Genomic DNA, 224891 nt, shown 5'->3' on the forward strand with positions numbered 1-224891 from the left:
GAACAACTGTCAGGACACTGTGAACTAACCCTCAGTGCTAACGATGGTCATCTTCGGGGCGTCAAATAAGGCGTGGGAGTTGATCAGAGACAGCGGCACCACCGGGCTCGGGCCCGCCGCCGGACCGCGCCCCGCGGCCAGCGCTGGTTCCTCGTCCCGTTCGCGACGCTGGTGGCGCTGGCCACCATCGGCTCCTCCGCGCTGATCGTCCGGCACGACCAGCACGTCGCCCCGGACACCGTGGGCACGGTCGACAGCCACCCCGCGCTCACCGTGCAGACCGGCCCGGTCGCCACCATCGCCTCGGCGGTCGCCGCCGTGGATGCGATGTCCGCCGCCGCCGCCGGCACGCTGGACATCGGCGTCGCGGTGCTCGACCGGACGACCGGGCAGCTGAACCTCGGTTCCGAGGGCAGCACCCCGTTCTACTCCGCGTCGGTCGTCAAGTTGCTCACCGTGGTCGACATCCTGCACCGCACCGAGACCGGCCGGGCCACGCTCACGCCGGCCCAGCTGACCGACATCCAGCGCGTGCTGACCGTCAGCGACGACAACGCGATGAACGTGCTCTGGGAGCAGTTCGGCGGTCCGACGACGGTGACCGAACTGGTCGGCCTGGCGCATCTGCAGGACACCCGGCCACCGGCCAACCCCGGCGAGTGGGGCGAGACGAAGATGTCGGCCCGTGACGTGGTCGCGGTCTACCAGTACCTGCTGACCTCGCTGAACAAGACCAACCAGCAGACCGTGCTCACCGCACTGGCCAGCGCACAGCCGACCGGGGCGGACGGTTTCGACCAGGCCTTCGGGCTGCTGCGGAACCCCCGCGCCGCCGGGGTGGCGGCCAAGCAGGGCTGGATGGTCGATGGTGCGTCCGAGTACCTGCACAGCACCGGCGTGCTGGGCACGGGCAACCGGTACGTGATCGCGGTGCTGACCGAGCGGCCGGCCTCGGAGGGCTACGCCGCCGGGGGCGCCGACGTCAGCGGTGCGGTGGGTCGCCTGACCGGCTCACTCGGCCTGTCCAGCTGAGCGTGCTGTCAGCCTGTCCAGCTAGTGTGCCGCGTCGTCCCAGCTGCGTCCGACACCGACCGACACCTCCAGTGGGACGTCCAGCACGTGGGCGGCGCCCATCTCGGCGCAGACCAGCTCCTTGACCGCCGCCCGCTCCCCCTCGGCGATCTCCAGCACCAGTTCGTCGTGCACCTGCAGCAGCATCCGCGAGCGGAGCCCGGCCTCGGTCAGTGCGCGGTGCACCCGCAGCATGGCCACCTTGATGATGTCCGCCGCGCTGCCCTGGATGGGTGCGTTCAGCGCCATCCGCTCGGCCATCTCACGGCGCTGGCGGTTGTCGCTGGTCAGGTCGGGAAGGTAGCGGCGGCGGCCGAGCATCGTCTCGGTGTAGCCGTCCTTGCGGGCCTGGTCGACGATGCTGCGCAGGTACGTACGCACCCCGCCGAAGGTCTCGAAGTAGTCGTCCATCAGGGCCCGGGCCTCCTCGGCGGAGATCCGCAGCTGGCCGGAGAGCCCGAACGCGGACAGCCCGTAGGCGAGCCCGTAGTTCATCGCCTTGATCTTGGCGCGCTGCTCCGGACCGACCTCGGCGGCAGCCACGCCGAACACCCTGGCGGCGGTCTCGGCATGGAAGTCGTGGTGTGACCGGAACGCCTCGATCAGCGCGGCGTCCTCGGACAGGTGCGCCATGATGCGCATCTCGATCTGGCTGTAGTCGGCGGTCATGAGCTCGGCGTACCCGGGCCCGACCACGAAGGTCTCCCGGATCCGGCGCCCGGCGGCGGTGCGGATCGGCACATTCTGCAGGTTCGGCTCGGTGCTGGACAGGCGGCCGGTCGCGGCGATCATCTGGCTGTAGGTGGTGTGGATCCGGCCGTCGTCGTCGATGGACTTGAGCAGCCCGTCCACGGTGACCTTCAACCGGGTGGCGTCCCGGTGCAGCAACAGGTGCGACAGGAACGGGTGCCCGGTCGACTCGAACAGGCTCTGCAACGCGTCCGCGTCGGTGGTGTACCCGGTCTTGGTCCGTTTGGTCTTCGGCATGCCGAGCTCGTCGAACAGCACCACCTGCAGCTGCTTCGGCGATCCGAGGTTGATCTCCTTGCCGATCTCCGTGTAGGCGTCCTGCGCGGCCTGCTTCACCTGTGCCGCGAAGTCTGCCTCCAACTCGGCGAGTGAGTCGTGGTCGACCGCGATGCCGGCCGCCTCCAGGTCGGCGAGTACGCCGAGCAGCGGCAGCTCCAGGTCGGCGAGCAGCTCCGCGCCGCCCAGCTTGGCCAGCTCGCCGTCCAGCGCGTCGGCCAGCTCACCGACCGCGTGCGCGCGCAGGATCTCGCCGCCGGCGCGCTGGGCGTCCGCCTCCTCCACCCCGCCGAGCAGGGAGAGCTGGCCGTCCTCCGGCTCGCCCTCCACCCGCAGCTCGCGGCGCAGGTAGCGCAGCGCAAGGTCGGCAAGGTCGAAGCTGCGCTGGCCCGGCCGCACCAGGTAGGCGGCCAGCGCGGTGTCGCTGGTCAGCCCGGCCAACCGCCAGCCGCGTGCCCGCAACGCGTGGATCGCCGACTTGACGTCGTGCGCGGCCTTCGGCACCGCCGGGTCGGCCAGCCAGTCGCCGAGCGCCGCCTCGTCCGCCGGGGACAGCGCGGCCAGCTCGAGGTAGCCGCCGATGCCGTCGGCGGTGGCGATCGAGATGCCGTCCACGTCCCGACCGATCCAGCTGCCCAGGGCGCCGTGGAAGGCCAGCCCGACCCGGCGGCCGTCCCGGGCGTGCTCGGCCAGCCAGCCCGGCAGTTCACCCGGGGCCAGCGCGCCGCCCTGCACCTCGAACCCGCCGTCCGCCTCCGGCTCGGCACTGGCCAGGGTGGCGAACAGCCGCTCGCGCAGCACCCGGAACTCCAGCTCGTCGAACAGCCGGTGCACCGCGTCCCGATCCCAGGCCCGGACCGCCAGGTCGTCCGGCGCGTAGTCCAGCGGGACCTCCCGGACCAGCTCGGTGAGCTGCCGGTTGAGCAGCACGTTCGACAGGTTCGCCCGCAGCGCGTCGCCGGCCTTGCCCTTCACCTCGTCGACCCGGTCGGTCAGCTCGGCGAGCGACCCGTACTCCCGGATCCACTTGGCGGCCGTCTTCTCCCCCACCCCGGGGATCGACGGCAGGTTGTCGCTCGGGTCGCCGCGCAGCGCGGCGAAGTCCGGGTACTGCGCCGGCGTCAGGCCGTAGCGGGTGTTCACCTCGGCCGGGTCGATCCGGGCCAGGTCGGACACCCCGCGCTTCGGGTAGAGCACCGTGACCGCGTCCCCGACCAGTTGGAACGCGTCCCGGTCGCCGGTGCAGATCTCCACCCGGTAGCCCTGCGCCTCGGCCTTGCTGGCGAGGGTGGCGATGATGTCGTCGGCCTCGTAGCCCGGCACCGCCATGGACGGCACGGCCAGCGCGTTGAGCACCTCGCGGATCAGCTCGACCTGGCCGCGGAAGTCGTCCGGGGTGGTGGTGCGGTTGGCCTTGTACTCGGCGAACGCCTCGGACCGGAACGTCTTGCGCGACACGTCGAAGGCCACCGCGAGGTGCGTCGGCTTCTCGTCGCGCAGCAGGTTGATCAGCATCGAGGTGAAGCCGTACACCGCGTTCGTGGTCTGCCCGGTCTGGGTGCGGAAGTTCTCCGCCGGCAGCGCGTAGAACGCGCGGTAGGCCAGCGAATGTCCGTCGAGCAGGAGCAGCCGGCGTTCGGCCCGATCCTGCTCCGGGGCTAGCTCCGTGCCGGTCGTCGAGGCGGTGGTGGCAGTCACCCGAGCGAGTCTAGGCCGACCCCCCGACCATTCTCGGCCGGCTCCGGGTGACCGGCCCGCCCGGCCGCCCGGAGTCGCGCCGGACCCCGCTAGTCCTGGTGTACCGGCCGCTCGTTGGACGGGTCGCCGGCCGGCGGCGCGCTCGGCAGCAGCCTGCCCTCCAGCGCCCAAAAGCCCTCGCACAGCCGCCAGCGCAGCTCACCCGGGTCGGCCGCCGACTCCGCCTCGAGCCGCTTTGCCTCGAGCCGCGCGGCCCTCGCCCGGTCGGCCCGCGCCCTGGCGTAGATCTGGGCCGGCAGGTCGTGCAGCTGGTTCGGCACGTCGTCCCCGCGCCACGGCTGGTACGCCGTCCAAGCCGCGCCCCAGGCCCGTTCCTGAGCCTCCCAGCGGCGGGCGAGGATCCGGCCCACCCGCGCCATCCGGCGGTTCAGTGCCGCCAGGTCCGACCTCGGCGTGTGCCACGCCCCGCGCACGGGCACGCTCCGGCCCGTCTGCCACCTCCAGTCACTCGAGTCCCGAAGGTCCATCCCGTACCGCGGCGCGATGAGCGCCAATGCCATCAGTCCTACGACAATCAGCAGGCCAGTCATAGCCATCGCCTCCCTGTGGACCTATCCTTACCTTGATTGGATTGCTCACACAGAGCCAATTACGAGGAAGTGGACTGGTCCATGGATGGTGATCGGCACGTGACCGGCCGGACTATGGCCAAGCACCTGGGCCCGTGGCGGACCGAGGGTGCCGGGGTGGCCTATGCCGAGCTGGCCGACAGGATCAAGCTGCTGGTGCTGGACGGGCGGCTGCCCACCCGCACCCGGCTGCCGGCCGAACGCGAGCTGGCCACGGCCCTGCGGGTCAGCCGGACCACCGTCGCGGCCAGCTACGACCTGCTGCGCCAGACCGGCTTCCTGCACAGCAGGCGGGGCTCGGGCAGCTGGACGACCCTGCCGGAGACGCCCGGTGGCGGCGAGCTCAGCCCGTTCGCACCGGCCGGCGACAGCTCCGCGATCGACCTGGCCTACGCCGCGCTCGCCGCCCCACCGGAGGCGATGACCAGCGCACTGGCCTGGGCGACCGACCAGATGGCCTGCTACCTCGGCGGCAGTGGCTACCAGCTCTACGGGCTGGACGCGCTGCGCGAGACCGTGGCGGACCGGTTCACCCGGCGCGGGCTGCCCACCACGAGGGACCAGATCCTGATCACCTGCGGCGCCCAGCAGGCCATCGCGGTGGTGCTGGCCGCACTGGTGTCCCCGGGTGACCGGGTGCTGGTCGAGCACCCCACCTACCCCAACGCGCTGGACGCCATCGCCCGCGAGCACGCCCGCGCGGTGCCGGTCGGGTTCGCCGGGGACGGCTGGGACCTGGACACCATCGCCGCCGCGGTCCGGGACGCCTGCCCCCGGCTGGTCTACCTCATGCCGGACTACCAGAACCCCACCGGCCGGGTCATGGGCGACGCCCAGCGCACCGAGATCGTCGAGCTGTGCCGGCGCACCCGGACCACGATGCTGATCGACGAGACGGTGAGCGAGCTCCCGCTGGACGGGTCGCCGCCGCCACCGCTGGCCAGCCAGGCGAGGGAGAGCAACTCCGCCCCGATGATCACCGTCGGCTCGGCGAGCAAGACCCTCTGGGGTGGGCTGCGGATCGGCTGGGTGCGGGCCCAGCGGCCGATGATCGAACAGATCGCCAGGGCACGCGCCTCGGTGGACATCTCCACGTCGGTGCTCGACCAACTGGTCACCCGGCACCTGATGACGAACATCGACGACGTGCTGGCCGCCCGGCTGCCGACGCTGCGCTCGGCGCGTGGGCACCTGCTCGACCTGATGGCCAGGTACTTCCCGAGCTGGCACGCGGACGTCCCGACCGGTGGCCTGTCGCTGTGGGCCGACCTCGGCGCCCCGGTCTCGAGCGCACTGGTCGCGGCGGCCAGCCGGCACGGCGTGCTGCTCGCCGCGGGCCCCCGGTTCGGGCTGGACGGTGCGTTCGAGCGATGCCTGCGGCTGCCCTACACGCTGCCCGAGCCGAGGCTCGAGCTCGCCATGGAGCGCCTCGCCGCCGCCTGGCTCAGGCTGCCCACGTCCGGGGCGCCGGCCGTCGGGTGGACCGTCCCACCGGCCGAGGTGGCATGAGGGCTGGCCGAGGTGGGGCCGAGGTGGTTTTGAACGACGCATAAGCTGCGCTGATGTCGACCCGCTCGCCGCACCTGCCCGCACTGCCCCCCGAACTGGCCGCCGAGCAGTTGGCCGACCGGATGGGCATCCAGATCCTCGAGGTCAGCCGCGAGCGGGTGGTCGGCACCATGCCGGTGGCCGGCAACAAGCAGCCGTTCGGACTGTTGCACGGCGGCGCCAGCGGTGTGCTGGTGGAGAGCCTGGGCTCGACGGCGGCCGCCCAGCACACGCTGCCGGAGCGTTTCCCGGTCGGCCTGGAGCTGGCGTGCACGCATCACCGCAGCGCCACCGAGGGCCTCGTCACCGGGGTCGCCACCCCGATCCACGTCGGCCGCAGCACCTCCACGTTCGAGGTGGTCATTACCGACGAGCAGGGCCGCCGGACCTGCACCGGCCGGCTCACCTGCATGCACCTGGACCGCCGGCCAGGCCCGGCGCCGGCCTGACCGCGGCGCCGCGGCCAGCGGTCAGCCCGGTTCGCCGGCTCGGGTCCAGCGCGGGTACCCCGACCCGAAGCGGCGCAGCCGGGCGTGCACGACAAGGCTGAGCACTGCCCAGAAGATCGGGAACACCGGCCAGAAGAACACCGCCCCGCCGGCCACCCACCGCGCCAGCACAGCGACCACCAGCGCGGCGACCAGCGCCGCATGCAGTCCCAGCGCCGCCCGGTCCCAGCTGCTCAACCGCCGGGACTCCGGCCCGGCCGGAGTGGACCGGGGCGGCGCCGGCAGGTCGGCGACCAGCGGCGGCAGCTCGTGGCGCAGCCGCGCGCCGTAGGTCGTGGTCAGCCGCTCCTCGAGCTCGGCCATGGTCAGCCGGCCCTCGGCGGCGGCCTGCCTGATCAGGTCGGCGGTCTGCTCCCGCTCAGCATCCGAGGCGCGAATCTCTGTCCTGGTATCGGTGTTCTCGGTGTTCTCAGTCATGCCGCCCATGCTGCGCGCCGCACCCCGGCCCGCGCGTCGTCGTGGCGGCGGCTCCCGCGCGGGCCCGCCTACCGCCCTCGGCGTAGTCACGGCACCCCCTCCGGGCGGACGACCCGAGGCCCGGGACTGGCTACGGTCTGCGGTGTGGAGCGTTATGCCGGGGCGGCACGGCTGCTGGGGCCGGCGCTGCTCGCCGCCGCGATCCAGCTCGTCGGCACCGCCGGGGCGGCCACCCACCAACTGAACGCCCGGCCGCTGGACGCGGTGGCGGTCGCGCTGCTACTGGCCGGGCCGGTGGCGCTGTTGGCCAGGTACCGGTTCGCGGTGCCGACGCTGGTGGTCACCTCGGTACTGCTGCTCGGCTATCTCGCGGGCGGCTATCCGTTCGGCCCGGTCGTGGTGTCCTTCGTGTTCGCACTGGTCAGCGCTGTGTGTCTGGGGCACAGCCGGCCGGCCTGGGTGCTCGCCGGGCTGACCTACCTGGGGTTGATCGCGGTCACCTGGGCGCGGTCGGGGCCGCCGAGCTGGTGGGTGCTGTCCGGGGTGGCGGCGTGGCTGCTGCTGATCCTGACCCTCGGCGAGCTCGTCCGCACGCGCCGGGAGCGCCTGGTGCGGGAGCGCCGGTCCCGCGCGGAGGCCGTCGAACGGGTCGCCACCGAGGAGCGGCTGCGCATCGCGCGCGACCTGCACGATGTGCTGGCGCACCACGTATCGCTGATCAACGTGCAGGCCGGCACCGCGCTGCACCTGCTCGACGAGCAACCCGGGCTGGCCAGGGAGGCACTGACCGCGATCAAGGCGTCCAGCAAGGAGGTACTTGTCGAGCTGCGCACCATGCTCGGCGTGCTGCGCCGGGTGGACGAGAACCTGCCGCGCTCCCCCGTCATCGGGCTGGCCGGCCTGGACGAGCTCGCCGCACGGGTCCGCGGCAGCGGGCTCGCCGTCGCGGTGCGGCGGACCGGCGAGCCCCGGCCGCTGCCGTCCGCCGTGGACACCGCCGCGTTCCGCATCACCCAGGAGGCGCTGACGAACGTGCACCGGCATGCCGGCGCGGCGACCGCGGCGGTGCTGATCGAGTACGCGGCCGCCGCGGTGGTGGTCCAGGTGGACGACGACGGGGCGGGCCCGGGCACGGCGGCCAGCGCGGACGGTGATGTAGCCGGGGCGGGCAACGGCATCCCCGGCATGCGGGAGCGGGCCGCCGCGCTGGGCGGGCAGCTGTGGGTCGGGCCCGCCCCGGGCGGCGGGTTCCGGGTCCGCGCCGAGCTGCCGGTCCCGACGCCGACCGGGGCGGACCCGGAGTCCGCCGCCTCGAGCCGAGGGGACGGCCACCCGTGATCAAGGTGCTGCTTGCCGACGACCAGGCACTGGTCCGGGCCGGGTTCCGCGCGTTGCTGGACGCCCAGCCCGACATCACCGTCGTCGGTGAGGCGGCCGACGGGGCCGAGGCCGCGCGGGCCGCCGCCGAGACCCGCCCGGACGTGGTGCTGATGGACATCCGGATGCCCGGCACCGACGGTCTGGAGGCGACCCGGCGGATCGTCGGCGACCCGGCGCTGTCCGGGGTGCGGGTGCTGATCCTGACCACCTTCGACGAGGACGAGTACGTCTTCGAGGCGGTCCGGACCGGCGCCAGTGGCTTCCTGGTCAAGGACACCGAGCCGGTCGAGCTGCTGCGCGCGGTCCGGGTGATCGCCGAGGGCGAGGCGCTGCTGTCCCCCAGGGTGACCCGCCGGCTGATCGGCGAGTTCGCCCGCCGGGCCCGTCCCGGCCGCTCGGTGCGCGAGCTGGACCTGCTGACGACCAGGGAGCGGGAGATCGTGGCACTGGTCGCGGAGGGGCTGTCCAACGACGAGATCGCGGCCCGGCTGGTGGTCAGCCCGGCCACCGCCAAGACCCACGTCAGCCGGGCGATGGTCAAACTCGCGGCGCGGGACCGGGCCCAGCTGGTGGTGCTCGCCTACGAGACCGGCCTGGTCCGTCCGGGCTGGACGGGCTGACCAGCCTGCTACCGCCGGGTAGGTTCAGCGGGTGCAGCGCAGCTCCCGCCCGGCGGGATGGATGTTCGCGGTGGTGGCCGGGCTGCTGCTGGCCGGCTGTGCCGCCGCCCCCGCCACAACCCCGGCACCGGCGGCGCCCACTGTGCCCACCTACAACCTGCCGCCGAGACCCGTGCGCCCCAGCGAGCAGCCATTGGCACTGCCGCCCCAGACCCAGGGCGACACCCAGTTCACCCTGATCGGGCTGACCCAGCTGGACGTCATCGCGGGCAGCCACGCGGAGTGGCAGCCCAAGGGCCGGTACGTGCGGATCCGGCTGGTCGTGGTGAACACCGGGCGCTCCGGCACCGCGTTCGACACCGGCCGCCAGCAGCTGGTCACCGCCGACGGCACGGCGCACGACGTCGACCCGCAGGCGATGCTGATCAAGCGCCAGCCCGGCCAGTTCGACCTGGGCGCCAACGTCCGGGTCGAGTTCGACCTCTACTACGACGTACCCCGCGACACCCGCCCGACCGCGCTGCGGGTGCACGGCGGGCCGACACTGACCGACCTGAAGAACCTCGAGTTCCTGGACATCCCGCTGCCCAGCTGACCGACCCGAGCACGGCCACCCGGTCAGGACTGCCCGAGCAGCGCCCCGAGCCCGTCCAGCACCCTGGCCAGCCCGAACCCGTAGGCGTGGTCGGGGCTGTAGGCAGCACCGTGCGCCGCGCCGGCCGCCGACCCCACCCGGACCGCTCGCGGGTACCGCGCCGGGTCGAACACCCGCTCCAGCAGCGGTGCGTTCGCCGCCCACCAGCGCTCGTCGTCCAACGCCGACCCCAGGGCATCCGCCCCGCGCAGGGCTCGCGCATCGGCCGCCGCCCTGGCCCAGCCCTGCACGAAGCCGAGCAGGTAGGTCAGCACGGCATCCATCGTCACGTCGTCAAGGCCGAGCCCGTCGAGCGCGGCGAGTTCGTGCTCGTACTTGGCGAGCTGGCCGGGGCCGAGCGGCGGGCGGGCGGTGGAGATCTCGGCCGCCCACGGGTGGGCCGTGTACAGCGCGCGGTTCTGCTCGGCCACCGCCGCCAACCGCGACCGCCACGGTTGCCCGGAGCTGTCCGCGAGTGGCAGCTCCCCGTACACCGTGTCCAGCATCAGGTCGAGCAGCTCGGCCTTGCCCGGCACGTAGGTGTACAGGGTCATCGGCGCCACGCCGAGCGCGGTGGCCAACTGGCGCATGGTGACCGCGTCGAGCCCGGCGGAGTCGGCCAGCGCGATCGCGGACGCCACCACCGCGTCGACGGTCAGCCCGGGGCGGGGGCCCCGCCGACCGGACAGCCGACCGGACCGCCGACCGGCCGGCGCACCCGGTCCGGCGGCCGGCTCCGCGCCCGCTTCGGCCGGCCCGGCGACGGCCGAGGCATGGCGCCACAGCAGCTCGAGAGTCCGCGCCGGGTCGCCGGCGCCGGTGTGCTCGGACGGCACAGAACTCCTTCCGGAACTATTGCTGTACGCAGTACGTTGTACTTCGTACATAGTTTTCTCACCATCCCCCGGGAGGGTTCATGCGGGTCAGCGCGTCCGCCGTATCTCTGAACGTCGACGATCCGGAGGCATCCAGCACGTTCCTGGTCGAGCACTTCGGTTTCCGGACCGAGATGGTCGCCGAGGGATTCGCCTCGCTGGCCCGCCCGGATACCGGCATGAACGTCGTGTTCCTGCGGCGTGGCCTGGCCACCCTGCCCGCCGATCAGCGCGACGACCACGCCCGGGGCCTGATCCTGGCGTTCACCGTCGACGACCTGGAGGGCGAGCTGGCGAGGCTGCGCTCGGAGGGCGTGGTCATCACGATGCCGCTCACCGAGGAGGGGTGGGGCGAGCGGGCGTTCCAGGTACGCGATCCCAACGGGGTCATCGTGCAGCTGGTGGACTGGAACGGGGCCGGCACGCCCGCCACCGTCGGGCACTGATCAACGCGGGTCTGGTCATGGCCTGTGAGTGGTATTGGTCGCCATTGGCGACCAATACCACTCACGGGGTCAAGGGCCGTCCGCGCCGACCTCGGTGTCCAGATCGCCACCCAGATAGGCGGCCTGGACCTCGGGGTCGCTGAGCAGGTCGTGTGCCGGCGCCGACTTGACCACCCGGCCGGTCTCGAGCACGTAGGCCCGGTCGGCCAACTGCAGCGCCTGCGTCGCGTTCTGCTCGACCAACAGCACCGTGGTGCCGCGCCGGTTGATCTCGGAGATGATCGAGAAGATCTGGTTCACCAGGATCGGCGCGAGCCCCATCGACGGCTCGTCCAGGAGCAACACCTTCGGCTTCGCCATCAGCGCCCGGCCGATCGCGAGCATCTGCTGCTCACCGCCGGACATGGTGCCGCCGGCCTGCGTCTTGCGCTCGGCGAGGCGGGGGAACAGCTCGTAGACCTCGGCCAGCTCCGCTTCCTTGTTGAAGCGCTTGCGCGCGTAGCTGCCCATCAGCAGGTTCTCCTGCACGGACATGCCGGGGAAGATGCCCCGCCCCTCGGGCGCCTGCCCGATGCCGACGACCACCCTGCGGTGCCCGGGCATCCGGCTGATGTCCTTGCCGTCGAAGCTGATCCGCCCCGCGGTGAGCGGCCGCAGCCCGGAGATGGTCTTCAGCGTGGTGGTCTTGCCGGCCCCGTTCGCGCCGATCAGCGCCACGATCTCGCCGGAGTCGACCTGCAGGCTGACACCTTTCAGCGCGGCGATCTTGCCGTAGTGCACGGCGATGTTTTCAACCTCAAGAAGCATCGGCCGGCGCTCCCAGGTAGGCCTCGATGACCCGTGGGTCGGCCCGAACCTCACGCGGCAGCCCCTCGGCGATCTTCTGGCCGAAGTCGAGCACCGTGATGCGGTCGCTGATATCCATCACCAGTCCCATGTCGTGCTCGATGAGCAGCACCGTCCGACCGGAGTCGCGGATCCGCCTGATGAGCTCCTGCAGGGACCGCTTCTCCGCGGGGTTCATCCCGGCGGCCGGCTCGTCGAGCAGCAACAGCTTAGGGTCGGTTGCCAGCGCGCGGGCGATCTCCAGGCGCCGCTGGTCGCCGTAGGGCAGGTTGCTGGCGCTGTCGGTGAGGCGGTGTGAGATGCCCACGAAGTCCAACAGCTCGGCGGCCTTCGCCCGGCCTTCCTTCTCCTCGTGCCGGTGCCAGGGCAGTCCGAGCGCGGCGCCGACCGCACCCGTCCTGTGGTGCGCGTCGGCACCGACCATGACGTTCTCCAGCGCCGACATGTTGGAGAAGAGCCGGATGTTCTGGAAGGTCCTGGCGACGCCCTGCTTGACGATCTTGAACCGCTTCATCCCGTCGATCTGCCTGCCCTGGAACCGCACCGCGCCCTCGGTCGGCCGGCACACCCCGGTGACCACGTTGAACACCGTGGTCTTGCCCGCGCCGTTGGGCCCGATCAGTGCCGCGATCTGGCCCTGTGCGACCCGCAGGGTCACCTCGCGCAGCGCGACGACACCGCCGAACCGCATGACGACCTTGTCCAGCTCCAGCGCCGGCACCGACTCGGCCGCGGTGCCCCGCCCTGGTGATGCGACCGGCGCTGTCGACCCCGGCTGGGCCACACCAGGCTGGGTCGACCCCGGCTGGGTCGACTCCGGTCCCGTCATCCCCGGCTGGGTCATTTCGGCACCTCCACCGGAGCCGAGCTCGGATCGGCCACCTCGGCGCCCATCGGGCTGTGCGCCCCGCCCTCCGCCATCTCCGCGCTGCGGCGCCGGGACGGGATCAGGCCCTGCGGGCGCAGCGCCATCATGATCACCAGCGCCGCGCCGAAAACCAGGATGCGATATTCGGCGAAGCCCCGGAAACGCTCCGGCAGCCAGGCGATCAGGAACGCCCCGACGATGATGCCGGGCATGTTCCCGGCACCACCCAGCAGCACCGCGGCCAGGATGGTGGCGGAGAGGATGAACGGGAAGTTCGTCGGCGCGATGAAGATGACCTTGCCAGACCAGACCACCCCGGCCAGGCCACCGACCATGGCGCCGATCGCGAACGCGAGCAGCTTGAACTTGAAGGTCGGCACGCCCATCAGCTCGGCGGCGTCCTCGTCCTCCCGGATAGCGGTCCAGGCGCGGCCGACCCGACTGCGCTCCAGGCGCAGCGAGAACACGATGGCCAGCACAATCATGGCCAGCACCAGGTAGTAGTACGGCAGCGGGTCGAGGGTGAACTCCACGCCGAACAGGCCCGGCGGGTGCGGCACCGGCGTCAGGCCGCGGGCGCCGCCGATCGCGTTGGTGTTCGTCGCGGTGATCCGCACGATCTCACCGAACCCGAGCGTCACGATGGCCAGGTAGTCACCGCGCAGCCGCAGTGTCGGAGCACCCAGGATGACCCCGGAGACCGAGGCGAGCACCATGCCCAGGATCAACGTCGGCCAGAACGTGAACCCGTGCTTGATCCCCAGGTAGGCCAGCGTGTACGCGCCGATGGCGAAGAACGCGACGTAGCCGAGGTCGAGCAGGCCGGCGTGACCGACCACGATGTTCAACCCGATGGCCAGCAGGATGTAGGTGCCGATCGGGTTGAACAGCAGCGAGGCCCAGTCGGTGTACGGCGACATGAACGAGCCGATGGCCGGGCTGGGCGCCACGATCGCCAGCGCGAGCAGCACGGCATAGACCAGCCAGCGCTGCCACTTCGAGGCATCCGCCCAGCGGTCCCGGATGTTGTCGCTGAGGCCCGTCATGCCCCGGCGGGCCCGGCTCAGCGGGCTGCCGAGGTGGGAATCCGTCCGGTCGCTCATGCGCGTGCCTGCTGCAGGGACTCGCCCAGAATGCCGGTCGGCCGGAACAGCAACACGACCACCAGGATGACGAACGCGATGACGTCCTTCCACTGGGAGCCGAAGAAGATTGCGCCCCAGTTCTCCACCAGGCCCAGGGCGACCCCGCCGATCAGGGCGCCCCTGATGTTGCCGATGCCGCCGAGCACCGCGGCGGTGAACGCCTTGATGCCCAGCACGAAGCCGATCTTGTAGCTGATGTTCTCGAACTCCATCGCGTAGAGCACCCCGGCCACGCCGGCCATCGCGCCGCCGAGCAGGAAGGTCAGCCGGACGATCGTGTCGATGTTGACGCCCATCAGCACCGCGGCCTCGGGGTCCTGCGCGGTGGCCCGGATGCCGCGACCGATCCTGGTCCGCGCCACCAACTGGTCCAGCGCGACCATCATCACCACGGCGGCGATGAAGATGACCAGCTGGTCGGTCTTGATATCGGCGCCGAAGACGGTGAACACGGTGTCCCGGTCCACCAGCCGGGGAACCGCCGTGTCGATCCGGCCCGGCTTGTTGAACACGTCCGGGATGACGACCAGCGCGAACAGCTCCTGCAGGAACACCGACGCGCCGATCGCCGAGATCAGCGCCGCGAGCCGTGGCGCGTTGCGCTTGCGCAGCGGCCGGTAGGCCAGGATCTCGAGCAACACAGCCGCTCCGCCGGAGGCCGCCATCGCCGCGACGATCAACAGCACGATCATGCCGACCAGGGCGAGGCCGGTCAGCGGACCGGGCAGCCCGATCAGGCTGAGCACGAAGAGGGTGGCGAAGGTGCCGATCATGAAGATCTCGGAGTGCGCGAAGTTGATCAGCCGCAGCACCCCGTAGACCATGGTGTAGCCCAGCGCGACCAGCGCGTAGATCGAGCCGGCCACCAGTCCGCCGACGGTGCTGGGCCCGAATTGTTCGATGAAGTCGTTGAGCACTGCGCGAAAAGCCTCCGAGGTGGCGCGCTCGCGGAGGACGGCGCGCTCAGGGCGACGGCGCGCGAGGAGGTGCGCGCCCGGTTAGTCCGATACACGCGGAAGAGCGGCCGCAACTTGGCGCCCGCTCCCCCGCGTGTTCGGTCGGCTCAGCCTAGTTTTGCGTCCTTGGTATTTCCTAGCAGTGCCAGCTGTCCACTCTTCACCTGGTAGACGAAGATGTCGGTGCTCACGACGTCACCATCGGGCTGGAACTTCACCGGCTTGGCAACACCGTCGAAGGACAGTGTGGCCAGGAAGGTGTTGATCGTCTCGGCCGTCGTGTTGCCGGCCTGGATGGCCTTGACGTACGCCGTTGCGGCGTCGTACCCCTCGGTGGCGTACACCGCCGGGTCCAGCTTGAACTTCTCCTTGTACTGGTCGTAGAACGCCTTCAAGGCACCCTGCGTCGCACTCGCGCTCGGCACCGCGCACGGGCAGCTGACGACCGCGCCCTCCGCCGCCGGCCCGCCGGCACCGTTGATCAGCCCGACGTCGAAGCTCCCGTCACCGGTGGCGAACACCGCGGTGACCCCGGCGTCGCGGATCTGCTTGAGCAGCCGGCCGGCCTGAGCGTAGTAACCGCCGTAGAAGATCACGTCCGGGCTGTCGGCCTTGATCTTGGCGACCGACGAGGAGTAGTCCGAAGCGGCCTGCGCGAACTGGTCGCGCTGCACCGGCACGCCCTTGGCGGTGAGCTGCTGGTTCACCGCATCGGCCAACCCGACGCTGTACTCCTGGTCATCGCTGATCACGAAGGCCTTCTTGGGGCTCTTCGCCGAGATCAGGAAGTCCGCGATGGCGGGACCCTGCGCGGAGTCCGGCGCGACCACGCGGTGGAAGAACTTCCAGCCGTTCTGGGCCAGCCCCGGGTTGGTGGCGGACGGCGAGATGTTGGGGATCTTGGCCTGTTCCAGGACCGGGTCGGCCGCCTTGGACTCGCCGGAGAACGCCGGGCCGATCAACCCGACGATCTTGTCCTGCTGGATCGCCTTGTTCACCAGCGGCACCGCCTGGTCCGCGCTGCCCTGGCTGTCGTACTCGACCAACTCGATCTTCTTGGGCGGGTTGGTCGCGTTGTAGGCGTCGAACGCCATCCGCGCGCCATTCCGCGGCGGGATGACGATGCCGGAGTTCTCTCCGGTGAGGTCACCCATGAACCCGATCTTCAAGGTATTGGCATCGGACCCGCCGCCACCCCCGGTTCCGCCGCCCCCTCCGCCGCATGCCGACAGTGCCAACGCACCGGCGAGCAACGCCGCGGCCGCGACAACCGTCCGCTTCCGACTCATCCTGGAAACCTCCTGCAGCTAAGCGAGCTGATCCGGCGCCGACCCCGGGTAGGGGCAGGCGCAAGTCACCCATTCGTGAGCGTGGGAAACCTAGTGGACCTTGACGGGTGGCGTCATCCCAGCTGTCACGCTCTTTACCAGAACGCAACTGGAAACTCGCCGAGCGTGATCATCTGGCCGCTCTCCGCTACAAACGGGCGCCAGCCACTCTCAACTGGTCACCGCGCCGCACCGACAACTACCCGGATGGCCTAGCAGGCTCATCCGGGTTCGCCACGACCAGCCGCGCCGGCTACTCGGCGGCGGCCGGCGTGTCCAATCCACTGATGATCGCGTCCGCGACGGCGCGCATGGTGCTGCGGCGATCCATAGCGGTGCGCTGGATCCAGCGGAAGGCCTCCGGCTCGGTCATCGCGTTGTTGGTCATCAGCAGGCCCTTGGCCCGGTCGATGGCCTTGCGCGTCTCCAGCCGATCGGTCAGCGTGGCGACCTCGTTCTCCAACGCCTGCATCTCGGCGAACCTGCTCACCGACAGCTCGATGGCCGGCACCAGCTCGTGCCGCGCGAACGGCTTGACCAGGTACGCCATCGCTCCGGCGTCCCTGGCCTGTTCGATCAGGTCGCGCTGGCTGAACGCGGTCAGCATGACCACCGGGGCGATCCGCTCGCCCACGATCGTGCCGGCGGCGGAGATACCGTCCACCTTCGGCATCTTGATGTCCATGATGACCAGGCTCGGGCGCAGGTCACGGGCCAGTTCGATCGCCGATTCGCCGTCGGCGGCCTCGGCCACCACGTCATATCCTTCTTCACGAAGCATTTCCGCCAGGTCGAGGCGGATCAACGCCTCGTCCTCGGCGATGAGGACGCGGTGCGTCACAGGGGACACCTCGGCCTGGGGTTGCCGAGGCGCTGCAGCCTTGGTCACGGGGGTACTCCCTTGTTCCGGGTCGGGGCTCAGCCTCCAAGATTACCGGGCTAGGCTTAGGCCATGATGTGATCCCCACCGTCGTTAACAGCAGCTTCATCAGGCCCCCGTAGCCCAATCGGCAGAGGCAGCGGACTCAAAATCCGTCCAGTGTGCGTTCGAGTCGCACCGGGGGCACCCCTCTGAAGTGCAAAATCCAGGCCCTCCACCTGCGTGAACAGCCTGGACATACGATCACGCCGAGTCCGACGGTGTACGGCTGTGACGGGCTGAATCCGGGTGGCCACGCCAAATGCACGCCCATAAAACGGCCCTCGTATCCCCCCGGGTTCCGCAGTTGAGAGGCACATGGGCGGGTCGGATTCGGGGTTTGACCTGGGGGAACGCCCGTGAGGGCGCGGAGGGGGCGTGTGCCTACGCCGTTCGCCAGGCTCGGGTGGGTGTTTTGCCTGGTCAGGCCGGGTCTAGCGCGGTCACGGTGGTCGGGGCGGATACCTGACAATCGCGCAGAATGGCCGCCTGGGCGGTGGTGAGCGGTGTGGTGTGCACGGCGGTGCCGGCGCTGCCGGTCAGCGTCACGGCGTGGACCCGGCTGAGTTCGGTGTTGATGCGCCGCCAGGTCATGCCGGCGCGACGTTCGGCGAGGCGCACGAGCAGTAGCGCCAACCAGCACAGCAGGACGTGGGCACGGATGCGGTGTTCGAGCCGGTGGAAGACCGGCCGCAGTAGCAGGCTGGACTTGAGGTCGCGGAATCCGCGCTCGGCTTCCAGGAGGTTCTTGTAGCCCAGGGCGGTGTCCTCGGCGCTGAGGTGTGGGTCGGAGGTGGCGATGAGGTACTTGCCGTCCAGCCGTTCCTCCTGCTTGATCTTCGCGCGGTTGAGTGACAACCTGCCGGTCGGTGACTGGTGCAGCCAGCGGCCCAGGGTCGGGTGATCGCGCAGTGCGCATTCGGCCTTGGTGTGCGCGGCTTCAGCCTTCTGTCGGGTTGTCGCGTTCGTCTTCTTGCGGTCGCGTTCGCGTGCCTGCTTGATCCGCTCGAGCTCGGCTTCCAGTCGGGTGAGCGCGTCTTCGCGTTGGGTGCGGTCGCGCTCGGCCTGTTCGGGGTTGTGACAGATGACGAACCGCACGTCGGTGTCAGCTCCGAGGCGGACTTCCTTGATTCGCAGGTTCTCTTTGACCTGCTGGTAGCGGCCCTGACGGGCGAGTACTTGCTCGACCAGCGGATTCCCGTCGCGCATGCGCATCCCGGCGATGAAGTGCCCGCCGGCGCGGCGCAGATAGGCCAGGTTGTCCGCGCTGGAGAATCCGCGGTCGACGACGGTGATGACGCGTCCGAGGCGCCAGCCGCGCATGTCGTCCTTCACTCCGGGCAGGATTGCCTGATCGGACGTGTTGCCGGGCCAGCACCACACGCGCACCGGGATGCCCTCCTTGGTGACGGCCAGCCCGATGACGATCTGCGGGAGGTCGTCACGGTGGTCCTTGGAGTGGCCGTAACGGCGGAACGCCTCGTCGCCGCTGTCCTCGGTGTCGCGCTCGAAATAGGTGGACGTGGTGTCGAAGAACAGCAGGTCGACCTCGAGGTTGAGCAGGTTGGCCACGGCGAAGAACACCGCTTCCTGTACCTCGGCCTGGGCGTCGGCCTCCACCAGCAGGTCCATGGCGCGGTAGGCCTGGTCCTCGTCCATCGACTCGAGTCCGTCGATCGCCACGTCGTGGCTGGCCCACTCGCCCGCGGAGAGCTTCGACATCGGGTCGATGGCCCGGTTGGCGACCAGCGCGAACAGCACCCGCTCCACGTCGGTGGCGAACCGGCGCGGCCCGAGTACCTTGCGCAGCGCGGTGTCGATCTCCAGCGCCCGCCACAGCCCGTCGAGCAGGTGCACCGCCCCTACCGGGCGTGAGCCGGTCACGGACAGCCCGTCCCCGACCAGCTGCGTGGCATCCGCCACCGCCCCATCAGCGGTGCCCAGGTAGCGGTTGATCGAGGTGACCAGCCGCGCCAGCCCGTCGCGGTCGAGCTGGTCCTCCCGGCCCAGGTTCAACAGCACCTGCGCCTGCGTGACCCCGTCCACCCGACGGTTGTGCGCCAGCTGCACGTATCGCACGACCGTGCCGTCCCGGTTCTTCCGCTGCGTCGCCCGCAGATACATGCCCACCAGCCGACCAGGAACAGCCAGCGTGATCAAGCCCGACACCACAAGTCGTGTGCCCACGCTTTTCGGAGATTCCGAGGACGCCGCAGACCCACTACCAGCACAAACACGAATCAGAAGGAGCCTATGTGCCCATCAACCGCGGAACTCGGGATCCCCAGACCAAGGGCCGATTCGAGCGAGAAAGACCATGCCTGGTCCGTGACCATGTCGTGCGTCACAATGATCTGACGGCGAAGCTCAGCGGCTGAGGCCCGTAGTGGTGTCGGCGCCGCCGGTTTGGAACCCGACTAGTTCCCCGGGTTGCGCGGTGACCGATCCCATGTCCGCACCAGCGCCAACAGACCTCCGGCCAGTGAGATCACCGCGACCACCAGGAAGGCGTTGCTATACCCCTGGGCGGATACCTGCGCCGAGACCGTGCGCCAGAGTGCCACCAGAGCCTGCGGGTTGTGCTGTCGCATCTGCTGGATCGTCGGGTCGGTGTGTGCGCCGGTCCGGTAGAGCGCTGGTGCTGCTGCACTCTCCACTCGCCGAGGTGCTCCGCGCCCCCACCGCCGACGCAGTGCGCCTCTCCACTCTCTGATCAGCTAAACGGGCGCCACAAGTCCTAGCTTGCCTTTTCAACTGGTTTGCGAGATTTGCATCTGGATCGTCGCACAACATGCGGGCGAAAACTCACGAACAGCGCGACGGCGCCTCAACGGATTCGCACGTGAGCGTCCCGCCGCATGGCGCGGTAGCGATCAGTTTTAGCTCTTGGTCGAACGGTGGCGGCCGGGTGTGGTGCCGATGATGTTGGTGAAAGCTGCGATGAAGCTGCTGGGGTTCGCCCACCCGCAGGCGTGGGCGACGTGGGTGGTGTCGTGGCCGTCGGCGAGGAGGACGAGTGCGTGATAGATGCGTAGCTGTGTGCGCCACTCATAGAAGGTCATGCCGAGTTCGTTGTGGAACAGTCGACTGAGTGTGCGGGCGCTGGCTCCGATCGTCCGCCCGAGTTCGGCCAGTGAGGTGTTGTCCGCAGGCTTCTCGTACAGCATCCGCGCAATGGCTTGCAGCCGGTCGTCATGTGGTTCTGGCAGCTGCAGTGGCTGCTCGTGTGCTTCGTGGAGTTCATCGACGAGGACTCGATGAAGGCGAGCGCGCGCGGAGCGGTCATAGACGCGTGCGACGCGGTCGTAGTTGCCCGGGCCCGTGAGGGTGAGCAGGATTTCGCGGGCGAGGTCGGAGGCCAGGAACACCGCGGGATGGCCTGGTACGAGCCGGGCCAGGGATGCCGGTAGAAATACGATCCGCATATCGGTGTGGCCGTGAGCGCGGTGGTGGTGCGTGAACCCGGCAGGGGTCCAGGCGACTCGGTTGGCGGGAACGATCGATGTGCCACGTTCGGTGTGAACTGACAGGACGCCACTGGCTGCGTACACCAGGTGCCCACGTCGATGGGAATCCGCTGAGCTTGTTCCCCCGGACGGCCATAGATGCACCCCGCCGGACGGCCACAGATTTGACGTCCGACCGGCCCGGGCAGGTTGGCGGCCAACGGGCATAACTTGGCATTCTACCGGTGGCCAGCCGCACCGCGTTCCGGCGACAGTGCACGTATCGGAGGTGGTGCGAGATGAGTACGACGATGCGAGCGGCGGTCTGTGTCCGGGCGGGTGGCCCGGATGTGCTGGAGATCCGTGAGCTGCCGGTACCAGCGGTTCGGCAGGGCTGGAGCCTGGTCCAGGTGAAGGGCGCGGGCTTGAACCGGTCGGAGCTGAGGACCCGCCAGGGGCACTCCCCGAACGTGACGTTCCCGCGTGTGCTGGGGATCGAGTGTGTGGGAATCGTGGCAGCCTCGACCGATCCCATGTTGCCGGATGGGACGACCGTTGCGGCGGTGATGGGTGAGATGGGGCGGGAGTTCGACGGCGGTTATGCGGAATATGCGTTATTGCCGAACTCGCTGCTGATGCCGGTCACTACCTCGTTGCCTTGGGACGTCTTGGCCGCGCTACCCGAGACGTACCTGACCGCGCAGGGCTCGCTGGACACGTTGGGGGTCCTGCCGCGTGGCTGGGGGCGGTTGCTGATCCGCGGCGGGACCTCCTCGGTGGGCCTGGCCGCCGCGTCGATCGCGTCCGGCCACGGTGTCGAGACCGCGGCCACGACCCGGCGGCCAGGCAAGATCGACGCGTTGACCGCGGCCGGCGTCGACCACGTACTCGTCGACGACGGTGGGTCGCTGGCGGCGAGTGTGTACACGGTCTGGCCCGAGGGTCCGGACTATGTTCTGGATCTCGTCGGGACGAGCACCGCGGTGGACTCGCTGCGCCTGGTCCGTCGCGGCGGAACGGTGTGCATGGCAGGCACGCTCAGTGGGTGGGTGATCCCGGACTTCGAACCGATCGCGGTGATCCCGTCCGGAACCTTGCTCACGGCCTTCCACAGCGACAACGTCAAGGGCAGCGCGGGCACGCCCGTGTTGCAACGGGTCGTCCACGAGGTCGAGGCCGGCGTCTACCGACCCAACGTCGACCGTGTCTTCGGCCTGGACGACATCGTTGCGGCCCACCGGTACATGGAGAACAACGAAGCCACCGGAAAGCTCGTCGTGCTGCCGTCGCACAAGGATGCGCTCGCGGGGACTCACGCCGTGACGGGGAGCAGCTTGCGGTCGGCGAACACCTTCTTGGCCACGAACGTCGCGTTGAGCGCGCGGGGCATTCCGCAGTAGACCGCCGCGTGCAGCAGCGCCTCGACGATCTCCTGCGCGGTCAAGCCGACGTTGAGCGCGGCGTTGATGTGCACCTCGAGCTGGGGTTCCGCGCCGCCGAGGGCGGTCAGCATGCCCAAAGTGACCAGTTGCCGGTCTCGGGGGGCGAGGCCGGGCCGGGCGTAGATGTCGCCGAAGGCCCAGGCGACGACCTGGTGGGCCAGCTCTGGGGACACGTCAGCCAGACTGTCGATCACCTTCTGCCCGGCGTCACCGTCGATCTCCTTGAGCACCCGCAGCCCGTGGGACTGACGTTCCTCGCGGTTCATGATTCCTCCAACAGCTTCTCGTAGTGAGTGATCTTCATGTCGAGCGCCTGCCCGTTGGTCTCGAGCTGGTTGATCTGGACGCTCAACTGCCGCCGGTGTTCCCGCAGCAGGGCCAGTCGCGCTTCGACGGTGGCCGGGCCGTGCGCACGCAGCGTCGCGAACCGCTGCATGTCCGCGATTGACATACCGGTCGCCCGCAGCCGCAGCAGGAACTCGATCCAATCCAGGTCCTCGGCGCGGTACCGACGATGTCGGCCCGTCGAGCGGGCAACCGGCTGGATGAGCCCCGCCTTCTCGTAGTAGCGCAGCGTGTCGATCGACAAACCGATCCGCTGGGCGACCTCAGTGATCGTCAGCGTGTGATCGAGGCGTTCCGCGCTGGTCATGGCACCACGCTAAGAACTGGAGCGCACTCCAGTTCAAGACCGAACGCTGTGACCCCGCTCTCACGCACCCCACACGCCGTCCCAGCCCCGCAGTCCACGCATCCATCCGTCCGCCGGCGGCATGGTTCAGCGCGAGTCCATCGCCCAGGCTCGGAAGTCAGAAGCCGTGACATTGCTGCCGCACACGACCGTGGCAACGCTGAGCCCGGCGAATCTTTCGGGGTTCCCGAGAATGGCCGCGACCCCGAGTGCGGCCGACGGTTCGACGACGAGCCCGGCACGCTCGAACAGAAGCCGCATGCCGCGTTTGATGAGATCATCATCGACGAGAACGACGTCATCGACGACCTTGAGAAGGTCGTCGAGCACCTCCGGGATTGGGTGTCGGCCAGCGACGCCGTCGGCGATCGTGTCGATGGCGTCGGTGTTGACCACGGTCCGTTTCCGCCACGACAGCGCCATCGCAGGCGCGCCGGTCGGCTGGACGGCGACGACCTTGGTGCTTGGTGACAACTCCCCGGCTACGTACCCGACACCGGTGGCCAGCGCGCCACCGCCGAGAGCAATGATCAGCACATCGGGGCGCTCTGCACCGGCGAGGAGTTCCAAACCGATCGTTGCCGCACCCTCGCAGGTGTCGACATTGAGGCTGTCCTCGACCAGAAAGGCCCCCTCGACCTGAGCGAACTCGCGGGCGAGGGCCCTTGGCCGTTCGATGTCGTCCCCGTCGAGATGCACCGTAGCGCCCAGCGAGCGCATGCGTTCGATCTTCAAGGCACTGGCGGACGCGGCGGCGAAGACGGCCACGGGTATGCCGCGTCGCGAGCCGCTGTAGGCAAGCGCTTGGCCAAGATTGCCGGCGCTCGCGCATACGACCGATGGGTACCGGCGCTCGGACGCCAGCCGCGACATGACGAGCTCGGTCCCGCGACCCTTGAAGCTGCGCACGGGGTTGAGCGTCTCCACCTTCAACGTCACCGAGCATCCGAGTGCGACGTCGAGCGGCCCTGATTTGAACTGCGGCGTCCGGAGGAACGCCGGATCGATCGAGTTCACGGCGTCGCGGATCCGGCCGAGATCAAGGCGCACGACGCAAAATGTACGCCAGGCGGCCGGGCCGGGTCTCGAGCGTTTCCATCCTCAACGGGACGTCGCCTTCGCCCCGGCGGCCTGTCGTTCGAAGACACCGACGACATCTTCCAGCGGCAGCCCCTTTGTTTCGGGCAGGAATCGGGCGATGAACACAATTGCCAGTACTGAGATAACAGCGAACAACACCATCACCCACCCCAGTCCGAACGCCGTGTTCAAGGCCGGGAAAGCTAGAATGATCACAAAGTTTGCCAGCCAGTCGACGCTCGCTCCGATCGCGGCCGCCCGGCCGCGAACCGCAGTGGGGAATACCTCGCCCTGAATGAGCCAGCCCGTTCCGCCGACACCGATCGCGAACGAGGTGATGAAGAAAGCGAAACCCACCATAACCACCATGATCTTCGGCGTCCCGGTCAGATACGCCACGCCCACTGCCGCGAGCAAAATGAAGACCGTCATGCCCAGGTAGCCGCCCAGGGCTAGCTTCCGGCGCCCGGCTCTGTCGATGTAACGGAAGCCGAAGTAGGTTGCGACCACGTTGACCGCACCCAGTATGGCCGCCGCCTCGATTCCGGCAACGGCCGCATCCACCGCGGAATTCGAGCCCTGGAAGAAGCCCCCCAGCAGCTGCGGGCCATAGTAGAACGGCACGTTGATTCCCGTGATCTGCTGGAAGATGAAGAAGACGCACACCACCATCAATGCTCTCTTCACGCCAGGGGTCCACTGCGTCCTCTGGCCTTGGTTGGCCTCGGTCGCGGCGAGTTGCTCCGCGGTCACCCGGACCTGCTGTTCAGATACCTCGAGCCCGAGCTGCCCGAGCGCCTTCCTGGTTTCGGCGAAACGCCCCTTGAGCATCAACCATCGTGGGGATTCCGGCATCCGTGCCCGCAGCACGACCGCGAGCAACGCCGGGACCGCGCCCAGCCCGAGGATGATCCTCCAGTCCGCGCCGTAAGCCGCCTGAGGCCACACCTTGAGGATCAACAAGGCGAGGAGATAGGAGACGAGGATCCCGACCGTGATCATCCACTGCTGGATGAGGCTGAGCGAGCCTCGCCGTTTCGCGGGCGCAAACTCCACAATGTATGCCGTGGCAATCGCGGAATCCGCCCCGACCGCGAGTCCGATAAGTGTACGGGCGGACAGGAGCATCCCGGCATTCACAGCCACCGCCGACAGGATCGCTCCGATCGCGTAGATGGCGGCATCGGCAATAAGCAACGACTTCCGCCCGTAGCGGTCCGTCAACGGACCGGCCACGAGGGCTCCGACAGCAGCCCCGATCGACGCCCCGGCCACGAGGTAGCCCGTGGCGAAGTCAGACAAGTGGTAGGGGATGAAATCCAGGACACTTCCGATATCGGCAGTGTCGTACCCGAACAGGAACCCACCGATACACGCGAGAAGCGCCAAGTACCAGTAGAACGACGTCGTCGCGGCCGAGTTCAGGCCGGCAAGCACACCCACCTCGTTTGGCTGCTCGGCTCCCGCTGAATTGGTCATCAGCTGCCTCCCGCTCATCCCCGGCCTCATCACTGGGCCAACAAGTGGACCGCTGGTCGCCACAGCCTGTCAACGGTCGTGCACGCTCGCACTCCCAATCCTTCTCAGCGAGCGTGGGTTCCCGGCAGCACGCGGTCCCGGCGACTGGGCTGGCCGTTCGGCCGATCGACAGCTTGTGCCCGGGCTGCCACACTGGATACGCACAAGCCGCTCCAGACCTTGGTGGCCACCGTATGGTCGCGCCGAGGTGAGTGGGAAATGGGCGGTGGGAAGCGTTCCTGCCCGGAGCTCGAGATGGTCCGGCGATGACGACGCCGACGTCGACAGTGCGTGACCTGCCCGACGCGTTGCACGACGGCAGCCAGTTCGTCGATCGGCTGGCCGGGCGCCGGCCGGCGGTGTTCCTCGACTACGACGGCGTGCTCACGCCGATCGTCGACCGGCCCGAGGACGCGGTGATCTCCGAGGGCATGCGGGACACGGTGCGGGAGCTGGCGAAGCGCTGCCCGGTCTGCGTGGTCAGTGGCCGTGACCGGCTGGTCGTGCAGGAACTGATGGGTGTCGACGACCTGGTGGTGGCCGGCAGCCACGGTTTCGACATCTGGAGCCCGACCGAGGGCACGATTCAGCACGAGGCCGCCGGGAGTTTCGACGACGTCGTAGCTGAGGCCACCGATCGGCTGCGCGCCGAGGTCGGCTCTGTCCCGGGCGTGGTGATCGAGCCGAAGAAGGCTTCGGTCGCCGTGCACTACCGACTCGTCGACCCGGGCCAGCACGACCGGATCGCCGCCACCGTCGACACCATGCTCACCGAGCAGCCCGACCGCCTCAAGGTGACACCGGGGAAAATGGTCTACGAGCTTCAGCCGAAGATCGACTGGAACAAGGGCAAAGCGGTGCTCTACCTGCTGACAGCCTTGGGACTGGACGGCGACGACGTGGCGCCGCTCTACCTCGGCGACGACGTCACCGACGAGGACGCGTTCCGGGCGCTGGCCGGTGGTCGCGGCATCGGCATCATCGTCGGCCACGCCGACGACCCCGAAGTGGCCGACCGGGCCACGGCCGCCGAGTTCGCGGTCTCCTCCCCCGTGGAGGTGCAACAGCTGCTATCGACTCTGGCCCGGTGAAGGGCCGTTCACCGTCCGAGAGGGAATCGATGTCCGAGTTCGCACTGTCTTACGACCACTTCGACCCCGACACCGAGGGGCTGCGTGAGTCGCTGACGTCGACGGGCAACGGCTACTTCTGCACCCGAGGCACGGCCGAGTGGGAGGACGTCGGCGGGGTCCACTACCCCGGCACCTACGCCCATGGTGGCTTCAATCGGGAGACCACCATCCTCGGGGGTCGCCCGGTGCTGAACGAGGACCTGGTCAACCTGCCGAACTGGCTGGTGCTCAAGCTGCGCATCGAGGGCGAGGAAGCGATCCGGCTCGACAACGTCGAGCTGATCTCCTACGAGCACTCGTACGACATCGGGCTCGCGATGGTGCAGCGCGTACTGCGCTTCCGCGACCGCGCGGACCGGGAGACGACGCTGCGCAGCCGCAGGTTCGTCAGCATGGCCCACAGCCATCAGGCCGGCATCGAGTGGACGCTGACCCCGGAGAACTGGTCGGGTCGCATCGAGGTGATCTCCGGACTCGACGGTCGGGTGACCAACCAGATGGTCGCCCGTTACCGCGAGCTGGAGGGGCGCCATCTGGACCCGGTCTCGCCGCGCACGTTCGGTCCGGACACGATCGCGCTGAAGGCGCGCACTCGGCAGTCGAACATCTATGTCGCCGAAGCCGCCCGCACCCGGGTATTCCGCGACGGCGAGCAGGTTGCGGTGGAGCGCGGCCTGGACCAGATGCAGGACTACATCCAGCAGGTCATCGCCTTCGACGTGGCGCAGGGCGAGCCGGTGCGGGTGGAGAAGATGATCGCGCTGTTCACCTCGCACGACAACGCGATCACCGAGACACTGACCGCCGCCGGCCGCCATGTGCTGCGCTACCCGGGTTTCGTTGAAGCCCTGGAGGAGCACGCCTCGGCGTGGACGGAGCTGTGGGAGGTCTGCGACATCGAGCTGCCCCGTGAGCCGCGCGTCCAGCTGCTGCTGCGGTTGCATGTGGCGCACGTGCTGCAGGTCTGCTCGCGGCACACCGCGCGGCACGACGCGGGGGTGCCGGCCCGCGGCCTCAACGGCGAGGCCTACCGGGGCCACGTGTTCTGGGACGAGCTCTACGTCTACCCATTCCTCAACTTCCGGTTGCCCGAGATCACCCGCGGCTTGCTGCTCTACCGCTACCGCCGGCTCAGCGAGGCCCGGGCCGCCGCCCGGGAAGCGGGCTTTCAGGGTGCGATGTTCCCGTGGCAGAGCGGCAGTGACGGCACTGAGGAGACCCAGGTGGTGCACCTCAACCCGCTGTCGGGCCAGTGGGATCCCGACCACAGCCACAACCAGCGCCACGTCAACGCCGCGATCTTCTACAACGTCTGGCAGTACTACCAGGCCACCGACGACCGGGAGTTCATGCGCGAGTACGGCGCCGAGCTGATGCTCGAGATCGCCCGGTTCTGGGCCTCGATCGCGCACTACAACCCGGAGCGCGACCGCTACGAGATCCACGGCGTGATGGGGCCCGACGAGTTCCACGAGCGCTACCCCGGGGCCGACGAGGGCGGGCTGCCCAACAACGCCTACACCAACGTCATGGTGGCCTGGATCGCCGGTACCGCCCCGCGCGTGCTCGAGCTGCTGCCGGCCAGCCGACGTGCCGCGCTGCGCGCCCGCCTCGGGCTGACCGACGGCGAGCTGCACACCTGGGACGAGATGAGCCGCAAGATGTTCGTGCCGTTCCACCCCGACGGCATCATCAGCCAGTTCGAGGGCTACCTCGACCTCGAGGAACTCGACTGGGAGCGCTACCGGGCCGAGCACTCCAACATCCAGCGCCTGGACCGGATCCTCAAGGCCGAAGGTGACGATCCCGGCCGGTTCAAGCTGGCCAAACAGGCCGACGCGGTGATGCTGTTCTTCCTGTTCTCCGAGGCGCAGCTCCGCGAGCTGTTCGACCGGCTCGGCTACCAGCACGACCCGGAGCTGACCCGGCGCACGATCGACTACTACGACCGGCGCACCTCTCACGGTTCGACGCTGAGTCTCGTCACCCACGCCGGTGTGCTCGCCGGTCTGGACCCGAAGAGCTCATGGGACCGGTTCATCGTGGCACTGGAGAGCGACATCGGGGACGTTCAGGGTGGCACGACCAAGGAAGGCATCCACATGGGTGTCATGTCCGGGACCCTGGACCTGCTGCAGCGCTACTACGTCGGCAGTGAGGCCCGGGACGGCGTGTTGTACTTCGCGCCGACCTTGCTCGACCGGCTCGACGGACTGGTGTTCTCGATGCAGTTCCGCGCCACCCCGCTGCGGGTGTCGATCGCCGGGGACGAGCTGACGGTGCTCGCGCTGCCCGAGGGCTTCCGTGGACCGGTTCGCATCGGTGTAGGCGACGAGATCCGCGAGCTCGGAGCGGGCGACAGCACGGTGTTCGCCCTGTCCCCCACCGAACACAGCCACCTGGACCACGCGGAAGGGAGCCACCATGGCGACAGGGTTTAAGGGCGCGATCTTCGACGTCGACGGCGTCCTCGTCGATTCCCCACACGAGCGGGCCTGGAAGGACTCGCTGCGCGAGCTGATGGAGACCGACTGGGTCGACATCCGGGATCAGACGTCGTGGTCGGATGACCGGTTCACCCCGCAGGTCTATCAGCAGGTGATGTCCGGCAAGCCCCGAGCGGCGGGCGCCCTGGCCGCCCTCGAGTACTTCGAAGTGCCCGACGCGAAGGACCGCGTCGAGGCCTACGGCGCGCACAAGCAGGACATGGTCATCAAGCTCATCGAGGCCGGCGAGTTCGAGGCCTATCCCGACGCAATGCGCTTCGTCCTCGCGGTCAAAGCCTCGGGCATCCCCATCGCGGCGGCATCATCGTCGAAGAACGCGGGACTGTTCCTGCGCCAGATCCGACTCGACACCTACGCCGATCAGGACAGCCGGTCCTACGACTTCGTGACGCCAGGGCTGAGTCTGCTCGACTCCTTCGACGTCGACATCTCCGGCCGGGACTTCGCCCAGGGCAAGCCGCACCCGGAGATCTTCCTGACCGGCGCGGCGGAGCTCGGCGTCGATCCGGCGGACTGCTTCGTGATCGAGGACGCCGCCAGCGGCATCCAGGCCGCGAAGGCCGGCGGGATGGCGGCGCTGGGCGTCGCCCGGGTCGGCGACGAGGACGAGCTCGCCGCCGAGCGGGCCGACCTCGTCGTCACCTCTCTCGACGAGATCGACGTCGCCGCGCTGGGCCGGCACAAGCTGGCCCTGCGGACATCGTGAGCGCGGCCCGTTGACGGGAGATCCCCCACCCATGACAACCGACGCCGACAGCAAGGCCGAACAGGTAGGCGACAGCACGTCGCTGGAAATGGTTGCCCGCGCCGGGTTGGTCGCCTACGGCCTCGTGCACCTGCTCATCGGCTGGTTGGCAATCAAGATCGCGTGGAGTGGTCCAGCCGGCAACAGCGCCGACGCCTCAGGGGCGATGGCCACCTTGGCTGCTCAGCCCTTCGGCAAGATCCTGCTGTGGCTGGTCGCCATCGGCCTGGTGGCGCTAGCGCTCTGGCAGGTCAGCGAAGCCATCTGGGGCCACCGATACCGACACGGCGTCGCACAGGCTCGTGAGAAGGTCACCAGCGGGGCCATGGCATTGGTCTACGTCGCATTGGGCGTCAGCGCGGCCTCGGTGGCGCTCGGCTCGAGGGCGTCCAGTTCGCAGTCCGAAAAGCACGCGACCTCAGGTGTGCTGGCCGTGCCCGGAGGCCGGGTGATCGTCGTGGCCGCCGGGCTGTTCATTCTGGGGATAGGCATCGCCGGGCTGGTCAGAGGGGTACGGAAATCGTTCAGCGAGGAGATCGACACGACCTCGTTGTCCCCCGCCACCCGCAACGCTGTGACACGGTTGGGCCAGGTCGGATACATCGCCAAAGGGCTCGCCCTGGGGGTGGTCGGAGCCCTGCTCACTTACGCGACGCTGAGTTTCAAGCAGCAGGACACCCAAGGACTCGACGGAGCGATGCAGGCGATCCTGGCCCAGCCGTTCGGGAAGTTCCTACTGACCGCGGTCGCACTCGGATTCGTCGCCTTCGGACTGTTCGCCATTCTCCAGTCTCGATACCGCCGGATGTAACGACGACAACGCCCTCCCGCAGGAGCTCGCGGCCGAGCTCGCGGCCCGAACGCTCGCCCTTACTGACGACCAGAGCGTCTGAGGATCTCACCGCGCTGCTGACCTCGGCGGGGAGCGCTGAGGTCGGGACAGTCACCGGTCCCGGACTGCGTAGGTCAGGTGGGTCACCCGCTGCGTCGGCTCCGCGCGGACCGGCTCGAGGGCAACGCGGCCCGCGTCCACGCCTTCGAACAGGCGGATTCCGGAGCCGAACAGCACGGGTGAGAGCGCGACCGTGAACTCGTCGATCAGGCCGGCGTTCACGTACTCCAGGATCGTTGCGCCGCCGCCCGCGATGCGGACGTCCCGGTCGCCGGCGGCCTCGCGGGCCTGATCGAGCGCGGGCTCTATGCCGTCGTTGACGAAGTGGAAGGTGGTCCCGCCCGGCCGCTCCCAGGGGTCACGCTTCTCGTGCGTCACGACGAGGACCGGCGTGTGGAACGGCGCCTCCTCCGGCCACATCCGCTCGCCGGCGTCGAACATGCGCTTGCCCATCACGCTCGCGCCGGTGCGCAGATGCGTCTCCCGCACGATGTCGTTGTCGCGCCCTTCCTCGCCGCCCTCGCCGAGCCCCAGGTTCTCCCGGAAGAACCGCGTCGGGAATATCCACTGCTGCAGTTCCATCCACTGCTGCCCCATCAAGTCCTCGCTGGACCCGGGCGCGATGAACCCGTCCAGCGACATCGTCACGCTGAAGAACACCTTCCCGGCCATCAGTCCGCAACTCCCTTCCGAACGATCTCGGTGACGTAGGCGGCCAAGTTGTTCAGGGTCTGCTGGCCGCCCTCGATCGCGTGGTACTTCTCGACCGCCTCGTCGCGCAGCTCCTTGGTGGGGAACACCGTGCGCATCTCGATCCGGGTCGCCGCGCCGTCGGGCGCGAACGTGAGGACCGACTCGAAGGCGTTCGGGTCGCCGCGGGACTCACCGTGCAGCAGCGCGATCCGCTCCGGCGGGGCGATCTCGGTCCAGGAGATCCACTCCTGGTAGTCCGTCCCGTCCGGTCCGTGCATCACGAAGTCCCACTCCCCGCCGACGCGGAACTCGAACGCCCGCGTGGTGGTGGTGAACCCCTCCGGTCCCCACCACCGCGACAGGTGCCGGACCTCGGTGAACGCCTCGAACACCAGCTCCCGTGGGGCACTGATGACCCGGGTGATCACGATCTCGCGGTCGGCCGTCGCTGACTGCGCCGGCCCTGTCCGTCGTGTCGCTGCCCGTCCTGTCACTGCCCGTCCTGTCTCTGCCATCGGTCACTCCTCCTGCTTTGCCTGCTTGAGGTCCCGCACGTACGCATCCAGCCGGTCGAAGCTCTCGTTCCAGAACCGCTCGAACCCGCCGGTCCACTCGTGGACCGGTCGCAACCCGCGGGCGTCAAGGCCGTACACGCGCTGCTTGCCTGCCTTGCGGTCCCGCACCAGCCCGACCTCCCGCAGCACCCGCAGGTGTTTGGACGCCCCCGGCTGGGTCATGCCCAGCTCCTGGGCCAACTCGGTCACCGGCCGCTCACCCGCCCGCAGCAGTACCAGGATCTCCCGGCGCTGAGGCTCGGCGATCGCGTTGAAGACGTCCGACGTCGTCGCTGCTCGTGCCATGGGCGCCATCATATTCCGATATGGGTATGCGTCAAGCCGGACCGCGATCCGGGTCCTCGTAGAACGCGCCGAGCACCTCCGCCGCCGCGCCGAGCGCAACAACATCGTCGCCCAGCTCGCTCACCTCCACCCGGACCCGCTGCCAGTGCGGCACCGGGAGCAACTCCGAGAGCCGCGCCTCCACGCCGTCGCGATAGACGGCGGGCGCCGCACGCACGGCTGGTCCGGTGAGCACGACGCGCTCGAGGTCGAGCACCTGCACGAGATCGACGAGCCCGATGCCGAGCAGCCGGGCCGCCTCGGCGGTGCTCGCGGCATTGTTGTGCAGCACCTCCACGCAGCCGCGGCGGCCGCACCCGCAGCGAGGACCGTCGAAAGCCAGCGTGGTGTGCCCGAACTCCCCCGCGTTCGTTCGCGGGCCCCGGTAGAGACGCCCGTCGAGGAACAACCCGACGCCGATGCCGGTGCCGACGAGCACCACCGCGGTGGCTGCCACGTCGGCTTCCGGCTCCCCCGGCCAGTGCTGTGCCACTGCCGCGGCGTTGGTGTCCTTGTCGAGCAGGACGGGCAGGCCGGTTCGCTCGGCGAGCATCGCGCGCAGTGGCACCTCGTGCCATCCCGGCAGGTTGGTGGCGTCGCGGACGACGCCGCTGCGATGGTCAAGCGGTCCGACCGACCCGACCCCTACGCCCAGCACCAGCGCACGGTCGACACCGTCGAGCAGTCGTTCGGTCGCCTCGGCCAGCACGGATACGGCGTGGTCGGGGGTGAACCCGGGGGCAAGCGGCTGGGACTCGGCCCGTACCGGTCTGCCGAGCAGGTCGGTCATCAGCACCCGCGCCTCGTCGCGGTCGAGCTGCGCGCCGATCGCGTACCGCGCGTCCGCCCGGATGCGCAGCAGCGTCCTCGGCTTCCCTACCCCCGATGCCAGCTGGCGTCGCTCCTCCAGAAGCCCGCCGTCGAGCAGCGCAGGAATGATCTTCGAAACCGCCTGCTGAGTCAAGCGACTACGTTCGGCCAGCTCGATGCGGCTGAGCCCGCCCGCGCGCAGGATCTGTCCGAGCAGCAGGGCACGGTTGTGGGCGCGCAACCCACGCAGGTTGACTCCAGGCACGTGTCTATTAAACAACAGTGTTGTTTAATAGATGGCATGGCAACAGACCGCACGGGCGACCTACGGGTAGGGATCCTCGGATACGGCACCGGCGCGCGGGTGTTCCACGCCCCGCTGGTCGCTGCGACGCCGGGCCTCGTGCCCGCCGCGATCGTCACCTCAAGCCCGGAACGGGTCACCCAGGCGCGCACCGACCACCCCGGCGCCGAGATCGTGCCCGACGCCGACGCGCTGTTCGCGGGCGCCGCCGAGCTGGACCTCGTGGTGATCAGCACCCCGAACCGCACCCACGTGCCGCTCGCGCTGCGGGCCATCGAGCTCGGACTGCCGGTAGTCGTCGACAAGCCGTTCGCGCCGACCGCCGCCGAGGCTGTGCAGGTCGTCGCGGCGGCACGGGCCAAGGGCGTCGGGCTCACCGTGTTCCAGAACCGCCGGTTCGACTCCGACTTCCTGACCGTCCGCAAGGTCCTCGACGCCGGCAGGCTCGGGAACGTCTACCGGTTCGAGTCCCGCTACGACCGCTGGGTGCCCAAGCCCAAGGAGAACTGGCGCGAGTCAGGTGACCCTGCCGAAGCCGGCGGGCTGCTCTACGACCTCGGCGCACACATCGTGGACCAGGCGCTGCAGCTGTTCGGCCCAGTCGCCACCGTCTACGCGGAGGTCGATCGGCGCCGGGCAGGCGTGTCGGTCGACGATGACGTCTTCATCGCGCTACATCACGTGAACGGCGTGCGTTCACACCTGTGGGCGTCGGTGCTCGCCGGCACCCGCAACCCGCGCTTCCGCGTACTCGGCGACCGGGCGACCTTCACCAAGTATGGCCTCGACGTGCAGGAACCGCAGATCAAGGAGGGCATACGACCGGGCGACAACGGCTGGGGTGTGGAGCCCGCATCGGACGCAGGGGTGCTCGGCGTCGGCGACGATGTACAGACCGTGCCGACCGAGGTCGGCCGCTACCAGGACTTCTACGCTCAGATCCAGAAGGCCCTGCGCGGTACGGGCCCGTTCCCGGTCGACCCGGTCAGTGCCGTCGACGCGCTGCGAATCATCGAGGCGGCCCAGCACTCGGGCGCTGAGGGGCGCGTGGTCGAACTCGACTGACTCGATGCTGTCGAGCACCGTCGCGCGCAGCGCTGGACTGGCGGCTGGTGGCCACTGAAAATAGGACCCAACCCTTCTGGGGTCCTTGAGAGGAACGGTCATGAGACACCCTCTGTCAACCACGCGGTCAGGCTGCGTGCCCGAGGGCTCGGTTGCGGTTGGCGACGTGCACGGCTTCGTTGTAGGGGACGCCTTTGGTCAGGCAGTGCCAGAGGATTTCCAGCCATCGGTTGCTCAGGGCTCGCAGAGCCGCGTGGTGGCTTTTTTTGGCAGCGATTTTGCTGTCGTAGAACTCCCGCGCCCAGCCGCTTCTGGTGAGGCTGCAGAACGCCCATTGATGGACCGCTGCGCCGAGGTAGTGGTTGTGCGCCAGCCGGCGGGCAACGACAAAATCGCTTTTCCCCGACCGGCGGGTGACCGGGGCGGAGCCGGCGTAGCACTGCAAGCCCGCGGGGCTGTCGAATTGAGTGATGTGTTCGCCGATCTCGCCGGCGACCCGAGCTGCGAGACGGTCACCCAGGCCGGGGAAGCTCAGGTAGATCTCCCCGCCCGGGAAGGCCTTCCCCGGGTCGGGGTCCTTCACGGTGTGATCGCGTCCGGTGCGGGGCCCGCCCAGCAGCAGCTCGGCCATGCGTGCTTCCCAGCCGCGGCGGGCCTCGTGCAGGGCCAGCAGCTGGACCGCCGCCAGGCGGATGCCGGCGGCCTTGGCGCGCACGAGGTAGTCCCGGGTCGGCAACGACGGCGCGGCGAGCGCGGCGGTGACGCGGTCGGCGAACGTTTCGGGCCAGCCATGCCGGCCGCCCCGGGCGAACGCGACGAGCTCGTCTCGGGAGGCTTGGGCCAGCTCAGGCTGGGTGGGCCATTGCTGCAGCAGCCGCAACACCGTCGGTGCACCCAGGTCCTTACCCGCCAGGGCCAGCGCGGCGGGGTAGGTGGTCTGCAGGTCCGCGCGCAGCCGGTTGAGCAGCCGACGCTGATCGCGGGCGGCGCGCTCGTCATCGCGGCCGATCGCGCGCAACTCCCCACCGACCTGCCCGTGTGGGATCAACGTCTTGAGCGCGGCGTGCCGATCCAACGCGAGCAGGCAACAGATTCGGGCGTCCTCGGCATCGTCCTTCTTCCGGGCCGGACCTCGCCGGCGCGCGACCAGATCGGGGTTCACCGGAACCACGGTGAACCCGGCGTCGACCAGCGCTTCGACCAGCAACCCGTGGCGAGTCTCCAGCACCACCCGCACCTCGGCCGGGTCAGGTTCCAGCCGCAGCGCACGCTCGATCAGCGCGGCGACTCCAGTCGGTCCGTGATCGATGCGGAACTGCTCGACCACCCCTTTCTCCAGTGTTCCCAAGGCGATGTCATGAAACTCTTCCGCCCAGTCGATACCAATTCCCAGCACTGGTCCCCCTTCCGCCGTGAACATGATGCTCGGCGGACCGGGAAAGCGCTGCGTCGTGCTGATGAACCAGTCCTCGCGGGACTACACCCTCCTGGACGTCAGGCCTTCACCGGAGCCCGGCAGGGGCGCCGTCTCATGACAGTCCTCAAAGGACAAGCGAACCAAGCGCTCCCCGCCGGGATCCACCGTGCGAAAGGAAGGTAGTGCCATCAGCCAGCCGGAGGTTGGCCGCGAGCAGCTGGTGAGTCGGGCGTTCGTTGCGCTGGCCGACACGCTGGTCGACGCCTACGACATCATCGATCTGCTGGACCACCTGGTCGCCTACAGCGTCGAGCTACTCGACGCGGACGCGGCGGCCATCATGCTGGCGGACGCCCGCGGTGACCTGCACGCGGTCGCGGCCTCCAGCGAAGACGCCGAAATGATGGAGCTACTGCAGCTACAGGCCGAGCAGGGCCCGTGTGTGGACTGCTTCCGCGGCGCCGCACCGGTGAGCGTGGCGGATCTGAACCAGGCCGCTGACCGGTGGCCACGCTTCGTCGCCGCGCTCGGGCAGCACGGGCCGTTCGCGTCGGTGCACGCGGTTCCACTGCGGCTACGCAGGCAAGCCATCGGAGCGTTGAACCTGCTGCACCGCGCCCCCGGATCACTGTCTGAGGACGACCTCGCTCTGGGTCAGGCCTTGGCCGATATCGCCACGATCGGAATCCTGCAAGAACGAGCGATCCACCGCAGCGAGGTCATCAACGAACAGCTACAAGCCGCGCTGAACAGCCGGGTCATCATCGAGCAGGCCAAAGGCGTGCTCGCCCAACACCTTGGCCTCAGCATGGACGAGGCGTTCACCCGCCTACGCGACTACGTCCGCAGCCACAACCTGCGCCTCGCCGACGTCGCCCGCCTCCTGGCCACCAGACAACTCGACCCACGCAAGCTGACCCTGCCAGCTCCCCAGCCCCGGCGTACCGACCGCCGAGGCCGTCATTGAGCTGACAGCGACCTGCTCGCGGACCTGACCTCGGATAACGCGCTCTTTTCGGGTCGAACAGCGGTACTCTGAGTACGACTATCTACGCCCCGGACCCCGGCGCCACCTTCGAGGTGAGGACGGGCCGCCATGGGTGTGCATCCGACCCCGTCACCGAGTCTCGAAACCGTCCGCCGATATCCCGACAGAGCAGCTCACCGTGCCCCCCGCACAGCCGGCGGGGCCGAATGCGCCGGATCTGCAGTTCAGCCTGAACGAGGGCGCCTGTATGCAGGCAGCGGCGACCGGATCACCGGTCCTGGTCCCGGACCTGCACCACAGCACCGAAGCGGCGCGGTGGCCGATCTTCGCCGCCGCGGTCGCGGAGCAGACCAACGTGCACGCGTTGTTCGCGTTGCCCCTGCAATGGGGCGTGACCAATCTCGGGGTACTGGATATGTACCGTGGCGTCGCGGGCGAGTTGAGCCAGACCCAGTGGCGGGACGCGGTCAGTGCCGCGGACGTGGCGGCGTTGATGCTCCTCGGGCTCCGCACCAACCCCGGCCCCGGCCCCGGCCCCGGCCCCGGCAGCTTCGACAGCGACGCCGCGGCGAGGTGGCTTGATCACTCGAAGGGCAGTCGCGCGGAGATTCACCAGGCAACCGGCATGGTGTTGGCCCAACTGCAGGTGAGCGCCACCGCGGCGCTGGCCCGGCTACGGGCTTACGCGTTCGTCGAACAACGCCTGCTCGGCGACGTCGCCCGCGACGTGGTCGACCGAACGCTGATCTTCACCCAGGACATGAAATAGCTAGTGCGAACTCCAGGGAGCAACTGAGATGAGCCAGCCATCGGGGGGCCGCGAGCGGTTGGTCAGCCGAGCCTTCGTCGCGCTGGCCGACACCCTGGTCGACGAGTACGACATCATCGACCTGCTCGATCACCTCGTTGCCTACAGCGTCGAGCTACTCGCCGCGGACGCCGCCGGAATCCTGCTCGCTGACGCGCGCGGTGCACTGCACGCGGTCGCCTCCTCCAGCGAGGACGCGGAGATGATGGAGCTGCTGCAACTACAAGCCGAACAGGGACCGTGCGTAGACTGCTTCCGCGGCGCCGCCCCGGTCAGCGTGGCCGATCTGAACCAGGCCGCGGACCGCTGGCCCCGCTTCGTCGCCGCCGCCGCACAGCAGGCATCGTTCGCGTCGGTACACGCCGTACCACTGCGACTGCGCGGACAAGCCATCGGAGCGCTGAACCTGTTGCACCGCACCCCCGCCTCACTACCTGAGGACGACCTCGCCCTGGGCCAAGCCCTGGCCGACATCGCCACCATCGGAATCCTGCAAGAACGAGCCATCCGCCGCGGTGAGGTCGTCAACGAACAACTACAGGCCGCGCTCACCAGCCGAGTCATCATCGAACAAGCCAAAGGCGTACTCGCCCAACACCTGGGGCTCAGCATGGACGAAGCGTTCAACCGGCTCCGCGGCTACGTCCGCAGCCACAACCTGCGCCTGGCCGACGTGGCACGCCTCATCGCTACCAGGCAACTCGACCCACACCAGCTGACCACACCAACTCCCCAGACCCGCACCAAACACCCAACGCCAATGTCGGCAGCCACTCGGAGGCCTCGGCCGCTCCCCTAACCACGATCGCAGGTTGCCTACCCGTGGGCCCGGACAAGGTTGGTCCGGCGCTAGCGGCATGCCGTCCGATTCGATATCGGCGAGGTCCCAACTCGACGGGTCTACCAGGCGGCTACCGGCGCACCTTGGGCATAGGCCGTGGCGACAGGCTCCTAGACAATCTCCCCACCCCTGACGTTGAGTCCGCGCGCGAAGCCGGGGTCGTCCGCGAAGGCCGTGTCGGCGCCCTGCTCGGCGAGGCGCCGTAGACCGGATCGGCGTACGTGGTCGGGCGCGAAGTCTCGAAGCAGCCGCCCTGGTCGATGGCGACGTCGACGATCACCGAACGGTGGTCAGCGGCGGGCGAAGGCCCTTCTGTTCGCTCCAACTCCGGCAAGGTGCAGCGCAACACACAGCAGCCCGGCGGTGACAAATACGGTTGCTGTGAGCACTCCCAGCGAGAACCCGACAAGTTCGAAGATCAACGCGATTAGGAACAAGACTGCAGCGACGATGGCGAGCATGACGCCACCTCCTCCTGGTTAGGATAAGAGTGTCCACCAAAAAACTGATGTCGTCGCTGCTTCCGCGGGATTCGTAGCTGATTTGGAACCATTATCCGAATGATCATGAATGGCCTGCCCCGAAGCCGTTCGCATTTCTCTCATTCAGTCGCCGATTGGTTCCATCGCCCTGAGCTGGCCAGGCTCAGACCCCTGTCTTCTCCGGCATAGTTGTCGTCGGGTCAGCTCTGATCCCATCCCCAACCGATCTCGCAAACCAGGCTTGCAGCGCGGTGTTGACCAACCCGAGCACCACCAAACCGGCCCCGAACCCAGCGATCATCACGACATCCGAGCCGGGCCGGGCAGCAACCGCAATCATGCTCAACGCCGGCCACCAGACCAGCGCCCGCACCATGTTGGCGCCCCATCTGGGCGCGTACCTCAACGGGGCGGTATCCCCCTGGTGTTGCGGGGCCGCGCCCGCGGGCGGCTGTATCCGAGTCCGTCGCTGTTCATTCACCGGTCCCCGCCTTGGTCTAGTTGGTGCAGGACTGGTGGCCGGCGTGCTGGGCAAGGTCGTCGACGGTCACCGACGCGCGGAGCGCGGCCATCAGCCGTTCCAGGGCATCGGGGTCGGTCAGAATGTTCGTCGCGAGCATTCGGCGGGCCATCGACGCGAGAAAGACCTGCTCGCGCCGAATCCGGTCGAGATCGCCACGCGCCGCCACCGCGATCCGACCAACCCGGCACGCAAACCCGCGGCCATGCGAACCACTCCCGGCGCCCGTGTGAACCAACAGATATGTCACCGGGGTCCGGAGCGACGTCCACGTCAGTGGGAGATCACCAACGACCTCTCATCGCCGGCCAATCCCGAAATCGTGGCGACAAAAGGATACCTCTATTCTCCGCGTGCGGAAAACCTCACGCGAGTCACCAGTCCCACATTCGGTCCTTTTCGGGTGTGCCCGGTCCCGGCGCCTGAGGCGGGCAGTTCGGCCGATCGACAGCCAGTACTCGGGCTGCCACTCCGAGTGTGCATAAGCGCGGGTCAACATCAGCCGAGGGTCCGATCGGGCTCGGCTGTCGGTGATCGAGGTACGCGGCTGTCACGTCGCTTTCTGTGGTGTCGGTGCTCGACGCTCTGGTCCGGCGGCGCCGAGGGCGATGCAGAGGGCAAGCACAGTGGCGGGATCGTGGAGTTGGTCTCCGTACAGCTCGCGCAGCTGAGACATCCGGTAGCGAACGGTCTGAGGGTGGACGAACAGGGCCGCGGCGACGTCAGCGCGCCGACCTTGATGCAGCAACCAGGCGCCGAGCGTCTCGGCCAGCTTTTCGGCCGTGGCCGAACTCAGCTCGGACAGCGGGGCGAGGACCTGGGTTCGCAGGTCAGCGAGCGCCTCGTCGTCACACCCGATGACTAGCTCGACGAGGTGCTCCTCGGTGTCGAGTACCCGCGGCGCGGATGTCGCGGGATGGAGACGTCGCGCCCGCAGTGCCCGTTCGTAGGACACGCGTACTCGTGTCCACGGGCGTGCCGGCCCGAGCAGCGCGGAGCGATCCGTGAGCTCTCGCTTGAGCCACTCCCGCCCGGGTTCGTCCAGGTCGGCCACCAGCAGAACCACGGTGTCATCAGGGGTGTCGATGCCCGGCAGGTCTTCGGAGAGGACGAGGGTCCGTGGGTCGACAAGCGACCGCAGGCCGTGGACCTGCCCGTCGGGCATCAGTAGGGCGGAGAGCGTGTCCGGGGGCTGCCACGCGGCGCGTCCCGCGGCCGCCTGGAGCGCGTCGGCCGGGTCGCCGGCGAGCAGGGCGCGCGCGAGGCGGTCGAGGTAGCGCTGCTGGACCCGCCCCGAGGTCGCCAGCTCGTCGGCGTGTCCGGACACGCTCGCCGCCGACAACTCGTCGATGTAGGCGAACACGAGCTCGGCGAACTGCGCCGTGGTCGTGGCGGGCAGGCGGGCGTCCACAGCGACGGCGGCGAGCTCTCGCCAGGACACCCGGGCACCGATGCGATACGCCGCGAGTAACGCGTCCATGCTGCGCCCATCGCGGGCCTCGCCGCGGCCGAGGGCGTATGCCGCGTCCAGGGCAGGCCTCAGCGGCGACGTTGACAGCGGTTGTGAGGCGAGGTTGAGCAGGCCTCTGAGCGCCATCCGGACGGCGTCCTCGATACGGATCCCCATCGGCCCGCCCAGCGCGCTGGTGTACCCGGGGACCTCGGCGATGATCGCGGCGACGGTTTGGCTTGCCGCGTGTGGCAGCTGGGCGCGCAGTTCGGCCACAACAGGGTCGGGTAGATCCAGGACGATCGACAGCTCCCGAACCACGGCCAGCCTCCGCTCTGTTTCCTGCGCACAACTGTAGTCCTGATATTCACGTCCTGAGTGCAAGTATTTATCCGCTGCGGCAGTCATGCTGAAGCTATGACGACAGCCCTTCGGATCCGTGCTCCTTGGCGTGAGGCCACCAGCGCGCTGCGCGACGGCGCCGTCAAGCTGGCCGAGTTCGTCGCGACACCGCTCGTTCCCGCCGACTACCTCGACCTGGTGAACCCGCTGCATTCGGGCGCCGAGCTGCGCGGACGCATCGTCGCGGTGGCGCCCGAGACCGAGGACGCGGCCACCTTGGTGATCAAGCCAGGTCGTGGCTGGCGTAGGCATGTCGCCGGCCAGTACATCCGCATCGGGGTGGACGTCGACGGCGTGCGGCAGTGGCGCGCCTACTCACTGACCTCGCCACTCGACCGCCCGGACGGTTGCATCACGATCACCGTCAAGGCCATCCCCGGCGGCGTGGTGAGCAACCACCTCGTCCACCGCATGCGAGTGGGCACGATCGTCCGGCTGGACCAGGCGTGCGGTGAGTTCACGCTTCCCGAGACGCGCCCGGCGAAGGTCCTGTTCGTCACCGCCGGCAGCGGCATCACACCTGTCATGGGCATGCTGCGCAATCGGGACGATCGGCTCGCCGACGTCGTGCTCGTCCACTCCGCACCCACATCAAAGGACGTCATCTTCGGCTCCGAACTCGGCCGGCTCGCCGCGGCCGGGCACATCCGGCTCGTTGAGCTGCACACCGACACCGACGGTTTGCTCGACGCCGCGACGCTCGAGCGACTCGTGCCCGACCTCGCCGAGCGCGAGACCTGGGCATGCGGGCCCACCGGTCTGCTCGACGCGCTGGAACAGCACTTCGACACGACCGGTCAAGCCACGAGGCTGCACACCGAACGGTTCCGCCCGAACATCCTTGTCACCGGCGAAGGCGGACAGGTTTTGTTTGCCAAATCCGGCACCGTCATCGAGGTCGACGGCGTGACCCCGCTGCTCGACGCCGGCGAGGCCGCCGGCGTGCTCATGCCCTCGGGATGCCGGATGGGAATCTGCTTCGGTTGCGTCGCCCCGCTGCGCGAGGGAGCGGTGCGCGACCTGCGCAGCGGCGACCTCACCACCGCGGCGGCCGGCGACGGCGTGCTCATCCAGACCTGTGTGTCGGCCGCGGCCGGCGCCTGCGACATCGACCTCTGAGGAGCTCCCAGTGACCGTCATACAGAAGAAGGCCGACAACCCGATCGCCCACCTCACCGCACAGGACATCGAGACCCTCGGCGCCGAACTCGACGTCATCCGCGCGGAGGTCGTCGCCAGCCGCGGTGAGCGCGACGCGGCCTACATCCGCCGCGTCATCGACGCCCAGCGCACGCTCGAGCTCGGCAGCCGGGCCATGCTGCTCGTCTCCCTGTTCCCGCCCGCGTGGCTGGCCGGGACCGCTGGCCTTGCGGTCGCGAAGATCCTGGAGAACATGGAGATCGGGCACAACGTCATGCACGGCCAGTGGGACTGGATGCGGGACCCGAAGATTCACTCCACCACCTGGGAGTGGGACCACGCCTCACCCTCGGAGATGTGGAAGCACTCGCACAACGAGCTGCACCACGCCTACACCAACGTCATCGGCAAGGACAACGACCTCGGCTACGGCATCATGCGCGTCGACGAGGACCAGCGCTGGGTGCCGCTCAACCTGGGCCAGCCACTGTGGAACTTCGTCAATGCGTGCTTCTTCGAGTACGGCATCGCCGCCTACGACCTCGAGCTCGGCAAGAACTGGTCCAGCCGCAAGGACAACCCCGAGTTCCAACGCCAAGCCAAAGCGGTGCTGGCCAAGATCCGGGCGCAGATGACGAAGGACTACGTCGTGCACCCGCTGTTGTCCGGGCTAGCCGCCCCGACCACCCTGGCCGCGAATGCGGTCGCGAACCTGGCCCGAAACCTCTGGTCGCACTCGGTCATCATGTGCGGGCACTTCCCCGAGGGTGTCGAGACGTTCGAGAAGAAGTCCATCGTCGGGGAGACCCGCGGCGAGTGGTACCTGCGCCAGATGCTCGGTGCGGCCAACATCGAGGGCGGACCGCTCACCCACCTGATGGCGGGAAACCTGTCCTTCCAGATCGAACACCACCTGTTCCCGGACCTGCCCAGCAACCGGTACCAGGAGATCGCGCCGAGGGTCCAGGAACTGTTCGAGCGCTACGGCCTGACCTACGCCACCGGCTCACTGCCCAGGCAGGTCGTCTCGGCATGGAAGAAGGTCATCCGGCTCTCCCTGCCCAATGGCTTCTTCGACAAGCTGAAATCCGTCCGCACCCCGGCAGCGGCAGTCGAGGTCGCCTCGCAGCTCACCGGCACGCGCCCACCGGCCCGCGAGCGCGCGGCCGCCTAGACAACCGCTGCCGGCAGGAACCGCTCGGCGCAAGGGGTGTGAGGCAGTCGGAGCGATCGGCGAAGTAGCGCTCAGATAGCTCCTGGCCGCCGATGTTCTCGACCACCGACAGCCCACAGCGCTCGACCGTTGCCTCGGCTTCAGGCGGCGAGAAAGACGTATCCATCGGCACACCCGAGTCGGCGACCGGGTGCTGGTCACGCTGCCGGCACCGATGTCCGACACCAAGGTGACCGGCGAGATCACCACCGCCTCGATGACCACCGACATCCTCGTCACGGCGGTTGCCGGCCGGAGCGTGGCCGGTCAACCGCGACCGCGGATCTACTCACGCAGCTGCGCGCCGACCTGGGCGAGCCACCCCACCGCGGCCGACGCGAGCGCTAGCGTCCCGCTGACTACTCTGCGCCAATGCCAGCAGGGAGCGCGGCGAAAACGTCGGACCCGCCGCGCACCTGGGACTGGGCTCTGGTGACCGGCGCGTCGAGTGGGATCGGCCGGGCCATCGTCGAACGGCTCGCGGTCGAGGGCGTCAATGTGGTCCTGGTGGCCCGGCGCGCGGAGAAGCTGGCCGAGGTGGCGGCCACGATCCAGAAACAGCACAAGGTGCAGACCGAGATAATCGTCGCCGACCTGGCCGAGAGGTCCCAGCGCGACGCGGTCGAAGCCCGACTCGGGGCTGAGCACAACGCCATCGACCTACTCGTCAACTCCGCCGGCGGTGGCCTGGTCGGCACCCTGATCACACACAGCGTGGAGCAACGCAACTACGAGACCGAGCTGAACTGTGTCAGCGTGCTGCGACTGTGCCACGCGGCGGCGGCAGCGATGACCCGCCGTGGCCGCGGCACGATTCTCAACGTGGCATCCGGGCTGGGCTACTACCCGTGTCCCGGGGCGGCGACCTACTGCGCCAGCAAAGCGTTCGTGCTCAACCTCAGCGCCACCCTTCGCTACGAGCTGGGCGGCACCGGCGTGGGCGTCACAGTCGTGTCACCGGGCCCCACTGACACCGACGCGGCAGCCCTGGCTGGACTGGACCTGACCTGGATACCGCGGTTCCTGCTCACCCCCACAGCCCGGGTCGCCGAGGTCGCTGTCACCGCGGCGAAACGCGGTAGGGCAGTGGAGCAGGTCAACGCATTGAACGCCGCACTCACCCTGGCCCACCATGTACCGGCCAGATTCTCCCAACCTGTGCTGGGCCGCATCTTCCGCCGAGCCACACGGCGAGTGGACTAACTTCCCCAGGCAGCACCGGCCCCTTCGTCGACGTCGAGGCCGCGGTCGACACCGTGTGGGCTCACCTGCTGACCGGGTTCGAGTTCCAGGACCGTGCCGTCGAGCAGGACGGTGACCTTGTCCGGCTCGAACGACACCAGGTCGCGCACCCGGCCGACTTCCGGCCACGCCTCGCGGTAGGACCAGGCGCCGCGCTTGACGCCGGCGACGTCGTAGTAGCTGGCGAGGCCCTTGTACGGGCAGAACGTCTGGCCTTCCATGGCGGTCAGGGCTGGCTCGTCGATGTCCGCACGGGGCACGTACCAACGGGGGGCGAAGCCCGACTCGTAGAGGACGAGCGGAGCGTGGCTGTCGGCCACCACCTGATCGCCGACGCGCACGACGAGGTGGCGGGAGGTGCCGCGGATGTCGTTGCGGTGGTAGGCGTCGGCGGCGTGCCCCACGATGCGTTCATCTTCTTCGTAGAAGGCATCCATCGCGCGCCAGGCGAACGCGACCCGGTCCGCGAGCTCGGCGGCGTGCCCCGGTAGGTCGATGTGCTGCCATGCGCCGCGCGGCGCGCTCTGACCGGCCGCGTTCACAGTGAACCAGGACGTCTCGCCCAGGTCGCGGTGGGTGGTGACGGCCGGCAACGGCCGCAGTGCTCCGGGCGTGACGTCGTCGATCGGGAAATAGGCGACCGGGTACCGGCCCGGTTCGTGCAGGAGCACGACGTCTTCGCTGTCGGCGATCCACTCGCCGCCGAAACGCACCCGCATGCGCCGGCGCAGCGGCTCGGCGAACAGCAGCCGCTCCGGTAACGGGTCGGGGACGAGGAATCGGCCCACCCCTCGAGTGGCGAGGGGTCCTTGTTGCCAGGACAGGCCCATGGCTTTCTCCCTTCGGACGGGATGGGGGTCAGGTGAGCGCCTCGCCGCCGTCGACGGCGAGCGTGATTCCGGTGAGGAAGGTGCTGGTCATCGCGAACAGCACGGCGTCGGCGATGTCCTCAGTGGTGCCGATCCGCCTGGCCGGGTTGCGCTCGCTCTGGTCGCTGAACATCTCGGCCTTGCCCTTCTCGCCGAGGGCGTCCCAAGCGCCGGTGTCGATCACACCTGGAGAGATGGCGTTGACCCGGATCGGTGCCAACTCGAGTGCGAGCGAGCGGGTCAGCGTGTCCGCCGCGCCGTTGGTGATCGCGACTGCCAGGGTGCCGACGGCGATCTTGAAGGCCGCGACGCCGGAGAACAGGACGAATGAGCCGCCCTCGTTGATGCGCGGCCCGAGGTGTTTGGCCAGCATGAGCGGGCCGATGACCTTGGTATCCAGGGACGTGCGGACCGCGTCCCTGGTGAGATCGGGAAGCCGCCCGCGAGCGCGGGCCGACGCGGTGGACACGATGTGGTCCAGCCTCCCGAGCCGCTCCCCGAGCCCGATGATCGAGGCGTCGTCGGTGATGTCAACGGTCTCAGTCGTGATGCCGGGCTCGCCGGCGTAGGCGACGGCGAGGGCCTCGGCGTTCCGGCCGGCGGCGATGACCTGGGCACCCGCGTCCCGGGTCGCCAGTGCCACGGCGCGCGCGATCCCGCTGCCTCGACCGATGACGAGCACGGTGCGGTGTTCCAGCGAGGTGTTCATGACGCGGTGCGGTGGTGGAGGTCAGTCATGTAACTACCCATCGTCGCTGTACCGGTTAGGGACGCAGCTATCACACACCCATCGATTCTAACTTGTCAATACTGATTTACAGGTTAGGTTCTCAGCCGTATTTCGGATGTGAACGGCACGGGCCGTCGATATGATTTCGATCATGAATTCCGAGCTCGACTCCATGGCCATCAACCTGGCGAACTGGGACGAGCGGGCTCCGGCCCATGCCGCCTCCCCCGGCTACGCGGTCGAGCGGTTTCTGGCCGACCCGGGCTTCCTCAGCCAGGTGATCCGCTTCGACGTTCCCCGACTGGGCGACCTCGCGGGCGTGCGCGGCATTCACCTGCAGTGCCACATCGGCACCGACACGGTCTCGTTGGCGCGACTGGGTGCCCGGATGACCGGTCTCGATTTCTCGCCGGCGGCGATTCGCGAGGCGCGGCGACTTGCCGCCGCGACATCCTCAGACGTCGGTTTCGTCGAGTCTGACGTGTACAGCGCGCTCGAGGTGGTGCCCGCCGGCGAGTTCGATCTGGTTTTCACCGGAGTCGGCGCGCTGTGTTGGCTTCCCGACATCCGCCGCTGGGCCGAGGTCGTCGAGAGCCTGTTGCGGCCAGGTGGACGGCTGTTCCTGCGCGAGGGTCATCCGATGATGTGGGCGATGGACGAGCGGATAACCGACCGGCTCGAGCTTGCATTCCCGTACTTCGAGGTGCCGGAGCCGCTCGTCTGGGACGACGCCGACACCTACGTCCCCACGGACGTCCAGCTCGCCCACAGCGTCACTCACAGCTGGAACCACGGCATCGGCGAGATCATCACCACGCTACTGGATCGGGGACTCACGCTCACCCAGTTCGTCGAGCACGACAGTGTTCCGTGGGAAGCATTTCCCGGGCGGATGGAACAGACCACGCTCGACGAATGGCGTCTCGCCGACCGCCCCGAGCGCCTGGCCCACAGCTACACGCTCCAGGCGGTCAAGCCAAGCTGGGCGGGCTCCTGATCGGCGCCGGAGCCGGAGCACCCGCGGTGTTCGGGGTCGCCGCCGCCGGGCTGTGTGCCGCCGCGGCCGTGGTGGTTCTGGGAATCGTGACGCGGGAGTCCCGGCTCCCCCCGACCGTCGTCTCGCCTCCGACGGCCGAGTCCTCCGCGTCTTCCTGACACCGGGGCGACGATTTTCAGGCCAGCCTTTACTCCCTGCGGGTCAAGGCAGGTATTGGAAGTCGTGTGGCCCGGTGTCCGCGCGGAGTTGCGCGGCGTCCTGGCCGGGTGGGGCGCCGAACAGCCGGCGGTACTCGCGGTTGAACTGCGAGGGGCTGTCGTAGCCGACGAGATGCCCGACGCCGGCGATATCGCCGGGGCGGGCGGCCAACAACGAGCGGGCCTCCTGGAGCCGGATGCGTTTCTGGAACTGCAGGGGGCTCAGGGCCGTGATGGTGCGGAAGTGCCGGTGAAATGCTGACGGGCTCATCCCGGCCAACCGGGCGAGGTCGACGATCCGCATCGGTTCGGCGTAGTTGTCGCGGATCCACCGGATCGCCCGGTTGACGTGGGAGAGGCCGCTGTCGGCCAGGCCGATCTGGCGGATCACGCCGCCGTGCGGGCCGGTGACCAGCCGCCAGAGAATCTCCCGCTCGATCAGCGGGGCGAGCACGTGAGCGTCCTCGGGGTGATCCAGCAGCCGCAACATTCGGGCCACGGCGTCGAGCAGGTCGAGGCCGGCCCCACCGGTCGCTATCGCGGGTGGGCCGGCCGTGGCGCGGGACCACCGTCCATCCGGGGCGTCCAGCAGCAGCGGAGCGATGGCGGCCGGGCGGAGCACCAGGCCCATGGCCAACGACGGGACCTGTGAGCTGGCGTCGATGTAGTGGCCGGTGACGGGCAGGGCGGCGGTGACCACGAGGATCTGCCCGGCCCGGTACTCATACACCTGGTCGCCGAGCAGGAGGCGTTTGCCGCCCTGGACCATCACGACCAACAGCGGCTCGGTCAGCGAGTAGTCCGGCGGCGCCGTCTCCACCTTCGACAACAGCAACCCCTCTATCGGCGTCCGCATATCCGGTCGGGCATGGGCGGCGATGACACCGCGGATCTCGTCCAGCAGGCCAGGGGTGGTGCGCATACCGCCACGGAACCATGTCCGCCGCCGCGCGGCAAGCCCGATCGGTGCAAAAGCGAGAGGATTAGGCAAGATCCCGCGCGCATCGGTCTACCCCGGACCACCCCGCTCGCGTTTCGATGGTCACACCAACTTCCGGGACCATTCCGACGCACACAGGAGCACACTCATGCCGCTCGATCACTACATCACCCTCGGCCGGTCGGGGCTGCGGGTCAGCCCGTTCGCCCTCGGCGCGATGACCTTCGGGGAAGACCCCGGGGGCGCTGGATGCAGCGTCGAGGAGTCCGACAAGATCCTGGCTACCTACCTGGACCTCGGCGGGAACTTCATCGACACCGCGAACTTCTACACCAACGGCCACTCGGAAAAGATCCTCGGCGATTTCTTCGCCGCCCGGCCCGGGCGGCGTGAGCGCGTGGTGCTGGCCTCGAAATTCTTCACCAACCTCTTCCCCGGCGACCCGAACGGCGGCGGCGCGGGCCGCACGTCGATCCACGCCCAGCTCGACCACACCCTGCGCCGCCTGCAGACCGACTACCTCGACCTGTACTGGTTGCACAATTGGGACCGGCACACTCCGATCGAGGAAACCCTGCGCACCCTCGACGATCTCGTCCGGGCCGGCAAGATCCGCTATATCGGCTTCTCCAACACGCCGGCCTGGGTGACCGCACAGGCCCAGACCACCGCGCTGCTGAAAGGCTGGACGCCGCTGATCGCGCTGCAGGTCGAGTACTCGCTGCTGGCCCGCACCGTCGAGGGTGAACTCGCGCCGCTCGCGCGCGACCAGGGCATGGCGCTGGTCCCGTGGAGCCCGCTCAAGAACGGCTTCCTGTCCGGCAAGTACCGGCGGGACATTCCGGTCACCGACTCCGGCCGCACCGCCTTCGTCGGCGGCCCCGACGAGGACGAGTTTGTGGTCATCGACGCCGTCGCCGCGGTCGCCGACGAGCTCGGGACCACGGCCGCGGCGGTAGCGCTGGCCTGGCTGCGCGCCCGCGAAGGCACCGTCGTGCCCATCCTCGGCGCCCGGCGCGTGGAGCACCTGGAGACCAACCTCGCCGGCCTGGACGTGGTTCTCACCCCGGAACACCGCCACCTGCTGGATGAGGTCTCGGCCCCGACCTTGAACTACCCGGCACAGCTGCACGGCGCGCTACGGGCGATGCTGCAGTTCGCGGGCACCACCGTCGACGGTGCGACATCCACCGTGTATCCACCACTGACGCAGAGCGACGTCCGCTACTGAGCCAGCTCACACCTGCTACCACTGGTCCCGGCCGGCACCGAACTACTCGCCGGTCTCGAACTGGGCGGCCACTGGCCGCCGCCGGAATCCGCCTGCACGTCCTCTTCACGGCGCGCGAGCTACGGGATGCCGGCTAGTTTGCTAGTATGCTAGCATCGGCCTGTGGGTGACGAGGAGATCAAGCAGTTCAACGTGTACCTGCCGGTCGGGCTGATCAAGCAGGTCAAGTACCGCTCCATCGAGTCGGGCCTGTCCCTCTCGGCATTGGTCGCTGAGGCACTGCGCGCCTACCTCGACGACGCCCACGGGCAACGACCGCAATCGCCTGAGAAGGAGACCTGAGATGACGACCGACGGTGTCGAGGCCGTGTTCCTGGAGACCCACAACTGGGGCAAGGCGGCGAAGTTCTTCCAGGCACTGGGCTTCGATCTGGAGTTCTCCACCGACCACAACTCCGGTCAGCTCCGCAACGGCGACGGTCCCTACGTGTTCATCGCCGAGATCCCCGAGGACCGGGAGCCCGGGGTACAGATCGTGCTGAAGGTGACCGATGCCGATGCGTTCCGCCCCGATCCCGCCGTCGAGGTGGTCACGCCGTTCGAAGACACCCATTTCGGGACCAGGGAGATGACCGTTCGCGACCCCGACGGGCGCCTCTGGAGCCTGCAAGCGCCGGCCAAGAAGTGAGAGAGAACGTCGTGGCGGACACGCAAGCTGAGGCGCCGGACAGCACCGCGGAGCGGGTCGCGCTCTGGCGAGCGATGCACGTCCTCGTCGACCCGCCACCGCATGTGCTCTCCGACGAGATCGGCCTGCGGCTCGCCGCCCCTGACGATGACTGGCGCCGCCGCCCGGACATGGACCCGCGCGCCACCAGCGGGTACCGGGCGGCCGTCGTGGCCCGTGCTCGTTTCATCGACGACCTGGTGGCCGAGCAGGCCGGCCGCGGCATCTCCCAGTACGTCGTCCTGGGGGCCGGCCTGGACACCTTTGCCCAGCGCAGGCCGGAGATCGCGGCCCGCCTGCGGGTGTTCGAAGTCGATCAACCCGGCAACCAAGCTTGGAAGCGCCGCCGCCTGGTCGAGCTCGGCTACGGCATCCCCGACTGGCTGCGACTCGTCCCGGTCGACTTCGAGGCGGGTGGGTCCTGGTGGGAGCAGCTGGCAGCCGCCGGCTTCGATCCCGGCCAGCCGGCGGTCGTCGTCTCCACCGGCGTCACCATGTACCTCACCAAGGACGCCACCGCGGCGACCCTGCGCCAGCTCGCCGGGCTCGCCCCCGCCTCGACTCTCGCCATGACGTTCCTGTTGCCGACCGAGCTTCTCGAGGACGCCGATCGGCCCGGACTCCGGGCGGCCAAGAGCGGTGCGCGAGCGACCGGCACACCGTTCATCAGCTTCTACACCCCATCGGAAATGCTGGCATTGGCCCGCGAAGCCGGCTTCACAACCGCCGAACACGTGCCCGGAACCGTGCTCGCCGACCGCTACTTCGCCGATCGCGCCGACGGCCTTCGCCCGTCGAGCGGCGAGGACCTACTGGTGGCCACCACCTGACGCCCTGTGCCGTTGGTGGCGGGGCGTGTTGGCCGCCCACTCCGGGGGTTGGCCGGACTTCCAGCGCTGGAGGTTGGCGGCGCGCCACGGGCCACGTTGATGAAAACGGCGCCAGGCTCGAACGACCTGAATACCCGCGCGTCGAACAGTCCTCGGCTGTCGGCGTCGAGCACCGCGGCACAGATCACCACGTCGGCCTGGCCCACCGCACCCACGAGATCGCGCGTACCGACCACCTGCTCGACCCCGGCTACGACACCGCGCTCGGGATGAGCCCGCACCGCAACGATCCTGGGACCGAACGGGCGCAGTCGAGCGACGACAGCGCGACCCACCGCACCCAGGCCCACGACCAGCACAGTGCAGTCGGCCACGGAACGGCTCATCGGCTCGCCCCGGTCAGCGGGCAGCTTGAGGGCCACGACTCGATCGGTGCGCGAGTCGTAGGCACGGTGGACCTCAGCCATCCCGCCCCGCCCCAACAGCCCGAGGATCCGGTAAGGCCCGAATGTCACCTGGTCCACGGGCCTTCTCCCCCTCCGGCGCCGATGATCCACGTTGCCGCGCCCGCCGCCTGATGGCAACCGATTTGGTGGACTAAGTGTCCCCGGTCGCGGGGAGATGGGTCGCGTGCGGGATCATCACCAGGCGGACGTCGCGCAGGGCCTCGAGGTCGGTGAGCGGGTCGCCGGCGACGACGAGCAGGTCGGCGGCAAGCCCCGGCGCGAGCTGGCCCGTGGTGTCGGCGAGGCCGAGGGCGGCGGCCGCGTTGACCGTGGCGAACTCGATGGCCTGCTCGGTGCGGAAGCCGAGCCAGGGGTACAGGCCGAGGGCACCGGCGTAGTTGTCGAAGACGCTCCCGGGCAGGCCCGCGTCCGTGCCGGCGATGAAGGGCACTTCCAGGTCGGCCATCCAGGCGAGGCGGCCGAACACGGCGGGGCCGCGGTCGCCGAGGCGCTGGTAGAGGGGCAGCCAGTTCTGGCTGAGCGCGGCGCAGGCGTAGATGCCCTTCGCGGCCATGGTGCTGGCGACCTGCTCGCGGCGGTCATAGCTGCCCGGCCCGCTCATCCACCCGCAGTGTTCGACGGTGTGGACGCCGGCCTCGACAGCGGAGCTGATCGCGTCGGCCCCGTGGGCGTGCGCGGCGACCCGCAGGCCGGCGCGCCGGGCCTCGGCGACGATGACCCCGAGCTGCCCGGTGGTGAACTGCGATTCGTACATGGCGGCGCCGCCCGGTGTCAGCTGCCCGCCGCTGGCCATCACCTTGATCAGGTCGGCGCCGGCGTCGATGTTGCGGCGGACCTGCTCCCGCAGCTGGGCGTCGCCGTCGCCGGTCAGGTCGACGTCACCACCGAAGAACCAGCAGTGCCCACCGCGGACGGTGACGGGCGGCCCGGCGGCGAGGATGCGCGGGCCGGGGCGTTCGCCGGCGGCGATGGCGTCGCGCAGGTGGAATGCGGTGCCGTCGTCGCCCAGGTCGCGGACGGTGGTGACGCCGGCCCGGAAGGCCGCGCCGGCGCGCTCCGCCATACCGGCGAGCAGCTGCTCGGGGCTGGCTCGCTGGAAAGCCCCGACCGGATCGGCGCTGGTGTCGAACGCAAGGTGGACGTGGCTGTTGATCAGTCCCGGCAACAGCGTCGAGCCGGGGAAGTCGTACCGGCGGGTGTCGGCGGTGGCGTGCCTTTCGATCTCGGCCCGCCGCCCGACGGCCACGATCCGCCCGTCCCGCACCAGCACCGCCGCGTCGGTCAGGCGCTGGCCGGCCGGGCCGTGCAACAGCCGGTCAGCGCTGATGAGCGTATCCGTCACAGCCGCCCACAGGCCCTACCGCTGGTTCCGATCATGGAATCAGCCTAGAGCGCACTAGGTGGTGGGTGCGTGGGAAGCGAGCAGTCGCTGCCACGTCGTCGGTCCGACCGTCGTGGTCGGGTACGCCGGCCGGGGGTTCGGCGGTGTCGGGGTGGCGCGCAGCAGTACCTGCACGGCCTGTTCGGCGTATCCCCCGCTCCCGGGGCGGACCGGTACGGCGAGCAGCGGCCAGGACCCGCCGCCGATCATTCCGGTGGGCGGCAGCCGGTGCTTCCGTTGGAAGGCGTAGACCGCATCGGCCATGCCCCGGCCGAACTGCCCGTCCAGCGCAACCGCGGGGATCCCGGCGCCGCGGAGTAGGTACTGCGCCGCGAGCACGGCAGGTCCCTGGTCCGCGATGCGCAGCAGCGGCCAATGGGGCACGGTGAGGGTGCGGGCGGAGGCGAACACCCGCTGGTCGGGCGTCGCGGCGTTCGGGGCGTTCGGGTTCGGTTGGGTGGGCTGGTTCGGTTGGGCGGGCTGCGTGGGCTGGGCGGGCCGGGCCCCGACGAGTGCCCGGGCCACCTGCATGCGCAGCGTGGGCAACAGGGCGTAGAGCTCGTCGCCAGGGCAGGCGGTGTCGTTGAAGTCGCGGTGTCCGTAGATCTGAATGGCCGGGATGGCGTACTGGTGGCAGACGAACGCGCACATCACGGCCAGTGAGTTCCACAGTGCGGCCGGTGGTGTGACGTCGGTGTAGGTGCCCTGGTCCTCGATGCCGATCGAGGAGTCGTTCTGGTCGACGCAGTGCGCGCCTTCGATGAACGAGGTACCGCCGAGCAGGGTCCGCAGACTCCCGTGGCAGCCCTCGGCGATGTAGCCCCCTCGACTGATCAGGAAGTTCTGCCCGCTGTCCGGCCAGTCCCTGTTGTCCATGTGGTCCTTCTGGATCGCCCTGGCCAGTACGCCGAGCGCGGCCGCGGAGGTGTCGTCCTGATTCGCCGTCGCGGTGTGGTGAACGATGATCTTCGACGGCCGGTAGTCGAGCTCGGTGAGCGGTGACGAGGGCTGCCTGGCACCCCATGCCGTGCAGTCGTAGATGGGCGGCTCGCCGGTGACCTGTTGCTCGGCCAGCTCACGCATCGGGTCGTCGGCGCGCAGCCCGGGTAGCAGCGTCACGCCGGCCAGTGCAATCCCGCCGGCAAAGGTGATCAGGCCCCGACGCGACATCCGGGCCGCGCCGGGAGGTGGGGCCGGTGGCAGCGGTGGCGGTTCGGCGGGCAGCCCGAACTCGTCGAGACCGGTCACCCGGTAGGGCGGACGGTATGACCCGCTCATTCCCCACCCTCCGGCTCGGTGCTCACGCCGACATCTGGCCCGGTGGTGACGGTAGCTCTCGAAGTGGCCGTCTCCGCCCCATTGGGTGATCTTCGCGTGGCGTGTCGCCTGAGCGCGCTCACAGCGGCCCACGCCTACTGGCCGAAGCCGGGTCGCACGGTCGCGGTAGCGTCTGGTCCGGAGGCGTGAGGGCGCCTGGTGGCCCCCGCGGTCTTCAAAACCGACGTGGCCGAGCATCTCGGTCAGGCGGGTTCGATTCCCGTCCGCCTCCGCCACCCAGCCAGGAGCATCCCTCGGCGACCGGGCCGGCCCCTCAGCGCAGCGTGATGCGCCCCGTGCCGGCCCGGACCCGGCCCACCACCGCGGCCGGCGGGCCCAGTTCGCGCACCGCGGCGGCCGCGGCGTCCGGTGCGGCGCCGAACAGCAGTCCGCCGGAGGTCTGCGCATCGGCGAGCAGCAGCACGTCCAGCTCGGAGCGAGCGCCGGCGTCCACCCGATCGGCCACCCAGTCCCGGTTGCGGCGAGTGCCACCGGGCACCACACCGCTCTCGGCGAGCGCACGTACTCCGGGCAGCAGCGGGACCGCGTCCACGTCCAGCTCGACGTCCACCCCGGACGCCTCCACCATCTTGCGCAGGTGCCCCAACAGGCCGAACCCGGTCACGTCGGTCGCCCCGGTGGCTCCGGCGGCCACGGCCGCAACCGACGCGGCGGCGTTGTTCGCGGTCATCGAGGCGATCGCCGCCTCGGCGACGTCGCCCGACGCGGTGCCCCCCTTGATCGCGCTGGTGACGATCCCGGTGCCCAGCGCCTTGGTCAGGACCAGCGCATCGCCGTCGCGCAGGCCCGCGTTGGTCAGGATCCGGTCCGGATGCACCTCACCGACGACGGCCAGCCCGTACTTCGGCTCGGGGTCGTCCACGCTGTGCCCACCGACCACCGCGAAGCCGCACTCCACACCGATCTCCGCGCCGCCCGCGAGCACCTCGGCCAGCATCCGCATCGGCAGCTCGGTGGACGGCCAGGCCACCAGGTTGAGCGCGAACAGCGGCCGGCCGCCCATGGCGTAGACGTCGGAGACGGCGTTGACAGCGGCGATCCGGCCCCAGGTGCGCGGGTCGTCGACCAGCGGGGTGAAGAAGTCGGTGGTGGCGACCAGTGCCCGGTCGGCGTCGAGTCGCCAGACCGCCGCGTCGTCACCGGTCTCCGTGCCCACCAGCAGATCGGGATGGCTGATCGGGGTGAACCCCGCCAGCACCTCCGCGAGCAGGCCCGGTGCGAGCTTGCAGGCACACCCGCCGCCGTGGCTGAACTCGCTGAGTCGGCGAGTCGCGGGGGAAGTAGTCATGCGGCCGAGGTTAGGCCGTGTCCGCCGCCGCGGCCCAGTGGCGCATCGCGGAACCCCGGTGCGGCGCGGGCTCGCCGACAAGGTTCTAGGCTGCGCGGGTGACCGGGTCGTCAACTGATCCACGCCGACTGATACCCAGGACCGACGCCGTGCTCGGCGAGCCCAGGCTGTCCGAGCCGCAGCGTCGGCTGGGCCGCGCGTTGGTCCGGCGCGCCGTGGTCGACGCCCAGCAGCGGGCCCGCGCCGGCGAGTTGGCCCCCGAGCGGATCGTGGACGCGGCACTCGCGGCGCTACCGGACACCGCGGCGGGCAGTCTGACTCCGGTACTCAACGCGACCGGGGTGCTGCTGCACACCAACCTGGGCCGCGCGGTGCTCTCCGATGCCGCGCTCGCGGCCGTCGGTGTGGCAGCCGGTACCTGTGACCTCGAGCTGGACCTGGCGACCGGTACCCGCGGCCGGCGCGGACGCGGAGCGCTCGACGCGTTGGCCGACGCGATCCCCGCGGCGGCCGCGGTACACGTGGTGAACAACGGCGCCGCCGCGCTCGCCCTGGTGGCCACCGCACTGGCCGGGCCGGCCACCGCGACCCCGGAGATCGTGATCGCGCGCGGCGAGCTGGTGGAGATCGGCGACGGGTTCCGCATCCCCGAGCTGCTCGCCGCCACCGGTGCCCGGCTGCGCGAGGTGGGCGCAACCAACCGGGTCCACCTTCGGGACTACGCGGACGCGATCGGCCCGGCCACCGGCTTCATTCTCAAGGTGCACCCGTCCAACTTCCGAGTCACCGGGTTCACCTCCTCGGTGTCGGTTGCCGAGCTGAGCGCGCTGGGCCGGCCGCTGGTGGTGGACATCGGCTCCGGCCTGCTCACCAGGGAGCCCCTGCTGCCCGACGAGCCGGACGCCGCGACCGCCCTCGGCGACGGGGCCACGCTCGTCACCGCGTCCGGGGACAAGCTGCTCGGCGGGCCGCAGGTCGGCCTGCTGCTCGGCTCCCCCGGCGCGGGCGCCGAGCTGGTGCACCAGCTCCGCCGGCACCCGCTGGCCCGCGCGCTGCGGGTGGACAAGCTCACCCTGGCGGCCCTGGAGGCCACTCTGCTCGGCCCGCCGACCCCGACCGCGCTCGCGCTGCACGCGTCGCCGGCCGGCCTGACCCGGCGGGCCGAGGCGCTCGCCGCCCGGTTGCGCGCGGTCGCGGTGAACGCGTCGGCGATCCCGTCCGAGGCGACGGTGGGCGGCGGCGGTGCGCCCGGCGTCGCTCTGCCCAGCGCGGCGGTCGCGTTGCCGGAGCGCTACGCGGCGGCGCTGCGCGCGGGCCGGCCGTCGGTGCTCGGCCGGTTGGAGGGCGGCCGCTGTGTGCTCGACCTGCGCGCACTGCCCGAGGAGGCCGACGACCCGCTGTACGCGGCGGTGTGCGCGGCCGACCGGGCGACGAGACCGGGGTGACCGCCCGAATGCAGGTCATCGCCACCGCCGGGCACGTCGACCACGGCAAGTCCACCCTGGTCAGAGCCCTGACCGGGATGGAACCGGACCGCTGGGCCGAGGAGCGCCGCCGGGGCATGACCATCGACCTCGGCTTCGCCTGGACCGAGCTGGCCGGCGGCACCGTGGCGTTCGTCGACGTGCCGGGCCACGAACGGTTCGTCAGCACCATGCTCGCCGGGGTCGGCCCGGTGCCGGCGGTGATGTTCGTGGTGGCCGCCGACGAGGGCTGGATGCCCCAGTCCGCCGAGCACCTCGACGCCCTCGCCGCGCTGGGCACCCGCCACGGCCTGCTGGTCATCACCCGCTGCGACCTGATGGATCCGGAGCTGGCCCTCGAGGAGGCGCGGGAGCACCTGGCCGCGAGCCCGCTCGGGTCGCTGCCGTCGGTGTGCGTGTCCGGGGCGACCGGAGCCGGCCTTGACGAGCTGCGCGTGGCGTTGGCGGAGCTGGCCGGGCGCCTGCCGACACCGCGCCCCGATGCCGACGTGCGGCTGTGGGTGGACCGGGCCTTCACCATCCGCGGCGCCGGCACCGTGGTCACCGGCACCCTGCCGGCCGGCCGGCTCACCGTCGACGACGAGCTCGTGCTGCAACCCAGCGGCCGGCGGGTCACCGTGCGCGGCCTGCACTGCCTCGGCGAACCGGTGCCGACCGCGGCCGGCGTGGCCAGGGTGGCGGTCAACCTGCGCGGACTGCCCCGCGAAGCCGCCGGTCGGGGCGACGTCCTCGTCACCCCGGACCGCTGGCTGACCAGCACCGTGGTCGACGTGCGCCTGCACGCCGCGCACTCCCCGGTCCACGCCCGCGAGCTACCTCAGCAGCTCAGCCTGCACATCGGGGCGGCGGCCGTCGCGGTGCGGTTGCGGCCGCTCGACGCGACGACCGCCCGGTTGACGTTGCAGGTGCCGCTGCCGCTGCGCATCGGTGACCGGGCGTTGCTGCGCGACACCGGCCGCCGCCGGGTCGCGGCCGGGCTGACGGTGCTGGACGTGCGTCCGCCGCCGCTCACCCGGCGCGGTGCCGCCGCCCGTCGGGCCGCCACCCTGGCCGTGGTCACCGGCGACCCGGACCCGGCCGGCGAGGTACGGCGGCGTGGGCTGGTCCGCCGCGACGAGCTGGCCGCGATGGGAGCCGGTGCGCCACCGACCGGCGCCGAGGTGCTGACCGCGGGCGACTGGCTGTTGGACGGCGGCCGGGCCGCTGAGCTGGCCGAACAACTGCGTGCCTCGGTCACCGAGCACGACGTGGCGGACCCGCTCGAGCCCGGGCTACCGCTCGGCGCCGCCCGCAGGGAGCTGGAGCTGCCCGACCCTCGGCTGGTCGAGACCGTGCTCACCGTGCCGCCGGCCGCCCAGCGACTGGTGCTGCGCGACGGTCGGGTGCACCGTGTCGAGGTGGCACCGGGCGCGCTGCCGGAGCCGCTGCGGGATGCGCTGGCCGCGCTGCGCGGCGACCTCGCGGACAACCCGTTCGCCGCGCCGGAGTCCGGTCGCCTCACCGAGCTCGGGCTCGGCACCAGGCAGCTTGCCGCCCTGGTCCGAGCCAATGAGCTGGTGAAGATCGCGGACAGCGTGTACCTGCTGCCCGGCGCGGAGCAGGCGGCGGTGCGGGTGCTCGCCGAGCTCGGGGAGCGCGAGTTCACCCTCAGCCAGGCGCGGCGGGCCCTGCACACCAGCCGCCGAGTCGCGGTGCCGCTGCTGGAGCGGCTGGCCCAGCTCGGGCACACCCGGCGCACACCGGACGGCGATCACCAGCTGATCCGCTGAGAACCGTCCTTTCGGGCCGGTGCCAGAACCTGTGAACCGACGGATTCTGGGTAATCCTTGAGCAAGAGCTGTCGTCCGAGGGAGTGCCGCATGGATCTGGGTAGGGCGATCGAGAGCTGGCCGCTGGTCCAGCAGCTGCGTGGTGCGGACCGGCTGGGCCGGGGACCGGCGGCTCAGACCCGGCACAGCCTGGAGCTGACCCCCCGCACACAGGCCGCGGACAAGGTCGTGAAGAGCATCTGCCCGTACTGCGCGGTCGGCTGCGGTCAGAACGTCTACGTCACCGACGGCGCGATCAGCCAGATCGAAGGTGACCCCGACAGCCCCATCTCCCGCGGCCGGCTGTGCCCGAAGGGCTCGGCGAGCAAGCAGCTGGTCAGCGGACCGGGACGGGAGTACAAGGTCAAGTACCGCCGGGCCCATGGCAGCGAGTGGGAAGAGCTGGCCCTCGACACGGCGATGGACATGATCGCCGACCGGGTGATCGCCACGCGTGAGCAGAGCTGGGAGTGGGAGCGGGACGGCAGGCGGACCCGTCGGACCATGGGGCTGGCGAGCTTGGGAGGAGCGACCCTCGACAACGAGGAGAACTACCTCATGAAGAAGCTGTACACCGCCATGGGCGCGATCCAGATCGAGAACCAGGCGCGTATTTGACACAGCGCCACCGTCCCCGGTCTGGGGACCTCGTTCGGTCGCGGCGGCGCCACGACGTTCCAGCAGGACCTGGTCAACTCCGACTGCATCGTGATCCAGGGCTCCAACATGGCCGAGTGCCATCCGGTGGGTTTCCAGTGGGTCATGGAGGCCAAGGCACGCGGCGCGACGATCATCCACGTCGACCCCCGGTTCACCCGGACCAGCGCGGTGTCCGACGTGTACGTGCCGTTGCGGGCCGGGTCCGACATCGCCTTCCTCGGCGGGTTGGTCAACTACGTGCTCACCGAGGAGAAGTACTTCCGCGAGTACGTGGTTGCCTACACGAACGCAGGCACGATCCTGCGGGAGGACTTCCGCGACACCGAGGACCTGGACGGGTTGTTCTCCGGGTTCGACCCGGAGACCGGCGTCTACGACACCGCGAGCTGGCAGTACGAAGGCGTCACCGCGGCCGCCGCGGCGGGTGACCGGGACACACCGCCGAACGACGACGACCCCCGTGACGGTCAGGAGACCCGGGAGGTCAAGGAGAGCGCGAAGGGCAGCGCGCACGGCAGCGGCGGCGCGGCACTGGGTGGCACACCGAAGGTCGACCCGACGCTGACGGACCCGAGGTGCGTCTTCCAGGTGCTCAAGCGTCATTTCGCCCACTACACCCCGGAGCTGGTCGAGCAGGTCTGCGGTATCCCGCCGGAGCTGTTCGCCCAGGTCGCCGAGGCGCTGACCCGGAACTCGGGGCGGGAGCGGACGTCGGCCCTCGTGTATGCGGTGGGGTGGACGCAACACACGGTCGGTGCCCAGTACATCCGGACGGCGTCGATTCTGCAGACCCTGCTCGGCAACATCGGCCGCCCGGGCGGCGGCATCCTCGCGTTGCGCGGGCACGCCAGCATCCAGGGCTCGACCGACATCCCGACCCTGTTCGACACCCTGCCCGGCTACATCCCGATGCCGCACGCCCACCAGCACCAGACGCTCGCGGACTTCGTCGCCGCCGACGCGGGCAACAAGGGCTTCTGGGGCAACATGGACGCCTATACCGTCAGCCTGCTCAAGGCCTGGTGGGGTGAGGCGGCCACCGAGGACAACGACTTCTGTTTCGACTACCTGCCGCGGCTGACCGGCAACCACGGCAGCTACAGCACGGTCATGCGCCAGATCGACGAAGGGGGCGGCGGCTACTTCCTGCTCGGTGAGAACCCCGCGGTCGGCTCGGCGAACGCGAAGATGCAGCGGCTGGGCATGGCGAACCTGGACTGGCTGGTGGTCCGCGACCTCAGGATGATCGAGAGCGCCACGTTCTGGCTGGACGGCCCGGAGATCGAGACCGGCGAGCTGCGCACCAACGAGATCGGCACCGAGGTGTTCTTCCTGCCGGCCGCCGCGCACACCGAGAAGAGCGGCAGCTTCACCAATACCCAGCGGATGCTGCAGTGGCGCCACCAGGCGGTGGAACCGGCCGGGGACGCCCGCAGCGAACTGTGGTTCTACTACCACCTCGGCAGGATCATCCGGGAGAAGCTCGCCGGCTCGACCGACGAGCGGGACCGCCCGCTGCTGGAGCTGACCTGGGACTACCCCACCAAGGGCCCGACCGCCGAGCCGGACGCCGAAGCGGTGCTGGCCGAGATCAACGGCTGGGACGCCGACGGTAAACCGCTGCCGGCCTACACCAAGCTGGCCGCCGACGGATCCACCGCGTGCGGGTGCTGGATCTACTCCGGGGTCTACGCGGACGGTGTCAACCAGGCCGCACGGCGGAAACCGGGCAGCGAGCAGAGCTGGGTGGCCCCGGACTGGGGCTGGGTCTGGCCGGCGAACCGGCGGATCATCTACAACCGAGCCTCCGCCGATCCCGAGGGCAAACCGTGGAGCGAACGCAAGGCCTACGTCTGGTGGGACGAGGAGCACGGCACCTGGACCGGGCACGACGTCCCCGACTTCGAGCCCGGCAAACGCCCCGACTACGAGCCACCGGAGGGCGCCAAGGCTCAGGATGCGCTGGCCGGGACCGACCCGTTCATCATGCAGGCCGACGGAAAGGCCTGGCTGTACGCGCCGGCCGGGCTTGTCGACGGGCCGCTGCCGGCGCACTACGAGCCGGCGGAGTCGCCGTTCGACAACCCGCTCTACGGCCAACAGGCCAACCCCGCGCGCGAGGTGTACTCGAGGAAGGACAACCGCTACAGCCCCTCGGGTAGCCAGCCCGGCAGCGCGGTCTTCCCGTACGTGTTCACCACCTACCGGCTGACCGAGCACCACACCGCCGGCGGAATGAGCAGGTTCCTCAGCTACCTCAGTGAGCTGCAACCGGAGTTCTTCTGCGAGATCAGCCCCGAGCTGGCCGCCGAGCGCGGTCTGGAGCACCTCGGCTGGGCCACGATCGTCTCGGCGCGCACGGCGATCGAGGCACGGGTGTTGGTGACCGAGCGGATGACCCCGCTGACCGTCGCCGGACGCACCGTGCACCAGATCGGACTGCCATACCACTGGGGACCGAACGGGCTGAGCACCGGTGACGCCGCCAACGAGCTGGTGTCGATCGCGCTGGACCCGAACGTGCACATCCAGGAAGCCAAGGCCGCCACCTGCGACATTCAGCCCGGCCGCCGCCCCCGAGGTCCCGCGCTGCTCGAGTACGTGGCGGAGTACCGCAACCGCGCCGGAATCACTGCGACCACAGGCACTGCGACCACAGGCACGGAGGCCTGATCAACGATGGGCAACCAACTGTTCGGGCCGAGCGACCCGGCCGCGGCCGCCGGCTACCCCGATCCGCCCGCCCGCAAGGGCTTCTTCACCGACACCAGTATCTGCATCGGCTGCAAGGCGTGCGAGGTGGCGTGCAAGGAGTGGAACGCGGTCCCCGAGGACGGTTTGACGCTGACCGGCCACTCCTACGACAACAGCGTCGGACTCGGCGCCTCGACCTGGCGACATGTCGCCTTCATCGAACAGTCGTCCCCAGCCCGGCACACCTCCGGCACGTCCGGTGAGTCGGGTCTGGACGTGTTGGCGCTGGCCGGGCAGCCGGATCAGCACCCGGCGCACCACACCCGACCCGCCACGCCGGCTGTCGAGCTGGGCATGCCCACCATGACGCTGCCCGGGGCGGACACCCCGGCGGAGCAGCGCGCTCCGTTCCGCTGGCTGATGGAGTCGGACGTCTGCAAGCACTGCACGCACGCCGGTTGTCTGGACGTCTGCCCCACCGGGGCGCTGTTCCGCACCGAGTTCGGCACCGTGGTCGTGCAGAACGACATCTGCAACGGCTGCGGTTACTGCATACCCGCCTGTCCGTACGGTGTGATCGAACGCCGCGACGGACCTCCCGGTGACCCGGCGGTGGGAATCGCCCAGAAGTGCACGCTCTGCTACGACCGGCTCAAGGGCGACCTCGAACCGGCCTGTGCCAAGGCGTGCCCGACCAAGTCCATCCAGTTCGGCGAGCTCACCGAGCTCCGTGAGCGCGCCAAGGCACGCGTGCGGACCCTGACCGAGGCGGGGGTGGCGGACGCCCAGCTCTACGGCCACGACCCGGACGACGGGGTCGGCGGTACCGGCGCGTTCTTCCTGTTGCTGGACAAACCCGAGGTCTACGGCCTGCCACCGGATCCGGTGGTCGCGACCAAACACCTGCCCCGGATGTGGCGGCGCGCCGCCATCGCGGCCGTGACGCTGCTCGCCGGGGCGGCGGCCGCCTTCGCCACGGAGGGGCGCCGGTGACCGGCCTCGGGTCCGGACCCGAGGCAGCACGGTCCGCCGGGCAGCAGGGCGGGACGGGCAGTCGACGAGGGTGGCGGCGCGGGCGCCGCGAACGGGCGATGGTGCCGGCGGCGGAGTTCACCTCCTACTACGGCCGCCCGGTGGTCAGACCCTCCCCCTGGGAAGCCGACATCCCCGCCTACCTCTTCCTCGGCGGGCTGGCCGGCGCGTCCTCGCTGCTCGCCGCCGGTGCCGACCTCACCGGCAATGCCGCACTGCGCCGCCCCACCCGGATCACCGCGGCCGCCGCCATCCTGGCCAGCCTCGGCGCGCTCGTGCACGACCTCGGCAGACCAGCCAGGTTCCACCACATGCTGCGGGTGGCGAAGGTGACGTCGCCGATGAGCGTCGGCACCTGGATCCTGACCGCCTACGGCCCCCTGGCTGGCCTGGCCGCGGTCGCCGAGGCCCGCCGGTTACTGCCGAAAAAGTTGGCGGACGGCATCGTCGGCAGACTGCTGCCCGGCGTAGGACGCGGCGCCGGCCTGGCCGCCGCCCTGCTGGGGCCCGCCGTCGCCTCCTACACCGCTGTACTGCTCGCCGACACCGCCACACCGTCCTGGCACGACGCCCGTGACGAGCTGCCCTTCGTCTTCATCGGGAGCGCCGCCGCCGCGGCCGGCGGCATGGCCATGCTGACCACACCGGTCGCGCGCGCCGGGCCCGCCCGCCGGCTCGCCGCCGCCGGCTCGGCGTTCGAGCTCGCGATGAACACACGGATGGAATCGAGCATGGGGCTCTCGGCCGAACCGATGCACCAGGGGCGCGCCGGGCAGTACCTGAGAGCTGCGCGTGCCCTGACCGTCACGGGTGCCCTCCTGGCCGCCGTCCCGGCCCGACGCGGCCGAGCGGTCTCGATGATCAGCGGCGCCGCACTGGTCGCCGGGTCGGCCGCCACCCGCTTCGGCATCTTCCACGCCGGCCAACAGTCCGCCCGAGATCCGCGCTACACGGTCGTGCCGCAACGCCAACGCCTTACCTAAACTCCAGGGGCGTGGGACCACCGAGTTGCTGACCCCGCCGCAGGAGCTCGGATGAGCACGAGGATTCGACACGATCACGCTCGACGACCGAGCGCCGGCACCGCGCTACCGCGGCAGCACATTGATGCGCGGCCTTCGACGCGCTCCCGGTCAGGCTGAGCCACAGCTGAGTAGTGTCCGACGCCGTGCTCGGGCCCGGCGACGTGTTCTTCGAGCCGGAGGCGGCACGCATCGTGCGGTTCGATGCGCGATCCGACGGTGTCACGTTCCTCGGGTACTTCCTGCTCGGTCCCGGGCAGGAGCCCGAGATCAGCTTTCCTGACGAGTAGGCGCACCTGGCCGGCGCCGGCGCCGGTGCTGCTGCCGGGGGCCCTATCCGGAGGCGTGTCAAGCGTCACGGTGGCAAAGTCCCAGCGTAGCGGGGGTGCGTGAATCTGTTCACCGCGGCTTACCGCGAGTTGACCGCCCGGCAACCTTGGGTGGCCAGCCTGGAAGGGTGGTTGATCAAATTGATCGTCTGATTCGCGCCGAGGCGGACTTCCGGGCGGATGTGATCTTCGCTCTGCACGGCGAGGTGCAACGGCTGCGCCAGCACCGCACCATCGTCGATCAGGAAGGCGGATCCCAAGCGTCTCTCACACACATCGTCGGTGTGTTGGAGGAGATCGCGGAGAAACTGGCCGAGCAGAACGGGCGGATGTCCAGGGCACTGGGTAGAGACCACCATCAGCCGGAGCTGGCTCCGCTCTGATCACTGTCCGCCTGACGACGTAGGCGCCGCCGACCGCGAGATCGAGGCCCGGCGCCGCAACGTGACGTACACCGACAGCGTCACCCGACAGTCGCGGCGACCGTCTCCCTCGTACGGGAGCGGGACGCCCGCGGCACCCGGACGACGCCGGCCACCAGTAGCGTCGGTACTAAACGACCTTGCCGTCGCACCGGACAGGTGGCGAATGAGTGCGGAGACACCCCCGACGCGCCGGCCCTACCGACCGCTCCGGCGCGCGCAGACCGCGAGCCAGACCCGGGCCGCGATCCTGGCCGCCGCGATGCGGCTGTTCCTGCGGCGCGGCTACGGCAACGTCACCGTGGCCGACATCCACCGACGCGCGGACGGCCGTCCCCACCGTCTACGCCAGCACCGGGGGCAAGGCGGCCATTCTGGCCACGCTCATCGCCGGGGCCCAGGGCGACCCGGTCGTGGAGGCCACCCTCGCCGCGGTGCGGGAGCGCACCGATCCCCACGAGGTGATCCGGGCCGCCGCCCTCGGCGTCCGCACCGACAACGAGCGCTACCACGACATCATCCGCGTCATGGTCACCGCCGCCTCGGTCGACGAGTCCGTGGCGGCCACCCTGGCGGCCTCCGACCGGGTCTACCGCGCGGCGTTGGGAGAGATCGCCGCCCGACTGGGCCAGGTCCACCCGCTCACCGTCGACCTCGCGCGGGCCACCGACATCCTGTGGTTCTACCTCGGCCACCCCGCCTGGCACACCTGCGTGGCCGAGCACGGCTGGTCCTGGGACGATGCCGAACAGTGGCTGGCCGTCCAGGTCACGGCCGCGCTGGTGGCACCCGGGACAGCCCCGCCCGAGGCTGGCCGCTGACCTGCGCTGTTCAGCCCGCGCGCGGGGGCGGCGGCATTCGTTCGATCCGCCCCAGCACGACGGTGTAGCACGCGATACCGGCCAGGAGCACCACCCCGGTGACGATGAAGGCTCCGGCGAAGGAGCCGGTCGCATCGAACACCGCGCCGGTGACGATCGGCGCGGCGATGCCGAGCACGTTCGCGATGAAGTTCACGATGCCGCCGAGGGTCCCGGTGTAGCCGTCCGGCGCGATGAGCGCGACGATGCTCGACCCCGCCGGTACCGACACCGCCAGCCCGGCCGCGCCGACCGACAGGAAGATCAGCGCGACGGGCACCGACCCGGCGTAGGCGGCGCCGACGATGGCCAGCGAGACCAGCATGCTCACCACGAGCACGACCCGGCGCGCCTTCGTCACGTCCCCGCTGCGCGCGATCAGCTTGTCCATCACCACGCCCCCGATGGCGAACTGCGCGGCGACGGCGACCAGCCAGGGGATCATGGTGTACAGCCCGCCCGCGAGCAGCTTCACCCCGAACTGCTTCTCCAGGTAGCCGGGCAGCCAGGTCAGCAGCACGTAGTAGGCGTAGGTGTAGGAGGCGTAGCCGAGCGCAAGTCCCCAGGTCTTGCGCCGCCGCAACAGGTATCCGATCCCACCGAGCGAACCCGAGGCGTTGGCGTCCTCGTCCTCGGCTCCGCCCACCCGGATGTAGTCGAACTCCGCCTGGCTCAGCCTGCCGGCGGCGAGTGCCTGCTTCGGTGTCCGATAGAGCAGCCACCACACCACGAGGTACCCGATACTCAGCGCCCCGGTGAACAGGAACGCGGCGTGCCAGCTGAAGGTCGCGACCAGGAACGCCATGACGGGGATGCCCAGGACGTTGGACGCCTTGGCGCAGCCGTCGAAGATCGCGGTCGCGGTTCCCCGCTCGTGGCGGGGGAACCACTGTCCGATCGCCTTCCAGCCGGCCGGGACCGTCGGCGCCTCGCCGACGCCGAGGATCAGCCGCGAGACCAGCAACATCCCGAGACCGCCGGCCGCCGCCGAGGCGAAGGACGCGAGCGCCCAGAGGAACGCGCCGGCACGGTTCACCCAGCGGACGCCGACCCGGTCGATGACGGATCCGATCGGCATCTGCAGCATCGCGTAGGTCCAGAGGAATGCCGAGGCGATCAGGCCCATCTGGGACCCGTTGATCCCGAAGTCCCGCATGATCGCCGGCGTCGCGATGGACAGGTTGACGCGGTCGATGTAGTTCACGAACATGCCGACGCCGAGCACTCCGGCGATCCCCCAGCGGACCCGGCCGGACCGGCGGGGAACGGTCACAGCCTCGGCGGTCCCGCCTTCGGTGCTCATCGCTGTCCCCCGTCGCGCTCGGTCGGCGCCGCGCGGACGCGGTGACCTCGACTGGCCCGCGAGCTCGTTCATCAGCCGTGGTCCATGGCCACGGTAATGGCGGCCATCTGCTCGAACGGCGTCGCGAAACCGGCCGCGAGCGCTCCGTGCTGCATGATCAACGCGAGCTGATCGGCCCCGTGCCGGGCCGCGAACTCCTTCTCCTCCGGACTCCAGGCGGGCAGCACCCATGGCTTGCCCGCCGCGGCCGCCGCGTCGGCCACCTTTCGCAGATCCGCGAAGTCACCGGCCTCCCGCGAGTACGCGCCGCGGTCCCGCCGCAGGGACAGGTCGGACGGGCCGACGAACACGCCGTCCACTGTGTCCAACGCCAGGATCTCCGCGATGTCCTCGATGGCCCCGGCGTCCTCGATCATCGGCAGGCACCGCGTGCGGGTGTCCTGCTCGGTGACCCAGGCGTCGGTGAAACCGCCGTACCCGGTGGTGCGGCCGCCGGCGAAACTGCGGTCACCGAGCGGCGGGAACTTGGCGAAGGCGGTGATCGCCTTGGCGTGCGCGGCGTTCTCGATGTGCGGGACCACCACCGTGTCGGCGCCGAAGTCCAGTGCCTGTTGGATGGGGCCGCGTTCCGGTCCGAGCACCTTCGCCAGCACCTCCATGCCGAGCGCTCTGATGAACGGGATCAACCGCTCGAGGTCGGCGAGGTCGAACGAGCCGTGTTCGATGTCGAGCACGACCGCGCCGTAGCCGATACCGCGGGCGATCTCCACCGCGGCGAAGCTCGGGTCCGAGAGCCAGATCGCGTAACGACGATCGGCCGGTTCCGTCTGCATCTCTGACCTCCGTGGAGCTGTGGTCGCTGACATGCGCGTGCACCGTGTATACATGACGAATACATGAAGTGTCCAGGTGTAGGGTTGTTCCGATCCACGACCTCGAACTGAACTGACGGGAGCGCCATGGTCATGACCGCTCCGGGCCCCGCGCCCGCCAAGCGGACGGGCCCCGCCAGGGACCAGGTGTATGCCTGGCTGCGCGACGCCATCATCTCCGGTGAGATCGAAGGCGGCCGGTTCCTGGATGAACACTGGGTTTCCGGCCTCGTGGGGGTGTCCAGGACTCCGGTGCGGGAGGCCTTTCACCAGCTAGCCGCGGAACACTTCATCAGCCTGCTCCCGCGCAAGGGTGCACAGGTCAGGATGGTGACGGCGCGGGAACTGGAAGAGGTCTACCAGACCCGGCGACTGATCGAGGGGCACGCAATCTCCACCCTGTGCGCGGCCCGGCGGGGTGCGCCCGAGGAGATGACGGAGCTCCTCGACTCGATGGAGCGCGCCGGTGCGGCCCGCGACTGGTTCAAGGTCTCAGGCCTGGACCGGAGCTTCCATCGCGCGATGGTCGACGCGGCGGGCAACTCGGTGCTCACCGAGCTCTACGACACCCTGCGCTCCCGGCAGCAGCGGGTCGCCGTCCGCGCCCTCACGGCACGGCCCGAACGACTCACGCTGATCGACTCCGAGCATCGGGCCCTCGTCGCCGCCCTGGACGAGCACGACGAGGCGGAGGCCACCCGCATCCTGCACCAGCATCTACGTCCGGTCTCCGAAGTCATCTCCGCCCTCCCCTCCTAGGGCTGGTAGGGCGGGGCGACGCCCCAGTCCCAACGCGGGACCGGAGCCTGTCCCACCGGGGTGGCATCCGGTGCGGAGTTCTCCACCGCCAGGCGGGTTCCCCACTCCGCGTAACCCATCACCGCTGCGCGGAACTCGGGGTCGGCGGGCAGGTTCGCATCGTCGGCGGCCGTACTCAACAGCGTGACGAACCTCAACCGCTGCGCGCCGCTGATCGCCAGTCCCCGGTGCTTGGACAGCATGTGCGGGTACCCGCCGCGGTGGGCGGTGTACTCGGCCGGTCCGCCCATGACCTCGCACCACCAGTCCGCCACATGGTCGCGGTGCTCGCGCGAGACAGTGCCGCCGAACACCGCCCCGAGCAGGTCGTCGCGCTCCACGGCGTCGTAGAAGGTCTCCAACCAGCGCACCATCGGCTCCCGGCCGCCGGCCCACTCGAAGATCGTCGGGGTGTCCGCCATGCCGGAAACCTACCGGGCGAGTGCCCGGCGTCGCTCGTTTCGCGGACCACAGGTCACGATATCGACTCGCGATGAACCAAGCCGAACGAACGCCCGTGATCGAGGCATGAAACGAATCCTGCTCGCCGCTTCCATCCTTACTCTTGGCGCCTTCGCCACTGCCTGTGGCAACAGCTCGAGCGGTCCGTCCGCTCCCTCGTCGGCGCAAGCAGCCCCGACGCCCGCCGCTGCTTCACCAGTGGCGGCTTCACCACAACCCGCGGCCGCCGGCCTCACTCCGACCGTGGCGATCGCGACCGCCGGCAAGCTCGGCACGATCCTCACCGACGGCCACGGCGCGACGCTCTACATCTTCGGGAAGGACACCGCCAACCACAGCAACTGCACGGGCGACTGTGCTGCCGACTGGATTCCGTTCACGACGAACGGGGGTGCGCCGGCGGCCGGCCCGGGAACCAAGGCCACCATGCTCTCCACGATCACCCGCACCGACGGCTCGACGCAGCTGACCTACAACGCTCACCCGCTCTACTACTACAGCGACGACAAGAAGAGCCCCGGTAGCGTCGAGGGCCAGGGCAGCAACGAATACGGCGGCCTCTGGTACACCGTCACCCCCGGCGGCACCCCTGACTCAGCGAAGAAGTAGCAGCGAAGAAGTAGGCGCCTCACGGGTCCGCGTTGGTGCGTTGCCGCGAGCTAAGGTTGGGTACGCCGTTCGGCCGACGCACTGACCGAGGAGTGAAGATCAAGTGATCTTGACAATTCTGGGCTGGATAGTCTTCGGACTCATCGCTGGCTTCATCGCGCGCGCTCTCGTCCCGGGCAAGGACGACATCGGCATCCTGCGCACGATCGTTCTCGGTGTGGTCGGGTCGGTGGTCGGGGGCCTGATCTTCGGCTTGTTCACCGGCGGGTTCCGTGGGTTCCATCCAGCGGGCTGGATCGGGTCGATCATCGGAGCGATCATCGTTCTCGTGATCTACAACAAGGTGACCGGCCGGAAGCGCAACCGCGCCTGAACCGGTCAGAACAGCATCAGGGATACGGCTGCTCGGCCGCGGTCGGGTCGCCGTAGGTGATCGCGCGCTCGGCGCGCCGGTTGAGGCCGAGAGTCAGCAGCCAACTCGCCAGCGTGGCGAAGCGATTGCGCACGCCGGCGAGGAAAGCGATGTGGATGGCGCCCCACAGCACCCAGCCGAGAAACCCGGACAGCTCCAGCTTGCCGAGCTTGAGGACGGCGTGGCCGCGGCTGATGTAGGCCGCGCTGCCCAGATCGCGGTAGTGGAACGGCGCAGGCTTCTCGGCCGGATGTGCGACCCTGCGCCGGATCACCCCGCCCACGTGGAGGCCGCCCTGCATCGCCACCTCGGCCACCCCGGGCAGCCCGTCGCGACTCGCCGCGTCTCCGATGACCCAGACGTCGGGGTGCCCGGGCACCGAGAGGTCGGCTTCGACGGCGATACGACCCTGCCGATCCTGAGGGACCGCTGTCGCCTCCGCGACCTTGGTCAGGAACGGTGCCGCTTCCACCCCCGCGGTCCACAACACGGTCCGCGCCGGATAGCGGCTCTCCGTGCCGTCTTTTGTGGTGGTGACCAGGCCGGTCGCATCCACGTCGGTGACCAGCACACCGAGCCGGATCTCGATATCGAGCCCGTCCAGTGTCTTCTGGGCCTTCGCCGCCAGGGACGGACCGAAGGAGGCGAGCACCGCGCCCGCGCCGTCGAACAGCAGTACCCGGGCCTCGGTGGGATCGATCGAGCGGTACTCCCGCCCGATCGTGCGGGTGGCCAGCTCGCGGATCTGCCCGGCCAGCTCGACGCCGGTGGGCCCGGCGCCGACCACCGCGAAGGTCAGCCACTCGCGGCGCTGCTCGCGGTCAGGGATCGTCTCGGCCATCTCGAACGCGCTGAGTACCCGGCGCCGAATCGCCAGCGCATCGTCGATGTTCTTCATGCCGGGTGCGAATCGGGCGAACTCCGGGTGCCCGAAGTAGGACGTTCGCATCCCCGCGGCGACGATCAGATAGTCGTAGTCCAGCTCGAAGGTACTGCCGTCCGGCCGTTTCGCCGTCACCACGCCGCGCGTGACGTCCAGGCCGTGGGCTTCGCCGAGGACAACCCGGACGCTGCGGTGCCGGCGCAGCAACGTCCGCAGCGGGCTGGTGATCTGTCCCTCGGACAGCAGACCGGTCGCGCACTGGTAGAGCAACGGCTGGAACACGTTGCTGGTGCCACGGTCGATCAGGGTCACATCGACGTCCGCTCTGGCCAGCCTGCGCGCGGCGAACACCCCGCCGAACCCACCACCGACGATCACCACCTGTGGCCGCCGCCCCACCCCGTCGTCCGCCTCGACCACCGATACCCCCGAAGTCCGTGTGAGTGCCCAGCCGCACAGGACCGTGGAGGGCGATTCCCGCTGTGTCGATTCCCACTGGGATCTCAAGATCGCCGGCCTGTGCGCCCGTCAATGTAATCCTTGTGATGACCTCGGGCGGGACCGTCCCGGCCGGTTCCCCCCGGAGGTGGTCAGCGGAGTCGGCGCGAGACGCCTGCCGCCGCGGCGAGACAGGCCCCGATGCCCACCACGGCGAGCAGCACTCCGCCCGTCGTCCCCTCGATCAGCGGCTGCCCGGCCCGCCACTCGATCAGAGTGATCAGGGCGACCAGCACGGCGCCAATCAGGAGGGCGGCCGCGACCGGCAGCACGGTCCGCGCCACTCGCCCGGCCCCCGGCCGGGAGGCTCGCTCGACGGTACGCGGCACGTGCTCCTCAGCCGCGCCTTCCGATGTGCTCATCGCGCTCCGCCCCCTCGATCCGCCCGGTCCCACGCGAACAGTTGATCGCGCGTAGGCCCCAGGTCGGATCACGCTAGCGACAACAGCACCTCGCTGCAGCTCAGGCCACTCGCCTTGACCAACTGACAGGTATGACAGTTTATTGTCAGCTATGTCAGCACACGGTGTTCGGACCGGCCTACGCCGGTGCCGCTCTGCTGATCCGTGAGACCGTGCGCCGCCGCGGCCCGGGCTGGGGCTCGGTGCTGTTGTTCGGGACCGCCTACGGGCTCGCCGAGGAAGGTCTGGCCCTGCAGAGCCTGACCAGCACCGGCATGTATCCGGTCGCCGACTGGGCACCACGGGTCGCCGGGATCAACACCGCCTACACCGTGATGGTCCTGCCCTATCACGCCGTGTTGAGCATCGCGCTCCCGATCCTCATGGTCGACCTGCTGTTCCCACGCCACCGAGGCTCGCCCTACCTGCGGACCAGGGGCCTGATCTGCTCGGCGCTGGCTCTGATTTCCACCGCCCCGACCCGCCGGACGCTGCCCACCCCCGCCGTGATCGCACTGTGCGCGGGTGCCGCGGTGGCGCTGTACCTCGGCCTGCTCATCCCGATGCCGGGCGCGACCCACTCCGCCTACACCGAGGGCCACCAACAGTGGCTGCCACTACTCGCGGTGCCGGCCGCCGCCGCGGCGGCCACCCTCGCCGTGCGGCCATTCGCTCGACTCGACTGGACCAACGCCCAGCGGGCCGCGCTGCTGGGCGGGGCGCTCGTCGCGCACACCGCCATCGGCCTGCTGACCTATCCACACACCACCACCGACAGGGTCGGGCTGGCCACCCTCGGGCTGCTCGAGGCCGCGACCGCCGTGCTGCTCGTGCGCCAGAACCGAGCCGCCTAGTGCCCCGACCAGAGCCGCTGCCGGGGTCGGGGCTTGCCGGGGTAGAGCCGTTGCCGGGGTCGGGGCCTCAGCGCGGTTCCAGCACCTCGAGCAGATCGTCGCGCCCGAACATCGCGGCCGTGTCCACCGCGGTCGGATGCCCACCCCGGGGGTCGGCGCCGCCGGCGACCAGCGCACGCACCACATCGTCCTCGCCCTTGAACACCGCGCCGGCCAGCGGGGACTGGCCGCGGTCGTTGAGCCGGTTGACATCGGCGCCCCGCTCGACGAGGGCGGTCACCGTGGGCGCGTGCCCGTGGTAGGCGGCGAGCATGACCAGGGTGTCGCCCTTGTCATTGGTCAGGTTCACCGGCACGCCGGCGTCGACGTAGGCGAGCAGCGCAGCGGTGTCACCGTCGCGGGCCATGGTGAACAGGCGCGAGGCGAGATCGACGACCCCGTCGCCCGGGACATCCGACTGGTCATTCACCACCGAGATTCTAGGCGCCCGCTGCGAGCGCGACCCGAAAGTGCTCTGTGCGCGGCTCAGGAACGCGCGTACCGTTGCGCATTCGCCTTCGCCCAGACCCTCGCGGGAATCGAGCCTAGGAGTTCGCGAGTGGAAGCATGGGACACAGCGGTGCAGTTCCTGTTGGTGGACAACAGAGCGCAGTCGCTCGCGGAGTCACATCCGCTCACCGAGGACGGGTGGTGCGGCCGGTGCCGCCAGCCCGGATGCACCGCGGCCCAGCTGGCATCCGAGGCACTGGCGGTACTCGCGGAGCGGCGTTCGGCGCCCCGCCTGCATCTCGTCTGGAGTAGCGCCCGCCCGTCCAGGTGACACCAGCTCACCCGTCAGGGACTCGACCGGCCGGTCCGGACGCCCGGAACGGTGAACGCGATGCCCACGACCGGCGCCGATTGCCGCCGCACACGGTTCGGGCGCGGACAGCCCGGGTAGAGCACTCCCAAGGTTGATCAACGAAGACTCGCCTGGGAGGCACCATGTGGACAGCAAGCAAGGACCGACCCAACGCAACCACCGCCGGTGCGACTGTGCTGGTCGCGGCCGCATCGGCGTTGGCAGTGTCGGCGTTGGCAGTGTCGGCGTTGGCGCTGTCGGGGTTGGCACTGACCGGCACCGCCGACGCCGCCCCACCCGCGACGACGACGACCGTGACCGCGGTGTCGGCCGGTGACGTCCACGCGGGCCCCAGCGACAGCAAGCCCGTCGTCAGCCACGTCGTCCGGGACAACTCGTACAAGGCTCAGTGCTGGGCCGACGGTGATCCGGTCACCGTCCAGGGCGTCACCCGGGCCAACTGGGTCAAGCTCCAACTCGACCAGGGCGGCGCTGGCTACGTGAACACCGTCTACCTCAAGGGCGACGAGCACGGCAACGTGCCCAACCACTGCTGAGGCGGGGGCCGTTCCCCCTCGGCGGGACCGGCGAGCTCAGGGCTGGTCCCCGTCGAGTCTCGCGCGTTCCTGATCGGGGTCCCAGTCCACCGCGGTGGGCCAGCTCAGCGCCATCGCCCGCAGTTGCTCGCCGAGCAGCTGGCTGATCGCCCAGTCGCGGTACCACTTGTGGTCCGCCGGCACGATGAACCACGGCGCGGCCTCGGTGTTGCATCTGTCCAGCACGTCGGAGTACGCGCGCTGGTAGTCCGCCCAGAACGTGCGCTCGGTGACGTCGTCCGGGTTGTACTTCCAGTACTTGGCCGGGTCGTCCAGCCTGGACCGCAGCCGGTTGCGTTGCTCGTCGGCGGAGATGTGCAGGAAACACTTCACGATCCGGGTCGAGCCGGCCAGCTCGGCCTCGAAGCGGTTGATCACGTCGTAGCGCCCCGACCACTCCTCGTCGGGAACCAGGTGGTGAACCCGTACCACCAGTACGTCCTCGTAGTGCGAACGGTCGAACACGCCGATGATCCCCGGCGGAGGTAACTGCCGCCTGACCCGCCAGAGGAAATGGTGCTCGCGCTCCTCGACCGTGGGCTTGCAGAAGCCGTGGTAGTGAACACCCATCGGGCTGACCAACCCCAGGACATGCTTGACCGTGCCTCCTTTGCCGGCCGTGTCCATGCCCTGCAGCACCAGCAACAGGCTGCGCCGGCCACCGGCCCGGCCCTCGGCGTAGAGCATCTCCTGCAGCTCGGCCAACTGTCGCCCGATCGGTTTCGCCAACGACTTCGCGTCCGCCTTGCCGGCGCCGGTGAAGCCGGGCGTCCCCGCGGTGTCGATCGCCGAGAGATCCACCGGCCCGGTGGGTGCCCGCAGCAGATCGCCGAGCCTCGGTGCAACTCCGGACAGCGGCGGCGCGGACCCGCCGCTCTTCTTGCCATCGGCCATCGTCGAAGGCTCGCAGGCACCGCGCCGTCGCGACAATGCGGAGCCAAAGATCACCCGAGCGGACCGCCTGAGACCGGTCCGGTCAGACCGGGCGGGTGAGCCCGATCGCGGCCCGGATCGCGGTGGCGAACCGGTCGGGGTTGAAGTGTGCCGGGTCGGTCAGCACCAGGCGCGCGGCCATCTCGAACAGGGCCACCAGGGTGTGCGCGACGATCTCCGGATCAAGCCCGGCCGGGCCGCCGAGGCTGTCGAGCACCAGGTGGGCGATCATCTCGGCGCGGGCGAGCACCATCGTCCTGGCCTGCTCGCGGGCGGTGTGGAACTGGATCGGCATGTCCGGCATCGGCATCACGATGCAGCGCCACCGGTCGGGGGCGTCGCGCACCGCCTCGAGGAACTCGGCGAGCACCTGCGCGAGAAGCTCCCCCGGCGCCTCGGCGAGGCGTTGCCCGGCACTGTCGGGCAGTACCGCGCGCAGTTGGAGCAGGGCAGCTTCCTGCTCGCGCCGCAACAGCGCGGCCAGCAGCTCCCCCCGGCTGGCGAACTGGCCGTAGATGACCGGCTTGGTGACACCGACCTGCTCGGCGACCGCATCCATGGTCACCGCGTTGTGTCCCCGCGTCACGACCAGGCGCAGCGCCGCGTCGAGCAGCTGGGTGCGGCGTTGCGCCGCGGGCACGCGCGGGGCGTAGGTGCGCCGCTGCCGCCCCGGGGTGGGCGCCGCGGTCATGTCACCAGTCATATCAACGGTCACGTCACTCGTCATGTCACCGGTCATGTCATCTCCGGGCTGTCCTGGCCGATACCGCTCACCCACTGGACAAAGCTACTCTACAGTAGGATATTGCTGTTATTGCTACGGAACAGTAGCAATAGCTCGTGGGCGAGCCGGTTCGCGGAGGCAGCAGCAGTGGAGGCAAAGGTGCACACCCAGCGCGACTCACGATCGCTCTTGCTGGATCCGAATCGCTACGACCCTCAGCACTTCGACGCCGAGACCCGGCGGTTGCTGCGGGCGACGATCGACTGGTTCGAGTCGCGCGGCAAGCGCCGACTGGTCGAGGACTACCACGAGAAGGTCTTCTACTTCGACTTCCTGGAGTTCGTCGCATCCGAGCGTCTGTTCGCCACCTTCCTGACCCCGGCCCGCGACGCGGGCACGAACCAGGACAAGCGATGGGACACCGCGCGGATCGCGGCACTGTCGGAGATCCTCGGCTTCTACGGGCTGAACTACTGGTACCCCTGGCAGGTCACCGTGCTGGGGCTGGGCCCGGTGTGGCAGAGCGACAACACCGCCGCCCGCGAGCGCGCCGCGGCGGCACTGGACGAGGGTGGCGTCGCCGCGTTCGGGCTGTCGGAGAAGGAGCACGGCGCCGACATCTACTCGACCGACATGGTGCTCACCCCGGACGGCGAGGGCGGCTACACCGCCACCGGGAGCAAGTACTACATCGGCAACGGCAACTGCGCGACCACGGTATCGGTGTTCGGGCGGATCGACGGTGTCGACGGCGCCGACGCGTACGTCTTCTTCGCCGCCGACGCCAGGCACCCCAACTACCACCTGGTGAAGAACGTGGTGCCGTCCCAGATGTACGTCGCGGAGTTCGCGCTGCGGGAGTACCCGGTGCACGCCGACGACATCCTGCACACCGGTGAGCAGGCGTTCTCCGCCGCGCTGAACACGGTCAACATCGGCAAGTTCAACCTCTGCTTCGGCGGGGTGGGGCTCGCCACGCACGCGCTGTACGAGGCGATCACGCACGCGCACAACCGGATCCTGTACGGCTCGCCGGTCACCACGTTCCCGCACGTACGCCGCCAGTTCGTCGACGCGTACGCCCGGCTGATCGGGATGCGGCTGTTCTCCGACCGCGCCGTCGACTACTTCCGTGCCGCGAACCCCGAGGACCGCCGGTACCTGCTGTACAACCCGATCACCAAGATGAAGGTCACCACCGAGGCCGAGAAGGTGCTGTGGCTGCTCGGCGAGATCGTCGCGGCCAAGGGGTTCGAGGCGGACAACTACCTGCCGATCGCCAAGATGGACGTCAACGGCCTGCCGAAGCTCGAGGGCACGGTCGCGGTGAACCTGGCCCTGATCCTGAAGTTCATGCCGGCCTACCTGTTCGACCCCCGGGAGCTCGCGCCGGTGCCCACCCTGACCGAGGCGGCCGACGACGAGTTCCTGTTCCGGCAGGGCCCGGCGCGCGGCCTGAGCAAGGTCCGGTTCCACAACTGGCGCGAGGCCTACGCCGACCACGCGCACCTGCCCAACGTCGCGGTGTTCACCGAGCAGGCCGAGGCGTTCGCCGACCTGCTGACCACCGCGACACCGGACGCCGCGCAGCAGGGTGACATGGACTTCACCCTCGCACTGGGCGAGCTGTTCACGCTTGTCGTCTACGGGCACCTGATCCTCGAGCAGGCGCGCCTCACCGATATCGACGACGACCTGCTCGGGGCGATCTTCGACGTACTGGTGCGGGACTTCTCGGAGCACGCGGTGCAACTGCACGGCAAACGCGGCTCGACCGAGGCGCAGCAGAGCTGGGCCCTCTCGGTCATCCGCAAGCCGGTCACCGACAACGACTCTTTCGAGCGGGTTTGGCGGCGGGTGGCCGCGCTCAGTGGCGGTTACGAGATGAAAGCCTGACCATGGTGGCCCGCGCAGAGGAGCATGTGATGCCGACTTCCAGGGGCCGCGCCGACCAGCCGCGCCGCGAGTGGGAGGACTACGGGTTCTTCGGCCCGGACTCGCCGAGCTGGCAGGTGTGGACCGCACCGACCGCGCTGCTCGGGTTCCAGCGCTCGGTGGTGCTCGAGCACTTCGACCCGTTCCTGGCCGCCGCGGTCGCCGACATGTACGGGATCTACAGCGATCCGCGCGGCCGCCTCGACCGCACCCTGGCCTACTTCCTGACCGTCGCGGTAGCGGACGGGCGGACCGCGATCGAGGCGTCCGAGATCCTGATGCGGGTGCACGCCAAGGCCACCGGCATCGAACCGATCAGCGGCCAGCGCTACAGCGCCAACAACCCCGCCTCACAGCTGTGGATCCACGTGACCGGTTGGCACTCGGTCCTCAAGTGCTACGAGATGTACGGCCCCGGACCGCTGTCCGCCGCGCGGGAACAGCGGTACTGGGACGACTGCGTCGTCGCCGCCGAACTGCAGACCTGCAAGCCTTCCGACGTGCCGAGCTCCCGGGCCCAGGTGCGTGAGTACTTCGCCGAGGTGCGGCCGCGGCTGTGCTCCTCCGAGCGCGCGGAGCGGGCCATGCACTACCTGCTGCGCACCCCCCGCGCGCAGGGCAAGTTCTCGCTGTGGGCCGGCAGCCGGCTGATGGCGCGCTCGACGATCGCCACGCTGCCGAGGTGGATGCGCCAGATGGGCAGGTTCGAGCAGTCCGCCGCCGTCGACCGCGCCATCCTGGCCCCTACCCGCGCCGCGATCCGCGCCACCGGCTCGCCGAGGGCCAAGCTCGCGATCCTGCGTGGCTACGCGCCGATGACCGGCGGGGTGCTGCGGCAGCACCTGTACGGCGACCCGAGACCGCGCGCCGAGACGATCACCCCCGCCCGGGCGCGCGAACTCTACGGGCCGGCCGCCAAGCTCCGCGCCGAGGCGATGTTCGCCGGTAGGTGACCGCGGGGCGCCGGGCCCGGCGAGCGCGTGCCCGCCCTTACGAGCGCCAGGTTGCCGCCGAGTCGAGCAGACGACCGCCGCCGGCCACCGCCCAGGCGTGACTGGCGAGGAGCTGGTTCAGTCCTCGTCCCCAGTCGAAGTCCGCGTCGGTCAGGGTGGCCGCGAACCCCGCGCCGAGGTCGGCACGTCGCTGGGGCGCAACGGTCGGGCCGAAGTGCTCGTCGAGCCAGGCCCGCTGACAGGCCTCGTAACCGGCCGGCGTGGCGGATCGGTCCGCTCCTTGCCACCCGCATTCGCACGCCGGCAGATAACCGGTGAACGTGCCGCTCGTGCAGCGGCTCACGTCGGTCCAGATATCGCTTCGAACTCCGTCACGATAGCGGCCGGCCACATAACCCTCGTGGTCATCGGTCACTTCGTCGGCCCCCGCACCGATGAAGAACATCCCAACATGGTGCATCGTGTGGGTGACCGACAGAAGGACGGGATCGTCCGTTCACCGGCCCGTGGCGACGAGCGGCGACCTACCCGAGCCGAGTTGTCGACGGACCTGGGGTGAGCCCTACCGAAAGCCTGGGGGCGGCACCACTCACCTCGGGGGATCACACCATCGTTCCCGCGCCGCCGCGCTGCGACCCTTCTCGCGGAAGGCCCGACACCCCACAACGAACACCCAGAGGAAGACCATGAGATCACGCGGCCCGATCCTCACACTCCTCGTCGTGGCGGTGCTCGCCGGAATCCTGTTGGTCGCCAACATGACCCGGGGCCCGTCGGCCGGCACCGCCAACCGGGCGGCCGCCGCAACCAGCTCGGTGGCGCCCGCCGCCGCGCCGGCGGCAGCTCCGGCCGCGGCCCCGCCGGGGACCGCAACCGAGGCCGAGGCCGAGGCACCGGACGCCGCCACCGGGGACGCCCCCGAGGCGACCGGGCCGGCCGCCGCCACCCCGTTCCCCGCACAGGCCAAGTACACCGGCTACACCGACGGCAACCACGCCGCGCTCGCGGTGACCGTCCGGGACAACAAGGTCTCCGCGTACCTGTGCGACGGCAAGACCATCGAAGCCTGGTACCAGGGCAGCAGCGCCGGCGGGAAGCTCGACGCCAAGGGTCGGGGCGCCAACGCGCTCACCGGCTCGCTGAGCGGCGGGAAACTGTCCGGCACCGTGTCCGCCGGCGGCAAGTCGTGGACCTACACCGCCGCACCCGCCGCCGCGCCGGCCGGGCTGTACCGGTCGAAGACCCCCGCCGCCACCACCGGCTGGGTCAAGGACTCCAACGGCCAGGTGACCGGGCTGGTGAACGCCGGTGGTGCGCTCCGGCCGGCGCCGGCACTGGATCCGGCAACCGCCCAGTCCGTCGAGGGCGGCGACACGGTCGTCGGCCAGTGACGCACGTCGGCCCCGGCGACAGAGGAGCCCCAGTGACGCACGCCGACCACCCCGCACGGGAGTCCCCGGTCACCCAGCAGCTCGCCCCGGACCCGAGGGCCGCCGGCATCCTGGTGCCGCTGCTGATCGGCTGCCTCGTCGCGCTGCTGCTCGGGGTCTACGGCGGCCTGCACGAACCGACCGGCTTCTCCGTCAACGTCACGGGCTTCAGCAGCGGCGCCTACGCCAAGGCCTGGCTGACCAGCCTCGCCGCGCTGCTCGCCGTCGTGCAGGTCGTCTCGGCCCGCATCATGTACAGCGGGAGTCCCTCGCCCGCCTGGGTATCGACGCTGCACCGCTGGTCGGGCCGGATCGCGGTGCTGCTCACCGTGCCCGTCCTGGTGCACTGCCTGTTCGCGCTCGGCTTCCAGACCTACAGCCCCCGCGTCCTCGCCCACTCACTGTTCGGGTGCGTGTTCTACGGCACGTTCGTGTCCAAGATGCTCTCGCTCAGCCGGCGCGGTGTGCCCAACTGGGCGGTACCGGTTCTCGGCGGTGTCCTGTTCACCGCGCTCATCGCCGTCTGGCTGACCTCGGCCGTCTGGCTCTTCGGCGCCAAGGGCCTGCACTCCTGAGCCGGCGGGTGGAGCTCCCCGGTCGGGGAGCTAACGTCCCGGGCATGGCTCTCGACCCCACACTGGACCGACTGATCCGGGACATCCCGAAGGTGGAGCTGCACCTGCACATCGAGGGCACCCTCGAGCCCGAGATGGTGTTCGAGCTCGCGGCCCGGCACGGCGTAGCCCTGCCGCACTCCTCGGTGGGCGCGTTGCGGGCCGCCTACGAGTTCGGCGATCTGCAGTCGTTCCTCGACCTCTACTACGCCGGCTGCGACGTGCTGCGCGACGAGTCCGACTTCCACGCGATGGCCCTCGCCTACTTCGAGCGCGCGCACCGCGACGGCGTGATCCACGCCGAGCTGTTCTTCGACCCGCAGACCCACACCGGCCGGGGGGTGCCGATGGAGGTCGTGATCGGCGGGCTGCGCCGCGCGATGGACGACGCGCGGAGCCGCTACGGCATCACCTCGGAGCTGATCCTCTGCTTCCTGCGGCACCTGCCCGAGGAGGACGCGTTCGCCACCCTGGACCAGGCCCTGCCGTTCCTCGACCAGTTGGTCGGCGTCGGGCTCGACTCGGGTGAGCGCGGCAACCCGCCGTCGAAGTTCGAGCGGGTGTTCGCCGCCGCCCGCTCGCACGGCCTGCGCCCGGTCGCGCACGCCGGTGAGGAAGGACCGGCGTCCTACGTGCGCGAGGCGCTCGACCTGCTCGGCGCCGAGCGGATCGACCACGGGGTGCGCTGCGTCGAGGACGATGGACTGGTCGAGCGCCTGGTGCGGGACCAGGTCGCACTCACCGCCTGCCCCCTGTCGAACATCAAGCTGCGCGTGTTCCCGGAGATGGAGCAGCACAACCTCGTCGCGCTGCTCCGCCGCGGCCTGCGGGTGACCGTGAACAGCGACGACCCGGCCTACTTCGGCGGCTACATCGCCGCCAACTTCCGTGCCGTGGCGCGGGCGCTGCCGATCGGCGCCGCCGACGTGCTGCGGCTGTGCGAGAACGCGGCCCGCGCGGCGTTCGTCCCCGACGCCGCGCGGGCCGACCTACTGGCCCGGATCAGGGGCGCGGTGCACTAGCGCTTCGCTCAGACCTTGCGGGCGTATCCGAGGTAGGTGACCAGCGGCGAGCCGTCCGGGACCCGGACGAAGTCGACTATCGGCGGGATCTGCTCGTCCGTGATGGCACCGCGCCGGCGGGCGAGCACGGCCTTGAGCAGGCTCGCCGGGTTCCGAGGCTTGAAGTCGCAGACGTCCTCGTTGCGCAGCCCGTGCCTGGCCAGTGCCTCGCCCAGCTCACCGGGTCCGCGCAGCCTCGACGCCGCGTAGCGACCGGGCGGCATGATCCGGGTGAGCGGGAGTCCCTGGAAAACGACCAGGTAGACCAGGCGGGCCAGCAGGGTGCGATTGACCGTGTCGTAGAAAAGAACCCCGCCGGGCCTGAGCGTGAGCCGCGCCTGCTCGAGCACCCGGTCCAGCTCCGGGGTGATCTCGAGCGTGTCGGCGAGGTAGGCGACGTCGAACGTGCCCGCCGGCACGCCGAGGTCCTCCGCCGGCGCGGTCGGTCCGGTAGGCGATGTCCGGTCCGTCGTACCCGGTCGCGGCGCCGGCCAGCTCGGTCGCCCTCGGCGAGGGGTCGACGGCCAGCACCTCGAAGCCGAGCCGTGCCAGGCCTCTCGGCAGCACGCCCCGGCCACCGCCCACCACCAGTGCCCGGCCGCCATCCGGGCTCAGCCCTAGGTGGGCCATGGTCGCCTGGACGTACTCCAGGCGGACGGCCTGGAACGACACCGCTCTGAGCTGGCGACCGTCGATCGCGTCGGGCGATGCGGAGTCCAACTCGATACGCAGGGTGCCGACCACGGTTGCGTCCCCCAAAGACCTAGTCCCGTCAGTGAACTTAGCCTAGTGGGTCCTGCCAGTGAACTGAGTTACCCTGAGTCGGCCCACCGGGACGGCTCTGGGGAGGGACGAGCGCGTGCAACGCACCAGCTTTGCGGACATGCACTGCTCGATCGCGCGGACGCTCGAGATCGTCGGCGAGTGGTGGACCCCGCTGATCCTGCGTGACGTCTACCTCGGCCTGCACCGCTTCGACGACATCGCGGAGAACCTGCGGATCTCCCGCAACCTGCTGGCCCTGCGGCTGAAGCACCTCGTCGACCAGCACATCGTGGAACGCCGCCCCTACCAGGACCGCCCGGCCCGGTACGAGTACCACCTGACGCCGGCCGGCCGGGAGCTGGTGCCGGCCCTCCTGGTCCTGATGCACTGGGGCGACCGCAACGCCACCCCGCCCGGCGGCCCTCCGGTCCGGCTCGTCCACGACTCCTGCGGCGAGTCGTTCACCCCGGAGGTGACCTGCTCGTCCTGCGGTGCCGAGGTCACGGCGGCCACGGTCACCGCCCGCCCCGGCCCGGGCGCCGCCGCCGGGCCGGGGACCTACGTACTGCACCAACGGGAACACGCGGGCCGGTAGCTTCCGGCCGCGGGGTACTGACGATCCAGCCCGACCGATCCAGCCCGACCGATCCAGCCCGACGACCACCGGAGCGGCTTCATGTTCGACGGATTCGACACGCTCGACGTCGAGGTCGATGACGGCCGGGGCCAGCCGTTGACGATCCACGGCGTCACCCGCGGCGAGGGCCCGCCGGTCCTGCTGCTGCACGGGTACCCCCAGACCCACGCCATCTGGCACGAGATCGCGCCCGAGCTCGCCAGGGACCACACCGTGGTCGCCACCGACCTGCGCGGCTACGGCGACTCCGGGCGGCCCGTCTCCGACCAGGAGCACAGCCCGTACGCGTTCCGCGCGATGGCGGCCGACCAGGTCGCCGTGATGCGCGCCCTCGGCCACGACAGGTTCGCCGTGGTGGGCCACGACCGGGGGGCGCGGGTAACCCACCGGATGGCGCTGGACCACCCCGACCAGGTGGAGCGGCTCGCGCTGTTGGACATCCTGCCCACCGCGCACGTGTACGGCACCGTCGACCAGACCGTGGCCACCGCGTACTTCCACTGGTTCTTCCTGGTCCAGGCCGAGGACCTGCCGGAACGCCTCATCGCCGCCGATCCGCTCTACTTCCTGCACCGGCTGCTCGCCGGCTTCGGCGGGTCGCTCGACATCTTCCACCCGGAGGCGCTGGCTCGTTACGAACGCGCTTTCGCCGACCCGGACGTCCGGCACACCATGATCGAGGACTACCGGGCCGGCGCCTCGATCGATCTGCGGCACGATGCGGAGAGCGCGGCCGAGGGCCGGGCCATCACCGCCCGCACGCTCGTGCTCTGGGGCGGGAAGGGCCTGGTGGGTGCACGCCCCGGGGAGAACCCGCTCGACGTCTGGCGCAGCCGGGCCAGCAAGGACTCGCTGGTGACCGGCCGCGGCCTTCCCGGCGTGGGGCACTACCTCCCCGAGGAGGGCACCGAGCAGGTCCTCGCGGAGCTGCGAACCTTCCTCGCCGAGCCGTAGCGCTGGCCGACCCGCCCCGTCACCGACAGGGCGGCCCTGTGTCGACCCTGGCGTGTCCATCGTCACCGAGAGCAACGTCAGTCCGGTAATTTTCGCCAAGAATCAGACTCACGTCGACCTCGACGCGGCCCACCCTCAGACAGCGGTTTGATTCACGTTGTGGGCACCGCGGACCGTCGGCGTCGGTGGCCTGGCGATAACTTGCCTTCGACCTCGCGCACCTTGCGTGGGCATCGCGCACCTCGCACGGTGTGCGACGTCCACGGGAGATGCGCGACGTGATGTCGCAAGGTGCGCGAGAAGCACACAAGGTGCGCGAGAAGCACGGAACGTACCTACCGTGCGCGAGGTCCACCGGACGTGCGCAACGTCCCCGCCGGGAAGCCCGGCAGCCCGCCGACCCGGCGCGTCGGCGGCCCGCCGACTCGGAGCGCTAGCCGACCTCGACCGGCTCGGTGTCGCCGGTGTCGACCGCCTTGCCGTGGCGGAGGAAGAACGCCAACACCACTCCGCCCAGCGTGCAGATCCCGGCGATCAGGAACACGTTGCTGTAGGCCTGCGCCTCGACCTCGACATGGAGCTGCTGCCACAGCGAGATCAGGCCGGCCGGGCCCTGCTGCTCCATCGTGACGATCCGCGGGTCCATCCCGGGGCCACCGGACTGCAGCAGCGCGGAGCGGTCCGCCATGAACTGGGCCTGCTGGGCGGTGGCGACGGCGGTCAGTACGGCCAGCCCGAGCGCGGAGGTGACCCGCTGGGTCAGGGTGTTGAACGCACTGCCCGCGTTGACGATCGACGGCGGCAGCGACGAGATGCCACCGGTCATGATCGGCATCATGGCCAGGCCGATACCGGCGGCCCGGATCATCATCCAGCCGATCAGCTCGGGCCGGGTCATGTCGATGTTGATCCCGGTCAGCAACAGCGTGCCGACGCCGCACAGCAGCAACCCGATGACCGCGGGCCAGCGCGGACCGATCCTGTCGTAGATCCGCCCCGCGGTCGGCATCATCACCGTCATCACCAGGGCCTGCGGCAGGACCGTCCAACCGGTGTTCATCGGGGTCAGGTTCTGGCCCTCCTGCAGGAACAGCGGCACGTAGAACAGCACCGCGAACAACCCGATCGACAGAATGCTGATCAGCAGCAGCGAGTTCACGAACGGCCAGTGCGCGAACACCCGCACGTTGAGCAGCGGCTCCTTGACCTGCAGCTCGATCACCACGAACAGTGCGAGCAGGTTCACCGCCACCGCCACCAGGATCAGCACCCGGTAGCCGGTCCACCCCCAGGTCTGCCCCTCCGACAACGCGAGCAGGAGCGCGAACAACCCGGTCGCGATGCACAGGAACCCCGGCAGGTCGAAGCGCCGCCCGGCCGATCCGCCGAACTTCGGCAGCACCACCATTGCCGCGATCGCACCGAGCACACCGATCGGCACGTTGATGTAGAAGATCAGCCGCCAGTCCACGTACTCGACCAGATAGCCGCCCAGCGTGGGTCCGACACCGGGCGCAACCACGATGCCGAGCCCGTACAGGCCCATCGCCGCGCCGAGCTTCTCCCTCGGCACCATCCGGTAGAGGATCGTCAGGCAGGTCACCGGCAGCACCCCGGCGGGAACGGCCTGCAGGATCCGGAAGATGATCATCGCGTTCAGGTCGCCGGCCATCCCGCACAGCGCGGAGAAAGCCCCGAACCCGATCAGCGCGATCAGGTACAGCCGCTTCAGGCCGAGCCGCTCCCCCAGCCAGGCGCTGGTCGGCACGATCACACCCAGACACAGCGTGTAGGCGGTGCTGACCCACTGGATGTCGTCGGTCGAGGCACCGAACTGCTTCTGCATGGTCGGGATCGCCACGTTCACGATGCTCGTGTCGAGCACCGACATGAACATCCCGATCACGACCACCGCGAGCGGCAGCCCCCACTTCGCGCCCTGCGCCGGCCCGGTCGGCGCCGGGGACACCCGAGGCGGCGCCGGCGGCCGCCGGGCGGGTGGTGCCGGAGCCGGGCGCGGAGCCGGCGGGGCCAGCACCAAACCCCGGGCGCGCGTCTCACCGTCCGCCCCCGACCGCCCGTTCAAGGAACCGAGGTCGAAGCCCGCTCTGTCCTCGACCCGGGCGTCCTCGACCCAGGGGTCGAAACCGCCGGGTCCTCTGGAGTCCGCACCTGCCATACCTCGTACACATACTCTTAATGTGCTTATTTAGCAATGCGAACCTACTGTCCGGGTGGGGACGTCCCGCTCCCCCGCGCTCGAGTCGGCCACCACCGGACAGCCGGGCGAGATGTGCCCGCCGGCCGCGCCGCACTCACGCAGCGGCACCGCCACCAGCGGAATCCATCGAGCACGGCGCGAAGGTGACTCGACGCCGGCAGCCTCTCGCCGCGGCCGCGCTTGCGGATGCCGAGACGATCCTGATTACAAGTTGAGAAAACTAGCGGTAGGATCGTTGCGTTTGCTAAGGGGTTCCGCGGGGTAGCCGGAGGTCGCTGGACGCGGGTCGCCGCGAACCGGGCGAGGCAGGAGACCGAGGGTGGAAGGACCGAAGGCCACACCGACCGGGCGCTCGAACGGCCGCGCCTCGAACGGCCGCCCCCCGAACGGCCGCGCCTCGAACGGCACGGTGCTGACTGCCCGCGAGGCCGAGCCCGCGCCACCGACACCGCCCGCGCCACCGAACGCGCCGCCGCCCGCGAGGTGGAAGCGCTCCACCAAGATCGGGCTCGCCGCCATCGCGGTGGTCACCTTGCTGGAAGCGGCCGCTTTCTCCGCCACCTACTACTTCGGCACCCGCCGCTACGTCTCTACCGACAACGCCCAGGTCGACGGCGACAAGGTCGACATCAACGCACCGTCCACCGGCATCCTCACGAACTGGACGGCCACCGAGGGCACCACCGTGCACACCGACCAGATCCTGGGCCGGATCAAGGGTGTGGGTGCCGGCGCGCAGCCCCAGCGCACCATCAAGTCGCCGGGCAATGGCACCGTGGCGATCAACAACTCGGTCAACGGCGAGGTCGTCACCGCCGGGACCGAGCTCGCCACCGCGTACAACTTCAACGACATCTACGTCACCGCCCGGGTCGCCGAGACCGACATCGGGGACGTGCGGCCGGGCCAGACCGTGGACATCTCGGTGGACGCATCGCCCAGTGCACCGGTGACCGGGGTGGTCTACGAGATCCAGAACTCCGCGGCCGGGCCGTTCACCATCTTCCCCAGCCCGGACACCGATCCGAGCAACCCACAGAAGGTCGACCAGTACGTCCCGGTGAAGATCAAGTTCACCAACACCGGTGGTGCTCCGCTGGCCCCGGGCATGAACGTGACCGTGCACATCCACAAGAACTGACCGCCGCGCCATGGTGAGCGGGCGGGATGCACACCCGGATGACGACGGGCGCGGGTCCGGCCAGCGCGGGCCCGCCGAGCGCAGCGAGACTCCGACCGAGCGGCTGGACCGGAACTGGAACGACCTCCTGCAGGAGCTGCGGGTGGCGCAGACCGGCGTGCAGATCCTGACCGGGCTGCTGCTCACGCTGCCGTTCCAACCGAGGTTCGTCCAACTGCCGGTGTACCTGCACACCGTCTACCTGGTCACCGTGGCGCTCTCGGTGGGCTCGACCGGGTTGCTCATCGCACCGGTCGGCCTGCATCGCGCGCTGTTCCGCCAGCACGCGCGCGAGCAACTGGTCGATGCCGGCCACTCGTTGGCGCTGGCCGGCCTGGCTCTGCTCGGCCTCGCCGTGACCGGCGTGGTGTTCCTCATCTTCAGCACGGTGCTGGGCGGTGCCGGCGGCGCGGTAGCCGCGGCATGCGCCTTCGTGCTGCTCGCGGCGCTCTGGGGCGTACTGCCGTGGCTGTGGCGGCTCAAGACCTCGGGCCGACCCAACCCGTAGGTCGAGAAATCGGGCGACGGTTTAGCCGGTCACCGGACGCGGGCCCTCTTCACGAACCGGATGGCGAGCTGAGCCGGCCGGGTCGCGTCGTCGCGATAGGTGCTGACGTCGTCGACGAGGGTCCCCAGCACCCGCCAGCCGAATCCGTTGGTGTCCACCGACCTGACCGCTCGACCAGCTGGAACGGTGACAGTGACCTCGATGTTGTGCCTGTCAATGACAAAGCGGCAATCCAGGAACGCACCGGCCGCCGCCACGGCAACCAGCGTCGCGCAGGCCTCGTCGACCGCCATCCGCAGGTCTGAGATCGAGTCCAGGTCGTAGTCGGCGCGCCCCACCAGGTCCGCGGCCACCGCCCGGACGGTCGGCACGAGCGCATCCACGGCCTGGACCCGGACTTCCACGGTCGACGGCAGGACGTTCCTCAGCACGGCGGCGATGCTCCCTGGGAAGACCGGACCGTGCGACGCGGACAGGGCATCAGGTGAGATGGACCACCGGCATCGCTCACAACGACAGACGTACCCGCGTCGAATCCGACTCAACCGCGCACTAGCCGATCAAGACACCAGCCCCCCGAGGGATGTCGCGGCTACCCGTGGTTGATCGAGGGTTGTAGGTTCTGCCCGTGACAAGTGATTTCAGCACGGCTGAGCCCGACGATGCCGGGACGCTGGCTGTGAGCGTGGAGAGTGCCGGTGAGGCGGCGATCGTGGCCGTGACCGGCGAGATCGATGCACTGACGGTCGGGCGGCTGCGCGAGGCAATCGATGCGGGGCTCGCCCAGGCGTCGAGCCCCCGGGTCGTCCTGGACCTGAGCGGCGTGAGTTTCCTCGCTTCGTCCGGATTGGCCGCCCTGGTGGAGGGCGCCACCGACCTCGGCGACCGCGGCGGCTGGCTCCGGGTCGTGGCGGGCAGCCAGCGGGCCGTTGTGCGTGCCCTGGAGGTCACCGGCCTGGACGACCTGCTGCCGAACTACCCGAGCGTGGCCGACGCGCTGAGCTAAATCTCGTCCGGGCCGAACCACTGCATGTGCACCACGGTCCCGGTCCCGGTCCGTTCGATCTCGGACCGGTGGGCAAGTGCCCGGATCATCCCCAGTCCGCGGCCGCGGAAGCCGGGATCCGTCGGTGGCGGACGCCAGTGCCCATGGTCGCGGACGGTCACCAGCACGCCGCCGTCAGCGGTGGCCACCGCCTCCAGGTCCACCCGGGGCCGCCCGGAGGGGTAGGCGTGCTCAGCGGCGTTCGCCAACGCCTCGTAAGTGGCCAGCTCCAGGTCGTCGACGTCCTCGGACCGCATCCCCACCTCGATCGCCCACTTACGCAGGCGGGAGCGGACGTCGGCGAGTTGGCTCGCCTCCCCGGTGATCTCCGCGCACACCAGGCGGGTGACCGCGGCGTCCGGCGTCACGTGCGACCACCAGGACTCCCCGGCCACCGCGCGAGCCGGCGCGCGCCGATCCGCGACGCCGTCGGCGGGAGACTGGGACGAGGCCGACACAGCGGCTAGTGGGCCGGGTCGGCCGGTAGCGCGCCCGCCACCCGGAGCGGCTGGTCGGCGATGGCATCCGCACGGCTGGCGTACAGCGCCAGGTCCTCGGCCATGCCGGTGATCTGCAGCGGCCGCAGGGTCGCGCGACTGGTAGCGATCACCCGGAGGGCAACGCCGCGCTCCTCCGCCGAGCGCTGGGTGAGTGCCAGGGTGGTCAGGCCGACCGAGGTGAAGAACTCGACGCCGTCGAGATCGACGATGAGCACGTCGGGGCCGGCGGCGAGCTCCGCCGAGAGCGCATCCCGCAAGCCGGCGGCAGTGGCCAGATCGATCTCGCCGGTGACCGCGACGATCACTGCCCCGCCGTCGTGCAGGACGGTCAAACTCATCATCTCTTCGTCCGTGTCCTGCTGGACATGCGCGGCGAGCAGCGGATTCAGCTCTACGCCTCCGCCGTCGGAGACAGCGTCTTCGTCCACCGCGGTACCTCCTGTCGCCGCCAGGAGCGGCCCCGTCGGTTCGACAGCCTACGTCGTGCGCGTCCGCGCGAGCGATAGTGCCGATCCGGCGCTCCACGACGAATTGGCGGCCCATCTCGGACTGTGCAGCGGGGCAGCTGTACGGCAAGTGGGTGACACGGGCCACAGGTCAGGTTCCGGTGCCGATCCACCGGGTAATCGTCGGCATCGGGGTCGAGGGGAGGACAGCTATGCTGAGCGGGCCTTATCTGGTCGTTCTATTCATCGGCGCGGTCGTCGTGATTGTCGATGGGCAGCTGATCCTGCGCAACAGCCCGACCTACCTCGCCGAGGTCTATCGCGCGGGCTCAGCGCGCCGGATATCCATGCTCGTCGGGGTTTTCTTCCACCTGGTCATGTTGGGTGTTGTGGCTATCGTGGCGTCCATCGGGCTCGGTCCGAACCCCGGCGTCCAGTCGGTCATGGCCCGTGTCGGCGTGATTCTCTTACTGACCGCGCTCGGTCATGCGGCGACCATGTCGATCCTCTCCCGAATGCGTCAGGAACAAGAGGGGACCGATCTGGCGGAGGCGCAGGTCGCCGCCCAGCGCAGTTCTTCCCAGGCGCCCGACGAGCGCGCGGAGAGCGAGTCGGACACCAGCCCCGCCAAGCCTCGGACCAGCACAGATGCTCCGGTCGAGGTCGAGCGCTCCTCGCCCCGGCACGAGACGCCCGCCTCCCGAGACGCACTCTGACCACTCCCTGACCTGTCTCCCGTTACCTTTCGAAAATAAGCCGGTTTAGTTCCGGTCCCGGATCCACAATTAGTTTCGACCACCCCGCAGGGGGTATTCAACACCATGCCCGACCGGGCGTGTGTGAACCGACAATCAATGATTGGGAGTTTCCCATGGGCTTGGACGACAAGATCAGCAACAAGGCCGAGGAAGTCAAGGGCCAGACCAAGGAGACGGTGGGCAAGGCCACCGACGACGAGGAGCTCGAGACCGAAGGGCACGCCGACCAGGCCAAGGGCAACCTGAAGCAGGCCGGCGAGAAGATCAAGGACGTCTTCAAGAGCTGATCGACCCGGACCAGCGGCCCGAGCATCCGAGTCCCTCGGACGCTTCACCCGATTGGCCGGTGTGAGCGACGCCGGACGGGGGAAATCCCACGTCAGGTGGCAGCCGCGGCTGTATCAAATGATCGGTCACGACCGCACCAACCACGACGCGACAACGCGTCCCGAATCCCGGAGGAACAAATGATCGTTCTCGGGGTCATCCTACTCATCATCGGCTGGCTCACCGGCATTTCCATTCTCTATACAGTGGGTGGAATTCTGCTTGTGGTGGGCCTCGTTCTCCTGCTGCTCGGTTCGGTCGGACGTGGGGTCGGCGGCCGCAGGTGGTACTTCTAGTGCCCTGAGTCTTCGGACGACGGGGCACTCGCTGTCGAGTGAAATATCCCGACGCTCGTACGGGCCCCATTCGCCTTGAGAGAGGCGGGTGGGGCCCGACGACTTCTCGAGGGCCCGAGGTCAGACCTACGAATTCCTGATCATTGGCCCTGAGCATTGACGACGTTGGGGGGCGCGGTGGACGACAGGTCCTCGCCAGAGGCCGTGGCCGCCGGCACCGCACTGTCCTGGTTCGACGCGCCACCGGATCCAGCCGTTCCCGCACTGACCTACACCGGCGTCTCCGGAGCGCCTGTCCCGTTGACCCAGCTGCGTCACCAGGTACGCGACTGGGCCGCCGGTCTCGGGCTCCCCCGGCCGGAGGTGGACGACCTGGTGCTGGCCTGTTACGAGGCGATGGTGAATGCCGCGGAGCATGCCTACCGGGACAGGCCCAGCACGCTGGACCTGCGCGCCGTCCGGACGCTCGACGGCCATCTGGTGGTGACGGTGCGCGATCACGGCTCGTGGCGCCCCGAGCCGCTCGACCCGGGCAGCCGGGGGCGCGGCCTGCTCATGATCAAGTCGCTGGCACACCGGTCCGCCTTCCAGCCCGGCCCGGACGGCACCGCCGTGCACATGCAGTGGCGACTCCCGCCCTCACACAGCGCGGACGTGCTCTAGTGCGGTGGCACTCAGGACACTAGGTGGCCGCGGTGTCGGGGTGCGGAACCTCCCGCGCATCCTCGTCGCGCTGCTCCCGATCGTCCTGTTCGCGCTCCTCGCGCAGCTGCGCCTCGGCCCGCTCCACTCCGGCCTGCTCGATCCGCAGCCGGGACAACACGATCACCGTCACCCCGTGGCAGAGCGCGGCCAACAACAGCAGCACTCCGATGCGCGGGACCAACGACTTCACCGCGAGGCTCGGGTAGAGCCACTGCGAGGTCACCAGGCACACCAGCCCCAACATGGTCAGGTGGAACAGCGCCACCACCAGCCCCACGGCCTGCCGCTCGTGCCGGGGGTCGTCGTAGGCCCCGTGCAGGCACGCCGAGGCATTGCGCGCGATGACCTGCCCGTCGGCCAGCGCGATGAGCAGGCCGACGAGCAGCAGGACCAGGTACGCGTCATTCCGCACAGCTACTCCTCAGCCGAACAGCGGGAAGGCGCGGCGGCGGGCGAGCGCGTCCATGCCGTGCTGGATGCTGTCCTGTACCTCCTGGTACTTGCGCTCCAGGTAGGCCTCGTCGTCCGCCCGGTCCGGGTCCTCCCCGACGGATACCGGGGGCTGCAGAGCGGTGCGGATCTTGGCCGGCAACGACAGCTGGGGCAGTACCGCCGGCGCGATGCCCCAGGGCAGCGACACGGCGATCGGGAAGACCTTGAGCCGAGCGACGCTGTCGAGTCGCAAAATCCTGGCCAGCCGGTCGCCCTTGAACAGCACCGGCATGGCGTCGGCGCCGCCCACCGTGGCGACGGGCACGATCGGCACGCCCGCCCGGATGGCCAGCTTCACGAACCCCTTGCGACCGGCCAGAATCGCCCGGTCCCGCTGGTGCCACGGCCGCAGTGAGTCCACCTCGCCGCCGGGCCACAGCGCCACGTCCCGCCCGGCGGCGAGCGCGGACATGATCGAGTCGGGTGCTGCGGGCAGCACGCCCATGGACCGGAAGAACCTGCCCACCCCGGGCAGGGCCATCAGCGCGTCGTGCGCGGTGCCGTGCAGCGGGCGCTCCTGGCCGAACCGGCGCCACCACTGCACCCCCACCGTCCACACGAAGGGGGCACCGGAGTGGATGCCGACCAGCAGGACCGGCGACTCCGGCAGGTGCTCCCAGCCCTCCATCTCCATCCGGAACCAGTAGTCGATCAGCGCGTTCCAGAAGAACTTCTGGCCCTGCATGGCGGTCTCGTCCGGGCCGCTCAGCGACCAGTCGCCGGCCCGCTCGCCGACCCACCCGGCGACGCCCGAGGCATCCTCCCGCCGTTGCGCCATGTCCTTCCTGGCCTGCTCGGCATGCCGCTCGGCCCGCTGCTGGGCCTCGTTCGACCGATTGGGGCTCGACCGATTGGGCTCCGCCATCCCGCTCATCTCCGCTGGTCGAGGGGCCTGTTCTGGTCCGCATACCCAGGCGACACAGCTGGCAAACGAGCCGGCCGGTCACAGCGGGCTGGCCGGCGTCAACTGGCCAGCGTCCGGCGCACGCCGTCGGTCACCACGTCGGCCAGGCTGCTGGCCCTGGCGTGGGCCGCTCGCTGGACCCGCGCCCCGTTGCCCCTGCCGAGCAGCGCGCCGTACAGCTCGGACACGTCGGCGTGGTCACCAACGTCCTCGAGGGCGTCCCGCACGTGTTCGAGCAGACCGTCGAGGACAGCGCGGGCCGGCGCCGGGCGCATCGTGACGGGGTCGAGCAGCGCGGCGTCGAGCCCGTACCTGCTGGCTCGCCACGCGGCCAGTCGCAGCAGCTCGAGCCGGACCGGCTGGGCAGCCTCGCCGTCGCGCCACTGCCGGGCGGCGGTCCGCACGAGGGCCCGGGCCAGCGCGGCGAGCAGCACCGCGTCGTCCGCGTGCAGGCAGACGTCGGCGACCCTGATCTCCACGGTCGGGTACTGCCGGGACAGGCGGGCGTCGAAGTAGACCATGCCGCTGTCCAACACGGTCCGCGACTCGGTCATCGCCCGGACCGTCTCGTGGTACGTCTCCGCCGAACCGAACAGCTCGGTCGGTCCCGCCGAAGGCCAGCGCGACCACACCTGGGTGCGGTAGCTGGCGTAGGTGGAGTCCTCGCCCTGCCAGAACGGCGAGTTGCCCGAGAGGGCCAGCAACGGCGCCAGCCAGGGCCGGATCCGGTCGACCACCGCCACCCCCTCCTCGTCGGACCCGACCTCGACGTGGATGTGGCAGCCGCAGGTCAGCTGGTCCTCGGCGAGCAGCCCGAACCGCTCCCGCAGGCGCTGGTAGCGCCGCGACGGGGTGAACGCCGGCTTCGCCGGCAGCGGTGAGGAGGCCAGCGCGGCGATCTCCACGCCGACCGCCCGCGCAGCCTCGGAGGCCTGCCGGCGCGCCCGCCGCAGCTGCTCGCCCAGCTCGGTGAGGGACCGGCACGGGTCGGTGTTCGTCTCGAGTTGCTGCAGCTGCAGCTCCGCCTCGACATCACCCTCGCCGTCCTCGGTCCCGTCCTCGGTGCCGCTCTCGTGGCCGCTCTCGGTGCCGTCCTCGTGCCGCGCCGCGTCGGCGCCCAGTGCCGCGGCGGCCATCGCGCGCACCTGGCCGTCGGCCGGGTCGACCAGCAGGAACTCCTCCTCGACACCCATGCTGCGACGTGTCACTTCGCTACCTCCACGCGGGTCCCTGTCGGTCTTGGCCACGATTACCCCCGCGCCCGGGCCCGAAACGGGCCGGCTGGCCCATCCCGGGCCTGGAAACCTCACCGCAACAGAGGCAGAACCAGAAAGCCACAGAGCACCGCGACCCCGACGAACAGCCAGGTGACGTAGTCGCCGACGTGCCCGGAGTGCGCCGCCCGCAAACCGTTCAGGGCCGGGGACACCCACCGGGCCGGTGTGGTCGCGACCGAGGGCAGCCGGTCCCGGTAGAGCGCCGTGGCCGCGAACAGCGCCGCCAGCGTCGCGGAGAGCAGCCCGAGTGCCACGCCGGAGACCGTCCAGCCGCCGTGCGCGGTCGGGCCCACCGCCGCGAGCGGCCCGGTCGGCACCGCGCCGAGGGTCTGGGTCAGGTAGCCCGCCCGGTCCCCGAAGCGGTCCGCTGCCGCACCGACCGCCGCCGCCACGCCGGGCACGACGCCGAGCGCCAGTGCTCCGGTCAACAGCACCACGATCGGCACGAGCATGGTGAGCGGTACCCGCCGCAGCAGACCGCCCACCTCGGCCTCCTCGTCCGACCCGGTCATCTCCACCGTCGAGCTGGACTTCGGCGGGCCCGACCCGGCGCCGAAGTAGATGCGCAGCGCGGCTCGGATGACCGCCGCCCCGGTGAGCGCGGAGACCAGTACGAACACCGCCGGCCCCCAGGGCTGCCCCGCACGCGCCACCGCCTCCTCGGCGACCGCCTTGCCCAGCGCGGAGCCGAACGGGGGCAGCCCGGCGAGCGCAAAGCCGCCGAGCAACATCAGCCAGGGCAGCAGCGTCGCGTCGCGGCCCCGCCCGTGCAGGTCCAGCTCGTCGACGCCGCCGTAGCGGTTCAGGATCACCCCGGCGATCAGGAACAACGCCGCCTTGACCGCCGAATGGGCGGCGGCGTAGAGCAGTGCGCCCTGGCTGCCCTCGGCGCTGAAGGTCGCGAACGCCACCAGGAACAGGCCGAGGTGCGCGATCGTCGAGTAGGCCAGCAGCCGTTTGAGGTGCCGCTGGGCGAAGCACATGATCGCGCCCACCACCGCGCTCAGCGTGCCGAGGACGAGCAGCACCCGGTGCACGTCCGCCTCGGGCAGGGCGCCGGCGAACGCCACGGTGTACACCCGCATGATCCCGTACAGGCCGAGCTCGACCATGATCCCGGAGAACAGCACGCACACCGGCGTGGGCGCCACGGCATGGACGTCGTCCAGCCAGAGGTGGAACGGCACGATCGCCGCCTTCACCAGGAGCCCGGTCGCGACCAGGCAGAACGCCACCGCGACGAGTACGTCGGGCGGGCGCCCGGACAGCGCGACCGCCAGCTGCGCGAGCCCCAGCTGCCCGGTGCGGGAGTAGAGCAGGCCGATGCCGAACAGGGTCAGGTAGGCGCCGAGCGAGTTGATCAGCCCGAAGGACAGCGCCCCCTGCACCGACGTCGGTTCCTCGATCTTGTGGCCGGTCAGCGCGTACGCCACCGCCCCCATCAGCTCGAAGAACACGAACATGTTGAACAGGTCGCCGGACAGCGCGAAGCCGGTCATCCCGGCCAGGAACAGCAGCATCAGCGCATGGAAGTGCCCCTGCGCGGAGTCGAAGTAGCTCCAGCTGTAGACCAGTGCGAGCACCATCAGGATGGCAGCGGTGAGTGCGGCCCCGGCGCCGACCGGGTCGGCGACCAGCACGACGCCCACGCTGACGCCGTTCTTCGGCGTCCAGCCGCCCGACCAGGTGACGACCGGCCCGTGCAGGGTGGCCATCAGCAGCGCGAGATCCAGCAGGACCACCGCGGCGGCCGCCGACGTAGCCGTCGCGTCCACCGCGCGGCGCGGCAACCTCGCGCCGCCCGCGAGCAGCAGGCAGGCCACCAGGATGGGCAGCGAGATGGCGAGCGGGGCGAGGTCCGCGCTGTCCGGCATGTCAGCCCTTCAGCGAGCTCAGCTCGTCGGGATCGGTGGTCCCCTGCGTTTTGGCCACCTGGATGGCCAGCGCCAGCAGCAGCGCGGTGACCGTGGCCGACACGACGACGTCGGTCAGGGTCAGCGCCTGCACCACCGGGTCGACGACGTCGCGGCTCGGCGGGTTCGTGCTGCCGAACACGGGCGCCGCCGCCCCCTTCTGGTACCCGACGGCGATGAGCAGCACGTACGTGCCGGACTGCGCCACGGACAGACACACCACGGACCGCACGATGTCGCGGCTGACGGCGATCCCGAACGCGCCGAGCAGCAGCAGCCAGCCGGCCACCCCGTAGGCGAACACGGTCATTCCGTACCCACGATCCGCAGCGCCTGGTCAAGGAACTTGGTGAGCAGCACGACCACCCCGGAGGCGACCTCCACCCCGACGGCGATGTTCAGCAGCGGCACCGTGCCGGCGGAGAGCAGCGAGCCCCACACCCCGGCCGGCAGCACGTTCGCCAGGAACCCGGCGCCGGTCGCGACGCCGACCAGCCCGAGTGCCGCGAACAGCGTGGTGCCCAGCGCCTCGCCGGCGGTGAACACGGCCAGCGGGCGTACCCGGTCCAGCGCCTGGTAGCGGCCGGTCAGGTAGATCAGGTGGATGGCGGTGCCGAGCACGACGCCGCCCTGGAAGCCACCGCCGGGGGTCAGCTGCCCGTGCAGCACCAGGTTCGCGCCGACCAGCAGGGTCACCGGCAGCAGCAGGTACCCCAGCAGCGCCACCGAGGGCAGCGTCTCGTCGGCATCGCGCACGGTGCCCTTGCGTTCCTTCCCGGTCGGGCGCAGCAGGGCGGCGGCGCCGACCACCGAGCCGAGCACGATCGTCTCCTCGCCCAGCGTGTCCAGCGCCCGCTGGTCGTAGTTGATCGCGGAGACCACGTTCGCGGTGGACCGCGCCACCGCCGCGGCCACCGCCTGGTCGCGGTACGGGTGTACCGGGGTGCCCAGCTCCGGCAGACCGAACACCGCGCCGAGGTAGCAGAGCGCCACGCCCGCCGCCGCGACCAGGAAGAGCACGATCCGCACCGGCCGGGTCATCGGTGCCTGCTGATCGTGCGCAGGGCCAGCATCACCATGAGCGGGACGACGGCCGCGCCGACCGCGAGCTGGGCTAGCGCCACGTCCGGGGCCTGCAGCAGGAAGAACAGCACGGTCAGCATGAGCCCGTAGACCGACAGCGTCACCGCCTGCCGCTCGGGGACGGCCGTGGCCACCACAGCGGTCCCGGCCACGGCGACGAGAACGAGCGCCACGGCGATCGCGAGGCTCACCGCGACCGCCCCAGGTCGGGTTCGGCACTGCGCCGGGCCAGCCTCCCGGTCGCGGCCCCGAGCACCGGCCCGGTCACCGCGAGCAGCAGCACGACGAACAGGATCTGCCCGGTGGTCGTCCCCCAGCCGTTCCCGATGGCGAGCGCCGCCCCCACCAACGGCCCGGCCAGTGAGGTGACCGGGGTCAGGAAGTGCAGCCGGTCATACAGCGACCGCACCAGCAGCGCCGCCACCGAGGAGGCCACCGTGACCAGCACCCCGGCGCCAAGCAGGAGCTCCGAGACGAGCCCTGGCACGGTCATCGGCGCGGTCATCGGCGCGGTGCCAGCAGGCGGGTGAACACGAGCGTGCCGGCGAAGGACAGCAGCGCCAGCACCAGCGGCACGATCAGGAACTGCGACTGGCCGGCAACCTGGGACAGCAGCAGCAGGATCAGCACGGTGACCGAGCTGCCGAGCTCGAGCCCCACCAGCCGGTGCACCGGCTCGCCCCGCGAGCCCAACCACAGCGCGGGCCCGAGGCCGCCGACCATCAGGACGACGGCGCCGATCAGCCAGGACGTCATCGCTCGATCACCTCGTTCATCCGGGGCGGGCCGTCGGCCAGGACGTGCAGCAACAGTTCGTCGCCCTCGCGGTCGGGGTCGCCGTCGCCGTCGCCGTCGCGGTCGGGGTCGTTGGCGGCCCCGACGACGACCGAGCCCGGCGACAGCGACAGGGCGACCACGACCAGCGCCCGCTGGGTGGCCGCGTAGCGCTTGTCGGACTCCGGAGGCGGGGCGACGCGGAGTAGCCGGCCCCGTTCGCCGCGCACCACCGGGCGGCGCAGCACCGCCGCCAGCACCCGAACGGTGTCGGCGAGCACGGCGACCGGCAGCGGCGGGAGCCAGCGGGCCCACCCCGGGCGCACCCGCCACGACGCGCCGACCGCGCGCCGCGCGACGGTCGCCGCCGCCGCGCAGGGCAGCGAGACCGCGACCGCCGCGACCAGCTCCGGGGTCGGGAACGTCGACAGGGTGAGCAGCCACAGCCCGCACAGCACCACCCACCACACGAGCGTCTCGACGAACTGGGCCACGTCGTCAGATACCCACCGCGCCAGGTCCTAACCCCCGGGCGGTACCGGCGGGGGGTTAGGACCCCACGACCAGGCCCGGACCGGCTACCCGGGAGGTGTCGTCCCCCGCCCGCTGTGCTCGGCGAACCACTGGATCCAGCGACGCTGACCGGGCGTCTCGACGGCTCGGGGCCGGTAGTGGTCGCGGGTCCAGCGCAGCGCGTCGGCGGCCGGGTGTCCGGCGAGGACGGCGAGGCAGGCGATGACCGTGCCGGTGCGGCCGGTGCCGCCCACGCAGGCCACCTCGACCCGGCGTCCGGCGTGGGCCAGCCGGTAGGTGTGCTCGATGCGGTTGGCACAGAGCTTGTCGTCGCGCGGGGTGCGGAAGTCCGGCCAGTCGACCCAGTCCGCCGCCCAGTCGGGCCGCCAGGCCTCGTGCGGTCGGGCCCGGAAGCGCCAGTCCTGGAGCCGGCCCCGCTGCCGCCTCGGAGGCCGGCCGAGGTAGAGCCCGAAGTCGGGCAGCGGCCCCTCGGGCATCGGTTCCCGGCGGCCCCGCCCCCGGATGAGGGTGCCGTCCGGCAGCGCGATCGTCCCGGTCAGTGGTTCGGCCATGGTCCCATCGTGCCGGAGTTATTAGTTGCCTGCGGCAGTCAACTAATACACACTGAGGCACATGGCGAGGTTGGAGAACCTGCTCGGTGCGCATTCGCTGGCTCTGGCCGACCGGCTGCTGGCCGGCGACGAGCCGGCGGGGACCGGTGCGTCGAGCTCGGAGAGCGCGGCCCTGGTGACAATGCTGGCCCATCCGGGGCGGACCGTGGGCTGGCTGGGCGGCGTGCTCGGGCTCACCACCTCCGGGGTGACCCGCCTGGTGGAACGGCTGGTCAGTGCCGGCCTGGTGGAGCGCAACACCGGTCGCGACGCCCGGAGCCGGCAGCTGGAGCTGTCCCCCGCCGGCGCCGCCAGGGCGGAGTCGATCCTGGCCGGCCGGCGGGCGACGCTGTCCCGCGCGGTCGCCGCCCTGTCCCCCACCGAGCGGGTCGCCCTGGAATCGATGCTGGCCAAGATGGTCGGCGGCGTCACCGACGACGAGTTCGCCGCACTGCGCGTATGCCGCCTGTGCGATCGGTCCGCCTGCCGCGACCGTGAGCACGCCTGCCCGCTGCAGCACACCGTCCCGGAAGGAGCTGCGCCCGATGCGTGAGGCCCGCGTCCGAACCCGCACCGAGACCGCCGCGACCCTGCGCGTGGTCCTGCCGGGCGCCGCGATGATCGCGGTGACCTTCGGGCTCGCCCGCTACGGCTACGGCCTGCTGCTGCCGGACATGCAGGCCGGACTCGGACTGGACCCGCGCGCCGCGGGCCTGATCGCGTCGGGCGCGTACCTGGCCTACCTGGCGGGCAACATCGCCGTCGTCTGGCTGACCGCCCGCTTCGGTCCCCGGCTGCCCATCGCGATGGCCGCGTCGCTGGCGGCCCTCGGCATGGCCGCGATCGCCGCCGCCGACGGTCCGCTCGGGCTGGCCGTCGGGGTGCTGGTGGCGGGTTCGGCGGCGGGCCTGGCCTTCCCGCCGTACGCCGACGTGGTCGCCCAGCGGGTGCCCGCCCGGCGGCGGGCCGTCTCGTGGTCGGCGATCAGCTCGGGCACCGGCTGGGGCGTGGCGATCGCCGGGCCGCTGGCGATCGTGCTCGGCGGGCACTGGCGCCCGGTCTGGCTGGTCTTCGCCGGGATCGCGGCGGTCGTCGGGGTGGTCGCGGTGCGCGCCGCACCCGCCCAATGCCCTCGGACCGAGCACCCGCTCCCCCGGCTTCGGTGGTCCTGGTTCGTGTGCCCGCGCTCGCGGCCGCTGCTGGTGTCTGCCGTCCTGGTCGGCGCGGGCAGTTCGGTGTGGTGGGCCTTCAGCGTCGACGCCATGCGGGTGGCGGGGGTGGCCGAGACGCCCGCCCGGATCGCGTTCGCCGGCTGCGGCGTCGCCGGGATCCTCGCCTCGGTGACCGGCATGGTCACGGACCGGATCGGGCTGCGCCGCTGCTACCTCGCCCTGTGCGTGGTGCTGACGGCCGCGGTGGCGCTGCTGGGTGTGGCCGGCTCACACCTCGGTGCGGCGCTGATCTCCGCCACGCTGTTCGGGGTCGCCTACAACGGCGTGGTCGCGGCGCAGGGACTGTGGAGCGCCGAGGTCTTCCACGAGCGGCCCTCCGGCGGGCTCGCGGCCGTCAACACCGCGCTCACCCTCGGCACCGTCACCGGGCCCGCCCTCGCCGGCGCGGTCATCCACAGCTACGGCTACCCGGCGGCGCTGATCGGCGCGGCCGCGCTCGTCGCCCTCGCGTCGGCCCAGGCCCCACCGGCCCGGTGACCGCCGCGGTTCACCGGGCTCGCGTTGCGGGAAACTCTCCCGGCGCGGGCGCCGACTGCTCAGGTGTGGGCGGCTGGAAGAGCGGCGGCAGGAAGCGGAGCATCAGCGCCGACCAGGTCAGGTGGGTCAGCATCGGGGCCTGCACCCCGCCGGTGGCCCGCCGCTGCAGGCCGAACAGAGTGCCCAGCACCGCTGAGGCCAGCACCAGCGCGGGGTTGCGGGTGGCGGTGGTGGCCAGCGCGTAGAGCGCGGTGGACAGCGCGACCGGGTGTCGGTCACCGACGGCGAGGTAACCGGCACCGCGGAAGAAGACCTCCTCGGCGGCACCGTTGGCGAGCGTGGTGAGCAGCACCAGCGTCTCCGACCCGTGGTGCGCGTAGCTCAGCACCTTCGAGATCGCCCAGCGCAGCGGCGGGATGTGCCGGGCGACGAGCGCGAGTCCGTAGAACACCGCGAACGCGCCCACCCCGAGCAGTACCGGCCCGAGCACCGGGCGGCGGCGGTTGGGCTGGCCCGGACCGCCGGCCCCGGTCAAGCCCCGGTGCACCGGCCCGGACGCCAACCCGCCGGCGGTCAGGGTCGCGGCCGCGCCGAAGGTCAGGCCGTAGAAGCGCGCGGAGCCCGGTGTCGTGGACATCGACGCGTTGAGCAGCCCGGAGCTGGCCAGCAGGGTGCCGCCGACGACCCACCGGCGGCGCCGCGGCTCGGCGGTGCCCGTGTCGGGGCTCGGGTGGCCGGTCATGACACCCGTTCCGCCCGCACGCGCTCACCCAGGGCTTCCAGCACCGCGTGGTCGTAGTCCATCGGCTCGAACGGCACCAGCTCCCGGATGCTGTCCTCGCGCACCACGACCTCGTTGTTCATCGACCCGAGCAGCGCGCGGCCGGCCTTCGGGTCCACGTCGGTGACCAACCACAAGCCGAGCGACACCCAGCGCCAGGTCTGCCAGCACACCGACAGCGGCCAGGACAGCGCCAGCGACAGCAGCGGTATCGGCAGGACCAGCGTCGAGCGGCCCTGGATGGCGGACACCCTGCGGAGCATGTCGCCATACTCCAACACCTCGGGGCCGCCGATGTCGAAGGCGCGCGCGGCGGCCGCGGCCGGCAGCTCGAGCACTCCGACGAGGTAGCGCACCACGTCGGCGACCGCGATCGGCTGGGTCCGGGTCCGCACCCAGCGCGGCGCGATCATGGCCGGCAGCCGCTCCACCAGCTGGCGGGTGATCTCCCACGAGATGCCGCCGTGGCCGACGATGATCCCGGCGCGCAGCGTGGTGACCGGCACGCCGGTGGACCCCAGCAGCTCCTCCACCGCGCGTCGGCTGCGCAGGTGCTCCGAGAGGTGGTCGCCGTCGTCGCCCAGCCCGCCGAGGTAGACGATCCGGCGCAGCCCCGCCTCGGCCGCGGCGCCGGCGAAGGCGCGGGCCGCGGCGGCATCGCGGTCGGTGAAGTCGGCGCTGTCCAGGGAGTGCACCAGGTAGTAGGCCGCGTCGCAGCCGTTCAGCGCGGCGCGCAGCGAATCGGGTTCACTCACATCGCCGTACACCGGCTCGCCGACGCCGAGGTACCGCTCCGGCCGCCGGGTCATCGCCCGCACCTGATGACCGGCTTCCGCGAGCGCGGGACACAGCCGCACGCCGACGAACCCGGACGATCCCGCTACCAGTATCCGCACGCCTTGGTTCTCTCCCTCGTCCGTCGGCTCCCCCAGGTCTACGGCTACCCGGGCGACCGGGACCGAAACCGGTTCGTGTGCGGGGTCGCACCGCCGAAGGCGGGTTCCTGGGGAACTCGTCACATCAGTCATGAAACGGGTGGCTTGCGGGAACCCAGGAGAATGAGCCGCTTCACCGCAACGAACAAGTCCGAGGCTGTCGTGCCGGCAGAGCGGTCCGAGATCTGGGCGGTTCTGACCGATCCGGTCCTGCTGCCGAAGCTGACCCCCCTGTTGCGGCGGATCGACGCCGACGGTGACCTCTGGACCTGGCACCTGGTCCGCATCTCCGTCCTGGGTGTCGGCATCAGCACCGCGTTCACCGAGCGGATGAAGTTCGACGAGGGCCGCCGGATCGACTACACCCACGAACCGCCGAAGGGCGCCAACGAGCGCACCGGCGCGGAGGGGATCTACAAGCTGTCCGACGTCAAGGGCGGTACCCAGCTGTCGATCAGCCTCACGCTGCACGTCGAGCTCCCGCTGTCCAAACTCGCGGCGCCGGCGGTGGTCCGCATCATGGAGGGCACGATGCAGCGCATGGGTGAGCGGTTCTCGACAAACCTGCTCAACCACCTCGGAGTGCAGGAGTCCGCCCGCCGCGGCTGACAGCCTGTGAGTGGCCTCCCGATCAGCGGCCGGGCCGACCGAACCCGAAGTTCTCCGCGCCGAGCAGTGCGACCGCGTCGGCGTGGTCCACGGACCCCGGAGCGTGGTCCCGCACGCTTTCCCTGACGTGGCGCCAGTCGCGCGGGTGGTTCCCGCCCCGGCACTCCCCGGGTTGGCTGCCCAACCAGCGCTCGAGCCGTTCACCGAAGGCGGCCAGCTGGGCCTGGAAGTCCAGTGCGCGGCCCGGTGTCGCCTCGCGGTGTCGGTACGCCTCGTAGTAGGCCCAGGCCATAGCGGCCAGGTCGTAGGCGAGTGCCGGATGGCGGTACCAGCAGGGCGGCACGGTCTGCTCGTCGGTCATCGCCCACAGCCGGTTGTACGAGCCGACGAAGTCGTCGACCAGCGCGACGAGCGTCTCCCGGTGACCGTCCGGCAGCGCCGCCCAGTTCCACGGCAGCCGATCACCGCCCTCGGCCTGTTCGTACTCCGCCACCAGCACCCTGAGCCCCACCGGCTCGATCGGCGGCAGCGCCGGACCCGAGTCCTCGGCGTCGGCGTCGTCGGAGTCGTCCGAGTCATCGGCGTCATCGGAGTCGTCCGAGTCATCGGCGTCATCGGCGTCATCGGCGGAGTCGGCGTCGTCCGAGTCATCGGCGTCGTCCGAGTCATCGGCGTCATCGGCGTCATCGGCGGAGTCGGCGTCGTCCGAGTCATCGGCGTCGTCCGAGTCATCGGCGTCATCGGCGTCATCGGCGGAGTCGGCGGAGTCCTCGACAAAGTCGGAGTCCTCGGAGTCGTCCTCGGCGGAGTCGGAGTCCTCCGTGTCGGGTTTCGCCCGGTCGTTCTCCTCGTCGACCGACTCGACCGACTCGTCAGTGTCGCGGGCATCGTCGGAGTCTTCGGGTGAAGGCCGCTCTGTTGCCTGCTCTTCGGACCGCGTCATGCCGCACCCCTTCCGCCGAGCCGATCGCCCCGAGGGCGAACTTGCGCAATCCGTACCAGAGCACGACCCCGCACGCAGCGTCTGGCGCCGGCCGTAGGCTGCGCTCCATGACCAACCCGGACCAGATCACCGTGACCCGCACGATCGACGCCCCGATCGAGCGGGTCTTCGCGATGCTCGCCGACCCGGACCAGCACCACGTGTTCGACGGATCGCGGTCGGTGCGCGCCTCGGAGACGCACACCGTGCTCACCGAGGTCGGCGACGTCTTCCGGATGAGGATGCACCGCGACGACCTCGGCGACTACGAGTCGGAGAACGTGGTCACCAGCTACGAGCGTGACGTGGCGATCAGCTGGGCTCCCGGCCAGGTCGGCAAGGACCCGCTCGGGCACAGCTACGCCTACCGTCTCGAGGCCGACGGCCCGGACCGCACGGCGGTCACCCTGACCTACGACTGGTCGGCCGTCACCCACCCCAAGATCCGCCCGATGCTGCCGATGGTGTCGCGCGAGGAGCTTGAGCAGAGCCTGAAGTTGCTCGCCGAGGCGCTCCTGGCGTTCTGACCGCGCGGTGCGCGGCGGGAAACCAGGACCGGAGCGTCGGACCGTCCTGCTAGCGTCGCCGACATGACCTTGGCGAGTGATCGGACCGAGTATTTCCGGCGGTTGCATCACGGCTCCGAGCTCCTGCTGCTGCCCAATCCGTGGGATGTCGGATCGGCACGGCTGCTGGCCTCGCTGGGGTTCGCCGCCCTGGCCACGACGAGCAGCGGCTACGCGGCCACCCTGGGGCAGCTCGACGGCTCGGTCACCCGGGACCAGGCCCTGCGGCATGCCGCCGCCATCGTCGCGGCCACCGATCTTCCGGTGTCGGCCGACCTGGAGAACGGCTATGGCGACAGCCCCGAACACGTCGCGGAGACGGTGCGGCTGGCTCTGGACGCCGGGTTGGCGGGCTGTTCGATCGAGGACTTCACCGGCGGCGCGGACGACCCGATCTACGACCGTGCGCGGGCCGCCGAACGGATCACCGCGGCGGCGGAGGCCGCGCACGCCGGTCCGACCCGGCTGGTCCTGACCGGGCGGGCGGAGAACTACCTGCACGGCCGTCCCGACCTGGCCGACACGATCGGCCGGCTGCAGTCCTATCAGGAGGCCGGCGCGGACGTGCTCTACGCCCCCGGGCTGCGCGCGCTGGACGACATCCGCACCGTGGTCAGCTCGGTGGACCGCCCGGTCAACGTGTTGGCGGTGGCCGGCGGCCCGAGCATGGCCGAGCTCGCCGCTGCCGGGGTCCGGCGGGTCTCGGTGGGCGGCCGGTTCGCCTTCGCGCTCGGCGCCCTGGTCGAGGCCGCCCGGGAGCTGCTCGGCGGCAACCCGACCGCGCTCTTCGCACGCTCCGCGCTGGGCGCTGAAGCCGCCCAGGCGGCCTTCGCCGCCGCGCCGCCGCCCTGACCGCCGGCGGCGTCGGGTGGAGCTGAGGGAGATCGAGACGTTCCTCGTGCTGGCCGAGGAGCTGCACTTCGGCCGCAGCGCAACGCGGCTGCACCTGTCCCAGTCCCGGGTCAGCCAGACCATCCGCTCGATCGAGTCGCGCATCGGTGGCCGGCTCTTCGACCGCACCAGCCGACAGGTCCGCCTCACCCTGCTCGGCGAGCTGCTGCGGGACCGGCTCCGACCCGCCTTCCACGAGATCCGGCACAGCGTCGAGGCGGTCCGCGAGGTCGCCGCCGGAATCACCGGCGAGCTCCGGATCAGCATGCTCATCGGGTGGAAATGGCGGAAGCCCGCCCCTCCTAACGGAGGAACGGGCTTCCTGTCGAACAGTGGTGAGCGGGTCAGACGACGCGCACGCCCTGGGCCTGCGGGCCCTTGGCGCCCTGGCCGACCTCGAACTCCACGCGCTGCCCCTCGTCGAGGCTGCGGAAGCCGCCGCCGTCGATCGCCGAGTAGTGCACGAAGACGTCGTCTCCGCCGCCGTCGATCGAGATGAAGCCGAAGCCCTTCTCACCGTTGAACCACTTCACAGTTCCCTGTGCCATGCGATGTACTCCAAGCAATAAAACCCCCGCACTGTGCGGGCGCTCAGCCGACACCAGCGCGCTGGTCAACGCCCTCATGACGCTGACCCTCGAACACCAACTCGTTCCCGCGGGCGTGCATCACACGAACACCGAAACCGACGACCACTTCCTACAACGCCGAGATGTCCCGATTCGTTCCCGATCCGGTCGGCAATCCGCGACTCGGAAATCCACGACTCGGAAAACCACGACTCGGAAAACCACGACAACGAGCCGGCGGGCCGGCAAGGCCCGAAGAACTACGGGCGGGGCCCCGAGTGCTCGGCCCGGTCGCTGACGATCCGGCCGTCCCGCAGTCGGATGACCCGCTTGGCGAACGTGGCGATCTCCTCCTCGTGCGTGATCAGCACGACGGTGCGCCCCGCTTCGTTCAGCCCGACCAACAGCTTCATGATCTCGATGCTGGACGCGGAGTCCAGGTTGCCGGTCGGCTCGTCGGCCAGCAACATCGCCGGGTCCGTCACCAGGGCGCGGGCGATCGCGACCCGCTGCTGCTGGCCGCCGGACAGCTCGTTCGGCAGGTGTTTCTGCCGGTTGCCCAGCCCGACCTGCTCCAGCGCCCGCCTGGCCCTGGCCGCGCGGTCCTTCGCCCCGGCGTACACCAGCGGCAGCTCCACGTTGCGGGACGCGCTGGTGCGCGGGATGAGGTTGAACGACTGGAACACGAAGCCGATCTTGTGGTTGCGGATGGCGGCCAGCTCGTTGTCGCTGCGCGCGGCCACGTCGATCCCGTCGAGGTGGTAGCTCCCCTCGGTCGGGATGTCCAGGCAGCCCAGGATGTTCATCATGGTGGTCTTGCCGGAGCCGGACGGGCCCATGATGGCGACGAGCTCGCCCTCGGCGATGCTCAGATCGACGTCGTCCAGGGCCCGGAGCTCGACCTCGCCCATCCGATAGATCTTGGTGACTCCCTCGAGCTGGATCATCGATCGCACCGGCGACGCGGCTCCGGCGGGTGCGGTGGATGGCGACGTCATGTCGGCGCTCCGGTCTCCGGACAGCCGGAGCTGCCCGAGTGGTATCTCCTCAAGAGCGACGCAGGCTCGAGCGCCTACGCGCGAAGAGCTCCCGATGACACCAACCCTACGCCCGAACGGCCGAAAATTGACCGGTCCGAAAGTGTGCGGACCAGCAGATTTCGTCGGACGGTCCGGTCAGCCCTGGCGCGCCGCCACCCGCGCCTTGGTGCGGGCCCGCTGCTCCTCGAACCGGGTGGCCTGGGCGCCGAGCGCGGCGACCGTCGCGGCCAGCTCGTCACGGGCCCGCTCGCCGTCGGCGTCCAGGCCCTCGATGTCGAACACGCGCCAGTGCCGCAGCAGCGGCTGCACGATCTCGTCGTGGTGGATGCGCAGGTCGTAGATCCCGGCCTGGGCGATCATGGCCGCCTTGCGGGTGAAACCGGGGATCACCGCGCCCGGCATCTCGAACCCGGCCATCTCGTCGGCGATGGCGCGCATCGTCGGCCCGGGAGCTACCTCCATCGCGGCGGAGACGAGGTTGCGGTAGAAGACCATGTGCAGGTTCTCGTCGGTCGCGACCCGGCTGAGCAGCCGCTCGCACACCGGGTCCTCGGCGTAGCGGCCGGTGTTGCGGTGCGAGATGCGGGTGGCGAGCTCCTGGAACGACACGTACGCCAGGACGTGCAGGATGGGCTTCTCCTCCGCGTCGTACCCGGTCTCCATCACCTGCATCCGGGCCCGCTCGAGTTCCACCGGGTCGACCCCTCGGGTGACCAACAGGTAGTCACGGATGCAGTAGGCGTGCCGGCCCTCCTCGGCGGTCCAGCGGTGCACCCAGGCCCCCCAGGCCCGGTCCCGGCCGAACGCGCGCTCGATCTCCCGGTGGTAGCTGGGCAGGTTGTCCTCGGTCAGCAGGTTGACCTCGAGCGCCGTCCGCGCGATCGGCGAGAGCCGCGACTCGTTCGGGTCCCAGTCCGTGCCACCCAGGTCGGCGTAGTCACGACCCTGGCTCCACGGCACGTACTCGTGCGGCATCCATTCCTTCGCCATCGACAGATGGCGTTCCAGATTCTCGGTCACTACGGGTTCGAGCTCCTGGAGCAACCAGGCAGTTTCCTCCATGCCACCCACGGTAGTCGCCGACGCGGCACCGCAGGGCAACTTGCGCCCACGGATACCTGTCGGCGGACCTCAGGAGCGGACTCCCGGAACAGGCGGTACCGGCTTGCCCGCGGTGAGCTCGAGCCGCAGCCCCTCGGGCGTGGCGAGTGCCCGGGTGCCATCCGCGCCGAACGTCAGGGACAGCTCCCCACCGGGCAGCGGGATGCCGTGCAGCTCGATGCGGCGCAGGCCCCTGGGCAGGGCGGGGTTGACGGTGATCGTGCCGGCCGGGACGTCGGGTTGCAGGCCGAGGCACATGGTGGCGATGGCCAGTGGCACACCGGCCGCCCACGCCTGCGGGCGGCACGCGGTGGGATAGGGCACCGGGAAGTCCCCCGGCTCGCGACGGTGCCCGCCGAACAGCTCGGGCAGCCGGTCGTCGAAGATCGCCAATGCGTCCAGCAGGTCGCCGGCGAGCCGCATCGCCACCTCGTCGAGGCCGTAGCGCCGCAGGCCCTCGCAGGCGATCACCGTGTCGTGCGGCCACACCGAACCCACGTGGTAGGAGATCGGGTTGAAGCCGGCCATCTGGTCGGACAGCGTGCGCAGCCCCCAGCCGCTGGCCAGCGCCGGGCTCCCCAGGTGCTCGGCGACCTGCTCGGCCTCGGACTGCGTGGGGACCCCGCACCACAGCAGGTGGCCCATGTTCGAGGTGATCGAGTCGACCTGCCGTTTGGCACCGTCCAGCGCCATCGCGAAGTAGCCGGGCGCACCGTCGGTCCCGGGGCGCCAGTAGCGATCCCGGATCAGGCCGCGCAGCTGCTCCGCCTCGGCGGCGAGCTCGTCGGCCTCGGCGGGGAAGCCCAGGTGGGCGAGCACGGCGGCCAGCTCACGGCGGGCCCGGTAGGCGTAGCCCTGCACCTCGACCACCGCGATCGGCGCCGTGGCGAGCCGGCCGTCCGCGAACTGCACCGCGTTCTCGGAGTCCTTCCAGCCCTGGTTGACCAGCGAGCGCGACCCCGCAGCGGCGTACTCGATCAGCCCGTCCCGGTCGGGGTCGCCGGGACCGCGGAGCCACTGCAGCGCTTCCCGGGCGGCCGGCAGCAGCGCCTCAAGCGCCTCGCGGGGCGCGCCCCAGCGCATCGCCTCCCCCAGCATGATCAGGAACAGCGGGGTCGAGTCGGCGCTGCCGTAGTACGGGCGCACCCCGCCGCTGGTGCCCTCGCCCAGCCAGGGCAGGTCGCCGAACCGCACCTCGTGCAGGATCTTGCCGGGCTGCTCACCGTTGCCGGGGTCGTCGACGCGGCCCTGCCGCGCGGCCAGCGCGGCCAGGGCATCGGTCATCAGCTCCGGACGGAACGCGCGGGCCTGGTAGCTCGAGATCAGCACGTCCCGCCCGAACAGTGCAACGAACCACGGGATGCCCGCGGCCAGCAACCGCCGGGACGGGTCCCGGTCGTCCGGGATGCTGAGCGCGTCCAGGTCGGCGAGCGAACGCAGACTCGCCCTGGCCAGGCGTTCCGGTTCGCTGTGCACCACCACGTCGGGGCGTCCCACGTGTTCCGCCCTCGGTCGGATCACCGGCCGTTCCTCGGTGCCGGAACCGCGGTGGGCGCGCACCTCGGTGCGCAGCACCCACGGTCGGTCCCGGCTCAGCGGCACCGCCCAGCGCGCGGTCCGCAGCTCGACCAGGTCGGGCGGCGGGTCGAGCAGCACCGTTGTGGAGCGGACCGTTGCGGCCGACTTGAACCGCAGTCGACCCGCCGACTCGGCCACCGGAGCGGCCGCCGGCCGGGGCGTGGGATCACCGGCGAGGCGGCGGACCTCGAAGATGTCGGCGAAGTCGGCGTCCAGCTCGATCTCGAGGTCCAACACCACCGGCTCAGGTGTCCAGCAGCGCAGGGTCAGAGTCTCCACCAGCCCCGCGGGGGTGAGCTCGCGCCGCCGCTCGCACTCGACGGGGGCGTCCGGCAGCCGGTCCCGCAAGGTGGCGTAGCCGCGGAAATGCGCCACCGACGAACTCACCAGGCCCGAGCCCAGGTGCCGCAGCGGTTCGGAGTCCAGCAGGACCCGCAGGCCGGACAGGTGCCGGGTGTCGTCGGTGATCAGCCCGAACGGCCCCGGCCCGATGTCGCCACGCTCGTCGGAGATGGCGAAGGTCAGCCCGGCGATGACCGTGATCGAGCCCGGGCCGGCGAGCACCCCCGGCGGCGCCAGGGGGTCCAGGTCCGGCACCGACCCGGCCGTCATCCGACCGCCCGCCGCGCCGCCGGCCGCGCCCGGTCGGGCCACCGAGCCGCCCCGTTGTGCGGAACGCGCATCGGGCGCGGCGGTGACACCGGAGCGCTGAAGACCATGGGTGCCGCGGCGGACCGTGCTGTCGGCTCCGGCTCCAGCAGTCGGGTGTAGCCCCGGACCAGCGCCTCGGCGGAGAAATGCTCGGCCACGTGCCGTCGACAGGCCGCCCGGTCGATCTCGCCGATCCGCTCGACCAGCGGGGCCAGCTCGGCCGGTGTGTCCCGCACGAAGCCGGTCACCCCGTCGAGCACCACCTCGGGGACGGCGCCCCGGTTGGTGGCCAGAACGGGCGTACCGCAGGCCATCGCCTCGATCAGCACCATGCCGAACGGCTCGCGCCACGAGATCGGGAACAGCAGCGCGGACGCGCGGGACAGGAACTCGTAGGTCGCCGCCCGGCCCAGCTCGCCGAGGTACTCCACGTCGGGCCCGAGGTGGGGCGCGACGGCCCGCTCGAAGTAGGCCTGCTCAGCGGGTTCCCGGCACTTGGCGGCGATCCGCAGCGGCAGGCCGGCCCGCCGCGCCAGCGTGATGGCCGCGGCGACGCCCTTCTCCGGGGCCATCCGGCCGAGGAATGCCAGGTAGCCCCCTGGCTCGGCCCGGAACGGGGCCTCCTCGAGGTCGATCGCGTTGTAGCAGACCCCGGAGAACGGCAGGTGCGGCGCCGCGCTCCGCTGCGAGCGGCTGATCGCGGCCAGCCGCAGCCGGGGGGCCCGGGCGGACAGCCCTTCGTAGAGGCCGAGCAGCTCGGTCTCCAGCGACCCGTGGACCACGTGCATCGACGGTACGTCGGCCTGCGCGGACAGGAGCGCCCCGAGCGGACCGGAGTGGTCGAACACCATGTCGACGCCGGACAGCGCGTCCAGCCCGCCGAGCACGTGGCACCACTCGTCGGTGGCCATCCCGATCTGGGCGGGCAGCCGCTCCAGCGGTGAGACCACCCGGACCCCGGGTACCGCCGATCCCGGCGCGGCAACGAGCGTCACATCATGACCGGCGGCCGCCATCCCGGCGGCCTGTATCGCGACGACCCGCTCGATGCCTCCGTAGGCCGGCGGCGGGGTGGGAATCCACGGCGGGGCGATAAGGCCGATGCGCATCCGGGGAATCAGTCCTCTCCAGGGGTCGGGTCGGTGGGCGGTTCCGGTGCCAGCGCGGTCAGCGCGGCGAGCACCTCAGTGGTCGGTGCCGTGCCGTGCCCGTTGACCGGGCCGGCGGGCGTGGTGGAGGTCCCCGTCGCGGCCGCGGCCGCGGCCGGGGCTTGGGCGGCGGCGTTGGCGGCGTGGTCGAAGAACCGGAGCAGCTCGACCGGGAACGGCATGACCAGGGTGCTGTTCTTCTCGGCGGCGACGTCGACCACGGTCTGCAGCAGCCGAAGCTGCAGCGCACCGGGGGTGTCGCCCATTGCCCTGGCGGCCTCGGCCAGCTTGGCCGACGCCTGGAACTCACCATCCGCGGCGATGATCCGGGCGCGGCGTTCCCGCTCGGCCTCGGCCTGCCGCGACATCGAGCGCTTCATGCCCTCCGGCAGCGCCACGTCCTTCACTTCGACCCGCTCGATGTGCAGGCCCCAGGGCCCCTCGGTGGGTCCGTCGATGACCGTCTGCAGCTCGGCGTTGATCCCGTCCCGGTCCGACAGCAGGGTGTCCAGGTCGGCCCGGCCGATCACGGCACGCAGTGATGTCTGGGACACCTGGGACACGGCCTGCGGGTAGTTCTCCACGTTCAGGATGGCCTTGACCGGGTCGATCACCCGGAAGTAGACGACGGCGTCCACGGTCAACGTCACGTTGTCCCGGGTGATGGCGCCCTGGGCCGGGATTCCCATCACCACGGTGCGCAGCGATACCTTGGTCATCTTGTCGGCGAACGGAATGATCAGGTGCAGGCCCGGCCCCCGGATCGTCGGGGAGAGCCGGCCGAACCGCAGCACGACACCCTTTTCGTACTGCTGGACCAGGCGAACACTGGCCCCCAGCAACAGTGCCACCAGGACGACAATTACCGGAACAATAAAGCCAGCCATGATTTCCTCAAACCCGCGATGCGCGGGAAATATGTGCCGACGCTCGACCGAAAATGGTCAGCGCCGTCAACAATTACGGCACGGGACGCGCCGGCGAGATATTTACGCGGCCGCCACAGGTGCACCGGGACGGGCGCCGGACGCGGCCAGCAGATCGGCCGGGCTGTCCGTGTTGCCCCGTGCCGAGGCCGTCGCCAGCGCCGCGTGAGCGGTGTCCTCGGTGGCCTCCGGCGGCACCACGAGCAGGGTGACCCGGTGGTCGCGGCCCAGCACGTCCACCGTGTCCGCGTTCTGCGAGCGGTATCCGGCGAGGTGCACCGCGGCACCGTCGATGTGCAGGATGCGGACGGTGACGCCCCAGGTAGCCAGGTTGTAGCTGACCCGCTCAACGCGTCCCAGCGCCTTGGGCAGTGCCGCGAGCAGGGCCGGGATCTCGTCGGCGAGGTCCCGCGAACCGGGCCACCAGGCGCCGTCGACGAAGCCGGTCGCGGATGAGCGGGCCTCGACCCCGGGCTTGAGCGCCAGCCTCGTGGTGATCGGGTCCTGGACGGTGCTGCTGTTCGAGGCCGACATCATGCCGGTTCCACCATTCTCAGTCGCGCGGCGACCGATTTTGGATACCCGAAAACGGCGCGGATTTGACCACCAGCGCACGAAATGCTCTCGGTAGCGCCAACTATACGCTGCCGAGGCTCTTACGCGGAACCGGGCAACTTGTGACATACCGACGCCCGCTCCTCGGGGTAGACACACGGAGCGGGCGTCGGCCGGCGCGGCCGGATCGCGGAGATTTGGTTCAGCGCACCTTTTCCGGAATGTGGTCGAGCGCATGCAGGACCTTCACCGCGAGGTTGCGCGCAGCCTTGTCGCCGAGCTTCTTCTCGTTCTCGTTGATCGTCGCCAGGACGAGTTGGACCCGTCGGTCATAGGGCGAGAGAGTCTGGGTGTCGTTACTCATTGTCACATTCCTTGACCGGTGGCGAGCCACCGGCGTCGTCTCTCATCGGGGACGACGCGGGCTTGAGCGCCCGCATGCGAGTTGCTCCCAACGGCCCTGACCCTACGCCCTGTCCGGGCCGTTGAGACCCCGGTGACGGGCGAAACCGCCGAACTTGTGACCCGGCGGCGGACGTCCCGGCGCGGTGCCACCGAAGGATCAGTCCGAACTTGCGGCGGCGCCGAGTACCGCGTCGGGACTGAGCGTCCGATCGGTGAGTTCGCGGGCCACCTCGGCCAGCCGCCGCCGGTTGCTCCTCGCGTACCTGCGGAGCATGTCGAACGAGCGGTCCATGCTCGTGCCCGAGTGTTGGGCGAGCACCCCCTTGGCCTGCTCGATGACAACCCGGCTGGTCAGCGCCCCCTGCAACTGCTCGTTGAGCACCTCGGTGCGCCGGATCGCCCGCTCCTGCAGGATTCCGATCGTGGCGACGTCGGCCAGCGCCTGGCCGAGCGTCAGCAAGGTGGCGGGCATCGAGCTGGGCTGGCGGTGCCACAGGTTCAGGGCGCCGACGGCTTCGCCGCGCAGACGCAGCGGCACCGCGTGGACCGCGCGGAACAGCGGCCGGCGCATGGCGGCGGCGACGAACACCGGCCAGCGCGACGCCTCCCGCGCCAGGTCCGGCACGGTCACCGAGGCGGCCTGGCGGAAACAGTCCAGGCAGGGCCCCTGGTCGCTCTGCAGCTGCATCAGCTCGGTCAGCTCGGCATCCTCGCTCGACGCCGCGACCACCCGCAGCTGCCCGTGCGGATCGGCCAGCATGATGCCCCCGGCGTCGGCGTCGAGCAGCTCGACACTGTGGTCGACCAACCTGGTCAGCAGTTCAATGACGTCGTAATCGTCGACCAGGGTGTCGGCCAGCGAGACGAATGCCTTGGCCAACGACTGTTCGCGGCTGTCCTGCTGGCTCACAGCTCCCACCTCGTCATCACTACTTCATCTCCTCGGTGAACCGCAGCCGCCTGGCCACGACGTCGCGCGCGACGTCGATGAGCAGCCGCTGTTCGGCAAACGCATGGGCCCGCATGCGGGCCAGGGCCTCGGTCGCGCTGACCTCCAGCTGCATCAGCACCATGCCGGTGGCCTGGTGAATCTCCGCGCGGCTGGCCACCAGGTGGCCCAGCCAGCGCTCATCGCCCCTGGCGGAGCCGGCGGGGTCGGTACGCAGGGTGAGCATCATCAACGCCGCCGTGTCCGCGCCGCGGAGGGCGTCTCGCTGTTGGTCATGGCTGAGTCCCACGGGTACCCGTCGATACAGATCCAGAACACCGAGGTTTGTGGTTCCCCACTGCAACGGCAACGCAAACAATGCGCGCACCTCGGTCTGTTCGACAACGGCCGCGGCGAAGATGGGCCAGCGCACTACCTCGGTGCTGTGGTGCAGGTCGCTGACCAGGACCGGCCGCCCGGTGGTTGCCGCCTCGATGCACGCGCCCTCGTTGAGGCTGAACTGCAGATCCTCCAGGCGCTCGGCGGTGGCGTCGGTGGCGTGCAGTGTCTGCCGGGCCACGCTGGTAGTCAGCACCGACATTGCCGCCCCGTCCACATCCAGCCCGTCCACACACGCCCGACAGATCAACTCGGCCAGTGCGTAGTCGTCCGCGACGTCCCTGGCGATCCCCAGCAGGGCCTGGGTGACGGCCCCGTACTCAGACATCGCACAAGAGGACACCGCACAAGAGGACATCGCGCTCGGGGAGAGCTCGCCCGGTTGCAGCACAGCCGGGCAGGGTCGAGCCGCCACCGAACGCGTCCACCGCCACAGCCAGTCCCGTCTGTGCTTGTTCCCGGACACGGAGCGCGACAGGGTCTGGATCGGGCGCCGACGACGAGCGTCGAACACTACCCGCTCGCTGCACTGTTCAGCTGACGCGACCCGGCGCCGCGGCCGGGCGCAGCGGCAGCCGGAGCTGGAAGGCGCCGCCGGGCTGGCCGGGCAGGTAGGCCAGCTCGCCGCCGTGCGCCCTGGCCAGCGCCCTGGCGATGGGCAGGCCGAGGCCGGCGCCGCCGGAGTCGCGGGCCCGCGCGTCGTCCAGCCGGACCAGCCGGTCGAAGATGCGCTCGCGGTCGCCGTCCGGGAGGCCGGGCCCCGAGTCCCGGACGGTGAGCAGGGCTTCGGTGTCGGTGTGTTCGACGGTGACGCCGACGGTGCCGCCGGCGGGGGTGTGCCGGCGGGCGTTGTCCAGCAGGTTGGTGACGATCTGGGTGATCCGGCCTTCGTCGACGTCCACCTCGGCGCCCCCGGGATCGGGGTCCGGGCTCAGCGAGACGGTCAACGTGGGCGCGAGCAGCTGGGCCCGCTGGGTCTCCTGGCCGGCGAGCGCGGCGAGGGCGCCGAGGTCGCGCGGCTCCAGTCGAAGGGGCAGCCCGCCCTCGATGCGGGCGAGCTCGAGCATCTCGGCCACCAGGTGAGTGGCCCGGCGGGTCTCCCGGACCATGGTGGTGGCGAGCTCCTCCCGGCGGGACAGCTCCAGGTCCGGATGCCGCACGAGCGTCTCGGCGAGACCCTGCATCCCGGTCAGCGGGGTGCGGAGCTCGTGGGCGGCGTCCGCGAGGAACCGCCGCAGTGTCGCCTCGGACCGGCGCGCGACGGCCTCCGCCGCCCGGGCCGCCGACGCCGCGGCCTCGGTGTCGGCCTGGGCGCTCTCCAGGGCGTCGAGCATGGTGTCGAACGCGGTGGCGGTGCGGCCCAGCTCGGTGCGGGAGTCCCTCGGCCGCAGTCGGTGGCCCCGGTCGCCGGCGGTGATCGCCTCGGCGAGACCGGTCATGGTGTCGAGCGGGCGGAGCGCGGCGCGCACCCCGACGAGCATCGCGATGGCCGCCAGCACGAGCCCGATGCCACCGACGACGACGATCAACAGCCGGAGCTGGGCCTGCACGTCGCTGACGCTCCGGTCGTCGGCGGTGAGCACGAGCTGCGTACCGTCCGGCAGCTGGAACACCTCCCGCGCCGCGGCAGCGCCCGGTCCGGACGCACTGACCTGCGCGTACGGTTCGCTGAACAGCGGACTGCCGTCGGCCTTCCGCAGCTCCGCGAGGACAGCCCGGTCGTGCAGCTGGTGCACCAGCTCATCGGGTGGTACGCCGTCCTGGATGAGCATGGTGGCGCGCTGGGCGTGCACCGACAGCTGGGCGTCGAGCTGGTGGTTCAGCTGCTGGCCCAGCACGACGTCGACCACGATGCCCACGCCGACCAAAAGCAGGGTGGCGACCGCGATGACCACGACCGTCACCCGCCAGCGCAGCGAGCTGGCGCGCAGCACCGCCCACCGGCACGGAGCCCGGCCGCCGATCATCGCGGTTCCGGCAGGCTGAGCCGGTAGCCGAGGCCGCGCACGGTGTGCACGATGCGCGGGCCCCGGCCCTCCAGCTTGCGGCGCAGCCCGCTGATGTGCACCTCGACGATGTTCGGGTCGTAGTCGTCGTAACCCCAGACCTGGGTCAGGATCTGGTTCTTGGTGACCGTGCGGCCGCGCTCCTCGAACAGGTAGCTGAGCAGCCGCAGCTCGGTGGCGGTCAGATCCAGTACCCCGCCGGCCCGGCTGACCGTGCCGGACTGTTCGTCGATGACCAGGTCGCCGTACTGGACGGCGGTGGGCACCCGGCCGCGGCGGCGCAGCACGGCCCGCACCCGGGAGACGAGCTCGGCGAGCAGGAACGGCTTGATGACGTAGTCGTCGGCGCCGCTGTCGAGACCACGCAGCCGGTCGTCGACCCCGTCCCGCGCGGTGAGCAGGATGACGGCCGCGTCGGTGTGCTCGCGGATCACCTCGAGCAGCCGGAAACCGTCCCGCCCAGGCAGCATGATGTCCAGGATCACCAGGTCGGGGCGGAACCCGGCCAGCACCTGCTCGAGGTCGCCGCCGTGCCCCCGGCCGCCGACGACGAAGCCACCGTCGACGAGCGCCTGCTCGACGGCGGCCCGGATCGTCGCCTCGTCCTCCACCACCAGAACCCTCGCGGATGCCGAGGGCCGGGTGGGCGGGTCGGTGGTCCCCATGGACGCCATCGTGCCGGGCCGGACCGCGGCGGACGCCACCACACCACCCGGTTCAGCCGCTAGGGGTGTCTGCCTGAACTGAACCTGAAGATCGGGCCCGGAACGCCGGGCGACTCATCGGGCGCACAGCTACCGGTCCAACTCTCGGAAGCAAGTTCGATCGCCGGCGGCCCCCCACCCCCGGCGCACTCCCGATCCGAGAGGACGACCCGAGATGCCCGAATCCAATCGGCTGCCGCCGCCTGACCGGCCGGTTCAGCCGGACAGTTCGCCCCGTCGGCGCGGACATTCCGCGACGGCGGTCGCCGCCGAGCCCTCGTCGCCGAGCCGTCCCGGGACCGCGGTCGACACCCCTCGCGACACCGCGCCGGGCTGGCCCGGCGGAACCCGGCGTACCGCACGCCGCCAGCGCACCGTCTGTGACCTGCTGGGCGCGCCGGCGATCGCCAGCGTGGTGGTCGTGGTGGCGCTGTGGGCGTACAACCAGGGCATCCAGAGCCTCTCGCTGGGCCTGGCCGGCTCGGACTCGTTCGGGCGGTTGGCCGGGCTGCTGGCGTCGGACCTGATGTTGCTGCAGGTCCTGCTGATGGCCCGCATCCCGTGGGTGGAGCGGGCCTGGGGGCACGACGTGCTCGCCCGCCGGCACCGGCTCCTGGGGATGGCGTCGTTCTGGTTCATGATGGCCCACGTCGTACTGATCACCGTCGAGTACGCGCAGCACGACGGCCTCTCGATCCTGGCGCAGCTGTGGCAGTTCCAGTTCGACCAGCGGGGTGTCCTGGTGGCCACGGTGGGCACGGTGCTGCTGATCATGGTCGTCGGGCTGTCGATCCGGGCGGCCCGGCGGCGGCTGCGGTACGAGTCGTGGCACCTGCTGCACCTCTACACCTACCTGGGGATGGGGCTGGCGCTGCCGCACCAGGTCTTCGCCGGCTCGGAGTTCAACAACTCCCTCCCCGCCCGGATCTACTGGTGGACGCTGTACGGCGCCGCGCTGGCGGCAGTGCTGGTCTTCCGCCTCGGGCTGCCCGGCTGGCGCTCGGCGTACCACCGACTCCGGGTTCTCGCCGTGGTACCCGAGGCGCCGGGTGTGGTGTCGGTGCTGATCAGGGGCCACCGGCTCGACCGGCTGCCCGCACGTGCCGGGCAGTTCTTCCTCTGGCGCTTCCTGGACGGCCCTGGGTGGACCCGGGCCAACCCGTACTCGCTGTCCGCGCAACCGAGTCGTGATCAGCTGCGGCTCACCGTGCAGGCGGTGGGCGACGGCAGCAACCGGGTCAGCCGGCTGAAACCCGGCACCCGGGTGCTGATCGAGGGGCCGTACGGCGCCCTGACCTCGGAACGGCGACGCAACCGCCGGGTACTGCTGATCGCCGCCGGCGTCGGCATCACCCCGATGCGGGCGCTGCTGGAGGAACTTCCCTACCACCACGGCGAGGCGACGCTACTCTACCGGGTTACCAAGCCGGACGGTGCGGTGTTCACCGACGAGCTCGCCGACCTCACCGCGAGCCGCGGTGTGCGGGTGCACTACCTGGCCGGGCCCCGGCGCCGCGCGGCGTCCTGGCTGCCCGCCGGGTCCGGCGCCGAACTGACCGACGCCGAGCACCTGAAACGGCTGGTGCCCGACGTCGCCGACCGCGACATCTGGCTCTGCGGGCCGTCACCGTGGATGGCCGCTGTCCGCGCCGCCGCCCGAGAGGCCGGGGTGCCCGCCGAACACCTGCATTCCGAGGACTTCGCCTGGTGACCCGTGCACCCGACCCGTCCAACCGACCCGTCCAACCGATCCCGCCCCAGTCCCGACCGGAGAACCTGACATGCGCCGATTAACCCTCTGGATCGTCTCCACCTTCGCCGCCCTGAGCATCCTCGTCAGCTACCAGCTCAGCCTTGGCGACGCACCCGACACCGGCCAACACGGCGACTGTGGATCGACCGCCGCCATCACGACGACTGCCACCATCACGACCGCCACGACCGGCTGACGAATGCCCATGATTGACAATGGCAACGCAAAGCGAGCCCATAGGAAACGTCCCTAAAGTCATTTATGTAAGGACGCAACAGCGTCACACCGAAGAAACTACGGAGATGACCGAAATGGCAAAGTTCGCACCGATTAACCCCCGCCGCCCGGCCCCCAAGCCCAAGGCCCCGGCGCACCCGCAGCCGCGGAGGTCGCCGCGGCGTTGAGCAACGGCGATCTCGTCAGACCCAGCACCGGGTGAGACCCGGTATCCGGATGGACACGGGGCCGGGGCCCGCGCACAGCGGGTCCCGGCCCGGTCCCGTGAAAGGTTCGGGGAACGACATCATGGACATCGCGGTCACCGCGCGGGCCACCCAACAGGACCTGCGCCAGGTCCTGGCCCGGTTCTGGCCGCTGGCCAGGCCGGACCGCGCCACCCTTACCGTCGCCACGCTACTCATGGTGGCCGCGGCCGCCGCCGACACGGCCGCGGTGTGGATGTTCAGCGACATCGTCGACGGACTGGCCGAGACCGGCAGCCTCGCGGCCTACTGGGCACCGGCCCGGTGGTGGATCGTCGCGGCCGTGATCGGCGGGGTGACCACGTTCGCCGGTTCCTATCTGACCGGAATGGCAACCGAGCGATTCCTATTGCGACTGCGCGACAATACATTCGCGCACCTGCAGCGGTTGAGCCCCGAATTCTTCGCCCGACACAGCCTCGGCGACCTGGTCGCCCGCCTTTCCGGTGATATCGACGCGATCGAGTCGATGGTGTCCTCCGGGCTGGTCCAGCTTGTCGTCTCGGGAATCTCCGTGCTGTTCTTCGCCGGTGCGATCTTCTATCTCCGCTGGGATCTCGCGCTGGTGGTGATGGCGCTCATGCCGCTGCTCATGCTGGCGACCCGGCGCTTCTCCCGGCGCCTCAACGCACTGTCGCGGGACGAGCGGGCCAGCAACGGCGCGATCACCGCACGGCTCGAGGAGAGCATCGCCACGATCGGGCTGAGCCAGGCGTACCGCACCGAGGACCTCCAGGGGCGGCGGCTGCACCACGACGGCCGGCGCTGGATGGGCATCCGGCTGGCGCAGAACCGGCTGTCCTCGCTGTACACCCCGTTGACGGATCTGCTGGAGACCGGGGCCGTCCTGGCGGTGCTCGGTTTGGGCGCCTGGGAGATCGCCGCCGGCCGGCTGACCATCGGCGGCCTTGTCGGTTTCGCCACCTACCTGGGGTTCCTGTTCGCTCCGCTGCAACGCCTGGGCGAGCTGGTGCTGACGGTCACCGCCGCCAGGGCCAGCAGCGACCGGCTCGCCGAGGTCCTCGACGCCGTCCCGCTGATCACCGACCCCGCGCCGGCGTCCAACGCCCGGACCGTGGACGCACCGGCGCGGCACGGGCTACTCAGCCTCTCCCGGGTCAGCTTCGACTACCCGGGTTCCCCCACCCCCGGGCTGCGGGACGTCTCCTTCACCGTCCGCCCAGGGGAGCTGGTGCTGGTCACCGGGCCGAGCGGTGCCGGCAAGTCCACGCTGACCCGGCTGCTGCCGCGCTACTACGACCCCACCGGCGGCGCGATCACCCTGGACGGCGTCGACCTGCGCGACTACTCCCTCGCCGCGCTGCGCCAGAGCCTCACCCTGCTCCCCCAGGAGATCACCATCCTCACCGGGACGGTGGCGGACAACATCGCCTACGGCAGCCCGCACGCCACCCCTGAGGCGGTCGCCGAGGCGGCCCGCGCCGCCGGGGCCGAGGAGTTCATCCGCCGACTGCCGAACGGGTTCGACACCCGGCTCGGGCACCGGGGGCCACAGCTGTCCGGCGGGCAGCGACAGCGGATCGCGCTGGCCCGCGCCTTCCTTCGGGACACCCCGCTGCTGGTGCTCGACGAGCCCACCACCGGCCTGGACAACCGTGCCGTCGCCGAGCTCGTGCCGACCCTGCGCACCCTCGCCCACGGCCGCGCCACCCTGCTGATCAGCCACGACCTGTCGCTCGCCGCACTGGCCGACACCGTCATCACCCTCGACCACGGCACCGTCAGCACCACCGCCACCGCCGAGGTCGTGAGTGCCTAGCATTGCCGACCGCTTCAAGCCTTGGGTCGCCCGCACAGACCGGCTACGGCCCGCACAGATGCTGCAGCGTCTGTGCGGACCGCGGCCGGTCTGTGCCGACCGGCTGCGGCTGGTCTGCGCGCTGCGGCTGGTCCGTGCGGGCGGACGGCGCGTATCCTTCGAGACAATCGATTGACTTGGAGGTGTGATGCTGCCCCCACGCTTCGAGATGCTGGTCGGGCTCTACGGCGACGAGCCCACCGGGCGCCTGCTGTCCGCCGAGGCGACGATCGACTCGTGGCTGCGGGTGGAGGCGGCGCTGGCGACCGCGCAGGGCGAGCTCGGTGTGCTGGCGCGGGAGGACTCGGCGGCCATCGTCGCGGCAGCCACCCTGGACAACATCGACGCCGAGCTGCTCTGGGAGCAGGCCCGCAACGTCGGCTATCCCATCCTGTCGCTGGTCCGGCAGATCGACGAGGCGCTGCCCGCCGCGCGGCGCGGCCACGTGCACTACGGCGCGACCACCCAGGACATCATGGACTCAGGGCTGGCCGTGCAGCTGGACGCGGCGGCGCGGCGGTTGGGCGAGCTGCTCGGCGACTTCGGCGACGCGCTGGCCGAGCTCGCCGAGCGCCACGTCGACACCGTCATCGCCGGCCGAACCCACGCCCTGCACGCGGTACCCACCACGTTCGGCGCGAAGATCGCCGGCTATCTCGGCGAACTGGCCCGGCACCGGGACCGGCTCGACGCGGCCCGCTCGCGCGTCGCGGTGGTGTCACTGTTCGGCGCCGGCGGTACCTCGGCGGCCTACGGCGAGCGGGCGGCCGCGCTGCGCGCCCGGGTCGCCGAGCTGCTCGGGCTGGCCGGCACCGATGTGCCGTGGCACGTCGCCCGGGACAACATCGCCGAGTTCGGCCTGGTCTGCGCTCTGCTCACGGCGAGCTGCGCGCGGTTCGCCCGCGAAGTGGTGGACCTGTCCCGCACCGAGATCGCCGAGGTCGCCGAGGTCGCCGGCCACCACCGGGGCGCCTCCTCCACGATGCCGCAGAAGATCAACCCGATCGGGTCCGAAGCGATCATCGGACTGTCCGCCACCACCGGGGCGCTCAGCTCGGCACTGTTCCGCATCATGGAGGCCGGTCACGAGCGGGCCGCCGGCGAATGGCAGGCGGAGTGGCAGGTACTTCCCCAGCTGATCAGCCTCAGCGCCGCCGCGCTCGCCACCGCCGCCGCCACCGCCACCGGCCTGCAGGTCTTCCCCGAGGCGATGCGCGCCAACCTCGACGTCGACGGCGGCCTCATCATGGCCGAGGCGTACATGATGCGGCTCGCCCCGCACCTGGGCCGGGAGCGCGCGCACGACGTCGTCTACCGGGCCGTCCAGGACTGCCGGCGCACCGGCGAACCACTCCACGCCACCCTCGCCCGAGCGCTCCCCGAACACCTGGCCGCCGGCGTGGACACCGACCTGGCACCGGAGGACTACGTCGGCCACCCACACGACACCGTGACCGCCGCACTCGCACTCTGGCGCGCGCGCCGAGCACCCACCCAACCCGACCCACGCTGAGCCAGCAACGCCGGGTCAGGGCCGCAGCGCTACCTCGGCCTCGATCTCCACCGGGAGGTTGAAGGGTAGCTCGGCGAGACCGACGGCGGAGCGGGCGTGGCTGCCGGCCGGTTCGCCCCACACCCGCAGGATCAGGTCGGAGAATCCGTTGATCACCGACGGCATCGCGACGAACCCGGGTGCCGCGTTGACCATTCCGAACACCCGCAGCCACGCGGTCACCCGGTCCAGGTCGCCGAGCTCGCGACGCAGGCTGGCCAGCATCGCCAACCCGGTGAGCCGGGCCGCCTCGTAGGCCTGCTCCGGGCTCACCTGGTCACCGACCTTGCCCAGTGGCGCGGCCAGCGAGCCGTCCGGGTTCAGCGGCCCGTGGCCGGACACGAACGCCCGGCTCCCGTGCACCCGGACCCACGGGAACGGCAGCTGCGCGCCGGGTGGGAGTTGCATCCGGTCGGGCAGCACCAGTCCAAGCTCGGCCAGCCGCTTCTCGATGCGCACCAGGAACCCCTTCGCGTCGGGTGTACTCCTCAACGGTAGCGAGCGGGCCTCCCGGGCCGCGCCGGCTCGGCCGCGCCGCCGCCCGGGGTGGCGTCACCGGGCTCGGCCGCGGCACCGGCCGGGGTGGCGTCACCGGGTGCGAGCGCGTCCCGGCGCAGCACCGCGAGCAGTTCCTCGTACGGCCCGACCAGGTACGCGTCGTCGCCGGCGCCGAACCGGGTGCCGCTGCGCGGCGGGTACTCCACGGTGCGGACACCGTCGGCCCCGGCCGCGCGGTGGATCGCCACCACCCTGGTCCGGGCGGACAGCTCACCCATCGCCAGCCCGTCCAGTCCGCCCCGGGGCGCGACCGCGAGCCGGCCGACCATGAACGGCGTGCGGTCGACGTAGAAGGTGCCGAGCACGTCGAGCCCGAGCGCCGCACCGACGAACCAGGGTGCGGCCAACGCCGCCGTCGAGCGCACGTAGCGGAAGTCGAAGCCGGCGCCGACCGTCTCACCGAGCTCACGGTCGAACACCCGCAGCACCACCGGCACACTGGCCCACCGGTCCCCGAGTTGGTCCCGCACCACCAGGCCGGTCTCGATGTTCACCAGGTCGCTGCTGGTCAGCACCGCGATAGCCGCCGCCGAACCGAGATTGACCTCGCCAAGCACGGTGGCGTCGGTGGCGTCGCCGGCCACCACCGGCACGCCCAGCTGCCGCGCTCTGGGCAGGAACCGGTTGTTCTCGTCCCGCTCCAGCACGACGACCTGGCGGCCCGCCGCGAGCAGACCCTCCAGCACCCGCACGCCGACCTCGCCCAGCCCGACCACGATGACGTGGCCCTTCATCGCGCCCACCCGGCGCTGCCCGAAGGACCGCTCGATGCGACTGCTCACCAGTAGCTGGGTGAGCAGCGCGAACCAGATCGCGGCGAGCACCACACCGAACATCATCAGCGCGATCGCGTAGGTCCGCAGCCAGGGCGCCTGCTCGGCGAACGAGAAATCCCCATAGCCGACGGTGGCGATGGTCTCGACGGTGAAGTAGATCGCGTCCAGCACCGTCATCGAAGCACCGTCGGGTTTGACGTAGCCCAGCCGCAGCACCAGCACCGAGACCGCGAACAGGACACCCAGCACGAGCAGCGTGGTGCGCAGCGGGCGGTCGGACTCGGCGGCCAGCGAGCGCAACAGCACGCGCAGCCCGGCCCGGCTACCCCGGTCCTCCTGTTCGACGGCGCGGGCGGCGCCGGCCCCGCGCGCACCACCGCCGTACCGGACCGGTGCGCTGGGCCGCAGCCTGGCGAGCACGTCGCCGCCGCCGTGCGCCGCGAACTGGTCGAGCGTGCCGATCGCGGTGACCCGGTCACCGGCCCGCACCGGGTGGTCCCGGCCGGGGCAGATCACCGGGTCGGCCGCCGGCTCCGCGCCACCCGTCGGGCCAGCCGCCGCGCCCCCCGCCGGAACACCCGCTGCGCCCCCCGCCGGACCGGACACCGGACCAGTCACTGCACCCCCCGGACCGGGCACCGGACCGGCGACCGCCGGACCGGGCACCTGACCGGCGACCGCGATCGGGGCCAGCGGTCCGTACAGCTCCCGCAGGGTGGCGTCGCGCGGCGCGATGAGCTGGGCCGCGACGAAAACCTGCCCGGCGAGCTCGATCGGGTGCGGCCGCGAGTCGAGGCAGGCCTCCACCACCGAGGGCGAGGCGAGCGCGGCGACGTCGAGCACGCTGCCCTCACCGATGACCTCGGCCAGCGCCCGGCCCACCGCCGAGTTGCCCATCCGGACGACGAGCCGCACATCGGGGCGCAACCTGCGCACCAGCAACGCGATCTCCATCGCCCGCAGGTCGTCGTCGGGCACGCAGACCACCGCCGCGGCACCGGCGATGCCCGCCTCGACCAGCGCTTCCTTCGGCCGGCCGGCGATCCGGGGCACTCCCCAGCCCGCCAGCAGCCGGTCGGTGAGCGGGTCGCTGTCCGGGCCGTCCGCGACCACCACCACGTCGACCCCGCTGGCATGGAGCTGCTCGACGGTGCGCAGGCCGACCCCGCGAACCCCGCACACCACAACGTGCCCGGTCGGTCCCTGTTGAGCTGACATCACGGCAGTGTCACCGGAGTGGGTCACACTTCGATGACGGCCGGGTGACGACAGGTCGCGGCGGGGTGCCCGGTACGCGGCTCCGACAGGTGCGCGGAACTCGGTTGCCGGGGGTGAGCGCCGGGCCGAGACTGCCGCCGACGCAATTGGAAACCACTAGGACCAGCGGCGGGAGCGGACGAACTCGGCGAACCGTTCGGCCACCGGTGGCACCGGCCGGTCCAGCGGCCAGGCCAGGCCGATCACCCGGTGCGCGCCGGCATCGGTCAGCGGCAGGTAGGCGACGCCGGGCGTGGAACGGTGCGCCCTGGGCAGCGGGGCCACCGCCACCCCCAGGCCGGCCGCGACGAGCCCCTCCATCGACGGGATCTCGGTGCTCTCGAACGCGATGGCCGGCGTGAAACCGGCCGCTGAGCACAGCTCGTCGCTGATCTCGCGCATCCCGAACCCCCGGCGCAGCGCCACGAACGGCTCCCTCGCGGCGGCGGCCAGCCCGCACCGGCCCCGACCCGCCAGCGCGTGCCGCTCCGGGACCACCAGGCACAGCTGCTCCCGGAACAACGGCTGCCAGCCGATGTCGCCGCCCTCCGGCCGGGGCCCGCTCACGGCGAGGTCGACGTGGCCGGCGCGCAGGTCCGCGAGCATCTCGTGGCCGGCGGCCTGCCGGAGCTCGAACCGCACCTCGGGCGCTCCCTCCCGGTACCGTCGCAACAGCTCCGGCACCAGCCAGGTCGCCACCGAGTGCAGGAACGCCAGCCGCACAGTTCCCCGGTCCGGGTCGAGCAGGCTGGCGATCCGGTCGCTGGCCACGCTCAGCTCCGCCAGGCACCGGCGGGCGTGCTCCAACAGGATCTCGCCGTAGCGGTTCAGCCGCAGCCGGCGGTGGACCCGGTCGAACAGCGGGGTGCCGAGCCGCCGCTCCAGCCTGGCCAGGGCCCGGGACAGGGTCGGCTGGGCCACGTTGAGCCGGGCCGCCGCCTCTGTCATGTGCTCGGTCTCCGCGAGGACGACGTACCACTGCAGCTCGTCGACGGTCACCGCTTCAGTATCGGCCTATTCATTCATCTGTGCATCAAGTGCCTACGATTCATGCATTGGACGTATCGCCGCTGGCTACCTAGGGTAATTAGCTATGGGAACGATTTCGGCTCCGGCCACCGGCGAGGTCGTGGGCCATGAGCGCGGGACGCCGGGTTACCGGCGGCTCGCCGCCGCGCTCTGGTGCGCCGGCCTGGCCACCTTCGTGCTCGTCTACTGCGTTCAGGGCCTGCTGCCGACGCTGGCCGTCCAGTTCCGGGTGTCGTCCTCCACCTCCAGCCTCGCGCTCTCCGCGACCACCCTCGGACTCGCACTGGCCGTCGTCCCGCTCGCCGCCATCGCCGAGAGCTGGGGCCGCGCCAAGGTCATGACCTGGGCGTTGGCCACCTCGGCAGTCCTCGGACTGATCGCACCGCTGGCCCCGAACTTCGGCATCCTCGTCGGCGTCCGCGCGGTGCAGGGCGTCGCACTCGCCGCACTGCCCGCACTGGCGATGTCGCACGTCACCAGGGAGGTGGCGCCACGCTGGCTCGGCGGCGCCATGGGCATGCTGATCGCCGGCAACACCCTGGGCGGGCTGTCCGGGCGGCTCATCGCCGGGGCGGTGGCCGACGTCGGCGGCTGGCGGCTCGCGCTGGCGGTCATCGGGGTGCTCTCGCTGATCTGCACGGTGGTGTTCTCCCTGCTGCTGCCGCCGTCGCTGGCGGCGGCCCCGCCCCGGGTACGGCTGCGCGAGCTCGGCGGCCCGCTGCGCACCCATCTCGCCGACCCCGGCCTCCTCTGCCTGTACGGGATCGGCTTCCTGCTCATGGGTGCGTTCGTGACCGTCTACAACTACCTCGGGTTCCGGCTGATCGCCGCCCCGTTCGACCTGCCCGTCCCGCTGGCTGGGCTGATCTTCTTCGCCTACCTCGCCGGAACCTGGGCCTCCACCACCGCCGGGCGCCTCAGCGACCGACTCGGTCGCCGCCGCATGCTCTGGGCCACCACGCTGGTCGCCGTCGCCGGTATCTGGGTGACCGAGCCCGCCTGGCTGCCCACCGTCATCGTGGGGCTGGTGCTGGTCACCGTCGGGTTCTTCGGCGGCCACTCGATCGCCAGCAGCTGGGTCGGCCGGCGGGCCTCGCTGCTGCCCGGCGGCTCGCCCGGACAGGCGTCCGCCCTCTACCTGTTCGCCTACTACCTGGGCAGCAGCATCGGCGGCACCCTCGGCGGCACCGCGTACGACCACGCCGGTTGGACCGGCCTGGCCAGCTACGTCACGGTGCTGCTCGCCGGCGCGATCGCGCTCGGCCTGGCACTGCGCCGGATCCCTTCGAGGCTGCCTGCCTAGTGCCCTGCGTCCGAAGTCCTTGCCAGATATTCGGTGATCCAGATGGATGCATCGCAAGGCGGAGGAGGGGCCGATACCGTCGTTGTATCGGCCCCGACGACAACGCCGCGAGGCGCCATCTGGGCGCCGGAGATCGGCAAAAGACTTCGGACGCCGGGCACTACTGCCGCGCACCGGGGGCTGAGCGCCAACTGAGGTGGACACCTCTACCGGTCCGGAATAGTTCGGCCACCCAGGATGTTGATCAAACCTATGCCACTCGAAGGACATTGCGAACCCAGTCCCGTCGATTGGGTCCGCAAGCAGGTGGAGCAGTTCGAGAGCTCGGACGGGCGAGAGGGCAACACCATGAAGGATCTGCCCGTCATCGTGCTGACCACCAAGGGCGCCCGCACCGGCAACATCCGCAAGAGTCCGCTGATGCGCGTCGAGCACGACGGCAAGTACCTCATCGTCGCTTCCCTGGGCGGCGCGCCGAGCCACCCGGTCTGGTACCACAACGTGGTCGCGAACCCCACCGTCGAGATCCAGGACGGGGCCACCAGGCAGGACATGGCAACCCGTGAACTGGACGGTGACGAGCGCGAGATCTGGTGGAAGCGCGCGGTGGACGCGTTCCCGCCGTACGCGGAGTACCAGGAGAAGACGAGCCGGGTCATTCCCATCCTGATCTGCGAACCGGTCTGACCGGCTCCATTTCCCGCGACCCCGTTGATCTAGCCCCGTTGACCTGGCCCCGTGCCAGATCAACGGGGCTTTTCCGTGTGGCCGTCTCAGGTAACGATCACTCCGCTGATCTGGGGTTCTTGCGCTGGTTGGCAACGAAGCGCGCTTTCTTCTGACGATTCCCACACGTGTTCATGTCACACCATTTGCGGGTGCGACTTTGGCTGGTGTCGAAGAAGGCGGCTCGGCAGGTTGGCGATGCGCACAAGGCCAATTTCCCGTCTCGTTCGCCCGCGATGATGCTGATCGCGTCGGCGGCGATCACGCTGAGGGCATCTTCCACGCAGGAAGCCGAACTGAGCCGCCATCGCCGCTCACCCTCGGGCGTCAGGACAGCCGCGGCCCGACCCTGAACGCAGCAGTCATTAATGACTTGGACAGCAGACGCAGGGAGAGCGTCCTGGATGGCGGCCGCTGTCGCGGCGGCGTGAATCGACTCCCTCAGTTCCCGAGCGAGGTCGAGCTGGGCAGTGCTGCAGGAGTCCACGGCGAGGCCGTTCACTGCCAGCCAGTCGATGAGTCGGTGCGGCGTGGGGATGCGCTCCACAGCGTTGCCATGACGCTCCGACAGAGTCCCCGTGAAGCTGGTCGCCAGCACGCTACCGAGGCGGAAGTCAGGGAACCCAGCACGCATGGAACCACCTTAGCGGGTTCCGCGCTGGCATGGAGGCATGGTAGAACCGTCTTAGCCGGTTCGCGATCGGCCGTAGCCGGTTCCACGATGGCCAGGAGGTCTCATGCCCCGTCCAACCAGCGACGTGCAAGCATTTGAAGCCCACGCAACTGACGCTGACCTCGACGACCTGCGCGCGCGACTAGCCGCGGCGCGACTGCCGGAGGCTGAGACGGTCTTTTCCGCCGCGCCCGACCCTCGCCGATGGGAACAGGGCGTTCCTCTCGCCGACCTCGTCGATGTCGTGAACTACTGGCGCACCGGGTACAACTGGCGGTCGTTCGAAGAGCGCCTTAACCGGCTCGGCCAGTTCCGCACGACCATTGATGATCTGGGAATCCACTTCCTGCACCGCCGATCCGCGCGCGCGGATGCCACTCCTCTGGTCTTGACGCACGGCTGGCCAGGAAGCATTGCCGAGTTCATCGATGTAGTAGACGAGCTGGCAGATCCGAAAGATGCAGACGCGCCGGCGTTCCACGTCGTGGTCCCGTCGCTACCCGGCTTTGGTTACAGCGACAAGCCGGCCACCACCGGGTGGGGAACCGAAAAGATCGCGGCCGCATGGGTGGAACTGATGGGAAGGCTCGGCTACAGCAAGTTCGCAGCCCACGGCGGCGACTGGGGAGGCAATATCACCACGGTTCTCGGCGGTAGGTTCCCGGCGCACGTTCTCGGCATCCACACCACGTTCGCGGAGGGACCGCCCGGGTTGACAACGGACGGGCTGACGGCGGTCGAGCGCAAGTGGACCGAGGAAACCCGCGATTTCTGGCGCCACCGCGCGGCGTACGCGAAGCAGCAGGCGACCCGACCGCAGACCATCGGCTACTCGCTCGTCGACTCACCGGTCGGGCTTCTTGCCTGGATCCTTGACAAGTTCGCCGAGTGGTCAGACACCGAAGATAGCCCGTTCGAGACGATTTCCAGAGACCGCGTTCTTGACGACGTCACCCTGTATTGGCTGACGCGGACCGGCGCATCGGCAGCCCGCATCTACTACGAAAGCCACAACTCGCTGGACCCCGAACTTCGGGTCGACGTCCCGTCAGCAATCACTATGTACCCGCGCGACATCGAGAAGTGTCCGCGCGCCTGGGCGCAGGAGCGGTACCGACAGATCGTCCGATGGTCCTCGCCCGAAACCGGGGGACATTTCCCGTCGTTGGAGGTTCCCGAGTATTTCGTCAAAGATCTACAAGAGGGCCTCGCGGCAGTGCTGGCCGCTCATCGGTGAACGCGGCTGGGTGCCGGCACTCGATCACCGCCTGATCCGGCTCAAGGCGTTGCCCGAAGGCTTCCAGACCGAGTTCCGCGGGCGGCGACGGGGAACCTGGGAATAGTCGATCCATTTCGGTGGGATGAATTCGGGGAGCCCGTCGCGCATGCGGACTTCCCAGTCGGACTGGTGCACCATCCGATGATGCGTCCAACACAACATCACCAAATTGTGCAGTTTTGTTTCACCCTGGTGGACCCAGTGCACAATATGGTGCACCTCGCAGGAACTCGGTGGCCGGTCACACCCCGGATGGGCGCATCCACCATCCCGAACCGCGACCGCTCTACGTTGCGCCGACGTGGCGCAGCGTTTCTCCCGCCCCACATCCAACGGCTCACTCTGGGCACCGAGCACGATCGGAGTGATCTGAGCGTCGCAGCTGAGCCGGCGTACCTCACCCGGCCCGATATGTCCGCCGAGCTCGAGGCTCGCCCCACGCAACCCGGCCTTCAGCGCCTCCAGGCCCATGGTGATCGCCACGTGCGGGCGCTCGCCGCCTTGTGTGGGTAGGCGGCCTTCGTCGAGGGTGTGCGCGCAGATCTCCCCGAGCGCATCCGCCTGCCGCTGACCGAGGGACTTGTTCTCGTCGGCAGCGGGTTTGAGGATCGCCCCGATCGCCCGGGCCACCGTCTCATACGTCGCCGAGTCCAACTGGCCCTTGATCTTCCCGCCGACACCGTGGCGCGACTTGGCCAGGTGCAGCTCGTTGACCTGCGGATCGTCCTCACCCGGAGGCGCACCGTCCTGGTCCAGCAGTTCCAGCAGCCCCCACGCCTGGCGGGCCAGGCTGTCGGGCCCGTGCAGTCGGGCGAGGTCGGCCAACTGCACCTCCAACGAAGCCCAGTCCACCGGATCGATACGGCCCGCGGCGTCACTGTTCAGAACTCGGTCGATCACCTCGACATGGGCCTGGTCGATCTCGAACGCACCCAACGCCATCGCCGTCGCCGGCAGTTTCGGCTCCAACGGCTCACCGGCCAACGACGTCGGGAACACACTCGCCGCGACCGACACAAGCCGCCGGCCATCCCGTTGGCTCAACCCCAACAGGTCCGCCACGCCATCCGCCGTACGCGTACCCCGCTCGGCGAACGCTCCCTCCCGATCCAACCCGGCCACCAACACCAACATCTGATACCGGGACCGCCGCTGCACCAACCGATGAAACTTCACCGCATCAATGCGGCCCGCACCACCCTCCGAAACCTCGAGCGCGCACAACGCGGCCATGAAATGCATGACCCCACGCTGTGCGTCATCAATCGAGCTCCCGGACATACCCAGAATTATGGCGACGGGGTCCGACAGTTTCCGGGTCGATTCCGCCGCCCCCGCAAAAAGGCTTCATGATTCTTTGCGCATCCCGCCGGACGTCCCCGACGGGCGTCCCCGACCCAGGCGAAAAGGTGAGACCTCAGATTCCCGAACTGGCTGTTGTCCCGTCCAAAACAGTCTTTCAACACAACCACCCACCCGCATCCGCTGCCACGCCAACCACCTTCCAGATCACCGAGGTGCGCTCGCCGCCAACTGGTTGGCGATGAAGCTCCGCGCGTGCCGGGCGAGGTCCTCCCCGTCGTCCCACAGGTTGCGCCAGATCGCCAGGTCGCCGGTCAGCCCCGGCGCGAGGACGGCGGAGGAGAACGACTCGAATGTGATCGGGCCGGTGTAGCCGACGTCGGCCAGTGCGTGGAAGAACGCGCCGAAGTCGAGGTGCCCGGCGCCGAGGTAGCCCCGGTGGTTCTCGCCGATGTGCACGTAGCCGAGCCGGTCGCCGACCTCGTAGACCGGGCGGACGAGGTCGTCCTCCTCGATGTTCATGTGGTACGTGTCGAGGTGGATGGTGACGTTGTCGGCACCGATGTCGTCGGCGAGGCGCAGCGCGTCGTGGGCGGTGTTGATCACGTTGGTCTCGTAGCGGTTGCAGATCTCCAGGCCGAGGGTCATACCCAGCTTCGAGGCCTCCGCGGCGAGATCGGCGAGCACCTGGACCACGTTGGCCCGCCCGGCCGTGGACAGCGGCGCACCGTACTTGCCGAGCGCGCTGTACAGCGCGCCGGTGAGGTGGGTGCCGCCCAGCTCGTGAGTCACCCGCAGCGAGCCCGCCAGCAGCTGTGCGCCCTTCTCGACCACCGCGGGGTCGGCGCTGGAGACGTCGGCGTCGAAGGCCAGGCCACGCGAGCAGGCCACCCCGAGCCCCGCCGCCGCCAGCTGGCGGCGCGTCTCGACGACGTCCATGTTGAGCGAGTCGTGCAGCGAGAACTCGAGCAGGTCGAAGCCGGTCTCCGCGGTCTTCGACACGGCGCGGCGCACCGAGTCCGCTGAGGTGTCGCCGGCAAAGACGAGGGCGTGCACGCCGATCGGGTTGGTGGTCAACGAAGTTCCCTTCACGCTGCCTGTGCGCCGGTGATGAGCGCGACGATCTCCTCGCCGGTGGTCTGCGCGACACGCCGCCCGGCAACGCACCGGCCGGCCCGCATCACCCAGACCTGGTCCGCGAGGCGCATCACCTGGTCGAAGTTGTGGCTGATCAGCAGTACCGCACGACCGTCGTCGCGGAGCCGGGTGATGAGCTCCTCGACCCGGGCCGTCTCCTGCACCCCGAGCGCCGCCGTCGGCTCGTCCATGATCACCAGTTTGGAGCTGAACCCGGCGGCCCGGCAGATCGCCACCGCCTGGCGCTGCCCGCCGGACAGCCGCCGCACCCGTGAGGTCACCGCCGGCACGTTCACCGCCAGCTCGGACACCATCTCCGCCGCCCTGGTCTTCATCGCGCGCCGGTCCAGCAGCGCGAGCGGGCCGAAGCCGTGCGCGATCTCCCGGTTCAGGAACAGGTTCTGCCAGACCGTGAGGTCCTCCACCAGTGCGAGGTTCTGGTGGACGGTCTCGATGCCCGCGTCCCGGGCCTCCTGCGGCGTACCGAACGCCACACCCCGGCCGTCGAAGACGAAGCTGCCCTCGTCCGGGTGGTGGATGCCGCAGATGCAGCGCACCAGGGTGGACTTGCCGGCGCCGTTGTCGCCGACCAGCGCGGTGATCTCGCCCTCGCGCACGGTCAGCGACACGTCGCGCAGGGCCTGGACGCTGCCGAAGGCCAGCGAGACACCACTGGCCTCCAGCAGCACGTCTTGGTTTTCCACAGCCGAGTTGTGCCCAGCGGACTCGGTCATTTCCGGAACCTCGTGAGCAGGGCGGCGAGCACGACGACCGTGCCGACCGCGACCGGCTGGTAGAAGGGCGAGACGCCGAGCAGGGTCAGCCCGTTGGACAGCGCGGTGAGCAGCAGCGCGCCGAGCACCGGGCCCAGCACGCTGCCCCGCCCGCCGACCAGGCTCACCCCGCCGAGCACCACGGCCGCGACCGAGTTGAGCAGGAATGACGTGTTCGCCGCCGGCTCGGCCGCCCCCACCCTGGCGACCAGCAGGATCGCGGCCAGCCCGGCGAGCACCCCGCACACCGTGTAGACGGCGATCTTGATGGCCGGCACGCTGATCCCGGTGGCGGTGGCCGCCTCCGGTGAGCCGCCGGCCGCGAACACGTGGGTGCCCCACCGGGTGCGGAACAGCACCAGGTGCGCCAGCACCGCGACCACGGCGGCCACCAGCACCGTCCAGCCGATGATCCCGACGCCGCCGGTGGACAGCATCAGCAGCGGCACGCTCACCACGGTGACCGGCTTGCCGTCGGCGATCACCAGCGCCAGGCCGGACGCGGCCGACAGGCTGCCAAGGGTGACCACGAAGTCGGTGATCCGGCCGTGCCCGATGAGCAGCCCGTTGACCACGCCGATCAGCGCGCCGCCGAGGACCGCGAGCACCCCACAGCCGGCGATGCCCCAGCCGTGGCTGATGCCGAAGCCGAACAGCACGGCGCCGAAGGTCATCGCCGAGGCCACCGACAGGTCGATGCCGCCGGTGAGCACGACGAACGTCTGGCCGACCGAGAGCACCACCAGGATGGCCGAGGCCACCAGCATCGAGCGGATGTTCCCGCTGGAGAGGAAGGTGGGGTTGGCGATCTGGAAGACCACCACCAGCACCACCAGCCCGACCGCGGCGGCCCAGTCCGCCCAGATCCCGCCGTCGCGCAGCAGCGCGCCGAGGGCCGGGACACGGCTCCCGGGTCGGGTGTCCGGCCGGGACGGGCTGGTCGTCGGGGTCACCGTCGTACTCACTTGCCGATCAGCGAGGTGAACGGGTTGGTGTAGCTGGCGAAGGGCTTGGGCGTGGCGGCGATGGCCTTGTCGGCGTTGTCCTTCGTGACCAGCGCGACCGGCGCGTCCACCTTGGCCGGCAGGGTGGCGCCGGACGCGGCGGCCCGGCAGGCGTCGACCCCCATCTCGCCGATGGCGTACGGGTACTGCGCCACGGTCGCGGCCAGCTCGCCGCTCTTCACCGCGGCCAGCGCGTCGGGGTTGCCGTCCACACTGACCACGTGGACCTGGCCGGTCTTGCCGGCGTTGGCCACCGCCCTGGTCACCCCGAGTCCCATGTCGTCGTTGGCGACGAAGAAACCGGTCACGTCCGGGTGGGCCTGCAGCACGTTGGTGGCCTGGGTCAGCGCCTGCTGACGGTCCCAGTCGGCCGCGACGGCCTGCACGACCTGGACGCCGGGGCCGACCCCGCCGGTAAAGCCCTGGATGCGGTCGCCGCTGGTCACGTCGCCGGCGATGCCACCGACCACCGCGACCTTGCCGCCGGCGGGGAGCAGCTTGCCCATCTCCTGGGCGGCCATCCTGCCGGCCGCGACGTTGTCGGTACCGATGTAGGTGGCGATCTTCGCGTTGGCCGCCTGCGCGGCGGCGGGGTCGACCGGGCTGTCGATGTTGACGATCGTCTTGCCGCTCGAGGCCAGCTGGGCGATGCCCTGCACGAGGTTCGTGCCGGAGATCGGGTTGACCACGTAACAGCTGTAGTCCTGGCCGGCGAGCCCGGTCAGCTTGTCGGCCTGGCCGGTGGTGTCGGTGACCGAGGTCGCGGCCTGCACGGTGGTGTGCAGCCCGGCGGTGGCGCTGTTGTCCTCGATGCCCTTCTGCATGGCCTGGAAGAACGGGTTGTCCAGCCCCTTGATCACCGCCGCGACCTTGGGCGGGCCACCGGGCACCGCGGTCGGGGCCGGCGCACCGCCGCCACACGCGGCCAGGCCGGCGACCGCGACGAGGGCCAGCGCACCGACCGACACTGCTCGGATCCTGTTCGTCACAGCCATTACGTCACAGCCATTTCGAGCTCCTCGGTCCCGGACCCGAGCGCCTTCGCTCGGCCTGCCCGCTATTACAAGCCCGTTAATGACTAACGTCAAGCAAAAGTCTGGCATCTTTGCAATTTTGAACGGCAGAACTACTCTGACCTTGTGACCGAGCCCTACAGCGGTGCCGTCTCGCCTGGCGAGCTGCTGGCGCTGCTGCGCGCGGACAGCCCGCTGACCAGGGCCGAGGTCATGCGGCGGACCGGGCTCTCCCGCTCCACGGTCGCCCAGCGGCTCGACGCGCTGCTCACCGCCGGCCTGGTGGTGGCCGCCGGCGAGGAGGCGCCCGGCCGGGGCCGACCGGCCGGCCAGTTCGCCTTCCACCGCGACCGCGGCGTGCTGCTGGTGGTCGATGTCGGCGCCACCGCCGTGCGCGCCGCACTGACCGACCTCACCGGCAGCATCCAGCTCGAGCGGACCGTCGCCATCGACATCGCCGACGGGCCGTTGCCGGTGCTGGGCACCATCGACGGTTTCTTCACCGAGATGCTGGACGAGGTCCGGCGGTCCCCCGCCGACGTGCACGGCATCGGCCTGGACGTACCCGGCCCGGTCGACATCGCCAGTGGCCGGGTGGTCAGCCCGCCGATCATGAGCGGCTGGGACCGGTTCGACATCCCAGGCTGGTTCCGGCCGCGCTACGGCTGCCCCGTGATGGTGGAGAACGACGTCAACGCGATGGCCTTCGGCGAGCAGAGACGGATCTACCCGGAGACCGAGGCGCTGCTCATGATCAAGGTCGGCACCGGGATCGGCGCCGGGCTGGTCGCCGGCTCCGCGGTGTACCGGGGCGCCGACGGCGCCGCCGGCGACATCGGGCACATGCAGGTCACCGTCCCCGGCGAGGAGAACCCGCCGGAGTGCCGCTGCGGCAACACCGGGTGCGTGGAGGCCAGGGCGGGCGGCTGGGCGCTGGTCCGGGACCTGCGCGCCACCGGCCACGACGTCAGCACCGTCGACGACGCGGTCGCCCTGGTCCAGACCGGCGACGCCACCGCGGTCGGCCTGGTACGCCGCGCCGGCCGGGTGCTCGGCGGTGCCGTGGCCGACGCGGTGAGCCTGCTCAACCCCCGGGTGGTGGTGATCGGCGGCCAGCTCGCCGCCGCCGAGGAACAGCTGCTGGCCGGCGTCCGGGAGATGGTCTACCGCCGCTCGCTGCCGCTGGCGACGGCTCGGCTGCACATCGTGTGCAGCTCACTGGGCCAGCGCGCCGGCGTCATCGGGACCGCGCTGCTGCTCGCCGACCAGGTGTTCGCGCCGCGCCGGATCGACGAGCTCCTGTTCGGCTGAGCCTGCTACCCCGCCACCGGCACGGTGATCGCGGTGATCACCAGATCGTCCTCGACCAGCCACAGACCGGTGAAGCCGGTGATCTCGGTGTTGCCCACCCAGGGCCCGGGTACCAGCAGCTGGGCGTAGAAGGCGCCGCCGGGCAGCAGGGTCACCGAGGCCTCCTCGAAGCCCAGCCACGCCCCGGTCAGCGGGAACCACGTCTTGTAGACCGCCTCCTTGGCGCAGAACAGCATGCGGTCCCAGTGCACCGTCGGATCGGCCGCGCTCAACGCCGCCAACCGGGGCAGCTCCTCGGGCACCGTGACCGCCTCGAGCACGCCCTCAGGCAGCGGCCCGTGCGGCTCCGCGTCGATCCCGACGCTGTGCACGTCGCTGGTCCGCGCGACGACGGCGGCCCGGTAGCCGTTGCAGTGCGTCATGCTGCCGACGATCCCGGCCGGCCAGATCGGCGCCCGCTGATCACCCGGCAGCACCGGCACCGGGCCGATCCCGAGCTCGGCCAGCGCCTGCCGCGCAAGGTGGCGGACCGTGCCGAACTCCCGGCGCCGCTTCGCGACGGCATTGGTGACCACCGCCGCTTCCTCCGGCAGCATCAGCGACTCGGACACGTCCCCGAGGGACTCACTGCTCGCCACCGACGGCGGCACCAGCTTCTCGATCAACTCCGGCCTCCCAGCACCGGCCGGGCCGCGAACCGCCGGTCCCGGGGGCGCCACTCACGCGGGTAGCCCAATGAGACCTCCTCGAACGGCACTCCGGCGTAGACCGTCGAGCGCGGGATGTGCAGATGTCCGTACACCACAGCGGCGGTGCGGTACCGGGTGTGCCAGTCCGCGGTCAGTACGGTGCCACACCACTGCGCGAACTCCGGATAGTGCAACACCAGGGTGGGCTCACGCGCCAGCGGCCAGTGGTTGACCAGCACGTACGGGATGTCCGAGGCGTCCGCGTCGAGCCGGCGCCGCGCCTCGGCAACCCGGGCCCGGCACCAGTCGTCCCGCGTCGGGTACGGATCGGGGTGCAGGAACACCTCGTCGGCGCACACGATCCCGGTCTCCTCGGCGTAGGCGAGGGACGCTTCCTTGGTCCCGGTGCCCGGCGCCCGGAAGGTGTAGTCGTAGAGCAGGAACAACGGCGCGATCCGCACCGGCCCGCCCTCGCCGCGCCATACCGGGAACTCGTCCTCCGGGGTCAGCACCCCCAGCCGCCGGCACACCTGCACCAGGTGCTCGTACCGCGGCACTCCGCGCAGCTGGACCGGGTCGCTGGGGTGCGTCCACAGTTCGTGGTTGCCCGGCACCCAGATGACGGTCTCGAACCGCTCCGCCAGCAGCGCCAGCGCCCACTCGACGTCCGCCACGGTCTCCGCGACGTCACCGCACACGATCAACCAGTCACCCGGCGAGGTGGGGAACAGGTTCTGCACCACTGCCCGGTTGTCCGGATAGCTGACGTGCAGATCGCTCACCGCCAGAAGGCGCGCGGCCGAGTCACTCATCACCCAACACTAAGTCATGATCCGCCGACGACTTCCGGCGCGGAGACCAACCTCACCGGTCACCAGGAGCCCGCACGTTATCGTCTCTTTGTGACCGTCGTCGACGATATCGCCGAAGCCGAGGACGCCCCCGGTGGCGGTGTCCAGCCCCGTCAGCTGATCGTCTCGGTCTACGGGCTCTACGCCAGGCGCCAGGGCGGCTGGCTCTCGGTGGCCTCGGTGGTGCGGTTGATGGCCGACCTCGGGGTCGACGCGCAGGCGGTCCGGTCGTCGATCTCCCGGCTCAAGCGGCGTGGGCTGCTGGTCGCCGAGAAGCGCCGCGGCGCCGCGGGTTACACGCTGTCCCCCGCCGCGCACGACATTCTCAGCGAGGGCGACGCCCGGATCTTCGGCCGCCGCCGCGCCACCCTGGGAGACGGTTGGCTGGTGGTGGTGTTCTCGGTGCCCGAGACGGTTCGGGAGAAGCGCTACCGGCTGCGCTCGGAGCTGACCCGGCTGGGCTTCGGCACCGTCGCCCCGGGTGTCTGGATCGCACCGGGGCACCTGGAGTCCGAGGCCGCCGAGGTGCTGGAACGCCTGGAGCTGACCGCCAACGCCGAGGTCTTCCGCGGCCAGCACGTCGCGTTCGGCGAGCCGGCGCACAACATCGCGCGGTGGTGGGACCTGGCCGCGCTGGACCAGCTCTACGCCGAGTTCCTGGACCGCTACCGGCCGGTGGAGCAGCGCTCCACGGGTGATCCCAGGGCGGCGTTCGCCGACTACGTCGAGATGGTCACCCGGTGGCGCCGGCTCCCCTACGCCGACCCGGGCCTGCCGCTGGAACTGCTGCCCGCCGACTGGAAGGGCCTGCGGGCCCAGGACCTGTTCGCCCGGCTGCGCGAGAAGCTGGCCGCGCCGGCGGACGACCACGTCACCGAGGCGCTCCGCTGACCTGCTGGGTGCCTACCGGTAGCGCGGCCGCCCGCCGGCGCAGCAGGTAGCGCTGCAGCTTGCCGTTCGCGTTGCGGGGCAGCGCGGGCACGAACTCGAGCAGCCGGGGGTACTTGTACGGCGCCATCGAGGACTTGGCGAACTCCTGCAGCGCGCGCCGGGTGTGCTCGCCGCCGGCCACCCCGGGCGCCAGCACCACGAACGCGGTGACGATCGCGCCCCGGTCCGGGTCGGGGGTGCCGACGACGGCGCAGTCGAGCACGTCGGGGTGCCCGAGCAGCACCTCCTCCACCTCCGGCCCGGCGATGTTGTAACCGGCGGAGATGATCAGGTCGTCGCTGCGGGCCCGGTACCAGTAGTAGCCGTCGGCGTCGCGGACGAAGGTGTCCCCGGTCAGCGTCCAGCCGTTGCGCACGGCCTGGCTCTGCCGGTCGTCGGCGAGGTAGCGGCAGCCGGTCGGGCCCTTGACGGCGAGCAGCCCGGGCGTGCCGTCCGGTACCGGGTGCCCGTCCGGGTCGAGCACGGCGGCGCGGTAGCCGGGCACGATCTTGCCGGTGGCGCCCGGGCGCACCTCGTCGTCGGCGGCGGAGATGAAGATGTGCAGCATCTCGGTGCCGCCGATGCCGTCGATGAGCCAGCGCCCGGTGGCCACGTGGAACCGGGTGGCCAGCTCGGCCGACAGTGACTCGCCGGCGGACACGGCACGCCGCAGCCCGCGCAGCAGGTGCGCGCTCGGCGAGGCGAGGATGGCCCGGTACGCGGTCGGCGCGGTGAACAGGACCGTCACGCCGTGCCGTGCGGCGGTCTCGATCAGCTCGACCGGGCCGGCCTTCTCCACCAGCAGGGTGGCCGCGCCGGCGTGCAGCGGGAACACCAGCAGCCCGCCGAGGCCGAACGTGAAGGCGAGCGGCGGCGAGCCGGTGAACACGTCGTCCGGGGTCGGCCGCAGCACGTGCCGGGAGAAGGTGTCGGCGATCGCCAGCACGTCGCGGTGGAAGTGCATGGTGGCCTTGGGCGCCCCGGTGGTACCGGAGGTGAACGCCAGCAGCGCGACGTCGTCGGCCGCGGTCGGCACGTCGTCGAAGGTGGCGGGCCGGGCGGCGGCGCGCACGCTCAGGTCGTCGGGTGCGTCGCCGCCGTAGCTCAGCACCGGCAGGTCCCCGCCGAGCGCGTGCAGCTCGGCGGCGAAGCGGTGGTCGGTCAGCGCCAGCGTGGGCCGGCTGGCCTCGACGATCTTGGACAGCTCGTGCCCGCGCAGCAACGGCATCGTGGTGACCGCGACGGCACCCGCCTTGAGCACGCCCAGCCAGCAGGCGGCGAGCCACGGGTTGTTCGGCCCGCGCAGCAGCACCCGGTTGCCCGCCACGACGCCGAGCTCCACCAGGACGCCGGCAACCTGGTTCGCCCTGGCCAGCAGCTCGCCGTAGCTCCAGGTCCCGGTCGGCGAGAGCACACAGGGGCGGTCGGGCCCCCTCCTCCCGACCGCCCCGTCCAACAACTCGGTCGCGCAGTTCAGCCGGTCCGGGTAGCGCAGTTCCGGCAGGTCGAAGACGAGCTCGGGCCAGTCCCGCCGCGCCGGCAGGTTGTCCCGACAGAACGTGTCCACATGCGCACTGGTCGAGAGCTGCACGACTCACTCCTGCTCGGGCAGTACCGGGGTGGGTTCGGCCGGGCGGCCGGTGATCACCAGCGGCTGCAACGGCGTCGCGTTCAGGTGCAGCGAGAACACGTCGAACCGGTTGTAGTGGCCGATGATGTCGTGCATCTGTTTCGCCTGGATGCACCGCGCGAGATCGACCTCGCCGTACACGATGCCCTCGGTGTCGATCAGCGGTTCGGTCACCGGGCGGCCGTCCGGGCCGAAGATCCCGGACAGCGCGTTGCGCTTGCGGGCCAGCTGGTCGCGCACCGCCTGGTCGTCCCCGGCGATCGCGTCGATCATCTCCTCGGAGATCGTGGACGTGGAGACGACCGAGAAGATCTTGCCCTCGAAGGCGTGCGCGGCGGTCCGGATGGCGATCGCGTCCGCCATGTCGTAGTCCTCCGGCGCCACCGGCAGCGCGATGTAGCTGGCCACGTGCACCTGCTCGCCCTGCGCCAGCAGCGCGAACCGGGCCAGCGTGTTGGTGTTCTCGCCGCAGGCCAGCACACCGATCCGGCCGACCTCGGTGCCGTGCACCTTGAGCGAGCTGCCGTCGCCGTGGGTCCAGGTGAGCTTCTCCGCCCAGGTCGGCACCAGCTTGCGGTGCACGCCGAGCAGCTCACCGCCCGAGGAGATGGTGAGCACGGTGTTGTACAGCACGCCGAGGCTGTGCCGGCCGCGCTCGTTCACCCCGATCACCACCGTGGTGCGGTGCCGCCGCGCTGCCGCGCACAGCTCGGCGACCTCCGGGCCGGGTACGTCGACGGCTGCCCGGTAGAGCTTCTCGAACCAGGGCGACCCCTGGACCGGGTTCATCGTCCAGTTCCAGTACGGGTAGCCGGGGACGAACACCTCGGGGAACGCCACCAGCGTGGCGCCGTTGGCGGCGGCCTCCTCGATCAGCCCGACGGCCTTGCGCACCGTCGCGGCCGGGTCCAGGAAGACCGGGCTGTGCTGCACCGCGGCGGCGGTGAAGCGGGGCAGTTCGAGCATGGGGGTCACCTCGTGACGAGTTCGCCGGCGGATCGGCCCGCCGGGCGCCAACGGCTGTGGATCTCCGGTTCGGGGTCGAACGGTGCGGCCGACCCCGGCCGCACCCGGTCCCTGCCGCGCCCGGGCGGCGGGGTGCGGCCCGGCAGGTAGTGCGCGGGCCACTGGGCGCCGGGGCCCTGGTAGCCGGCCTCGGCCGCCGCGTGCAACGCCCACGCCGGGTCGTGCAGCGCGGCGCGGCCCACCGCGACCAGGTCCGCGCGGCCGGCCAGGATGATCGAGGTGGCGTCGTCGGCGGTGGAGATGCCGCCGACCGCGATCGTCGGGACGGCGGCGCCGTGCCGGATCCGCTCGGCGAACGGGGTCTGGTAGCCGCGGCCGTACCCGGGCAGCTCGTGCGCCACCACCTCGCCACTGGAGACGTCGATCGCGGTGGCGCCGTGCGCGGCGAGTGCCCTGGCGATCTCGACGGCGTCGTCCACGGTGGTGCCGCCGTCCGCCCAGTCCACCGCGGAGATCCGCACCAGCAGCGGCTTGCCGGCCGGCCAGGCCGCGCGCACCGCGTCGAGCACCTCGAGCGGGTAGCGCAGCCGGGCGGCCAGCGGGCCGCCGTAGCCGTCGGTGCGCCGGTTGGTCAGCGGTGACAGGAAGCTGGACAGCAGGTGCCCGTGCCCGGCCTGCAGCTCGAGGACGTCGAAGCCGGCCCGCTCGGCCCGCCCGGTCGCCGCGACGAAGTCGGCCAGGATGGCGGCGAGCTGGCTCCCGTCGAGCTCGCGGGGTGCCGGTTCGGCCGCGGTGAACGGGATCGGCGAGGGCGCCACGGTCGGCCAGCCGGCTCCGGCCGCCGGCTCCCCCGGTGCCGGCTGCCCCGCCCTGCGGCCCGCGTGCGTGAGCTGTACGCCGACCAGCGCGGTGGAGACCCGGTGGATCCGGTCCACGATCTGTCGCCAGGCCGCTGCCTGGGTGTCGTCGTAGAGCCCGCTGCAGCGTGGCGTGGCGCGCCCGTCCGCACTGACCGCCGTCATCCCGGTGAGCACCAGTGCGGAGCCGCCGAGTGCCGAGCCGGCCAGCCAGAGCTCCTCCTCCTCGCCAGGCATCCCGTCCCGGGCCGTGTAGGTGGCCATCGGCGCGGTGACGATCCGGTTCTTCAGGGTCGCCGGGCCGAGCCGGAACGGCTGGAACAGCGGGCTCGTGGCCCCGCCGTCCGACCCGGCTCCGGGCTCGCCGTCCGCCCCGGCTCCGGGTCCGGCTCCGGCCTGGCCGTCGAACCAGCGGGTCAGGTCGGCCACGTACTCCGGATCACGCAGCGCCAGGTTGTCGTAGGTGACCCGCCGGCTGCGGGTGAGCAGGTTGAACGCGAACTGTGGGGTGTCCTGGTGGACCACGTGCGCGATGTCCTCGAACCACTCCAGGCTGGCCTGCGCGGCCCGCTGCGTGCTGTGCACCACCGGCCGGCGCTGCGCCTCGTAGTCGGCCAGCGTCGCGTCGATGTCGATCCCGCCGCCGGTGTCGCCGGCGCCGCGCAGGCACCCGGCGAGGGCCGCCGCGTCCTCCATCGCGAGCTTCGTCCCGGATCCGATCGAAAAGTGGGCGGTATGCGCCGCGTCGCCGAGCAACACCGTGTTCCGGTGCCGCCAGCTCTGGTTGCGCACGGTGTTGAAGCGGATCCACCTCGAGTTGTTGGCGATCAGGTCGGCGTCGCCGAGGTGCGGCGCGAACAGCTCCCGCAACCGGGCCACGCTGCGCTCGTCGCTCACCCCGGGGGGTAGCCCGGCCGCCGCGTCCGCATCGGCGTCGAAGCCGGCGGCCCGCCAGGTCGCCTCGCTCAGCTCCACGATGAAGGTGCTGCGCTCGGCACTGAACGGGTAGGCATGCACCTGCATCGGGCCGAACGGGGTCTGCTCGACGATGAAGGTGAAGGCGTCGAAGACCTTGTCGGTGCCCAGCCACATGTACCGCGCGGACCGGGTGTCCAGGGACGTGCCGAACGTGGCGGCGAACTGCTGACGGATCCCCGAGTTGACCCCGTCGGCGGCCACGACCAGGTCGTACTCCCGCGACAGCCACTCGACCGGCGGCGCCGTCGAGCTGAACCGCAGGTCCACCCCGACCTCCTCGCAGCGCCACCGCATGAGCTGCAGCAGCACCTTGCGGTTGATCGCCGCGAACCCGTGCCCGCCGGAGGTCACGGTCTGGCCCCGGTGCACCACGTCGATGTCCGACCAGCGGGCGAAGTGCCGCTCGACCTCGGCGAACAGCGTCCGGTCGGCCCGCGCGACGCCCTCCATCGTCTCGTCGGAGAACACCACCCCGAAGCCGAAGGTGTCGTCGGCGGCGTTGCGCTCCCAGACCACCACCTCACGGCCCGGGTCGAACCGCTTGGCCAGCGCGGCGAAGAAAAGGCCGCCCGGCCCACCGCCCACCACGGCGATCCGCATGTGTCCTCCTTCGGCGCAGGCCCGGTAGCAGTGCCGGTCAGCCATGAAGGTGACTGTAGAGTATTTTTTTGTCGTCAGATAGACGCTATATTGATTTGAGCGCGAACCACCCATGAGGAGGAGCAGCGGTGACCACCTACAGCGACGACATGCTCGGCAGGGCGAGGGTCCGCGACACGGCGGACCTGGAGGCGTACTACGCGAAGCTGGCCGCACTGGAGGCTGGCGCGCTGTGGACGATCGCCAACAAGATCGAGCCCTGGTACCCGCAGCCCCAGTCCAGGCCGGTGAAGTGGAGCTACGCCGACCTGCGCCCACTGGTGCTGGAGGCGCTGCGCCTGGTCAGCGGGGACGACGCCGGGCGCAGGGTGGTCGCGCTCTACAACCCGGAGCGCCGCGACATCGCCGCCACCGTCGGGCTGCTCTACACCGGCCTGCAGGTGATGGGGCCCGGCGAGTCGATGACCGCGCACCGGCACCAGGCGGCCGCGCTGCGGTTCGTCCTGGAGGGCACCGGGGCCTGGACGATCGTGGACGGACAGAAGCTGAAGGTCGGCCCGCGCGACTTCGCGATCACCCCGAACTGGACCTGGCACGAGCACGGCAACGAAGGCATCGAGGGTGGCCCTGACCCCGCCGGACCGGTGATCTGGCAGGACGGGTTGGACATCCCGCTGGTCAACGCGCTGGACGCACCGTTCTACGAGGTGCACCCGGACGTCTACCAGAAGCAGGTCGGCGTCACGAACTCCTCGCTGTACACCTACGGGGCCGGGCAGCTGCGCCCGTTCGGCGCCGACACCTGGCACAAGAGCCACTCACCACTGCTCGCCTACCCGTGGGAACCGACCTACGAGGCACTGCTCAACGCGGCGAAGGCCAGCGACGGCTCGCCGTACGACGGCATCATCATGGAGTACAGCAACCCGCTCACCGGCGGCTCGGTGATGCCGACGATGAGCGCGCACATGCAGTTGCTGCGCGCCGGCGAGTCCACCAGCGCGCACCGCCAGGTCGGCTCCAAGATCTACACCGCCGCCAAGGGCAGTGGCACCTCGATCGTCGCCGGCCAGCGCATCGACTGGACCGAGGGCGACATCTTCTGCGTGCCGTCCTGGGCCTGGCACGAGCACGCCAACGCGAGCACCTCCGACGACGCGTGCCTGTTCTCGTTCAACGACTTCCCGGTCATGCGCGCACTGGGCTTCTGGCGCGAAGAGGCCTACCCCGACAACGACGGCCACCAGCCCGTCACCCCGAACTGAGGGATCCCGATGCTTCTCGTCACCTTCTCCGACGCACCCGCCCGGCCCGCCCCGGCGTACTGGTCGAGAGCGGCGTCGCCGACCTCGGCCTCGGCTACGGCAGCCTGCTCGACGTGGTCGCCGCCGGCCCCGATGTCCTCGCCGAGATCGCCGCCAGGTCGCCGGAGCGGTTGGTCCGCCCGCTGGAGTCGGTGCGGCTGCACGCCCCGCTGCGCCCCGGCAAGATCATCGGCGTCGGCTTGAACTACGTCGAGCATGTCGAGGAGTCCAGCCGCACCCTGGACACCGCGAAGGACCTGCCCACCCGCCCGGTGCTGTTCAGCAAGCCGGCGACCGCCGTGGTCGGGCCGGGTGAGCCGATCCAGCACAACGGCGACCTGACCGAGCAGCTGGACTGGGAGTGCGAGCTCGCGGTGGTGATCGGCCGGACCGCCAGGCGGGTCAACCGGGAGAACGCGCTGGACCATGTGTTCGGCTACAGCATCGTCAACGACATCAGCGCCCGTGACCAGCGCCGATCCGGCCAGTGGTTCTTCTCGAAGGGCCAGGACTCGTACGCCCCGTTCGGCCCGGCGATCCGCACCGCCGACGAGGTGCCGGACCCGCAGACCCTGGACCTGGGCCTGAAGGTGAACGGCGAGGTGAAGCAGAAGGGCAACAGTGCGCAGATGTTGTTCACGGTCGCCCAGCTGATCGCCGACATCAGCTCCGGCGTCACCCTGGAGCCCGGCGACGTGATCGCCACCGGGTCGCCCCAGGGCGTGGGCGCCGCGCAGAACCCGCCGCAGTTCCTTCGGCCCGGCGACGTCGTCGAGGCGACCATCGAGGGCATCGGCACCCTGCGCAACCCGGTGGTGGACGCCCGGTGAACGAGCCGGCGCACAATGGCCCGGGCCGGGCGGGGCCACTGGATATGCTGCGTCGAGTGGAAGATCATGCGGTGCTGCCGAGTGTCGTCATCGAGCGCAAGGTCGAGTGGATAGACACCGACGCCGCCGGTCACCACCACCACAGCGCCGTGCAGCGCTGGGTGGACGCCGCCGAGACGGCGCTGCTGCAACGGCGCGGTGTGGTCGATCTGTTCGGCCGGATCCCCCGGGTCCGCTACGAGGTCAACTACCGGGACCGGCTCTGGTTCGGGCAGTCGGTGCGGATCGAGCTGGCGGTCGGCCGGGTCGGCGAGAAGTCCATCCGCTACGACTTCCGGGTCAGCTCCGGCGAGACCGTGGCCGCCGACGGCCACCTGTTCATCGCTTTCGCCTCCCCGGGCGAGCCGAAGGCGGTGCCCTGGCCGCCCGCGGTGCGGGCCGCCCTGCTGGACGGCGGCCCGCAGCAACCGGAACGACTCTCCGACAGCTGACCCGGCCACAGCTGACCCGGCACGGAGCCCCCGCGCCGGATCAGCTGCCCCGGATCAGCCGGCGACCCCGGCCGGCTGGCGCTCCAGCACCCGCCCCAGGAAGCCCCGGATGTAGCCGGCGGCCGTGTCCAGGTGGCTCTCCAGCAGGAAGTGGCCGCCGTCAAGGAGCTCGATCTCCGCGTCCGGCAGGTCGGCGGCGAACGCGCGGGCGCCGTCCGGGCCGAAGATCTCGTCGTTGCGACCCCAGATCGCGAGCAGCGGCACCTGGCTGGCGCGCAGGTACTCGTGCAGCCGGGGGTAGAGGTCGCGGTTGGTGCGGTAGTCGCGGAACAGCCGCAGCTGGACCAGGTCGTTGCCCGGGCGGCTGACCAGCGCGAAGTCGTGGTGCCAGGTGTCCGGGCTGACCACGCTCGGGTCCGCCACACCGTGCACGTACTGCCGCCGGATCGCGTCCAGGCCCAGCGCGCCGCGCAACGCGTCCCCGGTCTCCGGGTCGGCGTCCTCGCCGTAGGCCCAGATCGGCGACCAGAACTCCGGCACGAAGCCCGCCTCGTAGCCGTTGCCGTTCTGCGAGATGACCGCCGACACCGCCGAGGGGTCACGCAGCGCGAGCCGCCAGCCGACCGGCGCGCCGTAGTCCTGCACGTAGATCGCGTAGCGGGTCACACCGATCTGCCGCAGCAGCTCGGCGGTGAGCTCGGTGAGCGCGTCGAAGGTGTACTCGAACTCGTCCACCGCCGGCGCATCGGAAAGGCCGAACCCCAGGTAGTCCGGCGCGATCACGTGGTAGCGGTCGGCGAGCAGCGGGATGAGCTCGCGAAACATGAACGAGCTGGTCGGGAAGCCGTGCAGCAGCACGATGGTCGGCCCATCGACCGGGCCGGCCTCCCGGTAGAACAGCTGGTGCCCCCGGACGTCCTGGTAGCGGTACCGAACCTCGACCATGTCTAACCCCTTAGAGTGCCGTTTGCGGTTAGGCACAGCCAAGCACACTGCTTCTAACCTGTCAAACGAATCTAAGTGGTTATGTCGCCGAGGTCAGCCGAGCTCGGCGGAGTCGGTCACCCGCAGCTTGCGTCGCGCGCGGTCGTAGAAGCTGGAGCCGGCGAACCGGACCACCTGCCCACCGTCCAGGTCGACGCCAAGCTGCATGATGTCTCCCGGCCGGACGTCCATCCGGACCTCGCCGTCGACCTCGACCGCGAGCACACCGCTGCCGGTGAGCACCTCCAGTGCCAGCGGCTCGCTGCAGCTCAGGAACAGCGAGCGGTTGAAGGAGGAGTGCGGCGCGACCGGGGTCACCAGCAGTCCCTGGGCTCTCGGCGAGACGATCGGCCCACCGGCGGAGAAGTTGTACGCGGTCGACCCGGTCGGGGTGGAGACGATGATCGCGTCGGCCGAATAGCGGACGAACGGCTTGCCCTCCACCCAGAGCGCGACCGCCGCCATCCCCTGGCCAGGGCGCCGCGCCAGTACGACGTCGTTGTACGCCGTACTCGACTGCCCGCCCACGTCGGCCGTCACCGAGACGCGCGTCTCGACCCGGTGCTCACCTCGGCCGATCGCCTCCAGCGCGGCGGCCAGGTCGGGCACATCGACCTCGGCGAGGAAGCCCAGCTTGCCCAGGTTGACCCCGAGCACGGGCACCTTGCAGCCGTCCACCATTCGCAGCGCGCGCAGCATGGTGCCGTCGCCACCCAGGCTCACCAGCAGGTCGACCTCGGCCGCCAGCTGATCGGCGTTCACCGGTTCGGCGAGGTCCCGGAGCCGGTCCAACTCCTCGGCGAGACCGAGCACCCGCACGGACCGGGACTTCGCCCAGGCCGCGATGGCCTCCACCGCCTGCGCATTGTCACGGCGCGGGTGCAGCACGACCCCCACCGCGCCGAGCTTCGCTGACTCCGCCAAGGTGCTCTCGACCACCGATCATCCGCGGCTGGACACCAAGCGATGCCCCACGGTGAAAGGCTAATCCTCTCGGCTCCTGTCGGCCCCTCTCGGCCGCCGGAGCACGGCCCGGTGATCCGGCAGAGCCGCGGCCACGCGGTGATCCGGCTAGCGCGGCGCCCCGTCCGTGCGGCCGTGCCCCGAGCGCCAGCCCGGTCCCCTGCGGCGGCGGCCCGGCAGGGTGCCGCCGGCATCGGGTTGCGGCGGGAACCGCAGGACCCGCACCTGCACCACCACCGCGGCGAACAGCGCCGCGACCAGCCCCCCGCCGATCACGCCCACCGCGAAGCACCCGGTCGCCGACAGCGCGGCGAAGACCGCCACCACGTCATGGGCGAGTCGAACGCCTTGCATCGGCTGGCGCGTCCGCCGGTCCCTCATCTTCGCGGCAAGGTCAGGAGCGTCGGCGGACAGCCTCAGCTCGATCTCGCGCAGTGTCCGTTGTTCCCGCTCGGTCAGCATCCGATCTCCTCCGGCTCCCCAGGTCACCCCGCCATTGGGTACCACCGTCAGGGCATTCCAACCGCCGGATTTCCGACTTTGAGACACGCAGGTTTGTGCATCCGGGAAGGCGGGCATACCGGGGTGACACCGGTCACATCAGGATCAAGCACAAGCGGGTGAAGACAATGCGGAACAACGTCGATCACATGTCGATCGGCATCCTGCAGGTGCTTGCCGGCCTGGAGTTTCCGGCCCAGCGCTGGCAGGTGATCGCCCAGGCGCAGTACTACGGCGCGGGCACGGCCTACACCGGCGAGCTGACCCGGCTCCCGGTGCGGACCTACCAGAGTCTGCGCGAAGTCGCCGTCGAGCTGAGCAAGGTGCGCCGCGGTGGCCTCATCCAAGCCAGGACGGCCCCGGCGTCGCGGCGGGTGCCGCTCCCGCGGTCCGCACAGGAGTCCCGGGCGAACCCGGCGATGTAGCGTCGGCCGACTGGTTCAGTGCGACTGGTTCAATGCGACTGGTTCAATGCGACTGGTTCAACGCCGCCGTACCGGGTATTCAGCCCCGGGTCGGCACCCACCTGACCCAGCTGTCACCCCCGGTCGGAGGTCAATCGCCGTGAGCAGCACCCCGTACCTGCTCATCCTGCTCATCGGGGTGGTCATCGTGGTGGCGGACGGGCAGCTGATCCTCCGGCAGAGCCCGGCCTACCTCGACGAGGTCTACCAGGACCCGGCGCACTCCCGGCAGGTGGCGGTCCTGGTCGCGGTGCTGTTCCACCTGGTCATGCTGGGCACCGCCCTACTGGTCGCCTCGATCGACCTCGGTGACGACCCGGGCCCCCGGCCGATCATCGCCCGCACCGGCGTCCTGCTGCTGCTGACTGCGCTCGGGCACGGCGCGACGATGCTGCTGCTCGCCAGGATGCGGAGCCAGCAGCTCAACACCCAGGTCGCCGAGGCCCGGATCACCCGGGAGCGCCGGCGCGGCCGGGTCGGCATCCCGTGGGCCAGGCGCCCGGCGGACGCCGACAGCATCACGGCTGACGGCGCGGCTGATCCGAGCGCCCGCAACGGTGGGCGACCGTCCCGGGGAAGCGTGCCCCACACCTTCGGCGGCCGACGACTCATGCCCCGGATCCGCGGCCGGGTGCGCTGACTGCGCCGACGCCGGGTGCCGGGACCCCAGGTGGATCAGCGCGACACCGGCGATGCTGACCAGCCCGCCGACCAGCTCGATCAGCCGCGGCCGTTCGCCCAGCCAGCCGAACGCGACCGCGAGCGCGACGACCGGCACCAGGTACAGCGCCGCCGTGGCCACCGTCACGGTGAACCGGGCGACCGCGTACCCCCAGGTCACGAAGCCGACAGCGGACGGGAGCAGGCCGAGGAACACCACCGACACTGTTGCCCCGATCGGCGCCGACGCAATCCGCCCGATCGCCGCCGGGGCCAGCGGGAGCAGGAAGAGGGTGCCGGCCCACATCGCGTAACAGGCGACCTCGAGGCCGGTGTAGCGGCGCAGTAGCGGTTTGCAGGCGCAGTGGTAGACGCCCTGCACCACCGCCGCGGCCAGCACCAGCCAGGCGGCCGAGGCGTAGTGCGCGTCGCCGCCGGCCAATGCGATCACCGCCGAGCCGGCCAGCGCCACCGCACTGCCGACCAGCTTGAGCCGGCCGAGCCGCTCGCCGAGAAAGAGGTAGGCCAGCAGCACGCTGAACACCGGGGCGGTGGACACCAGCAGGCTCGCGGTACCGGCCGGCACCGCGACCTCACCCCAGTTCAGCAGCAGTTGGTACGCGCTCATCCCGGCCAGCCCGCACAGCGCGATCAACGGCAGATCGGCGCGCCTGGGCAGCCGGACCCGCAGCAGCGGCGCGGCCAGTCCGAGCGCCACCGACGCCACGCCCAGCCGCAGTACCGACAGCGCGGCCACGCCGTAGCCGGCCACCCCGACCCGGATCGCCGGGAACGCGCAGGCCCACAGCACGACGGTGAGAGCCAGTGCGACGGACGCTCGCGGATTACGCGGGGTACCCATGCCACCAGGATGGCGGCTACCATCGATAAGTACTATTTACTCTTTCTACTTGATCAGCAAAGTAGGACTTACATGTTGGATCTGCGCCGGCTCCGCATCCTGCACCGCATGGCCCAGCACGGCACGGTCGCGGCCACGGCCGAGTCGCTGCACCTGACCGGTCCGGCCGTCTCCCAGCACCTGGCCACGCTCGAGCGCGAGGCCGGCACGCGACTGCTGGAGAAGCGCGGCCGAACTCTCACGCTGACCCCGGCGGGCCGGTTGCTGGTGTCGCACGCCGAGATCATCCTGGACGACCTCGGCGCCGCCGAGTCGGCGATGGCCGCGCTCTCCGGGCGCGGCACCGGGACGGTCCGGTTGGCCGCCTTCCCCTCGGCGGCCCGGACCCTGGTGCCGTCGGCCTGGGCGGCGCTGCGGGACGACCCGGCCGGACCGGTGGCACTGCGGCTCGTCGAGCACGAGCCGGACGCCGCGGTAGCCGCGCTGCTGCGCCGGAACGTGGAGGTCGCCGTCGTGCACAGCTACTCGCTGCTCCCCCGCAAGGTCCCCACCAGCTTCGAGGAGCGGCGGCTGCTGGACGATCCGGTGCTGCTCGCGGTGCCGCCGTCGATGGCCGCCGCGCGCGGTCTGGAGCCGGACCAGATCGTGGAGCTCGGCGACTTCAGCACGGCGCGGTGGCTGGCGCCGAAGCCGGCCGAGTCCTGCCACGAGATGATCCAGCGGGCCTGTGGGGCGGCCGGTTTCGTCCCGGAGACGGTCGCCGAGGCCACCGACTTCGCGGTGCTCACCGCCCTGGTCGCGGCCGGCGCCGGTGTCGCGTTGGTGCCGAGGCTGGCCCTGCCGGAGGGCGGGGCGCCGGTCAGCCTGCACCCGCTGAGCCGGCCGGTGACCCGGAAGGTGTTCGCGCTGACCGGCCCGGGCGCCGGCCGCCGACCGGACATCGGCCGCGCGCTGGACGCCCTGGCAACCGCGGCGAGCACAGCGGCGGCGCGCACCGCGTAGTAGCTGACACAGACCCAGTGCCGGCCGCACAGACCATGCAACCCCTGTGCGGCCGGCACGGGCTCTGTGCGGCCGGCACGGGCTGCGGGCCCGAACTACGGCAGGTAGCGGTCCAGCTCGTCGGTGTGCCGGTCCAGGTGCTCGCGCAGCATCTCCTCGGCACCGGCCAGATCCGCGCGCTCCAGTGCCTCGGCGATCCGTTCGTGGTGCTCCACGGCGAACTCGGCGCGGCCGGGCTGGGCCATGAACGCGGCCACCCCGGTGCGCTGCTGGCGATCCCCCATCGACGCGTACAGCTCGGTCATCACGGTGTTGCCGACCGCCCGCACGATGGTGGCGTGGAACTCCCGGTCACAGGCGATGATCTCCGGGTAGGGCGCGCCGTCGTCGAGCAGCGCCCGCTGCTTGTGGACCAGCGGCCACAGCTGGTCGGCCACCGGGATCCGGCGCTCGTGCAGCTCCCGCACCGCGTACAGCTCCAGCGCCAGCCGGGTGCGGGACAGCTCGCGGATCTGCCGCGCGGTCACCGGGGCGACCAGTGCGCCGCGCCGGGGCAGCAGCTGGATCAGCCGCTCGGCGTCCAGCCGCAGGAACGCCTCGCGCACCGGGGTCCGGGACAGCCCGGTGACACCGGCGATGTCCATCTCGGTGACGATGTCGCCGGGCGGCAGCGTCAGGTCGACGATCAGCGCCTTGATGTACTGGTAGGCGAAGTCCTTGGCCGGCACGTCCGGCGGGCGCGCCACGACCGGCAGGTCGGGCCGCACCCTCGGCAGCGCGATCGGTTCCCGCATCAACACAATCCTTGGGTCCGGGGCCAGCGAGAGCGAGTCTAGAGGTCCGGCCCCGGACGCGACGGTCACGCCGGGGTGACCCGGAACCGGCGGTTCGCCAGCGACGGGTTCACCGTACGCACCTGCTCGACCCGGTCCAGGCCGATCGAGGTGAGCGCAAAACCCGGCTGCTCCCCCGCCGAGGCCACCACGGTCCCCATCGGGTCGACGATCATGCTCTGCGCGGTGCAGCGCGGCCCGGTCTGCCCGCTGGCGAGCACGAAGCAGGTGTTCTCGATGGCCCTGGCCCGGACCAGGGTGGCCCAGTGGTCCTCCTTGGCCGGGCCGGACGCCCAGGCCGCCGGCAGCACGATCGCGGTGGCGCCGGCGTCCACCAGCGTCCGCGCCATCTCCGGGAACCGCAGGTCGTAGCAGGTCATCGCGCCGAAGCGGAGGTCGCCGAGGTCGAAGGTGAGCGGGTCGGTGACCTCGGCAGGGATGATCTTGTCCGACTCCGCGTAGCCGAACGCGTCGTACAGGTGGACCTTGCGATAAACCCCGATCAGCGCCCCGTCCGGCCCGACGACAGCCAGCGTGTTGTACGCCCTGGCGTCGCCCTCGACCGACTCGGCCATGCCGACCACCGCGGTCACACCGGCGGCGCGGGCGGTGTCCCGGATCCCGGTCAGGAACGGCCCGTCCAGCGGTTCCGGGTAGCCGGCGTCGGTGCCCACGTTCGTCGGATCGTTGTACATCCCGTTCTCCGGGGTGATCACCAGCTGGGCGCCGGCATCTGCGGCGGTGGTGATCGCCTCGCGGACCAGTTTCAGGTTCTCCGTCTTGTCCAGTCCGGTGGCGAACTGGGCGACGGCGACAGGCACGGTCATGACGGTGTTAGCTCCTTCGTCCGGGCAGATCGGTCAGGGCGTGACGTTCGAGGGGACAGTGCCGGTGCGCAGCGGACGCTCCGGGTGGACGAAGAACCAACAGCCCGCTCCGAGTACCCCGGCGACTGCCAGGATCATCAGTGCCAGCAGCCAGTCGCCGCCGATGCCGACCAGGATGCCGGTGAACAGCGGGCCGGCGGCCGACATCAGGTTGCCGCACAGGTTCGTCCAGCCGGTCACCGTCGCGGAGTGCTCGCCGCCCAGGTCCTGGCACGCGGCCCAGACCTGGACCTGCACCATGCCGACCGAGCCGAGGCTCAGGCAGAGGAAGAGCATCATCCACGGCACGCTGGCGGTCAGCGCGCCGAGCACCAGGAACGTGGCGGCGGCGAGGTATCCGGCGGCGGCGAGGCGGATTCGGCTGGACCAGCGCCGCACCAGCCGGTCGTTGAGCGCGCCGACGCCGAAGACCCCGATCAGCATGGCCACCCAGGGCAGCGCACCCAGCCAGCCCATCTGTTTGAGCGAGAGCCCGCGCGCCTCCACCAGGTAGGTCGGTAGCCAGGTGGCGAAGAAACCCTGGATCAGCAGCAGGCACGCGTACTGCGCGCCGATCGCCCAGAACTGCCCGGAGCCGAAGAAGGCCCGCCAGGGCAGCTCGGCCCGGCGCTCGATCTCGTCGACCCCGCGGCCGGACTCGATGTAGCGGACCTCGGCCGCCGAGATGCGCGGGTGCTCGCGCGGCTCGTCGCGTACCTGCCACCACCAGAGCAGGGCGAGCACCGCACCCACCGCCGCGAAGAGGTGGAACACCTGGTGCCAGCCGAACGACGTCATGATCCACACCACCAGCGGGGTGCCGACCACGTTGCCCAGGTACAGCCCGCAGAGCAGCAGCGAGTTCGCCCTGGACTGCTCGCGTTGCGGGAACCAGCGGTGCAGGGTGAACACCGAGGCGGGCCAGTCGGCCGCCTGCCCGATCCCGAGCACCGCCCTGATCACCACGAAGCCGAGGAACACCACGCCGTACGGGGTGACGAAGGTGAACACCGACCACCACAGCCCGGCCAGCGCCAGCGTCCGGCGCGGGCCGAAGCGGCGGGTGACCAGGCCACCGGGCACCTGGAACAGCGCGTAGGCCCACCAGAACGCGGTCAGGATCACCGACATCTGGGTGACCGAGAACTCGAGCTCCTTCTGGATGACCGGAGCCGCCGCTGTCATTGCGGCCCGGTCCATGCTCATCACGAAGGTCACCGGCAGCAACAGCCCGGCGCTGATCAGCCACCGCGTCCCGCCGGTCGGCGCTTCGTCTGCCCGGCCACCTACCGACGGTTCGGTGCGACCGCTCTGAATCGACCCGGCCACGGCGTCACCGCACCGAGGTGGGATCGAGCTTGGCCTCGAACGCGGCCAGCGCGCCGGACCACTCGGCCAGCCGGGTGCCCCCGGAGATCTTGCGCCGCAGCTCCGGCTCGGCGGACTCCTTGTCCCGCAGCGTCTCGGCGATCTCCAGCGCCTCCTCCCGACCCAGTACGGCCACCCCGTCGGAGTCACCGAACACGACGTCGCCCGGGTTGACCACCGCGCCGCCCACCGTGACCGGCACGTTGATCGCGCCCTCCACCCCCAGGATGCGGGTGGTCAGCGCGGACACGCCGGCGGAGAACACCGGCAGGCCCAGCTCGAGGATCTCGTCCACATCGTTGATCGAGCCGCTCACCACCGCGCCGACCGCGCCCCGGGTGGCCGCGGTGAACGACACCATGCCGCCGAAGCAGGAGCGGCTGTCCCCGCACTGGTCGATGACCAGCACGTCGCCGGGCCGCAGCTCGTCGGCCGCGACGTGCAGGGCGGTGGAGTCAAGGTGCGGCAGGCGCACGGTGAACGCCGGGCCGACGAACTTCAGGGGCCGGCGGATCGGGGTGAGCCCCGTGGGGAAGCCGTAGTCCCGCAGGTGCCCCAGGGTCGAGGTCTGCACCTTGCTCAACGCCTCGACGATCTTCGGATCCAGCGGCTCGGTGGCACGCCCGCGCACGAACATCTTTCGCTCCTCGTCCGGCGAGCGGCACCCGCCTGTTGTCCGATCGGCCCGCCGCGGTGCGACCGCCGCGGTTGGTCCCGGCCATCGTGAGCCCGGCCGTTTTCGATCAACGCATACGTAACGCATGCGTTAAGTATGCGTACCAGTGTTAGGGTTCACCCTCCAAGGCCCCGGCACAGGTGAACCGATTCAGAAGCGGCTCTCACGGCGGCGAGCGGCACGGCCACACCGTGAACCCAGCCCGCACCGCGAACCCCGGCCGCACCCGGCCCGCACCGTAGATCCGCCGCACCGCGAACCCCGGGCCGCACAGCGAACGCCGGCCGCACCGCGAACCGCGGCCGCACCCGCGAACCCCCGCCGCACCGCGAACCCCGGCCGCACCGCGAACCCCGGCCGCACCCGCGAACCCCCGCCGCACCGCGAACGCCGGCCGCACCGCGAACGCGGCCGGAACGTGAACCCCGCCGGCACAGACCCACCGCGGCTCGCACAGTCCCTGCACGGGCTGTGCGAGTTGCACGGGGTCTGTGCCGGGGCGGACACGGCCGGCGCGGGCACGGCCGGCGCGGGCACGGCCGGCGCGGACACGGCCGGCGCGGACACGGCCGGCGCGGACACGGCCGGAACGGGAACCCGTCACCCGGCCTGTTGTTACCGAGCTACACAGGAGGCTGGTCCGGGCGAGCAAAAACCAGCCTGCTGTGCAGCTCGGTAACGAGGTGCACGTCAATGAGGTGCACCGGGTACGGGCGGCGTGAGCTCTCGCCGGCCGCCGGGAGGCCCGGGGTCACCGGGAATCGCCGCCAAGTCCCCGTGTGCGCACAGACCTGCCGCCGTTCGCGCAGACCCCGAGGGGTCTGCGCGAGCGACACGGTGGCTGCGTCGGCGTGCGTGCGTGCGTGGCGCGAACACGGCCGGCGCGCGCACCAGCGAGCTGTCGCGCAGCGTGAGCGCTACCACGGGGCGCAGCGTGAGCGCTACCGCGTCGCGCAGCGCGAGCGCTACCGCGGGGCGCGGCGTGAGCGCTACCGCGTCGCGCGGCCTGAGCGCTACCGCGGGGCGCAGCGTGAGCGCTACCACGGGGCGCGGCCTGAGCGCTACGTCGCGCGGCCGGAGCGTTTCCGCGGGGGCGCGGCCTGAGCGCTACCTCGTCGCGCAGCGTGAGCGCTACCGCGTCGCGCGGCGTGAGCCTTGACGGCGGGTGTCAGGAGGCCAGGGCGCGGAGCAGCGTGCGGGCGAAGTCGCCGTACCGCTCGGGGGTGAACTCCGTCGGCTCGGTCAGCACCAGCCGGACGGCCTGCTCGCCGACCGCCGACAGTGCGCGGACGGTCAGCTCGAGATCGACGCCACCCAGCCCACCCCGCCGGCCACTCCCCCACACCAGCAGGGCGCGCAGTTGCTCGAGCGCGAACCGCCGACCGGCCGAGACGTGCTCCCGGACCTCCGGCGGCGTGTCGTCGGCCGGCAGCATCAGCAGCCGCCAGGACACCGGGTACTCGGACACCGCGCGCAGCAGGTTGACCGCGGCGGCGGTCAGGGTCTCGGCGAAGTCGGCGTCCTCGGTGAACGATGGCATCGCCTCGGCCAGGGTGGCCACCACCCGCCGCTCCTCGCGCTCCAACAGCGCGCGCAGCAGCGGTCCGCGCCCCGGGTAGGCGCTGTACACCCTCGGCTTGGCGAGATCGGCCTCGCGGGCCACCGCCTCCATGGTGGCCGCCGCATAGCCCTTCTCGACGATCAGCTTCAGCGCGACGTCCAACACCTGTTCGCGGCGCACCTCGATGGGCATCCGGGGCTGGCGGGTCCGCCCCGGGTCGGCCGGCGTGCTGGTCGCACTCATCGGGGGCAATGTATACCGCTTCAGCACACCGCCGGAGTGCCTGACGCGACCGGCCCACACCCCCGGTTCGAGCGCGTTGCCGGCCGAGCGCAGGCGATCTCCGGAAGATCCGGTACACACTCAGTGGACGTTGGTCGGGCACTACCGTTCGTCGCGTCAAGCCGGCCGCTCAGAGCCGAACGGTCAACCCGCACAGAGCGTTCCGACGCCCCGTTGTGATAGCTTTCAGCACGTTGCAGTCGTGTTTTCCTCGATCGTTGCGAAGCGTCCGTGGAGCGTGACAGACCGGGCTTCGTGGCTCTGGGGAACCTCTCAGATAAGCGCGGGCTCAGCGCAACACCGGCCGGCGCGGTGTCGGTCGTTACGCACATCAGGAGAGACATGGCTCAGGGCACTGTGAAGTGGTTCAACGCGGAGAAGGGCTTCGGCTTCATCTCCACCGACGACAATGGCCCGGACGTTTTTGTGCACTACTCGGCCATCCAGGGATCCGGCTTCCGCAGCCTCGAGGAGAACCAGCGTGTCTCCTTCGAGGTCAGCCAGGGCGCCAAGGGCCCGCAGGCCGACTCGGTGCAGGTCATCTGAAGTCGACCACTAGACAAGCGACCCCGGGCGGCAACTCCGCCCGGGGTCGTTTGCTGTCCGCCAGGGCATTGAACCAGGTCAGGCCCGGCGGGCCACCCGGTGCGTCGAGGCACCGGTGTCGTCGGTGATCGGCGGCGGCACGCCGTCGCGGACCGGCACCCAGCGCGGTCCGGTCGGGCCGAACGCGTACCGGGGCTCCGGCGCCACCCACAGGCTGACCAGGTACGTCGCCGCGGCCAGCGCCAGACTGACCGGCAGGCTGATGTCGATGCCACCGGCGACGTCGTGCAGTGGGCCGACCACCAGCGGCGGGTAGTTGGCGAACATCAGCCCGACCACCGCGGCCACGATCCAGGCGGTCATCGGCCGCCAGTTGACCCCGCCGGAGAACCAGTAGCGACCGCCCACCCGGCCCTCGTTGAAGACCTGGAGGTCGGCCGGGAAGTAGTCACCGCGGCGCACCAGGTAGCGATCATCATGATCGCCATCCACGGCGTCGTGCAGATGACGATCGCGCCGATGAACGCGTTGACGCTGGCGGTCAGGTCGAACAGCAGCCGCCCGGCCAGGATGAACACGAAAGCCACCGCGCCCACCACCAGTGAGGCGGCCACCCGGCTCAGCCGGGGGAACACCGAGGAGAAGTCCAGCCCGGTGCCGTAGAGCGAGGTGATCCCGGTGGACAGCCCGCCGAGGAACGCCACGATCATCAGCAGCGGCGCGTACCACAGCGGGGACAGCTGGATCAGGGTGAACACGTAGTCGCCCCGGCCCACGGTGAGGGTCGCGGTCAACACCCCGAACAGGAACGGCACCAAGGTCGCCAGCTGCGCCGACACGGTTGCCCAGAGCAGCCGGCTCGGCGGGGTGGCCGCCGGGATGTAGCGCGACCAGTCACCCAGGAACGCCCCGAACGACACCGGGTTGCCCATCACGATCAGCGCCGAGAGCACGAACGTCGGCCAGAACGAGCCCAGCGCATAGCCACCGGCACCGGCCGCCGGAGCCGCGCTGAAGGCACCGGCGAAGGCCAGCACGGCGAGCAGCATCAGCACCGTGTTGGCGACCACCACCAGCTTGTTGACCAACAGCATGAACTGGTAGCCGTAGACAACCACGACGATCACCACCGCGCCCAGCACCGCGTACACGGCGGCCCGCAGCAGCGTCGAGTCCGGTACCCCGAACAACCGCGCCGCGCCGCCGACCAGTGCATCCCCGCTGACCCACACCGAGATCGAGTAGAACGCGATCGCGGTGAGCAGGGACAGGAACGAGCCGACGACCCGGCCCCGCACTCCCAGGTGCGCTCCGGAGGACACCGCGTTGTTGGTACCGGTGCGCGGCCCGAACAGACCCATCGGCGCCAGGATCAGCGCGCCGACCACCACCCCGAGGACAGTGGCCAGCACCGCTTGCGGCAGCGTGAGCCCCAGCATGATCGGAGTGGTTCCGATGAGCACCGTGGCGAAGGTGTTCGCACCGCCGAACTGGATCCGGAACAGGTCCCAGGCGCCCGAGGAGCGGTCGGCATCCGGAATGGTGTTGATGCCGTGTTGCTCGACCTCGGTGGCCCGGGGCTGGCGGGGACCGGGTGCCGTCGGGGTAGCGGTCACGTCGCCTCCAGTCGGTTGCGCGCAGCGGAGCGCCTGTCAGGCAGGGTAAGGACTGGAACCGCAATAGACAACTCTTGTTTTCTACCAGGATACCTCTGTCGTCTAGGTCAGGAGCTGCCGTGGAGATCGTGGATCTGTCCCAGCCGGTGCACGGGGGCATGCAGGTCTACCCGGGCGACCCACCCGTCTCGATCCATCCGGCGGCCCAGCTCGCGGCGGACGGGGTGAACGTGCTGAGCATCCACGCCGGCTCACACACCGGCACGCACGTGGACGCGCCCTTCCATGTGCTGGCCGACGGAGCCCGCCTCGACGAGCTCGACCTCGCCCTGTTCCACGGGCCCGCAGTGGTCGCCGACGTCCGGGGCCGGCCCGCCAGGGCCCCGATCGACTGGGCCGAGCTGGAGCCGTGCGCGGCGGCGCTGAGGCCCGGCGCGGTGCTGGTGCTGCACACCGGCTGGTCCGAGCACTTCGGCACCTCGCGCTACCTGGAGCACCCCTGGCTGACCGCGGCCGCGGCCCGGCGGATCGTGGCCAGCGGGGTGCGTTCGGTCGCCATCGACGCGCTGAGCCCGGACCCGACCCCCGCCGACGGCGAGGAGCCCGGCTCGCTGCCCGCGCACCAGATCCTGCTCGGCGCCGGCGGAGTGATCATGGAGAACCTGACGAACGTGTCCGCGCTGGAGCGCTTGGCCGACCCGGTGCTGAGCTTCTTCCCACTCGCGCTGGCCGACGCGGACGGCGCCCCGGTCCGCGCGGTAGCGATGGCGGGACGGTGAGCCCTCCCGGTGGATCTGCCCAGCTCAGCGCCCCGACTGGCCGTGCAGGCGCGCCCCGTCCGGCAGCGCTGGGCTGATCACCCAGAGCACCCGGGTGGTGCCCGACTGGGCGACCGACTGGAACAGGTGTGGGATGCCCGGGGTGAAGGTCAACGCGTCACCGGGCCCCAGCGTGGTGGACTCGCCGTGGTCACCGCCCGGGAAGTCCAGTCGCAACAGCCCGTCCAGCACGTAGACGAACTCGACGTCGCCGGGCAGCGTGTGCGGCTCCGCGCCGCTGCCGCCGTCCGGCTCCAGCTCGGTGACGATGGCCTGCAGCCGGTGCTCCCCCCTGGGCGTGAGCAGGAACTCGCGCAGCCCGCTGCCACCGAAGGAGATCGGCGGGTACTCGCCCCGCCGGACCACCTCCCCCGCCGGCGGCGGCTCGAACAGGCTGCCCACCGCGAGGTCCAGCGCGTGGCACAGCCGGATCAGCGCGGCGACCGAGGCGTTCGCCCGGTCGCGCTCCAGCCGGGACAGGAAGCCCTTGGTCATCCCGCTCGCCGCCGCGACCTCGGCCACCGTCTGCCGCCGTGCCAGCCGCGCGGCCCGCAGCCGGGCCCCGATCAGCGGGCGCTCGGCAGGCTCGGCCATCTCCGGGGTGCGCCCCACCGCTGCCTCCTCCGGTCCGGCGGGCGGACCGCCCGCGAGTCCCGAGTGTGGCACGTACCGACCGGCTGAGACACAACATCGGTTATCCACGGGTAAACAACGTCGCGTAGCGCGGTCCGGCGCCGGGTCGGTGCTCTAGACTTACCGACATTGTTGACGGTTTGTACAGAGGCCGAGGTGGCACGGGTGACCACGGAAACGCGCGGACGGCGTACCCAGGAGCAGCGCAGCTCGGAGATGCGCCGCCGGATCCTGGACGCCACCGTGCTGTGCCTGCAGGAGTACGGCTACGGCGGGACCACCACGGTGCGGGTGGTGGAGCTGGCCGGCGTCACCCGCGGTGCCCTCACCCACCACTTCGCCTCCAAGGCCGACATGGTGGCCGCGGCGGTCAGCCACATCGCGGCGATCCGCACCGCCGACGTACTGAGCAAGCTCGAGCAGACGATGGCCGCCGACGATCCGGTGGACGCCGGGCTGGACCTGTTGTGGGCGGTGCACCAGGGCCCGTTGTTCGTCGCCGTGGTGGAGCTGTGGGTGGCCGCGCGGACCGACCGCGAGCTGCAACGGCGGGTGGCGGCCATCGAGCGCGACACCACCGCCATGGTGGTCGACATCGCCAAGTCCCTGTTCGGCGCGGACGCCGACAACACCGCCATCCCGCGCGCCGTCTACACCGCGATGGACGCGGTGCGCGGCATCCAGCTGACCCGCATCGCAACGCCCGACCTCACCGACGAGCACGAGGCCCGGTGGCGCCGCGCGAAGGCAGACCTGCGGATCGTGTTCGAGAACGCGCTCGCACCGGGGCGGCCGCCCACCCCGTAGCTCAGGCGTCCCTGATCCGCTGCTCGTAGCCGGCCCGTGCCGTCGCATCGGCGTCCAGGAAGCCCCGGCGGCTGCCGGTCGCCGCCATCAGCGCTTCGATCGCCGCCGTGGGCAACACCGCGGTGAGCCGCGCCAGCACGCCGATCCGCCGGGGCACGAACACCCGGGCCCTCGGCCGCCGCAGCACCCCGGCCACCGCCAGCGCCACCTGTGCCGGCGGGATCTTCGGTACGCCCCGGGTCTCGGGCAGCCCGCTGGTCAGCGCCGTGTCGATCACGCCGGGCAGTACCGAGGTGGCCTGGATGCCGCTGCCCCGGTACTCCAGCCGGATCGCCTCGGTGAGCCCCACCACGGCGTGCTTCGTGCCGCAGTAGGTGGCCACCCCGGGCACCGAGGCGACCCCGGCGCCGGAGGCGATGTTGACCAGATGACCTCGGCCCCTGGGCAGCATCCGGGCCAGCGCGAGCTTGCAGCCCAGGATCACCCCGTGCACGTTGATGTCGAACTGGCGCCGGGCGACCTCGTCGGACTCGGTGTGGAACGGGCCGACCGGCATGATCCCGGCGTTGTTCACCAGCACGTCCAGCGGCCCGAGCTCGCGCTCCACCAGGTCCAGGAAACCGGTGAACGAGTCCCGGTCCGCAACGTCACACCGGGCCGCGACGACGCCGCCGCCGAGCCGCTCGGCGGCCTCCTTGGCACCCGCCTCGTCGATGTCCCCGATAGCCACCAGCGCGCCCTGGCGCAGCAGCTCGCCGGCGATCTCCAGCCCGATCCCCCTCGCGGCGCCGGTGACCGCGACGACCCGGCCGCCGATCGGACGCGCCCTCACGCCGCACCGCCGGCGGTCGCCGGGGCCGCGTAGAGCCGCTCGATCTCGTCGAGGTACCGCTCGGTGACCACCGGCCGCTTGAGCTTCAGAGTGGGGGTGAGCTCGCCCGACGTGCTGTCCCACTCATGGTCCAGCAGGGTCCAGCGCTTGACCTGCTCGACCCGGGCCAGCCCCGCGTTGCCGGCCTCGACCGCCCGCGCCGCCTCCTCCCGGACCCTCGGGTCCGCGGCCGCGTCGGCCACCGTCGCCGCGGCGATGCCGCGGGCGGCACACCAGTCCGGCCAGCCCATCGGGTCAAGGGTGAGCAGCGCGACCAGGTACGGCTTGGCGTCGCCGTAGACGAAGACCGGCCCGAGCAGGTCCGACCCGCCGGCGACCGCGAGCTCGATGTTCGCCGGTGAGATGTTCTTGCCGGCGGCGTTGATGATCAGTTCCTTCTTCCGGCCGGTGATCCGCAGGTAGCCGTCCGCGTCGAGCTCGCCGAGGTCACCGGTGTGCAGCCAGCCGTCGGCGTCGATCGCCTCGGCGGTGGCCTCCGGGCGGTTGAGGTAGCCGGGCGTGATGTTGGGACCTCGGGCCAGGATCTCGCCGTCCTCGGCGATGCGCAGCTCGACGCCGGGCAGCGCCGTGCCGACGGTGCCCTGGCGCGGCCGGTCCAACGGGCTGACGGTGAGCGCCGCGGAGGTTTCGGTCATGCCGTACGCCTCGGTGATGGTGATGCCGAGGCCGGCGAAGAACTCCAGCACCTCGGCCGAGATCGGCGCCGCCCCGCTGACCGCGAGCTCCACCCGGTCCAGCCCGAGGGTCGCCCGGATCCGCCGGTAGACCAGGACGTCGAGCACCGGGTGCAGCAACCGGGTGGCTAGGTCCGGGCTGCCGCCGCCGAACCGGGCCGCGCCGGCCGAGCGGGCCACCCCGACAGCCAGCCGGATCAGCGCCCGCCGCACCGGCTGCTTCTCGGTCACAGCGCGTTCCCGGATCGTGGAGTGGATCTTCTCCCAGATCCTGGGCACACCGAGGAAGACGTGCGGCCGGGCCGCCGGGAGCACCCCGATCAGCTGCTTCGGGTCGCGGACGTAGGTCACCGTGAGCGCGTGGCCGATCGCGAGGTAGTGGGTGAACATCCGCTCGGCCAGGTGCGCGAGCGGCAGGTAGGACACCGCCGTCCAGCCGGCCGGTGGCACGTCCCGGCCGCTCTCCCGCAGCCGCGCCAGCACGCCGTCCATCACCCACCGGGCACCCGCGTGCGTGATGATCGTGCCCTTGGGCGCGCCGGTGGTACCGGAGGTGTAGACGATGGTCAGCGCGCCGTCCGGCTGGACCTTCGCGGCCGCCGCCTCGATCTCGCCGAGCCGCTGGGTCAGGTGCGCCGCCGCCGCGTCCACCAGCTCGGCGAACCGGTACACCCCGGGCGGCACCTCCTCGTCCGGCCCCAGATCCAGCACCACGAGCGCGCGCAGGTCCGGTAGCTGGTCCCGGATGGACAGCCACAGCGGCAGCTTGTCGGCGTCCAGGATGACCACCGTGGCTGCCGAGTCGCCGGCCACGTAGCGGAGCTGGTCGGGCGCCAGTGTGTTGTAGAAGCTGGTCGGGGTGGCGCCGGCGAACAGCGCGCCGACGTCGGACAGCACGTGCTCGGCCCGGTTCACCTGGTGCAGCCCGATCACCTCGCCGGGCACGACACCGAGATCCAACAGCGCCAGCGCAACCGCCCTGGCCCGGGTCCGGTACTGCCCCCAGGTCAACCGCGTCCCACCGTCGATGACGGCGGTCACCTCCGGGTGTTCGGCAGCGTTGCGGTCGACCAGGTCCAAGACCGTGCCACGGTCCTCGGTCATCGCGTGCCCCCGCCTTCTCGCGCCATGACGTACAGCTCAGTGACGTACACCAGAAGTTACGTACAGCAGTGCCTGTATGTAAGCACGCCGCACGGCCACGCGCCAGGGTCGGGCGGTGCCCCGGCCTCCGACATCGACGCCGGGCGCCCGTCCCGCCCGGACTCCACGCTCAGTTGTGCGGTCACAACAGCCTCCCCGATCAGCCGACACTCTCCCCGCAGCCTGCCCCTGTCCCGCCGGGCGGGCGACGTCGGTTCCACCGGGAACCAGCAATCCGGGCCAGTAGGGTTCGTCGCGGCAACCGACGGTGTGTGACTGACCGGCGGACAACGTCGCCGGCGTCGGAGGTGGAGGATGGCGGTCATCGTGGTGATGGGCGTCTCGGGTTCGGGCAAGTCCACGGTCGGCTCGGCGCTGGCCGAGCGGCTGGGCGTCGACTACGTCGACGGGGACACCTTCCACCCGCCGGCCAACATCGCCAAGATGAGCGCCGGAACCCCCCTCACCGACGACGACCGGTGGAGCTGGCTGGACGCGATGGCCGACTGGATCGGTGCGCACGCCGCGACCGGCGGGGTGCTCGGCGCCTCGGCACTCAAGCGCCGCTACCGCGACCGGCTGCGGGCCGGCGGGGACACCTGGTTCCTGCACCTGGCCGGCGACCGGGAGCGGCTGGCCGAACGGCTGCGAGCGCGCAGCGGGCACTTCATGAAGGTCACCCTGCTGGACTCGCAGCTCGCCGACCTCGAGCCCTTGGAGCCCGACGAGCCCGGCACCACGGTCGACCTGGCCGACCCGCCGGCACGGATCGTCGACGAGGCGCTCGCCGCTCTCACCGACACCCCCGAGCAGCTCCGCCGACCGTCGGCCCCCTCGTGAGGGGCTGGTGCCAGCCACGCACGAGGGCGGCGGGCCGGGTCAGCGGGTAGCCGCTCCGCCCGCAGCCGGCGGGCCAGTCGCTGGCGCACCGCGCCGGTCGCACCGTCGTCGGCGACCAGCAGGTCGAGCAGCGCCTCGAGCACGTCCGCACGCGCGATGCCGGGCACATCGAGCTCCCGCGCCGTGTCACTGCACCACGCGCTCAGCAGCCGGTTCTGCCCGGGTGAGAGCTCCACGGCCAGTCGCACCGACCGCATCGGCCAGAACACATCAGTCTCAGGAGCTACATCCACCCCATCCATCCCGGGAGACAGGCCCCAGCCCGCGGTTGTTACCGAGCTGCACACGGTGCATGTTTTCCGCGCGTTCAACCGGCCTGCTGTGCAGCTCGGTAACAACAGGCAGGTTGACGCGACGCCGCACCGTGCGAGGGGGCGGTCACACGCCCTGGCTGGTCCTGGGGCCACGCACCGGCGGGCGGCCCACCACACCCTCCGTGCCACCGCGCTGCACCATCGCCAACAGCGAGACCCCGACCAGGGTCAGCGCCAGGCCGACCAGGCGGACCGGCGCGGTGTCCTCGGTGGCGAACGGCTCACCGAACACCACCATGCCGAGGCCCACCCCGACCACCGGGTCGATCGCCATCATCGCGCCAAGCGAACCGCCGAGTGGGCCGGCCTGGAACGCCGCCTGGCTGAGCAGGGCGCCACCGGCGCCGCAGGCCAGTGCGGCCCAGAGCTGCCAGCTACCGGCCAACCCGACGAGCCCGTCCGCCCCGAGCACCGCGCCCCACGCCTTGCCCAGCGCCGCCGAGGTGGCCATCAGCACGCCGGCCGAGGCGCCGAGGCTGACGCACCGGGCGGTCCCGCGCAGCAGCAGCCCGCCGGACAGCGCGATGGCCAGCGCGCCACCGGCGAACAGCAGGCCGGGTGCCCAACCCTCGGCGTCCACCGGCACGCTGACCTGCTCCCCCGGTGTCGCCGCCAGGAAGACCGCCAGCCCGAACACCACCAGACCGGCGGACAGCAACGCCGGTGGAGTCACCGGGCGGCCGGACAGCCGCTGCAGCCCCAGCGCGACCACCAGCCCGACCGTCAGCACCGGCTGGACCACGGACAGCGGCCCGATGTTGACCGCGAACAGGTGCAGCGCCACTCCGGCGACCTGGGCCCCGACCCCGAGCAGCCAGATGCGCTTGCGGGCGAGCTCGACCATCAGCCCGGGATGCAGTGGCGAGCGCCGCCGGGCCCGGAGTGCGCCGACGTGCTGCAGCACCGACGCCACCCCGAAGCACACCGCCGCCAGCAGCGCCACTGTGATCGTGAGGGTCATATCACTCCGAGCCTATTCTCCGCCTCCTGAGACTCAGGCGGTTCGCCGGGTGGTGTCGTTGGCGGGGTTCGCATCCGCGAGCAGGCCGAGCACCGCGGCGGCCGCGTCCTGCTCGCGGATCACCGAGCTCGGGTCGCAGCGCAGGCGGGCGTGCTCACGCACCACCTCGGCCAGCTCCGCCGGCGTCTTCGGCCACGGCGCCAGCCCGGCCTCGGCCAGGGTCGCCGCATTCGCGGTGCCGTGCCCGGGGATCGGGCGGTAGGTCACGGTCGGTAGTCCGGCGGTCAGCGCCTCGGTGACGCTGAGCCCGCCGGCGTTGTGCACCAGTACGTCCGAGATGGCCATCAGCTCGTGCACGTCGTCCCGCCACCCCAGTGCCACCACGCCCGGCAGCCCGTCGAGCTCCTCGCGCAGCTTGGCGTTGCGCCCGCAGAGCACGAGCACCTGGGCGGCCCCGGTGCCGGCGATCTCCCGCACCGCGCCGGGTACGTCGCCCATCCCGAGCGAACCGGTCACCACCAGCGCGACGGGCTGGTCCTGGCGCAGCCCGAACTCGTCGCGCAGCGCCCGGCGCCGCTCCGGTGCCATCCGCTCGCTGAACCGGGCGGAGACCAGGCCGCCGACCGGTCGCATCGGCGTCCGGTAGACCAGTCGCCCCATCCGGGAGGTCGCCTCGGTCACCGTGAAGTGGTGGTCCACACCGGGATGCACCCACATCCGGTGCACCGCGGGATCGGTGAGGTACGTGGCGGTCACCGCATCGAGCGCGCCGGCGCCGCGCAGCTGCCCCAGGGTCTGGCTGGCCAGCGGGTAGGTCGACACCACCACCGGGTAGCCCAGCGCCCAGCGCCGCACCCGCCGCCGGGCCGCGAAGCACAGCCCCAGGGTGATCCGCTGCACCCAGCCGGCGGTTTCCAGCTTGTTGAACAGCCAGTCGAAGAACCTCGGCGCGTGGCCGACGCTCAGCGTGTAGCCCTCGCGCAGCACGATCCTGGCGAACCAGGGCACCGCGTCGAGATAGTCCCTGCGATCGGCGCGTACGCCGAGCCCGCGCAGCCGTGCGATCAGTTCGTCAGCGGCGCCGTCGTGTCCGGCACCCACGCTGCCGGAGATGACCAGAACCCGCGCCGTTACGCCTGCCGTCGATCGACCCATCGGTCCTCGACTCCCTGGTTCGGTAATGATCGGTTTAACTCCTACAGCTTGTAAGAGCTTAGCCGAATCCGCGTCCCGGGCGCTGACACCATAGTCGGATCTCACACCGGCCCCCGCTAACGCTCAGCGATGAAGGCAGCGGAGAGAAGCGGAACCGTCAGCCGAGCCAGAGCCAGTGGATCAGGTGATAGAACGCCAGGGTGGCCTGCACCGCCGCGGTAGCGGTACCCAGCCCCAGGATCAAGAAACCACCCGGTAGGAGGCGATCCGGCCGCGGTGGCGCCGCCTGCAGGGCGGCGACGCGGGCGTTGACCGAGCAGGCGATGAAACCGAGCGCGGGCTGCCTCGACCCGTTGGCCTCAGCCAGCGCCGCCTTGGCCAGCGCCCTGGCGGTGACCTCCCGGCTGCCACTGACAGTAGCGGCGTGCTCGTCCGCGTTGCGCTCGACCAGGAACGCCACCGCCTCGCGCACCAGCACCAGCATCGGGTTGATCGCCGCGCACACCTCGACAGCGGCCCGCAGGCCACTGTGCCGACCGGCCAGGTGGGCCCGCTCGTGCGCCAGCACCACCCGCCGTTCCTTGCCGTCCAACAGCGCGAGCAGCCCCTGGGTGACCAGCACCCGGCCCGGTCGGCCCGGTACGGCGAAGGCGTGCGGCTCCGCGACCGGCACCACGGCCAGCTCGCCGGGGGCGCAGGATCGGCACAGCTCACGCAGCTCCCGACGGGTCGCCCACCGGGTCCGCGCCACCCGGACCACCCGCGCCAGCCCGAAGACCAGCGCCACGGCGGCCAGCGCACCGACCACACCGGGCACCGGCTGCACCAGTACGACACCCCGTTCGGTGGCCTCGGCGACGGCGAGCGGGGTGAACCCGAGCAGGGTCAGCGCCAGTAGTACCAGCGCCCAGGTGGTGCCGGCGGCGCAGAGCACAGCCGCGCCGACCACGGTGATCACAGTTCCGCGCGTGGGTGACAGTCGCGCCACCATCACCCGGCTGATCACAGCCACCAGGACGGACAGCGCTACCGGCACGTACACGCTCACGGTCACCGCTCGCGCCGCCTCAGCTTCAGCATCGCCCGCAGCGCCTCGGCGTCCTCCTCGGACAGCGAGGTGGCGAACCGCTGCAGCACGCTCTGGCGGTCCGGGCCGCGGTGCAGCAGCGCCTGCATCTGCTCGGCGGCCAACTCCTCGGCGCCCTTGATCGGGCGGTAGAGATGTCGGCGACCCTCGGCGGAGCGACCGACCAGGCCCTTCTCGTACAACCTCGACAGGATGGTCTGCACGGTGTTGTAGGCGAGCTCGGCGTCCACCGCCAGCTGGACCTCCGCCGTGGTGAGCGGACCGCTGGCCGCCCAGAGCGCCGCGAGCACCTCGGACTCGAGCTTGCCGGCGCCCCGCCTCGACGGCATCCGTGCGCCGCGCCTCGACGGCATCCGTGCCCTGTCCCGCATCGCGCCGCCTCCTCCCGAGAGTGGGACCCAGTTTAGCCGGCTCCGGGCCCAGCATGCCGGGGTGATCACGATCGGGGCCGAACCCACGAGCCAGGTTTGCGCGGGGCGCACGGTACTGACAACGTCACCGGCTGGACCGGAACGGCACACTTACAGGTGACGCCTGGTGGCGAGGGGAGGTCGGCATGTCGTCCAGCGAGGAAGGTGGCAGCTGGCGCGCCGCACTGCGCAGGATCGTCGCGGAGCGGCCCACTCCCAAGGCCGGGAACGAGTCCGACGGGACCGAACTCGCCGTGGAACTCGCCTCCGGCGAGCCGAGCGCGGCGGTCGAGCGCCGGGTCGAGGAGGCGGTGCTGAACGCCCCGCGCCGCTACGCCCGCCGTGACGTGCAGGCACTGACCGGCATCGAGGACGCGCGCGCCCGCCAGCTGTGGCGTTCGATGGGCTTCGCCGACGTCGGCGACGACGACGTGGTGTTCACCGAGACCGACCTGGCCGCGATCGGACAGCTCGAGCAGCTGCGCGGCACCGGGTTGGTGTCGACCGACCTGCAGGACGCGGTGATCCGGTCGATGGCCCAGGCGATGGCCGGGCTGGCCACCTGGCAGGTGGAGATGCTCTACACGAACCTGCGCGCCCGCGAGCTGCGCGGCGAGGACTGGCCGGTCGACCTCGGCAAGGTGCTGACCGCGTTGGGGAGCCTGCAGAGCTACGTCTGGCGTCGCCACCTCGCGGTCGCGGCCGGGCGGTTGCTGGCCACCGCGCCCGACGAGGCGGAGATCCGGACCCTGGTGGTCGGCTCCTCCGACCTGGTCGGGTTCACCCGGATGTCCCGGCGGCTCAGCCCCAGCCAGCTGATCGAGCTGGTGGAGCTGTTCCACGGCATCGCCGCCAACGTGGTCGCCGACCATCGCGGCCGCATCGTCAAGACCGTGGGGGACGCCGTGCTGTTCGTCACCGACCGCCCGGAGGACGCCGCCGAGCTCGGCCTGGACCTGATCGAGCGGACCGTGGCGGCCTCCGGGCTACCCGAGCTGCGCACCGGACTGGCCATCGGCCGCATCCTGACCCGGTTCGGCGACATCTACGGCGAGGTGGTCGACACCGCGACCCGGCTGTGTACGCACGCCCGGCCGGGGCGGGTACTGGTGGACCACGAGCTGGCCACAGCGCTGGACGGGGACCCCCGGTTCCAGCTGCGGCTGCGCCGGCCGCTGGTCGACCAGGGCTACCCGCGACTGCACGCCTGGGGGCTGCGCCGCTCGGTGAACGCGGACGCGGTCACCACCGACTAGGCACGAGTAGCCGCGGCGTTGCAGGGGCAGTGGTGATCACAGTCGGTGACCGACCGATCGATTCAGACTGCTGACGTGAGGATGGTCTGCGTCGAGGGCAACGTGGGTCTGGTTCTGGGCGAAAAATTCCGGACTGACGTTGGCCTCGGTGACGATGGACGCACCAGTATGGACACCGCGCCCCCCGATCGGTGACGCGGCGTTACGCCCTATCGTACGAGTGTGAGCTGCCTCACATCGGCGCCTGACTTCGCCGCCGTCCGGGTACCCGCACCCCGTCAGGCGGCTCCCCACTGCCGCGCCGTGCAACCCCGAAGCACGAGCACGACCCAGACGGACGTTGCAGACCCCCGACGGAAGTAGGTCGGATCCAATGCCACGACACCGCGCTCCCACCAGCCAGTCCCGCGCGCTGAGCACTGTTGCCGTCACCGGCGCGGCACTCGGCGCCTCGGTGCTCTCCCCGGCCGTCGCCTTCGCGGCGACCGCCCACGGGGTGCACTCCGAAGCCGGGCACACCCTCCACACCGCGGCGCACCACCACCGGCACTACCGCCCGATGACCAGCGGCGAGGAGCAGTACCGCAACGGCTGCCGGCAGGGCTACATCAGCGACCAGTGCGAGCAGTTCAGCGTGCCCAGCCTGCTGGACCACGGCATCGACCCGTACTTGTAGGGCTAGAGGACCACCAGGTCACGGGGCCGGCCGTTCAACCGCTCGGCGCCGTCCTCGGTGACCACCACGATGTCCTCGATCCGGGCGCCCCAGCGGCCTTCCAGGTAGATCCCCGGCTCGACGCTGAACGCCATCCCCGGCGTGAGCTCGAGCTCGTTGCCACCCACGATGTACGGCGCCTCGTGCACGTCCAGCCCGATGCCGTGACCGGTGCGGTGCACGAACTGGTCGCCGAACCCGGCGGCCGCGATGACCTGCCGGGCCGCGGCGTCCACCGACTCGGCGGACACCCCCGGGCGCACCGCCCGGCAGGCCGCGTCCTGGGCCTCCTGCAGCACCGCGTACGTGCTCTTCACGTCCGCCGGCGGCTCGCCACCCACCGCGTACGTGCGGGTGCAGTCGGAGTTGTAGCCGGTGCTCAGCGGGCCGCCGATGTCGATCACCACCACGTCGCCGGCCTCGATCACCCGCTCGGAGAGGTCGTGGTGCGGGCTCGCGCCGTTGGGGCCGGAGCCGACGATCACGAACGCCGCCTCGGTGTGCCCCTCGGCCACGATCGCGTCCGCGATGTCCCGGCCGACCTGTGCCTCGGTGCGGCCCGGGCGCAGGAACTCCCCCATCCGCGCGTGCACCCGGTCGATCGCCTCGGCCGCCGCGCGCAGCTCCGCCACCTCGGCGGCATCCTTGCGCATCCGCAGCTCGGCGAGCACCGGCCCGGCCAGCGTCTGAGTCACCCCGGGCAGCGCGTCGCGCAGGCCCAGCACGTGCAGCGCCGGCATGCTGTCGGCCACCGCTGCCCGCCTCGGCACCCCGGCCAGGTCACTCACCAGCAGGTGCGGGTCCTCGCCGTCGGACCAGGTGACCACCTCGATGCCGAGCTCGTCCAGCGGCAGCCCGGCCAGCCCCGGCGCCTCCAGCCTCGGCACCACCAGCGCGGGGGGCGCGCGGTGCCCGGCGGCGGCCAGCACCAGGGCGGTGAGCCGTTCGTGGCTGCTCGTATCGATACCGGTCAGGTAGCGCAGATCGGTGCCCGGGGTGACGACCAGCAGGTCCACATCCTGGCGGGCGGCCTCGACGGAGGCACGGCGCAGCCGCTCGGCCAACAGCGCTACGGGGACGGTCATGGCGGCCAGCTTACGTACCCCCGGCCGGGCGGGGCGGACAGCGGGGCGCCGTGTCGGGCGGGGGCAGGGCGACGGCCGGACCGGCAGGGCTTCGCGGCCCCGCTATCGTGGGCGGGTGGTCTCCCATCGCGGCCTCGAACGTCACCCCGCCGCAGGCCGCGGGACCGGTCCCGAGCAGCCAAAACCGTCACCGACCCGCCCCACCGGGCCGGGTCACGCAGCGGTGCCCGCAACCGCCGGCGAGGCGTCGACTGAGAGCACTGAGAACAGCGCCGGACTGCCGTACCGGTACTCGACCGACAGCTGCGCGGCCCGGCTCCTGGCCGAGCACGGCGAGCTGCCACCGGGCCGGGAGACCGACACCGAGGTCCGGCTGGCCGGGCGGCTGCGGTCGATCCGCCGCCAGGGCCACCTCAGCTTCGCGGTGCTGGGCGACAGCACCGGGCAGCTGCAGCTGTTCGTGGACACCGACACGATCGGCGACGGGGCGCACCGCGCGTTCGACGCGCTGTCGCGGGGCGACTGGGTGGGCGTGCGGGGGCGGGTGATGACCACCCGGCGCGGCGAGCTGTCCCTGCGGGTCACCGAGTTCGAACCGCTGGCCAGGGCGCTGTCCCCGCCCCCGCGCGGCGGCCTCGCCGATGTGCAGACCCGGTACCGGCAGCGGTACCTGGACCTGGAGGTCAACGAGCGCACCCGGGAGATCTTCCGGATCCGGCACACCGCGATCGCCGCGATCCGGCGCAACCTGACCGACCGGGGCTTCACCGAGGTCGAGGGCCCGGTGCTGCAGAACATCCAGGGTGGCGCCTCGGCCAGGCCGTTCGTCACCCACCACAACGCGCTGGGGATCGACCTCTACCTGCGGATCGCCTTGGAGCTGCACCTCAAGCGGCTCGTGGTGGGCGGCATGGAGCGGGTGTTCGAGATCGGCCGGGTGTTCCGCAACGAGGGCATCGACACCCGGCACAACCCGGAGTTCACCCTGCTCGAGGCGTACCAGGCGTTCGCCGACTACGGCGACATGATGGAGCTGGTCGAGGACCTGGTGCGCGACGCCGCGCGGTCCAGTGTCGGCTCGGCGGTGCTGCGGGTGGGCGGGACCGAGATCGACCTGGACGTGCCGTGGCCCCGGCTGCAGTTCGCCGACCTGATCGAGCAGAAGACGGGTGCCCGGATGCACCCGGGGATGCCGGTCGGCGAGGCGCGCGCCGAGCTGGACCGGCTGCGCATCCCGTACCAGGCCAGCTGGGGCTCGGGGCGGCTGATGAAGGAGGTCTACGACGAGAAGGTCCAGCACGACATCACCGGGCCGGTGTTCTGCGTGGACTACCCCCGGGAGGTCTCGCCGCTGGCCAGGGAGCACCGCGACGACCCGGCCTACGTGGAGCGGTTCGAGCTGATCGTCGCCGGCTTCGAGCTGTGCAACGCCTACAGCGAGCAGAACGACCCGGCCGCGCAGCTCGCCGCGTTCGAGGCGGAGGCGCGGGCCAGGGCCGGTGGCGACCCGGAGGCCGGCCAGATCGACCTGGACTACATCCGCGCACTGGAGCAGGGCATGCCGCCCACCGGTGGTCTCGGCATCGGGCTGGACCGCCTCGTCATGCTGCTCGCCGGGGTCGACTCGATCCGCGAGGTGATCCTCTTCCCCACCCTGCGCCCGGAGTTCCCGCCGCCGCCGGACGCGGCCCACTACGGTGGGCCCCGACCGGTGCTGGCGCCCACGCCGAGGGCCGACGACGTGCGCCCGGCCGGCGGCGAGGGCGGCACCCCGGACGGCCCCTCCCCCGCCCCGCTGTACGTGCCGGGGCGGGCGGCGGCACAGGCCGACGAGCCGCGCTGGCCGGTCCGCCTCGTCGCGGGGCTCACCGCGCTCAGTGGGCTGCTGGAGCTGATCGTGCTGCGGCCCTCGCTGCACAAGCGGTTCCAGTCGGTGGAGCAGGTGCTCGACCCGACCTGGTTCGCGGTGGCGGGGCAGGTGCTGTCCGTGCTGGTCGGCCTCGGTCTGCTGCTGCTGGCAGACCAGCTCGCCAAGCGCAAGCGCACCGCGTGGCGGATCGCGCTGGCGCTGTTCGCGGTCAGCACGGTGGCGCACGCGGTGAAGGGCTACCACCCCAGCGCCACGGTGTGGAGCGCGCTGATGGCGGTCACCCTGCTGCTCACCCAGGACCGGTTCCGGGCCTCGCCGGACCCGCCGTCGCTGTGGCGCCTGGCCAGGTTCGTGCCGACCTACCTCGCGGCGGTGCTCAGCGTCGGCGTCGCGAGCCTCTTCCTGGAGCGGCACTATCTGCGCCCGGAGTTCAGCGTGTCCGGTGCGGTGGACACCGTGCTCAGCGGGCTGGTCGGGGTAAACGGCGACTACGTCTACCTGCGCGGCCGGTTCGGGTTGATCTTCCCGGCCGGGTTGCTCGCGCTCGGCGGGGTCGGGCTGATCGTGTTCGCGGTGCTGCTGTTCCGGCCGCTGCGCGCCAGGGGCCCGCACACCGAGGCGGACTGGCAGCACGCGCTGCGGCTGGTGCACAGCTACGGCTGGGACACGCTGGCCTACTTCGCGCTGCGCGACGACAAGAGCTTCTTCTTCTCCTCCGACGGAGAGGCGATGGTCGCCTACACCTATGTCGGCGGCTACGCGCTGGTCGCGGGTGACCCGATCGGCGCGCCGGAGTCACTGCCCGGCCTGCTGGACGAGTTCCTGCGGATGTGCGACGACCGGGCCTGGAACCCGGCGTTCCTGGCCATCCGGGAGGCCGACTTCGCCGCCTACGAGGCCCGCGGGTTCCGGGCGTTCTACCTTGGCGACGAGGCGATCCTGCGCTGTGACACGTTCGCGCTGGAGGAGACCACGCCGAAGAGCGTGCGTGCGGCGGTCCGCCGGTGCGGGCGGAAGTACCGCTTCGAGCTGGTCACCGAGTCCAACGCCGCACCCCGGTTGGTCCGCGAGCTGAACGCGATCAGTGCGCGGTGGCGCGGCAAGGCCCCCGAGCGCGGCTTCACCATGTCACTGAGCCAGGACATCAAGGGTGCGGGCGCCAACCCGGAGTTCCTGCTCTGCGTGGCGCTGGACGAGAACGACGCGCCGGGCGGCTTCCTGCGCCTGGTGCCCGCCTACGGCCCGGACTTCGGTTACACCCTGGACCTGATGCGGCACGACCCGGCGGCGCCGAACGGGATGACCGAGTTCCTGATCGCCTCCACCGCCCGCGCGCTGGGTGAGCGGGGCGTGGTCCGGCTGTCCATGAACTTCGCGATGTGGGGCCGGCTGTTCGCCGACGACGTCCCGTTCACCCCGGCCGAGCGGGTCGCCAGGCGCCTGGTCGGCGCGCTCAACCCGTTCTTCCAGATCCGCTCGCTGCGCGACTTCAACGCCAAGTTCAACCCGGAGTGGCTGCCCCGGGTGCTGGCCTACCGACGGCCGACCGACCTGCCGAAGGTCGGCCTGCTCTACGCGGGGGCGGAGGGGTTCCTCGCGGTGCCGTTCATCGGCGACCTGCTGGTCCCCAAGGCGGTCGGCGGCGTGGCCGCCCCCTCCACCCCGGTAAAGCCGAGCTGAGCGGGAGTTAGCGCGGGCCCTGGAGTGCCAGGCGGCTCGCGCTGGCCGCCGCGTTGCTGACCAGACCACCGATCGCCATGCCGATGACCAGGTGGATGATCGCCTCGGCGAAGCGGACCGGCAACGACCCGGAGCCCAGGAACGGCACCACCACGGCGGCCACGGTCAGCAGCCCGACGATCCAACCGAAGTAGGACAGCGGGCTGGGCGTGCTCACCAGCAGCAGGTGCGCCAGGCCGGTGGCCAGCAGTGCCGCCACCGCCGCCATCACACACAGCGTGGTGGTGTTGTCGTCGCCGAACGCGCCGGCCTGCTTCGGCGCAAGCACCGCGAGCTGGAACACGGCACGGGCAACCAGGACCCCGACCAGACCGATCAGGGCGGCGACCACCGCGGCGGCCACGCCTCCAGCCCACAGCCGGCCCGCGTTGACCTCCGTCTGCACCGGCGGCGGCGGATAGCCGCTCCGGGCGCGCGCGTACTCGTCCTCAGGGCCTACATCGCGATAGTCGCCAACCACCCGGCACATGCTGCCGGGCGCGGCCTCAGGATGCCAGGCCGGAACACCCTCGGCGCGCACCCAATCGTATGAATGTGCGCCGGGGGTGGCGCGATGCGACCCGTTTCGGGGCCGACTGGCAAGCTGTGCCGGATGAGCGGACCGTTGGTGCTGCTGGACGCGGCAAGCCTGTACTTCCGGGCCTTCTACGGTGTCCCAGAGTCGATCACCGCACCGGACGGCACCCCGGTGAACGCGGTGCGCGGATTCACCGACATGGTGGCCAGGCTGGTCACCGAGCGGCGGCCGGCCCGGCTGGTCGCCTGCCTGGACCTGGACTGGCGCCCGGAGTTCCGGGTGAAGGCCATCCCGTCGTACAAGGCGCACCGGGTGGCCGAGGAGCAGCCGGCCGAGCGTCCCGAGCCTGGTCAGCCGCACGGCGGCGCGGGTCCGGCCGAGTCGGTGCCGGACACCCTGTCGCCGCAGGTGCCGATCATCCTGGAGGTGCTCGCGGCGGCCGGCCTCGCCACCGCCGGCGCCCAGGGCTATGAGGCCGACGACGTCATCGGCACGCTGTGCGCCCGCGAACGTCGCGATCCGGTCGAGGTGGTCAGCGGCGACCGGGACCTGCTGCAGGTGGTGCGGGACGAGCCGAACGCGGTGCGGGTGGTCTACGTCGGTCGTGGGCTGGCCAGGGCCGAGGTGTTCGGGCCGGCCGAGTTGGCGGAGCGCTACCGGCTGCCGGCGGAGCGGGCCGGCGACGCGTACGCCGAGATGGCCATGCTGCGCGGGGATCCCTCGGACGGGCTGCCCGGGGTGGCCGGGGTCGGTGAGAAGACCGCCGCCACGCTCGTCTCCCGGTTCGCCAGCTGGGACGAGCTGCTCGTCGCGGTGGGCGACCGGTCCGACACCCGGCTGACCGCCGGGGTCCGGACGAAGATGGCCGCCGCCGGCGACTACCTCGCCGTGGTGGCGCCGGTGGTCCGGGTCGCCAAGGACGCGGACGTCCAGCTGGACCGGGACGACTCGGTACCGCCGTCGCCGGTCGACGCCGAGCGGCTCGACGAGCTCAGCCAGCGGTGGGGGCTCGGCGGTTCGGTCGACCGGCTGCGCACCGCGCTGCGGGCGAGCGCCGCGGTCTGACCTGCCGGGGCCTTATCCAGCCGGCCCGCTGCGCACCGACGTCTGGTGCGCGACGGCGGGGACGAAGAAGGCGGGCTTGACGAAGCCGAGGACCGCGACGCCGAGCAGCACGAGCGCCACCAGCACCACAGCCGCGACCAGCCAGCGGGACTTCGCCGACCCGGAGCGTCCCGGGGCCACCGGCCGCGACGCGAGCTCCGCCGGCCACGGCACCGGCGACCCACCCGGTTCGACGGGCGGGTCGCCACCCGGCCCGGCCGGGGCCGACCCACCCGGTTCGCCCGGCCCGCCCGCCGGGCCGGAGCGCGGCGGCCACTGGCGAGGGGGCCCGGCGTGCCGGGGCCGACCGGACCGCGACCCACCCGCGGCCCCCGACCGCGCTGGCCCCGCCGGAGCCGGTGGACCGGCCGGCCCCCCTGTCGGCGGTCGCCCGCAAGCCTGTCGGTCGCGACAGTCAGCGTCTTTCGGGTTACTCATCGCGACCTTTCGGGGTGACCGCATCGTCAATTAGACCGATCGAATCACACCAGGCCGCCAAATGGCCTAGTCAAAGAGCACGGACGGTCAGATTGTGGCCAACCCAACGACACCCCGTCGCACCGCGCGCACGGCCTGTTTCGCCGCGTGACCGACCTGGCTGCCCGGGGCGGCGACCGCGGCCAGCTGGTCGAGCAGATCGATCACCTGGCGGCACCACCGCACGAAGTCGCCGGCGGAGAGCTCCTGACCGTTCTCGGCCGCCGCGGTGAGCACCGTGGCCAGCGACTGCCCCTGCGCCCACCGGTGCATCGGCCAGGCGAACCCGAAGTCCGGCTGCCTGGTCCGCTCCACCCGGTGCCGGCGCTCGTCGGACTCCAGATCGGTCCACAGCCGCACGGTGGCGTCCAGCGCGTTGGTCACCGCGCCGGCCGGCACCCGGGGCATCCCGCCGTCGTCCCGGCGCGACTCGTAGACCAGCGCGGAGACCACGGAGGCCAGCTCAGCCGGTCCCAGCCCGTCCCAGACGCCGTGCCGCAGGCACTCGGCGGTGAGCAGGTCGGACTCGCCCCACAGCCGGGACAGCACGGTGCCGTGCCCGGTGACCGCCAGATCGTCGCCGTCGCCGTCCAGGTACTCCCGCTCGCGCAGCAGCGCGGTGATCCGGTCGAACGCGCGGGCCAGTGAGTGGGTGGTGGCCTGGACCTTCTGCCGCAGCTGCTCCGTCTCCTTCTCCAACCGGGCGGCCCGCTCGGCCCACCTCGCGTGCGCCTCGCGGTCGTCGCAGCCGTGGCAGGGGTGCCCGCGCAGCGCCCGGCGCAGCGCGTCCAGGTCGGCGGACTCCCCCGACTCGATCCCCGCCCTGGCCCGCCGGCCTGGGCCGACCGGAGCGTGGATACCGGTGTTGCGCAGGCTGGCGGCCAGGTCCCGACGGATCCGGGGCACCCGGTGGTCCACCCGCTTCGGCAGCCGCATCCGGCCGAGCGGGGTGACCACGGCGTTGAAGTCCGCCGACGACAGCCGCCCCGCCCAGCGGTCCTCGTTGAGCACCAGCGGCCTCGGCTCGCCGGACTGGTCCAGCCCGGGGTCGAGCACCACGGCGATCCCGGACCGGCGCCCGGTGGGCACCGCGATCACGTCACCGGGCCGCAGCGCCATCAGCGAGTCGGCGACGGCGGCCCGGCGGGCGGCGGCGTTGCCCCGGCTCAGCGTCTTCTCCCGGTCGCTGAGCTCGCGGCGCAGCGCGGCGTACTCGGCGAAGTTGCCGAGGTGGCAGTTCATCGACTCGGCGTAGCCGGCCAGCGCCTCGTTGTTGCGCTCGATCCGGCGCGACACGCCGACCACCGAGCGGTCCGCCTGGAACTGCGCGAAGGACTGCTCCAACAGCGCCCTGGCGTGCTCGGCGCCCAGCCGGTCGAGCATGTTGACGGCCATGTTGTAACCGGGCCGGAACGAGCTGCGCAGCGGGTAGGTCCGGGTGGAGGCCAGTCCGGCGACCTGGGTCGGGTCCACCCCGGGCTGCCAGATGACCACAGCGTGGCCCTCGACGTCGATGCCCCGGCGCCCGGCCCGGCCGGTGAGCTGCGTGTACTCCCCCGCGGTGAGCTCGGCGTGCGTCTCGCCGTTGTACTTCACCAGCCGCTCCAGCACCACGGTGCGGGCCGGCATGTTGATCCCGAGAGCCAGCGTCTCGGTGGCGAACACGCACTTGACGAGGCCGAGGGTGAACAGCTCCTCGACGGTCTCCTTGAACGCCGGCAACATCCCGGCGTGGTGCGACGCGATGCCCTTCTCCAGTGCGTCGCGCCACTCCCAGAAGCCGAGCACCGCCAGATCGGCCTCGGGCAGCCCAGCGGTCCGGGTGGCCACGATCTCGCGGATCCGGACGACCTCGTCCTCGGTGGTCAACCGCAGCCCGGACCGCGCGCACTGGGCCACCGCGGCCTCGCAGCCGGCCCGGCTGAACACGAAGGTGATCGCCGGCAGCAGCGCGTCCCGGTCCAGCCGGTCGATCACGGTGACCCGGGACGGCGGGCGGAAGCGGTCGCCGCCGCGCTGCCCCCCGGAGCGGCCGTTGCGCTTCGGGCCGGAGCGCCCCCGGGGCCGGTCCCCCCAGCCGGTGAAGCTCCGCGCGCTCTCCTCGGTCTGCCGGATCAGCGCCGGGTCGACCCGCAGCTGTCCCTCCGCGTCCTCCCCGGCGAACAGGTCGAACAGCCTGTTGTTGACGATCATGTGCTGCCACAGTGGCACCGGCCGGTGCTCGTCGACCACCACCGTGGTGTCGCCGCGCACCGCCACCAGCCAGTCGCCGAACTCCTCGGCGTTGCTCACCGTAGCGGACAGCCCGACCACCGCCACCTCGGCCGGCAGCTGCAGGATGACCTCCTCCCAGACCGCGCCCCGGAACCGGTCGGCCAGGTAGTGCACCTCGTCCATCACCACGTAGCCCAGCCCGTACAGGGCCGGCGAGTCCGCGTAGAGCATGTTGCGCAGCACCTCGGTGGTCATCACCACCACGGGCGCATGGCCGTTGACGGCGGTGTCCCCGGTCAGCAGCCCGACCTGGTCGGCCCCGTAGCGCGCCACCAGGTCGGCATACTTCTGGTTGGACAGCGCCTTGATCGGCGTGGTGTAGAAGCACTTGGTGCCGGCGCCGAGCGCCAGGTGTACGGCGAACTCGCCGACCACCGTCTTGCCCGCGCCGGTCGGCGCGCAGACGAGTACCCCGTGCCCGTCCTCCAGCGCGGCGCAGGCCTGCTGCTGGAACGGGTCGAGCTCGAAGGGCAGGATGCCGGCGAACTCCGCCAACCGGGGCCGGGTGGCCCGCTCGCGGGATCGGGCGTACGCCTGTGCGGGTGAGCGACTTGCCACGTCACCAGGCTGTCACACCCGGGGGTTGTTCGCCGTGGCGCGCCCCACCCGGGCGGCCACACCGGGGCGGCTCACTCGCCGGCGCGGTCCCGGCCCTCCCGGAAGAAGCGCAGCATGCCGGCCGCGCCGACCAGCGCCTCGACCGGGCGGACCGCGCCGAACGGGGCGTTCCAGAACGCGCCGCGGCGCGGTTGGTGCGGGCCGACGTAGGCGTACGGTTCGCCCAGGTAGCCGTCGCCGGGCGAGACCCCGTAGTTCACCGCCTGCACGCTGATCCCGAGGTCGAAGTGCTCCGGCCAGAGCACCGGCTCGGCGTCCGGGGCGAACTCGCGCAGCGCCTGGTCACCCTCGGCGAACGCGCTGACAATGGTCTGCGCGGCGACCGGGTCGAACGCGATCGGCTCGGCGGGGTCGACCCCGGAACCGTCCGAGTACAGGTCAGCGGGAGCACCCGCCTCGACCCCGGCCTCGGCGGCCAGCTCGGCGCAGCTGCGCCCGTTCAGCGACACCCGGGTGCTGCCCACCACCAGCTGGCCCCCGTCGACCCGCAGCTCAGCGCCCGCCACCGTGCCGAAGCCGCCCGGGGTCACCCGCAGCCGGATCAAGCCGTTCGCCCGGTACTGCGGGCCGGCCAGCACCAGCTCGGCGACACCGTGCAGCGCCCGCCTGGTCGCGGCGAGCGCCGGTTCCGTCCCGCTCATCTGGTCCTCCTCGGCGAGCGCCAATCTGCCACCCTGAGCATGCCCTAACAGCGAACGGCCAGGTTGCCCAGCCTGGTGTCGCCGCCGGGTCTCACCCGCTGGGAGTCACCTAGGTGCGCTGCTCCACCGGTACCGGTTCCGGAGCCGGGAAGAGGCGCCGGAACCGGTCCGCGACCGCCGGGTCGCCGGTCAGCCGCAGCGTGCCGGCCTCGACGGCATCGGCCAGCGGGTGGTCGGTGCGCAGCAGCGTGAGCAGCGTGGCCACGTCGGTGTCCAGTACCGCTTCCGGCTGCCCCGGGGTGCCCGGCGATCCGGCTTCGCCCCGGGACACCGCGAGCCGCCCGTCGGCGACCACGAGCCGGAACTCATCGGCACCGAGGCGCAGCCCCACCGTCGCCCCGAACCCGGCCGCGGCCGTCCCGTCGAACAGCGCCATCAGCGACAGCACCAGCGAGTCCACCCCGAGGGGCGCGTCGTAGCGCATGCCCGGCGAGCGGCTGCCCCAGCGGGCCAGCCGCAGCACGATCGGCTCCAGCTCGGCGCCCCAGCTCGTCAGCTCGTAGACCCAGGACGCGGCCGGCGGGGCCAGGCGGCGGCGGCGGACCACACCGACCTCGGCGAGCTCACGCAACCGCTGGGTGAGCACGTCCGGGCTGGCGCCGGGCAGCCCGGACAGCAGGTCGGTGAACCGTTTCGGGCCGAGCAGCAGCTCGCGGACCACCAGCAGCGCCCAGCGTTCACCGACCAGATCGAGGGCGTGCGCCACCGCACATCCGTCGTCGTACTTCCGTCTGCCCACCATGACAGGGATCCTACCAGCACGGATCCGACAATCCGTGCATTTACTTGTTTTTTCCAAGCTATGAGTACTACTGTCCGACTCACCCCGCTCGGACCACCGGGCGAGCTCATTACCGAGGAGACGCCAGCGATGCCCGTATTCACCATCGACGCCCCCCAGGGCGCCCGACCCGACGCCAAGCAGAAGATGCTGAAGGAGATCACCGAGGCGCTCGACGAGACCTACCACTTCCCCGACACCCGCGGCTGGCTCCGCGAGTACCCGGCCGAGAACGTGTCCCAGGACGGGCGCGTCGGGGCCGAGCCGGTGCGGCCGGTGTGCTCGCTGGAGGCGCCGGAGCTGACCAACCTGGACGCCAAGCGCAAGCTCGTGCAGAAGATCGAGTCCGCCATCGGCGCGGCCTACGCGGGGATCGCCAACACCGACGAGGTGCTGGTCCTGGTCAACCACTACCCGCTGGAGAACGTGGGGTGGCGGGCCAGCCTGCAGTCGGACAAACCGGAGATCGTCGCCGCCGTCGCACAGCTCAACGCCTAGGCCCGGTCTGCCCCGCGCGGCCGCCGCAACCTTGCCTGTCGTTACCGAACTGCACCCCAGGCAGGCCAGAGCGCAGCAAAACCTGCCTGGTGTGTAGTTCGGTAACGAGCCGCGGCTCGACGCGTCATCAGCGTCGAGCCGCGGCTCGACGCGTCAGCGCGCGGGTGCGCGAGCGGCCGGTCCTACGTCGCGTCGTCGTAGCGGGGCGGCGTGGCCGGGCCGTTCGGGCCGTTGGTGCCGGCGTCCAGCGGCTCGACCTCCGGCAGCGGGCTCGGTGTGGTGTCCATCGGGGAGGCCTTGTCGGGATCCCAGGAGTCCCAGCCCTCGGCCGCCCGCTGCCGGCCCTTGCGCCGGTCGTGCACCTTGGCGATCTGGATGCTGACCTCGAACAGCACGGTCAGGGTGAGCGCGAGCGCGGTCATCGAGATCGGGTCGCCGCCCGGGGTGGCCACCGCCGCGAACACGAACAGCCCGAAGATCAGTCCCCGGCGCCAGCGCCGCAGCCGGTCGTAGCTGACCACGCCGACCCGGTTCAGCATGACCACCAGCAGCGGCAGCTCGAAGCTCACCCCGAAGATCAGCAACAGCGCGATGAGCAGCCCGAAGTAGCTCTCGCCGGACAGCAGCGTGGTCTGCACGTCGGAGCTGACGTTGAGCAGGAAGTACAGCGCCTTCTGCACCACCCAGTAGGCCATCGCCGCGCCGGCCAGGAACAGCAGCGCGGCGGACACCACGAAGCCCAGCGCGAAGCGGCGTTCCTTGGTGTAGAGCCCAGGGGTGATGAACGCCCACAGCTGGTAGAACCAGACCGGGCAGGACAGCACCACACCGGCGGCGATTCCGACCCTCAGCCGCAGCGAGAACTGGTCCAGCGCCCCGGTGCCGAACAGCGTGCAGCTGCCACCGGCGTTGAGCATCGGGCGGACCGTGGCCGGCAGCGCGCAGTACGGCTCCTTGAGCACGTCACCCAGGGTGGGCCCGCCGAAGAACGCGGTGCCGTACCAGACGTAGCCGACCACCGTCATCAGCGCGACCGCGATCAGCGCGATGGCCAGCCGGTTGCGCAGCTCGTAGAGGTGCTCGATGAGCGTCATCGTGCCGTCCGGGTTTGCCCGGCGGTGGCGTCGACGGCTCAGTGGGTTCCACACCGCTGTGCTACCCGCGGTCGGGCCGGCCGCCGGCCGGCTCGCTGGCTGACGGCCCGGCACCGGACGGCTCGGCACCGGACGACCCGCCGGTGTCCGGCGCGCTGGTGGCTGACGGACCCGGGGGCAGCGCCGCCGGCGGGGCGGCCTTCGGCACGGTGGTCGGTGGAGTGGTCGGCGGGGTGGTCGGTTCGCCGTCCTCGGAGAGGCCCTTCAGCTCACCCCGGAACACCCGCGCGGAACGACCCATCGAACGGGCCATCTCCGGCAGTCGCTTCGCGCCGAACAGCGCCACGACCACGACGAGGAGGATCACCCACTCCCATCCGCCGGGCATCATGCCGTCCTCTCAGCCGCGTCGTCGGTCATCTCGATGCTACCCGCCGGACCCGGCGTTGCCGGGTGCTGCGCGGCCCGCCAGGCGCGCACCTCGTCCAGGCCCGCGCCGATCCGCCGGGACCGGCCGGTGACCGCGGTGTTCAGCCGCTCCGAGGCGGTCCGGACCAGCCGCAGCGCGGTGAACACCCGCAGCAGGACGAGCGCGAGGAACAAGATCCCCACCACGACCAGCACGGCGGTCGGCAGCCATCCCATGGCCGTCACGGTAGCGGCAGCTGGTTGATCAACCGTCGGCCAGCCCGAGGAGGGCGTGTTCGGCCCGCTCCGCTACAGCGGCCCGCAGCGGCGCCGGCCGCAGTACCTGGGCGTGCCCGCCGAGGCCGAGTACCAGCCGCACCAGCCACGCGTCGTCGGTGAACCGCAGCCGGATCTCGGCGCGCCCGTCCGGCCACTCGATCACCTCGTCGACCGGGTAGTACTCGGCCACCCAGCGCGCCTCCCGCTCCAGCAGCAGGACGGCCTCGCGCTGCTCCGGGTCCGGCCGGAAGAGCCCGGCGGACAGGTCGGTGGGCCTGGCGGTGGGCGGCGGGGCGGCGGGCTCGGCCAGCTCCTGGACGTCGTCCACCCGGTCCAGCCGGAACAGCCGGACCCCCTCCGCCGATCGGCACCAGGCCTCCAGGTACTCCCGGTCCTCCATCAGCAGCAGCCGCATCGGGTCGACCGTGCGCTCGCCCACCACGTCGCGCGACGCCGTGTAGTACCGGATCCGCAGCGCGTGCCCCCGGTCCAGCGCGCCCCGGACGGCGGCGGTGGTCTCCTCCTCGCGCGCGGTCAGCCCGACGGCCACCCCGGCGGGCGCGGCGGCCGCCCCGACGGCGCTCTCGATCTTCGCCACGGCGCGCCGGACCACGTCGGTGTCCACCATGCCGGGCACCTCGGCCAGCGCGCGCAGCGCCACCAGCAGCGCCGTCGCCTCAGCTGTGGTCAGCCGCAGCGGGCGGCGCATGCCGGCGTCCTCGGTTACCGTCACGGTCTCGCCGGAGAAGGACAGGTCGACCAGGTCGCCCGGCCCGTAACCCGGCAGCCCGCACATCCACAGCAGCTCCAGGTCGCGGCGCAGCTGCTTCTCGGTCACCCCGAAGTCGGCCGCCGCCTGGGCCACCGGCACACCGGGGTGCGCCAGCAGGTAGGGCACCAGGGAGAGCAATCGGGGCAGTCGCGCCCCCAACGCGGCCGGGCTGGTGGTCATCGCGCCACGCTGCCCAGCTCGGCGGGCAGCGCCTCGGTCGGGCCGGCGTGCGCGCGGGCGGCCGCCGCCCAGCCCCGCCGGACCGCTTCGGCCAGCTCGGCGGGCTCCAGCACCACCACGTCGGGACCGTGCCCGCCGATCCAGCGCGCGATGGTCTCGGGGCTGCGCAGGTCGATCTCCAGCACCTCACCGGGCTGGCCCCGGTGGTCGCGCGCACCGGTCACCCGGCCCAGCCGGCGCAGCCCGAGCGCCCGGCCACTGGCCACCCAGACCCGGGCCACACCGGTCACCGGCGGCGGGCCGGCGCTCTGGCGGACCAGCTCGACCAGGTCGGTGCCCTCCGGTGCCCGGGCCGCGCCGAGCGGGCCGATCGCGGTGACCGGCTCCTCGATGCGGGACAGCCGGAAGCAGCGCACGTCGGCGCGGTCGCGGTCGTGGCCGACCAGGTACCAGCGGCCGCGCCAGCTCACCACGCCCCACGGCTCGACGGTGCGGCGCCGGGACTCGGCGGCCGGGTGCGGGCGGTGCTCGAAGGTCACCGCGCGGCCGGCCTGCACGGCGGCCAGCAGCGGGCCGAACGCCGGCTCGGTGGCCCGTACCTTCGTCTCCACCCCGGCGCCGGCGGTCTCGTCCACCTCGACGCCGGCCGCGCGCAGCTTCACCAGGGCGCCCCGCGCGGCGCCGGCCAGCTCCGGGGAGTCCCACAGCCGCGCCGCCAACGCGACGGCGGCGGCCTCGTCGGCGGCGAGCTCGATGTCACCGAGCTCGTAGTCCTGGCGGGCGATGCGGTAGCCGTCCACCGTGTCGAACATCGACTTGCGGCCGGTCTCCAGCGGAATGCCCAGGTCACGCAGCTCGGACTTGTCCCGCTCGAACATCCGGAAGAAGGCCTCGTCGGAGGCCACCCCGTCGTATCCGGGTACGGTCGCCCTGATTCGGTCAGCCGTCAGGAACTGGCGGGTGGAGAGCAGGCAGAGCACCAGGTTCACCAAGCGCTCTGCACGGGCTGAGGACACCCCCGCAGCGTATCGTCCGCGCGCCGCGCGGCGTGGCCGACTGACCGTTACAGCGACGCGATCAGCCGGTCCACCCGCTCGTCGACCGAGCGGAACGGGTCCTTGCACAGCACGGTGCGCTGCGCCTGGTCGTTCAGCTTCAGGTGTACCCAGTCGACGGTGAAGTCGCGGCCGGCGGCCTGGGCGGCGGCGATGAAGTCACCGCGCAGCTTGGCCCGGGTGGTCTGCGGCGGGGTGTCCTTCGCGGCCTCGATCTCGCCGTCGTCGGTGACCCGCTCGACCATGCCCTTGCGCTGCAGCATGTCGAAGAGCCCCCGGCCGCGGCGGATGTCGTGGTAGGCCAGGTCGAGCTGGGCGATCCGGGCGTTGGACAGCTCCATGTTGTTGCGTTCGCGGTAGCGCTCCACCAGCCGGTGCTTGATCGCCCAGTCGATCTCCCGGTCGATCTTGGAGAGGTCCTGGCTCTCCACCGCGTCCAGCGTGCGGCCCCACAGCTCCAGGACCCGCTCGGTGGTGTCGTCGGCCCGGCCCTGGCTGGCCACGTGCTCCACCGCGCGGGCGTAGTACTCGCGCTGGATGTCGAGCGCGCTGGCCTCGCGGCCGCCGGCGAGGCGCACCGGGCGCTTGCCGGTCAGGTCGTGGCTGATCTCCCGGATCGCCCGGATCGGGTTGTCCAGGGTGAAGTCCCGGAACTGCACGCCGTGCTCGATCATGTCCAGCACCAGTGCGGCGGACCCGACCTTGAGCAGGGTCGTCACCTCGGACATGTTCGAGTCGCCGACGATCACGTGCAGCCGGCGGTAGCGCTCGGCGTCGGCGTGCGGCTCGTCCCGGGTGTTGATGATCGGGCGGGACCGGGTGGTGGCGCTGGAGACGCCCTCCCAGATGTGCTCGGCGCGCTGGGACAGGCAGTACACCGCGCCGCGCGGGGTTTGCAGCACCTTGCCGGCGCCACAGATCAGCTGGCGGGTGACCAGAAAGGGCAGCAGCACGTCCGCGATGCGGGAGAATTCACCCGCCCGTGCGACCAGGTAGTTCTCGTGGCAGCCGTAGGAGTTGCCGGCCGAGTCGGTGTTGTTCTTGAACAGGTAGATGTCGCCGCCGATGCCCTCGTCGACCAGCCGGCGCTCGGCGTCGACCAGCAGATCCTCCAGGATCCGCTCGCCGGCCTTGTCGTGCGCGACCAGCTGGGTCAGCGAGTCGCACTCCGCGGTCGCGTACTCCGGGTGCGAGCCGACGTCGAGGTAGAGCCGCGAGCCGTTGCGCAGGAAGACGTTCGAGGAACGCCCCCAGGACACCACCCGGCGGAAGAGGTACCGCGCAACCTCGTCCGGAGACAACCGCCGTTGGCCGTGAAAGGTGCAGGTGACCCCGAACTCGGTCTCCACGCCAAATATCCGCCGCTGCATGCGCATCAGCGTAAGCGTTGGGTGGCCCGTACTGTCGACCCTGTGACCGAGTGGTTCCGCCGGGTGGCGAAATTTGTTGACTGGTCGGACCGCGCCGTCCAGGCCAGGGTGGCCGCATTACCCCTCTCCGGCGTCGACCCCAGCCTCAAGCGTTTGACCAGGTCGGCGAACCACAGCCTGCTCTGGTTCAGCATCGCCGCCGTACTGGCGACGAGGGTCGGGGTGACCCGGCGCGGCGCGATGCGCGGCCTGATCGCGATTCTGGGTGCCAGCGTTACCGCTAATGGAGTACTCAAGCCGCTGCTCCCCCGGCGCCGGCCACCGGACGCCGGTATGCCGGCGCAGCGCAGCCTGCGGCGCCGCCCGACGTCGAGCTCGTTCCCGTCCGGGCATGCCGCGTCGGCCGCCGCGTTCGCCACCGCGGTCGCGATGGAGAGCCCGCGAGCCGGGCTGGCGGTCGTCCCGGTGGCCGCGGCCGTTGCCTACTCCCGGGTGCACGTCGGCGTGCACTGGAGCTCCGACGTGCTGGCCGGCGCCGCGGTCGGCACCGGCGCCGCGCTGCTCACCCGCCGCTGGTGGCCGGTCCGCGGTTCCGACGAGGCGGCCGCCCGCCCGCTGGACCGGGTGCCCGAGCTGCCGGACGGCGAAGGCCTGCTGATCGCGGTGAACCCGATGTCCGGAGACCCGGCGTTCGACCCGACCGACCAGATCCGCAAGGCCTTCCCCGCCGCCACCGTGGTGGTCATGGCCAGGGGCCGGGACCTGGTCGGGGAGCTCGAGGAGCTGCTGGTCTCGGCCAACGGCGCGGTCCGGGCACTCGGGGCGGCCGGCGGCGACGGCACGGTCGCCACCGTGGTGGCACTGGCCGCCCGGCACCGGCTGCCGCTGGTCCTGGTGCCGGCCGGGACCTTGAACCACTTCGCCAGGGACGTCGGCGTGTACGACCTGCAGGAGGCGGTGGACGCCAGCGGCGCCGGCGAGGCAGTCGCGGTGGACCTCGGCGCGGTGCGGGTGTACGGAGACAACGGAGCCAACGGCAACAACACGACCACCCGGCACTTCCTCAACACCGCGAGCCTCGGCTGCTACTCCGACCTGGTCCGGCTGCGCGAGCGCTGGGAGACCCGCTGGGGCAAGTGGCCGGCTTTCGTCGCCGCCCTGGTCGCCGTGCTGCGCAAGGCCACGCCGGTCGAGGTCGGGCTGGACGGGGTCCAGCACTCGATGTGGATCCTGTTCGTCGGCAACGGCCCCTACCACCCGCGCGGCATGGTGCCGGCGTGGCGGCCGCAACTGGACACCGGGTTGCTCGACGTGCGCTGGCTGCGCGCCGACATCCGGTTCTCCCGGCTGCGGGCGTTCTTCGCGCTGGCCTTCGCCGGGCTCGCGCACAGCAGGGTGTACGGCCAGCGCGAGGTGACCAGCCTGGACGTGACGCTCACCGCGCCGTCGCAGCTCGCCGCGGACGGTGAGGTGGTCGAGCGGGCCCACCGGTTCGTCTTCGAGGTCGAGCCGAGGCCGGTGCCGGTCTACCGCCGTGACGAGGAGAACCCCCGCTGGGCGAACCGGGACCGGCCGTACAACCCCTGGTGAGACCTGAAGGAAGACACCGGCTCGCGGACGGCGTCTTCCCGGTGCCTGTTAGCGGCGCTCAGGACTCCGCTGACGCGCCGTTGGACCCGCCGCCCTGTCCGTCTGCCTGCTCGCCCGCCGCGGCCTTCTCGTCGCTCTCAGCGGGCTTCTCGCGGTTCTCCTCGGGCAGCAGCGCCGCCAGCGCCGCCCCGGTGAGCCGCCGGAACGCCCGCCGGGGCCGGCTGCGGTCGAGCACCGCGACCTCCAGGGCACTCACCCCGAGCACCCGCTCGGCGGCGGGGGCGTTGGCGGACGAGCCGGCCGCCGCCGGGCCGGGCGAGGCCGACTGCAGCCCGCGCACCGCGACGCCGACCGCGGCGGCCAGCTCAAGGCCGTCCTGGTAGGACTCGCGGAGCTTCGCGCTGATCGGCTCGGTCTGCCCGCCCATCACCACGAACCCGGGCTCGTCACTGATCGAGCCGTCATAGGTGATCCGGTAGAGCTGGTCGGAGGCCGCCGTGGTCCCCACCTCGGCCACGCACAGCTCCACCTCGAAGGGCTTCTGCTGCTCGGTGAAGATCGCGCCCATGGTCTGCGCGTACGCGTTGGCCAGCCATCGGCCGGTGACGTCGCGCCGGTCGTAGGAGTAGCCGCGCACGTCGGCCAGCCGGATACCCGCGGTGCGCAGGTTCTCGAACTCGTTGTACCGGCCGACCGCCGCGAACCCGATCCGGTCGTAGATCTCGGAGACCTTGTGCAGCGCGGTGGAGTGGTTCTCCGCCACGAACAGCACGCCGCCGGCGTAGGTCAGCACGGTGACACTGCGCCCCCGGGAGATGCCCTTGCGGGCCAGCTCCGAGCGGTCGCGCATGACCTGCTCGGCCGAGGCGTAGAACGGCAGCGTCACTCTGGTGCTCCTGGGTCGTCGTTCCGGGGTGGCTTGCGGGGCGGGGTCGGCTAGCCGCCGGGGCGGATGAGCCGGTCGGCGACCACCGCGCGGGCGACCTCGCCGATCTCGCCGTCCGGCTGGCGCACGGCACCGTCGGCGGCGGTGATGGTGAGGACCAGCGGGTAGATGTTGCGGGACAGGTCGGGGGGCCCGGTCGCCGTGTCGTCGTCGGCGGCGTCGTAGAGCGCCTCGATGGCGGTCCGGATCGCGGCGCTCATGTCGGCCGAGGGGTCGTGCCGCTTCTTCAACGCGGACCGGGCGAACAGGGAGCCGGAGCCCACCGCGTGGTAGCCGATCTCGTCGGACTTGCTGCCCACCACGTCGAAGCTGACGATGCGCCCCGCCCTGGCCGGGTCGGTGGCGTCCGTGTCGAACCCGACGAACAGCGGGATCGCCGCCAGGCCCTGCATGGCCGCGCCGAGGTTCCCGCGCACCATGCCGGCCAGCTTGTTCACCTTGCCGTCCAGGGACAGCGGCACGCCCTCGATCTTCTCGTAGTGCTCGAGGTCGACGGTGAACAGCCGGACCAGCTCCACGGCGATGCCGGCGGTGCCGGCGATGCCGACCGAGGAGTAGTTGTCGGTGATGAACACCTTCTCGATGTCCCGCTGCGCGATCATGTTTCCCGCGGTGGCCCGCCGGTCACCGGCGATCAGCACCCCGCCGGCGAAGGTCAGCGCGACGATCGTGGTGCCGTGCCGGACTTCCTGGCCCAGCCCGGCGCCGTCCCCGACCACACCGCCGGGCGGCAGCCGCCCTGGCAGCAGGTGCGGGGCGGTGCTCGCCACGAAATCGGCGAACGAGGACACCCCTGGGGTGAAGTACTCGGCGGGCAGTGCGGTGCTGACCGGGTTGAGCGGCCCCCGCGCCGACCTGGGATCCATCGGTGGTGTTGCTCCTTCGGCTCGGTCAGCGGCTTACTCGGGCTGATGACGGTGCCGCCGACTCGGCGGCACCGTACACGTGCGGGCGGTGGCTACTCGCCACCCTTCTGGACGTACGCCCGGACAAAGTCCTCGGCGTTCTCCTCGAGCACGTCGTCGATCTCGTCCAAGATCGTGTCGACATCCTCGCCCAGCTTCTCACGACGCTCCTGGCCGGCCGGCGCGGCGCCACCGTCCTCGTCGCCATCGCCGTCTCCGCCACCCTGTCGCGTGGTCTGCTCCTGGGCCATGACGCCTCCCGGTTGAGTGGGTCCTGCTGGCTAGAACACTACCCAGCCGAGCACGGAAACACCCGCCGAACTTTGAGGCTCATCCTCGGGTGAGTGCGGCCACCAGTTCTTCGGCCGTCTCCGAGGCGTCGATCAACTTGCCCACATGGTTGCGCGTACCGCGCAACGGCTCCAGTGTCGGGATCCGTACCAGCGACTCCCGGCCCAGGTCGAAGATGACCGAATCCCAGGACGCGGCCGCCACCGCGGCGGGGTACCGCTCGAGGCAGCGGCCCCGGAAATAGGCTCTGGTGTCCTCAGGTGGCTTGCGCATGGCGTCGATGACCTCGTCCTCGGTGACGAGCCGCTTCATCGAGCCGCGGGCCACCAGGCGGTTGTACAGGCCCTTGCCCATCCGCACGTCCGAGTACTGCAGGTCGACCAGCTGCAGCCGGGGCGAGGACCAGGCCAGCCCGTCCCGGGCCCGGTAGCCCTCCAGCAGCCGCAGCTTGGCCGGCCAGTCGAGCCGGTCGGCGCACTCCATCGGGTCCCGGCCGAGGGCGTCGAGCACGTCGCCCCAGGTCGTCATGACCTCGGCGGTCACCTCGTCCACCTGCTCGCCCTGGGTGCGGGCCACGTGTGCGACGGCCCGCTCGTGGTAGGCCCACTGCAGGTCGAGACCGGTCATCTTGCGGCCGTCGGCCAGCTCCACCTTCGCCTGCAGGCCGGGGTCCCTGCTGATGGCGTGCACCGAGCGCACCGGCTCCGCGAGGCGCAGGTCGTCGAACCGCTGACCGGCCTCGATCATGTCGAGCACCAGCGCGGTGGTGCCCACCTTCAGGAAGGTGGAGGTCTCCGCGAGGTTCGCGTCGCCGATGATGACGTGCAGCCGGCGGTACTTGTCGGCGTCGGCGTGCGGTTCGTCGCGGGTGTTGATGATGCCGCGTTTGAGGGTGGTCTCCAGCCCGACCTCGACCTCGATGTAGTCCGAGCGCTGGGTGAGCTGGTAGCCCGCCTCGTCGCCGCCGGGGCCGATGCCGACCCGGCCCGAACCACACACCACCTGCCGGGAGGCGAAGAACGGGATGAGCCCGGTGATGATCGAGGGGAAGGTGGTGGACCGGGACATCAGGTAGTTCTCGTGGCTGCCGTAGCTGGCGCCCTTGCCGTCCACGTTGTTCTTGTACAGCTGGATCCGCGGCGCACCGGGCACGGTGGCCGAGCGCATCGCGGCCTCCTCCATCACCCGTTCGCCGGCCTTGTCCCAGATCACGATGTCCCTCGGGGTGGTCACCTCGGGGGTGGAGAACTCCGGGTGGGCGTGGTCGACGTAGAGCCGGGCCCCGTTGGTCAGGATGACGTTCGCCGCGCCGAGGTCGTCCAGGTCGGAGTCCGGGCTGGTCGGGATGCTCGGGGTGGACAGGTCGAAGCCGCGGGCGTCGCGCAGCGGCGACTCCACCTCGTAGTCCCACCTGGCCCGCTTCGCCCGGGGCAACTCCGCTGCCGCCGCGTACGCCAATACCACCTGCGTGGAGGTGATGACCGGGTTCGCGGTGGGGTCGCCGGGAACCGAGATCCCGTACTCCACCTCGGTACCCATGATCCGCCGAGCACTCATGGGTACCGAGCCTAATCGCTCCGCGCCTGAACCGGCTCAGTCAGGAGGTATTCGAGCCGACCGTCCGCGTCGAGGTGCCTGGCCACCGACTCGCTGATCGCCCTCAGCTGGCCGACCTGCTCCGGGGTGATCTGGTCGAACAGGTTGGTCCGAACGGTCTCCACGTGGCCCGGCGCGGCGGTCTTGATCGCCTGCAGCCCGGCGTCGGTCAGCTCGCACACCGCACCTCGGCGATCGGTGGCGCACTCCCGCCGCCGCACCCAGCCGGTCTCCTCCATTCGGGCGACGGCATGCGACAACCGGCTGCGCGAGGACATCGACGTGGCGGCCAGGTCCGACATCCGCAGCGCCCGGCCGGGTACCTCGGACAGCCGCACCAGGATCTCGTAGTACGTGTGCGGGATACCGGCCTCGTGCTGCAGCTGGCGGTCCAGACAATCCATCAGCAGTTTGTTCGCCGCCAGGAAGGCACGCCAGGTGCGTTGCTCATCATCGTTGAGCCACCGCGTGTGAGCCACGTCACCTCCGGAATAGTTGAACTCTCAATGTGTTGGGACCAGTGTCAGTGTCGCTCAGCGACCCCGCAACGTGCCAACCCGAATTTCGACACACCGAGGAGACACCCGAATGAGTACCACCGAAACCGTGTCCGTGGCCGCCGGGACATGGGACATCGACCCCGTCCACTCCGAAGTGTCGTTCGCCGCGCGGCACATGATGGTGAGCAAGGTCCGCGGCCGGTTCACCTCCTTCTCCGGCGAGATCGTCACCGGCGAGCGATTCCTCGACTCCTCGGTCACTGCATCGGTCGATCTGGCCTCGGTGACCACCAACAACGACCAGCGCGACGAACACATCCGCTCTGCCGACTTCCTGGACGTGGCGACCCACCCGACCATGACCTACCGGTCCACCGGCGTGCACGCCGACGGCGGTGACCACGTACTCGAGGGCGAGCTCACCCTGCACGGGGTGACCCGGTCGGTGCCGCTGCAGCTGGAGCTCACCGGCAGTGGCCCGGACGCCTACGGCGGAACCCGCTCCGGGTTCTCCGCCACCGCGACCATCAACCGCAGCGACTTCGGCATCGACATCAGCCTGCCGCTGGACGGCGGCGGCGTGGTCGTCTCCGACAAGATCCAGATCCAGCTGGACATCCAGGGCGTGCTGCGCGCCGGCTGACCGCCGGCCGACCGCCAGCACAGACACAAAACGCCCGCCGTCCCGAACCTGGTTCGGGGCGGCGGGCGTTCGGCGTTCGAGTCCTACAGGTACTGACCGGTGTTCGACGCGGTGTCGATCGCTCGACCCGACTCCGCGCTCTTGCCGGTCACCAGGGTGCGGATGTAGACGATGCGCTCACCCTTCTTGCCCGAGATCCGTGCCCAGTCATCCGGGTTGGTGGTGTTGGGCAGGTCCTCGTTCTCGGCGAACTCGTCGACGATGGCGTCCAGCAGGTGCTGCACCCGCAAGCCGCGCTGGCCACTTTCCAGCACTGACTTGATCGCGGCCTTCTTCGACCGGTCCACGATATTCTGGATCATGGCACCGGAGTTGAAGTCCTTGAAGTACAGCACCTCCTTGTCACCATTCGCATAGGTGACCTCGAGGAAACGGTTGTCCTCGGTTTCCGTGTACATCCGCTCGACCACTCGTTGGATCATGGCGTCGACGCAGGCAGTGCGACTGCCCCCGAATTCGGCCATGTCGTCGGCGTGGATGGGCAACGTGTCGGTGAGGTACTTGGAGAAGATGTCCTTGGCCGCTTCGGCGTCCGGACGCTCGATCTTGATCTTCACGTCGAGCCGGCCGGGTCGCAGGATGGCCGGGTCGATCATGTCCTCACGGTTCGAGGCACCGATCACGATCACGTTCTCCAGGCCCTCAACGCCATCGATCTCGCTGAGCAGCTGCGGCACGATGGTGGTCTCCACGTCGGAGGAGACCCCGGAGCCACGGGTCCGGAAGATCGAGTCCATCTCATCGAAGAACACGATCACCGGGGTGCCTTCGGACGCCTTCTCCCGAGCCCGCTGGAAGATGAGCCGGATGTGCCGCTCGGTCTCGCCGACGAACTTGTTGAGCAGCTCCGGGCCCTTGATGTTCAAGAAGAACGACTTGGCATCGTGGCTGCTCTCACCACGTGCCTCGGCGACCTTCTTGGCCAGCGAGTTCGCCACCGCCTTGGCGATGAGCGTCTTGCCACAGCCTGGCGGGCCGTAGAGCAGGACACCCTTGGGCGGGCGCAGCTCGTACTCGCGGAACAACTCGGCGTGCAGGAACGGCAGCTCGACCGCGTCGCGGATCTGTTCGATCTGCCGACCGAGACCACCGATGTCCTCGTAGGCCACGTCCGGGACTTCCTCCAGCACGAGGTCTTCGACCTCGGCCTTCGGTACCCGCTCGTAGGCATACGCCGCCTTGGTGTCCACCAGCAGCGAGTCACCCGGCTTGAGTGGCACGGCGTCCGGGTTGTTCGGCCCCGCGAGCAGCGGTTCCGCCAACCAGACGACGCGCTCCTCGTCCGCGTGCCCGACGACCAGCGCGCGCGCCGCGAGCTGCTCACCCTCCGAGTTGGGCGCGTCGAGCAGAACCTCACGAAGTGCGCACACCTCGCCGGTCCGCTCGAAGTCACCCGACTCGACGACGGTGAGGGCCTCGTTCAGCCGGACCGTCTGGCCCTTGCCGAGCTCGACCAGCTCCACCGCGGGCGACACCGCCACCCGCATCCGCCGACCGGCGGTGAAGACGTCGACAGTGCCGTCCTCGTAGCCGGACAAGAACACGCCGTAGCCGCTCGGCGGCTGGGCGAGTCGGTCTACCTCCTCGCGTAGCGCCACCAGTTGGCTGCGAGCTTCGCGCAGCGTCTCGGTGAGCTTCTCGTTGCGGGCGCTCAGCTGCGACAACCGGCTGGCCGACTCGGCGAGACGCTGTTCGAGGATCCGTGCGTGCCTCGGCGACTCGGTCAGCTTGCGGCGTAGCAGGGATACCTCATCTTCGAGGAACCTGATCTGGGCCGTCAGTTCCGCGGAACTGAGTTCCCGCTCATCCGGTTGATGCCCTCCAGGGCCTTCGTAGTGGTTCACGGCGCCTCCCTCCGTGTTCCGTTTCCATACGGTACCTGTAGCTAGGCTTTGGCGTAGTACGTCAGTCCGGTGATCCAGCACTCAGCCAGATGACAGCTTGACGTCACTCTGCGATAACCCCCCGGACTCATCGGCCGGTCGGCCGGCGCTGCGGACGGGGCGGCGCTACCCCGTCGGCGAGCCTTCTCGTGGTCAACAAGAACGCCGTGTGACCGATCATGCGATGCTCGGGCCGCACCGAAAGTCCGACGACGTGCCACGGCCGCATCAACGTCTCCCAGGCCTGCGGTTCGGTCCAACACTGCTGCTCACGCAAGCTCTCGGTGATTTTGGACAGCTGCGTCGTGGTCGCCACGTAGATGGTCAGCACGCCGCCGGGCAACAGCGCCGCGGTGACCGCGGGCAGCACCTCCCACGGCGCCAGCATGTCCAGGACGACCCGGTCGACCTCGCCGACGTAGCCAGAAACGTCGTCAACATGCAAGGTCCAGTTGGGTGGTGACGCTCCGAAAAACCGCTCCACGTTCCGGACAGCGTGCTCGGCGTGGTCCTGGCGAACTTCATACGAAATAACCTCGCCGCCCTCGCCGACCGCCCGCAGCAGCGAGCATGCCAGCGCCCCCGACCCCGCCCCGGCCTCCAGCACTCGCGCCCCGGGGCGGATGTCACCCCACATCACGATCTGCGCGGCGTCCTTCGGGTAGATCACCTGCGCGCCCCGGGGCATGGACAGCACGTAGTCGGGCAGCAGCGGCCGGAACGCCAGGTACGAGGTGCCGGCGGTGGAGGTGACCACGTTGCCCTCCGGGCCGCCGATGAGCTCGTCGTGCGCGATCGCGCCCCGGTGGGTGTGGTACTGCCCGCCGGACTCGAGGACCAGGGTGTAACGACGCCCCTTGGGGTCGGTCAGCTGCACCCGGTCCCCCGGGCCGAACGGGCCGCTCACGGCGACGGGAGCGAGGGCAGCGGGAACACCGGGAACGGGGCCAGACATGGAGCAGAACGCTATCGCGACCGGACTTGTCGACTTCTCAACGGGGCCTGCCGAATGACTTCCGAACTCTTGAATGAGTGCAACGATTAGCACCCAAATTGGTTCGAAGGCAGATTACCGTAGGCAAACGCCTACCTAGCGTCAACTAATATCCCCGCCCTCGGCCTAGTGACACTCATCGATTCGTCCGATATGTTGACCTTGCTCGGATGGAGAGTCGGGGGCTGGCAATCCACCGCCGGTAACGCGCGCCTTGATACAGGCAACTCCGGCGTGGCTGGCGGGGATTTGGCCTGGACTTCTCGGTTGGACGGGGGACGATGTCAATCACCGACAGTCGACGCTGCGCGCTTCCAGGCTGCTATGTCGTTATCGAGTCGGAACCCGACGGCCGCCCGCAACGCAAATACTGCACCGCGGCGCACCGGGCCATCGCCCGGCAGATGCGCCGTGAAGGTATCCACCGCTCCGCCAGTGCCCCGCCGCTCCCGCTGCCCACCCCGCCGCTCCCGTTGCCGCCGCTGGCCCCGCTGCCCGGCGTGGCCCAGCGCCGGCGCCAGCTCGCGACGGCCGCCGCCCGGCGGTGCCGCGCGGTCGCCGTGCTCGGCTCCGCCGGCCTGCTGGTGACCGGTGGCGGCCTGATGGCCGCGAGTTCCCCGCTGGGTGCGCCGAGTGCCGCCGTCGCCGAGTCCCCCTGGCTGGCCTCGACACCGCAGGCAGAGCAGCAGTGGGCCCAGCAGGCCCAGGTCACGCTCGCCTCGCTGGACAGCCAGCTCCAGGTCGTGACGAAGACCCAGCAGAGCTGGGAGGCGCTGCCGGTCGCCAAGCGTCCCGACCCGGTGCCGGCCCCGGTCCGCGCCCTCACCTCGCGGCGGACGCTGCTCGAGCAGCAGCGCGCCGCGCTCGCCTCCGAACTGGCCACCTGGAAGTCGATGCAGGACACGAACCAGCGCCTGGCCGACACCGAGGACCACGTCAGCAGCCTGGACGAGGCGATCGACGACGTCCCCCAGCACCGGCAGCTCTCCCCCGCCGAGACCAGTGCGGCACAGCAGCTCACCGCGCAGCGCGACATGCGCCAGCGACAGAAGGACTCCCAGCAGGACGAGCTCGACAACCTGCGCCAGGACCTGCACCAGGCCATGGCGACACCGCTGCCGGACGACGACAACGCCACCAAGTCGATCACCTCGTTGGTCGACCAGCTGATCGAACACCCGGACAGCAACAACACCTCACGGGATCCGAACCCGCTGGGCGGCCAGCCCACCCGCCCCGAGGTGATCTCGCCGAAGGACCGCGACGACAAGGACCGCCAGGACATCGGCAACGGCGCACCGCCGAACCCCGGGCGGTCCCGCCCCGAGGTGCCGCAGAGCCCGGAGATCCTGGCCGCCGGCCCGGACATCCCCGGTTCGGCGCCCACCGGCAACCCGCTCGGCGACGCGGCGAAGACCGTGCCCGGGGTGCGCGGCCCGGGCGCACCCGCCGCTCCCGCACCCGCGGCGGCTCCAGCACCCGCACCCGCCGCCGCACCGGCACCCGCCGCACCCACGCCCGCCGCCGCGGCACCTGCGCCCGCCGCACCCGCACCCGCGCCCGCCGCCGGCGGAGCAGTGGGCAGCACCGTCGGCGGAGCCGGCCACGCGGTCGGCGGCGCCGTCGACGGAGCCGGCAACGCCGTCGGCCAGGCCGCCACCGGCGCCGGCAACGCCGTCGGCGGGGCAGTCCCGCACGCCGCCGCACCAGCACCTGCCGCCGCACCAGCACCTGCCGCCGCACCGGCACCCGCGCCCGCCGCCGCACCCGCCGCACCCGCACCCGCCGCACCCGCACCCGCCGCACCCGCCGCACCCGCACCCGCCGCACCGGCACCGGCCGCCGCACCCGCGCCCGCCGCACCCGCACCCGCACCCGCGCCCGGCGCACCGGCACCCGCCGCACCCGCGGCACCGGCACCCGCCGCGGGGGCACAAGCCGGCGGCGCGGTCGGCAGCGCCGCCAACGGAGCCGGCCACGCCGTAGGCGGCGCCGCCAACGGAGCCGGCCACGCCGTAGGCGGCGCCGCCAACGGAGCCGGCCACGCCGTAGGTGGCGCCGCCAACGGAGCCGGCCATGCCGTAGGCGACACCGCAAACGGAGCCGGCAATGCCGCGGGCGGCGGGCAGCCCACCGCCCCGGCGCCCGGCGCGGGCGGAGCTCCCGCGAACGGCGGCCCCGCCAGCGGCGGGCAGCCCACCGCCCCGGCGCCCGGCGCGGGCGGCGCGCCCGGCGCGGGCGGAGCTCCCGCGAACGGCGGCCCCGCCAGCGGCGGAGCCGGCGGAGCTCCCGCCAACGGCGGCGCGAACGGCGCCGGCGCGACACAGCCCGGTCCGGTCAACGGCGCGGTCGGCAGCAACGCCGCGCCGCTGGACGGCATCACCCAGCCCTCCTCGCCCGCTCCGGCCGGTGGCGAAGCAGCCGCGCCGGGGGCCGGTCCCACCGCACCCGCCGGCAGGGGCACCCAACCGCTCGACGGCGTCGGGCAGCCCACCGGCGGCGGCACCGCGCCGAGCGTCGGCGGGCCCGCCCCGAGCCAGCAGGGCAACAGCGTCGCGCCGGGTTCCGAGTCGCCGACGTTCGAGGGCGGCGACCAACCGGTCACCACGCCGTTCGACAAGGTGTCCGAGACCAGCCCGTTCATCGGGCCGTCGGACCGCTCCGGCGACAGTGGGGCCACGCCCAGGACGAACACGCCGACCTACTCCTACCAGGACGGCGGCACGAGCAAGGACGCCGCGGAACGCCAGATCGTCCACGAGGCGATGTCCGGTGACATGGGCAGCGCGATCACCCACGCGATGGTCGCCAGCATGAACGAGAAGACGGCCGAGGACGCCGGCCAGTCCAGCTCCTCGTCCTCCCCCACCCAGTACTACGACAACACCACCAGCTCATCCAGCGGTGAGCACTCCGACTCCAGCGACAGCTCGTCCTCCGACGCGGCCAAGGCGCAGATAGCCAAGGAGATCATGTCGGACTATGGGGTGGACTCGAGCGACTACTCGGGCGACTCCGGCAGCAAGGCCAGCGACGACTCGACCAGCTCTAGCTCCACCAGCTCGACCGAAGACACCACGGCGAAGGACAGTTCGAGCAAGGACAGCTCGACGAAGGACAGCTCGACCTCGGACAGCAGCGACAGCGACACCTCGAGCTCGTCGTCCAGCCACAGCTCACCCGACGACTCCGACAGCAGCAACTCGGAGAGCAGCAACTCGGACAGCCACTCGTCGGACCACGGATCCTCCGATGTCGAGAAGATGATCTCGCACTTCAGCAGTGAGAGCTCGAGCAAGAGTTCGGACGACGGTTCCGACAGCCACACCAGTAGTAAGAGCTCGCATTCGAGCAAGCATTCGGACAGCGGCGACTCCGACAACAGCGACTCGGACAGCCACGACTCACACCACCGCGACAGCAAAAGCTCGCACTCGAGCAGCGACTCGGGCGACGACAATTCCGACAGCCACTCGTCCTCGCGCCACTCGAGTCACGACAGCGGTTCCGATGACTCGAACTCCGACAGCCACGACAGCAACAGTGACTCGGGCGGCGACAGCCACGACAGTGGTAGCGACGACAGCAGCGACTCCGGCGGCGACAGCCACGACAGTGGTAGCGACGACAGCAGCGACTCCGGCGGCGATTCCGGCGGCAGCGACGACTGACCGGCCGCCAAGGGCTGTCGGGGGTATCGCCTAGGCTTCGCCGCGTGATGGACACCGCCCCGGCCCCGGCCTCTCCTCCGGCGGAGGGCGTCGCCGAGGGGCACGCTGCTCAGCAGCTCGCCGCCGGTGTCGAGGCACCGCCAGCGCAGCGGCCGAGGCGTCGGCCGGCGCTGTCGCCGTCCCGCGCCGGCGATTTCAAGCAGTGCCCGCTGCTCTACCGCTTCCGTGCGGTCGACCGGCTGCCCGAGGTCCCGACCCGGGCCCAGGTCCGGGGCACCGTCGTGCACGCGGTACTGGAGCGGCTCTACCGGCTGCCGGCGCAGGAGCGGCTGCCGGCGCGCGCCCGCGAGCTCCTCGACCCGGTCTGGGCCGAGCTCACGGCCGGCGAGCCTCAGCTGGCCGAGCTCTTCGAGGGCGCCGAGGAGACGGAGCTTGCCGGCTGGCTGGAGTCGGCGGGTGCCCTGCTGGACACCTACTTCACCCTGGAGGATCCGCGCCGGCTCGAGCCCGAGGCCTGCGAGCAGCTCGTCGAGGCGGAGATGGAGTCCGGGCTGCTGCTGCGCGGCTATGTGGACCGGCTCGACGTGGCCCCGACCGGGCAGGTCCGGGTGGTCGACTACAAGACCGGGGCGGCGCCGCGCCAGATCGCCGAGGCCAGGGCGCTGTTCCAGATGAAGTTCTATGCGCTGGTGCTGCTGCTCACCCGGGGTGTGGTGCCCAGCCAGCTGCGGCTGATGTATCTGGCCGACGGTGAGGCCCTGACCTACCGGCCGGACGAGGGCGAGCTGCGGCGCTTCGCCCGCACCCTGGATGCGATGTGGTCGGCCATCCTGCTGGCCGGCAAGTCCGGCGACTTCCGCCCGAACCCGAGCAAGCTGTGCGACTGGTGCAGCCACCAGGCGCTGTGCCCCGCCTTCGGCGGCACACCACCGGAGTACCCGGGCTGGCCGGAGCCCGACCCAGCGGTCACCGGCGCGGAGAGTCTGCTCGACCGCGCCGAGTAACCGCCGGAGGCCGGGTGACCGCCGGGGTCAGGCCCCGTTCTCGTCGCCGTTGCGGCCGTCGACCGCCCGGCAGGACCGGATCAGCGAGGTCAGGATGGCCGTGCAACCGATCGCGGCCAACCGGTCCATCGCCAGGTTGGCCTCGTTGGTGCGCACCATCGCCCGCACCGCGACCCAACCCTTGCGGGCCAGCGGGGCAACCGTCGGGGAAGTCAGACCCGGGGTGAGCTTCTCCGCGGCCGGGAGCTGCGACTCCGGGCAGTCGTAGTCCAGCATCAGGTACTGGCGGGCGTACACGACGCCGCGCAACCGCTCCAGGAAGATCGACTTCTCGCCCTTGGTGTCCAGGCTGTCCCGCCGGTCGTTGCGCGGCTCGCGCTCGATCAGGGTCGCCTCGGACTCGGCGATCGGGTCACCGATGACCTTCAGGTGGTGCTGGCGCAGCGTGCGGCCGGAGCTGACCACGTCGGCGATCGCGTCGGCAAGGCCGAGCTGGATGGAGATCTCCACCGCGCCGTCCAGCTTGACGATCTGCGCCGAGATCCGCTTGCCGGCCAGGTGCGCCCGCACCAGCCGGGGGTACGAGGTGGCGATCTTCTTGCCGTCCAGGTCCTCGAGCTTCCAGTCGCTGCTCTCCGAGACCGCGAAACGGAACTTGGAGTAGCCGAACCCGAGCCTGAGCATCTGCCGCACCGGGCTGCCGGACTCATCCATCAGGTCGTGACCGGTCACCCCCATGTTGAGATCGCCGTTGCCGACGTAGGTGGCGATGTCCTTGGGGCGCAGGTAGAAGAACTCGACCTGGTTCTCCTCGTCCAGCGCACTGAGATCCCGGGAGTCGGTGCGTTGCCGGTAACCGGCCTCACGCATCATCGTGCTCGCGGGCTCGGCGAGGGTTCCCTTGTTCGGCAGGGCTACGCGGAGCATTACTTTCTCTCCTGACAACGAAACGATCTTGTGGCTAAAGGAACTTGTAGACATCCTCCAGGCCGAGCCCACGACCGAGCATCACGACCTGGATCCGGTAGAGCAGCTGGGAGATTTCCTCGGCCAACTGGTCGTCCGCCTCGTGCTCGGCCGCCAGCCACACCTCACCCGCCTCCTCCAGAAGCTTCTTGCCCTGGGCATGCACGCCGGCATCCAGGGCAGCGACCGTCCCTGAGCCGGCCGGGCGCGTCTGCGCCTTGTCGGACAGCTCGGCGAACAGGCCATCAAAAGTCTTCACGGGGCGTGCTCCCTTCCCTCACAAGTGTCAGCTGTCACGTGCCACCGAAGTGGGCAAGACACCGCGGGGTGTCTGCTGGCGGCCGGTGCTCTGCGGCCGGTGGCACCACCTGAGTATCACTGGTCACGCCGTGGCACTGCCGAGCGGCCGCTCTGCCGGGACCAGTGGTTAGGCCACGTCGGCACGGACCCACAGCTCATGAAGCTCGGATTCGGTCAGCCCGGCGAGGGAATCCCGCTGGATCCGGCCCGGGGCCGGCGGGACCGACACCTCGCTGGGCACCACCAACACCGCGCAGCCGGCGGCCGAAGCGGCCGCCGCTCCGGTCGGCGAGTCCTCCACCGCGAGGCAGTGCTCCGGCCGCACGCCGAGTTTGCTGGCCGCGATCAGGTACGGGTCCGGGGCCGGTTTGGTGGCCGGCACCTCATCGCCACACACCGTCAGGTCGAAGAACTCCCGGCCGATCGAGTCCAGCGCCTGCTCCACGAGGCGCCGCTCGGTGGAGGTGACCAGTGCCGTGGCCAGACCGCTCGCCCGCACCAGACGCAACGCCGCCAGCGCGCCCGGCCGCCAGGGCAGCCCGTTGTGGAACAGCTGCGCGGTACGGCTGGTCAGCCAGTGCGCTGCGTCCTGCATCGCCTCGGGCCGGTGCTCGAGGCCCACCTCGTCGAACATCAGGTCAAGAGTGCGCCACATCGAGCTGCCCACCATCGCCACCCGGGTCGGTGCGCTCAGCTCACCGCCGAGGTGGCGCGCCAGCTCGGCCAGCGAGATGTCCCAGATCTTCTCGGAGTCGACCAGGGTGCCGTCCATGTCCCACAACACGGCACCCAGCCCAGCTTGTTCGCTCATCCGGCGTTGAAGTACTTCGCCTCGGGGTGGTGTGCCACCAGCGCGTCGGTGCTCTGTTCGGGATGCAGCTGCAGCTCCTCGGACAGCTCGACACCGATCCGACCCGGTTCGAGCAGTTCAACGATCTTCCGGCGGTCGTCCAGATCGGGGCAGGCGCCGTAGCCGAGCGAGTAGCGGGCGCCACGGTAGCCGAGCTTGAAGAACGCCTCGACGTCGTCCGGGTCCTCCGCCGCGAGGTTGCCGCCGTCCGCCCAGCGCATCTCCTCGCGGATCCGCCGGTGCCAGTACTCAGCGAGCGCCTCGGTGAGCTGGACGCTGAGCCCGTGCACCTCGAGGTAGTCCCGGTAGGCGTCCTTGGCGAACAGCTCCCCGGCGTAGTCGGCGATCGGCTGGCCCATGGTGACCAGGTTGAACGGCACCACGTCGACCTCACCGCGCTCGATCGCCACCTCGCGGGGTCGCCAGAAGTCGGCGAGGCACAGGTGCCGGTCCCGGCGCTGGCGCGGGAAGGTGAACCGGTACCGCTCCGGGGCGTCCGGCCTGGCCTCGGTGAGCACCACCAGCGAGTCGCCCTCGGAGACCGCCGGGAAGTAGCCGTACACCAGCGCGGCGTGCGCCAGCACCCCCTCGGTGGACAGCCGGTCCAGCCAGTACCGCAGCCGCGGCCGACCCTCGGTCTCCACCAGCTCCTCGTAGGTGGGCCCGGAGCCGCCCCTGGCGCCGCGCAGGCCCCACTGCCCCAGGAAGGTCGCCCGCTCGTCGATCATCGAGGAGTAGTCGGCCAGTGGGATGCCCCGCACCACCCGGGTGCCCCAGAACGGCGGGGTGGGCAGCGGGACGTCGATGGACACGTCGGAGCGGCTCGGCATCGGCTCCGCCGGCACGGCCTCGGCCTGGGCCGCCTTGCGCTTGGCCGCGATCCGGCGGGACCGGTCATGGCGGGCCTTGCGCTCCGCCGTCTTGGCGCGCTCCTCCTCGGACTCGGGCGTGACCTCGCCGCGCGCCGCCGCCATCACCGAGTCCATCAGCCGCAGGCCCTCGAAGGCGTCCCGCGCGTAGCTGACCTGGCCCTGGTAGACCTCGGCCAGGTCGTTCTCCACGTAGGAGCGGGTCAGCGCGGCACCGCCGAGCAGCACCGGGAGCCGCTCGGCGACCCCTCTGGAGTTCATCTCCTCGAGGTTCTCCCGCATGATCACCGTGGACTTGACCAGCAGCCCGGACATGCCGACCGCGTTGGCCCGGTTCTCCTCGGCCGCCGTCAGGATGGTCGAGATCGGCTGCTTGATTCCTAGGTTGACGACGGTGTAGCCGTTGTTGCTCAGGATGATGTCGACCAGGTTCTTGCCGATGTCGTGCACGTCGCCCTTGACCGTGGCCAGCACGATGGTGCCCTTGCCCTGGTCGTCCTCGGCGCGCTCCATGTGCGGCTCCAGGTAGGCGACCGCGGCCTTCATCACCTCGGCGCTCTGCAGCACGAACGGCAGCTGCATCTGGCCGGAGCCGAACAGCTCGCCGACCGTCTTCATGCCGGCCAGCAGCGTCACGTTGATGATGTCCAGCGCGGGGCGCTCCTCGAGCGCGGCGTCCAGGTCCAGCTCCAGGCCGGGGCGCTCCCCGTCCACGATGCGCCGCTCCAGCCGCTCGAACAGCGGCAGCGCGGCAAGCTCCTCGGCCCGGCCGGCACGCGCGGACGAGGCCGTGACGCCCTCGAACAGCTCCATGAACCTGTTCAGCGGGTCGTACTGTTTACCGTCCGGGCCCTCGCGGCGGCGGTCGTAGATCAGGTCGAGCGCGACGGAGCGGTGCTCGTCCGGGATCTTGGACATCGGCAGGATCTTCGCCGCACTCACGATCGCGGTGTCCAGCCCGGCCTCCACCGCCTCGTGCAGGAACACCGAGTTGAGCACCTGGCGGGCGGCCGGGTTCAGCCCGAACGACACGTTGGACACGCCGAGCGTGGTCTGCACATCGGGGTAGCGGCGCTTCAGCTCGCGGATCGCGTCGATCGTCTCCAGCGCGTCCCGGCGGACCTCCTCCTGCCCGGTGGTGATCGGGAAGGTGAGCGTGTCCACCACGATGTCGGCTACCCGCATGCCGTGGTTCGTGGTCAGGTCGGTGATGAGCCGGTCGGCCACCCGGACCTTCCACTCGCTGGTGCGGGCCTGGCCCTCCTCGTCGATGCACAGCGCGACCACCGCGCAGCCGTGCTCGCGGACGAGCTCCATGGTGCGCTGGAACCGGGACCCGGGTTCGTCGCCGTCCTCGTAGTTCACCGAGTTCACGATGCTGCGCCCGCCGAGGCGCTCCAGGCCGGTGCGCAGCACGTTGTGCTCGGTGGAGTCGAGCATGATCGGCAGGGTGGACGCGGTGGCCAGCCGGCCGGCCAGCTCGGCCATGTCGGCGGCGCCGTCGCGGCCCACGTAGTCGATGCACAGGTCGAGCAGGTGCGCGCCGTCCCGGGTCTGGTCCCTGGCGATCGCCACGCAGTCTTCCCAGTTCTGCTCCAGCATCGCCTCGCGGAACTTCTTGGACCCGTTGGCGTTGGTCCGCTCGCCGATCATCAGCACGCTGGTGTCCTGGCGGAACGGCACCGGGGCGTAGAGCGAGGAGACGCCGGGCTCGGGGTGCGGGTCGCGCCGCGCCGGGGTGGCGGCGCGGACCGCGTCGACCACCGCGCGGATGTGGTCCGGCGTGGTGCCGCAGCAGCCGCCGACCAGCCGGGTGCCGTACTCGCTGACGAACCCGGCCAGCGCCTCGGCCAGCGCATCCGGGCCCAGCGGGTACACCGCGCCGTGCGGGCCCAGCTCGGGCAGGCCGGCGTTGGGCATCACCGAGATCGGGATGCGGGCGTGCTTGGACAGGTGCCGCAGGTGCTCGCTCATCTCGGCAGGCCCGGTCGCGCAGTTCAGCCCGATCAGGTCGATGCCGAGCGACTCCAGCGAGGCCAGCGCGGCGCCGATCTCACTGCCCAGCAGCATCGTGCCGGTGGTCTCCACGGTGACGTGGGTGATGATCGGTACGTGGCGCCCCTCGGCGGCCATCGCCCGCCGCGCCGCGATCACGACGGCCTTGGCCTGCAGCAGGTCCTGCACGGTCTCCACCAGCACGGCGTCCACCCCGCCGGCGAGCAGACCCTGGACGCAGTCCTGGTAGGCGTCGCGCAGGTCGACGAACGGCGCGTGGCCGAGCGTCGGCAGCTTGGTGCCGGGGCCGACCGAGCCGAGCACGAACCGGGGCATCGCCTCGGTGCTGTACGCGTCGGCGGCGCGGCGCGCGATGACGGCGCCCTTCTCGGCCAGCTCGCGGATCCGGTGCGCGATGTCGTACTCACCCAGGTTGGACAGGTTCGTCCCGAACGTGTTGGTCTCGATCGCGTCGGCGCCGACCTCGAGATTCTCCCGGTGTACCCGCTCCACGACGTCCGGGCGGGTGTCGTTCAAGATCTCGTTGCAACCCTCCAGACCGGCGAAATCGTCGAGGCTGAGGGCGACGGACTGCAGCATGGTGCCCATCGCGCCGTCGCCAATCAGCACTCGGTCTTTGAGCGCACGCAGGAACGGCGAATCCGGGGCGGTAGACATAGGACCCCAGAATAGACGCCGCCGCTGCCGCGAGCAGCAGATACCGACGTGAATCGTCTCTATTGACGATCTCCGCTGTCCCGTTCGGGACGCCCATCCCTCACAAAACTCCCGTCGGCCTTAGGCTGAACCGATGAGCGATCGCGAGCCAACGGATCCGGACGCGGTCTCGTTGTCGTGGCAGGACGCCGACAGCGTGGCCGATGGGCAGCCCCCGGAGCTGCTCGAACCCGTAGTAGTGGCCGCTTTCGAGGGCTGGAACGACGCCGGCGACGCCGCGAGCACGGCATTGGAACATCTCGAACTGAGCTGGGACGCCCGACCGCTGGCGGCCATGGACCCCGATGACTACTACGACTTCCAGGTGACACGCCCCACAGTTCACCTCGTCGACGGGATCAGCCGCCGGATCGAGTGGCCGACCACCCGGCTGTCGGTGTGCCGCCCGCCCGGCGCGGACCACGACGTGGTGCTGATCCGGGGCATCGAGCCGAACATGCGGTGGCGGGCGTTCTGCGCGGAGCTGCTGACCTACATCGAGAAGCTCGGCGCGACCACCGTGGTGACGCTGGGCGCACTGCTGACAGACACCCCGCACACCAGGCCGGTGCCGGTCAGCGGCACCGCCTACGACGCGGAGTCGGCCGCCCGCTACGGCCTGGAGACCTCGCGCTACCAGGGCAACACCGGCATCGTCGGGGTGTTCCAGGACTCCTGCGTGCGGGCCGGCATCCCGGCCATCTCGTTCTGGGCCGCCGTGCCGCACTACGTGTCCCAGGCACCCGACCCGAAGGCGGCGGTCGCGCTGCTGCACCGCGTCGAGGAGGTACTCGACATCGAGGTGCCGCTTGGCGGGCTGCCCGAGCAGGCCGAGGCCTGGGAGCGCACGGTCAGCGAGATGGCCGACGCGGACGACGAGGTGCGCGAGTACGTGCGCTCCCTCGAGGAACGGGTCGAGACGGAGTCGGAGCTGCCGGAGATGACCGGCGAGTCCATCGCCGCCGACTTCGAGCGCTACCTGCGCCGGCGTGGCCCCGGCGGGTCCGGCCCTGGTCGGCCGGGCGGGCTCAGCGGACCGGGTCGGTAGCCGGGGGTTCCGGGGCGGGCCCGGCGCCGGCGGCCCGGTGTTCGGGCAGCGCCGGCGGCCCGGTGTTCGGGCAGCGCCGGTGTTCGGGCAGCGCCGGTGTTCGGGCAGCGCCGGTGTTCGGGCAGCGCCGGTGTTCGGGCAGCGCCGGTGTTCGGGCAGCGCCGGTGTTCGGGCAGCGCCGGTGTTCGGGCAGCGCCGGTGTTCGGGCAGCGCCGGTGTTCGGGCAGCGCCGGTGTTCGGGCAGCTCAGGTTTCGAGCAGGCGCCGGGGTCCGGGTCCGTGCTCGGCCAGGGAGTCCTGGGGGTTGGTCATCCGGCACTTGTCCAGGGACAGGCAGCCACACCCGATGCAGTTGGTGAAATCGTCGCGCAGCTGCTCGAGGTTGCGGATCCGCTCCTGCAGCTCGTCGTGCCAGCGCTGGGACAGCCGCGCCCAGTCGGCCCGGTTCGGGGTGCGGTTGTCCGGCAGCTCGGCGAGCGCGGCGCGCACCTCGGCCAGCGGGATGCCGACCCGCTGCGCCACCCGGATCAACGCCACCCGGCGCAGCGCGTCGCGCCGGTAGCGACGCTGGTTACCCGAGGTCCGCCGACTGGCGATCAGGTGTTGGCGCTCGTAGAAGTGCAGCGCGGACACCGCCACGCCGCTGCGCTCGGAGAGCTGCCCGACGGTCAGCTCCCCCGGGTCCGCCCCCGCCTGCCGCATCCGCGCCCCGCTCCGGTTACCTCAATGTTTGTTGCGGTTTTACGCGGTCGGGTGATCGGGGGTCAAGGGAATTGACCTGAATGTTTGTTTAGGTTTTAGCGTGGCTGTCACCGGCGCTCGCCCGGCGTCGCCTCCCCGGCGGCGACCAGCGGAAGGACCCACGATGGCCAGCCCCACCCGAACCCCCGACACGACCGGCACGCCGCCCTGGACCGAACCGGGGTCCCGCCCGGCCGGTCCCGCCGAGACCTACCCGGAGGACCCGCTGTGGACCGAGCCGATCCGGGTCGAGGTCATCATGGGCAGCGTTCGGGACGGCCGGTTCGGCCCGGTGGTGGCCGACTGGTTCAGCCGGCTGGCCGCCCAGCGCCCCGACCTCGAGGTCCGGAGTCTCGACCTGGCCGCGAACCCGCCGGACTTCGCCGAGCGCATCGGTGCCGCGGCCGCGATCGTCGTGGTGACCCCGGAGTACAACCACAGCTACCCCGGTCCGCTGAAGTCCGCGATCGACGGGGTGGGTGCCCAGTGGCGGGGCAAGCCGGTGGCCTTCGTCAGCTACGGCGGGCTGTCCGGCGGGTTGCGCGCGGTGGAGGCGCTGCGAGTGGTCTTCGCCGAGCTGCACACGGTCACGGTCCGCGACACGGTCAGCTTCCACGGCGCACACCAGCGGTTCGACGACGACGGCTCGCCGCACGACGCGGTGGGTCCCAGCGCCGCCGCCACCGTGCTGCTCGACCAGCTGGTGTGGTGGGGTCGCGCGCTGCGGGCCGCCCGGGCGCGGGTTCCGTACGGGGGTTAGGAACGGCTCGGGTAGCGGCCGCCGTGGGCACACGTCACTAGGTGGGCCCGAGTCTGCGGAGTGTCCGATCCGTGCCGGGTCGCCTCGGCGAGTCGGGTTCGGGGCACCCCGCTCGCTCGGCACCGGTCCCCCAGAGCGCCGAGCTGAGCCCGGGGCTAGTCGCGCGCCTCGACGGCGTGCTGGCGCAGGTCCTTCAGGTCCACCCATTCCAGCGTGCGGGCGTGCGTGGCCTCCAGCACTACCTCCGGTGCTCGGCCGACGGCGAGTGCCTCGGCCCAGCGGGACGCGCAGAGACACCACTGGTCCCCCGGCCGCAGCCCGGCGAAGCCGTACTCCGGGCGCGGCGTGGACAGATCGTTGCCCACCTCGCGGCTGAAGGCGAGGAACTCCTCGGTCAGCCGGACGCACACGGTGTGCACGCCGGCGTCCTCCCCGCCGGTGTCGCAGCAGCCGTTGCGATAGAAGCCGGTCATGGGGTCGGTGCTGCAGGACCGCAGCTCGCCGCCGAGCACGTTGTGGGCCATGGCTACAACTCCACTCCGAGGAGGGCGTCGACCGCAAGCTTGACCAGGCCGGGTGCCTGGGTGTCCCGGCCCCGCCGCTCCCGCGCCTGCGATGCCCACGCATCCACCGCGGCCAGCGCCTTCGGGCTGTCCAGGTCGTCGGCCAGGTGGGTGCGCAACCGGGCGACGGTGTCCTCCGCCGGCGGGCCGGCGTCCAGGCTGGCGGCCTCCCGCCAGGCGGCCAGCCTGGCCTGGGCGGCGTGCAGCAGCTCGGGCTCCCAGGACCGGTCGGAGCGCCAGTGCCCGGCGAGCAGGGCCAGCCGCACGGCCATCGGGTCCACCCCGTCGGCCCGCAGCTTCGACACGAACACCAGGTTGCCGCGCGACTTGGACATCTTCTCGCCGTCCAGCGCGATCATCCCGGCGTGGCAGTAGTGCCGGGCGAACGGGTGCACGCCGGTAAACGCCTCGGCATGCGCGGCACCGAACTCGTGGTGCGGGAAGATCAGGTCGGAGCCGCCGCCCTGGACGTCGATCTGCGAGCCCAGCCGGTTCAGCGAGATCGCTGCGCACTCCACGTGCCAACCAGGGCGCCCGGTGCCCAGCTCGCTCTCCCAGAACGGCTCGCCGGGCCGCGCCATCCGCCAGAGCAGCGCGTCCACCGGGTTGCGCTTGCCGGGCCGCTCCGGATCGCCGCCGCGTTCGCCGGACAGCCGACGCATCGTCGCCTCGTCGTAGCCCGACTCGTAGCCGAACTCCTTGGTCGCGGCGCTGTCGTAGTAGACGTCCGGGTACTCCGCGTCGTCGATCCGGTAGGCCGCGCCGGCCGCCAGCAGCTTGGAGACCAGCTCACTGATCTCCGCCATGGCCTCCACCGCACCGATGTAGTGCTTCGGCGGCAGCACCCGCAGCGACTCCATGTCCTCGCGGAACAGCGCCGTCTCCCGCATGCCGAGCACGACCCAGTCGCCGTGGTCACGCTTTGCGCGCTCCAGCAACGGCTCGTCGATGTCGGTGACGTTCTGCACGTAGAGCACGTCATGACCGGCGTCCCGCCACACCCGGTTCACCAGGTCGAACGCCAGGTAGGTCGCGGCGTGACCGAGATGGGTTGCGTCGTAGGGCGTGATGCCGCAGACGTACATCCGCGCGGTGGCCGAGGGCGCCGTCGGGCGGACCTCACCGGTGGCGGTGTCGTACAGCCGCAGCGGCGGCGCGGAACCGGGAACCGTGGGCAAATTGGTGGGTGACCAGGACTGCATAACAGACAAACTACGCGGTGTGGCCGGTGCCGCGACCCGACCGGAGCACCGGCCGCCGCTGTGGCACGGTTAGTCCGAATGCCGGTGCGGGCCCGGGTGGCGGTGCCCACGCGGCCGGTGGGGTGCCGGCGGGGAGGGGCTCGGGATGCGACGAGGCAGGTTGCCGATCCACTTTTCGGGGCCGACAGCTGGTCTCACAGCGGGACCGACAGCGGGGCTCACAGCGGTACTGACGGTGCTGGTCGCGGTGCTGCTGGCCAGCACCGGATGTGCCCAGAAGCCGGTTCAGCCCGGTCCGTCGGCGCCCCCGCCCAGTGCACTCGACCTGATCCCCCAGCGCGGCGAGCTGCGGGTCTGCAGCACCGGCGACTATCGCCCGTTCACCTACCGCGACCCGGCGACCGGGCAGTTCAGCGGCATCGACATCGACATGGCCGGCGACATGGCGCACCAGCTCGGGGTGCGCCTGACCGTGGTGCCCACCACCTGGGCCACCCTGGTCGGTGACCTGGCCGGTGGACGCTGCGACGCGGCGATGGGCGGCGTCTCGGTCACCCCGGACCGGGCCAGGAAGGCCGCCTTCAGCGACCCGTACGTGATCGACGGCAAGGCCCCGATCACCCGGTGCGGCAAGGTGGCCCGGTTCCAGACGCTGGCCGACATCGACCGGCCCCGGGTGCGGGTGGTGGTGAACCCCGGCGGCACCAACGAGTCGTTCGACCGGAGCCACCTCAAGCAGGCCACCCTGGTGCCCCACCCGGACAACAACACGATCTTCGACGAGATCATCGCCGGCCGCGCGGACCTCATGATCACCGACGCTAGCGAGGCGCGCTGGCAGGCCGCCCGGCATCCCGAGCTGTGCGCGGTGAACCCGGACCGCCCACTCAGCTTCGGGCCGAAGGCCTACCTGCTCCCCCGGGGCGACGTGGTGTTCCAGCAGTGGGTGAACGTCTGGCTGCACCAGGTCCTCGGCGACGGGACCTACCAGCGGTTCAGCCACCCCTGGCAAGGCTGACCCCACCGGCCGCACAGCCTCACCGCGGCCGTACAGACCCACCGCCGCCCGCACCGACTAACCGCGGCCCGCACAAACCTGCCGCGGCCCGCACAAACCTGCCGCGGCCCGCACAGACCCAGCGACCTGTGTCCGGGTTGCACCAGTTCTGTGCGGACCACACATCCGGTGCCCGTCCATCCACCCACCGGGGGCCTCGGCTCCGTGGACCGACTACCGCACCCCGCACCAGCGACCCGGCCGCTCAGTGGTCTGGCGCGGACTCCCAGACTCGGCGTTGCTGAGATCTGACACCCGAAAGTAACTCCAGGCACTATTGATCTCGCCTCAAACCGGACTGGAGTTCCGTTGATCATAGAAGCGGTTCAGCAAGACAGGAACAGCGTGACTAGCGCCTCAACGCCCGGCACTCACTGACCAACCCTGGCCCGCACAGACTCACCGTGGGCCGCACAGACCTTGCAACCTCTGCGCGGGTTGCACCAGTTCTGTGCGGGCCGGCTCTGCGCCCGCCAGCTCTGCGGCCCGCCCGCTCTGCACCCGCCCGCTCTGCGCCCGCCAGCTCTGCGCCCGCCAGCTCTGCGGCCCGCCAGCTCTGCACCCGCCAGCTCTGCACCCGCCAGCTCTGCACCCGCCAGCTCTGCACCCGCCAGCTCTGCGCCCGCCCGCTCTGCGCCCGCCAGCTCTGCGGCCCGCCAGCTCTGCGCCCGCCAGCTCTGCGCCCGCCCGCTCTGCGGCCCGCCAGCTCTGCGGCCCGCCAGCTCTGCGCCCGCCCGTTCTGCGCGCGGCCCGCCAGCCGGCCGCGACACCACCCCGAGGCCCCGGCTCCCCCCATCAGCCGGGGCCCCGGGACTCACTTCGAGCCGGCCGCGACGGCGTCGACGAACCCGGTCGTGTAGGTCCGGTTCAGGTCGATCATCGAGCGGTGCGCGCTCACGTTCTTGGAGAAGCTGGACAGCACGGTCAGCACGTTCTGGGCACCCTCGGCGCTCATCCGGCCGTCCGCGTTGAACATCCCGATGCTGTCCCGGACCGAGGCCACGTAGAGCTGCCGATCGCCGCCGGCGAAGGACTGCGGCATGGCATCGGCGATCTGCTCCGGGGTGTGCTGGTGGATCCAGCGCAGGGTGCCGACCATGGCTGTGGCCAGCTGCTGCACCACCTCCGGGTAACGCTCGACGATCGAGCAGCTCATGTACAGCGAGGTGGCCGGGTAGAGGCCGCCGAGCGCGTCCCGGGTGGCCTGCTCGGTGCGCAGGTCGTAGAGCACCTTGGCCTGACCGGTCTGCACCAGCTGCGCGACCGTCGGGTCGGTGGTCATCCCCGCGTCGATGCCCCCGTTGGCCAGGCTGGCGATGAACGTCTGCCCGGCGCCGACCTTGACCGGCGTGAATTCCGCCGTGCTGACACCGGCCTTGCCGGCCAGCGCCTTGGTCAGGAAGTCGGTCGACGAACCCAGCGAGGTGATACCCATCTTGCGGCCGCGGAAGTCGGCCGAGCTCCGGATCTGGTCGGCCTTGGCGGTGGCCACCATGATGACCTCGCCGGGGATGTTGGCCATCTGCACCACGCTGGTGATGCACTGGTCCTTGGCCTGCAGGTCCACGGTGTGGTCGTAGAACCCCACCACGCCCTGCACGTCGCCGGAGATCAGTGCGGTCTCCGCGTTCGCGCCGGACGGCTGGTTGAGCAGCTCCACGTGTACGCCGGCGCGGTCGAACCCGCCCAGCTGCTGGGTCAGCATGGCCGGCAGGTAGATCACCTTCTCCAGCCCGCCGACCATCAGCTTGATGGTGGGCTTGCCGTCGTCGCCGAGTGACAGGGTGCGCGAGTCCCGGCAGCCGACCAGGCTCAGCAGTGCCAGTGCGACGGCCATGACAACACCGACCGCTCGATAGCTACGAGTCATCGCCGGCCTCAGATCTGCGCCGCGGTGGCGCCGACGTTCGGCCGCCAACCCAGCAGCCGGCCCTCAAGCGAACCGATCAGCGACTCGGCGAGCAGGGCCACCACGGTAATGATGATCATGCCCGCGAAGACCCCGGCGGTGTCGAAGGTGCCCTGCGCGTTGGAGATCAGGAACCCGATGCCGGCCTGCGCGCCGGTGTACTCCCCCACCACCGCGCCGATCAGCGCGAAGCCGAACGCGGTGTGCAGCGAGGACAGGATCCAGGACGTCGCGCTGGGCAGCACGATGCTGCCGAGCACCTGCCCCTTGCTGGCGCCCAGGATGCGGGCGTTGTCGATCAGGTTGCGGTCCACCTCACGGGCACCGGTGAACGCGTTGAAGAACACCACGAAGAACACGAGCACGACAACGGTGGCCACCTTGGAGGACAGCCCGAGCCCGAACCAGATGACGAACAGCGCCGCCAGCACGATCCGGGGCACCGCGTTGACCGCCTTGATGAACGGGGCCAGCACGTCGGCCAGGTACTGGCTGCGCCCGAGCAGCACGCCGAGCACCACGCCCGCGACGGTGCCGATCATGAACCCGATCACCGCCTCCTCGACGGTGACCCAGATGTGCAGCCAGATCGACCCGAAGTCGGTGCCCACGGTGAACCACTCGACGAGGCGGGCCCAGATCTTGGACGGCCGCGAGTAGAAGAACTGGTCGATCCACTGCAGCCCGACGACCAGCTCCCAGCTGCCCAGCCAGACCACCACGATGGCCAGCCGCAGCAGCCAGGTGTTGCGCTTGCGGCGACGCTGGGCGCGGCGCGCCCCGGTCAGGATGGACTGCTCGGTCTCTTCGACCTCCGGTTCGCCGGCCGGCGCCGGTGTCACGGCCTGCTTGATGTCAGGAGACACGAGCCACGCTCCCTACCGGTCCGACGTGCCTGGTCTTGTCCACCTCGACGCGCAGCGACTTCCAGACCTCCCGGTAGATCGCCAGGAAGTCGGGGGTCAGCCGCAGCTCCTCGACCGCGCGCGGGCGGGGCAGCGGGACCGGGAAGACGTCCTTCACGGTGGCCGGGCTGGCGGTCATCACCACGACCTTGTCGGCCAGCGCGATGGCTTCGTCGAGGTCGTGCGTCACGAAGATCACCGCCGCGCCGCTGCCGGCCCACAGCCGCAGCAGCTCGTCCTGCATGTTCGCCCTGGTCTGCACGTCGAGCGCGGAGAACGGCTCGTCCATCAGCAGGATCCGGGGGTCGGTCACCAGCGTCTGGGCCAGCGCGACCCGCTTGCGCATGCCGCCGGAGAGCTGGTGCGGGTAGTACCGCTCGAACCCGGACAGCCCGACCCGGTTCACCCAGTCGGCGGCCTGCTCACGCGCCTGCGCCTTGCCGGTACCGCGGAAGCGGGGACCGGAGGCCACGTTGTCCAGCACCGTGCGCCACGGCATCACCGCGTCGGACTGGAACATGTAGCCCACCCCGTCCGGGATCGACGACACCCTGTTGCCATCCACCAGCACCTGCCCGGCCGAGGCCGGCTGCAGCCCGGAGACCAGGGACAGCGCGGTGGACTTGCCGCACCCGGTCGGCCCGACCACGGCCACGAACTCGCCGGCCTGGACCGCCATGGTGAGCTCGCGGACGGCGGTGTGCACCGTCCCGCCGGCTCCGGGGAACCGCTTGGTGGCTTTGATCAACTCGATCATCGGGTGATCGGGGCGGGCTGTGGGCGGTGCTGACACGGTGACTCCTTCGTCACGACGTTCCGGCTCGCGGTCGCGTTGGACCGGGACAGTAGGTCGACCGGCGCGCCCATCCGGCGTTCTCCGCGTTGTCGGTCCGCTGTGCGCGTTCTCCGCTTTTTGCGCGTTGTGCTCACACGCCTGGTCAGAACGGGTACGTTGCTGCCATGTTCGGATCCGGCGTACTCGGCAGGCTCCGGTTCAGCCGGCAGATCTTCGTGTTGCAGACCGTGTTGGTGGTGCTGCTCATCGGCCTGGTGGCGGTCCTGGTCGGCTGGCTGCTGCGCAACACGCTCACCGACGAGTACGGCGAGCGGGCACTCGCCATCGCGCGGACCGTCGCGGCGGACCCCGAGGTGGTCACGGCGGTCGCCGCGAAGACCTCGGGCGGGGCGCTGCAGCACGAGGTCACCGACCTCACCGCGCGCACCGGCGCGCTGTTCGTCGTGGTCACCGACGACCACGGCATCCGGCTGGCGCACCCCGAACCGACCCAGGTCGGCGCGAAGGTCAGCACCGACGCGTCCGTGGCGCTGGCCGGGCGGGAGGTGGTCGGCGCGGTGGAGGAGGGCACCCTGGGCCGCTCGGTGCGCAGCAAGACACCGGTGTTCGGGCCCGGCGGCGCGGTCGTCGGCGAGGTCAGCGTCGGGTTCGCGGTGGCCGCCCCGGCCGTCGAGACCCGCCGGTTGCTGACCCTGCTCGGTGTGTTCACCCTCGTCGCCATGCTGCTCGGGCTGACCGCGTCCTGGCTGCTCAGCCGCCGGCTGCGCCGGCTGACCCACGGCGTGGAGCCGCGCGAGCTGACCGGGATGCTCTACGAGCACGAAGCGGTGCTGCACGGCATCGGCGAGGGCGTGCTGGCCGTCGACGCGCAGCACCGGATCTCGGTGCGCAACACCGAGGCGGAGCGGCTGCTCGGTACCCCGCTGCCGGTCGGTGGCCCGGCGGGCGAGCTGGCCGTGTCGCCGAGGGTGCACCGAGCGCTGCGCGAGCCCCCGATGGACAACGTGCTCGCGGTGGCCGGTGACCGGATCATCGTGCTCAACTCCCGGCCGGTGCGCCGCGACGACCGGGCGCTGGGCACCGTGCTCACCTTCCGGGACCGCACCGACCTGGACATGCTGACCCGCGAGCTGGACTCGGTGCGCTCACTGACCGACGGGCTGCGCGCCCAGCGCCACGAGTACTCCAACCGGCTGCACACCCTGTCCGGGTTGCTGCAGCTCGGCCACCGTACCGAAGCGCTGGACTACCTGCAGACGCTCACCGAGACCGGTGCCGGGCGGCCCAGCGGTATCGACGGCGCGGTGCGCGACCCGTACCTGAGTGCGCTGCTGCTGGCCAAGACGGAGCAGGCCAGGGAGAAGGACGTCGAGCTGCGGCTCACCGAGGACTCCTCGGTGCCGGGTCTGGTGGACGACCCGGTGGCGGTCACCACCGTGCTGGGCAACGTGCTGGACAACGCGCTGCGGGCCGCCCAACTGGCCTCCCGGCGACCCGCCTGGATCGAGGTGACCCTGCTCGCCGACAGGGAGACGCTGCACCTGTCGGTGCAGGACAGCGGGCCGGGGGTACCGCCCGAGCTGCGGGCATCGGTGTTCGACGAGGGGGTCACCACCAAGCTGACCCCCGGTCACGGGCTCGGCCTGGCACTGGCCCGGCACGAGGCGCGCGGCCGGGGCGGCGATCTCTGGCTGGTCGACGGCGGCACCCCGAACGGCGGCACCCCGAACGGCGGCACCCCGAACGGCGGCACCCCGAACGGCGGCACCCCGAACGGCGGCACCGGGAACGGCGGCACCGGGAACGGCGGTGAGGCGGAGGGCTCCGAGGGCGGCGCGCTGTTCGTGGCCGCGCTGCCCGGGGTGCTGTCCGCGCCGGCCAGCTCACCGGCTGGCGGTGGCCGGTGATCCGCACGTTGATCGTGGACGACGACTTCCGGGTGGCCGGGGTGCATGCCGGCTTCGTCGCGGACGTGGCCGGCTTCGAGGTCGTCGGGGTGGCCCGGACGGCGGCCGAGGCGCGGGCCAAGGTGCGTGAGCTGCGACCGGACCTGCTGCTGCTGGACATCTACCTGCCCGACCAGTCCGGGCTGACGCTGCTCGCCGAGCTGGCCACCGACACCGTGGTGCTCTCCGCCGCGTCGGACGCACGCACGGTGCGCGCCGCGATCCGCGCCGGCGCGCTGAACTACCTGGTCAAACCGTTCACCCGGCGCCAGCTCGCGGACCGGCTGGCCAGTTACGCGCGCTACCGCGGCGTGCTGGACACCGACCGGGGGCTGACCCAGGCCGAGGTCGACCGGTCGTTCCGCGTGCTGCACGAACAGGACCGCACGCTCGCGCCGAAGGGCCAGTCACCGGCCACCTCGCGGCTGGTCTCGGAGCGGCTGCGGGCCACCCGGGCGCCGCTGTCCGCCGCGGAGGTCGCCGCCCAGCTCGGCATCGCGAGGGCGACCGCGCAGCGCTACCTCACCGCGCTGGCCGACGCCGGCACGGTCGAGATGCGGCTGCGCTACGGGGTCACCGGCCGCCCGGAGCACGAGTACCTGTGGGCGGCCGGCGGCTGACCCTGTCGGGAGGGCCGGGGCCCCCTACCACCACTCCTCGGGCAGCTTGGACTCGATCGCTCTGAGGTGGGCGCGGGCACAGTCGGCGCACATCCAGCTGTTCCGACCGTCCGGTCCGCGATCGCACACCCACGACAACGAGCTGGCCGGCCCGGGGTCGCCTGGGCGACCGCAGGCGCGGCAGGTTTCCGGTTCGTTCATCCGCCAGAGTGTGCCGGCACCGACCGGGGTCGATGACCACCGCCCGCCCAGCACGCGCCTCCCTCGACGACCGGCAGCTCCGGTGCGCCCAGCGATGGCGCTCTGTTACGACTGGGCTACCAAGACTGGGCTACCAAGACTGGGCTACGGAAACTGGGCCACGCCCCCGGCCCAGCCACCTAGGCGTTGCTGGGCACGCCGAGTGTCTTGCCGGTCCCGGCCGCACCACGGCCGGCCCCGTCCTCGACGGCGGCCGCGCCGGGAACGACGGCGGCGGTCACAGCCCGAGCCTCGGTCTGGCGGGCATAGCGGCCGGCCAGCGAAGCGCACACCATCAGCTGGATCTGGTGGAACAGCATCAGCGGCAGCACCAGCAGCCCGACCCCCTGGCCGGCGAACAGCACCCCGGCCATCGGCAGCCCACTGGCCAGGCTCTTCTTGGAGCCGCAGAACAGGATGGTGATCCGGTCCGCCCGGGGGAACCCCAGCCAGCGGGGCACCAGCGAGGTCACCGCGAGCACCACGCCGAGCAGCACCGCGTCGGTAACCGCGAGCATGCCGAGCGAAGCCAGCGACAGCTGGTGCCAGAGCCCGGCGGCCACCGCCGCACTGAACGCCGTGTAGACGACCAGCAGGATCGACCCCCGGTCCACCACCGCCAGCATCCGGTGCTGCCGGGTCACCCAGTCCGCGAGCCAGCGCCGGAGCAGCTGCCCGAGCACGAACGGGGCCAGCAGCTGCAGCGCCACGTCGAGCACCGCCCCGCCGGAGATCCCACCGTGCGCGGACATCAGCAGCCCGACGAGCAGCGGGGTGAACACGATCCCGGCCAGGTTGGACAGCGAGGCGGCGCAGATGGCCGCCGGCACGTTGCCCTTCGCCACCGAGGTGAACGCGATGGAGGACTGCACGGTGGACGGCAGGCAGCACAGGAAGAGCACGCCGAGCGCCAGCTGATGCGGCAGCACCGAGGTCGGGATCCACTGGGCGGCCAGCCCGAGCAGCGGGAACAGCACGAAGGTGGCGAGCAGCACCGTGCTGTGCAGCCGCCAGTGCCGCAGCCCGGCGACCGCCTCGCGGGGGGACAACCGGACCCCGTAGAGGAAGAACAGCACCCCGATGGCCAGCGTGGTCAGGTGCGAGACGTCGACCGCGGCGGCGCCGTGAGCCGGGAGCAGCGCGGCGACCGCGACGGTGAGCAGGATCAGCACCATGAAGGTGTCGATCGGCAGGCGTTTGCGCACGCGCCCCAGTTGGCTCAGCAGTCGGTTCACATCTTCGATGATGCGTGCGGAACAGTGATTCGGAAACGAGTATGCCGCGATGATTGTCATCACAGCTCGGACTAATGGCAGGTTAAGCTGTTGGACGTGTTGGACCCCACACACCTGCGGTCGTTCGTCACGGTCGCCCGGCTGCTGAGCTTCACCCGCGCCAGCGAGCACCTGGGGATCCGACAGTCCACCGTGAGCCAGCACATCCGGAAGCTGGAGGCGGCGATCGGCCGGCCCATGCTGGTCCGGGACACCCACTCGGTCGCGCTCACCCCGGACGGCGAGGCGATGCTCGGTTTCGCCGGCACCATCCTGGACGCATCGGAGCGGGCCATCTCGCACTTCGGCGGGCCGCAGATCCGGGGCCGGCTGCGCTTCGGCCTCTCCGAGGACCTGGTGCTCAGCCGGCTGCCCCAGATCCTCACCGAGTTCCGTCGCCGGCACCCGCTGGTCGACCTCGAGCTGACCGTCGGGCTCGGCGCCACCCTGCGACACCAGGCCCAGAACCGCGAGCTGGATCTGGTGTTCGCCAAACGCACCGCCGGGCAGACCGAGGGGGTCCCGGTGTGGCGGGACCGGTTCGTCTGGGTGGGCGGCGCCGAGCTCCCCGGCCTCGGCCCGAACGACCCGGTCCCGCTGGTCAGCTACCCACCGCCGAGCAGCTCGCGGACCGCCGCGGTCGCCGCGCTGGAGGCCACTGGCCGGCCGTGGCGGTTGGCCTGCACCAGCGGCAGCCTCAGCGGGCTGCACGCCGCCGCGCTGGCCGGCCTCGGCGTCATCCCGCACGCCGAGACGCTGATCCCCGCCGGCCTGAGCCCGGTCCCCGCGAGAGCCGCTCTGCCGCCACTGCCCACGTTCGAGTTCGTGCTGTCCAGCGGGCAGCACACTTTCGACGGCCCGGGGGCCGCGCTGGCCGAGACCATCCTCAACTCGGCCGACCGGCTGCGCTCCGGCGAAAAACGGGACACGCCTTAGCTTGTGAGTGGCAATGGTCGCTATGACGGTCGGTATGACGACCATCGCCACTCACTAGGTCAGCGGCGGGTGCGCAGGTAGTCGGCGACCACCTCGGCGCCGAGCCCGTCCAGTGTCGGAGCCACCACGCGGCCGCCGCAGCGGCGTGCCACGTCGTCCATGAAGGCCGCCAGCCGGGGGTCGTCGCCGAGCACGAAGAAGGTGAACGCCGCCTTCATGCCCGCCAGCCGGTCCACCTCGCCGACCGTGGCCCGCAAGGTGTGCAGGCTCGGTGGGTAGTCGAAGTACGCCTCGCCGTCCGGCTCCAGGTGCGCGGTCGGCTCGCCGTCGGTGACCACCAGCACCACCGGCATGGCATCCGAGTGCTTGCGCAGGTGCCGCTCGGCCAGCATCAGCGCGTGGTGCAGGTTGGTGCCCTGCGCGTACGCGCCCTCCAACCCGACCAGCTCGCCCAGCTCGACGGTCTGCGCGTGCCGACCGAAGGTGATCAGCGCCAGGTCGTCGCCCCGGAACCGGGTGGAGATCAGCTGGTGCAGGGCCAGCGCGGTGCGTTTCATCGGTACCCAGCGGCCCTCGGCCACCATCGACCAGGAGGTGTCCACCAGCAGCGCCACCGCGGCCCGGGTGCGTTGCTCGGTCTCCACCACCTCCACGTCGCTCACGTCCAGCCGCCTCGGGTCGCCACCAGCGCGCCTCAGCTCAGCGTTGAGCAGGGTGCGCGGCACCGACCAGGCCTCGGTGTCGCCGAACGCCCACGGCCGGGTCGCCCCGGTCGCCTCGCCGGCCGCGCCGGAGCGACGGGTCTCCCGCTCGCCCCGCCGCGCCCCGATCCGGTCCACCACGTCGCGCAGCGCGGACTCCCCCAGCCGCCTGATGGCCTTCGGGGACAGCTGCAGCGACCCGTCGGCGGCCCGCTCGAACAGCCCCTGGCGCTGCAGCTCGCGCTCCAG

223 protein-coding genes, 2 tRNA genes and 4 pseudogenes (2 of these 229 only partly in view) are annotated in these 224891 nt (G+C 70.9%); 94 read left to right on the plus strand and 135 right to left on the minus strand.

Features of this window, described 5'->3' with window-relative positions; genetic code table 11:
* Both ACTXG6_RS35670 and ACTXG6_RS35675 read left to right on the plus strand, forming a co-directional pair.
* Positions 1–2, plus strand: partial view of a serine hydrolase gene (locus ACTXG6_RS35670; RefSeq protein ID WP_445183730.1) — a 2-nt sliver only. It extends 934 nt beyond the left edge of the window; a 2-nt sliver of its 936-nt coding sequence is all that appears in the window; its start codon lies off the left edge, out of view; only part of the stop codon is in view: it crosses the left edge, with 2 bases visible at positions 1–2.
* 70 nt (positions 3–72) lie between these two features.
* Positions 73–1032: a serine hydrolase gene (locus ACTXG6_RS35675; RefSeq protein WP_445183731.1), complete on the plus strand. Its 960-nt coding sequence runs from the start codon at positions 73–75 to the stop codon at positions 1030–1032.
* 21 nt (positions 1033–1053) lie between these two features.
* Here the strand turns inward: ACTXG6_RS35675 and polA are convergent, their stop codons facing one another.
* On the minus strand, positions 1054–3726 hold the full coding sequence (polA, locus tag ACTXG6_RS35680; protein ID WP_445190190.1) for a DNA polymerase I: 2673 nt from the start codon (positions 3724–3726) through the stop codon (positions 1054–1056).
* A gap of 158 nt (positions 3727–3884) precedes the next feature.
* The gene (locus tag ACTXG6_RS35685) at positions 3885–4385 is read right to left on the minus strand and encodes a hypothetical protein (RefSeq protein WP_445183732.1); all 501 of its coding nucleotides are present in this window, start codon (positions 4383–4385) and stop codon (positions 3885–3887) included.
* A gap of 99 nt (positions 4386–4484) precedes the next feature.
* Here ACTXG6_RS35685 and yczR point away from each other — a divergent pair, with 99 nt between their 5' ends.
* Together yczR and ACTXG6_RS35695 are read left to right on the plus strand one after the other, a co-directional pair.
* Positions 4485–5933 (plus strand): MocR-like transcription factor YczR, encoded by a 1449-nt coding sequence (gene yczR / locus ACTXG6_RS35690; RefSeq protein ID WP_445183733.1) that lies wholly within the window; start codon positions 4485–4487, stop codon positions 5931–5933.
* A 53-nt stretch (positions 5934–5986) separates the two neighbouring features.
* Complete coding sequence (locus tag ACTXG6_RS35695; protein ID WP_445183734.1) at positions 5987–6421, plus strand: PaaI family thioesterase; 435 nt, start codon at positions 5987–5989, stop codon at positions 6419–6421.
* 21 nt (positions 6422–6442) lie between these two features.
* On the opposite strand, the gene ACTXG6_RS35700 is transcribed toward ACTXG6_RS35695, so the two are convergent.
* Positions 6443–6898: a DUF1707 SHOCT-like domain-containing protein gene (locus tag ACTXG6_RS35700; protein WP_445183735.1), complete on the minus strand. Its 456-nt coding sequence runs from the start codon at positions 6896–6898 to the stop codon at positions 6443–6445.
* A gap of 144 nt (positions 6899–7042) precedes the next feature.
* Between ACTXG6_RS35700 and ACTXG6_RS35705 the strand changes: the two genes are divergently transcribed.
* From ACTXG6_RS35705 to ACTXG6_RS35715, 3 genes are read left to right on the plus strand one after another with little or no spacing between them, the layout of a single operon-like run.
* A complete protein-coding gene (locus ACTXG6_RS35705; RefSeq protein WP_445183736.1) occupies positions 7043–8236 on the plus strand; it encodes a sensor histidine kinase in 1194 nt (397 codons plus the stop codon).
* Complete coding sequence (locus ACTXG6_RS35710) at positions 8233–8898, plus strand: response regulator (RefSeq protein ID WP_445183737.1); 666 nt, start codon at positions 8233–8235, stop codon at positions 8896–8898. Before ACTXG6_RS35705 ends, ACTXG6_RS35710 begins: the two co-directional genes overlap by 4 nt.
* 31 nt (positions 8899–8929) lie before the next feature.
* Positions 8930–9493: a DUF4352 domain-containing protein gene (locus ACTXG6_RS35715; protein WP_445183738.1), complete on the plus strand. Its 564-nt coding sequence runs from the start codon at positions 8930–8932 to the stop codon at positions 9491–9493.
* 23 nt (positions 9494–9516) lie between these two features.
* On the opposite strand, the gene ACTXG6_RS35720 is transcribed toward ACTXG6_RS35715, so the two are convergent.
* Positions 9517–10368: a TetR/AcrR family transcriptional regulator gene (locus tag ACTXG6_RS35720; protein WP_445183739.1), complete on the minus strand. Its 852-nt coding sequence runs from the start codon at positions 10366–10368 to the stop codon at positions 9517–9519.
* A gap of 80 nt (positions 10369–10448) precedes the next feature.
* Between ACTXG6_RS35720 and ACTXG6_RS35725 the strand changes: the two genes are divergently transcribed.
* Positions 10449–10853: a VOC family protein gene (locus tag ACTXG6_RS35725; RefSeq protein ID WP_445183740.1), complete on the plus strand. Its 405-nt coding sequence runs from the start codon at positions 10449–10451 to the stop codon at positions 10851–10853.
* Positions 10854–10922: 69 nt separating this feature from the next.
* On the opposite strand, the gene ACTXG6_RS35730 is transcribed toward ACTXG6_RS35725, so the two are convergent.
* The 6 genes from ACTXG6_RS35730 to ACTXG6_RS35755 all read right to left on the minus strand — a co-directional run bounded on the left by ACTXG6_RS35730 (position 10923) and on the right by ACTXG6_RS35755 (position 16837).
* Complete coding sequence (locus tag ACTXG6_RS35730) at positions 10923–11660, minus strand: ABC transporter ATP-binding protein (protein ID WP_445183741.1); 738 nt, start codon at positions 11658–11660, stop codon at positions 10923–10925.
* A complete protein-coding gene (locus ACTXG6_RS35735) occupies positions 11650–12390 on the minus strand; it encodes an ABC transporter ATP-binding protein (RefSeq protein ID WP_445190191.1) in 741 nt (246 codons plus the stop codon). The genes ACTXG6_RS35730 and ACTXG6_RS35735 overlap by 11 nt, the downstream gene beginning before the upstream one ends.
* Positions 12391–12539: 149 nt before the next feature.
* The gene (locus ACTXG6_RS35740) at positions 12540–13670 is read right to left on the minus strand and encodes a branched-chain amino acid ABC transporter permease (RefSeq protein ID WP_445183742.1); all 1131 of its coding nucleotides are present in this window, start codon (positions 13668–13670) and stop codon (positions 12540–12542) included.
* Positions 13667–14629 (minus strand): branched-chain amino acid ABC transporter permease, encoded by a 963-nt coding sequence (locus tag ACTXG6_RS35745; RefSeq protein ID WP_445183743.1) that lies wholly within the window; start codon positions 14627–14629, stop codon positions 13667–13669. The genes ACTXG6_RS35740 and ACTXG6_RS35745 overlap by 4 nt, the downstream gene beginning before the upstream one ends.
* A 146-nt stretch (positions 14630–14775) precedes the next feature.
* Positions 14776–15957 (minus strand): branched-chain amino acid ABC transporter substrate-binding protein, encoded by a 1182-nt coding sequence (locus tag ACTXG6_RS35750; protein ID WP_445183744.1) that lies wholly within the window; start codon positions 15955–15957, stop codon positions 14776–14778.
* Between the two features lie 292 nt (positions 15958–16249).
* Positions 16250–16837 carry an ANTAR domain-containing response regulator gene (locus tag ACTXG6_RS35755; protein WP_445183745.1) on the minus strand — a complete coding sequence of 196 codons (588 nt, stop codon included), beginning with the start codon at positions 16835–16837 and terminating at the stop codon, positions 16250–16252.
* 151 nt (positions 16838–16988) lie between these two features.
* Between ACTXG6_RS35755 and ACTXG6_RS35760 the strand changes: the two genes are divergently transcribed.
* Positions 16989–17062: transfer RNA gene (locus ACTXG6_RS35760), tRNA-Leu, on the plus strand.
* 276 nt (positions 17063–17338) lie between these two features.
* Here the strand turns inward: ACTXG6_RS35760 and ACTXG6_RS35765 are convergent.
* From ACTXG6_RS35765 to ACTXG6_RS35775, 3 genes are all read right to left on the minus strand, one after another.
* Positions 17339–19039 (minus strand): IS1634 family transposase, encoded by a 1701-nt coding sequence (locus ACTXG6_RS35765; RefSeq protein ID WP_445190161.1) that lies wholly within the window; start codon positions 19037–19039, stop codon positions 17339–17341.
* A 293-nt stretch (positions 19040–19332) separates the two neighbouring features.
* Complete coding sequence (locus tag ACTXG6_RS35770) at positions 19333–19572, minus strand: hypothetical protein (RefSeq protein WP_445183746.1); 240 nt, start codon at positions 19570–19572, stop codon at positions 19333–19335.
* 222 nt (positions 19573–19794) lie between these two features.
* A complete protein-coding gene (locus tag ACTXG6_RS35775) occupies positions 19795–20466 on the minus strand; it encodes an AraC family transcriptional regulator (protein WP_445183747.1) in 672 nt (223 codons plus the stop codon).
* Between the two features lie 194 nt (positions 20467–20660).
* Here ACTXG6_RS35775 and ACTXG6_RS35780 point away from each other — a divergent pair, with 194 nt between their 5' ends.
* Entirely contained in the window at positions 20661–21761 is a 1101-nt protein-coding gene (locus ACTXG6_RS35780; RefSeq protein ID WP_445183748.1) for a zinc-binding dehydrogenase, read from the plus strand.
* Here the strand turns inward: ACTXG6_RS35780 and ACTXG6_RS35785 are convergent.
* From ACTXG6_RS35785 to ACTXG6_RS35800, 4 genes are all read right to left on the minus strand, one after another.
* Positions 21674–22069, minus strand: a complete 396-nt coding sequence (locus tag ACTXG6_RS35785; RefSeq protein WP_445183749.1) for a carboxymuconolactone decarboxylase family protein — start codon at positions 22067–22069, stop codon at positions 21674–21676. The genes ACTXG6_RS35780 and ACTXG6_RS35785 overlap by 88 nt on opposite strands.
* Complete coding sequence (locus ACTXG6_RS35790) at positions 22066–22455, minus strand: MerR family transcriptional regulator (protein ID WP_445183750.1); 390 nt, start codon at positions 22453–22455, stop codon at positions 22066–22068. Before ACTXG6_RS35790 ends, ACTXG6_RS35785 begins: the two co-directional genes overlap by 4 nt.
* A 126-nt stretch (positions 22456–22581) precedes the next feature.
* A complete protein-coding gene (locus ACTXG6_RS35795; protein WP_445183751.1) occupies positions 22582–23544 on the minus strand; it encodes a threonine ammonia-lyase in 963 nt (320 codons plus the stop codon).
* Positions 23545–23595: 51 nt separating this feature from the next.
* Positions 23596–25053 (minus strand): sugar porter family MFS transporter, encoded by a 1458-nt coding sequence (locus ACTXG6_RS35800; protein ID WP_445183752.1) that lies wholly within the window; start codon positions 25051–25053, stop codon positions 23596–23598.
* Positions 25054–25358: 305 nt separating this feature from the next.
* On the opposite strand from ACTXG6_RS35800, the gene otsB reads away from it, so the two are divergent.
* From otsB to ACTXG6_RS35820, 4 genes are read left to right on the plus strand one after another with little or no spacing between them, the layout of a single operon-like run.
* On the plus strand, positions 25359–26183 hold the full coding sequence (gene otsB, locus ACTXG6_RS35805) for a trehalose-phosphatase (protein ID WP_445183753.1): 825 nt from the start codon (positions 25359–25361) through the stop codon (positions 26181–26183).
* A gap of 29 nt (positions 26184–26212) precedes the next feature.
* Positions 26213–28666, plus strand: a complete 2454-nt coding sequence (locus tag ACTXG6_RS35810) for a glycoside hydrolase family 65 protein (RefSeq protein ID WP_445183754.1) — start codon at positions 26213–26215, stop codon at positions 28664–28666.
* Entirely contained in the window at positions 28650–29438 is a 789-nt protein-coding gene (locus ACTXG6_RS35815; RefSeq protein WP_445183755.1) for an HAD family hydrolase, read from the plus strand. The genes ACTXG6_RS35810 and ACTXG6_RS35815 overlap by 17 nt, the downstream gene beginning before the upstream one ends.
* Positions 29439–29469: 31 nt before the next feature.
* Positions 29470–30288 carry a DUF1206 domain-containing protein gene (locus ACTXG6_RS35820; RefSeq protein WP_445183756.1) on the plus strand — a complete coding sequence of 273 codons (819 nt, stop codon included), beginning with the start codon at positions 29470–29472 and terminating at the stop codon, positions 30286–30288.
* 132 nt (positions 30289–30420) lie between these two features.
* On the opposite strand, the gene ACTXG6_RS35825 is transcribed toward ACTXG6_RS35820, so the two are convergent.
* The 4 genes from ACTXG6_RS35825 to ACTXG6_RS35840 are packed head-to-tail and all read right to left on the minus strand — an operon-like array spanning position 30421 to position 33012.
* Positions 30421–31041: a dihydrofolate reductase family protein gene (locus tag ACTXG6_RS35825; RefSeq protein ID WP_445183757.1), complete on the minus strand. Its 621-nt coding sequence runs from the start codon at positions 31039–31041 to the stop codon at positions 30421–30423.
* Entirely contained in the window at positions 31041–31577 is a 537-nt protein-coding gene (locus tag ACTXG6_RS35830; protein WP_445183758.1) for an SRPBCC family protein, read from the minus strand. Before ACTXG6_RS35830 ends, ACTXG6_RS35825 begins: the two co-directional genes overlap by 1 nt.
* Positions 31578–31580: 3 nt before the next feature.
* Positions 31581–31922, minus strand: a complete 342-nt coding sequence (locus ACTXG6_RS35835; protein WP_445183759.1) for an ArsR/SmtB family transcription factor — start codon at positions 31920–31922, stop codon at positions 31581–31583.
* Positions 31923–31953: 31 nt separating this feature from the next.
* On the minus strand, positions 31954–33012 hold the full coding sequence (locus ACTXG6_RS35840; RefSeq protein ID WP_445183760.1) for an ROK family transcriptional regulator: 1059 nt from the start codon (positions 33010–33012) through the stop codon (positions 31954–31956).
* A gap of 60 nt (positions 33013–33072) precedes the next feature.
* Between ACTXG6_RS35840 and ACTXG6_RS35845 the strand changes: the two genes are divergently transcribed.
* Positions 33073–34140, plus strand: coding sequence for a Gfo/Idh/MocA family oxidoreductase (locus ACTXG6_RS35845; protein ID WP_445183761.1), 1068 nt, complete (start codon positions 33073–33075; stop codon positions 34138–34140).
* Positions 34141–34267: 127 nt separating this feature from the next.
* On the opposite strand, the gene ACTXG6_RS35850 is transcribed toward ACTXG6_RS35845, so the two are convergent.
* Positions 34268–35536, minus strand: coding sequence for an IS110 family transposase (locus ACTXG6_RS35850; protein WP_445183717.1), 1269 nt, complete (start codon positions 35534–35536; stop codon positions 34268–34270).
* Between the two features lie 187 nt (positions 35537–35723).
* Here ACTXG6_RS35850 and ACTXG6_RS35855 point away from each other — a divergent pair, with 187 nt between their 5' ends.
* The 3 genes from ACTXG6_RS35855 (at position 35724) to ACTXG6_RS35865 (ending at position 38152) form a co-directional block, all read left to right on the plus strand.
* Positions 35724–36524, plus strand: a complete 801-nt coding sequence (locus tag ACTXG6_RS35855; RefSeq protein ID WP_445183762.1) for an ANTAR domain-containing protein — start codon at positions 35724–35726, stop codon at positions 36522–36524.
* A gap of 199 nt (positions 36525–36723) precedes the next feature.
* Positions 36724–37314: an ANTAR domain-containing protein gene (locus tag ACTXG6_RS35860; protein ID WP_445183763.1), complete on the plus strand. Its 591-nt coding sequence runs from the start codon at positions 36724–36726 to the stop codon at positions 37312–37314.
* A 28-nt stretch (positions 37315–37342) separates the two neighbouring features.
* Positions 37343–38152: a GAF and ANTAR domain-containing protein gene (locus ACTXG6_RS35865; protein ID WP_445183764.1), complete on the plus strand. Its 810-nt coding sequence runs from the start codon at positions 37343–37345 to the stop codon at positions 38150–38152.
* Positions 38153–38396: 244 nt separating this feature from the next.
* Here ACTXG6_RS35865 and ACTXG6_RS35870 read toward each other — a convergent pair.
* The 4 genes and pseudogenes from ACTXG6_RS35870 to ACTXG6_RS35885 all read right to left on the minus strand — a co-directional run.
* Positions 38397–38477: pseudogene (locus ACTXG6_RS35870) on the minus strand (hypothetical protein); the annotation flags it as partial.
* A gap of 7 nt (positions 38478–38484) precedes the next feature.
* Positions 38485–38655, minus strand: coding sequence for a hypothetical protein (locus ACTXG6_RS35875; protein WP_445183765.1), 171 nt, complete (start codon positions 38653–38655; stop codon positions 38485–38487).
* A gap of 518 nt (positions 38656–39173) precedes the next feature.
* The gene (locus ACTXG6_RS35880) at positions 39174–39365 is read right to left on the minus strand and encodes a hypothetical protein (RefSeq protein WP_445183766.1); all 192 of its coding nucleotides are present in this window, start codon (positions 39363–39365) and stop codon (positions 39174–39176) included.
* A gap of 381 nt (positions 39366–39746) precedes the next feature.
* Positions 39747–40967 (minus strand): PucR family transcriptional regulator, encoded by a 1221-nt coding sequence (locus ACTXG6_RS35885; protein WP_445183767.1) that lies wholly within the window; start codon positions 40965–40967, stop codon positions 39747–39749.
* A 96-nt stretch (positions 40968–41063) separates the two neighbouring features.
* Between ACTXG6_RS35885 and ACTXG6_RS35890 the strand changes: the two genes are divergently transcribed.
* From ACTXG6_RS35890 to ACTXG6_RS35900, 3 genes are all read left to right on the plus strand, one after another.
* Positions 41064–42167, plus strand: coding sequence for a ferredoxin reductase (locus ACTXG6_RS35890; protein WP_445183768.1), 1104 nt, complete (start codon positions 41064–41066; stop codon positions 42165–42167).
* Between the two features lie 10 nt (positions 42168–42177).
* Entirely contained in the window at positions 42178–43362 is a 1185-nt protein-coding gene (locus ACTXG6_RS35895; protein ID WP_445183769.1) for a fatty acid desaturase family protein, read from the plus strand.
* A 411-nt stretch (positions 43363–43773) separates the two neighbouring features.
* Entirely contained in the window at positions 43774–44604 is an 831-nt protein-coding gene (locus ACTXG6_RS35900; protein ID WP_445183770.1) for an SDR family NAD(P)-dependent oxidoreductase, read from the plus strand.
* Here ACTXG6_RS35900 and ACTXG6_RS35905 read toward each other — a convergent pair.
* The gene (locus ACTXG6_RS35905) at positions 44601–45473 is read right to left on the minus strand and encodes a DUF427 domain-containing protein (protein ID WP_445183771.1); all 873 of its coding nucleotides are present in this window, start codon (positions 45471–45473) and stop codon (positions 44601–44603) included. The genes ACTXG6_RS35900 and ACTXG6_RS35905 overlap by 4 nt on opposite strands.
* Before the next feature lie 28 nt (positions 45474–45501).
* Positions 45502–46221: an SDR family oxidoreductase gene (locus ACTXG6_RS35910; RefSeq protein ID WP_445183772.1), complete on the minus strand. Its 720-nt coding sequence runs from the start codon at positions 46219–46221 to the stop codon at positions 45502–45504.
* Positions 46222–46393: 172 nt separating this feature from the next.
* Between ACTXG6_RS35910 and ACTXG6_RS35915 the strand changes: the two genes are divergently transcribed.
* Positions 46394–47239 (plus strand): class I SAM-dependent methyltransferase, encoded by an 846-nt coding sequence (locus ACTXG6_RS35915; protein WP_445183773.1) that lies wholly within the window; start codon positions 46394–46396, stop codon positions 47237–47239.
* Positions 47240–47440: 201 nt separating this feature from the next.
* Here the strand turns inward: ACTXG6_RS35915 and ACTXG6_RS35920 are convergent, their stop codons facing one another.
* Entirely contained in the window at positions 47441–48358 is a 918-nt protein-coding gene (locus ACTXG6_RS35920; RefSeq protein WP_445183774.1) for an AraC family transcriptional regulator, read from the minus strand.
* 166 nt (positions 48359–48524) lie between these two features.
* On the opposite strand from ACTXG6_RS35920, the gene ACTXG6_RS35925 reads away from it, so the two are divergent.
* From ACTXG6_RS35925 to ACTXG6_RS35940, 4 genes are all read left to right on the plus strand, one after another.
* On the plus strand, positions 48525–49607 hold the full coding sequence (locus tag ACTXG6_RS35925; protein ID WP_445183775.1) for an aldo/keto reductase: 1083 nt from the start codon (positions 48525–48527) through the stop codon (positions 49605–49607).
* 162 nt (positions 49608–49769) lie between these two features.
* Positions 49770–49949: a ribbon-helix-helix domain-containing protein gene (locus ACTXG6_RS35930; RefSeq protein WP_445183776.1), complete on the plus strand. Its 180-nt coding sequence runs from the start codon at positions 49770–49772 to the stop codon at positions 49947–49949.
* 1 nt (position 49950) lies between these two features.
* Positions 49951–50295 carry a VOC family protein gene (locus ACTXG6_RS35935; RefSeq protein ID WP_445183777.1) on the plus strand — a complete coding sequence of 115 codons (345 nt, stop codon included), beginning with the start codon at positions 49951–49953 and terminating at the stop codon, positions 50293–50295.
* A gap of 11 nt (positions 50296–50306) precedes the next feature.
* The gene (locus ACTXG6_RS35940; RefSeq protein ID WP_445183778.1) at positions 50307–51164 is read left to right on the plus strand and encodes a class I SAM-dependent methyltransferase; all 858 of its coding nucleotides are present in this window, start codon (positions 50307–50309) and stop codon (positions 51162–51164) included.
* On the opposite strand, the gene ACTXG6_RS35945 is transcribed toward ACTXG6_RS35940, so the two are convergent.
* The 3 genes from ACTXG6_RS35945 to ACTXG6_RS35955 form a co-directional block, all read right to left on the minus strand.
* Positions 51095–51631 (minus strand): NAD(P)-dependent oxidoreductase, encoded by a 537-nt coding sequence (locus ACTXG6_RS35945; RefSeq protein ID WP_445190192.1) that lies wholly within the window; start codon positions 51629–51631, stop codon positions 51095–51097. The genes ACTXG6_RS35940 and ACTXG6_RS35945 overlap by 70 nt on opposite strands.
* 130 nt (positions 51632–51761) lie before the next feature.
* Complete coding sequence (locus tag ACTXG6_RS35950) at positions 51762–52973, minus strand: amidohydrolase family protein (protein WP_445183779.1); 1212 nt, start codon at positions 52971–52973, stop codon at positions 51762–51764.
* A gap of 54 nt (positions 52974–53027) precedes the next feature.
* The gene (locus tag ACTXG6_RS35955) at positions 53028–54290 is read right to left on the minus strand and encodes a peptidoglycan recognition protein family protein (RefSeq protein ID WP_445183780.1); all 1263 of its coding nucleotides are present in this window, start codon (positions 54288–54290) and stop codon (positions 53028–53030) included.
* Between the two features lie 179 nt (positions 54291–54469).
* Between ACTXG6_RS35955 and ACTXG6_RS35960 the strand changes: the two genes are divergently transcribed.
* A tRNA-Sec gene (locus tag ACTXG6_RS35960) sits at positions 54470–54565 on the plus strand.
* A 38-nt stretch (positions 54566–54603) separates the two neighbouring features.
* Here ACTXG6_RS35960 and selD read toward each other — a convergent pair.
* Complete coding sequence (gene selD / locus ACTXG6_RS35965) at positions 54604–55638, minus strand: selenide, water dikinase SelD (protein WP_445183781.1); 1035 nt, start codon at positions 55636–55638, stop codon at positions 54604–54606.
* A gap of 98 nt (positions 55639–55736) precedes the next feature.
* On the opposite strand from selD, the gene selA reads away from it, so the two are divergent.
* The 9 genes and pseudogenes from selA to ACTXG6_RS36010 all read left to right on the plus strand — a co-directional run bounded on the left by selA (position 55737) and on the right by ACTXG6_RS36010 (position 65910).
* Positions 55737–57083, plus strand: a complete 1347-nt coding sequence (gene selA / locus ACTXG6_RS35970) for an L-seryl-tRNA(Sec) selenium transferase (RefSeq protein ID WP_445183782.1) — start codon at positions 55737–55739, stop codon at positions 57081–57083.
* Positions 57080–58891 carry a selenocysteine-specific translation elongation factor gene (selB, locus tag ACTXG6_RS35975; RefSeq protein WP_445183783.1) on the plus strand — a complete coding sequence of 604 codons (1812 nt, stop codon included), beginning with the start codon at positions 57080–57082 and terminating at the stop codon, positions 58889–58891. The genes selA and selB overlap by 4 nt, the downstream gene beginning before the upstream one ends.
* 90 nt (positions 58892–58981) lie before the next feature.
* Positions 58982–62263: a formate dehydrogenase gene (gene fdh, locus ACTXG6_RS35980; protein WP_445183784.1), complete on the plus strand. Its 3282-nt coding sequence runs from the start codon at positions 58982–58984 to the stop codon at positions 62261–62263.
* A 6-nt stretch (positions 62264–62269) separates the two neighbouring features.
* A complete protein-coding gene (locus ACTXG6_RS35985) occupies positions 62270–63277 on the plus strand; it encodes a 4Fe-4S dicluster domain-containing protein (RefSeq protein WP_445183785.1) in 1008 nt (335 codons plus the stop codon).
* Positions 63274–64299 carry an NrfD/PsrC family molybdoenzyme membrane anchor subunit gene (nrfD, locus tag ACTXG6_RS35990; RefSeq protein ID WP_445183786.1) on the plus strand — a complete coding sequence of 342 codons (1026 nt, stop codon included), beginning with the start codon at positions 63274–63276 and terminating at the stop codon, positions 64297–64299. Before ACTXG6_RS35985 ends, nrfD begins: the two co-directional genes overlap by 4 nt.
* A gap of 173 nt (positions 64300–64472) precedes the next feature.
* On the plus strand, positions 64473–64628 hold the full coding sequence (locus ACTXG6_RS35995) for a hypothetical protein (protein ID WP_445183787.1): 156 nt from the start codon (positions 64473–64475) through the stop codon (positions 64626–64628).
* A gap of 167 nt (positions 64629–64795) precedes the next feature.
* Entirely contained in the window at positions 64796–65050 is a 255-nt protein-coding gene (locus ACTXG6_RS36000) for a hypothetical protein (protein WP_445183788.1), read from the plus strand.
* A 205-nt stretch (positions 65051–65255) separates the two neighbouring features.
* A pseudogene (locus ACTXG6_RS36005) lies at positions 65256–65402 on the plus strand (TetR family transcriptional regulator); the annotation flags it as partial.
* A gap of 100 nt (positions 65403–65502) precedes the next feature.
* Positions 65503–65910 (plus strand): hypothetical protein, encoded by a 408-nt coding sequence (locus ACTXG6_RS36010; protein WP_445183789.1) that lies wholly within the window; start codon positions 65503–65505, stop codon positions 65908–65910.
* 10 nt (positions 65911–65920) lie between these two features.
* On the opposite strand, the gene ACTXG6_RS36015 is transcribed toward ACTXG6_RS36010, so the two are convergent.
* Complete coding sequence (locus tag ACTXG6_RS36015) at positions 65921–67252, minus strand: MFS transporter (RefSeq protein ID WP_445183790.1); 1332 nt, start codon at positions 67250–67252, stop codon at positions 65921–65923.
* A 71-nt stretch (positions 67253–67323) separates the two neighbouring features.
* Positions 67324–68085, minus strand: a complete 762-nt coding sequence (locus tag ACTXG6_RS36020) for an HpcH/HpaI aldolase family protein (RefSeq protein ID WP_445183791.1) — start codon at positions 68083–68085, stop codon at positions 67324–67326.
* A gap of 132 nt (positions 68086–68217) precedes the next feature.
* On the opposite strand from ACTXG6_RS36020, the gene ACTXG6_RS36025 reads away from it, so the two are divergent.
* A complete protein-coding gene (locus ACTXG6_RS36025) occupies positions 68218–68883 on the plus strand; it encodes a GntR family transcriptional regulator (RefSeq protein WP_445183792.1) in 666 nt (221 codons plus the stop codon).
* Here the strand turns inward: ACTXG6_RS36025 and ACTXG6_RS36030 are convergent.
* A complete protein-coding gene (locus ACTXG6_RS36030; RefSeq protein ID WP_445183793.1) occupies positions 68880–69344 on the minus strand; it encodes a group II truncated hemoglobin in 465 nt (154 codons plus the stop codon). The genes ACTXG6_RS36025 and ACTXG6_RS36030 overlap by 4 nt on opposite strands.
* Positions 69345–69450: 106 nt before the next feature.
* On the opposite strand from ACTXG6_RS36030, the gene ACTXG6_RS36035 reads away from it, so the two are divergent.
* Positions 69451–69993: a COG4315 family predicted lipoprotein gene (locus ACTXG6_RS36035; RefSeq protein WP_445183794.1), complete on the plus strand. Its 543-nt coding sequence runs from the start codon at positions 69451–69453 to the stop codon at positions 69991–69993.
* A gap of 103 nt (positions 69994–70096) precedes the next feature.
* Positions 70097–70366, plus strand: a complete 270-nt coding sequence (locus ACTXG6_RS36040; protein ID WP_445183795.1) for a GlsB/YeaQ/YmgE family stress response membrane protein — start codon at positions 70097–70099, stop codon at positions 70364–70366.
* A gap of 16 nt (positions 70367–70382) precedes the next feature.
* On the opposite strand, the gene ACTXG6_RS36045 is transcribed toward ACTXG6_RS36040, so the two are convergent.
* Positions 70383–71708 carry an NAD(P)/FAD-dependent oxidoreductase gene (locus ACTXG6_RS36045; RefSeq protein WP_445183796.1) on the minus strand — a complete coding sequence of 442 codons (1326 nt, stop codon included), beginning with the start codon at positions 71706–71708 and terminating at the stop codon, positions 70383–70385.
* Positions 71709–71878: 170 nt separating this feature from the next.
* Positions 71879–72148, minus strand: coding sequence for a hypothetical protein (locus tag ACTXG6_RS36050; protein WP_445183797.1), 270 nt, complete (start codon positions 72146–72148; stop codon positions 71879–71881).
* Positions 72149–72312: 164 nt separating this feature from the next.
* Between ACTXG6_RS36050 and ACTXG6_RS36055 the strand changes: the two genes are divergently transcribed.
* The gene (locus ACTXG6_RS36055; RefSeq protein WP_445183798.1) at positions 72313–73041 is read left to right on the plus strand and encodes a hypothetical protein; all 729 of its coding nucleotides are present in this window, start codon (positions 72313–72315) and stop codon (positions 73039–73041) included.
* A 67-nt stretch (positions 73042–73108) separates the two neighbouring features.
* Here ACTXG6_RS36055 and ACTXG6_RS36060 read toward each other — a convergent pair whose 3' ends face one another.
* Entirely contained in the window at positions 73109–73447 is a 339-nt protein-coding gene (locus tag ACTXG6_RS36060; RefSeq protein ID WP_445190193.1) for an ankyrin repeat domain-containing protein, read from the minus strand.
* A gap of 578 nt (positions 73448–74025) precedes the next feature.
* Between ACTXG6_RS36060 and ACTXG6_RS36065 the strand changes: the two genes are divergently transcribed.
* Positions 74026–74439, plus strand: coding sequence for an SH3 domain-containing protein (locus ACTXG6_RS36065; protein ID WP_445183799.1), 414 nt, complete (start codon positions 74026–74028; stop codon positions 74437–74439).
* A gap of 36 nt (positions 74440–74475) precedes the next feature.
* On the opposite strand, the gene ACTXG6_RS36070 is transcribed toward ACTXG6_RS36065, so the two are convergent.
* Together ACTXG6_RS36070 and ACTXG6_RS36075 are read right to left on the minus strand one after the other, a co-directional pair.
* Positions 74476–75372, minus strand: a complete 897-nt coding sequence (locus ACTXG6_RS36070; RefSeq protein WP_445183800.1) for a PPK2 family polyphosphate kinase — start codon at positions 75370–75372, stop codon at positions 74476–74478.
* A gap of 82 nt (positions 75373–75454) precedes the next feature.
* On the minus strand, positions 75455–76150 hold the full coding sequence (locus ACTXG6_RS36075) for a TetR/AcrR family transcriptional regulator (RefSeq protein ID WP_445183801.1): 696 nt from the start codon (positions 76148–76150) through the stop codon (positions 75455–75457).
* Between the two features lie 174 nt (positions 76151–76324).
* Here ACTXG6_RS36075 and ACTXG6_RS36080 point away from each other — a divergent pair, with 174 nt between their 5' ends.
* Together ACTXG6_RS36080 and ACTXG6_RS36085 are read left to right on the plus strand one after the other, a co-directional pair.
* Complete coding sequence (locus tag ACTXG6_RS36080; RefSeq protein WP_445183802.1) at positions 76325–78031, plus strand: acyl-CoA dehydrogenase; 1707 nt, start codon at positions 76325–76327, stop codon at positions 78029–78031.
* 29 nt (positions 78032–78060) lie between these two features.
* Positions 78061–79023 carry an oxygenase MpaB family protein gene (locus ACTXG6_RS36085; RefSeq protein ID WP_445183803.1) on the plus strand — a complete coding sequence of 321 codons (963 nt, stop codon included), beginning with the start codon at positions 78061–78063 and terminating at the stop codon, positions 79021–79023.
* 37 nt (positions 79024–79060) lie between these two features.
* Here ACTXG6_RS36085 and ACTXG6_RS36090 read toward each other — a convergent pair whose 3' ends face one another.
* Positions 79061–79468 carry a hypothetical protein gene (locus ACTXG6_RS36090; protein ID WP_445183804.1) on the minus strand — a complete coding sequence of 136 codons (408 nt, stop codon included), beginning with the start codon at positions 79466–79468 and terminating at the stop codon, positions 79061–79063.
* 241 nt (positions 79469–79709) lie between these two features.
* On the opposite strand from ACTXG6_RS36090, the gene ACTXG6_RS36095 reads away from it, so the two are divergent.
* From ACTXG6_RS36095 to ACTXG6_RS36105, 3 genes are read left to right on the plus strand one after another with little or no spacing between them, the layout of a single operon-like run.
* On the plus strand, positions 79710–80414 hold the full coding sequence (locus ACTXG6_RS36095; protein WP_445183805.1) for a hypothetical protein: 705 nt from the start codon (positions 79710–79712) through the stop codon (positions 80412–80414).
* 32 nt (positions 80415–80446) lie between these two features.
* On the plus strand, positions 80447–81028 hold the full coding sequence (locus tag ACTXG6_RS36100) for a DUF6529 family protein (RefSeq protein ID WP_445183806.1): 582 nt from the start codon (positions 80447–80449) through the stop codon (positions 81026–81028).
* A gap of 44 nt (positions 81029–81072) precedes the next feature.
* Positions 81073–82089: an adenosine deaminase gene (locus ACTXG6_RS36105; RefSeq protein WP_445183807.1), complete on the plus strand. Its 1017-nt coding sequence runs from the start codon at positions 81073–81075 to the stop codon at positions 82087–82089.
* Between the two features lie 8 nt (positions 82090–82097).
* Here ACTXG6_RS36105 and ACTXG6_RS36110 read toward each other — a convergent pair whose 3' ends face one another.
* Positions 82098–82733: a methyltransferase domain-containing protein gene (locus tag ACTXG6_RS36110; protein WP_445183808.1), complete on the minus strand. Its 636-nt coding sequence runs from the start codon at positions 82731–82733 to the stop codon at positions 82098–82100.
* Positions 82734–82987: 254 nt separating this feature from the next.
* Between ACTXG6_RS36110 and ACTXG6_RS36115 the strand changes: the two genes are divergently transcribed.
* Entirely contained in the window at positions 82988–83488 is a 501-nt protein-coding gene (locus ACTXG6_RS36115; RefSeq protein WP_445183809.1) for a winged helix-turn-helix transcriptional regulator, read from the plus strand.
* A gap of 81 nt (positions 83489–83569) precedes the next feature.
* On the plus strand, positions 83570–84484 hold the full coding sequence (locus ACTXG6_RS36120; RefSeq protein ID WP_445183810.1) for an alpha/beta fold hydrolase: 915 nt from the start codon (positions 83570–83572) through the stop codon (positions 84482–84484).
* Between the two features lie 433 nt (positions 84485–84917).
* On the opposite strand, the gene ACTXG6_RS36125 is transcribed toward ACTXG6_RS36120, so the two are convergent.
* Complete coding sequence (locus tag ACTXG6_RS36125) at positions 84918–86663, minus strand: MDR family MFS transporter (RefSeq protein WP_445183811.1); 1746 nt, start codon at positions 86661–86663, stop codon at positions 84918–84920.
* Between the two features lie 361 nt (positions 86664–87024).
* Here ACTXG6_RS36125 and ACTXG6_RS36130 point away from each other — a divergent pair, with 361 nt between their 5' ends.
* Positions 87025–87846: an HlyD family efflux transporter periplasmic adaptor subunit gene (locus ACTXG6_RS36130; protein ID WP_445183812.1), complete on the plus strand. Its 822-nt coding sequence runs from the start codon at positions 87025–87027 to the stop codon at positions 87844–87846.
* A gap of 10 nt (positions 87847–87856) precedes the next feature.
* On the plus strand, positions 87857–88393 hold the full coding sequence (locus ACTXG6_RS36135) for a DUF6328 family protein (protein WP_445183813.1): 537 nt from the start codon (positions 87857–87859) through the stop codon (positions 88391–88393).
* A 29-nt stretch (positions 88394–88422) separates the two neighbouring features.
* Here the strand turns inward: ACTXG6_RS36135 and ACTXG6_RS36140 are convergent, their stop codons facing one another.
* Complete coding sequence (locus tag ACTXG6_RS36140) at positions 88423–88824, minus strand: ATP-binding protein (RefSeq protein ID WP_445183814.1); 402 nt, start codon at positions 88822–88824, stop codon at positions 88423–88425.
* 197 nt (positions 88825–89021) lie between these two features.
* Between ACTXG6_RS36140 and ACTXG6_RS36145 the strand changes: the two genes are divergently transcribed.
* Positions 89022–89399: an STAS domain-containing protein gene (locus tag ACTXG6_RS36145; RefSeq protein WP_445183815.1), complete on the plus strand. Its 378-nt coding sequence runs from the start codon at positions 89022–89024 to the stop codon at positions 89397–89399.
* Here the strand turns inward: ACTXG6_RS36145 and ACTXG6_RS36150 are convergent.
* Both ACTXG6_RS36150 and ACTXG6_RS36155 read right to left on the minus strand, forming a co-directional pair.
* The gene (locus ACTXG6_RS36150) at positions 89396–89896 is read right to left on the minus strand and encodes an ATP-binding protein (RefSeq protein WP_445183816.1); all 501 of its coding nucleotides are present in this window, start codon (positions 89894–89896) and stop codon (positions 89396–89398) included. The two genes, ACTXG6_RS36145 and ACTXG6_RS36150, sit on opposite strands and share 4 nt — an antisense overlap.
* A 5-nt stretch (positions 89897–89901) precedes the next feature.
* Positions 89902–90366 (minus strand): STAS domain-containing protein, encoded by a 465-nt coding sequence (locus ACTXG6_RS36155; protein ID WP_445183817.1) that lies wholly within the window; start codon positions 90364–90366, stop codon positions 89902–89904.
* Positions 90367–90596: 230 nt separating this feature from the next.
* On the opposite strand from ACTXG6_RS36155, the gene ACTXG6_RS36160 reads away from it, so the two are divergent.
* From ACTXG6_RS36160 to ACTXG6_RS36175, 4 genes are all read left to right on the plus strand, one after another.
* On the plus strand, positions 90597–91100 hold the full coding sequence (locus tag ACTXG6_RS36160) for a hypothetical protein (protein ID WP_445183818.1): 504 nt from the start codon (positions 90597–90599) through the stop codon (positions 91098–91100).
* Positions 91101–91255: 155 nt separating this feature from the next.
* The gene (locus ACTXG6_RS36165) at positions 91256–91429 is read left to right on the plus strand and encodes a CsbD family protein (RefSeq protein WP_445183819.1); all 174 of its coding nucleotides are present in this window, start codon (positions 91256–91258) and stop codon (positions 91427–91429) included.
* A gap of 180 nt (positions 91430–91609) precedes the next feature.
* Complete coding sequence (locus ACTXG6_RS36170) at positions 91610–91765, plus strand: DUF6131 family protein (protein ID WP_445183820.1); 156 nt, start codon at positions 91610–91612, stop codon at positions 91763–91765.
* 177 nt (positions 91766–91942) lie between these two features.
* Entirely contained in the window at positions 91943–92428 is a 486-nt protein-coding gene (locus ACTXG6_RS36175) for an ATP-binding protein (protein ID WP_445183821.1), read from the plus strand.
* 19 nt (positions 92429–92447) lie between these two features.
* Here the strand turns inward: ACTXG6_RS36175 and ACTXG6_RS36180 are convergent, their stop codons facing one another.
* The 11 genes from ACTXG6_RS36180 to ACTXG6_RS36230 all read right to left on the minus strand — a co-directional run bounded on the left by ACTXG6_RS36180 (position 92448) and on the right by ACTXG6_RS36230 (position 99998).
* A complete protein-coding gene (locus tag ACTXG6_RS36180; RefSeq protein WP_445183822.1) occupies positions 92448–92882 on the minus strand; it encodes a hypothetical protein in 435 nt (144 codons plus the stop codon).
* Between the two features lie 9 nt (positions 92883–92891).
* Positions 92892–93827: a lysophospholipid acyltransferase family protein gene (locus tag ACTXG6_RS36185; protein ID WP_445183823.1), complete on the minus strand. Its 936-nt coding sequence runs from the start codon at positions 93825–93827 to the stop codon at positions 92892–92894.
* A gap of 98 nt (positions 93828–93925) precedes the next feature.
* Positions 93926–95074, minus strand: coding sequence for a carboxylate-amine ligase (locus ACTXG6_RS36190; protein WP_445183824.1), 1149 nt, complete (start codon positions 95072–95074; stop codon positions 93926–93928).
* A 98-nt stretch (positions 95075–95172) separates the two neighbouring features.
* Positions 95173–97017 (minus strand): complex I subunit 5 family protein, encoded by a 1845-nt coding sequence (locus ACTXG6_RS36195; RefSeq protein ID WP_445183825.1) that lies wholly within the window; start codon positions 97015–97017, stop codon positions 95173–95175.
* Position 97018: 1 nt separating this feature from the next.
* A complete protein-coding gene (locus tag ACTXG6_RS36200) occupies positions 97019–97366 on the minus strand; it encodes a sodium:proton antiporter (RefSeq protein WP_445183826.1) in 348 nt (115 codons plus the stop codon).
* Positions 97363–98097 carry an MnhB domain-containing protein gene (locus ACTXG6_RS36205; RefSeq protein ID WP_445183827.1) on the minus strand — a complete coding sequence of 245 codons (735 nt, stop codon included), beginning with the start codon at positions 98095–98097 and terminating at the stop codon, positions 97363–97365. The genes ACTXG6_RS36200 and ACTXG6_RS36205 overlap by 4 nt, the downstream gene beginning before the upstream one ends.
* Positions 98094–98330 (minus strand): hydrogenase subunit MbhD domain-containing protein, encoded by a 237-nt coding sequence (locus ACTXG6_RS36210; protein WP_445183828.1) that lies wholly within the window; start codon positions 98328–98330, stop codon positions 98094–98096. Before ACTXG6_RS36210 ends, ACTXG6_RS36205 begins: the two co-directional genes overlap by 4 nt.
* Complete coding sequence (locus ACTXG6_RS36215; RefSeq protein WP_445183829.1) at positions 98327–98632, minus strand: monovalent cation/H(+) antiporter subunit G; 306 nt, start codon at positions 98630–98632, stop codon at positions 98327–98329. The genes ACTXG6_RS36210 and ACTXG6_RS36215 overlap by 4 nt, the downstream gene beginning before the upstream one ends.
* 8 nt (positions 98633–98640) lie before the next feature.
* Positions 98641–98895, minus strand: coding sequence for an MrpF/PhaF family protein (locus ACTXG6_RS36220; protein WP_445183830.1), 255 nt, complete (start codon positions 98893–98895; stop codon positions 98641–98643).
* The gene (locus tag ACTXG6_RS36225) at positions 98892–99407 is read right to left on the minus strand and encodes a hypothetical protein (protein ID WP_445183831.1); all 516 of its coding nucleotides are present in this window, start codon (positions 99405–99407) and stop codon (positions 98892–98894) included. Before ACTXG6_RS36225 ends, ACTXG6_RS36220 begins: the two co-directional genes overlap by 4 nt.
* A gap of 84 nt (positions 99408–99491) precedes the next feature.
* Positions 99492–99998: a protein-tyrosine phosphatase family protein gene (locus ACTXG6_RS36230; protein ID WP_445183832.1), complete on the minus strand. Its 507-nt coding sequence runs from the start codon at positions 99996–99998 to the stop codon at positions 99492–99494.
* Positions 99999–100059: 61 nt separating this feature from the next.
* Between ACTXG6_RS36230 and ACTXG6_RS36235 the strand changes: the two genes are divergently transcribed.
* Both ACTXG6_RS36235 and ACTXG6_RS36240 read left to right on the plus strand, forming a co-directional pair.
* Complete coding sequence (locus ACTXG6_RS36235) at positions 100060–100590, plus strand: MarR family winged helix-turn-helix transcriptional regulator (RefSeq protein WP_445183833.1); 531 nt, start codon at positions 100060–100062, stop codon at positions 100588–100590.
* Positions 100583–101746, plus strand: a complete 1164-nt coding sequence (locus ACTXG6_RS36240; RefSeq protein WP_445183834.1) for an MFS transporter — start codon at positions 100583–100585, stop codon at positions 101744–101746. Before ACTXG6_RS36235 ends, ACTXG6_RS36240 begins: the two co-directional genes overlap by 8 nt.
* A gap of 10 nt (positions 101747–101756) precedes the next feature.
* On the opposite strand, the gene ACTXG6_RS36245 is transcribed toward ACTXG6_RS36240, so the two are convergent.
* Complete coding sequence (locus ACTXG6_RS36245; RefSeq protein ID WP_445183835.1) at positions 101757–102488, minus strand: lysostaphin resistance A-like protein; 732 nt, start codon at positions 102486–102488, stop codon at positions 101757–101759.
* A complete protein-coding gene (locus ACTXG6_RS36250; RefSeq protein ID WP_445183836.1) occupies positions 102485–103423 on the minus strand; it encodes an NAD(P)H-binding protein in 939 nt (312 codons plus the stop codon). The genes ACTXG6_RS36245 and ACTXG6_RS36250 overlap by 4 nt, the downstream gene beginning before the upstream one ends.
* Positions 103424–103585: 162 nt before the next feature.
* Here ACTXG6_RS36250 and ACTXG6_RS36255 point away from each other — a divergent pair, with 162 nt between their 5' ends.
* Positions 103586–104071 carry an SRPBCC family protein gene (locus ACTXG6_RS36255; protein WP_445183837.1) on the plus strand — a complete coding sequence of 162 codons (486 nt, stop codon included), beginning with the start codon at positions 103586–103588 and terminating at the stop codon, positions 104069–104071.
* Positions 104072–104093: 22 nt separating this feature from the next.
* Here the strand turns inward: ACTXG6_RS36255 and ACTXG6_RS36260 are convergent, their stop codons facing one another.
* Positions 104094–105014, minus strand: coding sequence for a hypothetical protein (locus ACTXG6_RS36260; protein ID WP_445183838.1), 921 nt, complete (start codon positions 105012–105014; stop codon positions 104094–104096).
* A gap of 107 nt (positions 105015–105121) precedes the next feature.
* On the opposite strand from ACTXG6_RS36260, the gene ACTXG6_RS36265 reads away from it, so the two are divergent.
* From ACTXG6_RS36265 to ACTXG6_RS36275, 3 genes and pseudogenes are all read left to right on the plus strand, one after another.
* Positions 105122–105580, plus strand: coding sequence for an SRPBCC domain-containing protein (locus ACTXG6_RS36265; RefSeq protein ID WP_445183839.1), 459 nt, complete (start codon positions 105122–105124; stop codon positions 105578–105580).
* 63 nt (positions 105581–105643) lie between these two features.
* The gene (locus tag ACTXG6_RS36270) at positions 105644–106471 is read left to right on the plus strand and encodes an isocitrate lyase/PEP mutase family protein (protein WP_445183840.1); all 828 of its coding nucleotides are present in this window, start codon (positions 105644–105646) and stop codon (positions 106469–106471) included.
* Positions 106472–106487: 16 nt separating this feature from the next.
* Positions 106488–106661 (plus strand): annotated as a pseudogene (locus tag ACTXG6_RS36275) (LysR family transcriptional regulator); the annotation flags it as partial.
* 193 nt (positions 106662–106854) lie between these two features.
* Here the strand turns inward: ACTXG6_RS36275 and ACTXG6_RS36280 are convergent.
* From ACTXG6_RS36280 to ACTXG6_RS36335, 12 genes are all read right to left on the minus strand, one after another.
* Positions 106855–107058, minus strand: a complete 204-nt coding sequence (locus ACTXG6_RS36280; protein WP_445190194.1) for a cold-shock protein — start codon at positions 107056–107058, stop codon at positions 106855–106857.
* Between the two features lie 281 nt (positions 107059–107339).
* A complete protein-coding gene (locus ACTXG6_RS36285; protein WP_445183841.1) occupies positions 107340–108026 on the minus strand; it encodes an ABC transporter ATP-binding protein in 687 nt (228 codons plus the stop codon).
* A 228-nt stretch (positions 108027–108254) separates the two neighbouring features.
* Positions 108255–109181, minus strand: coding sequence for an acyl-ACP desaturase (locus ACTXG6_RS36290; RefSeq protein ID WP_445183842.1), 927 nt, complete (start codon positions 109179–109181; stop codon positions 108255–108257).
* A 69-nt stretch (positions 109182–109250) separates the two neighbouring features.
* A complete protein-coding gene (locus tag ACTXG6_RS36295; protein WP_445183843.1) occupies positions 109251–111452 on the minus strand; it encodes an amylo-alpha-1,6-glucosidase in 2202 nt (733 codons plus the stop codon).
* Complete coding sequence (locus ACTXG6_RS36300; protein ID WP_445183844.1) at positions 111407–112558, minus strand: glycosyltransferase family 4 protein; 1152 nt, start codon at positions 112556–112558, stop codon at positions 111407–111409. The genes ACTXG6_RS36295 and ACTXG6_RS36300 overlap by 46 nt, the downstream gene beginning before the upstream one ends.
* Positions 112559–112566: 8 nt before the next feature.
* The gene (locus ACTXG6_RS36305; RefSeq protein WP_445183845.1) at positions 112567–113484 is read right to left on the minus strand and encodes a slipin family protein; all 918 of its coding nucleotides are present in this window, start codon (positions 113482–113484) and stop codon (positions 112567–112569) included.
* A gap of 102 nt (positions 113485–113586) precedes the next feature.
* On the minus strand, positions 113587–114057 hold the full coding sequence (locus ACTXG6_RS36310; RefSeq protein ID WP_445183846.1) for a DUF5994 family protein: 471 nt from the start codon (positions 114055–114057) through the stop codon (positions 113587–113589).
* 223 nt (positions 114058–114280) lie between these two features.
* On the minus strand, positions 114281–114442 hold the full coding sequence (locus ACTXG6_RS36315; RefSeq protein WP_445183847.1) for a DUF6307 family protein: 162 nt from the start codon (positions 114440–114442) through the stop codon (positions 114281–114283).
* 198 nt (positions 114443–114640) lie between these two features.
* Positions 114641–115393, minus strand: coding sequence for a GAF and ANTAR domain-containing protein (locus ACTXG6_RS36320; RefSeq protein WP_445183848.1), 753 nt, complete (start codon positions 115391–115393; stop codon positions 114641–114643).
* 19 nt (positions 115394–115412) lie between these two features.
* Positions 115413–116138 carry a GAF and ANTAR domain-containing protein gene (locus tag ACTXG6_RS36325; RefSeq protein WP_445183849.1) on the minus strand — a complete coding sequence of 242 codons (726 nt, stop codon included), beginning with the start codon at positions 116136–116138 and terminating at the stop codon, positions 115413–115415.
* A gap of 205 nt (positions 116139–116343) precedes the next feature.
* Complete coding sequence (locus ACTXG6_RS36330; protein WP_445183850.1) at positions 116344–117777, minus strand: ATP-binding protein; 1434 nt, start codon at positions 117775–117777, stop codon at positions 116344–116346.
* On the minus strand, positions 117774–118481 hold the full coding sequence (locus ACTXG6_RS36335; protein WP_445190195.1) for a response regulator transcription factor: 708 nt from the start codon (positions 118479–118481) through the stop codon (positions 117774–117776). The genes ACTXG6_RS36330 and ACTXG6_RS36335 overlap by 4 nt, the downstream gene beginning before the upstream one ends.
* Before the next feature lie 214 nt (positions 118482–118695).
* Between ACTXG6_RS36335 and ACTXG6_RS36340 the strand changes: the two genes are divergently transcribed.
* The 4 genes from ACTXG6_RS36340 to ACTXG6_RS36355 all read left to right on the plus strand — a co-directional run bounded on the left by ACTXG6_RS36340 (position 118696) and on the right by ACTXG6_RS36355 (position 124087).
* Positions 118696–120231 carry a ferredoxin reductase family protein gene (locus ACTXG6_RS36340; protein WP_445183851.1) on the plus strand — a complete coding sequence of 512 codons (1536 nt, stop codon included), beginning with the start codon at positions 118696–118698 and terminating at the stop codon, positions 120229–120231.
* A 70-nt stretch (positions 120232–120301) separates the two neighbouring features.
* Positions 120302–120469, plus strand: a complete 168-nt coding sequence (locus tag ACTXG6_RS36345; RefSeq protein WP_445183852.1) for a hypothetical protein — start codon at positions 120302–120304, stop codon at positions 120467–120469.
* 329 nt (positions 120470–120798) lie between these two features.
* Positions 120799–122535, plus strand: coding sequence for an ABC transporter ATP-binding protein (locus ACTXG6_RS36350; protein WP_445183853.1), 1737 nt, complete (start codon positions 120799–120801; stop codon positions 122533–122535).
* A 187-nt stretch (positions 122536–122722) separates the two neighbouring features.
* Positions 122723–124087 carry a class-II fumarase/aspartase family protein gene (locus tag ACTXG6_RS36355; protein ID WP_445183854.1) on the plus strand — a complete coding sequence of 455 codons (1365 nt, stop codon included), beginning with the start codon at positions 122723–122725 and terminating at the stop codon, positions 124085–124087.
* A 15-nt stretch (positions 124088–124102) separates the two neighbouring features.
* On the opposite strand, the gene ACTXG6_RS36360 is transcribed toward ACTXG6_RS36355, so the two are convergent.
* From ACTXG6_RS36360 to ACTXG6_RS36370, 3 genes are all read right to left on the minus strand, one after another.
* Positions 124103–124585 carry a RidA family protein gene (locus ACTXG6_RS36360; protein ID WP_445183855.1) on the minus strand — a complete coding sequence of 161 codons (483 nt, stop codon included), beginning with the start codon at positions 124583–124585 and terminating at the stop codon, positions 124103–124105.
* A gap of 29 nt (positions 124586–124614) precedes the next feature.
* Positions 124615–126678: a potassium channel family protein gene (locus ACTXG6_RS36365; protein ID WP_445183856.1), complete on the minus strand. Its 2064-nt coding sequence runs from the start codon at positions 126676–126678 to the stop codon at positions 124615–124617.
* Positions 126679–126834: 156 nt separating this feature from the next.
* Complete coding sequence (locus tag ACTXG6_RS36370) at positions 126835–127716, minus strand: LysR family transcriptional regulator (RefSeq protein WP_445183857.1); 882 nt, start codon at positions 127714–127716, stop codon at positions 126835–126837.
* Between the two features lie 94 nt (positions 127717–127810).
* On the opposite strand from ACTXG6_RS36370, the gene ACTXG6_RS36375 reads away from it, so the two are divergent.
* Positions 127811–129049: an MFS transporter gene (locus ACTXG6_RS36375; protein ID WP_445183858.1), complete on the plus strand. Its 1239-nt coding sequence runs from the start codon at positions 127811–127813 to the stop codon at positions 129047–129049.
* A gap of 252 nt (positions 129050–129301) precedes the next feature.
* On the plus strand, positions 129302–129736 hold the full coding sequence (locus ACTXG6_RS36380; RefSeq protein WP_445190196.1) for a nitroreductase family deazaflavin-dependent oxidoreductase: 435 nt from the start codon (positions 129302–129304) through the stop codon (positions 129734–129736).
* A 97-nt stretch (positions 129737–129833) separates the two neighbouring features.
* Here ACTXG6_RS36380 and ACTXG6_RS36385 read toward each other — a convergent pair whose 3' ends face one another.
* The gene (locus ACTXG6_RS36385; protein WP_445183859.1) at positions 129834–130409 is read right to left on the minus strand and encodes a CGNR zinc finger domain-containing protein; all 576 of its coding nucleotides are present in this window, start codon (positions 130407–130409) and stop codon (positions 129834–129836) included.
* 103 nt (positions 130410–130512) lie between these two features.
* Here ACTXG6_RS36385 and ACTXG6_RS36390 point away from each other — a divergent pair, with 103 nt between their 5' ends.
* Positions 130513–131685, plus strand: a complete 1173-nt coding sequence (locus tag ACTXG6_RS36390; protein ID WP_445183860.1) for an epoxide hydrolase family protein — start codon at positions 130513–130515, stop codon at positions 131683–131685.
* A gap of 24 nt (positions 131686–131709) precedes the next feature.
* Here ACTXG6_RS36390 and ACTXG6_RS36395 read toward each other — a convergent pair whose 3' ends face one another.
* The 5 genes from ACTXG6_RS36395 to ACTXG6_RS36415 form a co-directional block, all read right to left on the minus strand.
* A complete protein-coding gene (locus tag ACTXG6_RS36395) occupies positions 131710–132969 on the minus strand; it encodes a DUF222 domain-containing protein (RefSeq protein WP_445183861.1) in 1260 nt (419 codons plus the stop codon).
* 267 nt (positions 132970–133236) lie between these two features.
* Entirely contained in the window at positions 133237–134106 is an 870-nt protein-coding gene (locus ACTXG6_RS36400) for a sugar phosphate isomerase/epimerase family protein (protein WP_445183862.1), read from the minus strand.
* Positions 134107–134117: 11 nt separating this feature from the next.
* A complete protein-coding gene (locus ACTXG6_RS36405) occupies positions 134118–134900 on the minus strand; it encodes an ATP-binding cassette domain-containing protein (protein ID WP_445183863.1) in 783 nt (260 codons plus the stop codon).
* A complete protein-coding gene (locus ACTXG6_RS36410) occupies positions 134897–135892 on the minus strand; it encodes an ABC transporter permease (RefSeq protein WP_445183864.1) in 996 nt (331 codons plus the stop codon). Before ACTXG6_RS36410 ends, ACTXG6_RS36405 begins: the two co-directional genes overlap by 4 nt.
* Before the next feature lie 8 nt (positions 135893–135900).
* On the minus strand, positions 135901–136932 hold the full coding sequence (locus ACTXG6_RS36415) for a substrate-binding domain-containing protein (protein WP_445183865.1): 1032 nt from the start codon (positions 136930–136932) through the stop codon (positions 135901–135903).
* Between the two features lie 150 nt (positions 136933–137082).
* Between ACTXG6_RS36415 and ACTXG6_RS36420 the strand changes: the two genes are divergently transcribed.
* Positions 137083–138267, plus strand: coding sequence for an ROK family protein (locus ACTXG6_RS36420; RefSeq protein ID WP_445183866.1), 1185 nt, complete (start codon positions 137083–137085; stop codon positions 138265–138267).
* Positions 138268–138272: 5 nt separating this feature from the next.
* Here ACTXG6_RS36420 and ACTXG6_RS36425 read toward each other — a convergent pair whose 3' ends face one another.
* Both ACTXG6_RS36425 and ACTXG6_RS36430 read right to left on the minus strand, forming a co-directional pair.
* Positions 138273–138932: a 4'-phosphopantetheinyl transferase family protein gene (locus tag ACTXG6_RS36425; protein ID WP_445183867.1), complete on the minus strand. Its 660-nt coding sequence runs from the start codon at positions 138930–138932 to the stop codon at positions 138273–138275.
* Positions 138929–139768, minus strand: coding sequence for a metallophosphoesterase family protein (locus ACTXG6_RS36430; RefSeq protein WP_445183868.1), 840 nt, complete (start codon positions 139766–139768; stop codon positions 138929–138931). Before ACTXG6_RS36430 ends, ACTXG6_RS36425 begins: the two co-directional genes overlap by 4 nt.
* Positions 139769–139858: 90 nt before the next feature.
* On the opposite strand from ACTXG6_RS36430, the gene ACTXG6_RS36435 reads away from it, so the two are divergent.
* The gene (locus ACTXG6_RS36435; protein WP_445183869.1) at positions 139859–140698 is read left to right on the plus strand and encodes a PaaX family transcriptional regulator; all 840 of its coding nucleotides are present in this window, start codon (positions 139859–139861) and stop codon (positions 140696–140698) included.
* Here the strand turns inward: ACTXG6_RS36435 and ACTXG6_RS36440 are convergent.
* The 3 genes from ACTXG6_RS36440 to ACTXG6_RS36450 are packed head-to-tail and all read right to left on the minus strand — an operon-like array spanning position 140679 to position 145768.
* Positions 140679–142328, minus strand: a complete 1650-nt coding sequence (locus ACTXG6_RS36440) for an AMP-binding protein (protein ID WP_445183870.1) — start codon at positions 142326–142328, stop codon at positions 140679–140681. The two genes, ACTXG6_RS36435 and ACTXG6_RS36440, sit on opposite strands and share 20 nt — an antisense overlap.
* Positions 142329–142331: 3 nt before the next feature.
* Complete coding sequence (locus ACTXG6_RS36445; protein ID WP_445183871.1) at positions 142332–143333, minus strand: carbon-nitrogen hydrolase family protein; 1002 nt, start codon at positions 143331–143333, stop codon at positions 142332–142334.
* Positions 143334–143338: 5 nt separating this feature from the next.
* Positions 143339–145768, minus strand: coding sequence for an oxidoreductase (locus ACTXG6_RS36450; RefSeq protein ID WP_445183872.1), 2430 nt, complete (start codon positions 145766–145768; stop codon positions 143339–143341).
* A 128-nt stretch (positions 145769–145896) separates the two neighbouring features.
* Here ACTXG6_RS36450 and ACTXG6_RS36455 point away from each other — a divergent pair, with 128 nt between their 5' ends.
* The 3 genes from ACTXG6_RS36455 (at position 145897) to ACTXG6_RS36465 (ending at position 148393) form a co-directional block, all read left to right on the plus strand.
* Positions 145897–147033: a cupin domain-containing protein gene (locus tag ACTXG6_RS36455; protein ID WP_445183873.1), complete on the plus strand. Its 1137-nt coding sequence runs from the start codon at positions 145897–145899 to the stop codon at positions 147031–147033.
* 113 nt (positions 147034–147146) lie between these two features.
* Entirely contained in the window at positions 147147–147902 is a 756-nt protein-coding gene (locus ACTXG6_RS36460; protein WP_445183874.1) for a fumarylacetoacetate hydrolase family protein, read from the plus strand.
* 56 nt (positions 147903–147958) lie between these two features.
* A complete protein-coding gene (locus ACTXG6_RS36465) occupies positions 147959–148393 on the plus strand; it encodes an acyl-CoA thioesterase (RefSeq protein ID WP_445183875.1) in 435 nt (144 codons plus the stop codon).
* Between the two features lie 54 nt (positions 148394–148447).
* On the opposite strand, the gene ACTXG6_RS36470 is transcribed toward ACTXG6_RS36465, so the two are convergent.
* The 3 genes from ACTXG6_RS36470 to ACTXG6_RS36480 all read right to left on the minus strand — a co-directional run bounded on the left by ACTXG6_RS36470 (position 148448) and on the right by ACTXG6_RS36480 (position 150802).
* The gene (locus ACTXG6_RS36470) at positions 148448–149338 is read right to left on the minus strand and encodes an alpha/beta fold hydrolase (protein WP_445183876.1); all 891 of its coding nucleotides are present in this window, start codon (positions 149336–149338) and stop codon (positions 148448–148450) included.
* A 93-nt stretch (positions 149339–149431) separates the two neighbouring features.
* Positions 149432–150316: an NAD(+)/NADH kinase gene (locus ACTXG6_RS36475; RefSeq protein ID WP_445183877.1), complete on the minus strand. Its 885-nt coding sequence runs from the start codon at positions 150314–150316 to the stop codon at positions 149432–149434.
* Between the two features lie 132 nt (positions 150317–150448).
* Positions 150449–150802 carry a DUF3040 domain-containing protein gene (locus ACTXG6_RS36480; protein ID WP_445183878.1) on the minus strand — a complete coding sequence of 118 codons (354 nt, stop codon included), beginning with the start codon at positions 150800–150802 and terminating at the stop codon, positions 150449–150451.
* A 167-nt stretch (positions 150803–150969) separates the two neighbouring features.
* Here ACTXG6_RS36480 and ACTXG6_RS36485 point away from each other — a divergent pair, with 167 nt between their 5' ends.
* The gene (locus tag ACTXG6_RS36485; protein WP_445190197.1) at positions 150970–151266 is read left to right on the plus strand and encodes a DUF2795 domain-containing protein; all 297 of its coding nucleotides are present in this window, start codon (positions 150970–150972) and stop codon (positions 151264–151266) included.
* A 322-nt stretch (positions 151267–151588) separates the two neighbouring features.
* Here the strand turns inward: ACTXG6_RS36485 and ACTXG6_RS36490 are convergent, their stop codons facing one another.
* Complete coding sequence (locus ACTXG6_RS36490; protein WP_445183879.1) at positions 151589–152827, minus strand: DMT family transporter; 1239 nt, start codon at positions 152825–152827, stop codon at positions 151589–151591.
* A 72-nt stretch (positions 152828–152899) separates the two neighbouring features.
* On the opposite strand from ACTXG6_RS36490, the gene ACTXG6_RS36495 reads away from it, so the two are divergent.
* Positions 152900–153829 (plus strand): LysR family transcriptional regulator, encoded by a 930-nt coding sequence (locus tag ACTXG6_RS36495; RefSeq protein ID WP_445183880.1) that lies wholly within the window; start codon positions 152900–152902, stop codon positions 153827–153829.
* A gap of 95 nt (positions 153830–153924) precedes the next feature.
* Here the strand turns inward: ACTXG6_RS36495 and ACTXG6_RS36500 are convergent, their stop codons facing one another.
* From ACTXG6_RS36500 to ACTXG6_RS36520, 5 genes are all read right to left on the minus strand, one after another.
* Positions 153925–154623 (minus strand): GntR family transcriptional regulator, encoded by a 699-nt coding sequence (locus ACTXG6_RS36500; protein WP_445183881.1) that lies wholly within the window; start codon positions 154621–154623, stop codon positions 153925–153927.
* Positions 154624–154688: 65 nt separating this feature from the next.
* Positions 154689–155489, minus strand: coding sequence for a carbon-nitrogen hydrolase family protein (locus ACTXG6_RS36505; RefSeq protein ID WP_445183882.1), 801 nt, complete (start codon positions 155487–155489; stop codon positions 154689–154691).
* A 33-nt stretch (positions 155490–155522) separates the two neighbouring features.
* Positions 155523–156857 carry an MFS transporter gene (locus ACTXG6_RS36510; protein WP_445183883.1) on the minus strand — a complete coding sequence of 445 codons (1335 nt, stop codon included), beginning with the start codon at positions 156855–156857 and terminating at the stop codon, positions 155523–155525.
* 4 nt (positions 156858–156861) lie between these two features.
* A complete protein-coding gene (locus ACTXG6_RS36515) occupies positions 156862–157533 on the minus strand; it encodes an RraA family protein (RefSeq protein ID WP_445183884.1) in 672 nt (223 codons plus the stop codon).
* A gap of 1207 nt (positions 157534–158740) precedes the next feature.
* Positions 158741–159376 carry a TetR/AcrR family transcriptional regulator gene (locus ACTXG6_RS36520; protein WP_445183885.1) on the minus strand — a complete coding sequence of 212 codons (636 nt, stop codon included), beginning with the start codon at positions 159374–159376 and terminating at the stop codon, positions 158741–158743.
* A 381-nt stretch (positions 159377–159757) separates the two neighbouring features.
* Here ACTXG6_RS36520 and ACTXG6_RS36525 point away from each other — a divergent pair, with 381 nt between their 5' ends.
* Positions 159758–159961 carry a cold-shock protein gene (locus ACTXG6_RS36525; protein WP_325712787.1) on the plus strand — a complete coding sequence of 68 codons (204 nt, stop codon included), beginning with the start codon at positions 159758–159760 and terminating at the stop codon, positions 159959–159961.
* Positions 159962–160039: 78 nt separating this feature from the next.
* Here the strand turns inward: ACTXG6_RS36525 and ACTXG6_RS36530 are convergent.
* A pseudogene (locus ACTXG6_RS36530) lies at positions 160040–161577 on the minus strand (purine-cytosine permease family protein).
* 119 nt (positions 161578–161696) lie between these two features.
* Between ACTXG6_RS36530 and ACTXG6_RS36535 the strand changes: the two are divergent.
* Positions 161697–162356: a cyclase family protein gene (locus ACTXG6_RS36535; protein ID WP_445183886.1), complete on the plus strand. Its 660-nt coding sequence runs from the start codon at positions 161697–161699 to the stop codon at positions 162354–162356.
* A 24-nt stretch (positions 162357–162380) separates the two neighbouring features.
* Here ACTXG6_RS36535 and ACTXG6_RS36540 read toward each other — a convergent pair whose 3' ends face one another.
* Complete coding sequence (locus tag ACTXG6_RS36540; protein WP_445183887.1) at positions 162381–163007, minus strand: XRE family transcriptional regulator; 627 nt, start codon at positions 163005–163007, stop codon at positions 162381–162383.
* 186 nt (positions 163008–163193) lie between these two features.
* Between ACTXG6_RS36540 and ACTXG6_RS36545 the strand changes: the two genes are divergently transcribed.
* Positions 163194–163835, plus strand: coding sequence for a TetR/AcrR family transcriptional regulator (locus ACTXG6_RS36545; RefSeq protein ID WP_445183888.1), 642 nt, complete (start codon positions 163194–163196; stop codon positions 163833–163835).
* A 1-nt stretch (position 163836) separates the two neighbouring features.
* Here the strand turns inward: ACTXG6_RS36545 and ACTXG6_RS36550 are convergent, their stop codons facing one another.
* Positions 163837–164667: an SDR family oxidoreductase gene (locus ACTXG6_RS36550; protein ID WP_445183889.1), complete on the minus strand. Its 831-nt coding sequence runs from the start codon at positions 164665–164667 to the stop codon at positions 163837–163839.
* Complete coding sequence (locus ACTXG6_RS36555; RefSeq protein WP_445183890.1) at positions 164664–166505, minus strand: AMP-dependent synthetase/ligase; 1842 nt, start codon at positions 166503–166505, stop codon at positions 164664–164666. The genes ACTXG6_RS36550 and ACTXG6_RS36555 overlap by 4 nt, the downstream gene beginning before the upstream one ends.
* A 354-nt stretch (positions 166506–166859) precedes the next feature.
* On the opposite strand from ACTXG6_RS36555, the gene ACTXG6_RS36560 reads away from it, so the two are divergent.
* On the plus strand, positions 166860–167384 hold the full coding sequence (locus ACTXG6_RS36560) for a gluconokinase (protein WP_445183891.1): 525 nt from the start codon (positions 166860–166862) through the stop codon (positions 167382–167384).
* Positions 167385–167822: 438 nt separating this feature from the next.
* On the opposite strand, the gene ACTXG6_RS36565 is transcribed toward ACTXG6_RS36560, so the two are convergent.
* The 4 genes from ACTXG6_RS36565 to ACTXG6_RS36580 form a co-directional block, all read right to left on the minus strand.
* Positions 167823–168719, minus strand: coding sequence for a DMT family transporter (locus ACTXG6_RS36565; RefSeq protein ID WP_445183892.1), 897 nt, complete (start codon positions 168717–168719; stop codon positions 167823–167825).
* Between the two features lie 33 nt (positions 168720–168752).
* Positions 168753–169874, minus strand: coding sequence for a glycosyltransferase (locus ACTXG6_RS36570; RefSeq protein WP_445183893.1), 1122 nt, complete (start codon positions 169872–169874; stop codon positions 168753–168755).
* A gap of 157 nt (positions 169875–170031) precedes the next feature.
* Positions 170032–170928: a M56 family metallopeptidase gene (locus tag ACTXG6_RS36575; RefSeq protein WP_445183894.1), complete on the minus strand. Its 897-nt coding sequence runs from the start codon at positions 170926–170928 to the stop codon at positions 170032–170034.
* Complete coding sequence (locus ACTXG6_RS36580) at positions 170925–171332, minus strand: BlaI/MecI/CopY family transcriptional regulator (protein ID WP_445183895.1); 408 nt, start codon at positions 171330–171332, stop codon at positions 170925–170927. The genes ACTXG6_RS36575 and ACTXG6_RS36580 overlap by 4 nt, the downstream gene beginning before the upstream one ends.
* A gap of 185 nt (positions 171333–171517) precedes the next feature.
* Here ACTXG6_RS36580 and ACTXG6_RS36585 point away from each other — a divergent pair, with 185 nt between their 5' ends.
* The gene (locus tag ACTXG6_RS36585) at positions 171518–172627 is read left to right on the plus strand and encodes an adenylate/guanylate cyclase domain-containing protein (RefSeq protein ID WP_445183896.1); all 1110 of its coding nucleotides are present in this window, start codon (positions 171518–171520) and stop codon (positions 172625–172627) included.
* Positions 172628–173000: 373 nt separating this feature from the next.
* A complete protein-coding gene (locus ACTXG6_RS36590) occupies positions 173001–173303 on the plus strand; it encodes a hypothetical protein (RefSeq protein WP_445183897.1) in 303 nt (100 codons plus the stop codon).
* Between the two features lie 2 nt (positions 173304–173305).
* Here the strand turns inward: ACTXG6_RS36590 and ACTXG6_RS36595 are convergent, their stop codons facing one another.
* Positions 173306–174427: a M24 family metallopeptidase gene (locus ACTXG6_RS36595; RefSeq protein ID WP_445183898.1), complete on the minus strand. Its 1122-nt coding sequence runs from the start codon at positions 174425–174427 to the stop codon at positions 173306–173308.
* Positions 174428–174650: 223 nt separating this feature from the next.
* On the opposite strand from ACTXG6_RS36595, the gene lysS reads away from it, so the two are divergent.
* Positions 174651–177977, plus strand: coding sequence for a lysine--tRNA ligase (gene lysS, locus ACTXG6_RS36600; RefSeq protein WP_445183899.1), 3327 nt, complete (start codon positions 174651–174653; stop codon positions 177975–177977).
* 7 nt (positions 177978–177984) lie between these two features.
* On the opposite strand, the gene ACTXG6_RS36605 is transcribed toward lysS, so the two are convergent.
* On the minus strand, positions 177985–178497 hold the full coding sequence (locus ACTXG6_RS36605) for a DUF6069 family protein (RefSeq protein WP_445183900.1): 513 nt from the start codon (positions 178495–178497) through the stop codon (positions 177985–177987).
* A 132-nt stretch (positions 178498–178629) separates the two neighbouring features.
* On the opposite strand from ACTXG6_RS36605, the gene ACTXG6_RS36610 reads away from it, so the two are divergent.
* Positions 178630–179619, plus strand: a complete 990-nt coding sequence (locus tag ACTXG6_RS36610) for a 5'-3' exonuclease (protein WP_445183901.1) — start codon at positions 178630–178632, stop codon at positions 179617–179619.
* Between the two features lie 12 nt (positions 179620–179631).
* Here the strand turns inward: ACTXG6_RS36610 and ACTXG6_RS36615 are convergent, their stop codons facing one another.
* From ACTXG6_RS36615 to ACTXG6_RS36630, 4 genes are all read right to left on the minus strand, one after another.
* A complete protein-coding gene (locus tag ACTXG6_RS36615; RefSeq protein ID WP_445183902.1) occupies positions 179632–179832 on the minus strand; it encodes a hypothetical protein in 201 nt (66 codons plus the stop codon).
* Between the two features lie 351 nt (positions 179833–180183).
* The gene (locus ACTXG6_RS36620; RefSeq protein WP_445183903.1) at positions 180184–182967 is read right to left on the minus strand and encodes a DEAD/DEAH box helicase; all 2784 of its coding nucleotides are present in this window, start codon (positions 182965–182967) and stop codon (positions 180184–180186) included.
* A gap of 71 nt (positions 182968–183038) precedes the next feature.
* Positions 183039–183668, minus strand: a complete 630-nt coding sequence (locus ACTXG6_RS36625) for a hypothetical protein (RefSeq protein WP_445183904.1) — start codon at positions 183666–183668, stop codon at positions 183039–183041.
* Between the two features lie 109 nt (positions 183669–183777).
* Positions 183778–184470: a winged helix-turn-helix transcriptional regulator gene (locus ACTXG6_RS36630; protein WP_445183905.1), complete on the minus strand. Its 693-nt coding sequence runs from the start codon at positions 184468–184470 to the stop codon at positions 183778–183780.
* A 129-nt stretch (positions 184471–184599) separates the two neighbouring features.
* Between ACTXG6_RS36630 and ACTXG6_RS36635 the strand changes: the two genes are divergently transcribed.
* The gene (locus ACTXG6_RS36635; RefSeq protein WP_445183906.1) at positions 184600–185007 is read left to right on the plus strand and encodes a tautomerase family protein; all 408 of its coding nucleotides are present in this window, start codon (positions 184600–184602) and stop codon (positions 185005–185007) included.
* Between the two features lie 182 nt (positions 185008–185189).
* Here ACTXG6_RS36635 and tatC read toward each other — a convergent pair whose 3' ends face one another.
* From tatC to pafA, 6 genes are all read right to left on the minus strand, one after another.
* Positions 185190–186101, minus strand: a complete 912-nt coding sequence (tatC, locus tag ACTXG6_RS36640; protein ID WP_445183907.1) for a twin-arginine translocase subunit TatC — start codon at positions 186099–186101, stop codon at positions 185190–185192.
* A 61-nt stretch (positions 186102–186162) separates the two neighbouring features.
* Positions 186163–186489, minus strand: a complete 327-nt coding sequence (tatA, locus tag ACTXG6_RS36645) for a Sec-independent protein translocase subunit TatA (RefSeq protein ID WP_445183908.1) — start codon at positions 186487–186489, stop codon at positions 186163–186165.
* Positions 186489–186746, minus strand: a complete 258-nt coding sequence (locus ACTXG6_RS36650) for a hypothetical protein (protein ID WP_445183909.1) — start codon at positions 186744–186746, stop codon at positions 186489–186491. The genes tatA and ACTXG6_RS36650 overlap by 1 nt, the downstream gene beginning before the upstream one ends.
* A gap of 28 nt (positions 186747–186774) precedes the next feature.
* Positions 186775–187740 (minus strand): helix-turn-helix transcriptional regulator, encoded by a 966-nt coding sequence (locus ACTXG6_RS36655; protein ID WP_445183910.1) that lies wholly within the window; start codon positions 187738–187740, stop codon positions 186775–186777.
* Positions 187737–188756: a helix-turn-helix transcriptional regulator gene (locus ACTXG6_RS36660; RefSeq protein ID WP_445183911.1), complete on the minus strand. Its 1020-nt coding sequence runs from the start codon at positions 188754–188756 to the stop codon at positions 187737–187739. Before ACTXG6_RS36660 ends, ACTXG6_RS36655 begins: the two co-directional genes overlap by 4 nt.
* A 47-nt stretch (positions 188757–188803) precedes the next feature.
* Positions 188804–190165 carry a Pup--protein ligase gene (gene pafA, locus ACTXG6_RS36665; protein WP_445190198.1) on the minus strand — a complete coding sequence of 454 codons (1362 nt, stop codon included), beginning with the start codon at positions 190163–190165 and terminating at the stop codon, positions 188804–188806.
* A 63-nt stretch (positions 190166–190228) separates the two neighbouring features.
* Here pafA and ACTXG6_RS36670 point away from each other — a divergent pair, with 63 nt between their 5' ends.
* On the plus strand, positions 190229–191755 hold the full coding sequence (locus ACTXG6_RS36670; RefSeq protein WP_445183912.1) for a bifunctional phosphatase PAP2/diacylglycerol kinase family protein: 1527 nt from the start codon (positions 190229–190231) through the stop codon (positions 191753–191755).
* Between the two features lie 58 nt (positions 191756–191813).
* Here the strand turns inward: ACTXG6_RS36670 and prcA are convergent, their stop codons facing one another.
* From prcA to ACTXG6_RS36695, 5 genes are all read right to left on the minus strand, one after another.
* Positions 191814–192641 (minus strand): proteasome subunit alpha, encoded by an 828-nt coding sequence (gene prcA / locus ACTXG6_RS36675; RefSeq protein ID WP_445183913.1) that lies wholly within the window; start codon positions 192639–192641, stop codon positions 191814–191816.
* A 50-nt stretch (positions 192642–192691) separates the two neighbouring features.
* Positions 192692–193567, minus strand: coding sequence for a proteasome subunit beta (prcB, locus tag ACTXG6_RS36680; protein ID WP_445183914.1), 876 nt, complete (start codon positions 193565–193567; stop codon positions 192692–192694).
* A 92-nt stretch (positions 193568–193659) separates the two neighbouring features.
* Positions 193660–193857 (minus strand): ubiquitin-like protein Pup, encoded by a 198-nt coding sequence (locus ACTXG6_RS36685; RefSeq protein WP_445183915.1) that lies wholly within the window; start codon positions 193855–193857, stop codon positions 193660–193662.
* Between the two features lie 79 nt (positions 193858–193936).
* Positions 193937–195454 carry a depupylase/deamidase Dop gene (gene dop, locus ACTXG6_RS36690; protein WP_445183916.1) on the minus strand — a complete coding sequence of 506 codons (1518 nt, stop codon included), beginning with the start codon at positions 195452–195454 and terminating at the stop codon, positions 193937–193939.
* An 11-nt stretch (positions 195455–195465) separates the two neighbouring features.
* Complete coding sequence (locus ACTXG6_RS36695) at positions 195466–195972, minus strand: MarR family winged helix-turn-helix transcriptional regulator (protein ID WP_445183917.1); 507 nt, start codon at positions 195970–195972, stop codon at positions 195466–195468.
* Between the two features lie 109 nt (positions 195973–196081).
* Here ACTXG6_RS36695 and ACTXG6_RS36700 point away from each other — a divergent pair, with 109 nt between their 5' ends.
* The gene (locus tag ACTXG6_RS36700) at positions 196082–196636 is read left to right on the plus strand and encodes a YceI family protein (protein ID WP_445183918.1); all 555 of its coding nucleotides are present in this window, start codon (positions 196082–196084) and stop codon (positions 196634–196636) included.
* 83 nt (positions 196637–196719) lie between these two features.
* Here the strand turns inward: ACTXG6_RS36700 and arc are convergent, their stop codons facing one another.
* Positions 196720–198540 carry a proteasome ATPase gene (gene arc / locus ACTXG6_RS36705; protein WP_445183919.1) on the minus strand — a complete coding sequence of 607 codons (1821 nt, stop codon included), beginning with the start codon at positions 198538–198540 and terminating at the stop codon, positions 196720–196722.
* A 127-nt stretch (positions 198541–198667) separates the two neighbouring features.
* The gene (locus ACTXG6_RS36710) at positions 198668–199534 is read right to left on the minus strand and encodes a tRNA (adenine-N1)-methyltransferase (RefSeq protein WP_445183920.1); all 867 of its coding nucleotides are present in this window, start codon (positions 199532–199534) and stop codon (positions 198668–198670) included.
* A 320-nt stretch (positions 199535–199854) separates the two neighbouring features.
* Between ACTXG6_RS36710 and ACTXG6_RS36715 the strand changes: the two genes are divergently transcribed.
* Positions 199855–203244, plus strand: a complete 3390-nt coding sequence (locus ACTXG6_RS36715) for a hypothetical protein (protein WP_445183921.1) — start codon at positions 199855–199857, stop codon at positions 203242–203244.
* A gap of 47 nt (positions 203245–203291) precedes the next feature.
* Entirely contained in the window at positions 203292–204248 is a 957-nt protein-coding gene (locus tag ACTXG6_RS36720; RefSeq protein ID WP_445183922.1) for a RecB family exonuclease, read from the plus strand.
* Positions 204249–204275: 27 nt separating this feature from the next.
* Here ACTXG6_RS36720 and hisG read toward each other — a convergent pair whose 3' ends face one another.
* The 4 genes from hisG to metH all read right to left on the minus strand — a co-directional run bounded on the left by hisG (position 204276) and on the right by metH (position 209906).
* The gene (gene hisG, locus ACTXG6_RS36725) at positions 204276–205175 is read right to left on the minus strand and encodes an ATP phosphoribosyltransferase (protein WP_445183923.1); all 900 of its coding nucleotides are present in this window, start codon (positions 205173–205175) and stop codon (positions 204276–204278) included.
* 34 nt (positions 205176–205209) lie between these two features.
* Positions 205210–205473 (minus strand): phosphoribosyl-ATP diphosphatase, encoded by a 264-nt coding sequence (locus ACTXG6_RS36730; protein WP_445183924.1) that lies wholly within the window; start codon positions 205471–205473, stop codon positions 205210–205212.
* A 168-nt stretch (positions 205474–205641) separates the two neighbouring features.
* Positions 205642–206325 carry an HAD family hydrolase gene (locus ACTXG6_RS36735; protein WP_445183925.1) on the minus strand — a complete coding sequence of 228 codons (684 nt, stop codon included), beginning with the start codon at positions 206323–206325 and terminating at the stop codon, positions 205642–205644.
* Positions 206322–209906 (minus strand): methionine synthase, encoded by a 3585-nt coding sequence (gene metH, locus ACTXG6_RS36740; protein ID WP_445183926.1) that lies wholly within the window; start codon positions 209904–209906, stop codon positions 206322–206324. Before metH ends, ACTXG6_RS36735 begins: the two co-directional genes overlap by 4 nt.
* A 133-nt stretch (positions 209907–210039) precedes the next feature.
* Between metH and ACTXG6_RS36745 the strand changes: the two genes are divergently transcribed.
* The gene (locus tag ACTXG6_RS36745; protein ID WP_445183927.1) at positions 210040–210993 is read left to right on the plus strand and encodes a PAC2 family protein; all 954 of its coding nucleotides are present in this window, start codon (positions 210040–210042) and stop codon (positions 210991–210993) included.
* A gap of 245 nt (positions 210994–211238) precedes the next feature.
* On the opposite strand, the gene soxR is transcribed toward ACTXG6_RS36745, so the two are convergent.
* A complete protein-coding gene (gene soxR, locus ACTXG6_RS36750; protein WP_445183928.1) occupies positions 211239–211694 on the minus strand; it encodes a redox-sensitive transcriptional activator SoxR in 456 nt (151 codons plus the stop codon).
* 163 nt (positions 211695–211857) lie between these two features.
* On the opposite strand from soxR, the gene ACTXG6_RS36755 reads away from it, so the two are divergent.
* Entirely contained in the window at positions 211858–212493 is a 636-nt protein-coding gene (locus ACTXG6_RS36755; RefSeq protein ID WP_445183929.1) for an NADPH-dependent FMN reductase, read from the plus strand.
* A 155-nt stretch (positions 212494–212648) separates the two neighbouring features.
* Here ACTXG6_RS36755 and ACTXG6_RS36760 read toward each other — a convergent pair whose 3' ends face one another.
* Positions 212649–213017 carry a DUF2237 family protein gene (locus ACTXG6_RS36760; protein WP_445183930.1) on the minus strand — a complete coding sequence of 123 codons (369 nt, stop codon included), beginning with the start codon at positions 213015–213017 and terminating at the stop codon, positions 212649–212651.
* 2 nt (positions 213018–213019) lie between these two features.
* Positions 213020–214258, minus strand: coding sequence for a cysteine--1-D-myo-inosityl 2-amino-2-deoxy-alpha-D-glucopyranoside ligase (gene mshC, locus ACTXG6_RS36765; RefSeq protein WP_445183931.1), 1239 nt, complete (start codon positions 214256–214258; stop codon positions 213020–213022).
* Positions 214259–214496: 238 nt separating this feature from the next.
* Here mshC and ACTXG6_RS36770 point away from each other — a divergent pair, with 238 nt between their 5' ends.
* Positions 214497–215276 carry a transporter substrate-binding domain-containing protein gene (locus ACTXG6_RS36770; protein ID WP_445190199.1) on the plus strand — a complete coding sequence of 260 codons (780 nt, stop codon included), beginning with the start codon at positions 214497–214499 and terminating at the stop codon, positions 215274–215276.
* An 853-nt stretch (positions 215277–216129) separates the two neighbouring features.
* Here ACTXG6_RS36770 and ACTXG6_RS36775 read toward each other — a convergent pair.
* Genes ACTXG6_RS36775 through ACTXG6_RS36785 form a run of 3 tightly spaced genes read right to left on the minus strand, consistent with a single transcriptional unit; the run spans position 216130 to position 218886 of the window.
* Positions 216130–217152, minus strand: a complete 1023-nt coding sequence (locus tag ACTXG6_RS36775; protein ID WP_445183932.1) for an ABC transporter substrate-binding protein — start codon at positions 217150–217152, stop codon at positions 216130–216132.
* 41 nt (positions 217153–217193) lie between these two features.
* Entirely contained in the window at positions 217194–218090 is an 897-nt protein-coding gene (locus ACTXG6_RS36780) for an ABC transporter permease (RefSeq protein ID WP_445183933.1), read from the minus strand.
* Positions 218080–218886, minus strand: a complete 807-nt coding sequence (locus ACTXG6_RS36785; RefSeq protein WP_445190200.1) for an ABC transporter ATP-binding protein — start codon at positions 218884–218886, stop codon at positions 218080–218082. Before ACTXG6_RS36785 ends, ACTXG6_RS36780 begins: the two co-directional genes overlap by 11 nt.
* A 203-nt stretch (positions 218887–219089) precedes the next feature.
* Here ACTXG6_RS36785 and ACTXG6_RS36790 point away from each other — a divergent pair, with 203 nt between their 5' ends.
* The gene (locus ACTXG6_RS36790) at positions 219090–220832 is read left to right on the plus strand and encodes a sensor histidine kinase (protein ID WP_445183934.1); all 1743 of its coding nucleotides are present in this window, start codon (positions 219090–219092) and stop codon (positions 220830–220832) included.
* Positions 220829–221491 carry a response regulator gene (locus ACTXG6_RS36795; protein WP_445183935.1) on the plus strand — a complete coding sequence of 221 codons (663 nt, stop codon included), beginning with the start codon at positions 220829–220831 and terminating at the stop codon, positions 221489–221491. The genes ACTXG6_RS36790 and ACTXG6_RS36795 overlap by 4 nt, the downstream gene beginning before the upstream one ends.
* A 380-nt stretch (positions 221492–221871) precedes the next feature.
* On the opposite strand, the gene ACTXG6_RS36800 is transcribed toward ACTXG6_RS36795, so the two are convergent.
* Positions 221872–222906: a bile acid:sodium symporter family protein gene (locus ACTXG6_RS36800; protein ID WP_445190201.1), complete on the minus strand. Its 1035-nt coding sequence runs from the start codon at positions 222904–222906 to the stop codon at positions 221872–221874.
* A gap of 156 nt (positions 222907–223062) precedes the next feature.
* Between ACTXG6_RS36800 and ACTXG6_RS36805 the strand changes: the two genes are divergently transcribed.
* Complete coding sequence (locus ACTXG6_RS36805; protein ID WP_445183936.1) at positions 223063–223941, plus strand: LysR family transcriptional regulator; 879 nt, start codon at positions 223063–223065, stop codon at positions 223939–223941.
* Between the two features lie 59 nt (positions 223942–224000).
* Here the strand turns inward: ACTXG6_RS36805 and ACTXG6_RS36810 are convergent, their stop codons facing one another.
* Positions 224001–224891 carry the 3' end of a hypothetical protein gene (locus ACTXG6_RS36810; RefSeq protein ID WP_445183937.1) on the minus strand. It continues 1083 nt past the right edge of the window, so 891 of the gene's 1974 nt are visible here — the last part of the coding sequence; the start codon falls outside the window, past its right edge — the gene reads right to left on this strand; the stop codon is at positions 224001–224003.

The organism is Pseudonocardia sp. Cha107L01 (assembly GCF_052566575.1).

Coding starts and splice junctions, on each gene's coding strand:
- ACTXG6_RS36065 (WP_445183799.1), top strand. CDS start 74,026: ATGTGGACAGCAAGCAAGGACCGACCCAACGCAACCACCGCCGGTGCG.
- ACTXG6_RS36580 (WP_445183895.1), bottom strand. CDS start 171,332: ATGCGGGACAGGGCACGGATGCCGTCGAGGCGCGGCGCACGGATGCCG.
- ACTXG6_RS35890 (WP_445183768.1), top strand. CDS start 41,064: ATGACGACAGCCCTTCGGATCCGTGCTCCTTGGCGTGAGGCCACCAGC.
- ACTXG6_RS36775 (WP_445183932.1), bottom strand. CDS start 217,152: ATGGCCGTCGCACTGGCACTGCTGAGCCTGGTCGGCTGCCGGGACTCG.
- ACTXG6_RS36330 (WP_445183850.1), bottom strand. CDS start 117,777: ATGATCGGCGGCCGGGCTCCGTGCCGGTGGGCGGTGCTGCGCGCCAGC.
- ACTXG6_RS35875 (WP_445183765.1), bottom strand. CDS start 38,655: ATGCTCGCCATCGTCGCTGCAGTCTTGTTCCTAATCGCGTTGATCTTC.
- ACTXG6_RS35955 (WP_445183780.1), bottom strand. CDS start 54,290: ATGAGCGGGTCATACCGTCCGCCCTACCGGGTGACCGGTCTCGACGAG.
- ACTXG6_RS36110 (WP_445183808.1), bottom strand. CDS start 82,733: ATGGCGGCCGGGCACTGGTGGTGGGCGGTGGCCGGGGCGTGCTGCCGA.
- selD (WP_445183781.1), bottom strand. CDS start 55,638: ATGACTACTTCCCCCGCGACTCGCCGACTCAGCGAGTTCAGCCACGGC.
- ACTXG6_RS36735 (WP_445183925.1), bottom strand. CDS start 206,325: ATGAGCGAACAAGCTGGGCTGGGTGCCGTGTTGTGGGACATGGACGGC.
- ACTXG6_RS35865 (WP_445183764.1), top strand. CDS start 37,343: ATGAGCCAGCCATCGGGGGGCCGCGAGCGGTTGGTCAGCCGAGCCTTC.
- ACTXG6_RS36470 (WP_445183876.1), bottom strand. CDS start 149,338: ATGGTCGAGGTTCGGTACCGCTACCAGGACGTCCGGGGGCACCAGCTG.
- ACTXG6_RS36570 (WP_445183893.1), bottom strand. CDS start 169,874: ATGGGTCGATCGACGGCAGGCGTAACGGCGCGGGTTCTGGTCATCTCC.
- ACTXG6_RS35920 (WP_445183774.1), bottom strand. CDS start 48,358: ATGCGCACCACCCCTGGCCTGCTGGACGAGATCCGCGGTGTCATCGCC.
- ACTXG6_RS35780 (WP_445183748.1), top strand. CDS start 20,661: ATGAGTACGACGATGCGAGCGGCGGTCTGTGTCCGGGCGGGTGGCCCG.
- ACTXG6_RS36445 (WP_445183871.1), bottom strand. CDS start 143,333: ATGCTCGAACTGCCCCGCTTCACCGCCGCCGCGGTGCAGCACAGCCCG.
- metH (WP_445183926.1), bottom strand. CDS start 209,906: ATGTCTACCGCCCCGGATTCGCCGTTCCTGCGTGCGCTCAAAGACCGA.
- ACTXG6_RS35910 (WP_445183772.1), bottom strand. CDS start 46,221: ATGAACACCTCGCTGGAACACCGCACCGTGCTCGTCATCGGTCGAGGC.
- ACTXG6_RS36785 (WP_445190200.1), bottom strand. CDS start 218,886: ATGATCGAGTTGATCAAAGCCACCAAGCGGTTCCCCGGAGCCGGCGGG.
- ACTXG6_RS36525 (WP_325712787.1), top strand. CDS start 159,758: ATGGCTCAGGGCACTGTGAAGTGGTTCAACGCGGAGAAGGGCTTCGGC.
- ACTXG6_RS36260 (WP_445183838.1), bottom strand. CDS start 105,014: ATGACGCGGTCCGAAGAGCAGGCAACAGAGCGGCCTTCACCCGAAGAC.
- ACTXG6_RS36565 (WP_445183892.1), bottom strand. CDS start 168,719: ATGACCCTCACGATCACAGTGGCGCTGCTGGCGGCGGTGTGCTTCGGG.
- ACTXG6_RS36715 (WP_445183921.1), top strand. CDS start 199,855: ATGTCAATCACCGACAGTCGACGCTGCGCGCTTCCAGGCTGCTATGTC.
- ACTXG6_RS36375 (WP_445183858.1), top strand. CDS start 127,811: ATGGGAACGATTTCGGCTCCGGCCACCGGCGAGGTCGTGGGCCATGAG.
- ACTXG6_RS35935 (WP_445183777.1), top strand. CDS start 49,951: ATGACGACCGACGGTGTCGAGGCCGTGTTCCTGGAGACCCACAACTGG.
- ACTXG6_RS36450 (WP_445183872.1), bottom strand. CDS start 145,768: ATGCGGATCGCCGTGGTGGGCGGTGGGCCGGGCGGCCTTTTCTTCGCC.
- ACTXG6_RS36305 (WP_445183845.1), bottom strand. CDS start 113,484: ATGGCTGGCTTTATTGTTCCGGTAATTGTCGTCCTGGTGGCACTGTTG.
- ACTXG6_RS36120 (WP_445183810.1), top strand. CDS start 83,570: ATGTTCGACGGATTCGACACGCTCGACGTCGAGGTCGATGACGGCCGG.
- ACTXG6_RS36350 (WP_445183853.1), top strand. CDS start 120,799: ATGGACATCGCGGTCACCGCGCGGGCCACCCAACAGGACCTGCGCCAG.
- prcB (WP_445183914.1), bottom strand. CDS start 193,567: ATGGATCCCAGGTCGGCGCGGGGGCCGCTCAACCCGGTCAGCACCGCA.
- ACTXG6_RS36075 (WP_445183801.1), bottom strand. CDS start 76,150: ATGACCGGTGACATGACGAGTGACGTGACCGTTGATATGACTGGTGAC.
- ACTXG6_RS35740 (WP_445183742.1), bottom strand. CDS start 13,670: ATGAGCGACCGGACGGATTCCCACCTCGGCAGCCCGCTGAGCCGGGCC.
- ACTXG6_RS36710 (WP_445183920.1), bottom strand. CDS start 199,534: ATGTCTGGCCCCGTTCCCGGTGTTCCCGCTGCCCTCGCTCCCGTCGCC.
- ACTXG6_RS35790 (WP_445183750.1), bottom strand. CDS start 22,455: ATGACCAGCGCGGAACGCCTCGATCACACGCTGACGATCACTGAGGTC.
- ACTXG6_RS36340 (WP_445183851.1), top strand. CDS start 118,696: ATGCCCGAATCCAATCGGCTGCCGCCGCCTGACCGGCCGGTTCAGCCG.
- ACTXG6_RS36265 (WP_445183839.1), top strand. CDS start 105,122: ATGACCAACCCGGACCAGATCACCGTGACCCGCACGATCGACGCCCCG.
- ACTXG6_RS36135 (WP_445183813.1), top strand. CDS start 87,857: ATGGTGAGCGGGCGGGATGCACACCCGGATGACGACGGGCGCGGGTCC.
- ACTXG6_RS36170 (WP_445183820.1), top strand. CDS start 91,610: ATGATCGTTCTCGGGGTCATCCTACTCATCATCGGCTGGCTCACCGGC.
- ACTXG6_RS36310 (WP_445183846.1), bottom strand. CDS start 114,057: ATGTCGGCCTCGAACAGCAGCACCGTCCAGGACCCGATCACCACGAGG.
- ACTXG6_RS36495 (WP_445183880.1), top strand. CDS start 152,900: ATGTTGGATCTGCGCCGGCTCCGCATCCTGCACCGCATGGCCCAGCAC.
- ACTXG6_RS36405 (WP_445183863.1), bottom strand. CDS start 134,900: ATGACCGAGTCCGCTGGGCACAACTCGGCTGTGGAAAACCAAGACGTG.
- ACTXG6_RS36235 (WP_445183833.1), top strand. CDS start 100,060: ATGGCGAGGTTGGAGAACCTGCTCGGTGCGCATTCGCTGGCTCTGGCC.
- ACTXG6_RS35820 (WP_445183756.1), top strand. CDS start 29,470: ATGACAACCGACGCCGACAGCAAGGCCGAACAGGTAGGCGACAGCACG.
- ACTXG6_RS35945 (WP_445190192.1), bottom strand. CDS start 51,631: ATGGCTGAGGTCCACCGTGCCTACGACTCGCGCACCGATCGAGTCGTG.
- ACTXG6_RS35765 (WP_445190161.1), bottom strand. CDS start 19,039: ATGTATCTGCGGGCGACGCAGCGGAAGAACCGGGACGGCACGGTCGTG.
- ACTXG6_RS36685 (WP_445183915.1), bottom strand. CDS start 193,857: ATGGCCCAGGAGCAGACCACGCGACAGGGTGGCGGAGACGGCGATGGC.
- tatA (WP_445183908.1), bottom strand. CDS start 186,489: ATGCCCGGCGGATGGGAGTGGGTGATCCTCCTCGTCGTGGTCGTGGCG.
- ACTXG6_RS36215 (WP_445183829.1), bottom strand. CDS start 98,632: ATGACCGTGCCAGGGCTCGTCTCGGAGCTCCTGCTTGGCGCCGGGGTG.
- ACTXG6_RS36520 (WP_445183885.1), bottom strand. CDS start 159,376: ATGAGTGCGACCAGCACGCCGGCCGACCCGGGGCGGACCCGCCAGCCC.
- ACTXG6_RS36105 (WP_445183807.1), top strand. CDS start 81,073: ATGGCTCTCGACCCCACACTGGACCGACTGATCCGGGACATCCCGAAG.
- mshC (WP_445183931.1), bottom strand. CDS start 214,258: ATGCAGTCCTGGTCACCCACCAATTTGCCCACGGTTCCCGGTTCCGCG.
- ACTXG6_RS36165 (WP_445183819.1), top strand. CDS start 91,256: ATGGGCTTGGACGACAAGATCAGCAACAAGGCCGAGGAAGTCAAGGGC.
- ACTXG6_RS36700 (WP_445183918.1), top strand. CDS start 196,082: ATGAGTACCACCGAAACCGTGTCCGTGGCCGCCGGGACATGGGACATC.
- ACTXG6_RS36595 (WP_445183898.1), bottom strand. CDS start 174,427: ATGACCGTCCCCGTAGCGCTGTTGGCCGAGCGGCTGCGCCGTGCCTCC.
- ACTXG6_RS35810 (WP_445183754.1), top strand. CDS start 26,213: ATGTCCGAGTTCGCACTGTCTTACGACCACTTCGACCCCGACACCGAG.
- ACTXG6_RS36760 (WP_445183930.1), bottom strand. CDS start 213,017: ATGGCCCACAACGTGCTCGGCGGCGAGCTGCGGTCCTGCAGCACCGAC.
- ACTXG6_RS36625 (WP_445183904.1), bottom strand. CDS start 183,668: ATGAGCGGGACGGAACCGGCGCTCGCCGCGACCAGGCGGGCGCTGCAC.
- ACTXG6_RS35915 (WP_445183773.1), top strand. CDS start 46,394: ATGAATTCCGAGCTCGACTCCATGGCCATCAACCTGGCGAACTGGGAC.
- ACTXG6_RS36335 (WP_445190195.1), bottom strand. CDS start 118,481: ATGGGGACCACCGACCCGCCCACCCGGCCCTCGGCATCCGCGAGGGTT.
- ACTXG6_RS36020 (WP_445183791.1), bottom strand. CDS start 68,085: ATGCAGACGGAACCGGCCGATCGTCGTTACGCGATCTGGCTCTCGGAC.
- ACTXG6_RS36060 (WP_445190193.1), bottom strand. CDS start 73,447: ATGGCCCGCGACGGTGACACCGCTGCGCTGCTCGCCTACGTCGACGCC.
- ACTXG6_RS36160 (WP_445183818.1), top strand. CDS start 90,597: ATGCTGAGCGGGCCTTATCTGGTCGTTCTATTCATCGGCGCGGTCGTC.
- ACTXG6_RS36480 (WP_445183878.1), bottom strand. CDS start 150,802: ATGCTGACCGAGCGGGAACAACGGACACTGCGCGAGATCGAGCTGAGG.
- ACTXG6_RS35835 (WP_445183759.1), bottom strand. CDS start 31,922: ATGGCACGAGCAGCGACGACGTCGGACGTCTTCAACGCGATCGCCGAG.
- ACTXG6_RS36395 (WP_445183861.1), bottom strand. CDS start 132,969: ATGCATTTCATGGCCGCGTTGTGCGCGCTCGAGGTTTCGGAGGGTGGT.
- ACTXG6_RS36500 (WP_445183881.1), bottom strand. CDS start 154,623: ATGCGGGAACCGATCGCGCTGCCGAGGGTGCGGCCCGACCTGCCGGTC.
- ACTXG6_RS36245 (WP_445183835.1), bottom strand. CDS start 102,488: ATGACCGGCCACCCGAGCCCCGACACGGGCACCGCCGAGCCGCGGCGC.
- ACTXG6_RS36300 (WP_445183844.1), bottom strand. CDS start 112,558: ATGCGCATCGGCCTTATCGCCCCGCCGTGGATTCCCACCCCGCCGCCG.
- ACTXG6_RS35845 (WP_445183761.1), top strand. CDS start 33,073: ATGGCAACAGACCGCACGGGCGACCTACGGGTAGGGATCCTCGGATAC.
- ACTXG6_RS36515 (WP_445183884.1), bottom strand. CDS start 157,533: ATGTTCGTGCGCGGGCGTGCCACCGAGCCGCTGGATCCGAAGATCGTC.
- ACTXG6_RS35825 (WP_445183757.1), bottom strand. CDS start 31,041: ATGGCCGGGAAGGTGTTCTTCAGCGTGACGATGTCGCTGGACGGGTTC.
- ACTXG6_RS35900 (WP_445183770.1), top strand. CDS start 43,774: ATGCCAGCAGGGAGCGCGGCGAAAACGTCGGACCCGCCGCGCACCTGG.
- ACTXG6_RS36015 (WP_445183790.1), bottom strand. CDS start 67,252: ATGAGCACCGAAGGCGGGACCGCCGAGGCTGTGACCGTTCCCCGCCGG.
- ACTXG6_RS36255 (WP_445183837.1), top strand. CDS start 103,586: ATGAGCCGCTTCACCGCAACGAACAAGTCCGAGGCTGTCGTGCCGGCA.
- ACTXG6_RS36655 (WP_445183910.1), bottom strand. CDS start 187,740: ATGACCACCAGCCCGGCCGCGTTGGGGGCGCGACTGCCCCGATTGCTC.
- ACTXG6_RS36585 (WP_445183896.1), top strand. CDS start 171,518: ATGTCGTCCAGCGAGGAAGGTGGCAGCTGGCGCGCCGCACTGCGCAGG.
- ACTXG6_RS35985 (WP_445183785.1), top strand. CDS start 62,270: ATGGGCAACCAACTGTTCGGGCCGAGCGACCCGGCCGCGGCCGCCGGC.
- ACTXG6_RS36125 (WP_445183811.1), bottom strand. CDS start 86,663: ATGGCAGGTGCGGACTCCAGAGGACCCGGCGGTTTCGACCCCTGGGTC.
- ACTXG6_RS36270 (WP_445183840.1), top strand. CDS start 105,644: ATGACCTTGGCGAGTGATCGGACCGAGTATTTCCGGCGGTTGCATCAC.
- ACTXG6_RS36185 (WP_445183823.1), bottom strand. CDS start 93,827: ATGGCGGAGCCCAATCGGTCGAGCCCCAATCGGTCGAACGAGGCCCAG.
- ACTXG6_RS35800 (WP_445183752.1), bottom strand. CDS start 25,053: ATGACCAATTCAGCGGGAGCCGAGCAGCCAAACGAGGTGGGTGTGCTT.
- ACTXG6_RS36590 (WP_445183897.1), top strand. CDS start 173,001: ATGCCACGACACCGCGCTCCCACCAGCCAGTCCCGCGCGCTGAGCACT.
- ACTXG6_RS36430 (WP_445183868.1), bottom strand. CDS start 139,768: ATGAGTGACTCGGCCGCGCGCCTTCTGGCGGTGAGCGATCTGCACGTC.
- ACTXG6_RS36090 (WP_445183804.1), bottom strand. CDS start 79,468: ATGTTCTTCATCGGTGCGGGGGCCGACGAAGTGACCGATGACCACGAG.
- ACTXG6_RS36290 (WP_445183842.1), bottom strand. CDS start 109,181: ATGGAGGAAACTGCCTGGTTGCTCCAGGAGCTCGAACCCGTAGTGACC.
- ACTXG6_RS35785 (WP_445183749.1), bottom strand. CDS start 22,069: ATGAACCGCGAGGAACGTCAGTCCCACGGGCTGCGGGTGCTCAAGGAG.
- ACTXG6_RS36630 (WP_445183905.1), bottom strand. CDS start 184,470: ATGGTGGGCAGACGGAAGTACGACGACGGATGTGCGGTGGCGCACGCC.
- ACTXG6_RS36720 (WP_445183922.1), top strand. CDS start 203,292: ATGGACACCGCCCCGGCCCCGGCCTCTCCTCCGGCGGAGGGCGTCGCC.
- ACTXG6_RS36610 (WP_445183901.1), top strand. CDS start 178,630: ATGAGCGGACCGTTGGTGCTGCTGGACGCGGCAAGCCTGTACTTCCGG.
- ACTXG6_RS35700 (WP_445183735.1), bottom strand. CDS start 6,898: ATGACTGAGAACACCGAGAACACCGATACCAGGACAGAGATTCGCGCC.
- ACTXG6_RS36355 (WP_445183854.1), top strand. CDS start 122,723: ATGCTGCCCCCACGCTTCGAGATGCTGGTCGGGCTCTACGGCGACGAG.
- hisG (WP_445183923.1), bottom strand. CDS start 205,175: ATGCTCCGCGTAGCCCTGCCGAACAAGGGAACCCTCGCCGAGCCCGCG.
- ACTXG6_RS35925 (WP_445183775.1), top strand. CDS start 48,525: ATGCCGCTCGATCACTACATCACCCTCGGCCGGTCGGGGCTGCGGGTC.
- ACTXG6_RS35735 (WP_445190191.1), bottom strand. CDS start 12,390: ATGCGGTTCGGCGGTGTCGTCGCGCTGCGCGAGGTGACCCTGCGGGTC.
- ACTXG6_RS36200 (WP_445183826.1), bottom strand. CDS start 97,366: ATGACCGTGTTCGCCTACGGGGTGGCCGGCTGGCTGCTGCTGCTCGGC.
- ACTXG6_RS36315 (WP_445183847.1), bottom strand. CDS start 114,442: ATGAGTAACGACACCCAGACTCTCTCGCCCTATGACCGACGGGTCCAA.
- ACTXG6_RS36790 (WP_445183934.1), top strand. CDS start 219,090: ATGTTCGGATCCGGCGTACTCGGCAGGCTCCGGTTCAGCCGGCAGATC.
- ACTXG6_RS36485 (WP_445190197.1), top strand. CDS start 150,970: ATGCGGAACAACGTCGATCACATGTCGATCGGCATCCTGCAGGTGCTT.
- ACTXG6_RS36050 (WP_445183797.1), bottom strand. CDS start 72,148: ATGAGCACATCGGAAGGCGCGGCTGAGGAGCACGTGCCGCGTACCGTC.
- ACTXG6_RS35695 (WP_445183734.1), top strand. CDS start 5,987: ATGTCGACCCGCTCGCCGCACCTGCCCGCACTGCCCCCCGAACTGGCC.
- ACTXG6_RS35815 (WP_445183755.1), top strand. CDS start 28,650: ATGGCGACAGGGTTTAAGGGCGCGATCTTCGACGTCGACGGCGTCCTC.
- ACTXG6_RS35730 (WP_445183741.1), bottom strand. CDS start 11,660: ATGCTTCTTGAGGTTGAAAACATCGCCGTGCACTACGGCAAGATCGCC.
- ACTXG6_RS35905 (WP_445183771.1), bottom strand. CDS start 45,473: ATGGGCCTGTCCTGGCAACAAGGACCCCTCGCCACTCGAGGGGTGGGC.
- pafA (WP_445190198.1), bottom strand. CDS start 190,165: ATGCAGCGGCGGATATTTGGCGTGGAGACCGAGTTCGGGGTCACCTGC.
- ACTXG6_RS35830 (WP_445183758.1), bottom strand. CDS start 31,577: ATGGCAGAGACAGGACGGGCAGTGACAGGACGGGCAGCGACACGACGG.
- tatC (WP_445183907.1), bottom strand. CDS start 186,101: ATGACGCTCATCGAGCACCTCTACGAGCTGCGCAACCGGCTGGCCATC.
- ACTXG6_RS36635 (WP_445183906.1), top strand. CDS start 184,600: ATGCCCGTATTCACCATCGACGCCCCCCAGGGCGCCCGACCCGACGCC.
- ACTXG6_RS36390 (WP_445183860.1), top strand. CDS start 130,513: ATGCCCCGTCCAACCAGCGACGTGCAAGCATTTGAAGCCCACGCAACT.
- dop (WP_445183916.1), bottom strand. CDS start 195,454: ATGAGTGCTCGGCGGATCATGGGTACCGAGGTGGAGTACGGGATCTCG.
- ACTXG6_RS36745 (WP_445183927.1), top strand. CDS start 210,040: ATGAGCGATCGCGAGCCAACGGATCCGGACGCGGTCTCGTTGTCGTGG.
- ACTXG6_RS35685 (WP_445183732.1), bottom strand. CDS start 4,385: ATGACTGGCCTGCTGATTGTCGTAGGACTGATGGCATTGGCGCTCATC.
- ACTXG6_RS36380 (WP_445190196.1), top strand. CDS start 129,302: ATGCCACTCGAAGGACATTGCGAACCCAGTCCCGTCGATTGGGTCCGC.
- otsB (WP_445183753.1), top strand. CDS start 25,359: ATGACGACGCCGACGTCGACAGTGCGTGACCTGCCCGACGCGTTGCAC.
- ACTXG6_RS36800 (WP_445190201.1), bottom strand. CDS start 222,906: ATGGTGCTGATCCTGCTCACCGTCGCGGTCGCCGCGCTGCTCCCGGCT.
- ACTXG6_RS36560 (WP_445183891.1), top strand. CDS start 166,860: ATGGCGGTCATCGTGGTGATGGGCGTCTCGGGTTCGGGCAAGTCCACG.
- ACTXG6_RS35750 (WP_445183744.1), bottom strand. CDS start 15,957: ATGAGTCGGAAGCGGACGGTTGTCGCGGCCGCGGCGTTGCTCGCCGGT.
- ACTXG6_RS36195 (WP_445183825.1), bottom strand. CDS start 97,017: ATGCCGGACAGCGCGGACCTCGCCCCGCTCGCCATCTCGCTGCCCATC.
- ACTXG6_RS36025 (WP_445183792.1), top strand. CDS start 68,218: ATGACCGCTCCGGGCCCCGCGCCCGCCAAGCGGACGGGCCCCGCCAGG.
- ACTXG6_RS36490 (WP_445183879.1), bottom strand. CDS start 152,827: ATGGGTACCCCGCGTAATCCGCGAGCGTCCGTCGCACTGGCTCTCACC.
- ACTXG6_RS36085 (WP_445183803.1), top strand. CDS start 78,061: ATGCCGACTTCCAGGGGCCGCGCCGACCAGCCGCGCCGCGAGTGGGAG.
- ACTXG6_RS36365 (WP_445183856.1), bottom strand. CDS start 126,678: ATGTCAGCTCAACAGGGACCGACCGGGCACGTTGTGGTGTGCGGGGTT.
- ACTXG6_RS36230 (WP_445183832.1), bottom strand. CDS start 99,998: ATGGCCGAACCACTGACCGGGACGATCGCGCTGCCGGACGGCACCCTC.
- ACTXG6_RS36280 (WP_445190194.1), bottom strand. CDS start 107,058: ATGGCACAGGGAACTGTGAAGTGGTTCAACGGTGAGAAGGGCTTCGGC.
- ACTXG6_RS36345 (WP_445183852.1), top strand. CDS start 120,302: ATGCGCCGATTAACCCTCTGGATCGTCTCCACCTTCGCCGCCCTGAGC.
- ACTXG6_RS36755 (WP_445183929.1), top strand. CDS start 211,858: ATGGCCAGCCCCACCCGAACCCCCGACACGACCGGCACGCCGCCCTGG.
- ACTXG6_RS36205 (WP_445183827.1), bottom strand. CDS start 98,097: ATGACCCGGCCGGTGCGGATCGTGCTCTTCCTGGTCGCGGCGGCGGGC.
- ACTXG6_RS36285 (WP_445183841.1), bottom strand. CDS start 108,026: ATGATCCAGCTCGAGGGAGTCACCAAGATCTATCGGATGGGCGAGGTC.
- ACTXG6_RS36240 (WP_445183834.1), top strand. CDS start 100,583: ATGCGTGAGGCCCGCGTCCGAACCCGCACCGAGACCGCCGCGACCCTG.
- ACTXG6_RS36325 (WP_445183849.1), bottom strand. CDS start 116,138: ATGTCTGAGTACGGGGCCGTCACCCAGGCCCTGCTGGGGATCGCCAGG.
- ACTXG6_RS36070 (WP_445183800.1), bottom strand. CDS start 75,372: ATGGCCGATGGCAAGAAGAGCGGCGGGTCCGCGCCGCCGCTGTCCGGA.
- soxR (WP_445183928.1), bottom strand. CDS start 211,694: ATGCGGCAGGCGGGGGCGGACCCGGGGGAGCTGACCGTCGGGCAGCTC.
- ACTXG6_RS35725 (WP_445183740.1), top strand. CDS start 10,449: ATGCGGGTCAGCGCGTCCGCCGTATCTCTGAACGTCGACGATCCGGAG.
- ACTXG6_RS36095 (WP_445183805.1), top strand. CDS start 79,710: ATGAGATCACGCGGCCCGATCCTCACACTCCTCGTCGTGGCGGTGCTC.
- ACTXG6_RS36555 (WP_445183890.1), bottom strand. CDS start 166,505: ATGACCGAGGACCGTGGCACGGTCTTGGACCTGGTCGACCGCAACGCT.
- ACTXG6_RS36030 (WP_445183793.1), bottom strand. CDS start 69,344: ATGGCGGACACCCCGACGATCTTCGAGTGGGCCGGCGGCCGGGAGCCG.
- ACTXG6_RS36385 (WP_445183859.1), bottom strand. CDS start 130,409: ATGCGTGCTGGGTTCCCTGACTTCCGCCTCGGTAGCGTGCTGGCGACC.
- ACTXG6_RS36650 (WP_445183909.1), bottom strand. CDS start 186,746: ATGGGATGGCTGCCGACCGCCGTGCTGGTCGTGGTGGGGATCTTGTTC.
- ACTXG6_RS36505 (WP_445183882.1), bottom strand. CDS start 155,489: ATGACCGTGCCTGTCGCCGTCGCCCAGTTCGCCACCGGACTGGACAAG.
- ACTXG6_RS36035 (WP_445183794.1), top strand. CDS start 69,451: ATGAAACGAATCCTGCTCGCCGCTTCCATCCTTACTCTTGGCGCCTTC.
- ACTXG6_RS36220 (WP_445183830.1), bottom strand. CDS start 98,895: ATGACGTCCTGGCTGATCGGCGCCGTCGTCCTGATGGTCGGCGGCCTC.